The 230,686-nt window shown below is 40.9% G+C and carries 241 protein-coding genes and 2 riboswitches (2 of these 243 running past the window's edge); of the genes, 20 read left to right on the forward strand and 221 right to left on the reverse strand.

What is annotated here, in order from left to right; genetic code table 11:
- The 3 genes from FPV17_RS11810 to FPV17_RS11820 all read right to left on the reverse strand — a co-directional run.
- Positions 1-135, reverse strand: the 5' portion of a protein-coding gene (locus FPV17_RS11810; RefSeq protein ID WP_035396990.1) for a superoxide dismutase. Its footprint begins 726 nt before the window's first position; only the first 135 of its 861 coding nucleotides appear in the window; it begins with the start codon at positions 133-135; its stop codon lies off the left edge, out of view.
- Between the two features lie 120 nt (positions 136-255).
- Positions 256-840 carry an SMC-Scp complex subunit ScpB gene (scpB, locus tag FPV17_RS11815; protein ID WP_144559107.1) on the reverse strand — a complete coding sequence of 195 codons (585 nt, stop codon included), beginning with the start codon at positions 838-840 and terminating at the stop codon, positions 256-258.
- Positions 830-1,591, reverse strand: coding sequence for a segregation/condensation protein A (locus FPV17_RS11820; RefSeq protein WP_035396992.1), 762 nt, complete (start codon positions 1,589-1,591; stop codon positions 830-832). The genes scpB and FPV17_RS11820 overlap by 11 nt, the downstream gene beginning before the upstream one ends.
- Positions 1,592-1,675: 84 nt before the next feature.
- Between FPV17_RS11820 and FPV17_RS11825 the strand changes: the two genes are divergently transcribed.
- A complete protein-coding gene (locus FPV17_RS11825) occupies positions 1,676-2,158 on the forward strand; it encodes a DUF309 domain-containing protein (protein ID WP_081762338.1) in 483 nt (160 codons plus the stop codon).
- Positions 2,159-2,175: 17 nt separating this feature from the next.
- Here the strand turns inward: FPV17_RS11825 and FPV17_RS11830 are convergent, their stop codons facing one another.
- The 4 genes from FPV17_RS11830 to ribE form a co-directional block, all read right to left on the reverse strand.
- Positions 2,176-2,970 (reverse strand): formate/nitrite transporter family protein, encoded by a 795-nt coding sequence (locus FPV17_RS11830; RefSeq protein WP_367614639.1) that lies wholly within the window; start codon positions 2,968-2,970, stop codon positions 2,176-2,178.
- Between the two features lie 147 nt (positions 2,971-3,117).
- Positions 3,118-3,588 (reverse strand): 6,7-dimethyl-8-ribityllumazine synthase, encoded by a 471-nt coding sequence (ribH, locus tag FPV17_RS11835; protein ID WP_060705366.1) that lies wholly within the window; start codon positions 3,586-3,588, stop codon positions 3,118-3,120.
- Between the two features lie 13 nt (positions 3,589-3,601).
- Positions 3,602-4,795 carry a bifunctional 3,4-dihydroxy-2-butanone-4-phosphate synthase/GTP cyclohydrolase II gene (locus tag FPV17_RS11840; protein WP_144559109.1) on the reverse strand — a complete coding sequence of 398 codons (1,194 nt, stop codon included), beginning with the start codon at positions 4,793-4,795 and terminating at the stop codon, positions 3,602-3,604.
- Between the two features lie 14 nt (positions 4,796-4,809).
- On the reverse strand, positions 4,810-5,457 hold the full coding sequence (ribE, locus tag FPV17_RS11845; RefSeq protein WP_060705367.1) for a riboflavin synthase: 648 nt from the start codon (positions 5,455-5,457) through the stop codon (positions 4,810-4,812).
- A 128-nt stretch (positions 5,458-5,585) separates the two neighbouring features.
- A riboswitch (FMN riboswitch) is annotated at positions 5,586-5,724 on the reverse strand.
- A gap of 346 nt (positions 5,725-6,070) precedes the next feature.
- Between ribE and FPV17_RS11850 the strand changes: the two genes are divergently transcribed.
- Entirely contained in the window at positions 6,071-7,120 is a 1,050-nt protein-coding gene (locus FPV17_RS11850; protein WP_144559110.1) for an enoyl-CoA hydratase/isomerase family protein, read from the forward strand.
- A gap of 37 nt (positions 7,121-7,157) precedes the next feature.
- On the opposite strand, the gene FPV17_RS11855 is transcribed toward FPV17_RS11850, so the two are convergent.
- From FPV17_RS11855 to FPV17_RS11865, 3 genes are all read right to left on the reverse strand, one after another.
- Positions 7,158-7,358 carry a DUF6501 family protein gene (locus tag FPV17_RS11855; RefSeq protein ID WP_144559111.1) on the reverse strand — a complete coding sequence of 67 codons (201 nt, stop codon included), beginning with the start codon at positions 7,356-7,358 and terminating at the stop codon, positions 7,158-7,160.
- 67 nt (positions 7,359-7,425) lie between these two features.
- The gene (gene odhB, locus FPV17_RS11860) at positions 7,426-8,679 is read right to left on the reverse strand and encodes a 2-oxoglutarate dehydrogenase complex dihydrolipoyllysine-residue succinyltransferase (protein ID WP_144559112.1); all 1,254 of its coding nucleotides are present in this window, start codon (positions 8,677-8,679) and stop codon (positions 7,426-7,428) included.
- A 14-nt stretch (positions 8,680-8,693) separates the two neighbouring features.
- Positions 8,694-11,531, reverse strand: a complete 2,838-nt coding sequence (locus FPV17_RS11865; RefSeq protein WP_144559113.1) for a 2-oxoglutarate dehydrogenase E1 component — start codon at positions 11,529-11,531, stop codon at positions 8,694-8,696.
- A 458-nt stretch (positions 11,532-11,989) separates the two neighbouring features.
- Here FPV17_RS11865 and FPV17_RS11870 point away from each other — a divergent pair, with 458 nt between their 5' ends.
- Complete coding sequence (locus FPV17_RS11870; protein ID WP_035397002.1) at positions 11,990-12,241, forward strand: hypothetical protein; 252 nt, start codon at positions 11,990-11,992, stop codon at positions 12,239-12,241.
- Here the strand turns inward: FPV17_RS11870 and FPV17_RS11875 are convergent.
- Together FPV17_RS11875 and FPV17_RS11880 are read right to left on the reverse strand one after the other, a co-directional pair.
- The gene (locus FPV17_RS11875; protein WP_052008169.1) at positions 12,198-13,208 is read right to left on the reverse strand and encodes a class I SAM-dependent methyltransferase; all 1,011 of its coding nucleotides are present in this window, start codon (positions 13,206-13,208) and stop codon (positions 12,198-12,200) included. The two genes, FPV17_RS11870 and FPV17_RS11875, sit on opposite strands and share 44 nt — an antisense overlap.
- On the reverse strand, positions 13,187-14,479 hold the full coding sequence (locus tag FPV17_RS11880) for an FAD-dependent oxidoreductase (RefSeq protein ID WP_144559114.1): 1,293 nt from the start codon (positions 14,477-14,479) through the stop codon (positions 13,187-13,189). The genes FPV17_RS11875 and FPV17_RS11880 overlap by 22 nt, the downstream gene beginning before the upstream one ends.
- Before the next feature lie 125 nt (positions 14,480-14,604).
- Between FPV17_RS11880 and FPV17_RS11885 the strand changes: the two genes are divergently transcribed.
- The gene (locus FPV17_RS11885) at positions 14,605-15,234 is read left to right on the forward strand and encodes a lytic transglycosylase domain-containing protein (RefSeq protein WP_035397003.1); all 630 of its coding nucleotides are present in this window, start codon (positions 14,605-14,607) and stop codon (positions 15,232-15,234) included.
- Between the two features lie 55 nt (positions 15,235-15,289).
- On the opposite strand, the gene FPV17_RS21985 is transcribed toward FPV17_RS11885, so the two are convergent.
- Together FPV17_RS21985 and FPV17_RS11890 are read right to left on the reverse strand one after the other, a co-directional pair.
- Positions 15,290-15,463 (reverse strand): hypothetical protein, encoded by a 174-nt coding sequence (locus FPV17_RS21985; RefSeq protein WP_186370614.1) that lies wholly within the window; start codon positions 15,461-15,463, stop codon positions 15,290-15,292.
- The gene (locus tag FPV17_RS11890) at positions 15,444-15,881 is read right to left on the reverse strand and encodes an SACOL1771 family peroxiredoxin (RefSeq protein WP_144559115.1); all 438 of its coding nucleotides are present in this window, start codon (positions 15,879-15,881) and stop codon (positions 15,444-15,446) included. Before FPV17_RS11890 ends, FPV17_RS21985 begins: the two co-directional genes overlap by 20 nt.
- A gap of 466 nt (positions 15,882-16,347) precedes the next feature.
- On the opposite strand from FPV17_RS11890, the gene sda reads away from it, so the two are divergent.
- Positions 16,348-16,479, forward strand: coding sequence for a sporulation histidine kinase inhibitor Sda (sda, locus tag FPV17_RS11895; protein WP_081762339.1), 132 nt, complete (start codon positions 16,348-16,350; stop codon positions 16,477-16,479).
- Between the two features lie 315 nt (positions 16,480-16,794).
- Here sda and queF read toward each other — a convergent pair whose 3' ends face one another.
- The 4 genes from queF to queC are packed head-to-tail and all read right to left on the reverse strand — an operon-like array spanning position 16,795 to position 19,099.
- Complete coding sequence (gene queF, locus FPV17_RS11900; protein ID WP_144559116.1) at positions 16,795-17,292, reverse strand: preQ(1) synthase; 498 nt, start codon at positions 17,290-17,292, stop codon at positions 16,795-16,797.
- Between the two features lie 16 nt (positions 17,293-17,308).
- Positions 17,309-18,022, reverse strand: a complete 714-nt coding sequence (gene queE / locus FPV17_RS11905; RefSeq protein ID WP_144559117.1) for a 7-carboxy-7-deazaguanine synthase QueE — start codon at positions 18,020-18,022, stop codon at positions 17,309-17,311.
- On the reverse strand, positions 18,015-18,440 hold the full coding sequence (gene queD, locus FPV17_RS11910; protein WP_144559118.1) for a 6-carboxytetrahydropterin synthase QueD: 426 nt from the start codon (positions 18,438-18,440) through the stop codon (positions 18,015-18,017). The genes queE and queD overlap by 8 nt, the downstream gene beginning before the upstream one ends.
- Complete coding sequence (gene queC / locus FPV17_RS11915; RefSeq protein WP_144559119.1) at positions 18,437-19,099, reverse strand: 7-cyano-7-deazaguanine synthase QueC; 663 nt, start codon at positions 19,097-19,099, stop codon at positions 18,437-18,439. The genes queD and queC overlap by 4 nt, the downstream gene beginning before the upstream one ends.
- Positions 19,100-19,145: 46 nt before the next feature.
- Positions 19,146-19,189: riboswitch (PreQ1 riboswitch) on the reverse strand.
- A gap of 112 nt (positions 19,190-19,301) precedes the next feature.
- On the opposite strand from queC, the gene FPV17_RS11920 reads away from it, so the two are divergent.
- Complete coding sequence (locus FPV17_RS11920; protein WP_144559120.1) at positions 19,302-20,531, forward strand: aminopeptidase; 1,230 nt, start codon at positions 19,302-19,304, stop codon at positions 20,529-20,531.
- A gap of 55 nt (positions 20,532-20,586) precedes the next feature.
- Here FPV17_RS11920 and FPV17_RS11925 read toward each other — a convergent pair whose 3' ends face one another.
- Positions 20,587-21,159 (reverse strand): TetR/AcrR family transcriptional regulator, encoded by a 573-nt coding sequence (locus tag FPV17_RS11925; RefSeq protein WP_052008172.1) that lies wholly within the window; start codon positions 21,157-21,159, stop codon positions 20,587-20,589.
- Positions 21,160-21,179: 20 nt separating this feature from the next.
- Positions 21,180-21,452, reverse strand: a complete 273-nt coding sequence (locus FPV17_RS11930) for an acylphosphatase (RefSeq protein ID WP_144559121.1) — start codon at positions 21,450-21,452, stop codon at positions 21,180-21,182.
- Positions 21,453-21,625: 173 nt separating this feature from the next.
- On the opposite strand from FPV17_RS11930, the gene FPV17_RS11935 reads away from it, so the two are divergent.
- Entirely contained in the window at positions 21,626-21,907 is a 282-nt protein-coding gene (locus FPV17_RS11935) for a spore morphogenesis/germination protein YwcE (RefSeq protein WP_035397011.1), read from the forward strand.
- A 48-nt stretch (positions 21,908-21,955) separates the two neighbouring features.
- On the opposite strand, the gene qoxD is transcribed toward FPV17_RS11935, so the two are convergent.
- Genes qoxD through qoxA form a run of 4 tightly spaced genes read right to left on the reverse strand, consistent with a single transcriptional unit; the run spans position 21,956 to position 25,839 of the window.
- The gene (gene qoxD / locus FPV17_RS11940; RefSeq protein ID WP_035397013.1) at positions 21,956-22,270 is read right to left on the reverse strand and encodes a cytochrome aa3 quinol oxidase subunit IV; all 315 of its coding nucleotides are present in this window, start codon (positions 22,268-22,270) and stop codon (positions 21,956-21,958) included.
- Positions 22,271-22,885 carry a cytochrome aa3 quinol oxidase subunit III gene (qoxC, locus tag FPV17_RS11945; protein WP_060705378.1) on the reverse strand — a complete coding sequence of 205 codons (615 nt, stop codon included), beginning with the start codon at positions 22,883-22,885 and terminating at the stop codon, positions 22,271-22,273.
- Positions 22,886-22,888: 3 nt separating this feature from the next.
- A complete protein-coding gene (gene qoxB / locus FPV17_RS11950; RefSeq protein ID WP_144559122.1) occupies positions 22,889-24,838 on the reverse strand; it encodes a cytochrome aa3 quinol oxidase subunit I in 1,950 nt (649 codons plus the stop codon).
- Positions 24,839-24,864: 26 nt separating this feature from the next.
- Positions 24,865-25,839 carry a cytochrome aa3 quinol oxidase subunit II gene (gene qoxA, locus FPV17_RS11955; protein WP_144559123.1) on the reverse strand — a complete coding sequence of 325 codons (975 nt, stop codon included), beginning with the start codon at positions 25,837-25,839 and terminating at the stop codon, positions 24,865-24,867.
- Between the two features lie 260 nt (positions 25,840-26,099).
- Between qoxA and FPV17_RS11960 the strand changes: the two genes are divergently transcribed.
- Positions 26,100-26,351 carry a hypothetical protein gene (locus tag FPV17_RS11960; RefSeq protein ID WP_035397015.1) on the forward strand — a complete coding sequence of 84 codons (252 nt, stop codon included), beginning with the start codon at positions 26,100-26,102 and terminating at the stop codon, positions 26,349-26,351.
- A 47-nt stretch (positions 26,352-26,398) separates the two neighbouring features.
- On the opposite strand, the gene FPV17_RS11965 is transcribed toward FPV17_RS11960, so the two are convergent.
- The 6 genes from FPV17_RS11965 to FPV17_RS11990 form a co-directional block, all read right to left on the reverse strand.
- Positions 26,399-27,550, reverse strand: a complete 1,152-nt coding sequence (locus FPV17_RS11965) for an alpha/beta hydrolase (RefSeq protein WP_144559124.1) — start codon at positions 27,548-27,550, stop codon at positions 26,399-26,401.
- Between the two features lie 48 nt (positions 27,551-27,598).
- Positions 27,599-28,120 carry a peptide-methionine (S)-S-oxide reductase MsrA gene (gene msrA, locus FPV17_RS11970; RefSeq protein WP_144559125.1) on the reverse strand — a complete coding sequence of 174 codons (522 nt, stop codon included), beginning with the start codon at positions 28,118-28,120 and terminating at the stop codon, positions 27,599-27,601.
- Positions 28,117-29,001 (reverse strand): UV DNA damage repair endonuclease UvsE, encoded by an 885-nt coding sequence (uvsE, locus tag FPV17_RS11975; RefSeq protein ID WP_144559126.1) that lies wholly within the window; start codon positions 28,999-29,001, stop codon positions 28,117-28,119. Before uvsE ends, msrA begins: the two co-directional genes overlap by 4 nt.
- A 26-nt stretch (positions 29,002-29,027) precedes the next feature.
- Positions 29,028-29,324 (reverse strand): HesB/YadR/YfhF family protein, encoded by a 297-nt coding sequence (locus FPV17_RS11980; RefSeq protein ID WP_035397233.1) that lies wholly within the window; start codon positions 29,322-29,324, stop codon positions 29,028-29,030.
- A gap of 335 nt (positions 29,325-29,659) precedes the next feature.
- Positions 29,660-30,529 carry a chemotaxis protein CheV gene (locus FPV17_RS11985; protein ID WP_144559127.1) on the reverse strand — a complete coding sequence of 290 codons (870 nt, stop codon included), beginning with the start codon at positions 30,527-30,529 and terminating at the stop codon, positions 29,660-29,662.
- An 87-nt stretch (positions 30,530-30,616) separates the two neighbouring features.
- Positions 30,617-31,567, reverse strand: a complete 951-nt coding sequence (locus FPV17_RS11990) for a dipeptidase (RefSeq protein ID WP_144559128.1) — start codon at positions 31,565-31,567, stop codon at positions 30,617-30,619.
- 74 nt (positions 31,568-31,641) lie between these two features.
- Between FPV17_RS11990 and FPV17_RS11995 the strand changes: the two genes are divergently transcribed.
- Together FPV17_RS11995 and FPV17_RS12000 are read left to right on the forward strand one after the other, a co-directional pair.
- Positions 31,642-32,061: an Hsp20/alpha crystallin family protein gene (locus FPV17_RS11995; protein ID WP_035397229.1), complete on the forward strand. Its 420-nt coding sequence runs from the start codon at positions 31,642-31,644 to the stop codon at positions 32,059-32,061.
- 15 nt (positions 32,062-32,076) lie between these two features.
- On the forward strand, positions 32,077-32,367 hold the full coding sequence (locus FPV17_RS12000; RefSeq protein ID WP_035397227.1) for a YppG family protein: 291 nt from the start codon (positions 32,077-32,079) through the stop codon (positions 32,365-32,367).
- A gap of 36 nt (positions 32,368-32,403) precedes the next feature.
- On the opposite strand, the gene FPV17_RS12005 is transcribed toward FPV17_RS12000, so the two are convergent.
- From FPV17_RS12005 to acnA, 13 genes are all read right to left on the reverse strand, one after another.
- Positions 32,404-32,715, reverse strand: a complete 312-nt coding sequence (locus FPV17_RS12005; RefSeq protein ID WP_081762356.1) for an iron-sulfur cluster biosynthesis family protein — start codon at positions 32,713-32,715, stop codon at positions 32,404-32,406.
- A 9-nt stretch (positions 32,716-32,724) separates the two neighbouring features.
- Positions 32,725-33,951, reverse strand: a complete 1,227-nt coding sequence (locus FPV17_RS12010) for an EAL domain-containing protein (protein ID WP_144559129.1) — start codon at positions 33,949-33,951, stop codon at positions 32,725-32,727.
- 33 nt (positions 33,952-33,984) lie between these two features.
- Positions 33,985-34,836 (reverse strand): alpha/beta fold hydrolase, encoded by an 852-nt coding sequence (locus FPV17_RS12015; protein ID WP_144559130.1) that lies wholly within the window; start codon positions 34,834-34,836, stop codon positions 33,985-33,987.
- A 51-nt stretch (positions 34,837-34,887) separates the two neighbouring features.
- Positions 34,888-35,802 carry a homoserine O-acetyltransferase MetA gene (gene metA, locus FPV17_RS12020; protein WP_035397221.1) on the reverse strand — a complete coding sequence of 305 codons (915 nt, stop codon included), beginning with the start codon at positions 35,800-35,802 and terminating at the stop codon, positions 34,888-34,890.
- A gap of 168 nt (positions 35,803-35,970) precedes the next feature.
- Positions 35,971-36,438 (reverse strand): DUF4352 domain-containing protein, encoded by a 468-nt coding sequence (locus FPV17_RS12025; RefSeq protein WP_186370615.1) that lies wholly within the window; start codon positions 36,436-36,438, stop codon positions 35,971-35,973.
- Between the two features lie 101 nt (positions 36,439-36,539).
- A complete protein-coding gene (nadE, locus tag FPV17_RS12030; protein WP_035397245.1) occupies positions 36,540-37,367 on the reverse strand; it encodes an NAD(+) synthase in 828 nt (275 codons plus the stop codon).
- 314 nt (positions 37,368-37,681) lie between these two features.
- Positions 37,682-38,107 (reverse strand): acyl-CoA thioesterase, encoded by a 426-nt coding sequence (locus FPV17_RS12035; RefSeq protein ID WP_274272733.1) that lies wholly within the window; start codon positions 38,105-38,107, stop codon positions 37,682-37,684.
- A 110-nt stretch (positions 38,108-38,217) separates the two neighbouring features.
- A complete protein-coding gene (locus FPV17_RS12040) occupies positions 38,218-40,425 on the reverse strand; it encodes an AAA family ATPase (RefSeq protein WP_186370616.1) in 2,208 nt (735 codons plus the stop codon).
- A gap of 10 nt (positions 40,426-40,435) precedes the next feature.
- Positions 40,436-42,061, reverse strand: a complete 1,626-nt coding sequence (locus FPV17_RS12045; protein WP_144559133.1) for a CopD family protein — start codon at positions 42,059-42,061, stop codon at positions 40,436-40,438.
- A 105-nt stretch (positions 42,062-42,166) separates the two neighbouring features.
- On the reverse strand, positions 42,167-42,304 hold the full coding sequence (locus tag FPV17_RS12050) for an acid-soluble spore protein N (protein ID WP_035397213.1): 138 nt from the start codon (positions 42,302-42,304) through the stop codon (positions 42,167-42,169).
- Positions 42,305-42,358: 54 nt separating this feature from the next.
- Positions 42,359-42,487, reverse strand: coding sequence for an FbpB family small basic protein (locus FPV17_RS12055; RefSeq protein ID WP_081762353.1), 129 nt, complete (start codon positions 42,485-42,487; stop codon positions 42,359-42,361).
- Between the two features lie 336 nt (positions 42,488-42,823).
- Positions 42,824-46,093, reverse strand: coding sequence for an efflux RND transporter permease subunit (locus tag FPV17_RS12060; protein WP_144559134.1), 3,270 nt, complete (start codon positions 46,091-46,093; stop codon positions 42,824-42,826).
- A gap of 151 nt (positions 46,094-46,244) precedes the next feature.
- Positions 46,245-48,962, reverse strand: coding sequence for an aconitate hydratase AcnA (acnA, locus tag FPV17_RS12065; RefSeq protein WP_144559135.1), 2,718 nt, complete (start codon positions 48,960-48,962; stop codon positions 46,245-46,247).
- A gap of 213 nt (positions 48,963-49,175) precedes the next feature.
- Here acnA and FPV17_RS12070 point away from each other — a divergent pair, with 213 nt between their 5' ends.
- The gene (locus FPV17_RS12070) at positions 49,176-49,304 is read left to right on the forward strand and encodes a small acid-soluble spore protein P (protein WP_078440101.1); all 129 of its coding nucleotides are present in this window, start codon (positions 49,176-49,178) and stop codon (positions 49,302-49,304) included.
- Between the two features lie 68 nt (positions 49,305-49,372).
- A complete protein-coding gene (locus tag FPV17_RS12075; protein ID WP_035397209.1) occupies positions 49,373-49,462 on the forward strand; it encodes a YjcZ family sporulation protein in 90 nt (29 codons plus the stop codon).
- Positions 49,463-49,493: 31 nt separating this feature from the next.
- Here the strand turns inward: FPV17_RS12075 and FPV17_RS12080 are convergent, their stop codons facing one another.
- Positions 49,494-49,901 (reverse strand): hypothetical protein, encoded by a 408-nt coding sequence (locus FPV17_RS12080; RefSeq protein ID WP_060704074.1) that lies wholly within the window; start codon positions 49,899-49,901, stop codon positions 49,494-49,496.
- A gap of 80 nt (positions 49,902-49,981) precedes the next feature.
- Between FPV17_RS12080 and FPV17_RS12085 the strand changes: the two genes are divergently transcribed.
- Positions 49,982-50,470 (forward strand): DUF2621 domain-containing protein, encoded by a 489-nt coding sequence (locus FPV17_RS12085; protein WP_052008192.1) that lies wholly within the window; start codon positions 49,982-49,984, stop codon positions 50,468-50,470.
- Between the two features lie 31 nt (positions 50,471-50,501).
- Here FPV17_RS12085 and FPV17_RS12090 read toward each other — a convergent pair whose 3' ends face one another.
- From FPV17_RS12090 to FPV17_RS12125, 8 genes are all read right to left on the reverse strand, one after another.
- Positions 50,502-52,283, reverse strand: coding sequence for an ABC transporter ATP-binding protein (locus FPV17_RS12090; RefSeq protein WP_144559136.1), 1,782 nt, complete (start codon positions 52,281-52,283; stop codon positions 50,502-50,504).
- On the reverse strand, positions 52,283-54,034 hold the full coding sequence (locus FPV17_RS12095; protein WP_144559137.1) for an ABC transporter transmembrane domain-containing protein: 1,752 nt from the start codon (positions 54,032-54,034) through the stop codon (positions 52,283-52,285). The genes FPV17_RS12090 and FPV17_RS12095 overlap by 1 nt, the downstream gene beginning before the upstream one ends.
- Positions 54,035-54,345: 311 nt before the next feature.
- A complete protein-coding gene (locus FPV17_RS12100) occupies positions 54,346-54,561 on the reverse strand; it encodes a YneF family protein (RefSeq protein WP_035397205.1) in 216 nt (71 codons plus the stop codon).
- A 93-nt stretch (positions 54,562-54,654) separates the two neighbouring features.
- The gene (gene sirA, locus FPV17_RS12105; RefSeq protein WP_035397203.1) at positions 54,655-55,083 is read right to left on the reverse strand and encodes a sporulation inhibitor of replication protein SirA; all 429 of its coding nucleotides are present in this window, start codon (positions 55,081-55,083) and stop codon (positions 54,655-54,657) included.
- Positions 55,084-55,285: 202 nt separating this feature from the next.
- Complete coding sequence (gene tkt, locus FPV17_RS12110; protein ID WP_144559138.1) at positions 55,286-57,280, reverse strand: transketolase; 1,995 nt, start codon at positions 57,278-57,280, stop codon at positions 55,286-55,288.
- A gap of 81 nt (positions 57,281-57,361) precedes the next feature.
- Complete coding sequence (locus tag FPV17_RS12115) at positions 57,362-57,601, reverse strand: DUF896 domain-containing protein (RefSeq protein ID WP_035397202.1); 240 nt, start codon at positions 57,599-57,601, stop codon at positions 57,362-57,364.
- A 46-nt stretch (positions 57,602-57,647) separates the two neighbouring features.
- Complete coding sequence (locus FPV17_RS12120; protein ID WP_144559139.1) at positions 57,648-58,310, reverse strand: YneB family resolvase-like protein; 663 nt, start codon at positions 58,308-58,310, stop codon at positions 57,648-57,650.
- Between the two features lie 13 nt (positions 58,311-58,323).
- Positions 58,324-58,503 carry a hypothetical protein gene (locus FPV17_RS12125; protein ID WP_035397197.1) on the reverse strand — a complete coding sequence of 60 codons (180 nt, stop codon included), beginning with the start codon at positions 58,501-58,503 and terminating at the stop codon, positions 58,324-58,326.
- A 157-nt stretch (positions 58,504-58,660) separates the two neighbouring features.
- Between FPV17_RS12125 and lexA the strand changes: the two genes are divergently transcribed.
- Positions 58,661-59,290, forward strand: coding sequence for a transcriptional repressor LexA (lexA, locus tag FPV17_RS12130; protein ID WP_035397194.1), 630 nt, complete (start codon positions 58,661-58,663; stop codon positions 59,288-59,290).
- Positions 59,291-59,319: 29 nt separating this feature from the next.
- Here lexA and FPV17_RS12135 read toward each other — a convergent pair whose 3' ends face one another.
- From FPV17_RS12135 to spoVK, 7 genes are all read right to left on the reverse strand, one after another.
- Positions 59,320-60,543, reverse strand: coding sequence for an MFS transporter (locus FPV17_RS12135; RefSeq protein ID WP_274273602.1), 1,224 nt, complete (start codon positions 60,541-60,543; stop codon positions 59,320-59,322).
- Positions 60,544-60,897: 354 nt separating this feature from the next.
- Positions 60,898-62,007, reverse strand: a complete 1,110-nt coding sequence (gene dinB, locus FPV17_RS12140; protein ID WP_144559140.1) for a DNA polymerase IV — start codon at positions 62,005-62,007, stop codon at positions 60,898-60,900.
- A 395-nt stretch (positions 62,008-62,402) separates the two neighbouring features.
- On the reverse strand, positions 62,403-62,909 hold the full coding sequence (locus FPV17_RS12145) for a spore coat protein (RefSeq protein WP_081762352.1): 507 nt from the start codon (positions 62,907-62,909) through the stop codon (positions 62,403-62,405).
- A gap of 89 nt (positions 62,910-62,998) precedes the next feature.
- Entirely contained in the window at positions 62,999-63,385 is a 387-nt protein-coding gene (locus FPV17_RS12150; RefSeq protein WP_144559141.1) for a hypothetical protein, read from the reverse strand.
- Between the two features lie 345 nt (positions 63,386-63,730).
- Positions 63,731-65,080, reverse strand: a complete 1,350-nt coding sequence (gene glnA / locus FPV17_RS12155; protein ID WP_060704029.1) for a type I glutamate--ammonia ligase — start codon at positions 65,078-65,080, stop codon at positions 63,731-63,733.
- Between the two features lie 126 nt (positions 65,081-65,206).
- Complete coding sequence (locus FPV17_RS12160; RefSeq protein ID WP_144559142.1) at positions 65,207-66,475, reverse strand: methionine gamma-lyase family protein; 1,269 nt, start codon at positions 66,473-66,475, stop codon at positions 65,207-65,209.
- Between the two features lie 89 nt (positions 66,476-66,564).
- Positions 66,565-67,491: a stage V sporulation protein K gene (gene spoVK, locus FPV17_RS12165; RefSeq protein ID WP_144559143.1), complete on the reverse strand. Its 927-nt coding sequence runs from the start codon at positions 67,489-67,491 to the stop codon at positions 66,565-66,567.
- A 189-nt stretch (positions 67,492-67,680) separates the two neighbouring features.
- Here spoVK and FPV17_RS12170 point away from each other — a divergent pair, with 189 nt between their 5' ends.
- Complete coding sequence (locus FPV17_RS12170) at positions 67,681-68,649, forward strand: tyrosine-type recombinase/integrase (protein WP_052008200.1); 969 nt, start codon at positions 67,681-67,683, stop codon at positions 68,647-68,649.
- Positions 68,650-68,691: 42 nt separating this feature from the next.
- Here FPV17_RS12170 and hfq read toward each other — a convergent pair whose 3' ends face one another.
- The 8 genes from hfq to miaB form a co-directional block, all read right to left on the reverse strand.
- Positions 68,692-68,925: an RNA chaperone Hfq gene (gene hfq / locus FPV17_RS12175; protein WP_035397294.1), complete on the reverse strand. Its 234-nt coding sequence runs from the start codon at positions 68,923-68,925 to the stop codon at positions 68,692-68,694.
- 37 nt (positions 68,926-68,962) lie between these two features.
- On the reverse strand, positions 68,963-69,931 hold the full coding sequence (miaA, locus tag FPV17_RS12180; RefSeq protein WP_246117034.1) for a tRNA (adenosine(37)-N6)-dimethylallyltransferase MiaA: 969 nt from the start codon (positions 69,929-69,931) through the stop codon (positions 68,963-68,965).
- The gene (locus FPV17_RS12185) at positions 69,928-70,701 is read right to left on the reverse strand and encodes a class I SAM-dependent methyltransferase (RefSeq protein ID WP_144559144.1); all 774 of its coding nucleotides are present in this window, start codon (positions 70,699-70,701) and stop codon (positions 69,928-69,930) included. Before FPV17_RS12185 ends, miaA begins: the two co-directional genes overlap by 4 nt.
- Positions 70,702-70,715: 14 nt before the next feature.
- Positions 70,716-72,605, reverse strand: a complete 1,890-nt coding sequence (gene mutL, locus FPV17_RS12190; protein ID WP_144559145.1) for a DNA mismatch repair endonuclease MutL — start codon at positions 72,603-72,605, stop codon at positions 70,716-70,718.
- Positions 72,606-72,615: 10 nt separating this feature from the next.
- Positions 72,616-75,201, reverse strand: coding sequence for a DNA mismatch repair protein MutS (gene mutS, locus FPV17_RS12195; RefSeq protein ID WP_144559146.1), 2,586 nt, complete (start codon positions 75,199-75,201; stop codon positions 72,616-72,618).
- Positions 75,202-75,306: 105 nt separating this feature from the next.
- Complete coding sequence (locus tag FPV17_RS12200; RefSeq protein ID WP_035397289.1) at positions 75,307-75,882, reverse strand: outer spore coat protein CotE; 576 nt, start codon at positions 75,880-75,882, stop codon at positions 75,307-75,309.
- Positions 75,883-76,042: 160 nt separating this feature from the next.
- Positions 76,043-76,462 carry a YlbF/YmcA family competence regulator gene (locus FPV17_RS12205; protein WP_035397287.1) on the reverse strand — a complete coding sequence of 140 codons (420 nt, stop codon included), beginning with the start codon at positions 76,460-76,462 and terminating at the stop codon, positions 76,043-76,045.
- A complete protein-coding gene (gene miaB, locus FPV17_RS12210) occupies positions 76,462-78,024 on the reverse strand; it encodes a tRNA (N6-isopentenyl adenosine(37)-C2)-methylthiotransferase MiaB (RefSeq protein ID WP_144559147.1) in 1,563 nt (520 codons plus the stop codon). The genes FPV17_RS12205 and miaB overlap by 1 nt, the downstream gene beginning before the upstream one ends.
- Before the next feature lie 175 nt (positions 78,025-78,199).
- Between miaB and FPV17_RS12215 the strand changes: the two genes are divergently transcribed.
- Positions 78,200-79,006 carry a protein-glutamine gamma-glutamyltransferase gene (locus FPV17_RS12215; RefSeq protein ID WP_035397285.1) on the forward strand — a complete coding sequence of 269 codons (807 nt, stop codon included), beginning with the start codon at positions 78,200-78,202 and terminating at the stop codon, positions 79,004-79,006.
- A 39-nt stretch (positions 79,007-79,045) separates the two neighbouring features.
- Here the strand turns inward: FPV17_RS12215 and FPV17_RS12220 are convergent, their stop codons facing one another.
- The 93 genes from FPV17_RS12220 to rnhB all read right to left on the reverse strand — a co-directional run bounded on the left by FPV17_RS12220 (position 79,046) and on the right by rnhB (position 167,832).
- Positions 79,046-79,306 (reverse strand): stage V sporulation protein S, encoded by a 261-nt coding sequence (locus FPV17_RS12220; RefSeq protein ID WP_035397283.1) that lies wholly within the window; start codon positions 79,304-79,306, stop codon positions 79,046-79,048.
- Positions 79,307-79,419: 113 nt separating this feature from the next.
- Positions 79,420-80,211, reverse strand: coding sequence for a TIGR00282 family metallophosphoesterase (locus FPV17_RS12225; protein ID WP_144559148.1), 792 nt, complete (start codon positions 80,209-80,211; stop codon positions 79,420-79,422).
- 53 nt (positions 80,212-80,264) lie between these two features.
- Entirely contained in the window at positions 80,265-81,842 is a 1,578-nt protein-coding gene (gene rny / locus FPV17_RS12230; protein ID WP_144559149.1) for a ribonuclease Y, read from the reverse strand.
- Between the two features lie 135 nt (positions 81,843-81,977).
- Positions 81,978-82,646 (reverse strand): AAA family ATPase, encoded by a 669-nt coding sequence (locus tag FPV17_RS12235; RefSeq protein WP_035397279.1) that lies wholly within the window; start codon positions 82,644-82,646, stop codon positions 81,978-81,980.
- Positions 82,639-82,890: a DUF2203 family protein gene (locus FPV17_RS12240; RefSeq protein ID WP_035397277.1), complete on the reverse strand. Its 252-nt coding sequence runs from the start codon at positions 82,888-82,890 to the stop codon at positions 82,639-82,641. The genes FPV17_RS12235 and FPV17_RS12240 overlap by 8 nt, the downstream gene beginning before the upstream one ends.
- Positions 82,887-84,320, reverse strand: coding sequence for an AAA family ATPase (locus FPV17_RS12245; RefSeq protein ID WP_246117207.1), 1,434 nt, complete (start codon positions 84,318-84,320; stop codon positions 82,887-82,889). The genes FPV17_RS12240 and FPV17_RS12245 overlap by 4 nt, the downstream gene beginning before the upstream one ends.
- On the reverse strand, positions 84,307-85,296 hold the full coding sequence (locus FPV17_RS12250; RefSeq protein ID WP_052008199.1) for a metallophosphoesterase family protein: 990 nt from the start codon (positions 85,294-85,296) through the stop codon (positions 84,307-84,309). Before FPV17_RS12250 ends, FPV17_RS12245 begins: the two co-directional genes overlap by 14 nt.
- A gap of 106 nt (positions 85,297-85,402) precedes the next feature.
- A complete protein-coding gene (gene recA / locus FPV17_RS12255) occupies positions 85,403-86,452 on the reverse strand; it encodes a recombinase RecA (protein WP_035397273.1) in 1,050 nt (349 codons plus the stop codon).
- A gap of 188 nt (positions 86,453-86,640) precedes the next feature.
- Positions 86,641-88,257 (reverse strand): DEAD/DEAH box helicase, encoded by a 1,617-nt coding sequence (locus FPV17_RS12260; protein ID WP_035397271.1) that lies wholly within the window; start codon positions 88,255-88,257, stop codon positions 86,641-86,643.
- Positions 88,254-89,507: a competence/damage-inducible protein A gene (locus FPV17_RS12265; RefSeq protein ID WP_144559150.1), complete on the reverse strand. Its 1,254-nt coding sequence runs from the start codon at positions 89,505-89,507 to the stop codon at positions 88,254-88,256. Before FPV17_RS12265 ends, FPV17_RS12260 begins: the two co-directional genes overlap by 4 nt.
- Before the next feature lie 11 nt (positions 89,508-89,518).
- A complete protein-coding gene (gene pgsA / locus FPV17_RS12270) occupies positions 89,519-90,097 on the reverse strand; it encodes a CDP-diacylglycerol--glycerol-3-phosphate 3-phosphatidyltransferase (RefSeq protein ID WP_035397270.1) in 579 nt (192 codons plus the stop codon).
- A 119-nt stretch (positions 90,098-90,216) separates the two neighbouring features.
- Complete coding sequence (locus FPV17_RS12275; RefSeq protein WP_144559151.1) at positions 90,217-91,116, reverse strand: helix-turn-helix domain-containing protein; 900 nt, start codon at positions 91,114-91,116, stop codon at positions 90,217-90,219.
- A gap of 21 nt (positions 91,117-91,137) precedes the next feature.
- On the reverse strand, positions 91,138-91,905 hold the full coding sequence (locus tag FPV17_RS12280; RefSeq protein ID WP_035397296.1) for a DUF3388 domain-containing protein: 768 nt from the start codon (positions 91,903-91,905) through the stop codon (positions 91,138-91,140).
- A 158-nt stretch (positions 91,906-92,063) separates the two neighbouring features.
- Complete coding sequence (locus FPV17_RS12285) at positions 92,064-92,312, reverse strand: DUF3243 domain-containing protein (RefSeq protein ID WP_035397267.1); 249 nt, start codon at positions 92,310-92,312, stop codon at positions 92,064-92,066.
- Positions 92,313-92,382: 70 nt separating this feature from the next.
- On the reverse strand, positions 92,383-93,096 hold the full coding sequence (gene ymfI / locus FPV17_RS12290; protein WP_060704018.1) for an elongation factor P 5-aminopentanone reductase: 714 nt from the start codon (positions 93,094-93,096) through the stop codon (positions 92,383-92,385).
- Positions 93,093-94,388: an EF-P 5-aminopentanol modification-associated protein YfmH gene (gene yfmH / locus FPV17_RS12295; RefSeq protein ID WP_035397265.1), complete on the reverse strand. Its 1,296-nt coding sequence runs from the start codon at positions 94,386-94,388 to the stop codon at positions 93,093-93,095. Before yfmH ends, ymfI begins: the two co-directional genes overlap by 4 nt.
- Positions 94,385-95,668, reverse strand: coding sequence for an EF-P 5-aminopentanol modification-associated protein YfmF (gene yfmF / locus FPV17_RS12300; RefSeq protein WP_246117035.1), 1,284 nt, complete (start codon positions 95,666-95,668; stop codon positions 94,385-94,387). Before yfmF ends, yfmH begins: the two co-directional genes overlap by 4 nt.
- Positions 95,669-95,700: 32 nt before the next feature.
- The gene (locus tag FPV17_RS12305) at positions 95,701-98,034 is read right to left on the reverse strand and encodes an FtsK/SpoIIIE family DNA translocase (RefSeq protein WP_144559152.1); all 2,334 of its coding nucleotides are present in this window, start codon (positions 98,032-98,034) and stop codon (positions 95,701-95,703) included.
- Positions 98,035-98,120: 86 nt separating this feature from the next.
- Positions 98,121-98,342, reverse strand: a complete 222-nt coding sequence (locus FPV17_RS12310) for a YlzJ-like family protein (RefSeq protein ID WP_035397262.1) — start codon at positions 98,340-98,342, stop codon at positions 98,121-98,123.
- Positions 98,339-99,064, reverse strand: coding sequence for a ClpP family protease (locus FPV17_RS12315; RefSeq protein WP_035397259.1), 726 nt, complete (start codon positions 99,062-99,064; stop codon positions 98,339-98,341). Before FPV17_RS12315 ends, FPV17_RS12310 begins: the two co-directional genes overlap by 4 nt.
- Before the next feature lie 111 nt (positions 99,065-99,175).
- Entirely contained in the window at positions 99,176-100,849 is a 1,674-nt protein-coding gene (locus FPV17_RS12320; protein WP_035397256.1) for a ribonuclease J, read from the reverse strand.
- A 504-nt stretch (positions 100,850-101,353) separates the two neighbouring features.
- The gene (gene dapA, locus FPV17_RS12325) at positions 101,354-102,211 is read right to left on the reverse strand and encodes a 4-hydroxy-tetrahydrodipicolinate synthase (RefSeq protein WP_412766070.1); all 858 of its coding nucleotides are present in this window, start codon (positions 102,209-102,211) and stop codon (positions 101,354-101,356) included.
- Between the two features lie 70 nt (positions 102,212-102,281).
- Complete coding sequence (gene dapG / locus FPV17_RS12330; RefSeq protein WP_060704015.1) at positions 102,282-103,496, reverse strand: aspartate kinase; 1,215 nt, start codon at positions 103,494-103,496, stop codon at positions 102,282-102,284.
- A gap of 3 nt (positions 103,497-103,499) precedes the next feature.
- Positions 103,500-104,555, reverse strand: a complete 1,056-nt coding sequence (asd, locus tag FPV17_RS12335; RefSeq protein ID WP_144559153.1) for an aspartate-semialdehyde dehydrogenase — start codon at positions 104,553-104,555, stop codon at positions 103,500-103,502.
- Positions 104,556-104,665: 110 nt separating this feature from the next.
- Positions 104,666-105,244: a dipicolinate synthase subunit B gene (dpaB, locus tag FPV17_RS12340; RefSeq protein WP_035398939.1), complete on the reverse strand. Its 579-nt coding sequence runs from the start codon at positions 105,242-105,244 to the stop codon at positions 104,666-104,668.
- A gap of 21 nt (positions 105,245-105,265) precedes the next feature.
- The gene (gene dpaA, locus FPV17_RS12345) at positions 105,266-106,153 is read right to left on the reverse strand and encodes a dipicolinic acid synthetase subunit A (protein ID WP_144559154.1); all 888 of its coding nucleotides are present in this window, start codon (positions 106,151-106,153) and stop codon (positions 105,266-105,268) included.
- A gap of 162 nt (positions 106,154-106,315) precedes the next feature.
- Positions 106,316-106,561, reverse strand: coding sequence for a YlmC/YmxH family sporulation protein (locus tag FPV17_RS12350; protein ID WP_035398935.1), 246 nt, complete (start codon positions 106,559-106,561; stop codon positions 106,316-106,318).
- A 47-nt stretch (positions 106,562-106,608) separates the two neighbouring features.
- Entirely contained in the window at positions 106,609-107,853 is a 1,245-nt protein-coding gene (locus tag FPV17_RS12355) for a M16 family metallopeptidase (protein ID WP_144559155.1), read from the reverse strand.
- Entirely contained in the window at positions 107,846-108,847 is a 1,002-nt protein-coding gene (locus FPV17_RS12360; protein ID WP_144559156.1) for a polysaccharide deacetylase family protein, read from the reverse strand. The genes FPV17_RS12355 and FPV17_RS12360 overlap by 8 nt, the downstream gene beginning before the upstream one ends.
- Positions 108,848-108,955: 108 nt before the next feature.
- Entirely contained in the window at positions 108,956-111,106 is a 2,151-nt protein-coding gene (pnp, locus tag FPV17_RS12365; RefSeq protein WP_144559157.1) for a polyribonucleotide nucleotidyltransferase, read from the reverse strand.
- Between the two features lie 164 nt (positions 111,107-111,270).
- A complete protein-coding gene (rpsO, locus tag FPV17_RS12370; RefSeq protein ID WP_035398469.1) occupies positions 111,271-111,540 on the reverse strand; it encodes a 30S ribosomal protein S15 in 270 nt (89 codons plus the stop codon).
- Between the two features lie 138 nt (positions 111,541-111,678).
- Positions 111,679-112,635 (reverse strand): bifunctional riboflavin kinase/FAD synthetase, encoded by a 957-nt coding sequence (locus FPV17_RS12375; protein ID WP_144559158.1) that lies wholly within the window; start codon positions 112,633-112,635, stop codon positions 111,679-111,681.
- A gap of 12 nt (positions 112,636-112,647) precedes the next feature.
- Positions 112,648-113,565 carry a tRNA pseudouridine(55) synthase TruB gene (truB, locus tag FPV17_RS12380; RefSeq protein WP_144559159.1) on the reverse strand — a complete coding sequence of 306 codons (918 nt, stop codon included), beginning with the start codon at positions 113,563-113,565 and terminating at the stop codon, positions 112,648-112,650.
- A gap of 69 nt (positions 113,566-113,634) precedes the next feature.
- The gene (rbfA, locus tag FPV17_RS12385; protein WP_035398475.1) at positions 113,635-113,991 is read right to left on the reverse strand and encodes a 30S ribosome-binding factor RbfA; all 357 of its coding nucleotides are present in this window, start codon (positions 113,989-113,991) and stop codon (positions 113,635-113,637) included.
- Between the two features lie 83 nt (positions 113,992-114,074).
- The gene (locus tag FPV17_RS12390; protein WP_035398476.1) at positions 114,075-114,356 is read right to left on the reverse strand and encodes a DUF503 domain-containing protein; all 282 of its coding nucleotides are present in this window, start codon (positions 114,354-114,356) and stop codon (positions 114,075-114,077) included.
- A complete protein-coding gene (gene infB, locus FPV17_RS12395; RefSeq protein ID WP_035398478.1) occupies positions 114,356-116,539 on the reverse strand; it encodes a translation initiation factor IF-2 in 2,184 nt (727 codons plus the stop codon). The genes FPV17_RS12390 and infB overlap by 1 nt, the downstream gene beginning before the upstream one ends.
- 13 nt (positions 116,540-116,552) lie before the next feature.
- The gene (locus FPV17_RS12400) at positions 116,553-116,861 is read right to left on the reverse strand and encodes a YlxQ family RNA-binding protein (RefSeq protein WP_035398481.1); all 309 of its coding nucleotides are present in this window, start codon (positions 116,859-116,861) and stop codon (positions 116,553-116,555) included.
- Positions 116,858-117,133: an RNase P modulator RnpM gene (rnpM, locus tag FPV17_RS12405; protein WP_038480664.1), complete on the reverse strand. Its 276-nt coding sequence runs from the start codon at positions 117,131-117,133 to the stop codon at positions 116,858-116,860. The genes FPV17_RS12400 and rnpM overlap by 4 nt, the downstream gene beginning before the upstream one ends.
- 21 nt (positions 117,134-117,154) lie before the next feature.
- Positions 117,155-118,252 (reverse strand): transcription termination factor NusA, encoded by a 1,098-nt coding sequence (gene nusA, locus FPV17_RS12410; protein ID WP_035398482.1) that lies wholly within the window; start codon positions 118,250-118,252, stop codon positions 117,155-117,157.
- Between the two features lie 27 nt (positions 118,253-118,279).
- Positions 118,280-118,750: a ribosome maturation factor RimP gene (rimP, locus tag FPV17_RS12415; protein ID WP_035398484.1), complete on the reverse strand. Its 471-nt coding sequence runs from the start codon at positions 118,748-118,750 to the stop codon at positions 118,280-118,282.
- Positions 118,751-118,956: 206 nt separating this feature from the next.
- The gene (locus FPV17_RS12420; RefSeq protein ID WP_437183294.1) at positions 118,957-123,249 is read right to left on the reverse strand and encodes a PolC-type DNA polymerase III; all 4,293 of its coding nucleotides are present in this window, start codon (positions 123,247-123,249) and stop codon (positions 118,957-118,959) included.
- Positions 123,250-123,306: 57 nt separating this feature from the next.
- Positions 123,307-125,004, reverse strand: coding sequence for a proline--tRNA ligase (locus FPV17_RS12425; protein WP_144559160.1), 1,698 nt, complete (start codon positions 125,002-125,004; stop codon positions 123,307-123,309).
- A 31-nt stretch (positions 125,005-125,035) separates the two neighbouring features.
- Positions 125,036-126,289, reverse strand: a complete 1,254-nt coding sequence (rseP, locus tag FPV17_RS12430; RefSeq protein WP_035398932.1) for an RIP metalloprotease RseP — start codon at positions 126,287-126,289, stop codon at positions 125,036-125,038.
- Between the two features lie 19 nt (positions 126,290-126,308).
- Positions 126,309-127,451 carry a 1-deoxy-D-xylulose-5-phosphate reductoisomerase gene (dxr, locus tag FPV17_RS12435; RefSeq protein WP_144559161.1) on the reverse strand — a complete coding sequence of 381 codons (1,143 nt, stop codon included), beginning with the start codon at positions 127,449-127,451 and terminating at the stop codon, positions 126,309-126,311.
- A gap of 40 nt (positions 127,452-127,491) precedes the next feature.
- Positions 127,492-128,289 carry a phosphatidate cytidylyltransferase gene (locus FPV17_RS12440; RefSeq protein ID WP_060704010.1) on the reverse strand — a complete coding sequence of 266 codons (798 nt, stop codon included), beginning with the start codon at positions 128,287-128,289 and terminating at the stop codon, positions 127,492-127,494.
- 14 nt (positions 128,290-128,303) lie between these two features.
- On the reverse strand, positions 128,304-129,080 hold the full coding sequence (uppS, locus tag FPV17_RS12445; RefSeq protein WP_035398928.1) for an undecaprenyl pyrophosphate synthase: 777 nt from the start codon (positions 129,078-129,080) through the stop codon (positions 128,304-128,306).
- Positions 129,081-129,189: 109 nt separating this feature from the next.
- A complete protein-coding gene (gene frr, locus FPV17_RS12450) occupies positions 129,190-129,747 on the reverse strand; it encodes a ribosome recycling factor (RefSeq protein ID WP_035398926.1) in 558 nt (185 codons plus the stop codon).
- A 5-nt stretch (positions 129,748-129,752) separates the two neighbouring features.
- Positions 129,753-130,469, reverse strand: a complete 717-nt coding sequence (pyrH, locus tag FPV17_RS12455) for a UMP kinase (RefSeq protein ID WP_038480687.1) — start codon at positions 130,467-130,469, stop codon at positions 129,753-129,755.
- A gap of 83 nt (positions 130,470-130,552) precedes the next feature.
- A complete protein-coding gene (gene tsf / locus FPV17_RS12460; RefSeq protein WP_035398924.1) occupies positions 130,553-131,437 on the reverse strand; it encodes a translation elongation factor Ts in 885 nt (294 codons plus the stop codon).
- A gap of 89 nt (positions 131,438-131,526) precedes the next feature.
- Positions 131,527-132,270 carry a 30S ribosomal protein S2 gene (rpsB, locus tag FPV17_RS12465; protein ID WP_035398923.1) on the reverse strand — a complete coding sequence of 248 codons (744 nt, stop codon included), beginning with the start codon at positions 132,268-132,270 and terminating at the stop codon, positions 131,527-131,529.
- A 161-nt stretch (positions 132,271-132,431) separates the two neighbouring features.
- Positions 132,432-132,836 (reverse strand): DUF6115 domain-containing protein, encoded by a 405-nt coding sequence (locus tag FPV17_RS12470; RefSeq protein WP_144559162.1) that lies wholly within the window; start codon positions 132,834-132,836, stop codon positions 132,432-132,434.
- Positions 132,837-132,849: 13 nt separating this feature from the next.
- Positions 132,850-133,605, reverse strand: a complete 756-nt coding sequence (locus tag FPV17_RS12475) for a FliA/WhiG family RNA polymerase sigma factor (protein ID WP_060704008.1) — start codon at positions 133,603-133,605, stop codon at positions 132,850-132,852.
- 15 nt (positions 133,606-133,620) lie between these two features.
- Entirely contained in the window at positions 133,621-134,106 is a 486-nt protein-coding gene (locus FPV17_RS12480; RefSeq protein WP_035398519.1) for a chemotaxis protein CheD, read from the reverse strand.
- Positions 134,103-134,702: a chemotaxis protein CheC gene (locus FPV17_RS12485; protein WP_246117208.1), complete on the reverse strand. Its 600-nt coding sequence runs from the start codon at positions 134,700-134,702 to the stop codon at positions 134,103-134,105. The genes FPV17_RS12480 and FPV17_RS12485 overlap by 4 nt, the downstream gene beginning before the upstream one ends.
- A 2-nt stretch (positions 134,703-134,704) precedes the next feature.
- On the reverse strand, positions 134,705-135,316 hold the full coding sequence (locus FPV17_RS12490; protein WP_144559163.1) for a CheB methylesterase domain-containing protein: 612 nt from the start codon (positions 135,314-135,316) through the stop codon (positions 134,705-134,707).
- Positions 135,313-135,897 carry a hypothetical protein gene (locus FPV17_RS12495; RefSeq protein WP_144559164.1) on the reverse strand — a complete coding sequence of 195 codons (585 nt, stop codon included), beginning with the start codon at positions 135,895-135,897 and terminating at the stop codon, positions 135,313-135,315. Before FPV17_RS12495 ends, FPV17_RS12490 begins: the two co-directional genes overlap by 4 nt.
- Positions 135,881-136,867, reverse strand: a complete 987-nt coding sequence (locus FPV17_RS12500; RefSeq protein ID WP_144559165.1) for a flagellar biosynthesis protein FlhF — start codon at positions 136,865-136,867, stop codon at positions 135,881-135,883. Before FPV17_RS12500 ends, FPV17_RS12495 begins: the two co-directional genes overlap by 17 nt.
- Complete coding sequence (gene flhA, locus FPV17_RS12505; RefSeq protein WP_144559166.1) at positions 136,864-138,903, reverse strand: flagellar biosynthesis protein FlhA; 2,040 nt, start codon at positions 138,901-138,903, stop codon at positions 136,864-136,866. The genes FPV17_RS12500 and flhA overlap by 4 nt, the downstream gene beginning before the upstream one ends.
- An 18-nt stretch (positions 138,904-138,921) precedes the next feature.
- Positions 138,922-140,010 carry a flagellar biosynthesis protein FlhB gene (flhB, locus tag FPV17_RS12510; RefSeq protein ID WP_246117037.1) on the reverse strand — a complete coding sequence of 363 codons (1,089 nt, stop codon included), beginning with the start codon at positions 140,008-140,010 and terminating at the stop codon, positions 138,922-138,924.
- The gene (gene fliR, locus FPV17_RS12515; protein WP_060704002.1) at positions 140,007-140,786 is read right to left on the reverse strand and encodes a flagellar biosynthetic protein FliR; all 780 of its coding nucleotides are present in this window, start codon (positions 140,784-140,786) and stop codon (positions 140,007-140,009) included. Before fliR ends, flhB begins: the two co-directional genes overlap by 4 nt.
- Positions 140,787-141,056: a flagellar biosynthesis protein FliQ gene (gene fliQ, locus FPV17_RS12520; RefSeq protein ID WP_038480712.1), complete on the reverse strand. Its 270-nt coding sequence runs from the start codon at positions 141,054-141,056 to the stop codon at positions 140,787-140,789.
- A gap of 15 nt (positions 141,057-141,071) precedes the next feature.
- Positions 141,072-141,749, reverse strand: a complete 678-nt coding sequence (gene fliP, locus FPV17_RS12525; protein ID WP_437183326.1) for a flagellar type III secretion system pore protein FliP — start codon at positions 141,747-141,749, stop codon at positions 141,072-141,074.
- A complete protein-coding gene (locus FPV17_RS12530; RefSeq protein ID WP_186370617.1) occupies positions 141,749-142,375 on the reverse strand; it encodes a flagellar biosynthetic protein FliO in 627 nt (208 codons plus the stop codon). Before FPV17_RS12530 ends, fliP begins: the two co-directional genes overlap by 1 nt.
- Complete coding sequence (locus FPV17_RS12535) at positions 142,350-142,712, reverse strand: response regulator (RefSeq protein ID WP_035398530.1); 363 nt, start codon at positions 142,710-142,712, stop codon at positions 142,350-142,352. The genes FPV17_RS12530 and FPV17_RS12535 overlap by 26 nt, the downstream gene beginning before the upstream one ends.
- Positions 142,713-142,736: 24 nt before the next feature.
- Complete coding sequence (gene fliY / locus FPV17_RS12540; RefSeq protein WP_144559169.1) at positions 142,737-143,882, reverse strand: flagellar motor switch phosphatase FliY; 1,146 nt, start codon at positions 143,880-143,882, stop codon at positions 142,737-142,739.
- Entirely contained in the window at positions 143,875-144,864 is a 990-nt protein-coding gene (gene fliM / locus FPV17_RS12545; RefSeq protein ID WP_144559170.1) for a flagellar motor switch protein FliM, read from the reverse strand. Before fliM ends, fliY begins: the two co-directional genes overlap by 8 nt.
- Before the next feature lie 15 nt (positions 144,865-144,879).
- Entirely contained in the window at positions 144,880-145,308 is a 429-nt protein-coding gene (gene fliL, locus FPV17_RS12550) for a flagellar basal body-associated protein FliL (RefSeq protein WP_060703998.1), read from the reverse strand.
- Positions 145,305-145,523, reverse strand: coding sequence for a flagellar FlbD family protein (locus FPV17_RS12555; RefSeq protein WP_060703997.1), 219 nt, complete (start codon positions 145,521-145,523; stop codon positions 145,305-145,307). Before FPV17_RS12555 ends, fliL begins: the two co-directional genes overlap by 4 nt.
- Before the next feature lie 9 nt (positions 145,524-145,532).
- A complete protein-coding gene (gene flgG / locus FPV17_RS12560; protein WP_124742214.1) occupies positions 145,533-146,309 on the reverse strand; it encodes a flagellar basal body rod protein FlgG in 777 nt (258 codons plus the stop codon).
- Positions 146,310-146,311: 2 nt separating this feature from the next.
- Positions 146,312-146,752: a flagellar hook assembly protein FlgD gene (gene flgD, locus FPV17_RS12565; RefSeq protein ID WP_052008311.1), complete on the reverse strand. Its 441-nt coding sequence runs from the start codon at positions 146,750-146,752 to the stop codon at positions 146,312-146,314.
- On the reverse strand, positions 146,739-148,271 hold the full coding sequence (locus tag FPV17_RS12570; protein WP_186370618.1) for a flagellar hook-length control protein FliK: 1,533 nt from the start codon (positions 148,269-148,271) through the stop codon (positions 146,739-146,741). The genes flgD and FPV17_RS12570 overlap by 14 nt, the downstream gene beginning before the upstream one ends.
- 4 nt (positions 148,272-148,275) lie before the next feature.
- Positions 148,276-148,815, reverse strand: coding sequence for a magnesium transporter MgtE N-terminal domain-containing protein (locus FPV17_RS12575; protein WP_144559172.1), 540 nt, complete (start codon positions 148,813-148,815; stop codon positions 148,276-148,278).
- Positions 148,812-149,258 carry a flagellar export protein FliJ gene (fliJ, locus tag FPV17_RS12580; RefSeq protein WP_035399096.1) on the reverse strand — a complete coding sequence of 149 codons (447 nt, stop codon included), beginning with the start codon at positions 149,256-149,258 and terminating at the stop codon, positions 148,812-148,814. Before fliJ ends, FPV17_RS12575 begins: the two co-directional genes overlap by 4 nt.
- On the reverse strand, positions 149,258-150,583 hold the full coding sequence (locus FPV17_RS12585; protein WP_060703991.1) for a FliI/YscN family ATPase: 1,326 nt from the start codon (positions 150,581-150,583) through the stop codon (positions 149,258-149,260). The genes fliJ and FPV17_RS12585 overlap by 1 nt, the downstream gene beginning before the upstream one ends.
- A complete protein-coding gene (fliH, locus tag FPV17_RS12590) occupies positions 150,564-151,346 on the reverse strand; it encodes a flagellar assembly protein FliH (RefSeq protein WP_186370619.1) in 783 nt (260 codons plus the stop codon). The genes FPV17_RS12585 and fliH overlap by 20 nt, the downstream gene beginning before the upstream one ends.
- Positions 151,339-152,346, reverse strand: coding sequence for a flagellar motor switch protein FliG (gene fliG, locus FPV17_RS12595; protein WP_035396968.1), 1,008 nt, complete (start codon positions 152,344-152,346; stop codon positions 151,339-151,341). The genes fliH and fliG overlap by 8 nt, the downstream gene beginning before the upstream one ends.
- A gap of 17 nt (positions 152,347-152,363) precedes the next feature.
- A complete protein-coding gene (fliF, locus tag FPV17_RS12600; RefSeq protein ID WP_060703989.1) occupies positions 152,364-153,944 on the reverse strand; it encodes a flagellar basal-body MS-ring/collar protein FliF in 1,581 nt (526 codons plus the stop codon).
- A gap of 22 nt (positions 153,945-153,966) precedes the next feature.
- Positions 153,967-154,266, reverse strand: a complete 300-nt coding sequence (gene fliE / locus FPV17_RS12605) for a flagellar hook-basal body complex protein FliE (protein WP_060703988.1) — start codon at positions 154,264-154,266, stop codon at positions 153,967-153,969.
- 9 nt (positions 154,267-154,275) lie between these two features.
- Complete coding sequence (flgC, locus tag FPV17_RS12610) at positions 154,276-154,707, reverse strand: flagellar basal body rod protein FlgC (protein WP_035396962.1); 432 nt, start codon at positions 154,705-154,707, stop codon at positions 154,276-154,278.
- Between the two features lie 11 nt (positions 154,708-154,718).
- On the reverse strand, positions 154,719-155,117 hold the full coding sequence (gene flgB, locus FPV17_RS12615; RefSeq protein ID WP_035396961.1) for a flagellar basal body rod protein FlgB: 399 nt from the start codon (positions 155,115-155,117) through the stop codon (positions 154,719-154,721).
- A gap of 348 nt (positions 155,118-155,465) precedes the next feature.
- Positions 155,466-156,245 (reverse strand): GTP-sensing pleiotropic transcriptional regulator CodY, encoded by a 780-nt coding sequence (codY, locus tag FPV17_RS12620; protein WP_144559174.1) that lies wholly within the window; start codon positions 156,243-156,245, stop codon positions 155,466-155,468.
- A gap of 21 nt (positions 156,246-156,266) precedes the next feature.
- The gene (gene hslU / locus FPV17_RS12625) at positions 156,267-157,670 is read right to left on the reverse strand and encodes an ATP-dependent protease ATPase subunit HslU (protein WP_144559175.1); all 1,404 of its coding nucleotides are present in this window, start codon (positions 157,668-157,670) and stop codon (positions 156,267-156,269) included.
- 33 nt (positions 157,671-157,703) lie between these two features.
- Positions 157,704-158,243: an ATP-dependent protease subunit HslV gene (gene hslV, locus FPV17_RS12630; RefSeq protein WP_035396960.1), complete on the reverse strand. Its 540-nt coding sequence runs from the start codon at positions 158,241-158,243 to the stop codon at positions 157,704-157,706.
- A gap of 23 nt (positions 158,244-158,266) precedes the next feature.
- Positions 158,267-159,172: a tyrosine recombinase XerC gene (gene xerC, locus FPV17_RS12635; protein ID WP_144559176.1), complete on the reverse strand. Its 906-nt coding sequence runs from the start codon at positions 159,170-159,172 to the stop codon at positions 158,267-158,269.
- A gap of 62 nt (positions 159,173-159,234) precedes the next feature.
- A complete protein-coding gene (gene trmFO / locus FPV17_RS12640) occupies positions 159,235-160,545 on the reverse strand; it encodes an FADH(2)-oxidizing methylenetetrahydrofolate--tRNA-(uracil(54)-C(5))-methyltransferase TrmFO (RefSeq protein WP_144559177.1) in 1,311 nt (436 codons plus the stop codon).
- Complete coding sequence (locus tag FPV17_RS21990) at positions 160,493-160,711, reverse strand: hypothetical protein (protein WP_148297334.1); 219 nt, start codon at positions 160,709-160,711, stop codon at positions 160,493-160,495. Before FPV17_RS21990 ends, trmFO begins: the two co-directional genes overlap by 53 nt.
- Before the next feature lie 64 nt (positions 160,712-160,775).
- Entirely contained in the window at positions 160,776-162,848 is a 2,073-nt protein-coding gene (topA, locus tag FPV17_RS12645) for a type I DNA topoisomerase (protein ID WP_035396956.1), read from the reverse strand.
- A 98-nt stretch (positions 162,849-162,946) separates the two neighbouring features.
- Positions 162,947-163,645 (reverse strand): DNA-processing protein DprA, encoded by a 699-nt coding sequence (dprA, locus tag FPV17_RS12650; RefSeq protein ID WP_144559178.1) that lies wholly within the window; start codon positions 163,643-163,645, stop codon positions 162,947-162,949.
- Positions 163,646-163,925: 280 nt separating this feature from the next.
- Positions 163,926-164,828 carry a succinate--CoA ligase subunit alpha gene (gene sucD, locus FPV17_RS12655; protein WP_035396954.1) on the reverse strand — a complete coding sequence of 301 codons (903 nt, stop codon included), beginning with the start codon at positions 164,826-164,828 and terminating at the stop codon, positions 163,926-163,928.
- 18 nt (positions 164,829-164,846) lie between these two features.
- Positions 164,847-166,007, reverse strand: a complete 1,161-nt coding sequence (gene sucC / locus FPV17_RS12660) for an ADP-forming succinate--CoA ligase subunit beta (RefSeq protein ID WP_035396951.1) — start codon at positions 166,005-166,007, stop codon at positions 164,847-164,849.
- Positions 166,008-166,143: 136 nt separating this feature from the next.
- Complete coding sequence (locus FPV17_RS21995) at positions 166,144-166,311, reverse strand: hypothetical protein (protein ID WP_158332032.1); 168 nt, start codon at positions 166,309-166,311, stop codon at positions 166,144-166,146.
- 60 nt (positions 166,312-166,371) lie between these two features.
- Positions 166,372-167,046: a hypothetical protein gene (locus FPV17_RS12665; RefSeq protein ID WP_144559179.1), complete on the reverse strand. Its 675-nt coding sequence runs from the start codon at positions 167,044-167,046 to the stop codon at positions 166,372-166,374.
- Positions 167,047-167,832, reverse strand: a complete 786-nt coding sequence (gene rnhB, locus FPV17_RS12670; protein WP_144559180.1) for a ribonuclease HII — start codon at positions 167,830-167,832, stop codon at positions 167,047-167,049.
- A 76-nt stretch (positions 167,833-167,908) separates the two neighbouring features.
- Here rnhB and FPV17_RS12675 point away from each other — a divergent pair, with 76 nt between their 5' ends.
- Positions 167,909-168,664, forward strand: a complete 756-nt coding sequence (locus FPV17_RS12675; RefSeq protein ID WP_144559181.1) for a sulfite exporter TauE/SafE family protein — start codon at positions 167,909-167,911, stop codon at positions 168,662-168,664.
- Between the two features lie 60 nt (positions 168,665-168,724).
- On the opposite strand, the gene ylqF is transcribed toward FPV17_RS12675, so the two are convergent.
- From ylqF to smc, 13 genes are all read right to left on the reverse strand, one after another.
- Complete coding sequence (gene ylqF, locus FPV17_RS12680) at positions 168,725-169,588, reverse strand: ribosome biogenesis GTPase YlqF (RefSeq protein WP_144559182.1); 864 nt, start codon at positions 169,586-169,588, stop codon at positions 168,725-168,727.
- A gap of 15 nt (positions 169,589-169,603) precedes the next feature.
- Positions 169,604-170,155 carry a signal peptidase I gene (gene lepB / locus FPV17_RS12685; protein WP_035396941.1) on the reverse strand — a complete coding sequence of 184 codons (552 nt, stop codon included), beginning with the start codon at positions 170,153-170,155 and terminating at the stop codon, positions 169,604-169,606.
- A 226-nt stretch (positions 170,156-170,381) separates the two neighbouring features.
- The gene (gene rplS, locus FPV17_RS12690; protein ID WP_035396938.1) at positions 170,382-170,729 is read right to left on the reverse strand and encodes a 50S ribosomal protein L19; all 348 of its coding nucleotides are present in this window, start codon (positions 170,727-170,729) and stop codon (positions 170,382-170,384) included.
- Positions 170,730-170,860: 131 nt separating this feature from the next.
- The gene (locus tag FPV17_RS12695) at positions 170,861-172,690 is read right to left on the reverse strand and encodes an arginine--tRNA ligase (protein WP_144559183.1); all 1,830 of its coding nucleotides are present in this window, start codon (positions 172,688-172,690) and stop codon (positions 170,861-170,863) included.
- A gap of 17 nt (positions 172,691-172,707) precedes the next feature.
- Positions 172,708-173,448 (reverse strand): tRNA (guanosine(37)-N1)-methyltransferase TrmD, encoded by a 741-nt coding sequence (gene trmD / locus FPV17_RS12700; protein WP_035396936.1) that lies wholly within the window; start codon positions 173,446-173,448, stop codon positions 172,708-172,710.
- Positions 173,445-173,966, reverse strand: coding sequence for a ribosome maturation factor RimM (rimM, locus tag FPV17_RS12705; RefSeq protein WP_035396935.1), 522 nt, complete (start codon positions 173,964-173,966; stop codon positions 173,445-173,447). The genes trmD and rimM overlap by 4 nt, the downstream gene beginning before the upstream one ends.
- Positions 173,963-174,373 (reverse strand): YlqD family protein, encoded by a 411-nt coding sequence (locus FPV17_RS12710; RefSeq protein ID WP_035396934.1) that lies wholly within the window; start codon positions 174,371-174,373, stop codon positions 173,963-173,965. The genes rimM and FPV17_RS12710 overlap by 4 nt, the downstream gene beginning before the upstream one ends.
- Before the next feature lie 48 nt (positions 174,374-174,421).
- Positions 174,422-174,649, reverse strand: a complete 228-nt coding sequence (locus FPV17_RS12715) for a KH domain-containing protein (RefSeq protein WP_035396933.1) — start codon at positions 174,647-174,649, stop codon at positions 174,422-174,424.
- Positions 174,650-174,673: 24 nt separating this feature from the next.
- Positions 174,674-174,946, reverse strand: coding sequence for a 30S ribosomal protein S16 (gene rpsP, locus FPV17_RS12720; protein WP_035396932.1), 273 nt, complete (start codon positions 174,944-174,946; stop codon positions 174,674-174,676).
- A gap of 90 nt (positions 174,947-175,036) precedes the next feature.
- Positions 175,037-176,392, reverse strand: a complete 1,356-nt coding sequence (gene ffh / locus FPV17_RS12725; protein ID WP_144559184.1) for a signal recognition particle protein — start codon at positions 176,390-176,392, stop codon at positions 175,037-175,039.
- 19 nt (positions 176,393-176,411) lie between these two features.
- The gene (locus FPV17_RS12730) at positions 176,412-176,741 is read right to left on the reverse strand and encodes a putative DNA-binding protein (RefSeq protein WP_144559185.1); all 330 of its coding nucleotides are present in this window, start codon (positions 176,739-176,741) and stop codon (positions 176,412-176,414) included.
- 93 nt (positions 176,742-176,834) lie between these two features.
- Complete coding sequence (gene ftsY, locus FPV17_RS12735; protein WP_144559186.1) at positions 176,835-177,821, reverse strand: signal recognition particle-docking protein FtsY; 987 nt, start codon at positions 177,819-177,821, stop codon at positions 176,835-176,837.
- 8 nt (positions 177,822-177,829) lie between these two features.
- On the reverse strand, positions 177,830-181,393 hold the full coding sequence (gene smc, locus FPV17_RS12740; protein ID WP_035396931.1) for a chromosome segregation protein SMC: 3,564 nt from the start codon (positions 181,391-181,393) through the stop codon (positions 177,830-177,832).
- Between the two features lie 164 nt (positions 181,394-181,557).
- On the opposite strand from smc, the gene FPV17_RS12745 reads away from it, so the two are divergent.
- The gene (locus FPV17_RS12745) at positions 181,558-181,782 is read left to right on the forward strand and encodes a DUF1128 family protein (protein WP_052008161.1); all 225 of its coding nucleotides are present in this window, start codon (positions 181,558-181,560) and stop codon (positions 181,780-181,782) included.
- 39 nt (positions 181,783-181,821) lie between these two features.
- Here the strand turns inward: FPV17_RS12745 and rnc are convergent, their stop codons facing one another.
- The 12 genes from rnc to FPV17_RS12805 all read right to left on the reverse strand — a co-directional run bounded on the left by rnc (position 181,822) and on the right by FPV17_RS12805 (position 193,025).
- Positions 181,822-182,604 carry a ribonuclease III gene (gene rnc / locus FPV17_RS12750; protein ID WP_144559187.1) on the reverse strand — a complete coding sequence of 261 codons (783 nt, stop codon included), beginning with the start codon at positions 182,602-182,604 and terminating at the stop codon, positions 181,822-181,824.
- A 158-nt stretch (positions 182,605-182,762) separates the two neighbouring features.
- Positions 182,763-182,996, reverse strand: coding sequence for an acyl carrier protein (gene acpP, locus FPV17_RS12755; RefSeq protein WP_035396930.1), 234 nt, complete (start codon positions 182,994-182,996; stop codon positions 182,763-182,765).
- Positions 182,997-183,070: 74 nt separating this feature from the next.
- Positions 183,071-183,814, reverse strand: coding sequence for a 3-oxoacyl-[acyl-carrier-protein] reductase (gene fabG, locus FPV17_RS12760; RefSeq protein WP_035396929.1), 744 nt, complete (start codon positions 183,812-183,814; stop codon positions 183,071-183,073).
- Positions 183,815-183,816: 2 nt separating this feature from the next.
- Positions 183,817-184,758 carry an ACP S-malonyltransferase gene (gene fabD, locus FPV17_RS12765; RefSeq protein ID WP_035396928.1) on the reverse strand — a complete coding sequence of 314 codons (942 nt, stop codon included), beginning with the start codon at positions 184,756-184,758 and terminating at the stop codon, positions 183,817-183,819.
- Positions 184,751-185,755 (reverse strand): phosphate acyltransferase PlsX, encoded by a 1,005-nt coding sequence (plsX, locus tag FPV17_RS12770; RefSeq protein ID WP_035396927.1) that lies wholly within the window; start codon positions 185,753-185,755, stop codon positions 184,751-184,753. The genes fabD and plsX overlap by 8 nt, the downstream gene beginning before the upstream one ends.
- A 2-nt stretch (positions 185,756-185,757) precedes the next feature.
- The gene (fapR, locus tag FPV17_RS12775; protein WP_035396926.1) at positions 185,758-186,330 is read right to left on the reverse strand and encodes a transcription factor FapR; all 573 of its coding nucleotides are present in this window, start codon (positions 186,328-186,330) and stop codon (positions 185,758-185,760) included.
- A gap of 88 nt (positions 186,331-186,418) precedes the next feature.
- A complete protein-coding gene (gene recG / locus FPV17_RS12780; RefSeq protein ID WP_144559188.1) occupies positions 186,419-188,464 on the reverse strand; it encodes an ATP-dependent DNA helicase RecG in 2,046 nt (681 codons plus the stop codon).
- Positions 188,461-189,351, reverse strand: a complete 891-nt coding sequence (sdaAA, locus tag FPV17_RS12785) for an L-serine ammonia-lyase, iron-sulfur-dependent, subunit alpha (RefSeq protein WP_035396925.1) — start codon at positions 189,349-189,351, stop codon at positions 188,461-188,463. The genes recG and sdaAA overlap by 4 nt, the downstream gene beginning before the upstream one ends.
- Positions 189,352-189,363: 12 nt before the next feature.
- Positions 189,364-190,026, reverse strand: coding sequence for an L-serine ammonia-lyase, iron-sulfur-dependent subunit beta (gene sdaAB / locus FPV17_RS12790; RefSeq protein WP_035396924.1), 663 nt, complete (start codon positions 190,024-190,026; stop codon positions 189,364-189,366).
- 61 nt (positions 190,027-190,087) lie between these two features.
- On the reverse strand, positions 190,088-190,948 hold the full coding sequence (gene fakB / locus FPV17_RS12795; RefSeq protein ID WP_035396923.1) for a DegV family protein: 861 nt from the start codon (positions 190,946-190,948) through the stop codon (positions 190,088-190,090).
- A 20-nt stretch (positions 190,949-190,968) separates the two neighbouring features.
- Entirely contained in the window at positions 190,969-192,606 is a 1,638-nt protein-coding gene (gene fakA / locus FPV17_RS12800; protein WP_144560486.1) for a DAK2 domain-containing protein, read from the reverse strand.
- A 56-nt stretch (positions 192,607-192,662) separates the two neighbouring features.
- A complete protein-coding gene (locus FPV17_RS12805; RefSeq protein ID WP_035395148.1) occupies positions 192,663-193,025 on the reverse strand; it encodes an Asp23/Gls24 family envelope stress response protein in 363 nt (120 codons plus the stop codon).
- A gap of 201 nt (positions 193,026-193,226) precedes the next feature.
- Between FPV17_RS12805 and rpmB the strand changes: the two genes are divergently transcribed.
- Complete coding sequence (rpmB, locus tag FPV17_RS12810; RefSeq protein WP_035441949.1) at positions 193,227-193,415, forward strand: 50S ribosomal protein L28; 189 nt, start codon at positions 193,227-193,229, stop codon at positions 193,413-193,415.
- A gap of 41 nt (positions 193,416-193,456) precedes the next feature.
- Here the strand turns inward: rpmB and spoVM are convergent, their stop codons facing one another.
- The 13 genes from spoVM to FPV17_RS12875 all read right to left on the reverse strand — a co-directional run bounded on the left by spoVM (position 193,457) and on the right by FPV17_RS12875 (position 208,245).
- Positions 193,457-193,537 (reverse strand): stage V sporulation protein SpoVM, encoded by an 81-nt coding sequence (gene spoVM / locus FPV17_RS12815; RefSeq protein ID WP_035395149.1) that lies wholly within the window; start codon positions 193,535-193,537, stop codon positions 193,457-193,459.
- Between the two features lie 208 nt (positions 193,538-193,745).
- Positions 193,746-194,390 (reverse strand): ribulose-phosphate 3-epimerase, encoded by a 645-nt coding sequence (rpe, locus tag FPV17_RS12820; protein ID WP_035395150.1) that lies wholly within the window; start codon positions 194,388-194,390, stop codon positions 193,746-193,748.
- A 2-nt stretch (positions 194,391-194,392) separates the two neighbouring features.
- Positions 194,393-195,274 (reverse strand): ribosome small subunit-dependent GTPase A, encoded by an 882-nt coding sequence (gene rsgA, locus FPV17_RS12825; protein WP_035395151.1) that lies wholly within the window; start codon positions 195,272-195,274, stop codon positions 194,393-194,395.
- Positions 195,275-195,310: 36 nt separating this feature from the next.
- Positions 195,311-197,404: a Stk1 family PASTA domain-containing Ser/Thr kinase gene (gene pknB / locus FPV17_RS12830; RefSeq protein WP_144559189.1), complete on the reverse strand. Its 2,094-nt coding sequence runs from the start codon at positions 197,402-197,404 to the stop codon at positions 195,311-195,313.
- A 1-nt stretch (position 197,405) separates the two neighbouring features.
- The gene (locus FPV17_RS12835) at positions 197,406-198,152 is read right to left on the reverse strand and encodes a Stp1/IreP family PP2C-type Ser/Thr phosphatase (RefSeq protein WP_432813883.1); all 747 of its coding nucleotides are present in this window, start codon (positions 198,150-198,152) and stop codon (positions 197,406-197,408) included.
- Between the two features lie 44 nt (positions 198,153-198,196).
- Positions 198,197-199,549, reverse strand: coding sequence for a 16S rRNA (cytosine(967)-C(5))-methyltransferase RsmB (gene rsmB, locus FPV17_RS12840; RefSeq protein ID WP_144559191.1), 1,353 nt, complete (start codon positions 199,547-199,549; stop codon positions 198,197-198,199).
- Positions 199,536-200,456: a methionyl-tRNA formyltransferase gene (gene fmt, locus FPV17_RS12845; RefSeq protein ID WP_144560487.1), complete on the reverse strand. Its 921-nt coding sequence runs from the start codon at positions 200,454-200,456 to the stop codon at positions 199,536-199,538. The genes rsmB and fmt overlap by 14 nt, the downstream gene beginning before the upstream one ends.
- A gap of 32 nt (positions 200,457-200,488) precedes the next feature.
- Positions 200,489-202,891 carry a primosomal protein N' gene (gene priA / locus FPV17_RS12850; protein ID WP_144559192.1) on the reverse strand — a complete coding sequence of 801 codons (2,403 nt, stop codon included), beginning with the start codon at positions 202,889-202,891 and terminating at the stop codon, positions 200,489-200,491.
- Positions 202,888-204,096 carry a bifunctional phosphopantothenoylcysteine decarboxylase/phosphopantothenate--cysteine ligase CoaBC gene (coaBC, locus tag FPV17_RS12855; RefSeq protein ID WP_144559193.1) on the reverse strand — a complete coding sequence of 403 codons (1,209 nt, stop codon included), beginning with the start codon at positions 204,094-204,096 and terminating at the stop codon, positions 202,888-202,890. The genes priA and coaBC overlap by 4 nt, the downstream gene beginning before the upstream one ends.
- A 92-nt stretch (positions 204,097-204,188) precedes the next feature.
- Positions 204,189-204,416, reverse strand: a complete 228-nt coding sequence (gene rpoZ / locus FPV17_RS12860) for a DNA-directed RNA polymerase subunit omega (RefSeq protein WP_035395154.1) — start codon at positions 204,414-204,416, stop codon at positions 204,189-204,191.
- A complete protein-coding gene (gene gmk / locus FPV17_RS12865; protein ID WP_035395200.1) occupies positions 204,416-205,027 on the reverse strand; it encodes a guanylate kinase in 612 nt (203 codons plus the stop codon). The genes rpoZ and gmk overlap by 1 nt, the downstream gene beginning before the upstream one ends.
- Before the next feature lie 22 nt (positions 205,028-205,049).
- A complete protein-coding gene (gene remA, locus FPV17_RS12870) occupies positions 205,050-205,313 on the reverse strand; it encodes an extracellular matrix/biofilm regulator RemA (RefSeq protein ID WP_035395155.1) in 264 nt (87 codons plus the stop codon).
- Positions 205,314-205,527: 214 nt separating this feature from the next.
- Complete coding sequence (locus tag FPV17_RS12875; protein ID WP_144559194.1) at positions 205,528-208,245, reverse strand: cation-translocating P-type ATPase; 2,718 nt, start codon at positions 208,243-208,245, stop codon at positions 205,528-205,530.
- A 143-nt stretch (positions 208,246-208,388) separates the two neighbouring features.
- Here FPV17_RS12875 and FPV17_RS12880 point away from each other — a divergent pair, with 143 nt between their 5' ends.
- Positions 208,389-210,095 carry an Rqc2 family fibronectin-binding protein gene (locus FPV17_RS12880; RefSeq protein ID WP_144559195.1) on the forward strand — a complete coding sequence of 569 codons (1,707 nt, stop codon included), beginning with the start codon at positions 208,389-208,391 and terminating at the stop codon, positions 210,093-210,095.
- A 99-nt stretch (positions 210,096-210,194) separates the two neighbouring features.
- On the opposite strand, the gene FPV17_RS12885 is transcribed toward FPV17_RS12880, so the two are convergent.
- The 23 genes from FPV17_RS12885 to sigE all read right to left on the reverse strand — a co-directional run.
- The gene (locus FPV17_RS12885) at positions 210,195-210,839 is read right to left on the reverse strand and encodes a class I SAM-dependent methyltransferase (RefSeq protein WP_246117209.1); all 645 of its coding nucleotides are present in this window, start codon (positions 210,837-210,839) and stop codon (positions 210,195-210,197) included.
- Between the two features lie 32 nt (positions 210,840-210,871).
- A complete protein-coding gene (gene pyrE, locus FPV17_RS12890; RefSeq protein ID WP_144559196.1) occupies positions 210,872-211,507 on the reverse strand; it encodes an orotate phosphoribosyltransferase in 636 nt (211 codons plus the stop codon).
- The gene (gene pyrF, locus FPV17_RS12895; protein WP_144559197.1) at positions 211,504-212,223 is read right to left on the reverse strand and encodes an orotidine-5'-phosphate decarboxylase; all 720 of its coding nucleotides are present in this window, start codon (positions 212,221-212,223) and stop codon (positions 211,504-211,506) included. Before pyrF ends, pyrE begins: the two co-directional genes overlap by 4 nt.
- Positions 212,196-213,134 carry a dihydroorotate dehydrogenase gene (locus tag FPV17_RS12900; protein WP_144559198.1) on the reverse strand — a complete coding sequence of 313 codons (939 nt, stop codon included), beginning with the start codon at positions 213,132-213,134 and terminating at the stop codon, positions 212,196-212,198. The genes pyrF and FPV17_RS12900 overlap by 28 nt, the downstream gene beginning before the upstream one ends.
- Position 213,135: 1 nt before the next feature.
- Positions 213,136-213,915 (reverse strand): dihydroorotate dehydrogenase electron transfer subunit, encoded by a 780-nt coding sequence (locus FPV17_RS12905; protein WP_060703971.1) that lies wholly within the window; start codon positions 213,913-213,915, stop codon positions 213,136-213,138.
- Between the two features lie 63 nt (positions 213,916-213,978).
- A complete protein-coding gene (gene carB / locus FPV17_RS12910; protein ID WP_144559199.1) occupies positions 213,979-217,167 on the reverse strand; it encodes a carbamoyl-phosphate synthase large subunit in 3,189 nt (1,062 codons plus the stop codon).
- A gap of 23 nt (positions 217,168-217,190) precedes the next feature.
- Complete coding sequence (locus FPV17_RS12915; RefSeq protein ID WP_144559200.1) at positions 217,191-218,276, reverse strand: carbamoyl phosphate synthase small subunit; 1,086 nt, start codon at positions 218,274-218,276, stop codon at positions 217,191-217,193.
- Positions 218,269-219,546, reverse strand: a complete 1,278-nt coding sequence (gene pyrC / locus FPV17_RS12920; protein WP_144559201.1) for a dihydroorotase — start codon at positions 219,544-219,546, stop codon at positions 218,269-218,271. The genes FPV17_RS12915 and pyrC overlap by 8 nt, the downstream gene beginning before the upstream one ends.
- Positions 219,547-219,578: 32 nt before the next feature.
- Positions 219,579-220,484: an aspartate carbamoyltransferase catalytic subunit gene (locus FPV17_RS12925; RefSeq protein WP_144559202.1), complete on the reverse strand. Its 906-nt coding sequence runs from the start codon at positions 220,482-220,484 to the stop codon at positions 219,579-219,581.
- Positions 220,485-220,500: 16 nt separating this feature from the next.
- Positions 220,501-221,814, reverse strand: a complete 1,314-nt coding sequence (locus FPV17_RS12930; protein ID WP_035395160.1) for a solute carrier family 23 protein — start codon at positions 221,812-221,814, stop codon at positions 220,501-220,503.
- 138 nt (positions 221,815-221,952) lie between these two features.
- Complete coding sequence (pyrR, locus tag FPV17_RS12935) at positions 221,953-222,483, reverse strand: bifunctional pyr operon transcriptional regulator/uracil phosphoribosyltransferase PyrR (protein ID WP_038480916.1); 531 nt, start codon at positions 222,481-222,483, stop codon at positions 221,953-221,955.
- A gap of 161 nt (positions 222,484-222,644) precedes the next feature.
- Positions 222,645-223,553 (reverse strand): RluA family pseudouridine synthase, encoded by a 909-nt coding sequence (locus tag FPV17_RS12940; protein WP_144559203.1) that lies wholly within the window; start codon positions 223,551-223,553, stop codon positions 222,645-222,647.
- A gap of 1 nt (position 223,554) precedes the next feature.
- A complete protein-coding gene (gene lspA, locus FPV17_RS12945; protein ID WP_035395162.1) occupies positions 223,555-224,013 on the reverse strand; it encodes a signal peptidase II in 459 nt (152 codons plus the stop codon).
- Positions 224,014-224,170: 157 nt separating this feature from the next.
- Positions 224,171-224,800: a TraR/DksA C4-type zinc finger protein gene (locus FPV17_RS12950; RefSeq protein WP_144559204.1), complete on the reverse strand. Its 630-nt coding sequence runs from the start codon at positions 224,798-224,800 to the stop codon at positions 224,171-224,173.
- A 148-nt stretch (positions 224,801-224,948) separates the two neighbouring features.
- Positions 224,949-225,473, reverse strand: coding sequence for a DivIVA domain-containing protein (locus FPV17_RS12955; RefSeq protein ID WP_038480928.1), 525 nt, complete (start codon positions 225,471-225,473; stop codon positions 224,949-224,951).
- 95 nt (positions 225,474-225,568) lie between these two features.
- Positions 225,569-226,330, reverse strand: a complete 762-nt coding sequence (locus tag FPV17_RS12960) for a YlmH family RNA-binding protein (protein ID WP_052007988.1) — start codon at positions 226,328-226,330, stop codon at positions 225,569-225,571.
- Positions 226,331-226,342: 12 nt separating this feature from the next.
- Positions 226,343-226,624: a YggT family protein gene (locus FPV17_RS12965; protein WP_035395164.1), complete on the reverse strand. Its 282-nt coding sequence runs from the start codon at positions 226,622-226,624 to the stop codon at positions 226,343-226,345.
- Positions 226,625-226,650: 26 nt separating this feature from the next.
- Positions 226,651-227,091, reverse strand: a complete 441-nt coding sequence (locus FPV17_RS12970) for a cell division protein SepF (RefSeq protein ID WP_035395165.1) — start codon at positions 227,089-227,091, stop codon at positions 226,651-226,653.
- Between the two features lie 11 nt (positions 227,092-227,102).
- Positions 227,103-227,804: a YggS family pyridoxal phosphate-dependent enzyme gene (locus tag FPV17_RS12975; protein WP_035395166.1), complete on the reverse strand. Its 702-nt coding sequence runs from the start codon at positions 227,802-227,804 to the stop codon at positions 227,103-227,105.
- Positions 227,801-228,631, reverse strand: a complete 831-nt coding sequence (gene pgeF, locus FPV17_RS12980; RefSeq protein ID WP_186370621.1) for a peptidoglycan editing factor PgeF — start codon at positions 228,629-228,631, stop codon at positions 227,801-227,803. Before pgeF ends, FPV17_RS12975 begins: the two co-directional genes overlap by 4 nt.
- A gap of 65 nt (positions 228,632-228,696) precedes the next feature.
- Positions 228,697-228,999, reverse strand: a complete 303-nt coding sequence (locus FPV17_RS12985; protein ID WP_060703964.1) for a YlmC/YmxH family sporulation protein — start codon at positions 228,997-228,999, stop codon at positions 228,697-228,699.
- A gap of 88 nt (positions 229,000-229,087) precedes the next feature.
- On the reverse strand, positions 229,088-229,873 hold the full coding sequence (sigG, locus tag FPV17_RS12990) for an RNA polymerase sporulation sigma factor SigG (RefSeq protein WP_060703963.1): 786 nt from the start codon (positions 229,871-229,873) through the stop codon (positions 229,088-229,090).
- 148 nt (positions 229,874-230,021) lie between these two features.
- Positions 230,022-230,686 carry the 3' portion of an RNA polymerase sporulation sigma factor SigE gene (gene sigE / locus FPV17_RS12995; protein WP_038480945.1) on the reverse strand. Its footprint extends 49 nt past the window's final position, so only the last 665 of its 714 coding nucleotides appear in the window; the start codon falls outside the window, past its right edge; it ends in the stop codon at positions 230,022-230,024.

Consider the following 230,686-nt stretch of genomic DNA (forward strand, 5'->3'; position numbering starts at 1 on the left):
TAGCTGTGCTCGCGCATGATAGAACTGTTCAAGCAGTTCCTGATTCGTTCGATTCACTAACTCCTGCTGCTGCTCTCCCCAAAGGTGTTCTAAATGATCACACCACTGTCGAACAGCTTGTAAATGTGTCTCCAAATGCCTTCACCTACCTTTTCATTAAAACGATATGCGAAAAAGCTCGTTCTCGTGATAGCCGCCTATCCTTTCCCATAAAAAAGATGAGTCTCTTTAAAAGAGACTCATCTTTAACAACATTTATTCCTCTTCAAACTGATGGAGCTGTTCAAAAAAGAGGTCTGCATCTTCTTCTACACGATCACTTGTTAAGTCTAGTTCCGCTAGACTTGGTAAATCTTCTAATGACTCTAAATTAAAATGATCAAGGAAATAACGAGTCGTCCCAAAAAGAATGGCTCGACCCGTACCGGATACACGACCTTGTTCTTCAATAAGTAATTTTGATATGAGGGATTGAATCGCTTTATCGGATTTAACACCTCGAATATCATCAATCTCGATTCTTGTAATTGGTTGCTTATAAGCGATAATCGCCAATGTTTCAAGGGCTGCCCGTGATAAGCCCCCTTGAATAGGTGATGCTGCTAATTTTTTATACAAATCAGCATGCTCTACTTTTGTAGTCAATCGATAACGATTTCCCAGTCTTGCTAACCGAATGCCACGGTTAGATTGTTTCATGTCTTGCTTAAGTTGTTCTAAACAAGCAAGAATGTCTTCTTCTTCTGATTCTATAAGGCTTTTTAATTCTGCTAAAGAAATTCCTTCGTCTCCAACAACAAACAAAAGACCTTCCATTTTTGCCAATAATTCAGCGTTCATGCTTGTCTCCGTCCCGTAAAAAAATCGTAATCTCATCAAAACTTTGATCTTGAACACAATAGATCGTAGATGTTTTAATTAACTCTAGAATAGCTAAAAAGGATACAATCATTGATGAACGATCGTCCGGTTCAACTAAATCAGAAAATCGAGTTGGACCATATGTCTCATCTAGTTTATCGAGCAGTTCAACTATTCGCTGTTCAACAGATTGTTCTTCTGTATGTACCACTTTCGTTTTAGGTCGATTCCAGGCATTTCGTTGAAGCATCTTTTGAAACGCTCCGAGCATATCAACAAGAGTAACATTCTGAATTTGCAGCTGTCTCTCCTCTTCATCGGTTAAAAAGTGGTCTAACTCTTCTGGTTTTCTAGTATGTAGAGAATGGCGTACTTCTTCTTGATCTTTTAGATGTTTTGCTGCTTCTTTATATGTCTTATATTCGATAAGCTGCTCAACGAGCTCGTCTCTAGGATCTTCTTCTAACCATTGTTCGCTCTCATCAAATAGTTCTTCTGGCTTTGGAAGAAGCATTTGACTTTTGATTTGTAACAATGTCGCCGCCATTACGAGGTATTCACTAGCAATGTCTAACTCAAGCTCTTGCATCGTGTGGATAAAGTCTAAATACTGATCTGTAATGGTTGCAACTGGAATATCATAAATATCCACCTCAGCCTGTGAGATGAGATGCAGCAATAGATCAAGTGGCCCTTCAAATAATGGTGTCTTTACGTTATAAATCGTCATTTCTTTTCTCACCAATCATTTTATGTTAAGTATACCATAATCAATTATTAGAACCTTTTCAAGAATAAACTCGAAAGGAGTCGAATGTTTGTGTATCCACCTCATTATATAGCATTTCTTACCTATTTTCATGTTGATCGTGATTATTTTGAATGCCACGAAGTTTTAGAGTTGGAATGGAAAAAACAAGCCGATCCAGAACGCTTATCTCCATGGGTTATCCTCATACAAATTGCGGTAGCTCTTTACCATGAACGACGAGGAAACGAAAAAGGCGCAAGAATTCTCTATAATCGGGTTGAAAACCGCTTAAAGGAGCGCTGTTTCCAACTTGAAGACTTAGGAATGAATGAAAAACAAGTGCAGCAAGATATGCACGAACGCTATCATTCTGTTGGTCAAACAGCCTTTACTGATTATGAGTTACCTATACAGGACCCCGCATTGATAACGATTATCCAGCAAGCAAAACGAGCAAAAAAACCCTCTACTCTTACATATGAACAGCTCGTTCATAAACACCGTTACCCTTTCGATGAAAAGGAAAAAAGGAAGAAACCAAACTAGGTTCTCTTCCTATCTATTTATTTTAGTTCACTAGTGGACTCACTTTTTTTAGAAATATAATAATAAGCCATCCCTACAAAAACACTACCACCAACAATGTTTCCTAACGTGACAGGAACAAGATTAGCGACATAACCTGACATAGAAATCGCTTCAACACCTGGGTTGTGAAGGAGTGCTAAATGAAATAAGCCCATGTTCGCGACACTATGTTCATATCCAGATGCAAAAAATGCAAAAATAATCATAAACACAACAAATAGCTTCGCCATCTCGTTCTTCAAGCGCATTGGTGTCCAAATTGCTAAACAAACGAGCCAGTTACAAAAAATGCCTCTAAAAAACAATTCAAGCGTATCTGTCGTCATTTTTTTCTCTGTCACATAAAGTAAATAATGCCCTTCAGTCATTCCAGAAAAAATACCGGTCATATAGACAAGCCAGGCTATAAACAATGCACCCACAAGATTGCCACCATACGTCCATAACCAATTTTGAAACGTATCTTTTAACGTTGTCTTTTTTTGTAGCGTTGATACAGTGTAATAGAGAACGCTGCCTGTAAATAAGTCAGAGCCTGCATAAATGACGAGCAAAAGCGCAATTCCAAAAGCAAAACCCATTACGAGCGGTGTTAAAGCAGGAAAGCTTTGAACAATAGGATCTCCAATGATATAGACTAAAACGACTGCTACTGCAACATAGCCCCCTGCAAGCATAGCCGATAAGAAAAACGCTAGTTTACTATGTGCCAGCAACGCTCTTTTCTTTAATGCTAATGTGATAAGTTCATTTAATGTTTCTTTGTAAATCGTTCTCCCCTACTTTCTCTTAGTTGACCATTCTTTATTGTAGCTTAGGATTATCTTTAATGAGAACGAGAATATGACAATTTTCGCAATCCATTTAATGGAAAATACTCTTCTCAGATGAACTGAAAAGAGTATTTGTGAAGAATCTTATTTAGAAAATTGCTTTGCCAAATTTGCCATTTCAATGGCTGCAGTAGCCGCTTCCCAACCTTTGTTTCCTGCCTTTGTGCCCGCTCGTTCCACTGCTTGTTCAATGGAATCGGTTGTGAGAACACCGAATATTACCGGAATACCACTCGTCATATTTAATTGAGCCACACCTTTTGATACTTCTCCACATACATAGTCAAAATGAGGTGTTGAGCCCCGAATAACCGTCCCTAGTGTGACAATTGCATCGTACTTTCCTGAATCGGCCATCTGCTTTGCCGCAAACGGTATTTCAAAAGCTCCAGGAACCCATGCAACATCCACATCGCTCCCCTGTGCCCCGTGTCGGATGAACGCATCTTGTGCACCACTTAATAATTTACTTGTAATAAATTCATTAAAACGTCCTACTACAATCCCAATTTTCAAGTCCGTTGCTACTAAATGTCCTTCAAATACATTTCCCATTTGTTTATTCCTCCTATAAATGAAGCATATGCCCTAATTTATCTTTTTTTGTTTTTAAATAGCGTTCATTTTCAGCAAAACCTGCTAACTGAAGCGGCACTCGCTCTACAATCGTCAGATCGTAACCTTGCAAACCTGCAATTTTCCGCGGATTATTAGTTAATAACTTTAATTGCTTAACGCCTAAATCCTTTAAAATTTGTGCTCCCACGCCATAATCTCTCAAATCAGCTGGAAACCCTAGTTTTTCGTTTGCTTCAACGGTATCAAACCCTTTTTCTTGCAGTTCATAAGCTTTTAGTTTATTAATTAGTCCAATACCACGTCCCTCTTGTCTCATGTACAAAAGAATGCCTTTTCCTGCCTCTTCAATTTGTTTAAGAGCCGCGTGAAGCTGCGGACCGCAGTCACAACGCTTTGAACCAAAGACATCCCCTGTTAAACATTCTGAATGGACACGTACTAACACCGGTTCTTCGTTCGAAAAATCGCCTTTTACAAGCGCAATGCTTTCTTTATTATCTAACGTGTTTGTATAAGCAACTGCTCGAAAGGTTCCAAATTCAGTCGGTAAAGCAAGATCTGCTTCTCGCTGAATGACCGACTCTTGTTTACGGCGATACGCAATTAAATCTTTAATCGTTACGAGTGGAAGTTTATGTTCTCGAGCAATGTCTTTAAGCTGAGGAACACGTGCCATTGTGCCATCTTCATTCATAATTTCACAAATGACTCCAACTGGCTCAGAACCGCTTAACCTTGCAAAATCAACTGCCGCTTCCGTGTGTCCTGCTCGTCTTAAGACACCTCCGTCTTTTGCAACAAGCGGAAAGATGTGACCAGGTCGTTTAAAATGAGCAGCTGTGGCTTCTCGATTGACAAGAGCTTGTACCGTATACGCACGCTCTTGTGCAGAAATCCCTGTCGTTGTTGTTACATGATCAATGCTGACAGTAAAAGCAGTGCCATGAGAGTCTGTATTTTGGCTGACCATTTGTTCTAATTGCAGACGCTGTGCTTTTTCTTTTGAGATTGGCGTGCAAATGAGTCCACGCCCGTACGTTGCCATAAAATTTATTGTTTCAGCAGTGGTATATTCCCCAAGAGCAACAAAGTCACCTTCATTTTCACGATCCTCGTCATCACAGACGATAATAATACCGCCTGCTTTTAACGTCTCAATCGCCTCTTCAATTTTATGAAACATGGACATTTTCCTCCCTACATATACCCATTATGTTGTAGCAGTTCAGCTAGATTTTGCTTCGGAGCAGATTCGTCAGATACAGTCAATAATCGCTCAACATATTTTCCAATCAAATCACATTCAATATTCACTTCACTGCCAATTGCTAACGTCCCCATAATAGTTTCATCAAGTGTGTGAGGAATAATGGAAATCGTAAAATGACTGTCTTTCATACCAAATACCGTTAAGCTCGTTCCATCAACTGCAACTGAACCTTTTTGAACGATGTATTTTAAAATGCTTTTCGGTGCTTGAATATCAAAGTAAACTGCGTTATCCACTTGTTTCCGATGAACAACGGTTCCTTTCCCATCAATATGCCCAGAAACGATGTGACCCCCAAACCGTGATAGTGGCGACATGGCACGCTCTAGATTAACCGTTGCCGATATACGTAATTGACTTAACGTCGTCGCTTGAAACGTCTCTGGCATAACGTCAACCGAAAATGTCTGATCAGTGAATGCTGTTACGGTAAGACATACGCCATTTACAGCAATACTATCTCCGAGGGATACATCTTCAAGAACCTTCAACCCTCTAATACTCAATTTCATTCCCTGATCTTGCTTGTTTATTTCTGTAATGGTTCCTTTTTCTTCAATAATACCGGTAAACATCCAACCCCTCCTCCAATACAAAAAACCCCCAAAGGCTACACTTCGGGGGTTCACTAAATAAAACGGCACTATTTGCCTAGGAATAAAGAAAATTCCATACACAAATAAACGTCGATTCGACTGTATTCGTTAAACTTCTCCCATCCAGACTTTCACTGTCGGCTCTGGAGTTGCACCAGATCCACCGTATAAAAATACGGGTCACGGACTAAAAGGCTAAGCCTTATCACCGCCGGTAGGGAATTTCACCCTGCCCCGAAGTTAAAATATGAAGTTGTTTTTATTCCTATCATGCACTCTAATCGCTTAAACGTTGACATAAGGTTCATTTAAGCATGTTTTTTTAATCATGTCATTACAGTTACTTATTAAATCAAACTGGGAGATAGGCTATTACTCTCAGAAATCAATCAGCTTCCCTGCCAAAAAATCTGCCCATCTCTGACTCGTTTTGATCATAGCATCGGTAAAATAAAAATGCAAGGCATATGACGCTTCCATCGGTTCCATTTGCAAAAAATGGTTTATTCGTTCGATTTCGTTGCTTTTCTTATTCAGATAGGTCAAAATAAGAGAGTAAACGATTTCATTCATGTGGGGTGGATAGATAAAAATGACTGAACAGATCATGTTTTCAAAAAAGAAAAACGGAGTTGGGATTGCGACACTCTCTAGAGAAAAAGCACTACATTCGCTAACATTTGACATGATTTCAGCGCTCTATACACAACTGAAGCAGTGGGAATCAGATGCCAGCGTACGTGTCATTCTTCTAGAAAGCACAGGTACAAAAGCTTTTTGTGCTGGTGGTGACATTAAAGCCCTCTATCAAGCAAAGAACAATAAACAAGCATTAGATCAAGCGACAGCCTTTTTTAATCTTGAATATGAACTGGATCTCTACGTAGCGAACTACCCTAAACCTATTGTTGTCCTTATGGATGGCATTGTAATGGGAGGCGGTGTTGGCTTGTCTTATGGAGCAAGTCACCGTATTGTAACAGAGCGCACAAAATGGGCAATGCCTGAAGTCAATATTAGCTTCTTTCCTGATGTTGGTGCTTGTTACTTTCTTAGCCAAACACCAGATTATACTGGAAGATATGCTGCACTAACAGGGTCTGTGTTAACTGCTTCTGACGCTATTTCAATTGGTTGTGCAGACTATTATATAGAAAGTGATACATTAGAAACGTGTAAACAAGAACTCGTAGCCCATCACTGGGACGACTACGACGAAGTCACTTCACAAAGCGTGCATTTATTTTTGCAATCGTTTATTAAAGAGCCAACACAAAGTGAGCTTATGATGAATAAGGATAACATTCACAAACATTTTTCTTTTAAAACCATTGAAGAGATTTTAACATCGCTCCATCATGATTCTAGTCGCTTCGCTCAAGATACGTACACATTATTAAATAGTAAATCACCGTTGTCGTTAAAAATAACGCTTGCGCATTTGAAGCAATCAAAAGCGTCTTCACTTGAGGAAACGTTTGAAACCGACAAAACCCTTGCGAAACATTTTCTTCAGTGTGACGATTTCTATGAAGGGGTTTATTCAGTCTTAATTGACAAATCCCATAAACCGGTTTATTCATACGAGTCTGTCGCTGAAGTCCCTGATGAGCTTGCACTCTCTTTCTTCCGCGAACATTAAAAAACAGGATGGAGATCCCCATCCTGTTTTCTTACTGCTAGCCTTCAAAATACTCTTTATAGAAACCAGCCATTTTGCCAGTATTGTCAATGACAAAATAAAACTCATCGGTTTCGTTTTTTAATTCATACTGCTTTCCAACTGTTAATACTTCATTTACAACATATTTCTTTGCATCTGTATGAACACAAGTCAACATCCGAAGTGTCGCTGTTTCAGTCCACTGCTGGTGTATCATGACTTCATTCCTCCTCTACCTCGTTTATTGTACAAGAAAGAAGGCTAGCATGCTAGCCTTCTTTCCATTACCCTTCTAATAACAGTTGTTCTGGATCTTCAATCATATCTTTTACTTTTACTAAGAAACTAACTGCTTCTTTTCCATCAACAATTCGATGGTCGTATGAAAGCGCAAGATACATCATTGGGCGGTTTTCAAAACGCTCATTATCAATTGCTACCGGTCTCATTTGAATCTTGTGCATACCTAAAATCCCAACTTGAGGAGCATTTAAAATTGGCGTTGACCAAAGTGATCCAAAGACACCACCGTTTGTAATCGTAAATGTACCACCCTGCATATCGTTTAGCTGCAGTTTATTATCACGAGCTTTCTTACCTAAATCACCAATGCCACGCTCAATTCCTGCAAAACCTAATCGATCTGCATCTCTTAATACTGGAACGACTAATCCTGTATCAGTTGAAACGGCAATACCGATATCATAGTATTTTTTAATAAGGAGCTCATCTCCTTGAATTTCCGCGTTAAGCAATGGAAATTCTTTTAAAGCACCAACAACAGCTTTTGTGAAAAAGCTCATAAAACCTAATTTAACACCATTTTTGTCTAAAAACGCATCTTTACGACGTTTACGTAAATCCATAACAGCTGTCATATCTACTTCGTTAAATGTTGTTAACATCGCAGACGTTTGCTGTACTTCTACTAAACGTTTAGCAATCGTTTGACGACGACGAGACATTTTTTCACGCTCAGTCGGCTTTGTCGGATCATCGGCTGATTGCGTTGGTGCAGGCTTTTGCGGAGACACTGCTTTTGATTGCGCTGGTTTGTCTTGGTGTGCTTCAACGTCTTGTCTACGGATTTTACCTGTAGGATCCGTTGGTGTAATAGCATCAAGGGAAATTCCTTTTTCACGGGCTAGCTTCCGTGCAGCAGGTGATGCCAAAGGACGATTAGTTGATTGTGTTTCTTCCTCTTGCTTGGCAGGATCTTGTGATTTCGTCTCTGCTTGTTTTTCTGCTACCGGCTGCTCTTCCTTTGTGCTTTCAGTAGTTGACGAAGCGCCTCCAGCTTGACCACTTTCGTCAATAATGGCAATAACTTCACCAATTTCTACCGTATCACCTGGCTCGCGTTTAAATTCTTTTATAACGCCAGAAGTTTCTACTGGAATTTCAGCATTTACTTTATCCGTCTCAAGTTCAGCGATAAATTCACCTTGTTCAACATAATCGCCTACTTCTTTTAACCATTGAGAAATCGTTCCTTCAGTAATGGATTCACCTAGCTCTGGTACTTTAATCTCAGTCAATGTAAAATGCCTCCTTAGTTTTTGCGCGTCAACGATTCCGTGATGATTCGTTTTTGTTCCACTTTATGAGCGTTTGATACGCCTTCCGCTGGGCTTGAACGGAATGTCCGGCCGATATAGCTTAATGGAACATCTTTCGGTAGAATTTCTAGAATTCGCGGCTCCATAAAGGACCACGCTCCCATATTTTTCGGTTCCTCTTGCACCCATTTCACTTCTTCTAAATTAGGAAACTCTTTTAATAGTTCACGAATGGCTCTACGCGGGAACGGATAAAGTTCCTCCACCCGAATAATATGAAGCCAGCTCCAGTCCTCATCATTCTTTTTAATGTGGTCTTGCAGCTCAATCGCTAATTTCCCACTTGTTAAGATAATTCGTTTCACTGCTTGACGATCTTTTCCTAAAATAGGCTCTTCTAAAATCGGCTTAAACTCGCCTTCCGCAAATTCGGCTGTTGTCGAAGCAATGTTTTGATTTCGCAACAAGCTTTTTGGCGTCATGATAATAAGAGGGCGAACTGTATTCTTCTGCAATATTTTTGCTTGGCGTCGCAAAATGTGGAAATATTGGGCTGCCGATGTGCAGTTAGCAATCGTCCAGTTGTTTTCAGCTGCCGAGTTAAGGAAACGTTCTACACGCCCACTTGAATGCTCAGGTCCTGCTCCTTCATACCCGTGTGGCAAGAGAACAACTAATCCAGATTTCTGACCCCATTTTGCTCGTCCAGCAGATACCCATTGGTCAAACATGACTTGTGCGCCGTTCACAAAATCACCAAACTGGGCTTCCCATAATACTAATGTTTCTTTTGAAAAGACATTGTAACCGTATTCAAAACCTACACATGCTTGCTCTGACAACGGACTATTGTAAACCGCAAAGGACGCATTTGCATCTTCAAACGCTTGAAGAGGCGTGTGCGTTTCGTTTGTTTCACGATCATGTAAGACAAGATGACGATGCGCAAACGTGCCTCGCTCTGTGTCTTGACCGCTTAAACGAATTGGTGTACCGTCGTGAATGATAGACGCAAAAGCTAATACTTCCGCTAATCCCCAGTCAACACTCCCGTCACCATCAAATGCATTCGCACGTCTTTGCAGTATTTTCTTTAGTTTTTCATTTGGATTAAAACGTTCTGGCCAATCAAGTAGCTGTTCATTGAAAGATTGAAGTTTATCTTTTTCTACATTCGTTTTTACTTTTGGTAACCCGTCCACAATAAAATCAGGTGGGCTTAACTCATAGTTTCGCTCAGCTTTATCAGCATTGACTTTGTTGTATTCTTCAAGTAAATAATCATACATATCCGTATCGAGTTTTTTTACTTCGTCTTTCGTTAACACATTTTCTGCTTGTAGCTGTTCAGCATATAATGCTCTTGCTGTTGGATGTTTACGAATCATGGTATACAGTTCCGGTTGTGTGACCGCTGGTTCATCTCCTTCATTGTGACCGAAGCGACGATAACCAATTAAATCGACTAGAAAATCTTTCTTAAATTTCCTACGGTATTCAACAGCGAACTGGATTGCTTTCACACACGCTTCGGGATCATCTGCATTAACGTGGAGAATCGGAATTTCAAAACCTTTTGCAGGATCACTTGCGTATGTAGTGGAGCGAGAATCGTATGCTTCTGTCGTATAACCTATATTGTTGTTCGCAATAATGTGGAGGGAACCGCCAACTTGATACCCATTTAAACGACTTAAATTTAACGTTTCGGTTACAATTCCTTGACCAGGAAAAGCTGCATCTCCGTGTATCAGGATGGAGTATGCACGACGTGAATCTTGTGTCGGTTCACCACGTTTACTTCGATCCTCTTGAGCTGCTCGAGCATACCCTTCCACAATCGGAGAGACAAACTCTAGGTGACTCGGGTTATTCGCTAGTGATACGATTGTTTCAGAACGCTCATCATCTACAATTTGGCGATCAGCACCTAAATGGTATTTTACATCGCCTGTCCAACCCGAATAGGTTTCGCCAAGCCCTTCAGATGGCGCAATTAATTTGTTTGGCGCTTGCAAAAATTCAGCAAAGATCGCTTTAAAAGGCTTCCCTAATGTGTGCGCAAGCACATTTAAGCGACCACGGTGCGCCATACCAATCATCACATGATCGGTTTTTTCTTTTCGTACTTCATTAATCGCCATATCTAGCATAGGCACTAATGAGTCTACACCTTCAATGGAAAAGCGCTTTTGCCCTACAAACGTACGGTGAATAAATTTCTCAAAGCCTTCCACCGATGTTAATCGCTCCAGTAAACCACGCTTCTCCTCTGTCGACAAAGCATCTGCAAACGTTCCTGATTCAACCTTGTCTCTTAACCAATTTCGTTCTGTTTCGTCTTGTACATGACCAAACTCAAATGCCATTGTTTTGGAATAGACATTGCGTAAATGTTCTATTGCTTGCAATCCGTTTTTGACATGAGTTGGGGCTTGTGGACAGATATAATCCACCGGTACATTCTTAAGTTGTTCTTCAGTAACATTAAAGCGTTCATAACTAATAAGGTCATCATTTTTATGAGTTTTCCATATTGGTTGAATGTCAGATGCTAAGTGACCTTTGGCTCGAATAAAATCTGCCAGCTTCACAGCACCGACAACAGCGTTTATCATGTCCGAGCCAATTTCTTGATTCACACGATCTTTAGATAAACTAACGGACTCTTCTAAAGAAGGTGGACCCCATTTTTCAAAATGTGCTCTTGTTTCTTCATCTACGGAATTTGGGTCTTCCGTATATTGCTCATACAGCTCTATTACAACTCCGAGGTTCGGACCATAAAATCCTTGCCAAGGTTTTTCCGGGCTGTTTTCCTTGCTGGACATGTGTGATAGACCTCCTAAGACAATAGTTTGCATCACAAAAGCGCAAACGTCTATTTTCAAGCGCTTACAGAAATATAGTACCATTTCCTACTGGTTTACTCAAAACATTCGCATTGTATTGTTTCATCGCTCCAGTTAAAAACGGTCACCTAAATTTTAGCGCTTTTGCGCAATAAAATCTAGCCTTTTTAACGATGATTCTTGCAATTTCGCCAAAAAGCGCTTTCTTTTTCTAACAAAATAAAGGAATAAGAAACAAAACCTCGCTCTTTCCTTAAAAATGCTAAGTAAATCCGTTCCCAAAATAGTATGCCGCTCTTTAAAGTAAATTGAAATAAAACGAGTCATTCCACTCACTTTTTTGTAGAAAAGAGGGTGTGTATGAAAATGCCCTAACTAGTTGGCAAAACAAAACATAATCACGACCTATTTGTTGATACTACTATCGAGGTGATAACATGTACGAATTCGAGCTTCAATCCGTTCATAGCACAGTTCCTTGTTATGTAATTAATGATGACGAATCCAATCGATATGCCATACGTACGTTTGACACAAGTGGAGCGGTGTTTGAATCAACACACGCTCTTCTACAATGGGTGAAGCAAGAGTGGAAAGCAGAAGACTTTGTTGACCAACATGCTTTTCAAACGATGGTTACTGAACTTACTTCTTCTTTAGTCGAATCAAATACCAACCACCTTCTTTAATTAACGCCCGCTCTTCGACAATTTTTACGTTTGCTTGTTTTGCCATATAGGCTAATTCTTTTCTTGTTGGCAACGGGTGCATCTCATTATGAGCAGTCATAAAGCTATTAAACGCACTGGCAAAGCGTTTGCCATGCTTTCCATCTGCGAGTGGCGTGATAAGTATGATTTCTCCCTTTTTTTTCAATACATCCGTTGCTTTTTTAATAAGAGCAAGCCTTTCTACAACCGTAAAATAATACAAAATATTATTAAACATAACAGTGTGGTACCCTTTTCGAAAACGCATTTCTTTAAAGTCTCCTTGATCAATGCTGACGTTTTGGAATGAATTCGCCTCATTCGCTCGTCGGCAAACGTCTTGATCAATTTCAACACCGTGAAACTGAATGTTTGGAAACTGTTCCGCCAACGTCATCATATAGCCACCTAAGCCACACCCTACGTCCAAAACTGCCTTGCTTTTTTGTTTCTTTAACCGAGATGCGACTCGCGGTAGCGTTACGGCTTCCAGAAGTTTTGACGTTTCTGCTACCATGCTTGCAACAGGTGTTGACGTGGTTTTTTCTTGCCGTACAAGCCCTTTTTTATAGTTTAGTAACGTTGGAATATGGAGTTCAAACATTTCCTCTAGTAAGATTCCAACCGACCGTTCACTTTCTTTCGTAAGGTACATGACCATTTCACGTTTACTTTGTACCTTTTTCTTGCTTTTTTTCTTCAAATGGCCGACAGCTATACCTACTTCCACCCAACGGCTGAGCAACACTTCATCTAATTCGTACTCGTTTGCTACGTTTTCAACTGTCTCAGGCTTTTTAAAATGTTGAAATAAGTTTAAGCTGTAGCCTAAATGGGCGTGCCAAGTCATAAGAAAAGGTTCGGTTTGCTTCATCCATTTTCGCGCATGCCACATTCTTCTTAAATGATTATCTGCCACTTCTTTCACCTCATTTGATGTTTCCAAGGGTAGTCGTCCTCTACATCATATTGGTACTGCTCCATCTCGTTTAAAACCTTTGTCGTTTTACTACGCTTTACTAATGTCACACTATCTTTAACTGAAAACGGCCAAAAACCGAGTCCCGAAATGTTAAACATGTATTTTGTTAATAATGTTTCATTATTTAAAAGTTGTTTTAGCGCAAAGGTTCGACTTCTTTGCCATGCTTTTCCCTCTTTCCCATAGGCTAGTCCACCTAAATGAGAGAGGTTCATAATCGCCTTAACTCTTTTTTTATGGACAGATTCATACTGGTTTAAAAACGCATTCCCCTTCCGTCTTTCATACAAGTCAATCAACAATTCGCCAAGACAATCAGCACCTTGTATAGCCAAGTTCATGCCCTCACCTGCCATTGGATGGACGCTGTGAGCTGCATCACCAATCAAAGCAATATTGTCTTTCACATAGTGATTGGCATGTTGACGAATCGGGACCATAAGTTGAATGGCTTTCCATTCTTTAATGTTTTGGACATACCCATCTAACGCTGGAAATAGTGACACATAATGATCATAGAACACTTGCAACGGGCCCTTTCGCCACGTTTTATATTCTCCTTTTCGAATGAGGTAAACCGTTCGAACATACCCATTCGGTAATGGAAATAAGCCTAAAAAACGATCTTTCGTTGCAATTAAATGCCCATGCTTTAATCCGCTAGGAGCAGGGAAGGATACCGTTAAAAAATCGTGCTCGTATACGTGCCTTTTACGTTCAATTCCAGCTTGTTCTCGCACCCGTGAGTTAACGCCTTCTGCGCCTATAATATACTCAAACGCAATAGTCGTTTTCTGTTTTCCTTGTTTGATGATGGCTTTATTCTCTTCCAGTTGCTCAAACGTTGCAGGCTGAAGAAGAGTAAAGGCTTTATACTGTTTCACTTCCTTAAGTAATAATCGCTTTATCTCACTATGGGGCAGCATAGCTGCGTACTGGTAAGGCGGTGGCAACTGTTTGTAATCCATTGATGAGCGCAACATCGGCTTTAAGTGCACATCGAGTTCAGACGTTTCAATCGTAGAAAATGTCGTCCAAGCACTTGAAAATGACTCATAAATACCTGCACGCTCAAACAATTGTATCGTCTTGGGTTGGATGAGCTCACCTTTATACGCATGACCGAGATGAGGGCTTTTTTCCACTACGATTACGTTTATGCCGTGCTTTGCTAACTTTAGTGCTGCTGTAAGACCAGCGACACCCCCACCAACTATCAATACTTGTGTTTTCATGCTCTCACCTCATTTACTTTCATGCATATTCCCTTATTTTTATAAATCAAAACGATAGCCATTGTTCCAACGCTTTTAATCGTGTTAAGATGGACAAGTACTTTTTCAGTGGAAGAGGTTAGACAATGAAAAAATGGCTCTATTCCATTCTCGTTCTTATTGTTGTCCTTGTTGGTGTAGCTGTTCTCCTCTTTGAACAAAATGATCGTTTTCGACAAGGTCTTTACAAGGCAATCATTTCGGAAAATCAAATTCCAGAAGACTATATTCCTGTCTATCATGAAGCTGCAGACACCTATAGTATTCCTTGGGAGCTTCTTGCAGCTGTTCATCGAGTAGAGACGATATTTTCTACAATGGAACCAATGGAAAGCCCTGTTGGTGCCCTAGGTCATTTTCAATTTATGCCTAGAACCTGGATTGGTTGGACTTATCCAGGAGTAGATGATATTGGCAACGTAGCTGACGATGTAGACATCACAGACATTGGACTAATTGAAGAGCACAACGGCTATGGTACAGACGCTACTGGTAACGGAGAAGCCGATCCATTTAATTTGTACGATTCTGCTTATGCCGCGGCCCGTTTTCTTTCAGAACACGGTGCAGTAGATGGCGATTACGAAGACGCGTTGTTTTCTTACAATCGAAGTGATGCATATGTAGAGGAAGTGATGCATTATTTTGAAACCTACAAAGAAAATTATGATCCTATACAACTTTACGGTAAACAAGAGGCAGATAAAGCGCATTAAACGAATGAAAAAAGCAGTCCGACCTTCGTCATAAAAGACTTGGTTGGACTGCTTTTTATTGTGCAACAGCAGGATCCTCTTCAACAAATTCAATTGGGGATGATGGGATATAGCCGTCTTGCTTTTGATTATGACCTATTAAATCGTCAGTAGAGTCACACGCAGTTACAACTAAAACGGCTAAAACACCACTAACAAGAACACCGTTTTTAATTCGATACTTGAACAACTGGCTCCACCACCACCTTTACATTTCCCGCCAATGCTTTTGAAATCATACATGATTTCTCTGCCTGATACGCAAACTTCTTCGCTCGCTCTTGGTCACTCTGCTTTTTCAAGATAACGGTTGGCCGATGAAGGATTTCTTTAAACGTAAACACATTTTTTGTTACATCGACTCTTGCTTCAGATGAAAGCGTTAATGATTCTTTTTCAATATTGGCTCTTTCTAACATAGCCGCATAAGTAATAACGAAGCATGTCGCTGCTGCGCCTAACAACATCTCATCGGGGTTTGTTCCTTCCCCCGGTCCATTCATCTCGCTTGGAATTGATATCGTAGATTCTAATGCACCAGTTTTTATGACCCCTGTACTATTTCTACCGCCATTCCAGCTGCATTCAAGAAAAAAGCGATGCACCATATGATAACACTGTCCTTTCCTCTACTTACTCGTTGATCTTTTTAGAAGTAACTCTAGCATAGCACGCTCATTCAAGAACGAGCAACGCCTCTTGTAATGAGTGAAAATACTTCTTTCTCTATAAAATGTCTAATAGTAGTGGCCGTTTTGTACGATAAAAAAAATAAGTACCTAAAACTCATTTTCTATAGTGATGAAAAATCGTCCGGATACGGTTGTAAGAAATGTGCATGGTAGTGCAAAGCTGGATGGATGCGTTAAAACCTTCAGTAAAAAAGAATACAACTTCAAAAAGTCGAAACATCCTATCTACGCGTAACACAAGCTACTCTACTGTTTGTTATTTTTCTATTTTCAGTAAAACGTTTGTTCAACTAAATTATTTTCTGAAAAAAGGTTTTAAATTAAACAAAGGGGGAAAGAGAACGTATAACGTAAAAATGTTTATGAGCGGGGGATTAGAAATATGTTACAACAATTAAATGATCAATTATTAATCGAGGCTTGCGAGCTCGCTGAAAAGAGAAACTTAAATCGTGATTTTGTGGACATCTTAAAAGAAGAGTTAGAAAGAAGAGGGCTTGGTGTCTCTAGCTAGAGTCTGCAAGATTTCTTTTTCACCTCTTGTTAAATTTCGTCTCAACTTCTCTGTAAATTCTTTTAACAGCGTGCGGTAAGTATGTATAATTTGCTTGTTTGTTTCTTCCATACATTCACGTCCTTATCTTAAAACCATCGACACTCTTAGACAATATTCCCGATATCTCTACATCTAAACCTTTATTTAGGACTTTTTTTATCAAGTCCTTATTTTTATAGCTTAAACTTGTATCCGCGATAAAACGCTTGCTTCAGACCGAAGCCCCATTTCTCCAATAAAAGCCAAAACCTTATAGGCTTTGGCTTTTTGTACTCATCGATTTGTAATCGTCTCTGGGTAAAGATCGTGGTTCATCATCCGGTAATTCGCCATTTCCTCAAATTTCGTTCCTTTTTTCCCATAATTGCAATAGGGGTCAATCGAGATGCCGCCTCTCGGCGTAAATTTTCCCCATACTTCGATATAACGTGGATTCATTAATGCAATTAAGTCGTTCATAATCGTGTTAACGGAATCTTCATGAAAGTCACCATGGTTACGAAAACTGAATAAATAAAGTTTAAGTGACTTACTTTCAACCATCTTCACGTCAGGGATATAGCTAATGTAAATCGTTGCAAAATCTGGTTGATGGGTTTTTGGACATAATGTCGTAAACTCAGGACAATTAAATTTAACAAAATAATCACGATTAGGATGTTGATTGTCAAACGTTTCTAGTACACTAGGATTATACGTAAACGCATATTTTGTCCCTTGATTTCCTAGTAGCGTTACATCGGTTAAGGTTTCTTCATTTCTTCCTGCCATCTCTGCTTTCTTCCTCCTAAACGCCTCGCTTATTCCCCCACAGCAACGTATGTAGCTGTGGCAACACTCGAACACGATTCATTTCTTCATCATTCATCGTCCAGTCAATTAACTGTTCATACTGTTGCAATAGATCATGCATAAGCTTCTGCTGATTAGCAGTTGTTGGATCTTCATTTCCAACTTGTAAATAAAAGTCATACGCTGGAAAACGTTGATGAACTTCTTTAGCATATTGATAGTCGGTTTGATTAAAAACGACCACTTTTATACTTACTTGACTTGTTTCTAATTGGGTTAAGCATTGGTTTAAAGACTCCCAGTTCGTTTTCATTCCAGAACTTGGGGGTTTAGGGCTGATTGTAACGGCATCGATCTGCTTCAGCCAATCTTGCCAGAACGTTCCTTGAGTTTCGACCGCCGTTTGAATACCTCTTGCTTGCAAAAGAGTAACAAGTCGGCCAATCCCCTTATGAAGCAACGGGTTTCCACCAGAAATTGTGACATGACCGTAAGATGCTGGGGCGAGTGTATCCAAACGCTCCACAATGGCTTCAGCCGTTAATGCTTCACTTTTTCCTGTACCATCCCATGTAAACGCTGAATCACACCAAGAGCACCGATAGTCGCAACCACCAGTTCGAACAAACATTGTCTTTTGACCAATCACTGCTCCCTCTCCTTGTATCGTAGGGCCAAATACTTCAAGTACGGGAATGACACTACTCATGGTGCACTTCTTTCGGCCGATAAACAACATAGCTCGTTGGCGTCTCACGTACAAATACTTGTATACACGTTGGCGCGTTTGTCATTGTTTTTAGTGATGCTTCAATTAACTCATAAACGGTTTTAGCCACATTCTCTGTTGAGGGCGGCACGTCATAAAATAACGGATCTTCATTTAAAAGCTGATGATCAAATCGATCATGAATAAGTTGCTTTAATTGTTTAAAATCTACAAGAAACCCCGTATCCGTTAAATGATCGCCTGCAATTGTAATATTGATCGTATACGTATGACCATGAACTCGCTGACATTTCCCTGCGTCCTCATAATCAATAAAATGAGCCGTTGCCAGCTGCATATCCTTGTTTAATTCAAATGCATATAAATGGGGTGTAGTTGGATAGATTTGTTGGATCATACAGACGCCTCCCCTTTTTGTAAATAAGCTTGAAGACCATTCATTCTTAATTTACAAGCTGGACACGTTCCACATCCATCTCCAATCACACCTTCATAGCAAGTTAATGTCTTTTCACGGATATAGCTAAGTTTTCCTAACCTATCTGCCATCGCCCATGTCTCTTCTTTATTTAGCCACATTAAAGGCGTGTGAATAACAAATTGCTCATCCATTGCTAGGTTTAACGTAACGTTTAACGATTTAACAAACATATCACGGCAATCTGGATAGCCACTGAAATCCGTTTCACATACGCCTGTAATGATATGTTTTGCGCCAAGATCTTTCGCCACTACTGCTGCAAAAGACAGAAATAAGTGGTTTCTTCCTGGTACAAATGTGTTTGGCAAGTCACCATCTTGTCCTTCTTCAATCGCCATCTCCGGATTTGTTAATGCATTTGCATTTAACTGAGAAAGTAATTGTAAATCAATCACTTTTGCTTTCACACCAGCTTCTGCTGCAATCGTTTTTGCGACACTAATTTCGCTTTTATGCCGTTGTCCATAGTCAAAAATGAGTACCGATACATCGTCAAACTGTTCGAGTGCCCAAAAAAGACAAGTAGTACTATCTTGTCCACCACTAAACACGACAATGGCTTTTTCTTTCCTCATGCTTCATTTCTCCTTTTCTTGAGAACGAGCATTCGATCACTCCTGCACTTGCTTAGTTTTTTATAGAGGGAGTTCGCGAACCTCTTTCTTTTTTAGCTGAATGTTTATTGTACCATTTCAGGCTGCTGATTTGTTTGCAAAACATCATTTTCTCCGTTATCCTACATATAGATCGTCACGAATTTGACAATGAGGTGAAACAATGAGCTTTAACGCAAAAATAGAGAAATATGCAGATCTAGCTGTTCGAGTCGGCATTAACATTCAAAAAGACCAAACGTTATACATACGTACACCGATGCATGCGGCGGCATTTGTGCGAGTTGTTGCAAAAAAAGCGTATGAGGCAGGCGCAAAGCATGTTCGCGTTGAATGGAATGATGAGGAACTGACGAAAATTAAATATCAACATGCACCTGAAGAAGCATTCTCAGAGTTTCCACAATGGCAAGCTGATGTTCTAGTGAAAGAAGCTGAGCATAATGCAGCGTTTTTAAGCATTGCTGGATTAGATCCTGACTTGCTAAAAGGAATTAATCCTGAGCGTATTGCAGCAGCAAATAAAGCTTCTGGTCAGGCCAATAGTACCTTTAGACGATACATCCAATCTGATAAAGTAAGCTGGTCCATTGTAGCCGTTCCATCTGAAAAATGGGCTGAAAAAGTGTTTCCGGATAAACAAGGGGAAGAAGCAATCGATGCACTTTGGGAGGCTATCTTTGCGGCGACTCGTATTCATGAACAAGACCCAATAGCGGCTTGGCAGGATCATCTTGCTCTATTAGATGAAAAAATGGTGATTTTAAATGAAAAGCGTTTTCATGCTCTCCATTACACGTCTGATAAGACAGATCTTACAATTGAATTACCAGCAACACATATTTGGGCTTCTGGTGGATCAACAAGTAAAGCTGGCGTTGATTTTGTGGCCAACATGCCCACAGAAGAAGTCTTTACTGCCGCTCAAAAAGATGGCGTGAATGGGACAGTGGGAAGTACAAAGCCACTCAATTACGGCGGAACATTAATTACCAATTTCTCACTAACTTTTAAGGATGGTAAAGTCGTTGATTTTTCTGCAGAAGAAGGCGAAGAGACACTAAAGCGCTTGTTAGAGACAGACGAAGGCTCTCGAGCTATTGGTGAGGTAGCGCTCGTTCCTCACCGTTCTCCTATCTCAAATACGAATCTCATTTTCTACAATACGTTATTCGATGAAAATGCTTCTAATCACTTAGCTTTAGGCAGTGCTTATGCGTTTAATATCGAAGGTGGCAAAGATATGAACGAGCAAGAGTTACAAGATGCCGGAATTAATCAAAGTATCACTCATGTCGATTTTATGATGGGATCAGCAGAGATGAACATTGATGGCATTCATCAAGATGGTACGAAAGAAGCCGTATTTCGCAATGGTGAGTGGGCTATTTAATTGCTCGAAAAAGAGTAAGGACGCAGACGTGTCTTTACTCTTTTTCATGTTCACGCTAAGTTGAGCGAATGCCTTTAACAATCAGTTCGCTAATTGCCGAAGCCCACGCTTCTTTTGATTCTGTTTTTCGTGCTTTATTCAATGAGATCGATTGGAAAATTAACGTTTCTACAAGATGAGCAGGTACATCCTGACGTATTTCTCCTGATTCAATCCCTGCAGTGACCAACTTGCGAATGTAATCAAATACTTGATGATGATGGGTCCATAATTGTTTTAAAACCACTTTAACACGCTCGTTCGCTTTCTTCTCAATATGCGGTGTTAAATCAATGGCAAGTAAAATTCGATCATGCTTCATGAACAGGTAAATAAGTTTTTCTAATTGAACAAAAACCGTCTCTGTTGGAGAAATATGCTTTTGATCCTGAACAAACGCTTCCATAATATGAGACATATATGCCACTAATAATTCTTCCTTATTCGGATAGTATTCATAAATTGTACTTCTGCCTACATCTAATAACAAAGCTAATGGCTTAAAATGAAATCCTTCATAGCCTGATTCCGTTAGCAAAGCGTCGGTTGCCGCAAAAATATCTTCTTTATTTAGCTTTCTTTTTGCCATTTACACGCTTTCCTCTCTCTTTAATAAACAACTCGAAAGCGACGTTCATCTTTTTTCACATCTATTTCTTTAGACCGTATATCTGTAATATGGGAAAAATGATTTCCTTGTTTTAAATCAGACATAAACATGGCAAACGCCTTTTTCTCACCTTGAACTTCAACCCGAACGTTTCCGTTCGCCAAATTTTGCACGGTTCCGGTCATATTGTGATGCCGTCCAATTTGCTCAACAAAAGCGCGAAAGCCTACACCTTGAACACGCCCTTCTACTATTAAACCATACCTATTCACACATACTCACCTCAAACGCCTTATTCCCGATTTTCCAAAAGAAAAACATTGAAAAATAAATTCTAAAGCGCTTCCAATTGTGACTATTTTGTGATAGTATAGTAAAAAGACACAAATCAGACACAATATAATGATACGTTTCATACAACTATCCTATAGAAGGAGTGACACCAATGGATATGTTTTTTGCTTATATGTTTGTCGCAAGCGCCACTCCGTTATTTTTATGGCTAGAGCATAGAAAGATTGCGATCAGCAGCATTCCATTTATTCTAATCATGTGGTTGTTAGCCATTGCCTTTTTATTCGAAGGCTTCTTATTCCACATTACTGAATCAACGTTTGTCGTTGCCGTGCTCGTTAATGTTGTTATTGCCCATATCGCTGCGTTTATTTTATACGCATCGCCTTTGCTTATGAGTAAAACAAAGCAGCTAACAGGTACATCTGAATAAATACAACTAAAAAAGCGGGTCTCCTATAAGGAGTCCCGCTTTTTCTTTTTACAAATGGCCTGTCATTAAGACAAAATACGAACCGATTACAATAATAACCGCAATCGCAATGGCAAAGACTGTGTGACCAATTTGCCATTTGCCATCCTTTCCTTCGCCAATGTGCATAAACATAAAGAGCTGAACGCCCATTTGAATAAAAGCAAAGGCAAAGATAATAATCACTCGCACGCTCCACGCAAGGTTCGTTTGTGACATCACCCATACGGCTAGTAGCGTTAAAACAATCGATAGCGCAAAGCCTACAACGTGCTGCCATGGAAACCCGTGATGATTGGAAGTTGATTCATTTTGATTCGCCAATTACATCCACTCCATTCCGAGCAAGTATACGCCAGTAAAGATGATGATCCAGATAACATCTAGAAAATGCCAGTACAAGCTTGCAATAAAGAACTTCGACGTTGTTCGTTTTGTTAGACCACGCATCTTAATTTGAATCGCGAGCACTGTCATCCAACCAACACCCACTGCAACGTGGAGTCCATGTGTACCTAAAAGGACGAAAAATGTTGACCAGTGAGCACTAGCAGATAAAGTCGCACCTTCATGCGCATAGTGTACAAACTCATAAATTTCAAATCCTAGAAACCCAAGTCCTAGTAAGAGGGTTAAACCAACCCAAATGAGCATTCGATTCACACGACCAGCTCGCATTTCATGAATCGCAATTCCTGCTGTAAATGAGCTTGTTAAAAGTAGGAACGTCATCGCTAATACAAGGTTTAAGTCAAATAACTCAGCTGAGGTAATGGCTGATGCATTACGGTCAACGAGTACGAAATAAGAAGCGAATAGCGTTGAAAATAAAGCAAATTCAGCGCCGATGAAAATCCAAAAACCGAGTATATTGTTTTTACCTTCAGCCGATTGATATTCGAGCGGCTGATTCGGGTCAATTGATTCATTTGCTGCCATCGGTTACGCCTCCTTCGCTTTTCTTTCAGTTTCTTCAATCTCTTCAACACTCACATAATAGCCATCGTTGTAATCAAACGAACGAATAATCATACAAACGAAGATCGCTACACCACTTAGGATAGCAGGAATCCACCAGCTAAAGACTAAGGCAAATGAAGCAGCAAACATAAAGAATGCCATTACAGGACCAAGCCATGTATGATTCGGCATATGAATTTTTTGATAGTCTGTTGATGCGTTTAAATCAATACCTTTTTCTTTCATATCCCAAAATGCATCTCGCTCCACTACTTCTGGCTGATGCGCAAAGTTGTAATGCGGAGGAATGGCAGACGATGTTGCCCACTCAAGTGTACGTCCATCCCAAGGATCTCCTGTTGTATCACGTTTTTCATAGCGCCAGCTGTAATAAATGTTATACACGAATAGTGCGAAGGCTGCTGCCATCATAAAAGCACCTAGTGTTGAAATTAAGTTTAATGAGAACCAACCGTCTCCTTCTAGATACGTGTAAATTCGACGTGGCATTCCATCTAAACCTAAGAAATACTGCGGGAAGAAACAAACGTTAAACCCAATCATAAAGATCCAAAATACCCATTTTCCAATACGTTCGTTCATACGATGACCGAACATTTTAGGATACCAGTAAATTAACCCTGCAAAACAAGCAAACACCGTTGCAGCAATTAATACATAGTGGAAATGTGATACTAGGAAGTACGTATTATGATACTGATAGTCAGCCGCTGCCATCGCAAGCATAACACCTGTCACACCACCAATAACAAAGTTCGGAATGAATCCTAATGACCAAAGCATTGGTGTCGTAAAACGTATTTTCCCTTTGTGTAGTGTAAAGAGCCAGTTAAAGATTTTTACACCTGTTGGTACAGAGATTGCCATCGTTGTAATGGAGAAGAATGAGTTAACAGCCGCACTATTCCCCATTGTAAAGAAGTGGTGAACCCATACAAGGAAGCTCAGACCAGAGATGACGACAATGGATGCAACCATTGCATTGTAGCCAAACAGTTTTTTACGGGCAAAGGTTGAAATAATTTCTGAGAAAATACCGAATGCTGGTAATGCAACAATATATACTTCAGGGTGACCCCAAATCCAGAACAAGTTCGCCCAGAGCATATCTAATCCTTCACCTTGAAGCGTGAAGAAGTGAGTACCGAATAATAAATCAAATGTCATCATTGCTAAGGCAACCGTTAAAACCGGGAATGCAAGAACAATGATTAACGATGTAATAAAGACTGTCCACGTGAACATTGGCATTTTCATCAACGACATGCCTTTTGTACGCATACGTAAAATCGTAACAATAAAGTTAATCCCTGTTGCAAGGGTACCAATACCTGACAGCTGAATACCTAGTGCGTAATAATTTTGCCCTACACCTGGGCTAAAGTCGTTTGACGCGAGTGGAAAATAAGATGTCCACCCTGCTGACGGTGAACCGCCGATAACAAAAGAAATATTGAAAAGTGCCATCCCGAAAAAGAATGTCCAGAAACTTAAATTGTTTAAAAATGGAAAGGCTAAATCTCTAGCACCGATTTGTAAAGGAACAACGACGTTCATTAAGCCAATCAAAAATGGCATCGCCATAAAAATGATCATAATGGTGCCGTGTGTCGTAAAAATTTCATTATAGTGCTGTGAACTTAAGAAATCTAATTCTGGTGCTGCTAATTGGGTACGCATCATCATGGCATCGACGCCACCTCTGAAAAGCATTAATAGCGCACAGGCGATGTACATAATCCCAATTTTTTTATGGTCAACAGTTGTGATCCAATCTGTCCACAACATCTTCCACTTTTTAAAATATGTGAGGGCAACTACAGCGATTATACTAGTAAGCGCGATAGAGATTTGCGCAGCTAGGATAAACGGGTCGCCCGTTACAATAAATTCATCCCACCTCAACGGTATATCCCCTCTCTTGCGCTTGATTCATCTTATTCATCATCCAACTCCACTTCATACGTTTTATCTGTGTTAATTGGCTGAGATAAGATTGGCAAATCAAATGCTTTCCCCTCTCTAGAATGGGGGCTATGCGCTTCATAACCAAGCTCTGCTCGTTTTTCTAATGAGTATGTCGCATCATAAGCATGATTGACAAATTCAAGATGTGTTGAAGAGAATGTCATTTCTTCTGCATGACCTGGAACCATCAAGTGTACGTATTCATCTTCTGATAAAGAAGGTGCGTTTTCTTGAGTGTCTTCAACCCACTCATTAAAAGCTTCATCTGTCTGTGCATTTACCGTGAAACGCTGCTCGGCAAACCCTTCACCAGTAAAGTTTGCGTTTCGACCTTCATATTGACCAACTTCTGTTGCTGCCAAGAATAATTCGGTCTCCATCCCTGACATGCTATACTTCTGACCACCGAGCTGTGGAACCCAAAACGATGCCATTGAATCAGCTGACGTCAGTTTAAACAGAACGGGTCTATCAACTGGAATATTAATATAATTAATGGTTTCAATTCCTTCTTCTGGATAGCTGAAAATCCACTTCCAGTTCGCGCTTGTTGCATGGATGACAAGCGGCTCTTGCTGTGCATCAACCTCTTCTATTTCAGGGGCTTCTTCCAAGCTATAAATGGTAATGACAGTCGGAATCGATAAAATTGTTACAATAACAATTGGAATAATGGTCCAGATAAATTCAAGTTTGTGACTTCCTTCAATTGAAGGATCATAGTTGTCGTTATTTCCGCGATCACGGTATTTCACTAACATGATCGTTAATAGAACAAATACAACTAAAACAATAAAGATCATAAACCAAATTGATAGCCAGATTAAGCTACTTTGCTGCTTTGCGACTGGCCCTTGTGGATCAAGTACCGTTAAACTTCCACAGCCACTTAGAAAGACAGCGACCATCGCAAGCGAAATCCATTTAAAAATAGAGGATGGCATACCCAATAAAATCACCTTTCTTTTGGCATAATAAAATCATTGCGCGCTAACTATGTGAAACAATGAACGTGCAACTTTGATGCTTCCATCCTACCACTTTCCAATCAAGAATGGGGAAAATAACTGCTTGTGAACAGAAATTATCATAAATTAGACAAAAAAAAGTTACGAAGCAGACACATCTTTGCCAAGACTTTCTTGTTAGCGCAATCATGAAATACCCTTAATTGGTGAATAGTAAACACAAGGAGGTGCTTTTGATGACAGATGCTTATTTATGTCCCAAGTGCAAAACAAATCGTACGCGGTTTCATCAAATTAGCCAAGACGCAATACCAGTTAAACTTGACCCTCGTAATGGTGAAATACTTGAAACCTATAAGGAAGAGCAGCTTACACCTATCCATATGCATTATAACGGGCCAATAATCCGTATACAATGTGGGGCATGTGGCTTGAATGAAGCGGAAGAAACCTTTATTGCTTTCGCCAAAAATAGCCCCCTCTCATAATGAAAACAGACTTCGGCACATGCCAAAGTCTGTTTTTCCATAAGTAATTATTGAGCTAATCGAACCATTTTCTGCCAAAGAAGATACATACTCATTCCATAGGCCTCCACTTCATCTTGAAAGCTATCACCTTTATCTTCTTTTTTTACATAAAATGGTTGTTTTTGAGTCGTTTCATTTCCTTCAAATGAATTATTTAAAAAGCGTGCTACATACGACAATGCATAGTCCGCTCTACCCATCACTTCATAAAACGAAAGAAAACCATGCATCGTTCCGTTAAAACGGACCGCCTCAACAAGATTCCCCGCATGATAAAGTTGTTCTGCAAATGCTTCTCCTTCGTCTCTTAACGGGTCAAACTCCGCTGTTATAACTAGAGATTCTGGAAATTCACTTAACTCTTCACTTAATAGTGGTGAAACATATGGATTTATCCAATCTTCTTCATTCGGTGTATAAGCATCACGAGCTCGTTCCATCACCGACCGAGATAGAAAATAATACCCACTTGAATACGAATCTCTTGAAGGAAAAGAAACATCTTCAAATGTTGTTAATGGATATAAAAACGCACCACTAGTCAAAGAATAGCCTGCTTCATTTGCTTTCATAACCACAGCAGCAGCAATATTTCCGCCAGCACTATCACCTGCAACCGCCACTTTCTCCCTATCAACCTCTAGCTCCACCGCTTCTTCGTATACCCACTCAAGGGCATCAAAACTATCATTTATAGCGGTAGGGAACGAATAGTTCGGTGCTAAACGGTAGTTAGGAGCAACGATGATGGCGTTCGTGCGATTTGCTAAAGCACGAAGAATGTTATCATGGGTATCAATATTTCCATACCCTTCCATAAATGCGCCTCCATGAAAGTAAAGAATAACAGGATGAGGGCCTGGTTGTGTTGGTGTATACAAGCGCATTGCAATATGTTCACCATCACTTGTTTCAAGTATATGGTCAACCCTTTTAATTGTTGGCGCAACAGGATTCACAAAAAAAGACGGCGTTGACAGTCCCTCTGGGAGAAGTTGTTCATTAACGGCATGTAAAATGACGCCGGTCTTTAATGGAACCTTACCTGCTTCCGTATAACGCCAAGTCTGTGCAATAATCATTACAACAAGTAACAAAACAACGACAACTAGCGTTAGCCATCCGATGCTCACGACGACTTTTTGGTTTCGAGTCATGATTTTTACAGTCTCCTCGCCCGTAAAGAAGCAAAATCCACTTGATCCTTACTTCCAGTGAGAATGAATAAACGTATCTCTCCCACTCTCTTCACGATCTTGTTTATAGTGTTTCGGTTGCTTCTTGTAAAAATCTTGGTGCTCGTCTTCGGCAACATAAAACGTGGATGCTGGTAAAATCTCTGTGACAATTGGCTTTTTGAAACGATTACTTTCTTGAAGCTTCTGCTTTGTTGACTCGGCTCTTATCCGTTGGTCCTCATTTTCATAAAAAATGGCCGTTCGATACTGACTACCCCGATCATGAAATTGACCACCATCATCTGTCGGGTCAATTTGCGGCCAGTATAATTCCAATAATTGGTCATACGAAAACTTCTCAGAATCGAAGGTAATTTGAACGACCTCAAAGTGCCCAGTTTGTCCTGTTTTCACTTGGTCGTACGTCGGGTTATCAATGGTCCCTCCCATATACCCTGATAAAATGGAGTGTATGCCTGGTAATTCATCAAACGGTTGAACCATACACCAAAAACAACCGCCTGCAAATGTTGCTCTCTCTTGTTTCATGTTTCGTTTCCCTCCGTAATGCTTTCTCTTAATGAGAGCAGCGCTTTTTCTTTCGCTTTTGCTTCAATCATGACATCAACATCGGTACCGTCAAGTACACGGAGAAGTAAATCAAAATCCTCTCTCCGAATATAATCTGTGTGTCTCGGGTCTGCCTCGCCTGAGCGACCAGAACTAATGTGAATCTTAGGCTTCATTGACCACGTTTTACACACTTCCTTAAACAGATTCTTTAGGTCAGCTTCTTTCGTATGAAAGCACCTCTCATGGTGAATATCAAACACGACGGTGACCCCACACTGTTCGTGAATGTCGAGTACGTCTCTTGTGTGATACGTCTTATCATCGTTTTCCAGTCGAATCTTCATTTGCACGGCAGCAGGCAATTGGTTAAAGGTGTTCGCAAATGTTGTTTTTGCTTTTTCCTTATCCCCATATGCACCGCCAGTATGAATAATGATATCGGTTCCCCCAACAAGGCTTAGGAAACGCTCATGGTAGAGTAAATCATTCACTGCATTTGTTACGACTTGCTTCTTTGGTGAATTCAGTACAGTGAATTGCCCTGGGTGCATGGAAAAACGCATATTGCCTTTCTTCCCTAGTGTTTTGATTTCCTCTAATCGCTGCAAAACGTCCTCATCTTCATCCCAAACCCAGTCCATTTCAGGATGTGTTGCAAACGGAATAATTTCACTTGATAAGCGAAAAAAAGAAATGTGATTTGCTTCATTCCATTTGACCATCTCTTGAACTAAATCCAAATTGTGCATCGTTAATTCTTTAATTTTACCCATGCCTTCATTTCTCATTGTTTGCAAACGACATGTTCGCATTTTAGTTTCAAGGGTTAGGTTCAAACACGCATAACCAAATCTCATTTAAGCTACTCCTTTAAACGCTTGCTTTACGCCTCATCGTAAACAAACTCAATTTCATCATGTTTTCTACTATATTTTATTTTTACTGAGTGGTCATTAAAATACCATAGATCTTGTTCCTCAACAAAAAACAAAAAGCCATCAACTTCTTTTTGCAACATTGGCTCCATAGGTTCTGTTTGACTCATACCAAGTGAAAAGCCACTCTGTAATGAGCCACAGCCACCATAGCGCCCGTACAAGCGAATGGGAATTAGCGATGTCTCTTCTCCAAATTCTTCCTTAAACCAATTGATTGCTGGTTTTGTTACTTCTACATTCATGATTTCACCCACTCCTTTTTGTAGTTCTCATTTTACCAGTAAATATGAAGACCATACAAATATCTTGTTCAATTGTGTCTTTAAACCATTATTTTTTCCCTAGTGCAACTTTTATTATGCTTGTGCATAGTATGCAAAAAAAGGAGACAAAAAGATGCTTAAACAAAACACAACCGCTTATGTTTATTTATTTTCAAAACTAAAATTAATTACAAAAAAACAAGTAGAAGACTACAAAAAACAGACGTCAAAAGATGTCTAGTTCTGAGCCTACTCTTCCATCACAATAAAAAGACTTATCGATCATACGAGCTACCGCATGATGATAAGTCTTTTTATTGTTTAACTAAGTATGTATCCAGCGTGTGTAGCAATTGCTTAATATCTGGCTTTTGAACATGCTCATTAATGCCTACTTGCTTTCCTTTTTCCAACATCACATGGGCATGTAAAGAAGAAAACGAAATAATCGGTAGTTCTAATGGCAAACTGCGTACTTTTTTTGTGAAATCAAATCCATTCAAAAGCGGAACATCAATATCAGTTATACATAAATCAACAGTTTCTGCTTGTTCCTCAACGAAGTGCCACGCGTCTTCTCCATTTGCAAAAATGGTTATTTGCTCATAACCAGCATCACGAAGTGCTTCAGTGATAATTAATTGCATTGTCGGTGAATCTTCAATAAGGAGTAATGAAAAACGAGATCGTTCCAAGCGAAACTCTTCAATAAAGTCTTCTTCAAAATGCGTAGGATGAATAACATGAATGACGCGCTCCACATCGAAAAGATACAAAATATGCTCTTCATCAAATGTTACGACGCTCGAAACAAATGCATCTTTCTCTTGTGATAGGGCATCCGGAATATGCATATCCTTTGACTGAATTCGCTCAATTTTTGATACATCTGTTGCTTTTAACGCGAATGTTTTGTCTCCGTGCTCAATGATAATGAAATAATTAGCCGACTCCTCCTCTATTTGAAGGAGCTGATACGTATTTAACACAGGAACAGCTTGATCACGTAAACGGATAATACCCTCGACCATCGTGTTTTGATTTGGAGACATATGGATGGTCATCGGTCGAATAATTTCTTTCACCTTTAATACATTTAACCCATACCATTGGTTATTTAAAAGAAAGACAAGAATTTCTTGATCATAGACATTTTCTTGGGTTGTAAAAATTGGTTGTGCCACGGTATTCAGCCTCCGTACTCATATAGTCATCTCTGTTTTATATCGGTTACTAGGCTGAAAGTGTTTAGCTCATGCTCACGCTTTCCATTATTTTTGTAAATCAAATGTAAGAGGGTCAATTTTATCGACAACTTTCTGATAGAAATTCCGATAAAAAAAGCCGTTTAAATCGTGATCACTATAGTAGCGGCTTAATTGTTCTAGCAACGCAGGATACTTGCTTGCATTTTCGAGCCCTTTTACATGAAAATGAATGCCATCAAAATCCGAGCCAAAGCCAATATGGGCGATACCACCTAAACTACCAATGTGATCAATGTGAGTTAGTAAGTCTTTGATCGTTGCACCCTTTTCATCCTTTACAAACTTTGGAAAAAACACTAACCCAATAAAAGCATCTTTTTGAATGAGTGCGGTTAGTTGTTCATTACGCAAATTGCGATCGTGTGGACAGCAAGCATAGCTATTCGAATGGCTTGCCATTGTCAGGAGAGAGAGATCGACAACATCCCAAAATGCCTGGATACTTAAATGTGATACATCATTTATTACTTGATAACGATTGTTTAATGCAACAACTTCTTCTCCATAACGGGTTAGTCCAGCTCCTCTTCTTTCACCAATTCCATCGGCACACGCATTTACCCCGTTCCAAGTGAGTCCAATGGAAATGACACCTTGTTCATAGAGCCAATGCAATTTTCCTATATCGTGACCAACTGCGTCCATTCCTTCAAGGGCAAGAACAGCTCCAATCTCTCCTTCTTTTAAAAGGTCAATGTCTCTTAAAGAACGAAGGTGAACCATTCGAGGTTCAATTAAGACCCGCTCATAGAAATGGTTGATTTGCTGTTGAACAACAGAAAATTTATTTTCTTCTGACACTTCATCCGGAACCCATATCGCAAAAAATTGCACTTTAACCCGTCCAGCTTTCAATCGTGTCAAGCTTGTGTCCAATTCCCCATTTACAAATGAAAGAGACGGGCGTTTCCAAAGCTTCAATAGCGCATCACAATGAGTATCGACTACATTCATCGTATCACCTTTCCCTTTCTTACACATATGATAAACCATCTGAACTCGTTGCTAGCCTTTTAGGAGGGTTATACATGAAAAACTTGTTTTCAAAAGACCGACAGCAACCGAATTTATTAGGCTCTATTGATCAATTTTTCCAACAAACGTTAAACCATTTACCACGACCCTTTACGCAAAGGATTATTCCAGTAAGAGTAGAAGAATCAGTTAAAGCATACACCATTATTGCTGATTTGCCTGGCATTGAAAAAAACGCCATTCATCTGCGCAGCCATTACCAATCACTTATGATTACAATTGAAGAGAAAGAACAAGTGGCGACCTTGGATGAAAAAGGGCATACGCTGTCTGAGCAGCAATCTGTTTCCATTCGTGAGCGGAGTGTTCCAGTACCATTTTCCTTTAGCGAAGCCGATATCCATGCTCACTATGCAAACGGTCAACTTACAATCACGATTAAAAAGAATGAAAAACCTATTTCGATTGATTAAAAAGGAGGAGAAATAATGTTCCAACAAAGACGACATCCCCACACCATGATGCACCCACCACACGATCAGGTAAGAAGAGGTAGACCACCTCAACATCAGCCGAGATACAATGGTGTACAGCAAGTTCATCCTTCACAATGGCAAGGACAGCAACCGAAAAAAAGAAGTGCGTGGTCAGCACCATTCACGAATTCAGAGGGACGATTTGATATTTCCAGAACCGCGTCTTCTGTTGATCAGTTTGTTAAAACCTTTCAACAGGTGACACCGATCGTGTCCAAAGTCGGTCGCTTTTTTAAACCATAGAGGTAGGGAGTTCCCTGCCTCTATAGCTAATGATGTTTAGCGCTTTTCCTGAGGTTTTACTTTCTGAGCATAAGCAAGTGTGCCTCTTGGCGCGAGTAACTTTAATCCTTGAGCGTGAACAAAATCGATTTTAATGGTCTGCCCAATCTCTTCTTCAGCCTTGGCATCATAAAGAAATGTTATTCCCTCTATTTCTTTCTTCTGATCTCCTTTCTGTTCGACTCCCTCTTGTAAGTAAAATTCAATCATCGTACTGCATTCATATGTGTCTCGAGCCACCACTCGAACTGTAGAAAATTGCTTCTCTTTTAAGTGCGCCGCTGCTTTATCGGTTAGGTTAATCTCCATTCTCTCACCTCATAATAAGTCGTTTTGGTCAAATAAATAACGATACGGAATGTCAATAAAGATGTAGAGCGCGTCGGACAATGGGTATGAGTAAGTCCGAATCTGCTCGTCTTTATCAATATCTGTATAGAGATCCGATAAAATACCTTTCTTCTCTACATTCATTCGGACAATGTTTTCAAGAAAATATGGCCTCCAGCTCCAATTCTTCGCCTTGCTCTCCGTCCGTAAATACCAATTGCCACATTCGTCTTTTTCACCGTTACTTGACTCTTGATACCCGTTTTCATTACAAATATAAACACGGAATGTGTAATTCGTTAACGCGTTTGCAATGGTTAATACCATTCCATCAAGAGACTCGTTTTGAGGTATTCCTTTTAACACTTGTTTTAACGACGACGTAAGTTCATTTGATAATGTCAACTGTGCTTCTACTTTCTTTCGCTCGAATGCTATAAAATGATTCATGTCTTTCATGAGTTGAACTTGCTCTATTGGCTCGTTAGGATTAGAGGGAACCGCTTTTTGCAAATAGCTGCCTTGGTAGTAACGTCCCCCATTTCGCCATGCATAATTAAGTTGGGCGAAAGACGTAATCCCATTAAATAATAGCGTTGAACCAATTTTCCGTGCCAATGATGAAAGCGAATGGTGAATATCACTATACATACTAGGCAAGGCATTTTCTTGTAAAAAGCCACAGCTTACACGGATGACGTTGGGACGAATCTGACTAATAAATTCTAACTGTGAGGTGGTGGTATCTTCAGCATCAAGGGCAATTTGGATGCCTAAGCTTTGAATGTACATAATCGTATGCTTTACATCAATTAGTTCTTCTAAAGAGCGATCAAACCCAATAATCACAACGATTTGGTGTAAAGACATTCCCTTATCTTTCATTTTCGTTAATCGCGCTAGTAACGTTTCTCCATTATCAACTTCTAATAGTTTGCTATTGTAATGAAAGAATAATGTCAAAGGCTCTTCTGTATGGAATTGCGCTTCCAGTGTATCAAATGCTCTGGCTTGCAAGTGATCTTCCATTTCAATTCGATACTCTCTTGGAATGTCATGATCATCGAAAAACCAAGTTACGTTCATCGGTTTATCGTTTTCAACCCAGTATGCCTCCACTTCGTAACCAATAATTTTCTGTGTGTCTGCACTAATGATAGGTAAGAAATAAGGAACCACATGGTCTTTATTCATCATAATATCAAGAGGGTCCACAAGATCGCCTCCTTTTTATGAAAGTAAGTGTTTTTAATGATGAACGGAGAGTAAGAAGTGCTTAACTCTCTTATTCACTTGCTTTGGCTTTTCTTCTAAAAGTAAATGACCGCATTGCTTAATAACATGTATACGGCTATTATGAAGATCACGATGAAGGGCATAGCTTGTTTCAATGGAGATAAGTGGATCTTCCATCCCCGAAAGAATGAGCACTGGTTGGTGAATCTGATGAAGCTGCGCTTGCGACAAATCCCCTTCCCGCTGCCGAGTTAATTGGATTAAACCATTTATAAATAATGGATCTGAAAGCGGCCCTTCATAATTGGCAATCATATCCGCGGATAAGCACCGTTTATTGTAAACAGCGTCTTGCAAAAAGAGTCGCACTTGAGGTTTCCGATAGTGCATGACCCAGTTTAAACTTTTTTCTATCAAAGGAAAATATGTAGCAACTTGAAATGGTTTCTTTACCGGCTTTAAATAGCCAGAACTCGCAAGTAACGAAATACTTATCACTCTGTCGGGCTGACGGTAAGCGAGGTAAAGGGCAATTTGACCACCCATCGAATGCCCGAGTACGTGAAACGAATCTACATGTAGTTGGGTCATTAATTCCCCAAGCTGATCCGCATAAGCGGAAAATGAATAAACGGATCCATTTCCTTTCGAACTGCGACCGAAGCCTGGCAAGTCACAGCAAATAAGATCATACTCTTCACGCAAGGCTGGAATAACACGGTAAAAACATGTGACTGAAGCGAAAATTCCGTGAATCAGTAACAAGGTTCCTTTTTTTGGCTTTATGCTTTTAAACCATTCATAATAGATGCTCGCTTCATGAATGTGCAAATAAGACGCTTGATCTGGTTTACGTTTTGACATGTTGATCACTCCCGTACGCTTAGGATGTACGAGAATTGGTAAATCAAAACGTTAAGATTCGTCTAAATGGTAAGGTGTTTCTTGGTATACATAATAATTTAACCAATTTGAAAATAGCAAGTTCGAATGCGCTCTCCACTGAAGAGGTGGTAACGCTTCAGGGTTTTCATTTGGAAAGTAATTAATTGGCATTTGACATGCCCCACCTTGCTTGATGTCTCGTTCGTATTCTTTCTTCAACGTATGTGCATCATATTCAGCATGTCCCATTACAAAAATACGTTTTCCATCTTTCGAAGAAGCGATATAAACACCGGCTTCATCCGATGAGCTTAGCACTTCCAATTCTGATATTTCCTCTATATCTTGTCGGTGGATCGTCGTATGACGAGAATGAGGAGCAAGAAAATAATCGTCAAAACCACGAAGTAAATTAACGTTTGGGACGTTCACCGTATGATTATAAATGCCAAACAGTTTTGTATTTAATGGACGCTTCCGAATTTGGTAATGATGGTAAAGAGCTGCTTGTGCTCCCCAACAAATGTGAAGGGTTGATGTCACATTTGTCGTCGTCCAATCTAAGATTGACTTCATCTCGTCCCAGTAGTGGACATCATCGAAAGGCAAAGTCTCTACAGGTGCACCCGTAATAATCATGCCATCAAATTTTAGCGATTTAATTTCACTAATCGTTTTATAAAATTGTTGTAAATGTTCTTTTGACGTATTTTTTGGCTGGTGACTACTTGGATGTAAAAGGGATACATCTATTTGTAGTGGCGTATTTCCAAGCAGGCGAATCAATTGTGTCTCCGTCTCTTGCTTCGTCGGCATTAAGTTTAAAATACATATCTTCAGAGGTCGAATATCTTGTTGATAGGCACGTGATTCATCCATCACAAAGATATTTTCTTTTAACAACTTCTCCTTTGCTGGTAAGTGATCAGGAATTTTAATTGGCATAAAACGTCTCTCCTAAACGAACCCATCATTTCGATTTTTCATTAATCTTACCGTAAGAATTTTCTAATTTCAACAAATGCGCTTGTTAAAAAAGAAAAACAAGCAAAAAAGCGCATGTGCGCTTTTTTGCTTTGCCTCCTATTTCAATCTTGCCTAGTCGTACTTGCTTTACTCGAGTTCCAGTGGAAACACTAGTTGTCCACCACGAAAGTGATCACTGTAAACAAACTCAAGCGCTGTATTCTTTGGAACGATAAATGCAATTTCTCCGGAAACAGAGCGCCCGCTTTCTAATTGTCCACCAATAATTCCTTTTGTTTCAATACGCTCAGCATGACTATATGCATAATGCTCTTCATCGACTAACGTAAGATTGATCGGCAGGAAGCTAATACTAGATTCTCTCGTGTTCTCTGCTGTTAAATCTACTTTCACTAGTTGCTCTGTATCGCTATGTTCCGAAACACTAACACCATTAAGTGTAACGTACACTCCATTTAATCCCTGCGTTTCCGATTCATCCTGATGATCGGATGCCGTTGGTTCAGTTGAATCGTTCGTCACACCTAACGTTACGACTAAAATGATGAGTAAGCATGCAAGTAAGCTTAATAATACAAGGATTTTGCCTTTCATTACGTTCCCTCTCCTTAACATATGTACAAATTTCTTTCTCTACCCTATGCTCGGAACTGGTTAATCATACATATGTTTAGTAAAAGAGTAAATAAGACTTATTACTCCCACCAATGATCATAGATCGTGACTGGTGTTTGTCGTTTATGTTCTGTCATAGCATAGCGTGACTCTATTTTTTGAGCGATCTCTTGGTCTACTTGCTTTCCTTCCAAGTAATCATCAATTTGCTCATATGAAATGCCTAATGCTTCTTCATCTGGTAAACCAGGCTTGTCATCTTCCAAGTCAGCCGTCGGGACTTTCGTATAAAGCGATTCTGGTGCTGCTAATGTTTCAAGTAACTGCTTTCCTTGGCGCTTCGTTAAACCAAACAGAGGTGCAACATCACACGCACCATCACCAAATTTAGTAAAGAAGCCCGTTACAGCCTCTGCTGCGTGATCCGTTCCAATAACAAGAGCACGGTAATGAGCCGCTAGGTCAAACTGCACTTTCATTCGTTCTCGAGCTTTTGTATTTCCCTTTAAGAATGTTGATAATTGAGACTGTGTCGCTGCTTGAAAAGCTTCAACCGATGCTTCAACAGCACCTTTTATATTCACTGTTAGAACTTGATCTGCTTCAATATAAGAAAGAGCAAGCTGGGCATCATCTTCATCATGCTGCTCTCCATAAGGCAAGCGAACTGCATAAAATTGATAGCTTTCGTCTTGTTCCTCTTCTCGTAGTTCCGTTACAGCTAGTTGCGCAAGTTTTGCTGCAAGAGTCGAGTCTTGACCTCCAGATATGCCAAGCACATAGCCTTTTGTTCCCGTTTTGATTGCGTATGATTTAAGGAATTCAACTCGTTTTCGAATCTCTTCTGTTGGATCAATGGTCTCTTTTGAGAATAAGTCTTTTCGAATACGATCTTGGTTAACGTCCATTTGTGCACACTCCATCCGTTTGTTGAATTGAGAAAGCTGTGTTAATAACCCTTCGCTCTGCAAAATGGCTTCTTGCGTCTCCCCTAATAAATCAAAGTGGGAAAGTTCATCTCGCTGATGAATCCACTCTTTCTTTAAGCCATATTGCTTTCCCCAATGAATTAGTTTCTCTCGATCTTCACAAGCCACTTTTGTTACAGTGTTCGCATTTGGAAAACGCGCATCGTACCAATAGTGCGTGATAAAAGCAATTTTACCATTTCTAGCTTCCTGTTTCCACTTTGTCAAATCACGTCGGTTAATTCCAAACGCCATTAACGCTCCTCCATTAGACGGTTATACGTTTCATACCATTCAGGGAATGCTCGCTTAAACGGAACTGGCTTAAAAGTATCCTTTTTCACAATAACGTGGGTTGTATAACCCGTCACACATACATCATCATGCTGATTTTTAATTTCATATTGGTAAATCGTTTTAACGCCATCATTTAGGGATAGCCACGTTGTAATAGTTGCTTCATCTCCATAGACGAGAGGCTTTTTATACGTTGCATAAACATCATATACAGGTGCGTAATACCCAGCTCGCTCCATTTCAACATAACTATAGCCAGCTTCTTGTATAAAAGTGGTTCTTCCTAGTTCAAAAAACTTAATGTAGTTTGCGTGATAAACAACACCCATCATGTCGGTATCCGCGTATTGGGGCGTGATAATTTTGCTAACCAAATGTGGCACTGCCTATCCTCACCTTTCTCACTTTCGTCGCTTTTTATACCTTGTCCTAACACTTGGTATTCACTCATAGTATAGCATAATGACCTCTTAAAAAAGAAGCAAGTGTGCTTTTAAGAAAGTGACTTTTCAGGGTCATCATTCACTTTCGTTGAATCCATAAACTGCGTAACATCTTTTAATTCAATGGTAAGCGCTATATCTGTCTCCTCTGTCGTTCGCAAGGCATGCGCTTGAATGATCTCCTCGAAAAACCAGTCAATATAGCGACCATTCCCTGAGATCGTTGTTTTTGATAAATGATTTTCTATTGCGTCGAACGCTTCGTCTGACCAAGTATATCCATATGCAGTTAACTTTTGCTTTAACATGTCTGCCAATTGGCTCGATGTATATGGACGAAATTCGATTTCTTTTCGAATACGTGAGCGCAAACCAGGGTTACTGTTCAGTAACGTTTGAATTTCATTTTGATAGCCAGCAAATATAAGGACGAGGTTTTCCTCATGTTCTGTCATCGCTTGGGTTAACATCGTAATCGCTTCCTTGCCAAAATCATTCTCTCCGCCTTGAGCAAGTGCATAGGCTTCATCAATAAAGAGAACTCCACCTAATGCATCTTGAATAACTTGACTTGTTTTAATGGCTGTTTGACCAACATATCCTCCTACTAAATCACTTCTAGAAACCGTAACAAGATGACCCCGTTTTAATAACCCAATCTCATTTAAAGCTTCCGCATAAAGAGTGGCAACAGTTGTTTTACCTGTTCCTGGCGGTCCACTAAATACAGTATGGAGCGGCATCGGCGGTACAGGTAAATTCATGCGCCTACGCGATTCTTTTACTTTTGCGAAAGAAGTCAATTTATTCAACTCTGCTTTTACCTGTTCAAGACCAACGAGTTGATTAAGCTTTTGTAGCGCTTGTCCTGTTTTCGAGGGTTGCTTTGTTTGCACATGTTGCTCCTCGATTAAAACAAAGTCTCGCTCTGTTGTATGATAACCTTGAGATCCTTTTTCAAATATTGCTTTTTTGACTATATCTTCAACAACACGTGCATTCCCAAACGACTGATCGATTTCCAATCGCTCTATTTCTGCTTTCACTTTTTGTAGAGCAGCATTTGTGAACACAAAATCAACATCAAGCGCTTTTTTTTCAGCAATTTGTAAGAGTTCTGATTCCGTATAATTCGGCAAATCAATATGATTTTGCTCAGGAAATCGACTTGCTAGACCAGGGTTAGCACGAATAAACCCTCGCATCTCTTGCGGATAGCCTGCTAAAATAACAGCAAATTTTCCTGCATACGTTTCGCTGGTCATAGCTGATACAAGTGTATCAATAACGGCTTGACCATAATCGTTTCCTGACTGACCCTCACGTTTTAAGCTGTATGCCTCATCGATAAATAACACACCACCTACCGCTCGCTCAATAGCTGCCATCGTTTGCTCTTCTGTTTGACCTACGTAGCCTGCAACAAGAGAAGCACGGTCCACTTCATACACGGTCGGTTTTTCAAGCATTCCTAATTCGTAGTAAATCGAAGCGAGTAAACGTGCAATGGACGTTTTACCAGTACCTGGATTCCCTGTTACAACCATATTCAGGTTTAACAGATCGTTGGAAGACAGACCTATTTCTTCCCGATTCTTTTGGTATTTCAAAAAAGCATAAAGCTTTTTGACTCGACTTTTCACATCAGTCAAACCAATCATTTCTTCCAGCTGAGCCAATGCTGATGTCTGCTTCTCTCCTAGAGCTTCATCCATCTCTTTGTTCACTTTGTCTTGTAGCTCATTCACACTATCAAGTTGCTTCTTTAATTGGGCAAACTGACTTTTTGAATAATAATTTCCTTGAAAACTCGCTAACAATTGCTGACTACTGTCATTTAACTCTTTTATATTGTTTAATAGCATCTTGCCATGTTTTTTTGCAAGAGAGGCTTCCTTCCCTTCTACTTGAGCAATCCAGTCTTGACTTCGCGTATTGACCTGCTCCACTTTTTGTTTTTTCACTCGGGCTTGATCTGTTTCTCTAAGCTGGGGCCATGAACGACGAATCCTTTCGTCTTGAGCCCAAGAAACGAGCAGCTGTTTTTGCGTCAGCTCGTCTAAAAACTTGTTAAAGGAGCCATCATCCTCTAATTCCTGTTTCCATTTCTCTGTAAATAAATCCATTTCTTGCTTACGTTCAAACCGCAACGAAACAAGTTTAGCTAGTTCATTTCGGTTGTTTTCATCCTCTATATTTTCTAGTCGTTTTCGCCAAAGTTGTGCTTCTTCTGCTAATTTCTCATTTGTTGTCGCCATGTCATTCCTCCTAATGGACATGCCCTTCATGTACGAATTGGCGTTTTTCTATCACCCGAACCTTTTGTCCATCTTCATCAAGTAATTCGTACTGATGAGGCTCTTCCAATGTCCCATTCATGCTCTGTACATAAAAGAATACGTGATCATCAACAGGAACTTCAACCGATTCATTTGAAAATTGGATACGTACTCGTTCAATATCTTCTGTGACATAGCCAAGGGTCACGTACGTACTAATCGTTTCAACATCCACCCATTCATTTTCTATGAACATGAAGGTATCCATAAATTGTTCACCACCTGTTAGAAAGCCATTCTCTAGCTCCACTTCAGCATCTAAATATTTCCGATACCCGTCAGGCTCCTTTTTTAATCGTTCCGCAACAAGGTGGCGTTCATTTTCTTGAAAAATAACGGCAAATGAATCTTCATCTATTGGCCACGTTGTTAAAATCGTAAGTTCAGCCCCTTCTCGGTTGACTGCAATTGCCTCTTCTACAGAATCATGGACAGTTAAATTAACAGGGATTTCACCTGGAGCTGTACTAGTCATTAAACCTAGATAAAATGCGCTCACAAATAAGATCGCTGCTCCTACACTATACGTTGTTTGTCTCCATCTCCAAGCAACAAAGAGACCAAGGAAAAAGACTATTACGGAAAAACCTAGCAATAAGCCTGACCAAAGGGAAGGCGAAAATGCAATTAGTTGATTCTCAATCAGTGGTTCATTTAAGAAAAATTGCATTACAGGATTAAATGGTTCGTTTTGCAGAGTTCGTAACACATTATGAGGTGGTTCCGTTTCCGTTAACCACGCTGTAACAATAAAAACAGCTAAAACAAAAAGAGATTCGGCACGAAACGAGCGTTGGCGTTCACGCATAGATAATGAAACTCCTTTTCCACTAAGGGTAACAAGGTGACGAAACCCGAAAAGTAAAAGTGGGAAAATGAGGATGTTCTTAATGAGTAACAGCTGACCATATGTCAGCATCCAACTATTCACATATTCAGGTGCGATTTCTCCCATCATGACAAACCCACTCGTTGATACGAGCAGCAAACTAAACACGGCAAGTGCGGAAAACCATTGATGAAATTTCTGACCGTCTTCTAACCGTGCCCCATATAGGCTGACGATAAATAACGGACCCGCCCAGAGTGACATCGCCAATAAATGAATCCCGTTCGATAATGCCCCTGTTACATACCCTTCTGTTAAAGACGCACTATGACTGGATAAACTCACTGCTACAATAATGCCTAGAAAAAAAAGTAGCTGCAAACTTATAACAACGTATCGATTCCATTTTTTAGTTAAAACGAATAACACCAACTGTGCGCTTGAAAACAGAAGAACGAGTAAAAAACTAGTTCCTAAAATATGTTCTCCCATCGCCGTCAGTGTCCCGTCTAAAAGCGACGTATCAAAAAACGTCGCATATGTTGAACCAAGTACGAGGACGTTTCCAAACTGTAGAAGCGGAATAGCAAGTATAACGCTAAGTAAAAACCATGGGTGAAGCTTCCCTTCCACACCTCTCCCTTTTGGCACCATTTGAATAAGTAATAACCCTGCCAACAATGCAAGGCTTGTATACATAAGCGCATTTAAGATCATTTCAGTCATATTATTCTCCCCTATTAAACGATTCCACTTTTATTTTAACAGGCAGAGGGCTATTCTAGTTACTTTTTACTAAATCGACAAAAAACCGTCGAGATCTCGACGGTTTTATCCTTTAGGAGGAATATAATCTGGCTGACGATTTGATTTCGTCGCGACTTTCTTTCCATTATTTCGGTTAGACTTTCGCGGCTGTGTTCCTAAATGGTCTGGAGTAAATTGGGCAAATCGGTTTTTTTCACTCACAAAACATCCCCCCTTGTATCTAGTCTTTCACAGAAGAGGATTTTTTACATTAGTTTATTTTGGCAATGCATGCTTTTGTTCAAATCGTTCTTCCAAACGATTTACTTCAGCCTGATCTTGAATTAATCGTTCTTTGTTCTGCTTTACTAGCTGATCAAACGGTAATCTTCCAACTCTTCTCATTCTCAATCACCTCGTTTTTATATACAGTATTACACCTTTAGAAACGTTTTAAACCTTCTTTCGATGTAAAAAGATGAATATTCAACAAATTTTGCACATAGCATGTAATGAAAGGGGTGAATCATGTGATTGACTTAGAACAACTGTCTTTAGAGATAGAAGAAACACTTCAAAGACCACTTATAGATAAAGAAAAGCAATTGCTTGAATGGATTTGCGCTCAAACACACAATCAACATTTATAAGACCCTTTTGTACATAAAAAGACTCCCCGTCAGCAGTGAGCATGTCCTTTTGTTCACTACACGGGAAGTCGATTTCATTCGTACACAATCGTTATTTTTTATCGTCGTCTTTTTTTGTTCTTGAAACAATGGAATCAAGTAATTCAACGATATCGTCTCGACTTAATTCATTTTTAGATTCCGCGTTTTGTTGCTCGCGTTCACTTGTTTCGTTTGAGTCATTTTGCCCTTCACCTTCAGGCAATGCTTTAACAACTCGATTGTTTTCATCGACTTCGTAATACTCTCCATCGATTGTTACCATTCGTGGTGTGCGGTTTTTAGAACGGGTTTCTTTGTCAAACAAACTGTAAAGAACCGGAATAAAGATTAACGTTAGTGCCGTACTACTTATTAACCCACCAATAACTGCAATCGCCATTGGCTGTTGTAATTCTGCCCCTTCGCCATAGCCAAACGCAATTGGCACCATTCCTAAAATAGCGGTCAAGGAGGTCATTACAATTGGTCGTGTTCGTAGCTGAACAGATTCAACTAAAGCGTTATACGTCGACATCCCTTTTTGCTTCTGCTGATTGACAAAATCAAGCATGACAATTCCGTTATTCGTTACAACACCCACTAAAATGATAATCCCAATAAACGTTGTTACACCTATCGCTGTTTGCGTAAGTGTTAAAGCAAGGGTAACACCGATTAAGACAAGAGGAACAGTCATTAACATGATAAACGGTAGTTTAAACGACTCAAATTGCGCAGCCATTATCAAATAAATGAAAATGATTGCAAGAACAAGGGCTAAAATCATACTTCCAATGGCATCTTCAAGAATTTCTTGTTCGCCTCCAAAGGAGTAGCTAGCACCTTCAGGAAATTCAATTTCAGCAATTGAGTCTTCAATTAACGTTGAGACGTCACTTAGGTTTGCTTCTGTTGTGTAACCAACCGTTACCTCGACTGCTTCTGTTTGATCCGCTCGTTGGATGGAAGCCGGTGATTCACCTTCTGTTACCTCTGCTACTTCATTTAACGAAATGGTTGTTCCTTCTTGAGAGACAATTTGTAAATTCTCAAGTTCATTTATCGTTTCCGTGTATTCTGGCGAGAGACCAACATGCACTTCATATGTTTGTGATGTCTCATCACTTGTCAGCTGGATGAGCATCGCCGTTTCACCGCGTGTAGCACTATTAACTTGGCCCGCAATTTCAGCTGGTGTTAGCCCTACTGCTCGAGCATCTTCCGCATTCACATCAACGACAATTTCTGGCACTTGATCTTCAATACTCAGCTGCACTTCTCGAACGAGAGACGAGTCCATTAACTCTTCTTCAAGTTCGTAGACCGTGTCGTATAATGCGCTACGATCAGAATGGGTTACAGTAAATGGAACCGTATTTGCTTCTCCACTTAACGCTGCTGTCTGTGTAAAGGCTCGAATGTCAGCATCGTCATCAGCGCGCTCGAGATCTCGTTCAATTGTTTCTATAAATTCTGCTGTAGAGACGGAGCGATCTTCTAATGGAATCATCGCCACTGTAATTTGAGCAGTATGCGATCCTCCAGATTGACCAGGCTGATCACTTGAACCGATTACACTTACATAATCATTTACTTCTTGATAATCGGCGAGTACATTTTCAATTGCCTCAACTGCTTCTGTCGTTCGGGTCAAACTTGTTCCTGTTTCCATTTCAACGTCGACAGTAAACGAGCCTTGGTCGCTTTCTGGAATTAATTCTAGTCCAACCGTACTTAAACCAACTCCACCGATAAGAAGCAACCCAAACGTACTAGCAATAACCGTTTTTCGGTGGCCTAGAGACCAATGGGTCATTTTTTCTAATCCACGCATCGTTCTGGATTCGCGTCTTTTCACCTCATCATTTGCTTGAGATGGTTTTAGTACACGGCTTGCAATCATTGGTACAACGGTAATCGCAACAATAAAGGATGATAATAAACTAAATGAAACGGTTAACGCCAATTCTCTAAACAAGTTTCCAACAATCCCACTAATAAAGACAATTGGAAGAAAAACAGAAATAGTCGTTAACGTTGATGCAAAGATCGCAGCCATTACTTCTTTTGTCCCATCAGAAGCTGCTTGCTTCGGATCTTTTCCTTTTGCCAAATGACGATAAATGTTTTCAATAACAACAATCGCATTATCGACAACTAAACCAATACCAAGAGCGAGCCCACCTAATGTCATAATGTTTAAGCCAATATCTAAGAAATACATAAAGGCAAATGTAACAATAACTGAGAATGGTATCGCCAAACCAATTATAAGAGGCGTTTTAAGGTTCCGTAAGAAGAAGAACAACACAACCATAGCGAGTACGCCACCAATAATTAATGCAGTAGCAACACTTTGGATTGCTGAATTAATAAAGTCACCTTCATCATAGAGCACAACAACATCTAAGTCTTCGTAATCAGCATCGTCTTGCAGTTCACTTAAACGTTCGTTTACATCATTAGATGTTTGTGTTGTATTCGCACTTGACTCCTGCATAATTGATAAGCTAATAGCCGGTTCTTGATTAGCTCGAGTTAACGTTTCTAACTCTTCTGAACTGATTTCAACATTTGCAATACTCGTTAGCGTAATGTCATCACCAGTTTCTGGATTTACACCAACCACCAATTCTTCAATGTCTTCAATACTGGTTAGTTCATGAATAATTCTTGTAGTTAAACTGAAGTCTTCTTGCTCAACAGTGCCACCAGGCATGGTAATTTGGTTTGCTTGTAAGGCATTCACAACTGTATCCTGCGTGACACCTGCATCAATCATATCTTCCTGGTCGAGTTCAATCGAAACGATTTCACTAATAGTACCTGACTCGTTTACACTAGCAACTCCAGGAACTTGAAGAATTTCTTGCTCTAAATCAAGCACATCATCTTGAAACGCTTCAATCTCGTCATTGGACGTGACTGCTAGCTGCATCATTGGAAACATGGACGGATCAAACTTTAAAAAGCTTGGTTCTCCAGCACCGTCAGGTAAATCAATTTGCCTAAGAGCATTAATAATGTCTAATTCTACATCTTCAATGGACGAACTCCAATCAAATTCAAGTAAGACAATGGAAGATCCTTCTTGAGAATTTGACGTCATGTTTTGTAAACCTGAAATACTTGCCATTCGATTTTCAATTGGAATGGTTACTTGATCCTGAACTTCTTGAGGATTTACGTTCGGATAGCTTGTAGCAATTGCTGCAACAGGCGGGTTAATCTCTGGTAGCAGCTGCAACGGCAACCGTGTAAGTGAAACAATCCCCATTATAATAAAGAAAATCATTCCGACAATGGTAAACACGGGCCTGCGAATTGAAAAATTTGTCACGTTGGTTCCTCCATCATGTCATGTCTTTTATCTATACACACCTTACACAATTCAACGGTTAAAAATCAAGCAAAAACAATTTAGACCCCTAAACTATTTAGCCAAAAGAAAAAACTTGCTTGAGACGATCAAGCAAGTTCTTCTAACTTGTTTAAGCTGGTTGAAGCTTATCACGAAGAACCATTTGCAGAATTCCACCGTGACGATAGTAATCAACATCAACATCACTATCAAAACGAACGAGCGCTTCAAATTCAGTTTTTGTGCCATCTTCAGCTACAGCAGTTACCGTAACGTAATCACGCGGTTTTACTGTATCATCAATTGCAACTGAAATGCTTTCTCTGCCTGTTAAACCAAGAGATTCTGCATTTTCACCGGCTTTGAATTGAAGAGGTAAAACACCCATTAATACAAGGTTTGAACGGTGAATACGCTCATAACTTTCAGCGATAACCGTTTTAATGCCTAGTAAATTTGTTCCTTTTGCAGCCCAGTCACGAGAAGATCCCATCCCGTAATCTTGACCAGCGAGAACAACAAGACCTGTTCCATTCTCTTTATACTTCATTGCCGCATCATAGATGGACATCACTTCTTCTGTTGGCCAGAATGTTGTAAATCCACCTTCTGTTCCTGGAGCGATTTGGTTACGAATACGGATATTCGCAAACGTTCCTCTCATCATGACGTCATGATTACCACGACGAGAACCATATGAGTTGAAATCTCTCGGCTCTACACCTTTTTCCATTAAGAACTTACCGGCTGGTGTGTTCTTACCAATCGCTCCAGCAGGAGAAATGTGATCTGTCGTAACAGAATCGCCAAACTTACCAATTACGCGTAGATCAGAAAGCGGCTTCACAGCTTCTGGATCTTTTGCTAATCCTTCAAAGAATGGTGGATTTGCAATATATGTTGACTCGTCATCCCACTTGTACAGGGCGTCATCAGTTGTATTAATTTGATTCCATCGCTCGTTACTTGTAAAGACATCTTGGTATTCACGACGGAATAACTCAGGAGTAACCGTTTGATCAACAATTGTACGCACTTCTTCTGTTGATGGCCAAATATCTTTAAAGTAAACAGGCTTACCGTCTTTATCTGTAGAAATTGGATCGTTTAATAAATCAACGTTAACGGTCCCTGCTAGTGCATAGGCTACTACAAGTGGTGGTGATGCTAAGTAGTTTGCTTTCACAAGGGGATGAATACGTCCTTCAAAGTTACGGTTACCAGATAGTACAGACGTAACAGTTAAGTCGTTACTCGAAATCGCTTCTTCAATTTCATCCTCTAGTGGTCCAGAGTTTCCGATACATGTTGTGCAGCCATACCCAACAAGATGGAATCCAAGATCCTCCAAGTAAGGCATTAAGCCAGAATCATTTAAATAGCCTGTAACAACTTTTGAACCTGGTGCAAGTGATGTTTTCACGTATTCAGGTACTTGAAGGCCTAATTCACTTGCTTTTTTCGCAACAAGACCTGCTGCCACAAGTACATATGGATTTGATGTATTTGTACAGCTTGTAATAGCAGCGATGGCTACAGCGCCCGTTTTCATTGTAGTTGTACGACCATCTTTGTACGTTACATCAACCGTTTTATTAAATTCTGACTGGTCAAGGCCAAGACCTTGATTCCCTTGAGGTGCAACAACAGCATCTTGGAAGGATTTTTGCATTTTTGGTAGTTCAATTAAATCTTGCGGTCGTTTTGGTCCAGAAAGATTTGCATGAATTTGCGATAAATCGACTTCAACAACATCTGTATACGTTGGATCTGGTGTTTCACCAGGAACATACCATAGTCCGTTCGCTTGACAGTAAGCACGAACCAAATCAATTTGTTCTTCAGAACGCCCTGTTAAACGCATATAGTTCATAGCTTCTTCATCAACTGGGAAGAATCCGCATGTTGCGCCATACTCAGGAGCCATGTTTGAAATCGTTGCACGATCAGCAAGTGGCATATCTGCTAAGCCTGGTCCGAAATACTCAACGAATTTTCCAACAACGTTCTTTTGACGAAGGACTTGGGTTACTTTCAACGCTACGTCTGTAGCTGTTGTTCCACTTGGTAAAGAACCCGTGAATTTCAAGCCAATGACTTCTGGTACTGGGAAGTAAGATGGTTGTCCGAGCATTCCTGCTTCCGCTTCAATACCACCAACGCCCCATCCTAGAACGCCAAGACCGTTAATCATCGTTGTATGAGAATCTGTTCCTACAAGTGAATCAGGGAACGTTAACCATTCGCCATCTTTCTCAACTGCATGAACGACGTTTGCTATGTACTCCAAGTTTACTTGGTGTACGATACCTGTTGCTGGAGGAACCGCATTATAATTATCAAACGCTTTCTTTGCCCAGCTTAAAAATTCGTATCGCTCGCCATTTCGTTCAAACTCACGATTCATGTTATAAAGCAATGAATCATCTGTACCGAATTTATCTACTTGTACAGAGTGGTCAATGACAAGATCAACAGGGATTTCAGGGTTAATTTGATCTGGGTCACCGCCAAGATCAGCCATCGCTTTTCTTAACGCTGCTAAATCAACTACAGCTGGTACCCCTGTGAAATCTTGTAGAATAACACGAGAAGGTTTGAAAGGAACATCAATTTCTTTTTGTTCAGGTGTTCCCCACTTTGCTAAATTTTCAACATGCTCTTTTTTAATCACATAATCATCATACTGACGTAACACTGATTCTAATAATACCTTCACAGAATATGGTAGCCTATTAACGTTCCCATAACCTGCTTTCTCTAACGCATCTAATGCATAGTAATGATACGTTTTTCCGTTTGACTCAAAAGAAGACCGCGCTTTAAACACATCTAAGTTTTTTGACATCTAAGACCCTCCTTATCAACTTCATCATATCGCATTGTTCCTTTCTTGTCTAAGGAACGCACTTGAGTAAGCGCTTTTAATGTAAGCGATATAATTGCCCTTCATTAGAATAGCAAAAGTTGACGAAAGTTTAAATCTTTTTTCGACATTTTTTAAAAAGGATAAGAAAAAAAACGTTTCACATACTAAAAAAAGAAAAGCGAGGTGAGGAAAATGAAGGGAAATTCGAAAGCTCGACGCAACCAGCCACAGCATCCAGACAGCAACCAACCACAGAAACAAAGCGGTTCTCATAAAACAAAAAAAGCAAACCATGTAAGCCAAACGAACGGAGAAGGCTAACTCGCCCAAACCTTTTTAGAGCCGCTGCATAGACTGTAATCATACCTTGATAAAAAGGAGGTTACACAATGAGCGGTGGATTCGGAACAGGCGGCGGTTTTGCTTTAATTGTTGTTCTTTTTATTCTTTTAGTAATTGTCGGAGCAAGCTGGTTCTAAAAAAAGGACTGCATCGCAGTCCTTTTTTTCTTTACATAAAATAACGGCTATATTTCAACAAAAACATCGCTCCGATGCTAATAGCCAAAAGAAGACTCGCCTTTCGAAATGGTTGCTCATAGTCCAAGTCACCATTGTTTATTAAGCGCAGACACTTACTAGTTATTCCTAAGCTAGCTCCAATGATTAGCGTTACGATAATGACTCCCCATGTCCACCACGATGCCCAGTCGAACAACAGCGGGATACCTGTAGCGATTAAAAGCAGTAACCCTACATGGGCAATAATAAGAATGACACGGTAACTCTTTATCAGCCTCGCCTTGAAGCGTTCCCCGTCATCCAGTCTCGCCGCATAATACAAAAACGGCAACGGAATACATAAAAATAACACGATTGATGTAAACATATGCGTCGCAAAAAGAACAATTTGAGACACGTTTTTCTCCCCCTCCATAGCAACACACCCCATTTTATGCTAAAGTAACAGCAAAGAACAAGCGAAAAGGAGGGGTGACGATGAGTGACTGGTTTATGAACGTGATTGTCTTATGGACCTTTATCTTGCTCGGGCTAATGTTTATCGGTGGGTTCTTCATGTTTAGAAAATTCCTTAAGCGAATGCCAAAAGAAGACGGAAAATCAATCTTAGACTGGCAAGAATACTACATAAACAAGGCTTTACCTCTATGGAAAGATGAACAGAGACAATTGTTAAATGAACTTGTAGAACCAGTACCTGAACTCTTTCGTGACGTGGCTAAAGAGAAAATCGCCGGTAAAATTAGTGAGATCGCCTTAAATGAACAGGCAACTACTCTTACATTAGATACGATTATTCGTGGATATATTTTAGCAACACCTAAAAAAGATCACCGTTTTTTAATTAAGAAATTAAAACAAAAAGATATTGATTTAACACCCTATGAACATTTACTTGACCGCCAATCAAAAGCCAGAAGCAAAAGAGAGCTCCAAGAGGCCGTTGAACGAAAACAATCCAGCTAAAAAAGGCGCATAGACATGCGCCTTTTTTCTTCTATGCTGTCACGTTTTCTCTTGCCTGTAGTAAATACATTTTATGATACAAGCCTTGGCGTTTTAATAGTTGTTCATGATTGCCTCGTTCAACAATCTCTCCTTGGTGCAGCACAAGAATTTGGTCCGCATGTTTAATCGTTGATAGGCGGTGTGCGATCGCAATCGTCGTTCGATTTTGCTGCATTTTTTCTAACGCTTGCTGAATCGATTCCTCTGTTTCCGTATCAACACTTGCTGTTGCTTCATCAAGCACTAAAATAGCCGGGTCAGCTAGCATCGTTCGCGCAAAAGAAAGCAGCTGTTTTTCTCCACTTGAAAACGTTGCGCCACGCTCAGTTACTTTTGCGTCATAACCGTGTTCAAGATCCTGGATAAACGTATCTGCACCAACAAAAGCGCATGCCGCCTCTATTTCCCCTCGCTCGTATCCATCTCTGCCTAAGGTGACATTGCTAGCGACTGTTCCGCTATACAAAAAGGAATCTTGCAACACAAGTCCCACTTTCGATCGGAACTCTTCTTCACTAAAAGCTTGTAAAGGTTTGCCATCAATTGTTATGGAGCCCTCCATGAGTGGATAAAATCGCATTAAAAGGTTAATAATTGAGCTTTTCCCACTTCCAGTATGACCGACTAATGCAACAGTCTGCCCTTTTTCCGCTTTGAACGAAATATTAGTTAACACTTGGGTAGAACCATCATAAGAAAAAGTAACATTGTTAAACTCAATCGTTCCTTTTTCAATTGTGGGCGTTTCTGTTCCCGTTTTTGTCGGTGCGTACTCACGCTGATCCATTAAGCGAAAAACACGTCCTGCTGACACAATGGCTTGTTGAAAAATGGATAAGCGTTGCATAATTTGATTAACTGGTTCGAAAAAGCGATCAAGATAATTAATAAATGCATACAGCACACCAAGCTCAACCGGACCAATAAATGATTGAAAGCCAAAATAAATAAGCACAATTGAAATAGCAATTAAACTAAGAATATCGACAATGGGACGCAGTAAAAGGGCATCTGCTTTCATCGCTTTCATTCCAGCTTGATAATGCTCCTCATTCGTTCGTCCAAACTCTTTGCGCATTCGCTTTTCTTGGCGGAACACTTGAATAATCGCCATACCTTGAACGGACTCACTCATTTTCGCATTAATTTCACTCACTTTTGCGCTAACATGCTCATAAAAGCGAGAACTTATAGACCGATATAAACGAATGACAACTAAAAGTAAAGGTAAAAAGATTAAACAATAAAGGGCCAGGGTTGCATTTAAGTAAAACATAGCAACGAATGTTCCGATCATAAACATTCCATTTTGAACAAATACCGCTAGCACACTGACATAAAGCTCTTTAATGGACTCGGTGTCGTTCGTAATCCTCGAAACAAGGCCGCCTCCAGGCATTCGATCAAAAAACGATAACCCAAGCTTTTGAACATTTTTAAAAACATCAACACGTAACGCTTGCACAATTCGCAAAGCAATCTTTTGAAATAAGATACTTTGGACATATTGGCAGATAACCGCAATAACCAGTAAACCAATATAAAATGACGCAAGCATCACAAGAACGTCTGTCGGAAATTCTTGAGGCGTTAAATAGTCATCAATAAAGCGTGCTATCAAAATAGGTTGCACTAATTCCGCTCCTGCAGCTATGAGCATAATAAAGAAAGCAAGCAGTAGTTTCTTAAAATGAATCTTGGCATAGCCGAGCAAGCGTATAAAAATCGCGCGTTGCTCTTTTCCAGTTAATATCTCATCGGTATGTTTCATTATGAACCTCCCTGCTCCACTATCGTCTCAAGCTGCTGACGCTCATACATCTCTTTGTACCATCCACCTTCGGCCATCAATTCTGCATGAGTCCCTGCTTGAGCTATAGTCCCCTCTTCCATCACTAAAATGAGTGAAGCATGGCTAACAGCACTTAATCGGTGAGCACTCATAATAAGTGTTTGCTCGGTTTTTGTTTCTCGAAGGGCTCCTAAAATTTGCTCTTCTGTTTTCGCATCTACAGCAGATAAGGAGTCATCTAAAATGAGTATGGCAGGATTGCTCAGTATCGCACGAGCAATAGAGATTCGCTGTTTTTGACCACCTGAGAGCGTTACACCTCGTTCTCCAACAACTGTGTCGTACCCATTCGGAAAACGGCGTATGTCATCGTGAATACTTGCAAGCTGGCAGGCTCGAATAATTTCTTGTATCGAGGCATCAGGCTTTGCAAATGCAACATTCTCTCCTATTGTCGCCGAGAAAAGAAAGTGTTCTTGTGGTACAATGCCAAATGCCGCTTTCACACGTTCTCGTTTAAACTGGTCAATGGGCACGGAATCTAGACGTATAGTCCCCTTCGTAACATCCATCTCCCGCTGTAAAAGCGAGAGTAAGGTTGTTTTACCACTACCGGTTTTACCAACAATGCCAAGTGTTTCACCTTTCTTCAAGGAGAAGTGTACATTTCTTAACACTGGCGGTCCATCATCAGAATAACAAAACGTATCAATAGCAACATCTAAATCGCCTACAATCGGTGCTTCAACTGCATGATCGACTTCTTTAAGCTCCGACTCTTCTCGCAATACTTCACGAATTCGATCGTAAGACGCTCTTCCTCGTTCAATGACGTTAAAAAACATTCCTAACGCAAGCATTGGCCAAATCAACAAGCCAAGATAAACGACAAATGACGTTAGTTCTCCAATGGTCATATCACCCGATACGACAAAACCTGCTCCAAAACCAATTGCCAGTAAATAACATGTTCCAATGACTGCGCTAATGGTCGGATCAAACAACGCATCGACTTTTGCTACTTTTACATTCTGTTCCACAACCATTGCTGATTGCTGACGAAAGCGGCGATTTTCTTCTTCTTCTTGTCCGAATGCTTTTGTTACTTTCATTCCACTAATATTTTCTTGAACCGTATCATTTAAAACACTAAATGCTGCTTGTGCACTGCCAAAGCGTTTATGTAAAAGTGATCCATAATAGCTCGTTAAAATGGCCATTAATGGAAGTGGCACTAATGTAATCAGCGTTAGTTGCCAATTAAGGGTCAACGCCATCGTCGCAACCACCATTCCTCCTAGTAACAGGGCATCAACAATCGTTAGCACCCCTTCTCCAGCTGTTGCTTGAACAGCTCGAACATCATTTGTGGAAATCGCCATTAAATTTCCAGTAGTTCGCTTATGATAAAATGACTTTGGCATGTTAGTAAAATGACGATAAAGATCATTTCGGATTTGTCTTGCCAACTTAAAAGCCGCACCAAAGATGAGTACTCGCCATAAGAAGCGAAGAATGTATAACAACAGACCGATGCCCATAATAAACCCAACGTATCGGAATAATTGCGATTGTGTAAGCGTATCTGTGTCAATTAAATCGACTACTTCACCAATAACCCTTGGAGGAATAAGCGACAAAAATGAAACGAGTGCTAAAACAAGCGTCCCAAATAAATATGCTTTCCAATGTTTCTTAAAAAACCAGCTTAAATCTAAAAAAACACGCATAGCCTTCCCCCATTACTCTCGTTGTCTAATTATTTTTCGAAAAAATGAATAAATAATGTCTATTCTTCTATTGAACCCGCATTGCCCTTTTAATGCCCGCTCGTATGTACGCTCCCTTTATAACCAATAGCCTACTTCAAAAAAGATACCACATTACGTTAAATGATGTACAGAACGTTTATCGTCATTACAAAACAACCTAGCATCAGTTCGTGAATATGTTTATAGACAACAAAAATCACTTTACCTACGACGCAACGGTCCTTACGATAAAGTGATTTCTTTCGTTTTCATGATTATCAGAGGAGTTCTTACTTCCCCTGTTGCTTTTGCATAGCCTTCATCATTTGGGTGATTTTCTTTTGCGATGGGTTTTGTCCCATTTGTTGCATCATCACCCGTAACATTTGCTCATTAATCGGTGGGTTCTTTTTCAAGTAAGACATCATGGTTTTCCGAGCAATAAAAAAGCCAATTGCTATACCTGCCAGAACCGCAACGGTATACCCTATAATATGCCAGATCAATGTTAAACCTCCTTCTCACACGCTCTACTTCTATTGAACCTTATCTATTATACACGAGCAGGCATTGATTTTAAAGCACTTAACAAAGCATGCTTAGAGCACGCTTTGTTTTTCATATGGTTTCAACCACCCAAATCGTCGGTCATTTACATTTACTGCGAAAAAGAAGCCATTTACTTCCCGCAATAGATCAAATACATCGGTCTCTGCCTGTAAATCCCCTTCTGCTTGAAGACAAATTTTCTTTGCATCCAGCATAAGCGCGCAATGATTTTTTGGATTTTCATCAGAAGCTGCAACAAAGCGATTTGCGTCTTCTTCTTTATAGCGAGATAAAAAGATTTGTTTAATTTCTTCTTCTGGCATGGATGTTGTTATATAGTTGATTTGCCGATCATAAATCGGCTGGGTATGCTTTCGAGCTTGTTCCCGTTCTTCGAATAACTGAAATAATTTCATTTCTTTACCAAGATAAGAGGATGCTACATCTTCTGTGACATTGAATAATTCATAGTATCTCATCTCTTCTCCCCTTCAGCAGAATGAAAATTTCGAATCTATTTTCATTATACCCATTTTTCAAAAAGATGCTGTCTATTTGTCGTGAAAGAACCTCACTAGTTTTGTCGAATACCGTATGAAAAGCACCTATTCTGGTTGTCTCTGTTTTTTCTTTTAAAAAAAGCCTATGATTCACTGAAGTAGTCAATCATAGGCTGCATTCTTATGAAAGTAGTGCTTTTACTTTGCTCACTACATTTTCAACAGTAAAACCATACTCGGCAATGATTTCATCGCCAGCACCAGAAGCGCCAAATGTATCAATAGTGAGTGTATCGCCTTCATCACCAATGTACTTTGCCCATCCTAGAGAAGCACCCATCTCAATAGCAAGACGTGCTTTAACGTGTTTTGGAATCACTGCATCTTTATATTCTTTCGGCTGTGCTTCAAAACGATCCCAGCTTGGCATACTTACAACAGAAACATCAATTTTCTCTTGTGCAAGTGCTGCTTTCGCTTTCATCGCAAGTTGGACTTCAGACCCTGTTGCCAATAAAATGGCATCTGGTTCACCTTTGGCTTCTGAAAGTACGTATCCACCTTTTTTCACACCTTCATATGCTTTCGTTGTTGTTTCTTCTTGTGTATCAACATTTTGACGGCTTAATACGAGTACCGTTGGCTCTTTCTGGGACTCTAGCGCAAGTTTCCATGCTGCTGCGGTTTCATTCCCATCTCCAGGACGAACAACAGATAAACCTGGCATTGCACGTAAAGCCGCTAACTGTTCAACCGGCTCGTGGGTTGGACCATCTTCACCAACAGCGATGCTATCGTGAGTTAATACATACGTTACTGGAACGCCCATCAAAGCGGACAGACGAATGGCTGGACGTACATAATCTGAGAAAACAAAGAATGTACCACCGAATACTTTTAAACCACCGTGTAGCGCCATTCCATTCAATGCACAACCCATTGCAAACTCACGAACACCGAACCAAATGTTTCGTCCAGCATAGTTGTCTCTACCAAAATTGCTCTCGTTCGTTAGCGTGGTTTTATTTGAACCAGCTAAATCAGCAGAACCACCAAATAATTCTGGAACATGTGCTGCTAAAGCATTTAACGCTTCCCCTGAAGAAGCACGTGTAGCCAAGCTTTTCCCTGCTTCATAAGTCGGTAATGCTTGATCAAATCCTTCTGGTAAGTCTCCTGCAAAAGCACGCTCATATTGTGCGGCAAGCTCCGGGTTTTCTGCTTTATAAGCAGCGAACAATTCATTCCACTCATCTTCATGCTTTTGTCCTTGCTCTTTTACAGACGTAAAGTATTCACTTACTTCTTCAGGAATATGGAAGTCTTCCTCATATGTCCATTTGTACGCTTCTTTTGTAAGCGCTACTTCATCTGATCCTAATGGAGAACCGTGAGAAGCTGATTTCGCTGATTTGTTTGGTGAACCAAACCCGATAACTGTTTTCACTTCAATTAGTGTTGGACGATCAGATGTTTTTGCTTCTTTAATCGCTTTGTTAATCTCTGCTAAATCCATTCCATCTTCTACGTATATCACATTCCAACCATAGGCCTTGAAGCGATCTTCCACACTTTCAGAAAATGATTCATGTAGATCTCCATCAAGAGAGATATCGTTTGAATCGTATAACACAACAAGACGATTTAACTTTAAGTGACCAGCTAGTGACGCCGCTTCTGCTGATACCCCTTCCATTAAATCCCCATCGCCACAAATGGCATACGTATAGTGGTCGACAATCTCGTGGTTTGCCGTGTTATACGTTGCCGCTAAGTGACGCTCTGCCATTGCCATCCCTACAGCCATAGCAATTCCTTGACCGAGTGGACCCGTCGTTGCTTCTACACCAGGTGTATGACCGTATTCAGGGTGACCCGGTGTACGGCTTCCTAATTGACGGAAAGATTTTAAATCATCTAGTGTTACATCATAACCTGTTAAATGTAAAAGGCTATATAAAAGCATAGAACCGTGTCCAGCTGATAAAACGAAACGATCGCGGTTTGTCCAGTTCGGATTAGCTGGATTGTGGTTCATGTGGTTTGCCCACAAATCCAACGCCATAGGTGCTGCGCCCATCGGCATACCTGGGTGACCAGAATTGGCTTTCTCAATACTATCAATAGAAAGTGTTCGAATCGTATTTACCGCTAATTCTTCAATATTTTTATTCATATGTAACACCCTTTCATTCTTCTTACGTCTCCATCATAAACAAAATAAAAAAAATGTACAAGCCTGACAGAAGCTTGTACATTAATGAAGTCGAGTTTGCTTTTTAGCTTTACTGTCTTTTAGCTTTTGTGGCGTTACGTCACTACCCTTTTCGTCGACTACTTTCACAGAATGAAGCTGGTTTTTAAAGGCTGAACGAAATGTACTTAAATACTCTTTACGCAATGCCTGTTGTTCTTCTTTTTGGGCTTTCGTCAATCCTGTTGTTTTCGCTAATTGGGAAAGCTCATTTATACGGTTTAGCTTCGTTTTTGGTAACAATGAAAATCACCTGTCCTTTTATTGCCATCATAGCATCTTCATTGCCTTAGTTCAAATGATCGGTTTCAGCTTGTATATGCTTCTGAAATCGCCGGTGTACAGTCGCTTTCGAGCAATCGTACCCTAACCCATTTAAGGTTAATGCAATCTCATGAAACGTTAATTTTTTATCTCGTAGACGAATGATTTCTTCTATTGGAAGATCTTTTTTGCTTCGGCCACCAGCACCACTACCACTCAAGTTCCGTTCTGGACGATAGCCATTTTTAACAGCCGCCTTCATGCCCCGCTTAATTTTCAGATTATGTAGCTTACGCTGGTACTCTTCAACAATGGCGACAATCTCAAACACCATCTCATCTGCTTCAGACAGATGCATGACACCTTGATCGTGGCAAGTGTAAACTGAGATACCATACTTTTTTAATTGATATAAAATAGCCGTCTTCGCTCTTCCCCTGCCAATTCTCGTATCATCTGTTACTAATAAATGAGAAAAAGACCCCTTTTTTGCTTGATCTAAAATAAGAAGAAGTTGGTCTCGATCCAAATCATAGCCACTTGCTACATCGTGCAAACAGTCGTTTACCTCTAACTGGTGTTGCTGAGCCATTTCATAAAGCTCTTCTTCTTGTCGTGCTAGAGAAGACTGCTGTTGATCCTTTTCTGTGCTCACACGGCAATATAAAATGGCTTTCTTTCCTTTCATGCTGCTCCCCCTCTTATTCGAGCGAATACCGCTCATAATCATACAACACTTCAGGACTCTCTAGTTGATTATGTTGGTCTTCACCTTGTTCTCTATTCTCTCTATCTATATCAAAGGATAGCAAACTACTAAACATAAATAAAACCGTTATAATCCCTGCAACAATAATACCTTTTTCTTGATTATTCTTCACTATAAGATCACCCGTTCGTAAGAATATTTGTTCTTACATGAGAATAGCTCGAACTTTTGTTCGTGTCAACCCCTTTTTTTAGAACTTATGTTTGCGTTCGTATGTTCGATGTGCTACAGTAAGGGTACGAATACATAGATAAAGCGGGTGATGAGGAGTGTCAAAACTATCTACTAGACAAGAAGAAATACTATTATTTATTAAAGATGAAGTGAAAAAGAAAGGGTATCCACCTTCCGTTCGTGAAATTGGAGAGGCAGTTGGATTAGCATCAAGCTCTACTGTGCACGGCCACCTTGCACGACTTGAAAAGAAAGGCTACATTCGTCGAGATCCAACAAAGCCAAGAGCGATTGAAGTTCTTTCCCTCGAAGAAACAGCTGACGAAGCGGTTATTATACGTGAAAAAACCCGCTACATTCCTGTTGTTGGTAAAGTAACGGCTGGTAGCCCTATTACAGCAATTGAAAATGTGGAGGACTATATTCCACTTCCAGACCATATGGCTGGTCACGAACAAGTGTATGCGCTTGTTATCCAAGGGGAAAGCATGATTGAGGCTGGTATATTGGATGGCGATCAAGTGTATGTGAAACAAACGCAAACAGCAGATAACGGGGACATTATAGTAGCGATGACTGACGAACACGAAGCGACTGTTAAACGATTTTTCCGTGAGAAAAACTACATTCGTTTACAACCAGAAAATTCAACAATGGACCCAATCATTTTGGACAACTGTACAATACTAGGAAAAGTCATTGGCGTATTTCGCACCATCCATTAAGAAAAGCACTGGGGGCTCCCAGTGCTTTTTTACTGTTCATTTACCGTTTCCTGTTCTTCTTTCTTTTGTTCCTGCGACAACAACCATTTCAGTACAGCAGCTGTTAGTAAAAACAGCACGCCTGCGCTGATAAAGACATAGGATATACCGAAACTTGCTGCGAGTAATCCCCCAGACACAGGACCTAGCACATTCCCTAAAAAACGAAAGCTTTGATTATAGCCGAGCACTTCTCCTTGCATGGAAATTGGACACGCTTGACGAATAAATGCGGTCGTACAAGGAATTAAGCCCCCGACTGCCAATCCGAAAATAAACCGTAACACAATTAACTGCCATAAAGAATCGACAAAACCTTGAGGGATAAAGAACAATCCTGACAAAATTAAAAGTAAAAGCATGACTTTTTCATGCCCAATGCGATCACCTAGTTGACCCCATTTTCTTGTTGACAGTAAATTACCGAGGCCTGTAATCGAAAAAGCCACTCCCGCTAAAAACGCCATATTTTCTGTTGAACTCGTCAAATCATTGACAAATAAAGCGAGTAGCGGTTGAATGCTAAACAGTGCCATTTGAATAATGAGCGCAACGACCATCACCATCAGAAGGATCGGAGACCGCACGATAAACTGAATGACTTCTTTCGCGGAATACCGCTTCTTCTTTTCTCCTTTTTCTTCATAAATGACTTCTTTGACACCAAAGACAACTAGAAAAGAAGCAAACGTTAAGATAGAAGCCGTCAAAATAAAGGTCAGCTCCATTCCAACGGTGTCTGCAATTAGCCCACCAAATAATGGTCCTAGTAAACCTCCTGATACAGTTCCTGTTTGTAACGTTCCAAGCGTTTCTCCTGCTGTGCGTTTGCTACTTTGAGCAGCAATCAACGCCATAGAAGCAGGAATAAACCCTGTTGCTAAACCCATAAAGGCGCGCAAAACAAATAACGCTTCAACAGAATTAACATAGCCCATTAAAAAGACAGAAATAGCAATGCCAAATCCTGTTCCAATTAAAACTTTCTTTCGTCCATAACGATCGCCAATTCTACCCCATATTGGTGCGACAAGAAACGCTACTAAAAAAGAAACGCCAAACACGAAACCCGACCATCTTTGCACATCTTCTCCTGAATACTGTCCGAACGATTCAATGTACAAGGATAAAAAAGGAATGACCATCGTCATGCTTGCGCCAACAAATAGGTTGGCAAACCACATAATAAGTAAATTACGCTTTTCTGCTTTTATACCGATCACCTTCGTTACATAAGGATGCTCCTTATTATTTCGCAACTCTAAATATATGCGAAAAAAAAACAGCCGTCAAACCTCTTTTACGCGCTAAATCCGTAAAAAAAGGATTAAAACAGCTACTTTCCTTCCTCTTGATTCTTTTTTCACACTTCTTGAAAAAAAACATAATCTATTGATAACCACTACATAGGAGGCGAATGGAATGGATCTTTCAGATGAAATGGTGTTACTCATTACCATTCTCGTACTATTTATCTTATTAATTATTGTTGGAATTATTTTGTTTTACCTGTAGTCAACGTTATTCCACTACTGCAACAGCAATACATGTCACATTAGATAGTCATTTTAAAACAAAGATAAGGTTTGATAACGGATTTCAACAAGGTTTGTTACACTTAAACCAAGCAACCGTACTTGACGATCCACCGTTCCATAAGCTAGCCACAGTTCTTGGGCATACCTGTACAGATCATCCCATTTGTGAACATAATCAGGCAAGCTAATACGTCGTGTAATCGTATCAAATGAACGATAGCGAATTTTAATAACAATGGTTTTTCCTTGTTTTTTCACACGCTCAAGAGAGGATTGCACTTCTTCAGCAAGCACCCGTAACTTTCGCAAAACGTCTTCATCTGTCACGAGGGGTTGAGAATACGTATGTTCTTTCCCGACGGATTTACGATCCCGGTGGACTTTTAACCGATTATGATCAATTCCCCTTGCACGCTTATAATAAGAAAGACCCGCTTTGCCAAAATGATGAACGAGATCGAGTTGAGTTAACTGATACAAGTCATTTCCGGTATAGATATGCAAGCTATGCATTTTCGCCGCTGTTTTCGGTCCAATTCCAGGAAATTTTTCTACCGGCAGTTCTTTTATAAACGCTTCTGCTCGATCAGGTGGAATAACGGTTAAACCAGCCGGTTTCTTTAAATCGGAAGCGATTTTAGCGAGAAATTTATTATAGGAAACACCTGCTGAACTCGTCAGTCCAGTCTTCTCCCAGATCTCACGTTGAATATGCCGAGCTAACTTGCTTGCGCTTACTTCTCCCAAACGATTTGTTGTCACATCTAAATACGCTTCATCAATTGACATCGGTTCTACTAGGTCTGTGTATGCAAGCATAACTTCACGAACTTTCAAAGACGCCTCCTGGTACGCTTTATAGTTACCAGATATGAAAATTCCTTCCGGGCAACGCTTGTACGCTTCATATGCACTCATGGCTGAATGAATTCCGTACTTTCTTGCTTCATAGTTCGCCGTGGAGACAATGCCTTTACCTCCTGTTTTTCTTGGGTGTTTTGCAATAATAACAGGCTTTCCTTTTAAAGAAGGATTATCCCGTTCTTCTACAGATGAAAAAAAAGCATCCATATCAATGTGAATGATTTTTCGTGACGTATCCCGATATGGCTCAGGCAGCTTAAAATTGTGATTTGCCATAACAAACCCGCCTCTTTCATTTTTCCTCGTACCATCCATTATAGGGGAACGTATGATCGAAGTCAATTAAATTCGGTTGTACCATTTCTAGCCAGAACTCTTAGGTACCAAAAAATGACTTCTCAACAAGAATAAATCTTTCTATTGAGAGATCTGGAGATAAACCACCTATTTGCTATGTTTCCTTTCAGAGTGGTTTCAAATAACGAGCATCACTGAAGAATAAACCTAAACGCATATTTTATCGTGTCTAACAGTTAGAGGCATAGCTAATAGACACCTCTATTCAAACATTCTAATAACTTGTAAATCTATTAGCTTCATACAGTATCTATTCCATTAGATGCTTTTCCTATGTATAAAGAGGGCGAACAACTCTCCCTCTTTTAAAACGATTACAAGATATCTAATCTTACAAGCAAAGCTAAAAGGATTTGAAGCAAAAGTTGAATGTTAACGGCAATTTGTGTATCAGTTGTAGTAACATCAACATTTTTAGAGTTTTCAACAACAGTTTTTTGATAGTTTAACTGTTTGATTTTAGAACTTTGCAGAAGTTCTTGAGTGATCTTATCAGCTTTTTCGCTGTCTGCAATGGAAATACTGATGACTAACGCAATAGCGGTTTGTAAAGATGCTTGTAATGAAAGAGCTGCTTTCGTATCAGTAGAATTTACTGTTACATCACAAGAATCTTTAATTAGGATAAACTCTTCTGACAATTGCAATGTCTTGTTAACTTGTGAAGCACCTTGAGTAGGTGAACCTCCATTATTATCCATTGGATGACATGCTTCTGGATCTAAAGCCGACCAACGCTTGTTATTTCTCCAATGAGATTCGTGATCCTCACATTTCTTACACTCTTTTTCTTCAACTTCAATATGACTTTCTTCACTCATTTCTAATACCCCTTCCTTCATAGTCTACTTTACTTTATGTCGTAATATATTTTTTGCTTGGGCAGATTAATTAAGGGCTTTTACCTGTTTTAAAATCTTCTTCGGTTAACAAATGAATTTGGATTGTGCTTCCTAGTAATCACAGCTGGTCTCTCATAAAAATCGTTTGAATCAGCTGACATCCCATTATTAACCTCGTAAGAATCTTCTTTTTCTGGAGAATTTGCAGAATCGGTCAGTTTCTTTCTTAATAGGCTCTTCTCTAAATTACTAGAATCAAAAGAAGTTTTCATTGGTTTCCCTACAGTATCCATGTCTATATTCTGCAAAAACTTATTGACTTCTGTTTGAATATCTACGACGGTACTCTTTACTTTTGCTTGATCCGTTAAAGATAGATCTTTAGAAACATTCACATTATACTTGTCTAAAATACGGCCTACTACTACCTCCACTAAGTGTTGGTGATTATTCATGTTGACTTCCCCTTCCAGTAAATTCGTATTTAAGAATGGTTTTTCACACTTTAGAACATTATTTCTTCTATACTTTTCGTTCATCTTATCCTTCAGTTGTATCCCCATAAATCCATTCTTTCTAAGTAGTTTATGTTTCAACACATTTTTTGATTGGGCCCTTAAGTACCAAAAACTGATCCTGAAAAAAACTAGCAGCACATAAAACGATTGAATGATTTACGAATCTATTAGATGTCTGCATTCACCGTAGTTAGAAAATCGAAACAAAGCCTTTCCCACGCTTCGATAAATGACACCAAAACAAAAAAACCTCAACACATAATGTGTCGAGGGCTTCGTCTTTTAGTAATTCTGCATGAATTGTTCTCTTTCCCACGGATGGACTTGGGTGCGGAACATATCCCACTCAATTTCTTTTGCTTCAATAAAGTGTTCAACTGCATGCTCTCCTAATGCTTGAACAAGTGTGTCGTCTTTCACTAAACTTTCAAGCGCTTCAGCTAGTGAAGCCGGTAAAGCTTTAATGCCTTCTTCTACACGCTCTTCCTTGCTCATGACATAAATGTTTCGATCCGTTGCTTCTGGAGGCGTCATTTTACGCTTGATACCATCTAAACCAGATGCTAACATAACAGCCATTGCTAAATACGGGTTAGCAGATGGGTCTGGACTACGTACTTCAATACGTGTTGATACACCACGTGAAGACGGGATACGGATAAGTGGTGAACGATTACGCATCGACCAAGCAATATAAACAGGTGCTTCGTAGCCTGGTACTAAACGCTTGTACGAGTTAACAATTGGATTCGTAATAGCTGTAAAGCCTTCAGCATGCTCTAAAATACCACTTAAGAACTGCATGGCTGTTTTGCTTAACTGACTTTCTGTTTTCTCGTCATAAAATGCGTTACCCTCTTTTGTAAAGAGCGACATGTTTAAATGCATACCAGAGCCATTTACACCAAACAATGGTTTTGGCATAAACGTTGCATGAAGACCATGCTTACGAGCGATGGTTTTAACAACAAGCTTAAACGTCTGAATGTTGTCACATGCGGTAATCGCATCAGCGTATTTAAAATCAATTTCGTGCTGACCAGGTGCAACTTCATGGTGAGATGCTTCAATGTCAAAGCCCATATCTTCTAGCTCTAAAACGATATCACGACGACAGTTCTCACCAAGGTCAGTTGGTGCAAGGTCAAAATATCCACCTTTATCGTTTAACTCAAGGGTTGGCTCGCCTTTTTCATCATTCTTGAATAAGAAAAATTCCGGCTCTGGACCAATGTTAAACCCTGTAAAACCTAATTCTTCTGCTTGTTTTAACACGCGCTTTAAAATCCCGCGAGGATCTCCATCAAATGGTGTTGGCTCTTCGCCTGGTTTACCTGGTTGATAAATATCACAAATTAATCGTGCTACTTTCCCTTTTTCAGGTGTCCATGGGAAGATGACCCACGTATCTAAATCCGGATAAAGGTACATATCTGATTCTTCAATTCGTACAAAACCCTCGATGGAAGATCCGTCAAACATCATCTTGTTATCCAGCGCTTTTGAAAGCTGATCCACTGGAATTTCTACGTTTTTAATTGTTCCTAATAAGTCTGTAAACTGTAGACGAATAAAGCGTACATTTTCGTCTTGTGCAATGCGAACAATATCTTCTCTTGAATAATTTGGCAACGCATTTGCTCCTCTCACTCTGTTTTTATATGTAGAAAAGGACGTAAACGCCTTTTTACATGACTTTTAAACGATAAGCTATGTACGTATCGTACTAAAGGCTTTTTTGTTCGTCAAGAAAAGTCCTTATTCGTTGTCTTCCTTTTCCCCACGGTTCCTAAACGTCTTTTCTACTGCTTTCGTTACAGCAAGCTTCACATGTTCATACGTTAGGCCACCTTGAACATACGCAGTAAATGGCGCACGCAATGGGCCGTCAGCAGTTAATTCAATACTTGCACCTTGCACGAATGTGCCTGCCGCCATAATGACATCATCTTCATAACCTGGCATATAGCTCGGCGTTGGTGTAACGTGGGCATTTACTGGGGAAGTGTGTTGAATGGATTGACAAAAGGCAACCATTTGTTCAGCTGTGTCAAAATAGACCGCTTGAATTAAATCAGTGCGTGTTTCACTCCAACGCGGTGACGTCTTCATTCCTACTTCTTCTAATAAAGCAGCTGTGAAATGAGCACCTTTTACGCTTTGAGCGACCACGTGTGGGGCTAAAAAGAAGCCTTGATACATGTCTGTTAGTGTCCCAAGTGTTGCCCCTCCTTCAGCACCAATACCCGGTGCAGCTAAACGATAGGAGGCTAACTCTACAAAATCCCGCTTCCCAACAATATACCCACCAGATTTAGCGATGCCACCACCTGGATTTTTAATTAACGAACCTGCCATTAAATCAGCACCAACGTGACAAGGCTCTTTTGTTTCAACAAACTCTCCATAACAATTATCAACGAATACAATGACATCCTCTTTTATCGATTTTACATAAGCGATAATATCTGCTAGTTCAGCAATCGTAAAGGAGGGACGATCTCCATACCCTCGTGAACGCTGAATTCCTATTACTTTCGTCTGTTCATGAATCGCGTTTCGAATACCTTGCTTGTCCATTTTACCGTTCATAAGATCAACTTTGTTGTAGCCAATTGAATAATCACGCAGCGAGCCCTTACCATTTCCTCGAATACCGACAATTTCCTCGAGGGTATCATAAGGCGTTCCGCTAATGTATAGCAATTCATCTCCAGGACGTAATAGACCAAAAAGCGCTACAGCTATGGCGTGTGTACCAGACACAAGCTGATGGCGGACTAAGCTCGCTTCTCCTCCAAACACATCTGCATAAATTGCTTCTAACGTCTCTCGCCCCGCATCATCATACCCATAACCTGTTGAAGGAGTGAAATGAAAATCGGCGACTTGATGGGTCGCAAAACTTTCCATCACTCGATTCTGGTTAAATAGAGCGACTGCATCCACTTGTTCATGAATTGGTTTTATTTTGTCTTCTGCGCGTTGTACAAGCACGCTGACTTCTTTTGAAAATAATGATTTCATACGTTGTTTCTCTCCTAATTAAATTCAATCCTCTTAAGCTTATCACGTCATAAAAAAGAAAGAAATAAAATGGCGCCATGACACGCATCTTATTTCTTGAATGTGAAATCTTCTTTTCGTAATGTCTCAAGCTCTGATTTTGTAAACTTATCTTCTTTTAACACCCGAACCGCTTGAAGTCGAATCGCTTCTTCCACCATATTTCTTATATAACGTCCGTTGCTAAAAGCATACGTTTCCTCTACTAAAACATGCTTTAGATGCTCACGACAGCGATTCAATGCATCTTTTTCAATCATATAATCTCGATCTTTCGCCATTCCAATAAGCATCTCTATCAGTTCTTCTACCGAGTAATTCGGGAACGTAATTGAAATCGGAAAACGAGACGGTAAGCCCGGATTCAAAGACAGAAAAAAATCCATTTCTTTTGAATAACCCGCTAAAATGAGCACAAATTCATTTGCATGATTCTCCATTCCGCGAACGAGTGTATCAATGGCTTCTTTTCCAAAGTCTTTTTCCCCACCTCTTGAAAGAGAGTACGCTTCATCAATGAACAGAACGCCTCCTTGGGCTTGCTTTAAGACATCCCTTGTTTTCTGCGCAGTATGCCCAATATACTCACCAACAAGATCAGCCCGCTCCATTTCGATAAAGTGCCCTTTTGAGAGAACATTCATTTCATGTAAAAAAGAGGCAATAAGCCGAGCAACCGTTGTCTTGCCAGTGCCAGGATTGCCTTTGAAAATCATGTGCAATACTTGTTTTGGTGATTTTAAGCCGACTTCCTTCCGTCGTTCACTAATATAAATCCATGCGTACAGTTCTTTTACAAGCGCCTTTATCTCTTTTAAGCCGATATAGTTTGCAAGTTTATGTTCAAACCGAACGAGAACTTCATGCTTTTCTTTTTCTTCAACAGACACAAACCAATCTGTGCTCGCACGCTTTTCAGGAGATTTATTTAACACGACATTTATCCGCGCATTATTTTTCATTTGGTGATTTGACATGGTTAGTAAGACCTCCCTCGAAACCTCATCACTCCTACTACTATACGTGTAAGAAGACAATGCGTGATAAACACCCAAACGATGCTTCCTCTTCTTTATCTTATGGCTATGGTAGAAAAACCATGCCTCTAATCCTTCCCATAGACATTTACACGGTTTTTGTTAAAATTTAAGAAAAGGGGGAGTTGGATGGACGTATTGTCGTGGAAAAACGTGTTTTTAGATCAGCTCGCTCTAAAAGGAAGAAAGCAGGGAACGATTCGTCGCTATGACTATGATTTGCTTGACTTCTTTCAATGGTTAGAAGAAAAGCCCTTTAAAACATTAACAACAGATGAGGTTGAAGCGTTTTACCATCACTTAATGATGTCACGTCAGTATAAAGTGCGGACAATCCGCCGAATCTCTTCTGTACTTCGTCGTTTTACACTGTTTTTACTGGAAGAAGGCTCCTTACAAGATCATCCATTGCTCCATCATGAACCACCTTTGTTGAACCTTGAGCCCTTAACAAGAAATGAGTGGATTAGTCAAAAAGAAACAACAATTTTGCTCAAAACAAGCCATTCTGAAAGAGGGTTAACCGAAAACCAACGAGCCGCTCGACCGCAATTAACAGAACGGAATTATACGATTTTGCTATTGCTAACGAACTATGGCATTACGCTAGGCGAAGCATGTGCGCTTACAATGAGGGATACATCTTTTATTCAACAGACGATTATTGTTGGTTCAGATGCCTCTAAACGGACTCTAGTATTAGAGGACGACCACGCTAAACAACTTTATGTTTATTGGAGTAGCATTCCAGAACCTGTTCGACCTCGTATGCACACAGATGATTCATTCTTCGTCGCGTTTGATTTTACAAGACGAACCTATCATTGGTCTTATGAACACGATCGCCCAAAAGCATTAACTGCTATTGCTCTTCAAAAAATGATTCGTACAGAAGTTGCACGTGCACATTTACGGAAAGGCATTTCCGCACAACATTTTCGTAATTCCTACTTACTACGATCGTTACTCTATTCTGGGCATGATCATCAGCTACAGCATAAACTTGGATTAAAAAGTCCGTTGTCTCTTCGCCGTTATGTACTGACCGTCTCGCGATTAACGACAAAAGAAAAAGCGCTTTTACTCACAACTAGATAAAAAAGATCTCTGAACAGTTGTTCAAGAGATCTTTTTCTACTTTTATACGTCCGTTTCGCTTTTCAACTGGACGTTTTTTTGCGGTGCAAATGTTGAAATTGCATGCTTATATACAAGCTGCTGCTTTCCTTCTGTCTCAATAATGACCGTGAAGTTGTCAAATCCCTTTATTGTGCCACGAAGTTGAAACCCATTTAATAAAAACATCGTGACTGGAATCGATTCCTTTCTTAGTTGATTTAAAAATTGATCTTGAATGTTCACCGTTGACTTCATAACGATAGCCCCTCTCTCTCTATGTGTTTCTACTTAATTATTCGAGTCCATTTTTAAATTTCCTGCAAGAAAAATCGACGACTTTCGGTAAAATTTCTTCAATCGTCTGGGAAGTAACATCAAACCATTCTGCTTCACTTTTATTTTTAAACCACGTTAGTTGTCTTTTTGCATACTGGCGCGAACGAGTTTTGATTTGGTCAATAGCTTGTGACAATGATTGCTCTCGATTAAAGTAAGCATACAGTTCTTTATAACCAATGGCTTGGATCGCCGGTCCTTCAATGCCTGCTTTATACAAAGCCTCTACTTCTTCAACAAGCCCCAGTTCCATCATACGGTCTACACGTTGATTTATGCGACTATACAGAAGCTCTCTATCCATTGTTAGACCAATTAGCGCACTATGGAACCGAGGCACCGATTGTTCTTCTTCCCGTTCAGAAAAACGATGCCCTGTAGTATGAAGGACTTCCAAGGCACGGATGACACGTCGTTCGTTATGAGGATGAATGGATTCTGCTGCTTTTGGATCCTTCTCTACAAGCAATTGAAACAGAGCTGATCCCCCCTGTTTTTGAGCAAACATTTCCAGCTCTTGCCTATAAGCTGGATCGCTTTCTGCTTTAGAAAACGATAAATGGTGGGTAATAGCTTGGACGTACAACCCTGTGCCTCCAACCATGATGGGCATTTTACCTCGGGCCTTTACATTCGAAATTGCTGCTAGTGCACGGTCTTGAAAGCTCGAAACTGTCCATGGCTCCGTTGGGTGCAGCATATCAATTAAATGGTGAGGTACACGTGCTCTCTCTGCATCAGTTGGCTTCGCCGTTCCAATCGTCATACCTTGATACACTTGCATCGAATCAGCATTAATTATTTCGCCTTGTAACGTTTCTGCTAGACGTATACTTAGTTCGGTTTTTCCGACTGCGGTTGGTCCAACAACTGCAATTAATGGATCTTTTTTCAACAACATACTTCCTTCCACTGTTTCATTCATTGCTTGATTACACCATATTGAAACGATGCATTTGCTCGTTTTTCTACTGAAAACCCGAGCGTTGCAAACAAATCACTTTTTGTGTGATTTTTTAAAACGACTTTTTTTCGCGCGACTCGTTTTGCTTCTTCGACCATAGTGGCTGTTAACGATTGATAAGACGCAAATTGCTTTAGCCCTGCAATACCAGGGGAATGTAACCGAACATCGAACATCGGATCAAAGTAAACGACATCGACACTTTTTGATTCGCTTTTCTTTAAAAAAGAGAGACTATCTGTTTTAGTTACGTTTATCCGCCTTAAAGCATCAATAAAAAGGTCATCACCTTCACGCCAATTTGCAAGTCCGTGACTGACAATAAATGCTACATAGGCATTTGCTTCTAAACCAATAACCTGTCCCTTTTGGCCGACAGCCAATTGTGCCATCGTAGCGTCTGCCCCCATACCGAGTGTAGCGTCAATAAACGTGTCTCCTGGCCCTAACTCCGTTGCGGCTAGAAAAGGATCATAGCCTGATCTTCGCCACTGCTTATAGCGTAGAAAAGCAACATTCGGGTGATAATAAAACGGCTCTGCCCCTTGCTGCTTATGCAAAATTAGTTTGTCTTTCGCAACAACTAACAGTGGCTGATCACCAAACGCTAAATAGAAATCTTCGATGGAGCGATCATTTCGATCAATAAACGTACCGTTAAGTGGCGTTATATAAGACATCGCTTCCTCTTTTAAGCGTTCCACTTGTTTTCTTGCTGTTGTTACAATCACGTTTGTTTGCCCCTCTACATTACACGTTTAAACATTTTTTCTAATTCATAGGTGGAGAAGTGGATCAGAATAGGACGACCATGGGGACATGTATAAGGCTCTTCACACCGCCTTAACGTTTCTAGCAGTTCAAACATCTCATCATGTCGCAAGTGCCGATTCGCTTTAATGGCCGCTTTACAACTCATTAAAATGGCCGCTTCTTCTCGCAACCGGTACAAGTCAATTCGTTTAGTCCCAAGCAACTGGTCTATGATTTCGCGAATAGACGACTCTTCTTCTCCTCTTGGAAACCATATTGGATGTGACCGCACAACATACGTATGGTGACCAAATGGTTCAAGGGTTAACCCTACCATTTCTAATTTCTCTTTTGATTCTTGAATCATGGCTGCTTCTCGAGCGGTAAATTCTAGTGTTAGCGGAACGAGTAAATCTTGTAACGTTGACGTAGGCTCACTTAGTTTTTTGCGGAAATACTCATATTTAATCCGTTCCTGTGCCGCATGTTGATCAATTAAGTACATACCGTTATCGTTTTGCGCAACGATATAAGTTCCATGCATTTGTCCAACTGGGTACAAAGGAGGAATGGTTGAAACGATCACTTCTTCAGATTTTTCTTGTTTGAGTTCAGATTGAACCGTTGGCGCTGTTTCAACCAGTTGCTCCATTTCAGCTTCAACATCCTTTTGACTGTTGTATTGCTGTTCTTGCATCGAAAACGGTTCCTCAGTCTTGGAAGTCGTTTTCAGCGGTGCAAGGTCACTCAACGGTTTCTTTTTGTAGGCATATGTTTCTTCATGAACCGCTACATCTGTCTCCTCTGATTCTACTGCTCGATCTTGGTAGCGCAATGAAAACGCTAGTTGTTGCGACGTTTGTTTCTCAACAACCGGCTTAGGTGATTGTGGAATTAATGTTTCCTGTGCAAAGACTTCTTTGATTGCAGTTGTCATCACTTCGCCAAGAGCCTCTTCTTTACTAAGTCGCACTTCAAGCTTTGATGGGTGTACGTTCACATCAATTAATGTTGGGTCCATTTCAATTTTCACTACCGCTAGTGGATAACGGCCAATCGGCAACAACGTATGAAAGCCTTGTTGAATGGCTTGTGCCAACTTGTAGTTACGAATGTAACGACCATTAATAAAGATAGACATGTATTGTCGGCTCGCTCGGGTTAGTTCTGGCTTAGCCACATAACCAGACACCGTATAATCAAGAGACTGTCCTTCAATCGGCACCATCATTGAAGCGGTTTGACGACCATACACTTCTGCAATGACCTGTAAGAGTCGACCGTTCCCGGTTGTATTTAAAACCGTTTTCCCATCACTCGTGTAGTGAAAAGAAATAGCAGGATACGCCAACGCCATTCGATTGACTACATCACTAACATGACCAGATTCAGTCAATTTTGTTTTTAAGTACTTTAACCGCGCCGGTGTATTATAAAATAAATCTTTGATGACGATGCTTGTCCCTTTTTTTGCACTGGAAGGCTGCCGATCAATCAATTCACCACCATGAAGAGTCAATTCTACTCCTTGCGTCCCCGTACTCGTTTGCACAGTTAACGTCGATACCGACGCAATACTTGGTAAAGCCTCTCCTCGAAACCCTAACGTACGAATAGAAAACAAGTCGCGATCGTTTTGGATTTTTGAGGTGGCATGGCGTAAAAATGCCGTTTCCACTTGATCCGATGCTATCCCATGTCCATTGTCAACAATACGAATCGATTCCATACCGCCCTCTACTATTTCAACTAAAATGTCTGTTGCATCAGCATCAATAGCATTTTCAATTAATTCTTTCACAATTGAGGCAGGACGTTCAACCACTTCCCCAGCGGCTATTTTGTTGGACAAAGAATCATGTAACTGGCGAATGACTTTCACTGCACACACCTCATTTCTTTCTTAACTGCATTTGCCAATCGTTCACCTTTTTCATTGCTTCAAAAGGCGTGACGTGCAAAAGATCTAATTCCTGTAGCGCCTTTAAAACGCTTTGTTCTTTTTTTGTTTTCCCATTCTTTTTCTCTTCTTTTACTTGAAACAAACTTAATTGCTCCACATCTTCGTGAGTGGAAGCAACTTCTTCGTGAACGACTGTATGCTCTTGTGTAGCCTTTGTTGGTTTTGCTTCAAACGTCGCCAACAATTCATTTGCTCGTTTTGTTACAGACTCAGGTAAGCCAGCCAGCTCTGCAACATACACACCATAGCTACGATCGGCGGCACCTTCAATAATTTGGTGCAAGAACACGACTGTACCGTCTTCTTCAGTAGCAGACACATGGACGTTTCGTAATGTTGGAATTGACTTTGCCAGTTCCGTCAATTCATGATAATGGGTGGAGAACAACGTCTTTGCACCAATAGATTCGTGGATATACTCAATAATAGCCTGTGCTAAAGCCATCCCGTCATAAGTTGATGTTCCACGACCAATTTCGTCTAGTATAATAAGGCTATTTTCCGTCGCCTTTGTTAAGGCATCCTTTGTTTCCATCATTTCGACCATAAATGTACTTTGGCCACTCGCTAAGTCATCAGCAGCACCAATTCTCGTAAAGATTCGATCAAAAATCGGCATTGTTGCTTGCTTAGCAGGCACAAAACTTCCGATTTGAGTTAAGATAGCGCTAAGTGCAAGCTGTCGCATATAAGTAGATTTACCACCCATATTCGGTCCAGTAATAAGTAACATATCTCGTTCATCTGTTAAATCAATATCGTTTTCAACATATGTTCCCCGCTGAATAACCGTTTCTACCACAGGGTGTCGACCTTGAATGATATTAATTTGACGTGTTTCTGTTACAGTTGGCTTTACATACTGCTGTTTTTCGGCTACCATCGCAAAGCTTGCGAGAACGTCCATTTCGCTTATTTCTGTAGCGAGTTTTTGCAAAGAAGGCACATATTCTTGCACAACTGTACGAATATCGATAAACAATTGATACTCTAGTTCTGTGAGTGATTCTTCCGCCTCTACTATTAATGCTTCTTTCTCTTTGAGCTCAGGTGTAATATAGCGTTCTGCGTTTGTTAACGTTTGCTTACGCTCATATCTTCCTTCTGGTAGTAGGTGCGTATTCGCTCGTGACACTTCAATATAATAACCAAAGACTTTGTTATAACCGACTTTTAATGAACGGATGCCTGTAAATTCTCGTTCTTGCTGTTCCAGTTGTGCAATCCACTGTTTTCCATTTTTACTGGCATCACGATACCGATCAAGCTCTTCATTATAGCCATCAACAAGAATGCCGCCATCCGTTAGCGAAATAGGTGGGTCGTCCACGATACTGCTCGTTAATAATTGAACAAGGGTTCCGTACGTTTCAATCGACTGTAGCCAATTTTTATTAATCGCTAAACCGTCTAACTGGGCTTTGATATCAGGTAGCTTTTTTAACGATCGCTTTAGCTGTACAAGTTCTCTCGCATTTACACTCCCGTACGCAATACGAGCAGCTAAACGCTCTATATCGTACACTTCTTTTAATAAATCCCGTAACGCTTCTCGTTCAAAAAAAGCATGATAAAACTGCTCAACAACCTCTTGGCGCTCTTTAATTGCTCTAGGTCGTACAAGTGGTCGATCCATCCATTGTCGCATTAAGCGCCCGCCCATCGACGTAACCGTTTGATCAATAACTGACAGGAGCGAGCCTTGCTTTTTCTTCTCTCGTAATGTCTCCACTAGTTCTAAATTTCGTTTTGCGTGAATATCCAATTTCAAATAATCATCTGTTGATAGGAATGTAGCTTGTTGAAGATGATGTAACGATTGCTTCTGCGTCTCTACTAAGTAATGAAGTAATCGATAGTATGCTTTCTGTAATACAGGATGTTTAATGTTCGTAACTAAATGCTGATATTCTTCTAGCGGCTCTTCATGCTGCCGATAAGAAATTAAAATGGAGCGATTATGGGCGAAGGAGGCATGTAACTGCTCTTCCACTTCAATAGGCGCTACAACTTCCTTGGAGCGACTTGTAGTAATCTCTTCTAGTAGATCATCCATAGTGCCGTTAATAAGTGTGACATCACTTTCGCCAGTCGATAAATCACATCGAGCTACTCCGTACGCACCGTCAGCAACAGCAATGGCAACAAGAAAATTGTTTTCTCTTTCTGAAAGAAGCTTGCTGTTCATGAGTGTTCCGGGAGTCAATAATTTCGTCACTTCGCGTTTAACGACTCCCTTTACCATTTTAGGGTCTTCTACTTGCTCACAAATGGCCACTTTATAGCCTTTATCAATTAACTGTGTCATATAATTTTCAGCTGAATGATGTGGAACACCACACATTGGAATTCGATCTTCCCCTTGCCCTCTACCTGTTAGCGTAATTTCTAATTCTTTCGCTGCCGTCTGTGCGTCTTCATAGAACATTTCATAGAAGTCACCTAATCTAAAAAATAGAATCGCATCTTGATAGTGTTCTTTTATCTCTAAATATTGCTTCATCATTGGCGTCATTCTAAACGTGCCTCCGTTAATCCTAAAATCTTACGTCATTATATCATAGTAAAGGCTGTCCCTTCATTCAAGAAAAAAAAAGCCAGCTGTATCATTCAGCTTGGCTTAGGATTTATCGACTTCTTCTTGTAAAAAATTCGGATCAATTTGCTCATAATCATCATCGGATAGGTCTCTGCCTAAAGCATCTAGTGGATACTCTTCAATCACTCCTTCAGGGTTGACTGCAACAGCTACTTTTGTTTCCCCGATACATTCTACTACAAACTCTCGTTCTACTTGAACATCAACGGAATGGCCATTTTCACTAATGACTGCCTCTAACGTGTTTGGTTGTTGTACAGCTTTTGCAACAACGTCAAGTTCTTCAGAAATGACATTCTCATCTTTCATCGATAAAGGAACAATGTCGGTGTAAGAAACGGTTTGAGTGGCTACCTCTGTTTTTGTATTATTTCCGTATGAATACCAGACATTAATATCGTACGTTCCGCTTACTTCAATGTTGTCTCCGCGTTTCTTTGCACTATAGGTATGATTAATGATCCAACACCCTAAAATACTTGACGGACGTTCTGTCGGTCGAATATGATGAGTAGCTTCTGAAAATTTCCGTCCTTTTCCACAGACCGCTTTCGTAATAATTTCACGATAACTTGATGAACTTCTTGGATCTGCCATCCTGTTCCCTCCATTCACAATTCACCTAAAGCCTAAGCAGCCAGCACTCTTTATCCGCTCCGCGGGCTTTAGATACACGCTTCTCTATTAAGCTATGTGCACGATGACTTGTTTAGACCATGAAAAAACACCCTAACGAAATAATTAGGGTGTTTCTAGGTTAGCAACGATGAAAGGGACTTTTCGTCGTTGTACCGCGCATGACGTCTCCATCCATGGAACGAATAATTTCATCTGTTACACGTTTTGAAACGGTATTGGTTATAACTTGTAGTAGCTCATTCACTTCAATTTGACTACGTTTAAATTCTTGAACCAGCGGAATGTCATCAATTTGATTATGAAGTTCATCTATTTTTGCTTCTACTTCTTTCATTGCTTCTAGTTTACCGTAATGGCGTAAATTAACAGCTTCCTTTTGGTGCTTTTTAATCTCAGCGATCATCTCTTGAACACGCAAATGTTCATTGATTTTCTTTTCTGCTCGTTTAAAGAAATCAACCTCTTCTGTTTGCGCAAGCATCGTTGCCAGTTCTTTTGCTTTTTCCCGAATGTCTTTTCGTGTATACAGTGTGCTCATTACACACGCACCTCCGCTGTTTCAATCATTTTTCCATTAAGAGACCATGTTTTAGCCTCTGTCACTTGAATATAGACAATCTCACCAATAACGGACTTAGGACCGACAAAGTTTACTAATCGATTTGTTCGCGTTCTTCCAGCTAATACATCAGGGTTTTTCTTACTTTCACCTTCAACAAGAACTTCGACTACTTTATCTTGATAATCTAAGTTGCGCTTCTCAGATATGCTGTTTACAAGAGCATTCAAACGTGCCAGACGTTTCTTTTTTGTTTCCATCGGTACATTATCTTCCATTCGTGCAGCAGGCGTGCCTTCACGAGGAGAATAAATATACGTAAAAGCTGCATCAAACTGCATCTCTTCAACAAGTGATAACATGTCTTCGAATTGTTCCTCAGTTTCATTTGGGAAACCAACAATTAAATCCGTTGTAAACGAAGCATTAGGAATGGCTTCTTTAATTTTGCTTGCGAGGGTCACGTATTGCTCTCGTGAGTACTTTCTTCCCATCAGTTTTAAAATCTCAGTATTTCCATGTTGAACAGGTAAATGAATATGTTCAACTAAGTTTCCACCTTGAGCCAAAACCTCAATTAAATGATCATCAAAGTCTCTTGGATGACTTGTCGTAAACCGAACACGAGGTATGTCGATTTTATGAATTGCATCCATTAGTTCTCCAAGACCACCGTAATCACCAGGAAGATCTTTACCGTAAGCGTTAACGTTTTGCCCTAGTAATGTTACTTCTTTGTACCCCTGACGAGCTAAGTCACGAACTTCATTTATAATATCCTCTGGCAAACGACTTCGTTCTTTTCCTCGTGTATAAGGCACAATACAGTACGTACAGAATTTATCGCAACCGTACATGATGTTTACCCAAGCTTGCGTTTTATTTTGACGTTTTCGTGGCATATTTTCCACAACATCGCCCTCTTTTGACCATACTTCAACGACCATTTCTTTTCCAAAAATGGCTCCTTGTAAAAGAGTAGGCAAGCGGTGAATGTTATGCGTACCAAAAATCAAATCAATGTGCTGATGTTTCTGTAGAATGCGGCTAACAACCGATTCTTCTTGTGACATACAGCCACAAACACCAATAATGAGCTCGGGTTTCTCTAATTTTAAAGGCTTTAAATGACCAATCTCTCCAAACACTTTGTTTTCTGCGTTTTCACGAATGGCACATGTGTTAAGAAGAATAACATCCGCTTCAGTCGTTTCGGTTGTTTCTTCGAAGCCCATTTCTACTAGCATCCCTGACATATTCTCTGAATCGTGTACGTTCATTTGGCAACCATATGTACGAATCAGGAATTTTTTTCCCTTTCCGAGATTGGCCAACTCCGCTGGAACAATATGATCTGGTCGAATCACTTGAACTTCTTCACGCTTGCGTTTGCGACCAGAGCGATAGTTCGGTTGGTCATAAATTGTAATATCTCTACCTTTTATTTTGACTACCTTTTTTTCATCATCTTCTGATATAATCCGTGCATCACTAAAATCAAAGTAATGGCTGTAATCTTTCGCCTTCTTTTGATCAGACATTTCTATTGCTCTCCTTTCGTGCCAACAATCCATTCCCTCCATATTATACGTGGCAAAGCGGTAGAACACAATGACAACCGTTCTTTTCCTCTTCATTCGAGCTTCATGCGCATAATTTCTGTCACTTGATCATTGATTAATAGTAATCGTGCACACATCATTGGAGGGATCTACGATGATAACCATTCAAGATAAACCGTTAAATACATCTTCATTACCAGCTTTATCCCAAATCGAAACAGCTATCATTCAAAGTTTGGCTAGTCAAAGCGTTTCCTACAACTACGCATCTTTACAAGAGTTGAGCTTCGAACTAGCGTTACGAAAACACACGATTCACGCTTCTATTAGTTTGTTGCAAAGCGGGGCTCGTTTTGAATCGTTTATGCGCTCAACTTGTAATCCACGCTTTTGGAGACGAATGCCTAATGGTGCTTTTCAATTAAATCCTTATGTTCGTCCATCTGATGCCATCGAGGATATTTTTCAAAATGGGCAGCTGTATGGCTTTGAGTGCGCAACGGCCATTATTATTATTTTTTATAAAGCAGTGAAAGACTCCATTGATCAACAATCCTTTGACCAATTGTTTCAGCAACTCTATTTATATTCTTGGGAACATGATGAAGATTTGCAGTTAGAAACACGAGCAGGAACAGACTACGTAATTGGTGACTGTCTTTACTTTGATAATCCTGATTTTGCACCTCAGCACTCAGTATGGCGGGGAGAAAATGTTATTAAGCTTAATGATAATTTATACTATGGTCATGGAATTGCCATTCGCACGTCTGAAGAAATCATTTATCATTTGAATCAAATGCGACGTCCTGGCGCAACTACCACGGCTCATTTACTTCCTCAAGTAACACGGTTAAACTTTACATTTGTGCGTACCTTTTCAAGCAATGGGTATACACCAAGAACGTCTCTTGATTCTGCGGTTACCATTCAAACCGGCAACCAAACAAGATTATCGTAAAAAAAAATAGAGAAGGTGTCATGGACACCTTCTCTATTTTTAACGCGGTTCAATAATTAGCTTAATAGCCGTTCGCTCTTCCCCTTCAATCTCTATATCCGTAAATGCCGGAATACAAACGAGATCAATTCCACTCGGGGCGACAAATCCTCTCGCAATGGCAACTGCTTTTATGGACTGATTGAGTGCGCCTGCACCAATCGCTTGAATCTCTGCGGCACCTCTCTCACGAATAACGCCTGCCAAAGCTCCTGCTACTGAATTTGGTGTCGATTTTGCTGATACTTTTAACACTTCCATTTCTACCCCTCCTTAAGCAAATAACAGTTCGATCAATTCAAAATCGAATAGATGATGTCTAACAGGCTATCTGCCTTATTACATCTATATTTGCTTAGAGGGACAGATATGCCTTAATAAATGGTTTGCTCGTCCGTTCGAGTAATTCTCTTAATGCTCGTTGCGTTCATCGTCTTATCGTTTATTGTAATGATGCATGCATTTAACTGTCTTTTTCCTTCTGCTACTTCAAATCGAACAGGCATACTTGTTAGAAATTTATGCAGCACAGCATGACGATCCATTCCTAAAATTCCATCAAGAGGACCTGTCATACCAACATCTGATAAATACGCTGTCCCTTGAGGAAGAATTCGCTCATCAGCCGTTTGCACATGTGTGTGTGTGCCAATTACTGCACTCACCCGACCATCTAAATACCAGCCCATCGCTTGTTTTTCGCTCGTTGTTTCAGCATGAAAGTCTACGAAAATGACATCTGCTTCACCATTCATTTCTGCTAAAATGTCATCAACTTTTTTAAACGGACAATCAACTGGGTTCATAAACGTTCGTCCAATTAAATTAATCACAGCTAACTTTACTTGATTAATTTGAATGATTCGATAGCCAACTCCTGGTGTCCCTTCAGGATAATTGGCTGGTCGAACAAGAGCCGTTGCATCTTCGATAAACGAAAAAATCTCTTTCTTATCCCAAGAATGATTTCCAAGTGTCACAGCCTGCGCACCTTCAGCTAAAAAACCTTTGTAAATTTTTTCGGTAATCCCTTTTCCATGAGCCGCATTTTCGCCATTTATAATTGTCACCGTCGGCTTATATTCTTGCTTTAACCCTTTTATATGTTCAGTGATCATTTCTCTACCAGGAGAACCAACAACATCACCAATAAATAAAATCTTCAAAAAACCCCTACTTTCCTTTTGATTTACAAAAAAATAAAGTGGCTTTCGCCACTTTATTTAGCATATTCAACTGCACGAGTTTCACGAATGACAGTAACACGTATATGTCCTGGATAATCTAGCTCTTGCTCAATCTTCTTCGTAATATCTCTAGCAAGACTGTGAGCTAGTGCGTCATCCACCACATCCGGTCTTACCATAATGCGTACCTCTCGACCGGCTTGAATCGCAAACGTCTTTTCAACACCATCAAATGATTCAGAGATCTCTTCTAGCTTCTCTAATCTTCGAATGTATGTTTCGAGGGTTTCACGTCTAGCACCAGGTCGAGCAGCTGATAATGCATCTGCTGCTGCAACAAGAGTGGAAATAATGGATGTCGCTTCTACATCGCCGTGATGTGAAGCAATCGAGTTGATCACAACCGGATGCTCCTTGTATTTCGTCGCAAGCTCAACACCAATTTCAACATGGCTTCCTTCCACTTCATGATCAATTGCTTTTCCAATGTCGTGCAATAAACCTGCACGCTTCGCTAGTTTAACATCCTCACCAAGTTCGGCAGCCATTAAGCCTGTCAAATGAGCGACTTCCATTGAATGTTTTAAGACATTTTGACCATAGCTTGTGCGGAAACGAAGTCGACCTAAAATCTTTATCAAATCAGGATGAAGACCATGAACGCCTACTTCAAATGTTGTTTGTTCACCATATTCGCGTATCGTTTCATCGACTTCTCTTCTTGATTTATCGACCATTTCTTCAATTCGAGCTGGATGAATTCGACCGTCTTGCACAAGTTTCTCTAACGCAGACCGCGCAATTTCACGACGAATTGGATCAAAGCCAGAAAGAATAACCGCTTCCGGTGTGTCATCAATAATTAAATCAATACCTGTCAACGTCTCTAAGGCTCGAATGTTACGACCTTCGCGTCCGATAATGCGGCCTTTCATTTCGTCGTTCGGCAGATTCACTACTGAAACCGTTGTTTCGGCAACATGATCCGCTGAGCAACGTTGAATAGCGAGAGAAAGAATTTCTTTCGATCGCTTGTCCGCCGTTTCTTTTGCTTCAGCTAACTTTTCTTTAATGAGAATTGCTGACTCTTGAGCTACTTCTTGCTCAACTTCTTGGCGTATAATCATTCGTGCTTCTTCTCGGCTTAAGCCAGACACCCGCTCTAATTCTTGTTTTTGGTCCAGCAGCAGCTGGCTCATTTTACTTTCCATCTCTTCAACTTGTCGTTGTTTTTTGGCGAGAGATTCCTCTCGTTTTTCTAATGACTCTTCTTTCTTATCGAGAGTTTCACTTTTCCGATCTAGAATCTCTTCTTTTTGAACCAAACGATGCTCTTGTTTCTGAATCTCATTTCTTCGCTCACGTACGTCGCGTTCTGCATCACTTCTTAGCTTGTGAACCTCGTCTTTTACTTCGAGAATCGCTTCTTTTTTGTTCGTTTCTGCTTCACGCGTCGCATCATCAATGATTTGCTTTGCTGCTTGCTCCGCACTTGAAATTTTCCGTTCAGCGATTGATTTTCGAACAAGATATCCAACAACTGCAAAAACTACAGAGAAAGCAAGTACAATGAGGCTTAGAACCAAGAGATTTAATTCAATGCTTGGCATCGTTACACCTCCCTTGCTATCCAATTGTTGGTTTAAATGTTTCACATTTGTTAATCAATAATGAATATATTCATAAAAATTCAACCGTGATACATTGTGTATCATCCATTATTTTACGCTTCACATCTTTTAATGTCAAGGGCTCGTCGCTTCTTCTACTTGGCTGATTCCATCCCGTATTGTTACGATAAATGCTTTATCTCCTGATTCCGTTAAATGATGATTGTGCGTAATCATCAGTATCTGTCGATCAAACATTGTCGCAAGAGATTTTAAGAACTCATATAAATAATGCGTATACTCTCCTGATACATGTTTTCCCGGTTCATCTAAGAGCAATGGACCTGATTGCCTCGGTTGAGTCGTTTCCATTAATGCGACACGTAGTGCAAGAGTAACAATGTCTACGACCCCACCGCCTCTAGCATCCTGCGGCTTCGTTTTTATTTTCATACCATCGTAGTTAGAAACAACAAACATTTCTGCTACCGCTCTGTTACCATGTTCTTCAAGTTCAATTTCAAAAGCGATCATTGGCCCAAATACATATTGCAGTGCGTTCGTTACTAATGTTTCCATTTGCTGCTTCGCTTGCTTTCGTGCATACTCTGCCGATTGCTGTAACAGCACTCTCGCTTTTTCATAGGTGTCAAGGGTTTCTTCATATTCCTTTAAAGCCACTGTTGCTTGTTGAATTTTCTCATTAATAACGTTTCGCTTCTCATCTAAGCGCGTCCACTGATCGTTCTTCTCTCTTAAAGCACGCTCAAGGGCAACAATTGATTCTTGATTTTGATTAGTCACGAGCGATCAATTCTTTCGGGATAAGTGACCATGCCCGTTCCATTGATTGCTCAATCTCTGCCTCTAACTTTACAATCTCTTCGTCTAAGTCTTCTGGCTGAACACCTAACTCTTCTAGTTCTTCAAGCAAGCGCTTCTTTTGATTCTCTAATTCTTCTAATTTTGCTTCTGCTCGATAACGCAGATCTTTTGCTTTATCAATGGCTTGCTTCATTTTATCTAAATCTTGCTCAACTTGTTTCATTTTGACTCCTCCTTCTGCTTTATTGGTTGTCCACATGTTGGACAAAGATTTAACGCGCTTAATGCCTCCGTATAACGTGCAACTTGTTCTTGTTCTTGTTGTTTGGAATGCGCTACAAACGCAGCCCCTTCTTCTAAACGCTTCTTTAAAAGCGTAATCTTTTCTTGGTAACGTGAAAGCACTTGCGTGCGTTCAAATGTTTGCGAAACACTTTCCGCTAGCGGATACGCTTGTAACACCGTATGTGCAAGCTGCTTTCGCTTTAATAACTCATTCTCTTCGTCAGTCGTTTTTTGCAGCCATTCTAAACGTTCTCGTAACTGTTGGGTCTTCATTACTTTCTTGCGTAAATCCGTTACGTGTTCCTCATTAAACGATTGTAAAAAGTGTGTTCGCTCTAAGTGGGCTTTCAATGCCGCTATATTCTCTGTCACGTTTTCCTTATTCTTCTTAAGCCGCTGTAAATGGAGCGTCTGGGTCACCTTATTTGCTAATGCTTTCGCCAGCTGGTCAACCTCGTCAATCGACTCCGTTTTCGTAAGCCATGTCTGACAGGTTGAAAGGTCCTTTGAAATACGTTGCCACTCACTTTGGACAGAAGAAAGCTGATAGCGCTTTGCTGTTAATTGCTGTAATTTTAAAAATAGCAACTCCCATGTATTTAGATCTTTTACCTTAGAAATGGTTTGATCCAGTTGACTTTTTTGACCATTCAATTGCTTAAACTGTTCACTTAAACGTTTTAGTACTTGAACCTTTTGTGCATGTTCCTTTACTCGTTCAAGTAAACGAAAACCTTCGTCTAATTGCTGCTTTGCTTGATCAAGAGGCTTGAATGGTTCCAGTTCTTTCGCTGCTGCTTCTAATTCTTGTTCTTTCCACTTCACCCTTTGTGTTAGCTGTGAAACGTCTTTTGATGTATCACGAATTGCCATATCTAAATAATGAGCTCCACTCATTCTACCAATGGTTTTCGCTCGTATTGAACCGGTTTGTTCCAGTAAAAACGGTCCTTCTAATTGTTGAGCAATTTGCAGCTGCCACTCATGATCGGCATCAATTCGAAACGGTCGCATTTGATGAGCGTTTAAGACTTCCTCTGGTACCGACGAACCGAAACCTTCCAATACGAGATCATCTTGACCCTTTTTTTTAATGATATAGCGGTTCTTCGATGACGTCCGTTCACGCACAAGTGTATGACCGTTTTCAAATTCAATTGTCACCCGTACAAAGTCCGCCCCGACTTTTAAAAAATCTGTCCCTCGTGGTTGATTAAAAAGTGCCCAGCGAACCCCTCTTAACACCGCTGTTTTACCACTATCTGATTGTCCGACAACAACGTTTAAACCTTTGGATAAAGAAACCATTGTATCTAAATGAGATTGAAAATTCTCAAGCCGGACGGAAACCATTTTACTCAGTTTCATCACGCTCCCATCGCTCTTCTATAAGCGTCATTCGCCTCAACGCCTCTTCTCTTACTTTTTCTTCCACATTGGACATGGCTGCGATTTCACGAATGATTTCACCCATTTGTAGCGTTTCAAAATTCGCTTTTTCTTTCACTTGCTGTACGAAGGCATGGAGCTTTTCCTCTTGATGGCTCGCTTTTTCTACGTAAGATCGATCTAAAACAGCTTCACCTTTTTGTGCTTTCAACTGTATCTCTTTCAACCTAATTCCAGATTCGTCTACTTCACCAAGGATGACAGTCGGCATCCGCTCTATTTCTGTCCAATGGTTGTTTATTCGTGCTAGTGCACCTGGGTTGCAAATTAATGTACCGTCTTTTTCCTTAATGCCAAAACCACTATGAAAATGACCAGTGAAAATGACGTCTGCGGTTGTTCCCCAAATATGGTCAATTAATGTGTGGGGCACCCCTTCTGGTAGCGCTCTTTCAACGAGCATACTATGAACAAGGTGAATCATGTATGTAGCATCAGTTTCATTAACAGGGTAATAATCAAGCTTTGGGTCCCGTTGATCAAGGTCATAGTGGTAAGGTTGCCCAGATAGCTGAACCCGAACACCCTCTTTTTCTACTAAAACTGGTTGATCTGGGTGAATAAGAGTCATAATGCCAAAAGCATCAAGAAGCCCTAGCATCGTCCGTGTTACAGTTAAAGGATTATGCCCAAATGTGTCGTGATTGCCAGCTATCGCATAAATAGGTGCTTTCGCCTTTCTAAATAACTGCGCAAACTGCCCAACTGTGCTCGGCGACAAATCAGGTCGGTCGAACACATCTCCACCATGGAGTAAAAAATCCACCTGATGCTCGTTAGCCAAAGCCATTACTTGATCAATTTTATCTTTAATAGTATCAGGAAACGAGTCTAAACGATTTTTCGGGGTCGTACCACGTATATGCGTATCAGTAAAGTAAAGGAATGATATCATACTATATCCTTCGTTCCTTTCGTTGTTAAACTATTTCTTTCTTTAAAGGGTACCATTATGATAAAAGACTTTCCTTTTAAAAAACAGGAAAGTCTTTTGGCTATTACTATTTTAAATCTAGAGGAACATCTTCAAAAGATTCTTTATCAGCTTCTTCTACTTTTACTTCTCCATCAAGATTGTGCTCATCACGAATTTTCCGTTCGATTTCAGCTGTAATCTCCACGTTTTCTTTTAGGAATTGTTTCGAGTTCTCACGACCTTGACCTAAGCGATCACCGTTGTAAGAATACCACGCACCACTCTTATCCACAATCTCTAAATCCGTAGCAATATCAAGAATGGATCCTTCTCTTGAAATTCCTTCGCCATACATAATATCCACTTCAGCAAGGCGGAATGGAGGCGCTACTTTGTTTTTCACTACTTTAATTTTGGTACGGTTTCCGACAATATCGTTTCCTTGTTTCAGTGCCTCAGCCCGTCGCACTTCTAAACGAACAGAAGAATAGAACTTAAGCGCACGTCCACCTGGAGTTGTTTCGGGGTTTCCGAACATCACGCCGACTTTTTCACGAATTTGATTGATAAAGACCGCTACGGTTTTCGATTTGTTAATTGCGCCAGATAGTTTTCTTAACGCTTGCGACATCAAACGAGCCTGCAAGCCGACGTGAGAATCTCCCATTTCGCCTTCAATCTCTGCTTTCGGAACAAGAGCAGCGACACTATCAATAACAATCATATCCAGAGCGCCACTTCGTACAAGCGCCTCAGCGATTTCTAATGCTTGTTCGCCTGTGTCAGGTTGAGACAGAAGCAATTCGTCTACATTTACACCAAGTTTACCAGCATAAACAGGGTCTAAAGCGTGCTCTGCATCAATAAATGCAGCTTGACCACCTTGACGTTGTACTTCAGCAATAGCGTGAAGAGCAACTGTCGTTTTACCAGAAGACTCTGGTCCGTAAACTTCAATAACTCTACCTTTTGGATAGCCACCAACACCTAAAGCAATATCTAAAGCTAGTGCACCACTTGAAACGGTTGAGATTCGTTGCTCCGCTCTCTCTCCTAATTTCATGACAGAACCTTTACCAAACTGCTTTTCGATCTGGCGTAAGGCCATATCTAACGCTTGTTTCCGATCACTCATTCTTCCATCTCCTTTAAATCATCTTCATGTATTGTTGAGACATATAACGTTATCTGTCTTGTTTCATCGTTAGCTATTGTTCTTGTTCTATCATACCTCTTTTTTCATCGTTTGCCAATAGGTTTTACGAACATTTATTCGGTTTTTTTCAATAGAAAAAGATCGGGGGCACAACCCGATCTTTCTTCTTATGAACGGCGACCTGCAGCATGAGGACGACGCTCACGCTTAGGACGAGGCTTCGCCGGCTCTAAATTGACTCTAGCACCGTTGATTCTCGAATAGCGCAGACCTTCATATGCAAATGGTGCGCTCTCTTCAGGTACATCGACGAACGAGAAGTTATCAAAGATATCAATACGTCCAATCGTTTTCACTGGAATACCAATTAAGCGACTAATTTCCTCACCAAGAATTTTCGGTGTTAAATTGACGTTACGGCCGACGTTAATAAAGAAACGAACCATTCCTTTTGCTCCACCTGTTTCACCAAAGCTATAGCCCGCATCCTCACTTGCTGTTTCGGTCGAGAATTTCAGTTTTAGTAATGCAGAAATGATTTCTTTTGCGTCGACTTCTTCTTCTAACATTTGATCAGCGAGCGGACGGAATAATTCCATCTCTTTCCCACCTGATTCGATTGTTTCTTTAATCAAATTTTTCCATGATGTTTGTTGTTTTTCAACCACATCTTCAATGGTTGGTACTTCTTGAGACGGGATGTACATTTTTATTTCTTTTTCAATTGAACGTAAGTGCTTCATTTCCCTTGGCGTCACAAGCGTAATTGCTGCACCCGTCCGGCCTGCACGACCTGTACGACCAATGCGGTGAACATAACTCTCTGGATCTTGTGGAATATCGAAGTTAATAACGTGACTCACATTTTCTACATCAATTCCGCGAGCTGCTACATCTGTTGCGATTAAAAATTCAATGGAAGAATCGCGGAATTTTTTCATCACAACATCACGCTGAGACTGTGTAAGATCTCCATGTAAACCGTCTGCTAAATAACCTCTTGCCTGAAGTGCTTCTGTTAATTCGGCGACCCCTTTTTTTGTACGGCAGAATAAAATACCAAGATCAACATCATCGCTGTCAATGATTCGACAAAGGGAATCGATTTTATTACGCTCCAGCACTTTATAATACACTTGATTGATAGAAGGGGCGGTTACTTCTCCTTTATTAATCGTTACAGTAGCAGGATTGTTCATATAATTTCGTGATAGCTTACGAATTGCTGGTGGCATTGTTGCTGAGAAAAGAAGCGTTTGCCTTACATCATTCACTTCTTTTAAAATCGCTTCAATGTCTTCAACAAACCCCATGTCAAGCATTTCATCCGCTTCATCAAGCACGACTGTATGAACCGATTGAAGCTTTAATGTGCCACGACGCAAGTGATCAAGCATTCGACCTGGTGTACCGATCACAATTTGTACACCTTGTTTTAACGCTTTAATTTGATGACCTATTGACTGCCCACCATAAATCGGTAGCGTGCGAATTGCTTTGTGCATAGACAATTTTTGTAGTTCACCAGCTACTTGAATAGCAAGCTCACGTGTCGGTGTTAAAATAAGTGCTTGAATCGCTCGATCACTTGTCACTTTGTCCACAACAGGAATACCAAAAGCCGCTGTTTTACCAGTTCCTGTTTGAGCCTGGCCAATGACGTCGCCTCCGGTAAGAATAGCCGGGATGGCTTTTTCTTGGATAGGAGATGGCTCTTCAAACCCCATCTCCTTAATTGCTTGTTTTACTTGGTCTGAAATCTCGAAGTCTGAAAAAAATGTCATTTACTACCATTTCTCCTTTTTAATTCGTCCAACAAATAGAAAAATCCATACTTAACCGCACGCATTCGTACGGCGTTTCTCCCACCAGATAACGAAAGTGGAATGGTTCGTACAGGTTGTTGTGGGAAGGCAATGCCAATTACAACCGTTCCTGGCTCTAGGTTCCCTTGTTTTTCTGGTCCTGCTACTCCGGTAAAAGAGATGGCTACATCGGTTCGTAGTTTTTTTTGAATTCCTTGAGCCATTTCTGCTGCACATGCTTCACTCACTGCCCCGTAATCTTGGAGGGTTTGTGGAGATACACCGAGTAACGCGATTTTAGCTTCTTCTGTATAAGCCGTAATACTTCCTGTTAAGATCGATGATGCGCCTGGTAAGGCAACGAGTTCACTGGCAAATAATCCGCCTGTAAGGCTTTCCGCACTGGCAACAGTAAGACCTTGTTCATGTAAGTAACGAGAAACTTCTTTAACGAGCGTTGTCTCATCGTAGCCGTACAGATAATCTCCTACTCGATCTGTAATCAAAGACTCTGTTTCATCAAGTAATCGCTTAATTTCATTTTTGTCGGTATGCTTCACCGTCAACCTTAACTTCACTTCACCGTCACTTGCAAGTGGTGCAATTGTAGGGTTTTGCTGATTCTCAATAAGATCTTCTAGATCCGTTTCAAGTTGGGATTCACCGATACCAAAAAAATGAAGCACGCGCGACGTAATAGACGCTTGATCGTTTGTTCCTAATAAGACAGGTAAAAACTCTTTTTCAAACATAGGTTTCATTTCACTTGGCGGTCCTGGTAATAAAACGATTCTTTTTTCATCAGCTAGTTGAACAACCATTCCTGGTGCCATACCATGACGATTAGCAAGAACATGAGCACCTTCTATAACGTATGCTTGCTTTTTATTATTTGGTGTCATCGTCCGATTGTGTCGCTTAAAATATGCTTCAATATGATCAAGAGCATTTTGGTCATACACAAGCTCGCGTTCACAAAACTTTGCAACCGTATCTTTTGTTAAATCATCTTTAGTCGGGCCTAACCCACCCGTTAAAATAAGCAAATCCGCACGAGCAAACCCTTCACTGATCGTCTTATACAGTCGATCCGCATTATCACCAACCACTGTATGTGAATAAACGTCAACACCAACACTTGCAAGTTGTTTCGAAATGTATTGCCCATTTGTGTTGGCAATTTGGCCAAGCAACAACTCTGAACCAACAGCAATGATTTCCGCGTTCATAGGATCAACCCCTATACTGACTTTAGAATAATATGTTTGTTTTTAACAAAATAATCAACGCCAGACCAAATCGTCAATATGGCTGCAACATAGAGCATTAAATCAGCGAACGGAAACGAAATCGCTGAGAAAGGAATGTTATGTAAGAGTGTCGCGATAATAGCAACCATTTGCGTTAAAGTCTTCCATTTCCCTAGGTTACTTGCCGCGATGACATCACCCTCAGCCGCTGCCACCAACCGAATGCCAGTCACAATAAATTCTCTACTAATAATAACAATCGCAATCCAAGCTGGAATAAGTTGAATCTCCACCAGCCCAATTAATGCAGCCGTTACGAGCAATTTATCTGCAAGTGGATCAATAAACTTACCAAAGCTTGTTATCAGATTTAATTTACGCGCGTAATAGCCGTCAAGCCAATCCGTTCCAGCAGCAATGACAAAAATAAGCGCTGCAATGAGTAGCGATACAGCAATCGTATCATTAAACATTTCTAGCTCACCAAATGGTAAATCAACAAGCAAGAACAGCATGAATAGCGGAATTAAGCAAATCCGTGCGATTGTTATTTTGTTAGGTAAATTCAATTTCTTCCCTTCTTTCCAACTACGATAAGCGAATCCTTATTTATTGTACCACAGTCACGTCCGTACTGAAAAAAAACGAACTCAAAAAAATGATTTCCGCCTGTAGACGGAAATCACGTTTATTCATTTTCAGATTCAAGCAACACTTCAATTACTTGGACACTCGATGTATCTAAAAGATCAATTTCTAACCCATTCACAGTAAACGTATCCACTTCTGCACCGAACCCAATTCGAACGTACAGAGATTCTAAATCTGTTACATCAGGTTCAAAGTCTTCGTTGAACGGTGGATAGTTTTGCTCTACCGTACCCGAGCCTTCATTTTCACGTAATTCAACATACGTACCTTCATCATTCATTTCAATTAATAGCGAATCAAATGAATCCGCATTCGTTAATGTATACGTTTTTGTCGTCGCGTCTTCATTTTCTAAAACGAGTTCTGGGTCAGCCCCATTATCTTCCGTATCACTATTCGCTTCTTCATCACCTTGAGCTTCATCTTCATCCGTCACGTCGCCTTCATCATTATCGGCTTCATCTTCGTCGGCAGTTGGCCCATCATAAGAAGAACCTTCTTGTGGTTCTTCTGCTGTATTATCTGTATTCGAGCTATCTCCTGCAGTCCAAACGAAATAAACAATGAGCGCAAGAACAATGACAATTAAGATCGGAACTAGAATCGTTCCAAGAGATCGATTTCCGCTTTTTGCTGGTGCTTTTTGTTTTGGAGGCTTTACTCGCTCCGCTCGAGATGGTAAATCAACGCTTTCGCTTTGCGGGCTAGGAAGTTCATTCTTATACGTCGTTAATACTTCCTCTGCATTTAAGCCAACGGCTTCTGCATACGTCTTCACAAACGCCCTTGCATAGAAAATTCCTGGAAGCGTATCAAAATTCCCTTCTTCAATTGCCACTAAATAGCGCTTTTGGATCTTTGTTCGTTGCTGAAGATCATCAAGTGAAAGTTGTTTTTCTTCGCGATTTTCTTTTAAATAATTCCCTAGCTCTGACATCTTTACACCTACCTAGTAACGTTAGCTAATATCGAATGAAGAAAAACCCGATTCAACCACATCGTACGTAATCTCTTCATTATCATCGTTACGTAGTTCAATAATACAGTCAAAGTCTTCTAGCTCATACTCTGTCTCTCGAATAAAAATATCCGGATGCTCTACAACCTTTACCGCTGGTAGACGCATAATATCATCAACTAGTATACGATGTTTTTCTGTTGCTCGCATGGTTGAAACGATGCCATCAATAATAAAAATGTTATCGCCATCCATTTCATCTTCAGCGAGCTGGCTGCGCACAGTTTGGCGAAGCAATGTGGAAGAAATAAACGACCATCGTTTATTCGCACAAACGCTCGCTGCTACAACCGACTCTGTCTTCCCTACTCGGGGCATACCGCGAATACCAATTAAATAGTGCTCATCTCTTTTCATCATTTCTGCCATGAAATCAACGAGTAAGCCTAATTCACGACGAATAAATCGAAACGTCTTTTTTTCTGTTACGTTTCGCTCAATATAGCGACCATGTCGAATCGCTAGTCGATCTCGCACCCTCGGTTCACGAAATTTTGTTACAGTCACACTGCCAATTGTATGTAAGATTGCTTTAAATCGCTTGACATTGTCATCGTCAGTACTGCGAAGTAACATGCCTCGACGCGTATCGTCAACCCCATTAATCGTCACAATGTTTATAGAAAGCATACCAAGAAGAGAAGATATATCTCCAAGTATCCCTGGCCGGTTTTCATGTAGCTGGTACTCAAAATACCATTCTTTCACCGTGCCACTCCCTTTCTCTAATAAATTGACAAATAAAGCTAATCTTCTTGGCTCTATGATATAGGATTCACTTTTAAAAGAAAAGCATTTTCCTTTAGAAACCACAAAACTACAAAAAGAAAAACTGCTTGTTCGTGTATACGAACAAGCAGTTTAACTTATCTGTGGCCGACTAATTTCACCATCATATTTGCAATAGCATGTTGTTCTTTTTCATCAGCCACTTTCCAAAGTTCAGCAAGAACACGCTCTTGCTCGTTTTTAGGTTCTACTTGTTCAGCTAAATACTCACCAACCTGGTAAGCAACGTCGCTCACGATATTTTCATTCATTCCTTCGTGTTGCGCTTGATCAAGACGATCACCTAAAAATTCTTTCCAATGATCCCAGCTATCTAATACAGACATGTGAATCCCTCCTCTAAGTTTTAAAAAAGATTCACACCTAGTATGCCTTCGTCAAACAGAAATATACATGTTAACAATGCCAAGCCCCATTCACTGAAAGTACTTGTCCATTAATATACGATGACCTTTCCTGGCTTAGAAATAATACCGCATGCGCTACCTCTTCCGGACGTCCTAACCGGCCAGCTGGAATGTCGTCTGCCAGTTCGGCTAGTTCTTGTTCACTATAGATGGATAACATGTCACTGTTAATGGCCCCTGGCGCTACCGCGTTTATACGTACCTTACTTCGACCGACTTCTTTTGCAATGCTTTTCATAAAGCCATGCACACCGCTTTTTGCGGCTGCATAGACACTCTCCATACTAGCACCTTCCAGTCCCCAGATAGAAGTAATAAGTGTAATAACGCCTTTCTGATGGTGAATCATTTGTGGCATCACTGCTTGAGTCAGTTTAATCGCACTCGTTAAATGCAATGTCATGGTTTCCTCTAGTTGTTGTGCACTAATATCTTGTAAGAGCTGAGGCTGGGAATTGCCGGCACAGTATACGACGATATCCGGGATATTCGGTAGTTGCTCCATAAGAGTGGCAACACCATCGATTTTCCCCAAATTAGCATAGACTGGAATGGCATCACATTGCAATGATGCACACAAATCTCTTGCTTTCTTCTCATTACGAAAAAAATGAACATAGATGGTACTTGCTTCGAATTGAAAAGAGCGACAGACGGCTTGCCCGATCGCCCCTGTCGCTCCTGTCACTAAGACACTTCTCATGACCCAGATTGATCATCCTTAACAATAAGTGTCGTTTTTGCTTGATCAGAAAAATGAGCATGTAATACAGTTTCTAGATCGTTTACTGTAAGCTCTTCTAGAGTTGGCAATACAGCGAACAAATCCATATCATTAAAACGGTAACGAGTAAATTCATTTGCAATGTATTCTGGCGAGTTTAACGCTTTAAGGAATCCACCAATTTTCTTTTTAATCACACGTGCTGTATCATCTTCATTCAGTGAACCTGCTTTAAATGATGCAATCGTCTCTTCTACTACCGTAATAAGCTGCTCCGGTTGTTGACTTTCACCACCGATAATGGAAAATCCAAATCCCTTTTCAGCAGTAAAATCAAACGAAAACGAGTCATCTGCAACACCGTTTTTATACATGTGCTCGTAGGCTTCTGAACTTGGTCCAAACATTAAATCTAGGAGTACATTGAGTGACAATTCGTAGCGAAGCAACTCTTGGCCTTGACGGCTTGCATTTGCTTCTTTATAGCCAATAAATACTTTTGGTGTTTGCACAGGCATGTGTATAACATTTGTCGGCTTATCCACTTCCAGCGGCTCGTCTGGAAATGTACGGTCAATGCTCTCTGGCTCTGGAAACGATTTATTTGCTTGGTTTTCACGAATAAGAGTCATCATTTCTTCCGGCTCCACTGAACCAACAATGAATAGTAACATATTGTTTGGGTGGTAAAATGTGTGATAGCACGTATAAAGATCTTCTTTTGTTATTTCATTAATTGAAGGCACAGTACCAGCAATATCTATTTTAACAGGGTGATGTTTATACATGTTTTCAATCGTTCCAAAATAAGCACGCCAATCAGGATTATCATCATACATCGTAATTTCTTGTTCAATAATGCCTTTTTCTTTTTCGACCGTTTGATCCGTAAAGTACGGGTGTTGTACAAAATCCATTAACGTTGTTAAATTTTCATTAACATTGGTTGTACTTGAAAACAAATAAGCGGTGCGAGTAAAGCTCGTAAAGGCATTGGCAGAAGCTCCTTGTTTGCCAAACGTATGAAAGACATCCCCTTCTTCGCTTTCGAACATTTTATGCTCAAGAAAGTGAGCAATACCGTCAGGGACGCGAACCGGCTTGTCTTTACCAATTGGCTTAAAATGATTGTCAATGGAGCCATATTTTGTTGTAAACGTCGCAAACGTTTTATGAAATCCTTTTTTCGGCAAAATATAGACATCTAATCCATTGTCTAATTGCTCATGGTATAAGGTTTCTTCCAATTGCTTGTATTCAATCGGCTTCATGCTTTTTCCCCCTGTCCTTTTAAAAAGTAGATCGTATCTAGCTCCCATTTGGAAACAGCTCGCACGACATCCTCTTTCGTAACGGTTTTAATGTTCTCTATACGCTCTTGAATGGACTTACGATGGTTCGCGACAATTTCATGATAAGATAGTTCTGCAATTCCTCTCGGCGCATCTAAGGCTTCTAACGCTTGATTAAGAAGCATGCCTTTTGCTTGCTCTACTTCAGCTTTTGAGAAATCACCCTTTTTCATTGCTTTTTCTTGTTCCTGAATGATTTCAACTGCACGATCATACTTGTCAAATTCAATACCTGACATCACCATTAATACACCTTTATGGCTCTCAATTTGCGAAGCTGCATAATAGGCCAGACTTTCTTTCTCACGAACATTTATAAACAGTTTGGAAGAAGGAAATCCTCCAAATAATGCATTTCCAACTCGAGCTGCTTCATAGTCATCATCCGAAAAGGTAGTGTGGGTTCTATAACCTAAATGAAGCTTACCTTGCTTCACTTGCTGTTCATCATGAACGATGTGAACCTGTTCGATCTCTTTGTCTGCTTTTGTAGGCTTAACCGTATTTACCGCTTTATGCTGCTCAGTAAACACTCGGCTTACAGTTTGTTTCACTTCTTCTTCTTGAAATGAGCCAATAACATACAAGTCAAATCGATCTTGTTCAAGCATTGACTGATACGCGTCGTATAAGGTTTGCGAATTTAATTGGTCCAAGTCCTTTTCTCTTCCATACGGCGGCAATCGATAGGCTTCATGTTGGAACATTTCTTCTGTGATGCGGACATTGGCATAGCGCATTTTATCATCATAAATCGAAGCAATTCGCTGCTTTAACGACCGTTTTTCTTGTTCCACTGTTTGGGTAACAAACACGCCATCCTCCAAAACAGGCTGGTAAACGAGTTGATGTAAAAGCGTTAAAGCCTCTTCAACTAACGAAACGGAATCCTTCAAGTACTGCTCTGAGGCTACATCCATTCGAAACGTAATGACTTGGGCTTCGCCTTTTTTTTGCACATCTGCCGTTAAAGTGGCACCATACATCTCTTCTAGCTTTTGTTTTAATCGCTTACGATTTGGGTGATCTTTTGTTCCACCTTGAAGAACATGAGGAATTAGCGCTCTTGCCGTCACCGTTTCTTCTTGAAGTGGCGCATTTACCATTAACATGATGCTAATTGTTTTAAACTTATCTGTGGCACCTAAATGAAGATGTAACCCATTTTGTTCCGTCGATTTCACTTGTAAATCCGTCAATTTTCATCTTCCTTCCGTTAATCGTTCTACTTTTAGGATGTCGCCTCTTCATCGGATCTATTCCCTATAAGTACTTCTCGCGGCTTACTACCCTCATATGGTCCAACAACGCCTCTTGCTTCCATTTCATCAACTATTCGTGCAGCCCTCGTATACCCAATACGGAAACGTCGCTGAAGCATAGAAACCGATGCCGTGCCGACTTCAATAACAAGGTCCACCGCATCGTTATAAAGATCATCCTCTGGCGCACTTTCTTTTGATTCAACTACCGTTGGTTCCATTTCTTCTACATACTGGGCTTTTTGTTGCGAAACAACGTATGAAACAATTTTCTCTACTTCTTCGTCAGAAAGAAACGCACCTTGAATTCTTGTTGGCTTTGTTGCTCCCATCGGCAAGTACAACATATCTCCTCGACCAAGAAGCTTCTCCGCTCCTCCACCATCCAAAATCGTTCGAGAATCGGTTTGCGAGGAAACGCCGAACGCAATTCTTGAAGGTATATTTGCTTTTATTACTCCTGTAATGACATCAACAGACGGACGTTGCGTAGCAATGATCATGTGAATACCTGCTGCCCTAGCCATCTGAGCGAGTCTTGCGATTGAGTCTTCAACGTCCCCAGATGCAACCATCATTAAGTCAGCAAGTTCATCAACAATGACGACAATATAGGGCAATGTCGGTTGTTTCGCATCATGTAGTTCATTTTGACGCTTAATATAGTCATTGTAGCCTTCCATATTACGCGTTCCTGAATGTGAAAACAAATCATAACGTCGCTCCATTTCCGCAACGACTTTTTTTAGTGCTTGAGATGCCTTCTTTGGTTCCGTAACAACGGGTGTTAACAAGTGAGGAATGCCATTGTATACATTCAGTTCAACCATTTTAGGGTCTATCATCATCATTTTGACTTCATGAGGTTTTGCTTTCATTAATATACTAGTAATAATGCCATTGATGCATACACTTTTTCCACTTCCAGTTGCACCAGCAACAAGGAGATGCGGCATCTTATTTAACGGTGCCAAAACCGGTTCACCTGAAATATCTCGGCCTAGGCCAACTGAAAGGACTTCATGCTGTCTATCTGTCGAGCCACTTAATACTTCTTTTAGCGATACAATCGCCACTTCTTGGTTTGGCACTTCAATTCCAACAGCAGATTTTCCTGGTATTGGAGCTTCAATACGAATATCTTTTGCTGCTAGTGCTAATGCTAAGTCGTCTGCTAAATTAACAATTTTGCTTACTTTCACTCCGACACTTGGATTAACTTCATATTTCGTAACAGCTGGGCCTAAGTGAACTTTTGTCACTCGAACTTTCACTCCGAAACTTTCTAACGTTTTTTCAAGCTTCCGCGCATTCGATGTTAATTGTTGCTTTTCTGTAAGCTGATCAGGCTTAACTGGCGTATGTAATAAATCAAGATCCGGCAATAAATAAGACTCATTTGTCACATCTTCATTTACCAGTTCCGTTGAAAGTAACTCCATTTCTTTAGAGTCTTTCTCTTTGTCGTTCGACACCTCTTGAGCAGACTGCTGACGTTGATCAGCTATCGTCTCTTCTTTAGGCTGCTCTCTTTGTGAGAAATCAACAATTTCAGGTTCCTGCTTGCTATCCCAACGATCTTTTTCTCGTGTTTCTTCTTCTGGTAGAGGCTCCTCTTTTTTCTTCGTACGCGCTTGTTTACTACGTCTTTCATCATCCATTTTTTCTTTCGCTTCATTTCTCCATTGAGTAAAGTCAGACCAAGTTGATTTCACAAAATCTGTTACAAATAAATAGCTCCGACGATACCACTTACCTAGCATATCGCTTAAGGAACGCCCAGAAATTAAAATGGCCCCGACCACAATGAGCATCAGACATAACAAATACGTTCCAGCATTATCAAACAAAAAATGGCTTACTGCATAGCCAATCGCTCCGAGCATACCGCCACCTAAGTCTTCTGTTTGTCCGGTTGTAAGCTCCTGCCAAAACAACGCCCATGTGCTTTGAATAACTGAACCATTTTCAAGCGTGCCTTCAATAGTAAGCTGTCGAAATAAGCTAACGTGCGCAATAATCGCTAGAGCGAGTACAACTGTATACATGCCACTCAATTGTCGATTCCAAATGGCTGGCTTCTTCCTTTTAATCATAATGTAAAGGGCTGTTATGAAAAAACCGATAGCAAGTAAAATAAACCACTCCCCTAGGAACAGGCGAAACAATCGTACAAATGCTTCTCCTACACTTCCTAAACGAGCGAGTGTTACAAGTGCGATGACGAGCAGACCTAATCCAATTAGTTCGAACGTTAATTGAGATTTCCATTGTGTTTTTTTTCGTTTCTTTCGCTTTGCCATTCTGTCACCTTCTAAGTCATACTCGAACAAGCAGTCTAACTTATAGACTGCTTGTTTCATCCTTATCAGTATAACATATCTGTATTTTAATAGCGTAACGTACTGGATAAAATTGTACCAGGCTCATAGGCAGGATTTAAGTAAGCGTGTGGGTCACTTGAAAGCAAACGAATGATGCGATAGTCACCATCCCCTTGTTGCTCCACCATTAACGAGCCTGCTTCACACGGTATGGTTAATTGCTTCTGAAAATCACTTTGATCTGTGGGATAAAGTTGTTCTAATGGAACCGTTGTGTATAAAATCATTGTACGACCTCTGATGACTTTTGTTCATCTATGAGCTCGTTCAACTTCTTTATTGCTTGCCCAATCCCACCAACTTCATTAATCAATCCATATTCAACCGCATCGGTTCCAATGACATTCGTACCAATATCTCTTGTTAAATTTCCTTTGGAGAACATTAATTCTTTAAATTTCTCTTCCGTTATTGAAGAGTGGTTTGTCACAAAATTAATCACGCGATCTTGCATTTTATCTAAATATTCAAATGTCTGCGGAACCCCAATGACGAGACCTGTTAAGCGAACTGGGTGTATCGTCATTGTCGCTGTTTCGGCAATATACGAATAGTTTGCGGCTGTGGCGATTGGCACACCTATTGAATGACCACCACCAAGAACGAGAGTAACTGTAGGCTTTGAAAGAGAAGCGATCATTTCTGAAAGGGCAAGCCCCGCTTCCACATCACCACCAACAGTGTTTAAAATGATGAGCAATCCTTCAATTTTGGGGTTTTGTTCAACTGCTACTAATTGAGGAATCATATGCTCATACTTTGTCGTTTTATTTTGCGGTGGTAGCTGCATATGGCCTTCAATTTGACCAATGACAGTCATACAATGGATATTTGTTAGCCCCATATCCGGCACACCAGTCTGACCTAACGCTTGTATTTTCTCCACCAATGAACCTTTTTCCTCTTTTGGTTTTGCCGTATCTGGTGCTGGTTGCTGTTCGTCTGCCATGATTCCACGCTCCTTTTAGTCTTACGACTAGTATGGTCTGCTTTCATTGGAATATGTGTAGGCGCAACTGAAAAAAACCATTATGATTCGCATCATAATGGTTTCCTTTTATTATACTTCCATAATAATTGGTAAGATCATCGGACGGCGCTTTGTTTTTTCAAACAAAAAGCGGCTTAGCCCTTCGCGAATGTTACTCTTTAAACTAGACCATTCGCTCACATTTTCCGTCACGCACTTTTGTAGAATAGACGACACGAGTTCGTTAGACTGCTCAAGCAACGCTTCCGATTCACGCACATAAACAAAACCACGAGAAATGATATTTGGACCAGACACAATCGTACTCGTCTTTTTATTTAACGTGACAACAACAACGAGAATACCATCTTTTGAAAGCAAGCGTCGATCTCTTAAAACAATATTACCAACGTCGCCAACACCAAGACCATCAATGAGCACATGTCCCGAAGGAACTTTTCCTGCGCGGCGAGCTTGATTGTTTGAAAACTCGACAACTTCACCTTTTTCCACAATATAAATACGCTCCGGCTTTATACCGACGTTTATTCCTAAGTCTCGGTGAGCGTGCTGCATGCGAATCTCTCCGTGAATAGGCAAGAAATATTTCGGCTTCATTAAATTGAGCATTAGCTTTAATTCTTCTTGAGAACCATGACCTGAAGCGTGTACAGCCTGCGAACCATAAACAACATCAGCACCAATGCGATGAAGTTGATCGATAACAGACGAAACGCTTTTTTCATTTCCTGGAATAGCAGATGCTGCAATAATGACCGTGTCATTATCTGTTATGGTAATGTGGCGGTGAGCGCCTCTTGCCATCCGTGTCAAAGCAGACATTGGTTCACCTTGACTACCCGTTGTTAAAATAACAACTTGCTCTGGCTTATATCGATTGACTTCATCAATATCGATGACCAAATCCTTAGGCATTTTTAAGTAACCTAACTTAGAAGCAATGGTAATGACACGAACCATACTCTTTCCAACAATGGACAATTTGCGGTTCGCAGCAGCTGTCGCTTGTATCACTTGCTGTAAGCGGTGCACATTTGAAGCGAAAGAGGTAACAATCAAACGTCCTGATGTTCGTGCAAATACATCTTTAATACCTATACCGACTTCCGCTTCGGATTTCGTCGTTCCTGGCCGTTCTGCGTTCGTTGAATCTGAAAGTAAGCAGAGTACACCTTTTTGTCCAATTGCCGCCATTTTACCAATTTCAGCATGTTTCCCATCAACCGGCGTTTGGTCAAACTTAAAATCTCCAGTGTGAACCACTGCACCTTGAGTTGTTTCAACACATACCCCGACACAATCAGGGATACTATGGCTTGTACGGAAAAATGATACAGGCGTTTTCCCTAATTTCACTCTTGAATTAGAATCAATTAAGCGAAGGGTCGTTTCTTTCAAAATCCCTGCTTCTTTAAGCTTTTCTTCAACTAAGCCAAGAGTTAATTTTGTTCCATAAACAGGTACATTTATTTTCTTTAACACATAAGACAATCCACCAATATGGTCTTCATGGCCATGTGTTAGAATAATTCCTTTTACTCGCTCTTCGTTTTCTACTAAGTACGAAACGTCTGGAATGACGATATCAACACCGAGCATGTCGTCGTCAGGGAACATTAATCCAGCATCGACAACAATGATGTCTTCATCGACTTCAATTCCATACATATTTTTTCCAATTTCTCCTACGCCTCCGAGGGCAAACACTCGGACTTTTCCGTTTTCTATTTCTTGCTTAGACAATGATTTATCCTCCTAAATAATTGGTTATATTCTCTATTTCATTTGTTAATCAGAACGTAATCACGCGTATACTAGGTTCATTATTAGGTCACTGTTAAAGAAACATCTAGAAAGCACAGCGCTATAAATCTTTTGAACCGCTCCTTAGCATTTGCCTAATGTCCCTGAAATGAATGGCAATATTCATACTACAGAAGCTTCAAAAGATAGACACACAGTCTTTCGTACAGTCGCAGTTAACAATGAAAAAAAGAATAGATGGTGATCTTCTCACCTTACCCGAACGCATCACTTGAAAACTAGTATACCTTAATTTTCTAGTTAAAAACAAGAGCCATTCCTCGAACACCGATTCTCCGACAAAAAATATCGATCCCTTTCAAATTGTTTCTTTTTCCGACAAAGAAACATTCTTGCAACTAAACCCCGTGTAACTATACAAAAAAAAGACATGCAGAACAACAAGAAATTGTTTGCTCTACATGCCTCACATTAAAGTTCGTTTTATTTTTTTACAGTTGATAAGGAAGCCAATACGTGATCCACTTGCTTCTTCTCGAGAGCATTTAGTGGAATTAACGGCAGCTGTACATCACCAACGTGTACACCTATCTGATTTAAAGCGTACTTTACACAGGTAGGATTTGGTGCTAAAAACATGGTTTTCATCGCTGGCAGTAATTGTCTATGAGCCTTTGCGGCATCTTTTTTATTTCCTGCAAGAAATGCGTTAACCATTTGTTTCATTTCCTGTCCGAGCACGTGGGAAGCAACAGACACAATCCCGTCTCCACCAATCGCTAAGACGGGTAATGTTAACCCATCATCACCGCTATATACTGCAAATGAGTCTGGCGTTCCTTCAATGATAGCCGCTATTTGATCCAAATTCCCACTCGCTTCTTTAATAGCAACGATTGATTCAATGGCAGATAACCGAATCGCTGTTTCAGCTTCTAAATTACACCCTGTGCGGCCTGGAACATTGTAAAGCATAATCGGTAGCGAGGTTTTCGAAGCGACATGTTGAAAATGAGCATATAACCCATCTTGTGACGGCTTATTATAGTAAGGTGTTACAAGCATAATCGCATCTACACCTGCTTCCTCAGCCATAAGCGATCGTTCAACTGTTGATTTTGTGGAATTAGTTCCTGTACCAGCAACGATTGGCACTCTACCATTTACATACTTAACACAAAAACGAAATAGCTGCTCACATGCTTCTTGCGTTAAAAACGGCGACTCACCAGTCGTACCTGCAACCACAAGCACATCTGTACCGGTGGCTATTAAATGATCCATTAATGATTCACAAGCTTTAAAATCGATTGATCCATTCTCATGAAACGGTGTTACCATGGCCGTCCAGAGCGGTCCGTACTTCCCTGTAGGTTTCACTTGCAATCCCTCCATTTACGCGCTAACGGAATTACGTGATGACTTCATTAAGCTGAAACATTTTGTGAAGAGCATTTACTGCTTTGCTCATGTCTTCATTTTTTACGAGAACCCAGATGGTCGTGTGCGAGTCAGCGGATTGTAAGATTTGAATATTTTCTCCGCTTAAAGCTGAGACAATACGCGCAGCAACGCCAGGCACACCCGTCATTCCTGCTCCAACAGCTGATACTTTTGCGCATCCTCGCTGAAGCTGTGGCTTGTAGCCTAACTCTGTTAAAATTCGTAAAGCATCATCAGCCGCTTCGTCTAAAACCGTATACATAACTCCACTAGGACTTATATTTATAAAATCAACACTAATTCCAGCTTTCGCCATTGATTTAAACACGTTCTCTTGTAAATCAAATTGTCCCTCTTTAGCGGAGACTTTAATTTGCGTTACATTAGACACATGAGCAATACCTGTAATCATTCGCTCATGAATGTCCATTCCATGATTTAAAACCCCTGAATTAACTAACGTTCCTTCTGAATCAGAATACGTAGACCGAACTCGAATCGGAATTTTCGCCTGCATCGCAATTTCCACCGCCCGTGGATGTATTACTTTTGCGCCTTGATACGCCATATTACAAATTTCATTGTATGACATTGACTCAAGCGCCCGGGCGTCTTTAACGATACGAGGGTCAGCTGTCATAACCCCTTCTACATCGGTAAAAATATCAACGTAATCGGCTTGGACTGCAGCACCTATTGCCGTCGCTGATGTATCACTACCTCCACGGCCAAGTGTCGTCGTTTCACCACTCTTAGACTGGCCTTGAAAACCTGTTACCACCACAACGTCAGACGACTCTAATGTTTTTAATAAGTGGTCACATTTCATTTCTCTTATTTTTGCATTTTGGAACTCTTCATTTGTTACAAAACCAGCCTTTGCGCCCGTCATTGCTTCTGCCTGAACTCCGTGAGCGTTTAGTTGCTCTGAAAACACAACCGCAGAAATCGTTTCGCCACACGAAACGAGCATATCTTGCTCACGCTTGGAAATGTGCGCTTTATGAACTAATGAAAGCAATGTATCCGTCGCATAAGGGTCACCGCTTCGTCCCATTGCTGATACTACGACAACGACTTTGTAGCCCTCATTTACTGCATTTTGAACGTGTTTAATTGCAAGATCTCTTGATTCTTTTGATTTCACTGATGTGCCACCGAATTTTTGTACAATTATCTTCATTGCTTATGCCTGCTTTTTAATCAGATTCAGTTTAATAAGACTTTCCGCAATTTGAACAGAATTCCATGCAGCACCTTTTAATAGATTGTCAGATACGATCCATGCATGAAAACCGTTATCGCGATCTAAGTCTTTGCGAATACGGCCAACAAATACATCCGGCTTTCCTACCGCTGTTGTGACCATTGGATAGACTTGATTAGTCGGATCATCTTGCAACGTTACACCAGGAGCGTCGCTTAATAGTGCTTTTACTTCTGTTGCGGAGGCACCACTTTTCTCTGTTTCGAAATAAACAGACTCTGAGTGACCTGTTTCAATTGGCAATCGCACACACGTCGCTGCTACCTCAAGAGAAGGTAAATGCATAATTTTCTTTGTTTCATTTATCATTTTCATTTCTTCAAAGGTAAATCCATTCTCTTGAAACAAATCAATTTGTGGAATAGCATTAAAGGCAATTTGATAATGATTCTTATCACCTGAAACTGGCAATACCGATGCAGAGGCTTCTTCTCCTGCAAGTACCGCTTTTGTTTGGGCTTCCATCTCTTCTACCGCTTCAAGACCAGCACCTGAAACAGCTTGGTATGTTGAAACGACTACCTTATTTAAACCATACGCTTGGCGAATAGGTTCAAGGGCAACAACCATTTGAATGGTTGAACAGTTTGGATTTGCAATAACTCCTTGGTGCGCTTGTAAATCTTGTTCGTTAACTTCTGGAACGACAAGTGGTACATCTTTATCCATACGAAACGCACTTGTATTATCCACACAAACAACACCGCGTTTTACCGCTTCTGGAATTAACGCTTTTGAAACAGAACCGCCAGCAGAAAAAAGTGCAATATCGATCCCTTCAAATGATTCTGGTGTTGCTTCCTCAACTGTATATGGCTGACCGCGAAACGTAATCGTCTTACCAGCTGATCGTTTTGAAGATAATAGTTTAAGAGTGGAAATTGGAAAATCGCGCTCTTCCAGTGTTTTTAACATTTGTTGCCCAACCGCACCTGTAGCACCGACAACGGCTAATTGATAGGATTTGTTCGTCATGGTATTCTTCCTCCCTAAAGTTCAGCAGTGGATCTTCTTTATCTTTGTCCTCTATTAAACTTTACGGGATTTAGGAGCAAGACGCAACTGTCCTGCGCCTATTTTTGTGGTTACGTCGTCAGAACGGGCTGAAGTTGAGTATAAGAAAGCGCCGCTTCTGCCGCTGGGACAAGCTGATTCATGTCTGCTACGAGCGAATTGGGCTTCTTTTTATAGTCGTCCTGACCATAAGGGATAAAGAAAATATTTTTCGTTGCCATCAGCCTCATGATGTTCACTCCATTTAAACCAAGACCATCATTAGTCGAAATTCCTAATAATACCGGCTTACCATTACGTAGTGTAGATTTGGCACCCATTAAAACAGGACTATCGGTCATAGCATTTGCAAATTTTGAGATTGAATTACCTGTAATAGGTGCAATAATCATCAAGTCTAACGGTGTTTTCGGTCCAAACGGCTCCGCCTTTACCATGGAGTTGACAAATGGTTCTTGTGTAATGCTTTTTAACCGTTTCATCCAATCTTCACTATCACCAAATTTCGTATCTGTATGCTCAACTGTATATGTTAAAAAAGGGGATACTTTTGCTCCTAACTGGACGAGTTTTTCAATTTGAGGATACACAGCTTCATATGTGCAGTGGGAGCCTGTTAAACCAAATCCGATATGTTTACCTTTTAACATGTTCTAAACTCCTTCTCCTTCTTATTGGGCGCGTGTTTGTTCAAGCAATAAATCACTTAAAACATTGGCAAGGATTTTTCCAGCTGTTTTTGGTGCAACCATACCTGGTAAGCCTGGAACAATCATAGATTTCAACCCACGCTTTTGAGCATAATCATGATCAATGCCACCTGGTTTTGACGCTAAATCTAATAGAAACGCATGCTGCATCATTTCAGTTAATACGCTCGAGGTCACAATTTTTGCTGGTACCGTATTGATAACCACGTCCGCTTGTTTTAACGCCTGTTTAATGTCATCTAAATGGAACGGCTTCATCCCCAGTTGAAAAGCTCTAGCAAGTGACGCTGACTCTTTATCACCTACAGAAACGGTTGCACCTAGTTTTTTGAACGTAGAAGCAATGGTCATCCCAATTCGCCCGAGACCTAAGACAGCGACATTGGCACCATGAATGGTTGAATCGGTATGCTGAATAACAAACATAACGGCACCTTCCGCTGTGGGAATGGAATTGTAAATCGCCACATCATCTCTGTTCATGAGTACCACAACATCTCGTTTTGCTTGGCTCGCCATTTTCTCTAACCGATTAGACGTAATTCCTGTATAAATCGTGCATGACTCCGATGTTTGCTTTACATGCTTAGCCTCTAGCTTAATTTTATTGGAGGAGAACACGCTATTAATAAAGCCGTCATTGCCAATGCCTCCTACTGGTAACAAGATCGCTTCAACTGTCTTCCAATCAATATCATCCAATTCTTCCTTACTAACGCCGATAAAGCCTGCCTCTATTTGTTCGAAACCAACAAGGGAAACACGCGCATCTAATGTTGATAGTTTCCGAACAATTTCAATCTGCCTTGCATCGCCACCGATCATTACAACATGAATTCCTGTAAGCATGATTGGCCCTCCTACTCGTTCAATTACCCGTCACGATTTACCCGTACTTCTTTACCATATGTCTAGAAAAACAATTCCGTGCAAACAGAAAAAAGCCTGTCACAAATGACAGACTTCTAGCTTGCCAACAACGCTTTAAGCGAAACGTTGTGGATAAGGTATTTAATTTCTTAACGATTGTGTGTCAATAATAATCATGTCTTGGCCTATCTTTTTAATTTGCTGCCAGTAAACCGTCACTTCTTTATCTTTACGATTGAATTGATACCATTTGGAGACCGGAACAACAAAAGCATGAATATCACCTGATTGCTCATCTAACAATACATCTGTTTGACCTAAAATGCCAAGCCGTTCCCCTTTTTCGAAATCGATAATTTCTTTATTCGCAATTTCGCTTAATCGCATCACGATCACCTCTTTCTTCATCGTATGAGGCTTGTCGCTATTCTAGACTATCTCGTAAAGATTGTATCTGGCATTGTTTCGCTTGGTGACACAATGGATAAAGCAGGTGCATCTTTAAAAAGTATATGAGCTAATTCGTTCACATCTTCTAAAGAAATATCGTTAATTCGATTTAATAGTTCATCTAAACTTTGGTGCTTCTTTAAGAGTAGCTCGTTTTTCCCATTACGACTCATACGGCTACTTGTACTTTCTAGCCCTAGCATAATACTGCCTTTTAGCTGTTCTTTTCCATTCTCTAATTCTTTTTTTGTTAGACCCTCTGCTTGCATCTGCGCTAATACGTTGTTCATTGATTCAGATAAAGCTTGTAGCTGATTCATTTGCGTACCTGCATATACGGTTACCGAGCCGATGTTTTCATAGGCAGAGTGATAGGAGAACACAGAGTAACATAACCCGCGCTCTTCCCTTATTTCTTGAAACAAACGACTCGACATACTTCCACCTAAAGCGTTATTTAATAAAATTAAATTAAACATTTGAGCGGAGCCAACTTCAAGACCAGGATAGGCTAAGCAAAGGTGAGCTTGTTCTGTTTCTTTTTGCAAATGCTTTTGTACAGGAATAAACATGGCTTCCCGGGGCTGATGTTGCTTTTTAGCAGAAGGGACAGCTGAAAACGTATCTTCTAATTGCGCTAGCAAGTCTTCATGGTAATGACCGGCTACCGAGATCACAACACGCTCACCTACATAATAATTGTCCATATACGATAAAATTTGCTCTCTTGTAAAGCTTGCAAGCGTTTCTTCTGTTCCAAGAATCGGATTGGCTAAAGTTGACTGACCAAATGATGCTTCACTCAACAATTCATGCACAAGATCATCTGGCGTATCTTCTACCATCCGTATTTCTTCTAACACGACATTTTTTTCACGTTCTATTTCTTGCTCATCGAACACAGAGTGAAAAAACATATCTTGTAATACATCTACAGCAATGTGGGCATGCTCATCTAGCACTTTGGCGTAATAACACGTATATTCTTTTGCTGTAAAGGCGTTTACTTGTCCGCCTATTCGGTCAAAAGCTTCCGCTATTTCTTGTGGCGATCTCGTTTTTGTTCCTTTAAACAACATGTGCTCAATAAAGTGAGAAATCCCATTCTGTTCATTTTCTTCATTACGAGAACCTGTTTTAACCCATATGCCAATCGCTACTGAACGGACTGTATTGTTTTTTTCAGCCATAATTCGTACACCGTTACTTAGCTCTCTTTTATTAATCACTACTTGAACCCCCATTGATGTCTACTTCCATGTTTCGTGGCAAACGGTTTTCGCTCATCAGTTCAGAAACCGTCCCTACCAGTAAATTCTTCTCTTTTATCCCCTTTATCATCGCGTCGAGCCCTTGTGATGATGACTCAGTTGGATGCATGAGTAACATTGATCCAGCTTCCATTTTCGGAACAACTCGATTGACCATTGAATGAACCTCAGGCTTCTTCCAATCAATCGTATCAACCGTCCACATAATCGTATTCATACCGTGAGCATGGGCACGATCAACAACAAGCTGATTGTAATCACCACTGGGCGGGGCAAACCACTTAGGTGTTTCGTCTACTGTCGCTTTAATTACATCTGTTGTTTTTTCTAACTCTTCGTCTATTTTTTCTACACTTAGTTTACTCATTTGCGGGTGGGAATAAGCGTGACTCCCAATTTCGTGTCCCTCTTCTTTAATCATCATGGCTAATTGGGGATTTTTCTTTACCCACGAGCCATCTAAAAAGAACGTTGCGTGGACTTGGTGCTGACGAAGTGTTCGAAGCATATCAGGGATATACTCATTTCCCCAAGCTACATTAATGAGCATGGCAGTCATTGGTTTCTCTGATACTCCTCGATAAATTGGTGCAGGGTCTAAATCACTTAAATGGACCTCTGGCTTAGCATCTTTAAAAATAAGCATCGACTGGTTAAATGTGCCAGATTCTTTCATCTTATCATAGGATTTTTCAACGTCAACCTCTAGTCCATTGTATCCAGGCATCGCCTTCCAAACCCGATCCATTTTCGCATTTATCGCCGGAATATTCACTTTATTAGCGTGTTCAAGAATGGCTTCGTAGAGTGGATCTTCAACAGCTTCAACCATCATAGACGCGTTTAATTTAACCGTTTCCACATATTGATTTGAAAACGGGTTCTGGATTGCAACAAGAGCTAGTAAAACTACCGTAGAACAAAGGATAACATGTATAACTTTGTGCTTCATTTATTCCCCTCCCTAACCATAAAAAGCTTCTCTTAGCATGTCTATGTCTTATGAAGGGCAACTAGAATGAACAAACAAAAAAGACTAGGAATTTTCCTAGTCCATCTATTACGACTGCTCTTGTTCGTTAGATTGTTCTTCTTGCGTTTGATTTTCTTTCTCTTCTTTTTCACGCTGTTCCTTTAAAAGAACTTTGCGAGACAAGTTAACACGACCTTGATTATCAATCTCCGTTACACGAACGTCAAGCTCATCACCTAATTTTAAGATGTCCTCAACCTTGTTTACTCGTTCTTCCGCAATTTGTGAAATGTGTAGTAAACCATCTTTGCCTTTGAAAATTTCAAGGAACGCACCGAATTTTTCAATTCGCTTTACTTTACCTGTGTACGTTTTTCCAACTTCAACTTCACGTACAAGGTCTTCAATGATTTGTTTTGCTTTTCGGTTCATCTCAGAGTCAAGGGAAGAAATATAAACCGTGCCATCTTGTTCGATGTCAATCTTTACATTTGTTTCTTCGATAATCTTGTTAATGACTTTACCGCTTGGTCCAATGACATCACGAATCTTATCAGGGTTAATGGCTAATGTTAAAATTTTCGGCGCATAGTCCGAAAGTTCTTTACGCGGTTCTTGAATAGCCGTCAACATATTATCAAGAATTTTCAAGCGTCCTTGTTTTGCTTGATCAAGGGCTTGTTCAAGTACTTCTCGGTTTATACCAGAAATTTTAATATCCATTTGCAACGCAGTAATACCTGTCGCTGTTCCTGCTACTTTAAAGTCCATGTCACCTAAGGCATCTTCCATCCCTTGGATATCTGTCAGTACAGTCATATGGTCGCCTTGCTTCACGAGACCCATTGCAATACCTGCTACTGGGGCTTTAATTGGAACACCTGCATCCATCATTGCAAGGGTACTCGCACAAATACTTGCTTGAGACGTTGAACCGTTTGATTCAAGCACTTCTGATACAAGACGGATCGTGTAAGGAAACTCTTGCTCCGAAGGAATAACTTGCTCAAGCGCTCGTTCACCTAACGCACCGTGACCAATTTCACGACGTCCTGGAGCACGAATGGGACCTGTTTCACCAACGCTAAATTGAGGGAAATTATAATGGTGCATAAATCGCTTCGTTTCTTCAATGCCAAGGCCGTCCAAAATCTGAACATCTCCTAGTGCACCTAAAGTACAAATACTTAACGCTTGAGTTTGTCCACGTGTAAACAAGCCTGAACCATGTGTACGTGGCAGCATATGAATCTGTGAATCAAGTGGGCGAATTTCGTCTACACCACGGCCATCAGGACGAACCTTATCAACGGTAATAAGACGACGAACTTCTTCTTTTACAAACATTTGTAAAATGCCTTTGACTTCACTTACTTCAACTGTTTCGTCTTCTTCATAACGCTCTACTTGTGCTTTGATGACAGCATCAATCGCATCTTGACGAGCGTGCTTTTCTTCCACACGAACAGCTTCTTTAATTTGTGCCTCTACGGTTTCTCTAAGGGCATTTTCCAGCTCAGCATCAAATGTTTTTAATTTCAGCTCGCTTTTTTCTTTTCCGCATGCTTCCACAATTTTTTCTTGGAACGCAATCATTTCTTTAATATTTTCATGACCAGCTAGAATTGCTTCTAACATCACTTCTTCAGGTACTTCTTTCGCACCTGCTTCAACCATATTGATGGCTTCTTTTGTACCAGCAACAATTAGTTCAATATCACTCTCTGCCAATTGAGCAGGAGTAGGGTTCATAATAAATTCGCCATTAATACGACCTACCGTTACCCCAGCAATTGGGCCACCAAAAGGAATATCTGAAACAGACAAAGCTAGAGAAGAACCAATCATTGCAGCCATTTCTGACGATGCGCTTTGATCAGAACTCATGACGATGCTAATGACTTGTACTTCATTTCGAAACCCATCAGGGAATAATGGACGAATCGGACGATCAATTAAACGACTTGTTAAAATCGCTTGTTCACTTGGACGCCCTTCACGTTTAATAAACCCTCCTGGTATTTTTCCTGCTGCATATAAACGTTCTTCATAATTGACCGTTAGTGGAAAGAATGGTAGATCTTTAGGTTCCTTCGACGCTGTTGCTGTCGATAAAACCGCAGTCTCACCATAACGGACAAGAACTGCACCATTTGCTTGTTTTGCGAGTTGACCAACTTCAACGCTGAATGTACGTCCAGCCCAGTTGATTGTAAACTCGTGACGTTCTTGATCCATGTATGTGTACTCCTCTCGTACATCTAAAAAAATTCTCATTCTTTATTATGACCGAAACAGCGTAAGTTTAAAAGAGCGAATTACAGCTGTTTCAATGTTTTTTAGATTCCATTGTTTTTCACATGAAGAAAAAAGCGGGAGAACATCCCCCGCTTTTACAAACCTTATCGACGTAAGCCAAGTTTGTCAACTAAGTTACGGTAACGCGTAACATCTTTTTTACGCAAATACGTTAACAAATTACGACGTTGTCCAACCATTTTCAAAAGACCGCGACGTGAGTGGTGATCTTTCTTGTGTGTACGTAAATGATCGTTTAATGAATTAATTTGCTCTGTTAAAATCGCCACTTGAACTTCTGGAGAACCAGTGTCCGTGTCGTGTGTTTTGAAGTCTGCAATTAGTTCATTTTTACGCTCTTGTGTTAAAGCCATTAGAGCCACCTCCTTGTAATGTAACCCTAGTTTCCGAGCAAACGTTGGTGAATCGTTTTGCCAAGAAGCGGGCTGTCCTCTGAAAACTTCAGTGAACATTAGTTATTATAGACGGTTGCTTGTTAAAATGCAAGTGTCTTAGTGTATGTTCTCCTCAAGCCATCGTAAACTCGTTTCTTGATCACGGGTGAGCTGAGCTTTGATTTCATCAATACCGTTAAACTTTTGTTCTGCTCGAATCCACTTAAGGAACTCAACTTCAACAATTTCTCCGTATATGTCCTCGGCAAAATGAAAGAGGTTTACTTCCACACTTGGTTCTGGTAAATTGTCTACAAAAGTTGGTTTGTAGCCAACATTAGCCATCCCCGTATACTTGTTTCCCTTTACATAGAAAGCAACAACATATACACCCGTTTTCGGTATATGATAGCGCTCAGCAGCACTTACGTTTGCAGTCGGGAAACCGAGTAAACGCCCTCTCGCATCTCCATGGATAACCTCGCCTTTTACTTTGTACGGATAGCCAAGAAGAAACGATGCTCTTTGAACATCACCTTCCTCTAATTCTTGGCGAATGCGTGTCGATGAAATCTTTTCGTCTTCATCGGTTACTTTGTCAATAATACTATACGTGAAGCGCTCTTTCGCATAGTCGCCAAGCTGCTCCATCGTTCCTGCACCTTTTACACCGTATGTAAAATCAAACCCTGCAACGACATGCTCAACATGAAGGGACACAATAAAGTCATCGACAAATTGTTGTGGTGTTAACTTAGAAAATGATGGCGTGAAACGCACCGCATAAATCCGGTCAACACCAAGCGCTTTTAAACGTTCAATCTTTGAATCAAAAGGGGTTAAATAGCGCATAGGTACTTCTGGTTTACCAAGAACCTCTTTAGGATGGGGGAAGAACGTCATCACCGCTGCTTCAATCCCTCTTGCGCTTGCTTCATCTATTGCTTTTTTTATAACGGTTTGGTGCCCTTTATGGACACCATCAAAATAACCAATCGCCAAAACAGTACGAGCGGCTTCTTTCGTCCACTCCTGTTTGTCCATATGATCTAAATCAATTTTTATAAGCTTCATTCCATGACCCTCCTAAAGTCCTGCTGCCTGAGAGAAAAGCTTTTCTGGCTTCATCAAGCCTTCTTTTGTCGGGTGAGGTTGATAAAGCGCAAGACATTCTCCATCCTCATTATAAAATAAAAAGCGCGTGTCTCCAAAAATTTGGTCTTCGTTCGCTAAGACAGCACCATTTTTTATTCGTTGTTCGAGAGCTCGGTCAGCCGTTCTTTTCGGAAAATTTGTCAATGCATGATCAAACGGATACAGTTTCTCGTACCGTTCTTCTAGCGACAGCTCCTCCAACGTATCAAATGTAATGGTGTTGGCCAGCTCAAATGAGCCAGAAGCCGTCCTAGTAAGAGAAGACATATGAGAGGGGAAACCCAGGGCAGCACCTATATCCACTGCTAACGTTCGGACATAGGTGCCTTTGCTGCAGCGCACATCAAAAGAAAAACGTTGCGTGTCTTCTTTCGCTTCTTCTACATTGGTTAAAGTTAATTGATGAATGTTCACTTGCCGCGTTGGTCTGTCTACTTCAATACCTTTCCTTGCATATTCATACAATCTTTTCCCATTCACTTTAACAGCTGAATAGTAAGGAGGTGTCTGCATGATAGCACCTCGAAATTGCGCGAGAACTGCTTCAATCTGGTCACTAGAGACAGATTGAAGAACAGGAAGCCGTTCTACTACTTCTCCATAAGCATCCTCAGTAGTCGTCGTAAATCCTAATGTGACATCGCCAGTATAGGTCTTATCGAAGTCAGACATATACTCAGCCACTTTCGTCGCTTTGCCAATACAAATTGGCAGCACGCCATCAACTTCTGGGTCAAGAGTCCCAGTGTGTCCAACTTTCTTTGTTTTGTACAACCGACGAATACGATTTACACAGTCGTGGGACGTCATCCCTCTTGGTTTATACAAAGCTACTATTCCTGCATCCATCAAAACGATTCCTTTCACTTAACGTTATGTAAAAAATGAGGATAGCAATGTTTGCCACCCTCACTTTTTTTACTGACTTTCGTTTTCGCTTTTCACTTCTCGTAAAAGCGACTCAATTCGATTACCGTATTGAATTGACTCATCAATTGAGAAACTTAGCTCCGGGGTTTTTCGAAGACGAATTCTTTTTCCGATCTCGGAACGAATGAATCCTTTTGCCTTTTCTAAACCAGCGAGAGTCGCTTTTTGTTCTTCTTCGTTCCCAAGAACGGTAATAAACGCCGTTGCTTGTTGAAGATCTCCGGTTACATCCACACCTGTAATGGTCACAAATTTTACCCGTGGATCTTTAATTTCACGTAGAAGAATGTCGCTAAGTTCTTTCTTCATTTGTTCGCCAACTCGTTCAGCACGATTGTTCGCCATGACTTTCACCTCTATCTATCTGACTATTCATCGAACCCATTTGGTTCGATCTACTCTCATGGAGTGCCCTTTTTTAGGACAGATTAAACCCATTCCCAGTCGGTTAAAGTACGCTCTGCCTCACCATGTCGATCAAGAAGATCGAGCGCTTTTTGTAGTTCGGTTTCGACGCTTTGTCTAGATGAACCGACTGCAGCGATAGTTAGCTCTGCTCGCTGCCATACATTTTGGTGGTCAGTTTCAGCTACACTAACATTTAATCGTTGCCGCATTCTCGTTACAATGCTTTTAACAACAGATCGTTTATCCTTTAAAGACTGCGCCATAAAGATAAAGCATTCACAACGGACAACCGCAACGTGCATTAGCGCTTAACTTCTTCCATCACATAGGCTTCAATAATATCGCCTTCTTTAATGTCGTTAAACTTCTCAAGAGTAATACCACACTCGTACCCTGCAGCAACCTCTTTCGCATCATCTTTAAAACGTTTTAATGCGTTCAGTTCACCTTCATAGACAACAATTCCGTCACGGATTAAGCGAACAGCTGAGTTACGCGTGATTTTTCCTTCGGTTACGTACGAACCTGCAATTGTACCGATTTTCGATACTTTGAACGTTGTACGAACCTCTACCTGACCAATGACTTTTTCTTCAAACTCAGGATCAAGTGCGCCTTTCATCGCTTGCTCAATTTCATCTATTGCGTTATAGATAACACGGTGTAGACGAATATCTACATTTTCAGCTTCAGCTACACGCTTCGCATTCACATCTGGACGAACATTAAATCCAATGACAATAGCATTTGATGCAGAAGCTAAAATAATATCGGACTCTGTAATGGCGCCAGCACCTGTGTGAATAATATTTACTTTTACACCAGCGACATCAATTTTTTCCAGTGATCCTTTCATTGCTTCAACCGAACCTTGAACATCCGCTTTAATAATGACGTTAATATCTTTAATATCCCCTTGCTGGATTTGATTAAAGAGATCATCTAAGCTAACTTTGGATGTTTCAGACAAGTTTTGCTCACGGTAACGAGCCATTAAGCCTTCACCAACTTGGCGCGCTTTCTTCTCGTCTTTAAAGGCTTGGAAACGATCGCCTGCTTGTGGAACTTCATTTAAGCCCGTTATTTCAACTGGTGCAGACGGACCAACCGTTTTCACACGGCGACCAAGATCATTTACCAATGCTCGGACACGACCGAATGTGCTACCCACAACAACCGCATCTCCAACGTTTAACGTACCACTTTGAACAAGAAGTGTTGCAACAGGGCCACGACCTTTGTCAAGCTGTGCTTCTACAACAGTACCTGTAGCAAGCTTATCAGGATTTGCTTTTAGCTCTTCTACCTCAGAAACAAGTAGAATCATTTCAATCAGCTCGTCAATGCCGTCTCCATTCAATGCGGATACGTTAACAAAAATAGTATCCCCGCCCCACGCTTCAGGAACAAGTTCATACTCTGTTAATTCTTGCATAACACGGTCTGGATTGGCAGTTTCTTTATCCATTTTGTTGACAGCGATAATAATTGGCACTTCTGCCGCTTTCGCATGGCTAATCGCTTCTTTTGTTTGAGGCATGACACCGTCATCAGCTGCTACAACAATAATAGCGATATCCGTTACTTGCGCACCACGTGCACGCATCGTCGTAAATGCAGCGTGTCCAGGTGTATCTAAGAACGTAATCTTTTTATTGTTTTGCTCAATTTGATACGCTCCGATGTGCTGCGTAATACCGCCAGCCTCACCTGCTGTTACTTTTGTGTTACGAATAGAGTCAAGCAACGTTGTTTTCCCGTGGTCGACGTGACCCATAATCGTTACGACTGGCGGGCGCTCTTGCAATTCTTCTTCTTTATCTTCGCTATCATAAAGCTCAATATCAAGCTCATCCACAAATACTTCTTCTTCCACTGCTACGCCGTAGTCAGCAGCAAGTAGCTCGATTGTATCTTTATCGAGTTCTTGATTAATCGTCGCCATTACACCAAGCTTCATTAGTTTTTTAATCAATTCAGATGCTTCACGGTGGAGTTTCGCTGCAAGTTCACTTACGCTTAAGCTACCTGAAATCATAATTTTTTCAGGTAAAGGCATTTGTTGGTGATTTGGACGGTTTTGTGGTCCGCCACGCTTCTTCCCACGACCTTGATTGCGTCGGTTGTTATTTCCAGGTCTTCCTTGAGTGCGGTTTCCGCCACCACCAGGACGATTCCCTTGAGTGCGGTTATTTGGACCACGGTTTCCACCTTGAGTCGCATTGCCTTGCTTTTGCGCGCCTCGTTGTTCTTGGCCTGCTGGTTTCTTATCGTTCGGTCGATCATCTGTTTTTTTGTTCATACTTTTTTGATCTCCATTTCCTCCAGAAGCCTGTACTTGTAGGTTGGCTTTCTTTAATGTCTCCTCTTCCACAGTCGACATATGGTTTGACACAGTTTCACCCATCGCTTTTAGCTTTTCGATTAATTGTTTGCTTTGAACATTATTTGCTTTTGCGTATTCATGAATTCGCATTTTTGACATATACATACCTCCATTATTGGTTCAGTAATGCAGCAATTTTCTTAGCAAACCCTTTACTTCGTATGCCTATTACAACACGTGCTTCTTTCCCTATTGCAGAACCGAGTTCGTAACGATCACTAACGGCAAAAAGGGGAACATGATAATAGCTACATTTATCTCGCACTTTTTTTGCTGTATTTTCACTTGCATCACTAGCTAGTAATACAAGCGCTACATTCTTTTTGCGGACTGCTTCTAACGTTAATTCTTCTCCTGTTACAAGCTCCCCTGCACGCATACAAAGCCCGAGTAATGATAAATAGTGTTGGTTAGGGTTCATTTCTTTTTAACCTTCTTTAAGTCAGTTAAAAGCTGATCATACACTTCAGCCGTTACGTTCACTTGTAAGTGTCGTGTCAAACTATTTCTTTTTTTCGCCAGCTCAAATACATCTTCATCGTGTGATAAGTAGGCTCCTCGACCGTTCTTTTTACCAGTCGGGTCTAGCTCTACAGTTCCTTCAGGTGTTCGGACAATTCGAATCAGTTCACCTTTAGGCTTCATTTCGTTTGTGACGATACATTTTCTAAGCGGTATTTTTCGTTGCTTCATCTTGACCCCCGCCTTATTCGATTAATCTAGCTCTTGTTCAAGAAGATCTTCATCTAGGGTTTCCTCAGCGTCAAGTAGTCCTAACTCTCTAGCTTCTGTTTCGTTTTTGATATCGATTTTCCAACCGGTTAATTTGGCTGCTAAACGCGCATTTTGACCACGTTTTCCGATTGCTAGAGAAAGCTGATAATCAGGTACGATGACTTGAGTCATTTTCTCCTCTTCGTTTACATTCACACGCATAACTTTCGCTGGGCTTAGAGCGTTTGCGATGTAAACAACTGGATCTTCAGACCATTCAACAATATCAATTTTTTCACCTTTAAGTTCGTCCACAATGGTTTGAACACGTTGGCCTCTTTGTCCAACACATGCACCAACAGAATCGACTTCAGGGTTTTCAGAATGAACAGCAATCTTTGAACGATCACCAGCTTCTCGTGATACGGATTTAATTTCAACGGTTCCGTCGTAAATTTCCGGTACTTCTAGTTCAAATAATCGCTTTAATAAACCAGGATGAGTACGGGAAATTAAAATTTGTGGTCCTTTTGTTGTTTTTTCGACTTTCGTAATATAAGCCTTAATACGATCATTATGGCGGTATACTTCGTTTGGCATTTGTTCTGTTAATGGTAATAGTGCTTCTACTTTACCGAGATCAACATAAATAAAGCGGTGATCTTGCCTTTGCACAATTCCATTCATAATGTCTTCTTCACGATCAATAAAGTCTGAATAAATAATGCCACGCTCTGCTTCACGCACACGCTGCGTTACAACTTGCTTTGCCGTTTGGGCTGCAATTCGGCCAAAGTCTTTCGGCGTGACTTCGATTTCGACAACGTCGTCTACTTCAAAGTTTTGATTAATCCCTTGTGCTTCTTCCTCTGAAATTTCTAGTCTTTTATCAAACACTTCTTCGACAACGACTTTACGTGCAAACACGCGGATGCTTCCGTTCGTACGGTTCACATCAACGCGAACGTTTTGTGCTTGCCCGAAATTCCGTTTATAACCAGAAATAAGTGCTGCTTCAATCGCTTCTATGATGACTTCCTTTTTTATCCCTTTGTCAGCTTCAAGGGTTGTTAAAGCTTCCATAAATTCGCTATTCATGGAAAGCACCTCCTTCGTTTTCTTAACCTAGAACAGAATCGATAAACGGATATTCGCAATTTTATCGTATGGAATAGTATACGTCACAGTACGTGTTTTCACTTTTGTATCAACTGTAAGCTGATCATCTTCAAAAGCTTTCAGCGTACCTTCAAACGTTTTTTCGCCATTTAAAGGTTCGTATGTTGTGATGTAAACGCCTTTTCCAACCGCTTTCTCCACGTCTGCTTTTTTCTTTAATGGACGCTCTGCCCCTGGTGAAGATACTTCAAGAAAATAAGCTTCTTTAATAGGATCCGCTTCGTCTAGCTGTTCACTAAGCTTTTCGCTGACCTTTTCGCAGTCATCTAGATCAACGCCTTTATCTGAATCAATATAAACGCGTAAAAACCAGTTCGGCCCTTCTTTTTTGTATTCTACTTCTACTAATTCAAGCTGTAAGTCGTCTACAATTGGAAGGACCAATTGTTCCACTTTACTAGAGACAATTTTACTCAAACATCTGTCCCTCCTTTTATCACATAATAAAAAAACGTATGCCTATAACCAGCATACGTCATCAGGCATATCCAACTTTTCATGCGCCTAGCGAGTTGCGAACAAAAAGAGTGGGTTGCCCCACTCTTTCATCATTCCGTATGCTAACTATTACCATAAACGATTTTATCACAGGATAGAGCCTCGCGCAAGGCTTGTTCTCTTTCTTAAAATAGTGATAGCTGATTTGATTCAGGAAGATCGTGTAAACATCCGTGATCAGATAAATTCTCGACAACTGTTTTTGTCAACTTCGCTCGTTGCTGTAGATCCTCTTTTGACAAAAAGTGACCATTTTCTCTTGCTTTCACAATATTAAGCGCCGCGTTTGTACCAACTCCGTTTAATGAATTAAACGGCGGAAGTAACGTATCGCCATCCACAATGAATTCGGTTGCTGACGATTTATAAAGATCGACTTTTTGGAAACCAAAGCCGCGTTCACACATCTCAAGAGAAAGTTCAAGTACTGTTAGGACAGCTTTCTCTTTTGGCGCAGCGTCTAAGCCTTTTGCATTAATTTCATCGATTTTAGCACGAATCGAACTTGATCCTTTTATCATCACGTCCATCTCAAAATCATCTGCTCGTACCGTAAAATACGTAGCATAATAAAGGATAGGATGATGCACTTTGAAATATGCAATTCGTACGGCCATTAATACGTATGCCGCTGCATGGGCTTTAGGGAACATATATTTTATTTTCGTACAGGAATCAATGTACCAATCTGGCACGTCATGCTTTTTCATTTCTTCAACCCATTCAGGCTGAAGTCCTTTTCCTTTACGAACAAATTCCATAATTTTAAATGCCAATGACGACTCTAGCCCTTTGTATATTAAATAGACCATAATATCATCACGACACCCAATAACGTCTTTCAATTCACACGTACCATTATAAATCAATTCATTCGCGTTACCGAGCCATACATCCGTACCGTGGGATAACCCAGAAATTTGCAGAAGTTCAGAGAATGTGCTCGGCTTTGTTTCTTCGAGCATTTGACGAACGAAACGTGTTCCAAATTCAGGAATGCCTAAAGTTCCCGTCTTACACATAATCTGCTCTTCTGTTACGCCTAAAATGTCTGGAGAGGCAAATATTTTCATAACGTCTGGGTCATCCGTTGGAATCGTCTTTGGATCAATACCACTTAAATCTTGAAGCATTCGAATTGCCGTTGGATCATCGTGTCCAAGAATATCGAGTTTCAGAAGATTGTCGTGAATTGAATGGAAATCAAAATGAGTGGTTTTCCACTCTGAGTTTTTGTCGTCTGCTGGATATTGTATAGGTGAAAAATCGTGAATGTCTTTATAATCCGGCACAACGATAATTCCGCCTGGATGTTGTCCAGTCGTTCGTTTAACACCGGTACAACCTGAAACGAGCCGGTCAATTTCTGCTCCTCTCATTAACAAATCGTGATCACCTTGATAGCCTTTCACAAAACCGTACGCCGTCTTTTCGGCAACCGTACCGATTGTTCCAGCTCGATAGACATATTCCTCACCAAACAAGTCTTTCGTATACGCATGGGCTCTCGGCTGATACTCACCAGAAAAGTTCAAATCAATATCGGGTACTTTATCTCCTTTGAAGCCTAGAAACGTTTCAAACGGGATATCTTGACCATCTTTTTGATAAGCCGATCCGCATTCAGGACAGTTTGCATCTGGCAAATCATACCCAGACGCAACAGAACCATCATCGAAAAAATGCGAGTGCTGGCAGTTCGGGCAAACATAGTGTGGCGGTAGAGGGTTGACTTCAGTAATTTCCGTCATGGTTGCGACAAATGAAGAACCAACGGAACCACGGGAACCTACCAGATAGCCATCATCAAGTGATTTTTTAACAAGCTTCTGTGAAATTAAATAAATAACTGCGAAGCCGTGTCCAATAATACTGTTAAGTTCTTTTTCTAGTCGTGCCTCAACAATTTCAGGAAGCGGATTTCCGTATATAGCTCTTGCTCTTCCATAGCTCATTTCGCGCATTTCATCATCTGCACCTTCAATTTTTGGTGCGTATAATTCGTCCGGAATAGGGTGAACCTCTCCAACTTCGTTTGCAATACGATTCGAATTTGTCACAACGAGGTCGTGAGCTTTTTCTTCTCCAAGAAATGCAAACTCAGCCATCATTTCATCTGTTGTCCGGAAATGAACAAGTGGAAGTGCTTGACGATTTAATGGGTTCGCTCCACCTTGAGAAGCAATTAAAATTTTACGATAGATTGCGTCATTTTCATTAACGTAATGAACGTTGCCCGTTGCTACAACAGGTATGTTGAGCTGTTCTCCCAACGAAATAATTTTACCGATAATTTCTTGAAGAGCCTGTTCATCTTTAATCAGTTCTCGTTCAATAAGGTGGCGGTAATTACCCGGTGGTTGAATCTCTAGGAAATCATAGAATCGTGCGATGTTTTCAACTTCGTCGGCTGATTTCTGCATCATTCCTTCAAATACTTCGCCTTTATCACATGCTGATCCGATAAACAAACCTTCTCGATGCTTGCTTAATTCAGAACGCGGAATTCTTGGTGTACGGAAATAATAATTGACGTGAGACATCGTGACAAGTCGGTAAAGATTTTTTAATCCTTCTTGAGACGTTACATGAATGGTTGCGTGAAAAGGGCGCTGTCGATGAAAATTGCCTTGCCCCATATGATTATTCAGTTCATCATGAAACATAATCTCTTTTTCCGCTGCATCTTTTACCATTTTCCATAATAAATAGGCTGTTGCTTGAGTATCGTATATAGCTCGGTGATGGCTGACTAATTCAATATCGAATTTCTTACATAATGTATTTAACCGATGATTTTTTAATTCAGGGTAAAGAAAACGACCCAGTTCCAATGTATCAATGACTGGATTTTTCACTTCTGTAAAGCCCATCTTCTTATATCCCACATTTAAGAAGCCGATATCAAAGCTCGCATTATGGGCAACAATCGTTCCGTTTCCTGCAAATTCTTTGAATTGCTTAAGTACGTCTAACGGGTCAGGAGCGCCTTGAAGCATGTCATCAGTTATCCCTGTTAAGTCAATGATCGTTGACGATAGTGGCTCTTTAGGGTCAGCAAACGATTCAAATGTATCAACAATTTCTCCATTTTTAATTTTGACTGCCGCCAGCTCAATAACCGTATTGTATACAGCAGACAAACCTGTTGTCTCTACGTCGAATACAACATATTCTTCATCCAATAGCTTACGATGATCTGAATTGTAGGCAATAGGTACGCCGTCATCAACAATATTGGCTTCCATTCCAAAAATAACTTTTATTCCGTGCTTTTTACTAGCGTTATAGGCTTCAGGAAAGGCTTGTACAACACCATGATCCGTAATCGCTACCGCACTATGTCCCCATTTCGCTGCTTGTTCCACATATTGACCAACCGATGCCATTCCATCCATTTGGCTCATCGTTGAATGAGTATGCAGTTCGACTCGCTTTTCTTCTGCTGTATCAATACGAGATTTAGGCGTTATTTGATTAAAATCATTCGCAATCATCACAAGATCGCGAACGAATGTATCGTTTTGGATACCTCCACGGACCTTCATCCACATGCCTTTTTTCACTGCTTGTAAAATCGGAATATCTTCTTTATCACGTGAAAACATTTTTACTAATATCGAATCGGTGTAATCTGTAATTTTAAACGTTAACAGCGTTCGACCACTTCTTAGCTCTCGGGTCTCTGCAGCAAACACATATCCTTGAACCGTAATTCTTCGCTCTTCATCCACAATCGCTTCAAGAGGAATAGGGTCATCTTTAATTGGATAGCCCATTGATAAATTCGCAGCCGAAACTTGTTTCGTCATCTCTTCCTCTTGACGTTTTTTCTCAAGCATTGCTTCCACGACTTTAGAATGATCTTCTTCTTGGCGCTTTCGTACAAATTCATCATACGCTTCTTTTGATTCTTCTACCGATATGTGCAATGGAATCGTCGGCAAACCATAACGAGTACAAATTTGTTTGAACGGTTCAACGAGCTTCCGCTTCATTGCTTGACCCTCTGCATCATTTTGTGCAACAAGTGCCAGTGTGCCTTTGCTCATATCTGGCGTTTGCTTTTGTAGTGCAGATGCAAGAGGTGGTGACAATAGCGAAAACTCACTCATAATGATTGGCCAGTAGTTGTTCCAAGCGTCTACTGTCATCTCGTTATGATCGTACGTAAATGTACAAGTTGCTTTAGCAATTTCTTTAAACGTTACTTCTAATTTCGATTTAAACAGTTGAGCTAAATCAGCTGGAAGTACCGTTTGCAAATGAATATAAAAATGCCACGATTTCGTCTCTCGCGTGATCGCCAATTTTTTTATATAGCCGTTTTCGAAATAGGTATGTCCATCTGTCGGGACTTGTAATTGTTCGAGTAATAAACGAAGGCGTTCTTCTCTTGATCCCATCTCATTGTTCACTAAAAATCACTCCCCCGTGCAAGGAAATGGACTGACCGATTGGCCAGTCCACTTCTGTCAATTGGCAAATTCCTTTACCCATTGTACTAGATCTTCTTTTGTTAGCTCAAGCTGTTCGCCTGTTTTTCTTACTTTTACTTCAACAATTCCTTCACCTGCACGTTTACCAACTGCGATTCGTATAGGAAGGCCAATCAGATCAGCATCTTTAAATTTCACACCAGCTCGCTCACCACGATCATCAAATAATACATCGATTCCCGCCTGTTTTAAGTCTGCATAAATCGCTTCCGCTAATGCTTGCTGCTCTTCATTTTTCACATTAAGGGCTAGTAGGTGAACGAGAAACGGCGCAATGGATGTAGGCCAAACGATACCATTCTCATCGTGATGCTGTTCAATCACTGCCGCAATGGTTCTTGAAACACCAATTCCATAGCAGCCCATTAGAAACGTCTGCGCTTTGCCGTTTTGGTCAAGGTACTTCGCTTGTAATGATTCAGAATACTTGCGACCAAGTTTGAATACTTGACCTACTTCAATGCCTTCTGCAAATTGAAGGGTGCCTTGTCCATCAGGAGATGGATCTCCTTCTTTTACTGTACGTAAATCTTTATAAGCTGTGGCTTGATAATCTTTACCCGGTCCGACATTGATATAATGGTAGCCGGTGTCATTCGCACCACAAGCAATGGTTTCCATTCCATGAATACGGTGATCTGCATAAATTGGTACAGTGGTCACATTGATGGGGCCAATAGAGCCTGGTGTCGCCCCAAATAACTCAACAACTTCTTCCTCTGTTGCCATACGCAGTTCTTTAGCACCTAGCTCATGAAGAGCTTTTACTTCATTTAACTCATCATTTCCGCGAAGCAGTAAAAGCGAACCTTTGCCATCGATGAATACCACTAACGCTTTTAAAATATGATCAGGGTCGATACCTAAGACAGCTGCCGCATCATTGACCGTTTTCGCTCCAGGAGTCGCTTTCTTTTCAAGCAAGCCATATTCCTGTGCTTGAGGCGGCTCTGGTGCAAGGCTTGAAGCCATTTCAAGGTTCGCTGCATAGTCCGAGCCGTCTGAATAAGCAATGGTGTCTTCACCAACCGAAGCGAGTGCCATAAATTCATGGGTGTCCTTACCACCCATCGTACCAGAATCAGCAATAACCGGGCGGAATGTTAGCCCTACACGTGAAAAAATGCGAGAATACGCTTCGTGCATAGCCCAATAGGTTTCATTTAAACTTTCTTCTGTGTCATGAAACGAATACGCGTCTTTCATAATAAATTCACGCCCACGCAATAAACCGAAGCGCGGACGGCGCTCATCCCTGAATTTCGTTTGGATTTGATAGACATTTAATGGAAGCTTTTTATATGACGTAATGCCATCTTTAATAATGGTTGTAATCACTTCCTCATGGGTTGCACCGAGGGCAAAATCACGATTGTGACGATCTTTTAAACGAATCAATTCATCGCCCATATCTTCCCACCGACCAGATTCTTGCCAGAGCTCAGCTGGGTGTAAAGCTGGCAATGTTAATTCTTGCGCGCCAATTCCATCTAATTCTTCACGAATAATCGCTTCAATCTTCGTCATCGCTCTTTTCGCTAATGGAAGATAGGCATATACTCCCGATGCAAGTTGGCGCATCATTCCTGCCCGAAGCATAAGTTGGTGACTTATCGCTTCAGCGTCAGCGGGCACATCACGCATCGTTGGTACTAAATAAGTTGACTGTCTCATTGCGTCACTTCCTTTACTCACTTCATCTAACTTAAGAGAATAGCTTGCTTATATCGTTCCACGTCACCACGATCATCAATAACATCACTAAAGCAAAGCCAATAAATTGAATAGCACCTTCTTTTTCTGGCGAGACAGGTTTACCTCGTATAGCTTCGTACGCCAGAAACATTAATCGTCCGCCGTCCAAAGCAGGAATTGGGAACAAATTAATTACACCAAGGTTGACACTTAGCAGTGCCGCAAAAAAGAATACCTGGTACGTTCCTGCCGCCACAGCAGAATCCGTTATATTATAAATCCCAACAGGACCAGAAATATAATCAAGTGAAAACTCACCAGTAAGAATCAAACCTAATGTACTAAAAATAGATGTGGCAAAATCCACAAATGTAGTTGCCGATTCACCAACAGCTGCAACGAATCCAGATTCTCTTAATGGAGCTACGCCAATCACACCGATTTCTTCGTCAATTTCTGACACATAGTTTGAGCCAGTTGTCAGCGTTACTTCTTGCTGTGCACCTTCACGTTCAAACGTAATCGCCACATCTTGGTTTGGTCTTTCACCAATAGCTTGCTGCATATCTTGCCAACGTTCTGTTGCATTGCCATCTACAGCGACGATTAAATCTCCAGCTTGCAAACCTGCTTGTTCTGCCGGCGATCCTTCTATTGGGTCAATTTGATTTGTCGAAAAGCCCGCAATGGAAAACAATCCTAGCAAAATAACATACGCTAAAATAAAGTTCATTAGCGGTCCAGCGAAAATCGCCATTGCACGAGCCCCTAATGATTTTGAACCAAACTGACGATGCCATGGTGCATTCATTTGCGCAACTTCATCTTGGACAATCATTGCTTTTTCGTGAATGGGATAGCGTACAAGCTCACCTGAATCCTCATCAATGGTTTCAATATAAAGATCGTGAACAAGATCAATTCGTTCAACCTGTACAACATGAGCTTCGGGGTGCTTTGATTTATTGTTGACAATAATTTCGGTTACACGCTGCTGGTCATCAAATACGAGTCCAACTTCATAACCTGGTCGAATAACCGTTTGCTCTGGCTCTTCACCAGCCATGCGAACGTAGCCACCAATCGGTAGTAGACGCACTGTATAAATGGTGTCGTTTCTTTCAAAAGCAAACAGCTTCGGCCCCATTCCGATTGCAAATTCGTAGCAAAGAATGCCTGCCCTCTTCGCAAAAAATAAATGACCCCATTCGTGTACAAATACAAGCACACTGAATATGGCAATAAAAGCTAGTAACGTATTCAACAGCCATACCGCCTTCCTGTTAGTTGTTCATTACACGTGCACGAACTGCTTGATCAACAGCAAGAATTTCTTCAAGTGAAGGATTTGCTTGCTTTGTGTGTGTATGTAATGCTTGTTCAATCACGTCTTCAATCTGTAAAAATGTAAGTTCACCTTTTAAAAACTTAGCCACTGCCACTTCATTTGCTGCATTTAAAACGGTTGGCATAGTGCCTCCACTTTTGCCTGCTTCATAAGCAAATTTCATACAGCGATAACGTTCAAAATCAAGATCCTTAAAATGAAGTTTACCGATTTCGGCAAGATTCAATCGCTCTCCTTCAGGTCGTGCATAACGATCAGGGTACGTCAACGCATACTGAATGGGTACACGCATATCTGGTGTTCCTAATTGAGCGATCACACTCCGGTCATGAAACTCTACCATTGAATGAATAATACTCTCTTTATGGATTACTACATCAATATGGTCATAGTCCATGTTAAATAACCAATTTGCTTCAATCACTTCCAAGCCTTTATTCATCATTGTAGCAGAATCAATCGTAATCTTTGCTCCCATTGACCAGTTTGGATGGGATAGAGCCTGTTCCACAGTGACATCTTGGAGCTCATGTCGAGCTTTATCTCGGAAACTTCCTCCTGATGCAGTTAAAATTAACCGATCAATTGCTTTATGAGGTTCTCCATTTAAAGCTTGAAAAATAGCAGAGTGCTCGCTATCGACAGGAATAAGTGGAACAGCTTGTTTTTTCGCTGCTTCCATTACTAGATGCCCTGCTGTTACAAGGGTTTCTTTGTTTGCAATGGCAACAGGTTTGCCTGCTTCAATGGCAGCCAGCGTTGGCAGCAAGCCGACAGATCCTGTAATAGCGGTAACCACAACATCGGCATCAGACGACTTTGCAACTTCTACTAAACCAGAGTCGCCATAATAGAATTCCACTTCTTTGCCAAATTCCCTTTGAAGCGTTTTAGCATCCTCTTCTTTTGCCACCGAAACGAGGTTCGGTTTAAATTCTTTAATTTGGTTTCGAGCCAGCTCGATATTTACACCACAGGACAATGCTACTAAGGAAAATGCTTGAGGATGTTCCCGAATAACATCTAATGTCTGTGTACCAATTGAACCTGTTGAGCCTAATAAACTAATTTTTTTCATCGTTTCTCCTCCCCATCTCGCAAGCGAACTACTTCATCTTTTATATTAATTGCAAAAGATGCAAGAGCGGCATGACAAAGATTAAGCTATCAAACCGATCCAATATACCACCATGTCCAGGTAATACATTTCCTGAATCTTTCACGGCATAATGGCGTTTTAACGCTGACTCTACTAAATCACCAATTTGCCCAAAAACGGCAGTGGCAAGCATAATAAAGACTGCGGTTATGTATGAAGTAAATGCCGGCGTAAGGAAAAAGAACAAACTTCCGACGATAACAGCTAAAACAATCCCACCGAGAGAGCCTTCAATCGTCTTATTCGGACTAATTTCTGGCCAAAGCTTATGTTTTCCCATCGCTTTCCCAACAAAATAGGCACCAGAGTCGGTTGTCCAAATTAAGACAATGACAAATAAAACGAGCCACAGACCAACTTCGGTTACATTTCGAGCCTCTATCAAGAAGTGAAAACCAAACCCAACATAAACGCTTGATAGTATCATAAATCCAACCTCATCAAAGGTTAGTTTATTCTTTGTTAACACCGTCAGCATTAACAAAATAAGGATGAGAAAAATAAACAATTCTATTTTTGTATTTTCTATCGGAATAAATTGATCAAACCAGTTCGTTGGAATTAATAGCAGCCACATTGATATAAGCCCGGCTATTCCTCTTAACGATAAGGCTTGAATTTTTTTCATTTTAAGTAATTCCATCATCGCGATCGTTGCCATTAAGGTTACAAAAATGGAAAACCACCAGCCACCTAGAAAAACAAATGCTAAAATGACAACCCCAATCGCTAATCCTGTTACAATTCGTGTTTTCATTACTGTCGCCCTTCCTATAATCCTCCGTAACGTCTACCACGATTTTGATAGGTCGCAATGGCTTCACGGAAATGATTCTCATTAAAATCGGGCCAAAGTACAGGTGTGAACCAGAATTCACTATAAGCAAGCTGCCACAGCATAAAATTACTTAATCTGATTTCACCACTCGTGCGAATCAATAAGTCTGGATCCTTTAGCTGACAACTCATTAAATGCGCACCAATCACATCTTCATTAATGTCTTCTGCTCGAAGCTCACCTGATTCTACTTTAAACGCAATTTGTTTCATTGCTTCCGCCATCTCAAATCGACTGCCATAATTAAGGGCAAAGTTTAGAATTAACCCGGTATTATGCTTTGTCTTTTCAATTGCTTCATCCACAGCTCGAATTGTATGAACCGGCAACTCTTCTTTCGTTCCCATAATTCGGACTTGTACATTTTCTTTAATAAGAGTCGGGAGTTCGCTTTTAAGGTAGCGTTCCGGTAAACTTAATAAAAAATCAACCTCCGCTTTCGGGCGCATCCAATTCTCTGTTGAAAACGCATAAAGGGTAAGTGCTTCCACCTGTAACGCATTTGCCGCTCGGACAATTTTGTTTACATTTTTCATCCCTTCACGATGACCAGCAATGCGAGGGAGGCCTCGGTTGGATGCCCATCTGCCATTGCCATCCATAATAATGGCGACATGCTTTGGAATCCGACTTAAATCAAGGTTTCTATCATATTGCTTTTCCTCTTCTGTATGAAAAGCTTGCTTCCATTTAGAAAATTTCTCGAGCATTCTTCGCCCTCCGTCTCACTAGCGGTTCGCCCTTCACGATGCTTAAAAGTGTAAAAAACCCCCTATTAAAGAGGGTCTCCTACTTTTCTTTATCATACACGTAAATTGATCAGACTTCCATAATTTCCTCTTCTTTTTCTTTAGCACGTGTATCAATCTTACTAATATAAGAGTCTGTTAACTTTTGAATGTTGTCCGTCTCTCCACGTAGCTCGTCCTCTGTCATCTCGCCGTCTTTTTGAAGCTTTTTCAAGTCATCATTCGCATCACGACGAATATTACGAACAGCTACTTTCGAATCTTCAGCTGTTCTTGACACAATTTTACTTAATTCTTTCCGACGCTCTTCTGTTAGTGCTGGAATAATAATACGTATTACTTGTCCATCACTTGATGGTGTCAAGCCAAGATCAGCCTTCATAATCGCTTTTTCAATATTACTAATGGCTGATTTATCAAAAGGCGTAATTAAAAGTAAACGCGCTTCCGGTACCGTAATAGAAGCAAGTTGATTTAACGGTGTTTCTGCTCCATAATACTCTACTGTAACACGGTCTAAAAGAGCTGGATTTGCACGTCCAGCACGAAGTTTCGCTAGTTCACGATTTAAAGACTCAATGGCTTTATCCATTCTTCCTTTAGTATCATCTTGAATTTGTTTTGACATAACAATTATTTCCCCCTGACCACTGTACCAATTTTTTCACCTAAAACGGCGCGTTTAATGTTGCCTTCTTCCATTATAGAGAATACGACAAGTGGAATGTCGTTGTCCATACATAAGGATGAAGCAGTTGAATCCATTACTTGAAGCCCTTCTTTTAAAACATCCATATACGTAATCGTGTCATATTTTGTTGCATCCTCATTCGTACGAGGGTCCGCATTATAAACGCCATCTACATTATTTTTCGCCATTAAGATGACTTCTGCCTCGATTTCCGCCGCACGTAGCGCAGAAGTAGTATCAGTTGAAAAGTATGGGTTCCCTGTTCCAGCTGCAAAAATAACAACACGCTTCTTCTCAAGATGACGAATCGCTTTTCTACGAATATAAGGCTCTGCCACTTGTCTCATTTCAATTGATGTTTGCACTCGTGATTCAACACCAATCGATTCAAGGCTATCTTGAAGAGCAAGGGAATTCATAACTGTCGCCAGCATGCCCATATAATCTGCAGTGGCACGATCCATTCCTTGAGCACTACCAGCCATTCCGCGCCAAATATTACCGGCACCAACAACGACGGCTACCTCTACTTCTAGTTCAACAATCTCTCTAATTTGCGTAGCAATAGATTTAATGATTGTCGGATCAATTCCATACCCTTGTTCTCCAGCTAATGCTTCTCCACTAAGCTTTAAAACGACACGATTGTATTTGTTCATTGTGACCTCCGAATTTGCTTTGTTCCTTATCTGTTCTTGTAAAAAAGGGACACGAACGAATGTTGTGTCCCTTTACTAGGTTGTTATTTTTTCACTTGAGACATAACTTCTTCAGCAAAGTTATCTTCACGCTTTTCAATACCTTCGCCTACTTCGTAACGAACGAATGCTTTCACAGTAGCATTTTTTCCTTTTACATACTTACCAACTTTTTGATCGCCATCTTTTACGAAAGGCTGGTCAAGTAGACATACTTGTTCAAAGAATTTGCTTAAGCGACCTTCAACCATTTTTTCAACGATGTTTTCAGGTTTGCCTTCGTTAAGCGCTTGTTGCTTAAGTACTTCGCGCTCACGATCAACAACATCACCCGTTACTTCATCGCGAGAAACATAGGTTGGGTTAATTGCAGCAACGTGCATCGCAATGTCTTTCGCAAGTTCTTCATCATTTGAAGTACCAATTAACGTAAGAACTCCGATACGGCCACCCATGTGTAGGTATGAGCCAAATACATCACTGTCTTCTTTTTCAACAACCGTGAAACGGCGTAGAGAAAGTTTTTCACCAATTTTTGCAATCGAAGAATTAATGTGAGAGAGAACGGTATCGTCTCCACCTTTAAAGTTTTGCTCTAACGCCTCTTCAACTGTTGCTGGGTTTTCAGCTAAAATGTGCTCAGCCAATTCTTTAACAAGACCTTGGAAGTTTTCGTTTTTCGCAACGAAATCTGTCTCAGAGTTCACTTCAACGATAACCGCTTTGTTTCCACTTGTTACAACTGACGCAAGACCCTCTGCTGCAACACGGTCTGCTTTCTTCTCAGCTTTTGCAATACCCTTTTCGCGTAGAAAATCAATTGCTTTGTCCATATCTCCATCAACTTCAACAAGCGCTTTCTTACAATCCATCATGCCAGCGCCTGTTTTTTCACGAAGTTCTTTTACCATACTCGCTGTAACTGCCATTTAAATTCCTCCTATTTACAAATCTTTTTCACAAAAAAAAGGCGGGAAAGGGTTAATCTCCCTTCACCACCCTTTTTGGAGTCCAACATTTATGCTGTCGTCGTTTCCTCAACGTCTTCAGAATTTGTATCTTCTAAGACTACTTCTTCTTCACCAGCAGTTGCTTCGATTACAGCATCAGCCATTTTTCCAGTTAGTAATTTAACGGCGCGAATCGCGTCATCATTACCTGGAATCACGTAATCCACTTCATCTGGATCGCAGTTTGTGTCTACAATCGCAACGATTGGAATATTTAGCTTGTGTGCTTCCGCAATTGCAATACGCTCTTTACGTGGGTCAATAACGAATAAAGCGTCAGGAATGCTATTCATGTCTTTAATACCGCCTAAGAATTTCTCTAGACGATCCATTTCTTTTTTAAGAAGGATAACTTCTTTTTTAGGAAGAACATCAAATGTACCGTCTTCCTGCATTTTTTCAAGATTCTTTAGACGTGTAATACGCTTTTGAATCGTTTCGAAGTTTGTTAATGTTCCACCTAACCAACGTTGGTTAATGTAGTACATTCCAGAACGAATCGCTTCGTCACGAACTGAATCCTGTGCTTGTTTCTTTGTACCAACGAAAAGAATTTTTCCTCCGTCAGCTGCAAGATCACGAACAAAATTGTACGCACTCTCGACTTTCTTGACCGTTTTTTGAAGGTCAATAATATAAATACCGTTTCTTTCTGTGAAGATGTAGCGATCCATTTTTGGGTTCCAACGACGAGTCTGATGACCGAAGTGAACACCAGCTTCTAGTAATTGTTTCATGGAGATAACTGCCACACCAAACACCTCCTTATGGTTTTTTTTATCCTCCGCAGCATTCATTTCTTGACGACACACTTATCTATGATAAGAGCACCTTCGCCAAAATCCTTCTGCGTGTGTATTTAACACCGTCAATTATCGTATCATATTTGCTGTTGATAAGCAAGGTGACGGCGCTAATTATTTTGGTTTTGCTTATTTACATGTTGAATAAGCTCGACTTCTCGTATTCCAATCTTTAACGTTTTGGCAATATCAGCAGCATGATGGCCATTGCGTTGATAGGTTCGAATCCGATCGACTACTTGATCACGGTTTAATTCAGGTTGTTTTTCAGTAGAACGGGTCGTATCGGTTTTAACATCAACACTAGTAGACTGCTTTTCGTTCGTTCGATTGAGCTGCTGATGAAATGCATCGATGACAATTTCATTATCCTTCTTGATATCGTGTAAAAAAAGAGCAAGCGCTTCTTCTAACTCTTCTTTTGTTAAACGTTGATTTACCTGATGCTGAAGCTTTGCAATCTTGAGACCTAATCCAAAGACAGCGAGTATAAGTAAGCTGATCCATATCCCCATTAGATCCCTCCTTCTAACGAACGAACGCTCGTTCCACAAACCCCTGCTTTAGTTTTTTGATCGCTTTTGCGTGAATCTGTGAAATTCTTGACGTAGATAGATTTAACACTCTTCCAATGTCCGTTAACGATAATTCTTCGAAATAACTGAGTTGAATGACGAGCTGCTCGTTTTCGTTCAACGCCTTTAACCGCTCAATCAGTTCATTCTTTGTATCTGTTTGAATAAGACGTTCACCGGGTTGTTCTATTTGTTCGTCTTTTACCTGTGTTTGATAGACACCATCACCTGTTGATGACACTAGCTCGTCAAACGAAATATTCATACTCGTAAATTGATCATATCTAATCGATGAAACTTCTTTTGCTGATAACTTCATTTCAGCAGCAATTTCCTTTTCATGAACGGATCGACCTTGAACTTGCTCAAGTTGCTCAACAATTTGGTCCATTCGTTTGATCTTTTCTCGAACCGTCCGTGGCAAGCGGTCTTCTTTTCGAAGACCATCAATCATGGCACCACGAATGCGAAACGACGCATATGTATCAAATTTCAAATCCCGACTTGGGTCAAATCGCTGGATGGCATCAAATAAGCCTTCTAAAGCATGACTTTTTAACTCATCTTTTGTCACCGTTGCTGGCAATGTTTTTGATACACGCTGAACATGAAATTGAACGAGAGGTAAATAATAGTGAATTAATGCTTCAATCGCTTCACTTGATTTTGATTCGTGCCACAATGCCCAAAGCTCAGCTTCTGATTTCATTCTCTTCCTCTCCTTCTATATCTGTTTAATCGTTTTGCTCGCTGTACGCACGTGCATGGTGAACGTAGGTAGTGTAAATTCTACGGTTCTCCCACACGCTCCACCTACATCTTTTGCTACCACTGGAATATGGGCATCTTCAAGCCATAGCGTTACAGCTTCTACATTTCGCTTTCCGATTTGCATGTATTCTTGTCGCATCGCATGACGGAACATTTGCGCTCCTCCTGCTATCTTTGCTTGTAAGTTGCTAGCACCTTGATTGACTAACTCCCTGTGTAAAAGTGTCAACGCTGTATCCGCATAGCGCCAAGGATTAAATGCTGTTTTTCTAGCTTGGTTTGAATCTGGAAGCATAATATGAACCATACCGGCGTGTACATAAGTATCATCATAGAGAACAACACAAACACAAGAGCCTAACCCACATGTTCGCAGTGTTCCTGAACGACTTAATACTTTCCATTCACCAATTGAGATTGTTTCACGTTGCTCATTCATGTACGATCTCTTTCAAGGGCTCTTTTTAGTACTGCGACAGCCCTCTCATTTGGTATAAAAAGCAAAAATCCTTCCATTCCTTCTTCTTCGTTTTTTACTTTCATGGACGTTTCCATTAGAAAAAACTGATCTACTTCAACAAGTTGATAGGTCGCCTCTGCCAGAACCGCACTTCCGATATCGATGGTTAACTCCGTTACAAGTGGATAAAGCGTTAATGACGTTAGAGAACCAATCGCTGTCACATAAGAGCCTATGACAATATTGCCAATCTCTTGGAACGCCGAAGAAGCAAGCGGGTACGTGTGTACATCAAGATCACTTTCTACATTAGGTAAGACCATTTTTACTAGGCGCACCGCTGTATCCATACTTGTTAAGAAAAACATTGTCCCTTCCACATCACCAGCGATTGGTGCATGTACCGTAGCACACACCTCTTGGTGGTAAGCACTCAACCGCGGTAAATCTTCCATTGCATGAAGGGCAATTTCCGGCACATTCATCGCTACTTGGCGCTGTAAAAGAGTTGATAAAGCCGTTGCCGCAAAGCCAGTGCTAATGTTAGCAACTTCCTTTAACAGATCTTTTTCCATTGTCACAGTGAGGCTCCCCTTTCGTGTAACCATTTTCCAATATCAATATGAGTCAATTCCCAGTCTACTTGCCCGGTCTTGACTGCTGCATGAGGCATACCCGAAATAATGGCACTTTCTTCTGCTTCTGCTAAAATGGTGCAGCCACCTGATTGTTTTACTGGTTGTAAGGAAGCCGAACCATCTCTACCCATGCCGGTTAAAATAATCAAGATTTTTTTGTTAAAAAATGTAGTCGAAGCAAACAATGTATTAATTGATGGATGATACAAATCATTCTGATTCGGTTCTGTTATCTGGAAAAAAGCACGATTTCCTCTCTGAATAAGCGTAGTTTGCCATCCTCCAGGCGCTATATAAACAACACCAGTTTGTACAGGTTCATCATGTTGCGCTTCCTTTATTTGAAATGAAAACTGTTCATTTAAACGCTTAGCTAATAAAGCGGTAAAATGCCCTGGCATATGTTGGGCAATAACAATCGGATACGGCAATTGATTTGGCAGCTGTTCAAACAGCTTTTGCAAAGCATTTGGGCCACCAGTTGAGCTGCCGATGGCAACAATCACAGAGGGGCCATTCCGATGATCCACTTGATCTCGTTCAATCATCATTTTGCCATTAACCAATCTTTTATTAATAACCCAATTGCCTCATAGACCGCATCCGTAAAACCGGCGCTTGCTTGATTTACTAATCCGAGATCCACTACATCAATCTCCAGAAAACGACTTGCCGTTTTGCGTAAATTTAATCGCGCTTGTTGATTTCGTTCGTTCGAATCCTCTTCAGCTCCGATGATATAGGCGCGGGGAGGTGTATGATTTTTCAATAATTGATAAGCATCGAGGAGACGCTCTTCATTTGCTGATAAAAACAAAATAGCCGGAATATCGGCTGAACGAAGCACCTCTTCTCCTTCTACCTGGATGAAAAGACATACGTCAATTCGCAAAGACGAAGATTGTTGTAGAACATCTGGATGCAATAGCTGATCTTGAAATTTCGGTCTGAACCGTGCCTTCGCCTCTGGTGTGGCGACGCAAAACGATTCATACCCATAATCACTCAATGATTGAATCAATTGCTCAATAATAAAGGCTTCTTCTTTATGCTGTATATAAAGATGTAAGGACTTTCTTTTTTTTAGTGCATGCTCAACTGATCGTTGTCGTAGATCATACGCTTGATCCATTGTGTTCCCCCTCCAAGCGTAGCCATCCGATTAACTGCTCGGCAGTCGGATAACACAAATCATTTGGTACATGTTGTCCTGTTGTTACACAGGAAATCGGCTCTTTTCGTTTGTAAAGTAGCTCTGTTAGTAGCGACATCGTTCGTGTTTCATCTTTTTTCGTTAAGATGAAACTATCGATTGTGACACTTGAAAACGGCTTTAACAGTTGCTCAAGATCGCTTGATTTCATCGTTAAACTTAACGCGACATGGCATTCTACGTCGCTCCTTGTTGTTAGAAATTGAACAAGTGGATCAGCGAGCTGTGACTGCAAGTAATTATCTCCTGGTGTATCAATAAAGATCCTATCAGCGGTTACGTTATTGCAAAGGGATGTTAATTCAGAAGCATCGTATGCAACATGGCACGGACAGTCTAAAATCTCGCTATACTTCTTTAGTTGCTCGACGGCCGCAATTCGGAACGTGTCTAACGTAATAAAAGCGATTGATTTTCCTTGATCATAACGAGCGTGAGCAGCGAGCTTCGCGACGGTCGTTGTCTTTCCTACACCAGTTGGTCCCAAGACACAACATATTCGCTTTTCTCCGATTACCGCCGTTTGCGGTTTTAAAACAGCCTGTAGCATTTGGTTATAAATTGTTTCTACTCCTATGACACCGCGATCTTCTATCATTTTTGCTGTGAGGGCCAATCCTTTTTTTACGGTTGGCGTAACTTCTAAACGATCAATATATGGTTTGACGCTCTGCACTTCTTTTACAATGGTACTTTCATGGAGGTGGGTTCGTTGCTTCTGTTCTTCAATGCCAATCGTTAGTTGACAAACTTCTTTTTTGAAAAAACCGAGCCAACCACCTTCCTTTACATAGCGAGAGTGCAAAATAACGGCTTTTGAACCAATGCTCTGGCGCATCAGCTCATAGGCTTGCTCGTACGTAGGTGCTTTGATTTTTTTTATGATCACTGCAATCTCACCACCCCTACGCTTTGTACTTCAACATTAGCGTCTAGTTCGTTGTATGAAATGACGGGTACTTGAGGAAGATAACGTTCAATTAAATGTCGCATATACATTCGAACAGCTGGTGAGCATAAAATGACTGCCTGTTGTCCCATTTCTGCTAGTTTCGTTGTTTCTGATGCGGTTTGCTGCAGAATCGTTTGCGAGTCAGCCGGTGCTAACGCTAAAAAATGCCCGTTTTCATTTTGTCCAACTGCATCAGCAATACGCTTCTCAACTTCACTAGCCAGTGTAATAACGGCTAGTTTATTCTGCTCGTCTGTTAACTGCTCCGAAATCTGCCGAGAAAGCGCTTGACGAACATACTCGGTCACCACGTCCATATCTTTTGTTCGTGAACCGTAATCCGCAAGGGTCTCGAAAATCATTGGTAAATTACGAATGGATAATTGTTCTCTTAAAAGATTCTTCAATACTTTCTGTACATCTCCAATAGATAAAGGTGTTGGGGTTACCTCTTCAACTAGGGTTGGGTACGTTTCTTTCACATGGTCTATCAAGGCTTTGGTTTCTTCTCTTCCTAGAAGTTCGTGCGCATAGGTTTTTAACAACTCGGTTAAATGAGTCGAGATAACCGTTGGCGGATCAACAACCGTATAGCCTGACAGTTCCGCTTCTTCTTTTACATCTTCTGTTACCCACATGGCTTCTAAACCAAAAGCAGGCTCGACCGTTGGAATGCCTGTAATACGCTCGTCATCAATACCTGTACTCATCGCCATATAATGATCAAGAAGGACCTCTCCCTTTGCCACCACATCACCTTTAATTTTTATTGTATACGCGTTAGGCTCCAACGATAGGTTGTCTCGAATGCGAATAACGGGAATCATTGTTCCAAGTTCAAGTGCCATTTGTTTACGAATCATAACGACTCGATCAAGCAAATCGCCTCCTTGATTCGCATCCGCAAGGGGAATTAAGCCATAGCCAAATTCGAATTCGATTGGATCCATTTTCATTAACGACAAAACAGATTCAGGTCCTGTTGGCTCTGGTACATCTGCTGTTTCTTCTTGTAGCTGATGTTCCATTTCCTCTTCAACTGCTCGAGTTTTTGATAAACGGTAACCAGCAAATGCAAGCAGTCCAGCAACAGAAAACGTCACGACTTTTGTAATAGGCGTTGTAACTCCTAAAAGGAAAATCGTCGTAGCGGTAACGTACAATAGTTTTGGGTAAGCAAAAAGTTGCTTTGTTAAGTCATTTCCTAAGCTCCCCTCAGAAGCAGCTTTTGTGACAATAACACCTGTTGCAGTAGAAATGAGTAATGCCGGGATTTGTGTAACAAGACCGTCTCCAACAGTAAGTAATGTATACGTGCTCGCAGCAGTAGATAGATCCATTCCCATTTGCATCATGCCAATAACAAGACCAAAAACCATATTAATAATGACGATTATAATGCTAGCAATAGCATCGCCCTTTACAAATTTACTCGCTCCGTCCATTGAGCCATAAAAATCTGCTTCATTTTCAATTTTTTCACGGCGGGCTTTTGCTTCACGATCGGAAATTAACCCGGCATTCAAATCGGCATCAATACTCATTTGCTTTCCTGGCATTGCATCAAGGGTAAATCGGGCACCGACTTCTGACACTCGTTCAGCCCCTTTTGTAATAACAAGGAACTGAATAATAATGAGAATCAAGAACACAACAAACCCTACAACCGCATTCCCACCAATAACGAAGCTTCCAAACGTATCAATCACGTTTCCAGCATGTGCTTCCCCTAAAATGGAACGGGTTGTTGAAACACTTAACCCTAAACGAAACAATGTTACAAGAAGAAGCATTGTTGGAAACACAGAAAATTGAAGCGCATTTTTTGTATTCAGTGCCACAAGTAAAATGAGTAGCGATAAAGAGATATTAAAAATAATTAACACGTCTAACAAAAATGGAGGGAGTGGTATGATGAGCATCACAATGATTAGAATCACACCAGCAAGTACACTTAAATCTTTCGCTTTCATTGTTCCCCTCCTTCATCTTTATGTATTGCCATTTAGTTGGTACACATAGGCCAAAACTTCAGCTACCGCTTCAAACATCTCTTCGTTGACTTGGTCATTCACTTGTAAGTTGGCATACATCGTCCGTGCAAGCCATACATTTTCAACCATTGGTACGTGATGTTCGCGGGCAATTTTTTTTATTCTTTCTGCAGCATAGTCCATTCCTTTAGCAAGAACATAAGGAGCATCCGCTTTCTCTTGATCGTATTTAAGAGCAACTGCAAAATGAGTCGGGTTCGTAATAATGACGTCTGCTTTTGGAACATCTTGTGCCAATCGTGCCATCGACATTTCCAATTGCTTCTGCTTTCGTCTTGCCCGAATTTTTGGATCACCTTCACTTGTTTTGTGCTCATCACGAATGTCTTTTTTCGACATTCGTATTTGCTTTTCATGATCGTACCGTTGATAAAGGTAATCGGGTATGGCTAAGATGAGCAAAAGAATAGCAGCGACAATCCCCATCATTAGCGCTAGTTCTCCTACAGTAACAGCACTCACTTCTATATTTTTTTGCGACAACAGTAAAACATCCTCAATGTTGATATACAAGACAATAACCACTGCTGCCCCAACAAAAACTATTTTTAAAATCGATTTCGCTAGCTCTACTAACGCTCTCGCAGAAAAGATTCGCTTTGCCCCTTTTATAGGGTCAAGCTTTTCAAGCTTTAGCTTTAATGGATCTGTTGTAAAAAGCGATCCTACTTGTAGAAAGCTCCCAAAAGCACCAGCAAGAACCGTAATAACCATGAGAGGCAACACAAGTATGGCCATATTCCACGTTAACTTCTGAAACAAGCTAGCAATGTTTGGCTCAGTCACATCAACATGAAGGAAGCGAGAAAGACTATCGAGCATCATTCCTTGTAAGCCACTAAAAATAGCTGGTCCCGCAAACAGCCATAAGATAATAAACGCTACAAAGAGCATAAGCGCTGTATTGACATCCTGACTCTTTGGAATTTGTCCTTTTTTTCTAGAATCTTGCCGCTTTTTCGGTGTTGCTTTTTCGGTTTTTTCATCAGCAAACCATTGTAAATCCATCACAAGTCTACTGTTCACCCTGATCCACCGAACCCTTCTAACAACTCCCGCATGGCAAGAATCATTTCTTTAAACAAATAGTTCATACTCATAAAGAAAACGCCGATATAAATAAAGAGAATAATAAGACCAGCCATTAGTTTAATTGGCATACCAACAACAAATACATTCATTTGTGGAACCGTTCTAGAGACAATCCCTAGCGCAATATCAACTAAAAATAAGGAACCAACTACTGGAAACGCCATCGAAACGCCAAAGGCAAATAGAAAGCCCATTAACATCGCGACCTGCTCGACTATTGCCCCTTGTGCTAATGGGAGAAACAATTGATCAATTGGTACAAACTCAAAGCTATACACAGCACCATCCAACAATAAATGATGACCGTCAATAATTAGTAAGTATAGTAGGGCGAATACATATAAGTAGCTACCAGTAAGTGGACTTTGCGCACCAGTTTGTGGATCAACAACGTTTGCAAGCATAAAGCCCATATGAAAATCAATTAATCCCCCAGCAATTTGCACAGCATACAAAAGCATCATCGCGACTAATCCAGTTAAAAGACCCACGAGTGCTTCTTTTATAAGTAAAATGGCGTACGTTGCATCTATTGAGACTGTCGGAAAATCAACTGACATAACAAGAAGCAGCGCAACGATACTAGCAATACCGACTTTAAAAGGTAGTGGAATCGTCCGATAGTTGTATAGCGGGAGCACAAGAAAGAAAGAAGCAATCCGAACGAAAACAAGTAAAAACGTCGGATACAATTGAATAAATACGTCCATTTAGCCAATATACCTAAATAAGTTGCTATAGATGCTATAGGTCATTTCCGTTAGCTGTGATAGCATCCATGGCCCAAGAATAACCAACCCAACTAAAACCCCAACGATTTTCGGGATGAAAGCAAGTGTTTGTTCTTGGATTTGTGTCGTTGCTTGAAAGATACTCACGAAAAGACCTAAAGCTAACGCAATAAGTAAAAGTGGTCCGGCGACAAGCAAAACCGTCCATACACCGCTTTGAGCTAGGTTCGTTACCGTTTCAAGATTCATACAACACGCTCCTTCCTATTGATAGCTAATGAGCAGACTCTGTACAATGAGATACCAGCCATCAACGAGAACAAATAACAAAATTTTAAAAGGTAATGCGATCATAACTGGCGGTAACATCATCATCCCCATTGACATTAAAATACTTGCGACAATCATATCGATGACAAGAAATGGAATAAATATTAGAAATCCAATTTGAAAGGCTGTTTTTAATTCGCTTATTGCAAACGCTGGGATAAGCGCTGTAATCGGCACATCTTCTAAAGTCTCAGGTTGCTCATAGCCGCCGTAGCCCATAAACAAAGCAAGATCCTTTTCTCTTGTGTGTTGCGCCATAAATTGCTTTATTGGCACAATCGCCGCATCGAGTGCCTCTTCTCCTGTAAGCTCACCCTCTGTTAGCGGAATATAAGCTGATTCATACACATCTTGGATCACTGGTGCCATAATAAAAAATGTCATAAAAAGAGCAAGTCCGATTAATACTTGATTGGGTGGTGTCGTTTGTGTTGCTAACCCTTGCCGGACAAAAGAAAGTACGATAATAATCCTCGTAAAGCAAGTCATTAAAATTAATATCCCTGGTGCAATCGACAAGATGGTTATGAGTAAAACAATTTGTAGCGTAGTTGCAATGGTGCCTTCATTTGTTAAGTCGACATTTAAAAACGAAAGAATAAACAAATCCATCATAGAGACTTCGGACCTTCATCATGCATTCTTACTTTCTTTTTCAACCCTTGATTCTCTAGATTTAAACGAGAAGTCAAGATGTCTTGAAACGTTGAAGGCGATTGTCGTTGGTTATCTGCCGTCTTTAACCAAGGTAAAACTTGCGTTAGTCCACCTTGTTCCCCTTCAGGTTGATGCTTTTTGAGGATGGCTTCCATTTCATCTGGATCGTCTATCGTATCCAATAACTGAACTTGATCACTTACACCAATGACAAGTAGCTTTTCTCCAACACGCACCAGTTGTACCGATCGGTTGCCACCTAATGAGACACCAGAAAGCAACGACAGTCCTTTTGCTTCTTGAAAAGAACGTGAGCGTTTGTTTATAAACTTCAATAGCGTTACAAGTAAAAAAATCACAACAAGCAGCGCACCAATCATTTTTAATCCACTAACCCATGGAGATTCGGTTGCTACTGCCGTTTCCTCTACCTCGGCATCAGAAGAAGCACATGCTTCTGACTCCATTGCTTCTTGTACACTGCAATCTTTCGCTAAGGCGTGCTCGTGCTCTACAAGGGCAAAGCAAAGCACGACCACTACGAAAAGTAACCCCTTAACCGATTGCTTTAGAAATGGCATCAATGACCCGATCGGCTTGGAAAGGTTTGACAATAAAGTCTTTTGCCCCTGCTTGGATTGCATCAATAACCATTGCTTGTTGTCCCATTGCCGAGCACATAATGACATTAGCATTGGGATCATACTCTTTAATTTCCTTTAGTGCGCTTATCCCATCTTTGTCAGGCATTGTAATATCCATGGTTACTAAATCTGGAGCTGTTTCTTTGTATTTCTCAAGTGCTTCGTTTCCATCGTTCGCTTCTGCCACAACGGTATACCCATTTTTTTCTAAAATATCTTTTAACATCATTCTCATAAAAGCTGCATCATCTACAATTAAAATTTGTTTCGCCATCGTTGTTTTCTCCCTTTTTCTCAACTAATTCAAGTGATTAATTCGTTCTTTTTTACTAACGATATCTGTTATTCTAACGCCGAAATTCTCATCAATTACGACTACTTCTCCCTTAGCAATAAGTCGATCGTTTACGCGAACATCGACAGGTTCACCAGCTAATTTATCCAGCTCAATAATAGATCCTTGTGAAATCGTTAAAATTTCTTGTATCGTTTTTTTCGTTCTACCTAGTTCCACCTTTACTTCTAAAGGTATTTCTAAGAGCATATCTAAATTTTTCATCTCGCTATCTGGTAAGTTTGGTTTTTCAAAATTAGAAAAGACCGCTTTTTCTACAAGATGCTCTTTCGCCATAGTTGGAGTTGGTTGTTTAACGCGATTCGGTTCCTCTTCTTGTTTAAAGAATGTAGGTTCTTCAACCGGTTCCTCTTTTTCTACATGCGTTGCTTCAACTTCATTTGTTTCTCCGAGCAAGGCTTGCGCATAACTTTTTCCAAATGGCACGTTAATAATCTGTAATAATTGTGAGTCAATTAAATCACCTAACTTCAACGAAAATGAAATACCGATAAGATGATCGCCTTCTGGCACATACTCCGGTTTTTTTTGTGAATTAAAGTCGACAATTTGCACCCGAGGAGGGGAAATATCGACTCTCCTATTAAATAATGTTGACATTGATGTTGAAGCAGACCCCATCATTTGATTCATCGCTTCTTGGACAGCACTTAAGTGCATATCTGTTAACGTTTCATCTGGTTGCTCGCCAGTACCACCTAACATTAAGTCTGCTATAATGGCAGCATCTTTGGTCGTAATAACGAATAAATTAGAGCCTTCAAAGCCCTCTGTATAATCAACATGAACAACGACATGAGGATGAGGGAACAAATCATGTAATGTGGATTGATCAATTGACTTAACAGTAGGCGTTGTTATTTCCACTTTTTGATTTAACAAAGTGGATAGTGCTGTCGCTGAGCTCCCAAAAGAAATATTTCCTATTTCACCAATGGTGTCTTGCTCCATCGGTGTGAGAATATCAGTGATTTCCACTGTTTCAAGCTCATGCTCTTCGTCATTTTTCTCGGGGGCAGATGAGTCATCTTCTTTTAACCCTTGTAATAATGCGTTAATTTCGTCTTGAGAAAGAGGTCTATCATTCATCTTCCGTTCCTCCTACAATATCTGTCACCTGAATAGCCATCCTGTCTCGTTGTAAGCCTGGTTGGCCCTTAAATTTTAATGCGCCACCGACATTCATATGTAAAGGTGATGATAGTTCTTGGTCTAGCGTTATAACATCATCGATGCTTAGTTTTAAAAACTCTTCAATTGTAATAGTAGACCTTCCTAATTCTACAGCGACATCAATTGTGGTTTTTTTCAGCTGTCGGTTCATCATTTCTTCTTCTTCAGGCGAAATGGAACGTCTTTGCTCTTGGAACCAATGATGATTAGTCAACTTAGGTAATACGTCTTCTAAGACAACATGTGGTAAACAGATTGTCATTAACCCAGACGTCTCTGCAATACTCGTCGCTAGTGAAATGACAACAACCGTTTCATTCGGCGAAACCATCTGCAAAAAGTGTGGGTTAACTTCTGTTACTTCTGAAACCGGTTCAAGTTGAACGACAGATGACCACGCTTCTGCAAAACTTCGAACCATTGAATCAAACAGTCCGGAAAGGATGTTCTTCTCAATATCCGTTAAATTATCAATTTTGTTAATGCTTGTTCCTCTACCACCAAGCACACGATCAAACATCGCATAAGCAACATTGGGGTTTGTTTCAAGCAAAAATCGACCACTCAACGGTCTTGGTTCAACTACATTTAAAAACGTCATCGACGGTATGGAACGAACATATTCTTCGTATGGCACTTGCTCCACTGACGCAACTTGAATCTGAACAAGTGAACGGAGCCTTGCAGAAAAATAAGTTGTTAAAATGCGTGCGTAGTTTTCATGAATGCGTGACAAGTTTCTCATCTGGTCTTTAGAAAAACGAAGGGCGCGTTTAAAATCGTACGTTCGCACCTTTTTTTCCGCTTCAACCTTTAATAAGTCCTCTGCACTCTTTTCACCGGTTGTTAATGCTGAAAGAAGTTCGTCAATCTCCCCTTGTGACAATACATCTGCCATAAGCTCACCTCTTCTTTACTGAACAACTTTAGTCGTAGTATATACCGCTTCCACACTCCCAGAATCGAGGTGTTGGTTTAATTGCGCCTTCATTTCTTCTTCTAGCTCTTGGATGCCTTCTGCACCTAACAAATCTTCTGCTGATGTTTCAGCTAATGCTAACAGGACCACATGCTTGACTTGAAAATCCCGCTCTTCAAGTTCCGTTAATGTGGTTGCATCATCAAGCTGAATACGAAACTGGGCACGGATAAATTCACCGCTTTTTAAATTGGTCGTAATTTCTTCTGTGTCAAATGAGCGTTTATTAATGTTCTCAATAGAAGCATTTGCTTGCTCTGTGTCATTATGAAATGGACCTATCCCTAAAAGATACAGCCCTCCTACCAGAAGAGCAGCACCCATAACAATACTGAGGAAAACACCTATAATACGTTTACTCATTCTTCATCCACTCTTTGCTGCTTATAGGAACCAACGAGCCCAATCTCTCTCATGGCTTGATTGATGTTCTTACCTACCGTTTCTATTGAATCAGCAACAACGATTTTCTTGCCGCTCACGAGTGTAATCGTCGTATCAGGGTGCGCTTCAATTTGCTCGATTAATAATAGATTTAAGAGCATGGAACGCCCGTTTAATCGCGTAACCGAAATCATAGTTATCTCCTATCTCTTTAAGTTAACAATTTCTTGTAATATTTCATCAGATGTAGTGATCACTCGGGAATTAGCCTGAAACCCTCGTTGTGCCACGATCATTTCTGTAAATTCATCGGTTAAATCTACATTGGACATTTCTAAAAATCCACTTTGAACTTCTCCAGCTCCATTAGTATCAGTTATGTTTGGTGCTCCAGAAGCTGCCGTTGCTGAAAATAAATTGCCGCCTACCTTTGTTAATCCATCAGGATTTGCAAAAGTCGCAACTTGTAACGTTGTCCCTGGCGCATCGGAGCCAACAAAGTTTATCGTTCCTTCAGAATCAATCGTCACTTCTGTTGCATCCTCTGGTACCTCAATTCGTTCGCCAGCTTGATTGAGTAAATACGCTCCAGAACTGTTGACAATGTTATTGTTTGAATCAATATAGAAGTTTCCAGCCCTTGTGTAGTATGTTTCTCCATTTGATTGGACTGCGAAAAAACCAGCACCGTTCATCATTAAATCTAAGCTACGACCCGTGTATTGCGCAGGACCCTCGCCATGAACCGTATCAATCGCTCCTACAGTCGAACCTGTACCTACTTGCTGCGGATTTACACCGCCTTGATTCGCACCTGGGGCAAGAGCTGATTGCATTTGTTGACTCATTAGATCTTGGAACATGACGCGCCCTTTTTTAAAACCGTGCGTATTAACATTGGCGATATTATTTCCGATGACATCTAACTTTGTTTGAAACCCTTTCATGCCTGAAATGCCTGAATACATTGATCGAATCATGCTTATCGCTCCTTTTCTGTTTGTGTAGCCTGTGTAATTTGTAATAAATGACCTGCTTTAATCCATTCATCACGATTAATTTCGACGATTAGTTCTCCGTTTTTATCATACTTTACAGCGGTTACCTCTCCACTGCCTTCCTTATCTTCATTTTTCCAGGTCACATGTTTACCGATTAATTCACTTAAACTCATAAGCTGCTGACTTTTCTGATCTAAATACATATATTGCATCGTTGCATTTAGCTGAGTTAACTGCTCTAGCTGAGAAAAGGTTGCCAATTGCGCAATATATTCTCGATCTTCCATAGGATTTGTTGGGTCTTGATGCTGTAGTTGAGTGATTAATAGTTTTAAAAAAGCTTCTTGACCTAAAGGATTCGATTGTGACTTCGCTTGTTGCTTTTGTGAGGAAAGCATTAGACTTGGATCAATTTGCGTCATACTCATTCACTCCCCTACTTAATATAGTGGACATCCAGTCTTGAAAATCAGTTGTTTTTTTCTTTTGAGCCGCCTCTAGCAATCGTTGTTTTCTCATCTGGTCATTTTCCTCTTGACGCCCTTGCTGCTTTTCTTGCTCAGACCAATCATCTTCCATCTTCACCACTTCGACTTTTGTATCCTGTAAGGAACTAAGCTGACGAAGTTGATTAAGAGAGCGATCTAATGCTTCTTTCGCCGTCTGGCGCTCAGCGATAATTTTCACTACGAATCCTTGGCCTTGCTGCATAAATTGAATGGTTACTCTTCCAAGAGACTCAGGGTGAAGCTTAACGAGCACCTGCTGGTGTCGCTCAGCTGTATAGGTTGTTTTAGCTGCACGAATAATTCTCAGAAGTTGGCGGGTTAATAGCGAGTCATTTGACTCTTGTGGTTTTACAGGCTCCGCTACCACCTTGCCTACCGGCTGCTTGTCAACTACGTATCGTTCCCCCGCGTGCATACGATCATCTTGTTTGGTCGGTTCTGAAGAGATTGTCACCGTATGTGTATGTTGCTGACGAGTCGTTCCCGATTGCGATAACTCTTTTTGCGCATGCTCTTCTGTTAAGCCATGCTTCTCCATATTGAGGAGGTCGAGATCATCTGCACTTGCCTCTTCCACTTGACCATCATTTGAATGCAAGAGCTTCTCGTCTAACGTTCTCATTTTCACAACATCTGTCGTTCCTTTTTTTAACGAAGCTTGCTCTATGTCTTGCGGCTCTATCTCTTGTTGCTTTATATTTTCTTGCTTTAAAGGCAACTCTTCTTCCTGTACGATCATGTCAGCAGAAACTTGAGGCCTTTCCTCATTCACTACTCGTCCATTCAATCGAGGGACGGCTCCATCAAATGGTGTTGCTTCACTTTCAATAAACGGCATGGATGCATCCGCTTTATTTAGCAACACTGATTCACTACGTTGTCCGTCATAAGAAGTCCTTGTTCCTTCTACCGATTGAATCATGACCGGCCGCGTCTCCGTGTCTTCATACTGCCCATCGTCTATTCTCAAAGAAGTATGAAGCTTTTGAGTCGACTGTGGCATTGGAATTTCAGATAAATCGGATGCTTTGACTTGCTTTGTTTCCCCTATTTGATTGGACGTTTCGCTCACTTCTGCTGAATAAAAAGTTTGCTTATTTACTATGTGCGATTCATCTACAAGCTTATCTTCTTTTATAGGTACGTCTTGCTCTAATTGGGGCATTATTTCTGTAAGATACAGCATACTTGCCACTTCATGATTCCCCTGTAATGGCGTTTGCGATTGATTGTCGTGTGCGACTATCAGCTCACCGTCTAGTTGCTCTTCCTTATGATTCCTTTCCATTTGCCATGAAACTTGTTCCTTGAATAAATCCATTGTAGTTGAAAATAAAGTCGTTTCCATAGACTTTGGAGAGCCTCTTTTCGTAAGAGTAGAGCCAACAATGGTTGAGCGACCTTCCATTACTGTATTTGCTTGGTGCGTCATTTTCTTAGACACCCTCATTCGCTAATCGTTCTATTAATTCAGCTCCTTTTTCAGCCGGTAAACGTCCTATGATTGAAGCTCTTAGTGATTCATCCATTGCTTGTACATGTGCGAACGCTTCCTCAAAGGGGAGTTCATCGATAATCGCTGCTGCCCGCTTAGATGACATTTCTTTATAGGTATTTACAACAGAACGGAGTCGGTTCTCCTGTTCGGTATTCACATTCACTTGCTCCGGAACGGTAGCTGTTTCCTGTACACTAGTTTCTTCTTCTGACGCTTGCGAAGTACTACTCATTACCGCTAATTCATTTTCTGTTTCACGAAGCTGTGTTTGTAATTGTATGATTTCTTGTTCCAACTCTGCTATCGTTTCTTCAACTGCCTGATCCACATCAGAACGATTTTCCTGGAACAGAGATCCTGCGCTTGGTAAGCCAAATAATGGACCTATATAAATATAGCCAACAATGAGCAGCAGAATGAACGGTACAAATATAGAGACGAGAAGCATTTTTGATTGTTTCCGCTTGTCTTTCTTCATCCAATTAAAGCCCGATTAAACTGATTTACACTTATTTCATCCATTTGCTGTTGTTCACGTTTCCGTTCATCCTGCTCGTATTGCTGTGCTTGTCTTTCTTTTAACCGTTCAAATTGCTTGTGTGAACGCGCAGTAAATTGATACCGTTCTTCTTGTCTCTGCATTTCCACTCGTGCTTGATCTGTTTCTTCTTTAATTTTCATAATAGCCTTCTCTAGCTGTGAAAGATAAAGCGACATTTGTACACACTCACTCACTTTCATTCCTACAGCTTGATTTGAATGAACTGATTTCTCAAGCGTTTCTTTCTCTTTCAATCGTTCATATAAAGACGTTGCCGTACGTTCGAAAGAAGCTCGTGCCAAGTCGACTTGTTTTTTTGCTTGGATTTGATCATGTTTCTTCACATCCATTACTTGTTGAAGAGAAAATGAAAATGTCATTATTCTTTCTTTACTCCTTTCACTAAGTGCATCATTTCGGCGAATGTAGACGAGAAATCATAACATTCGCCAGAGCGCTGTGACAAAAACTGCAACAGCTGCGGCATCGCTTCAATCGCACGGTCGATTGCCGGCGACGCACCCTGCTTATAGGCACCAAGCTGTATTAAATCTTCTGTTTCTTCATAATCAGCAAGCCAGCGTCTCATTTCTTTTGCGGCTTGAGCATGATCGTCGCTTACTAATTCACTCATTAAACGACTAACACTTTTCAACAAATGAATTGCTGGAAACTGTCCTTTGTTTGCCAAACCTCGATCAAGAATAAAATGCCCATCTAAAATACCACGGACAGCATCTGCAATTGGCTCATTCATGTCATCCCCGTCAACTAAGACAGTGTAAAATGCGGTAATGGTCCCTTTTTCACTCGTACCTGCTCGCTCTAATAATTGCGGTAACTTTGCAAACACAGATGGTGGATACCCTTTGGAAGTTGGGGGCTCACCAATCGCTAGTCCGATTTCTCGATGGGCCATAGCAAAACGTGTAACAGAGTCCATCATTAAGTTAACCGCCAGACCTTGATCACGGAAATATTCTGCGATAGCGGTTGCGGTTAAAGCCCCTTTTACTCGCTGTAAAGGGGGTTGATCAGAGGTTACGACAATCAGTACAGATTTCTGTAATCCTTCTGGGCCAAGATCTCTTTCAATAAAATCCCTTACTTCCCTGCCCCTCTCACCGATAAGAGCAATAACGTTCACATCTGCATCCGACTGTTTTGCAATCATTGACATCAACGTACTTTTACCGACGCCACTTCCAGCAAAAATTCCAACGCGTTGCCCTTTCCCCATCGTGAGCATACTATCAATAGCTTTCACCCCAACGCTCATTGTTTCACTAATTCGAGGTCGAGTCATTGGTGGAGGCGGCTCACTGTCAGCTGGATAAAACCTATCAAAAGAATCTATGTGCCCATCAGCGAGGTCAAATGGTGTACCGACACCGTCTACTAATTTCCCAATCAATGCAGGTCCCACTGGAATCATTAAGGATTGTTTTGTTGTTTCCACTAAGCTACCTAATTCTATATGATCGATGCGATCAAGAGGCATGAGCAATACACGGTCGTGGTCAAAGCCAACAACTTCTGCACGAATCTTCTTTTTTTTATCTTGACCTGTCCATATATAACAGAGCTCTCCGATAAACGATCGAGGTCCTGACGATTCAATCGTTAGTCCCGTCACTTTCTTCACTTGTCCGTACCATTTATAAAGTGTGCTCGCCTCGACTTGATCAATTAGTTGTTTCCACATAGTCTTTTCCTATCACGCGCATTAGTTGTTGTTTTAATTCAAGTAGCTGTGTATCTAAAGAAGCATCAAGCCGCCCTGCATTCGTAACAATGACACATTCTGTTTCATTCCTTTGAGCGTCTGGAATAATTCTAAAATCTTGGCATGCTGGTAGCTGTTGCTGAAGCTCTGCTTTCGAATCAACAAGCTTTTTATACCATGAAGGGTGTACATACACTTTAATTAATTCCATATCTTTCACTTCTTGCAAAATTTGGGCGAGCATTGTAGCAAGCGTATTCTCATGTTCTAACTCACTTTTTAACACACGCCTTACGATGGAAAGAGCCAGCTCAATTAAAAACGGTTCATTTCTTTCAATCGATTGCTCCACTTCGTCTTGAGCTTGCTCCAATAAATGACGTGCTTCTGTTAACTTCCCTTCATAAATCGACAGCGCCTGAGATTCGCCGGCGTTAAAACCGGTTTCATATCCTTCTGATTGTGCTTGTAGCTTACGTTCTTCCCATTGTTGTTCCAATTGGGTTGCTCGTTCCGCTAGTTCTACATCAATCTGTTGAGCGCGTGCTCTTGCTTCCATTAGAATAGCCTCAGCTTCTCGGTTCGCTTGAGCGACAAGTTGCTTGCTGTCATCGTCCAACGTCTTAACTACTTCTATGTCAGACTTAGATTCAATTTCAGATGGAAGGTTCTGTTCTATTTGCTGGATACCAATGGCTCGTTTTTTAGACAACTCTGTGCTTACACGAATAACGTTAGACAAGGATGTCCTCTCCATTCGTTCGCGCTAAAACGATTTCACCCATATCTTCAAGGTCACGAATTTTCGCAACAATTCTAGACTGGGCTTCTTCTACATCTCGTAAACGAACTGGACCCATATATTCCATTTCATCTCTAAACGCCTCAGCCATACGCTGTGACATATTTGAAAAGATCGATTCTTTCACATCATCACTCGCTACTTTTAAGGCCAACTGTAAATCATCGTTTTGTACGTCTCGAATAACACGCTGAATAGCTCTCTTTTCAAGAGTGACAATATCCTCGAACACAAACATTCGTTTCTTAATTTCTTCTGCTAGCTCTGGATCTTGGATATACAATCCATCAAGGATCGTTCGTTCTGTGGATCGGTCGACTCCGTTTAACACCTCTACAACGGCTTCGATCCCGCCAGCCTCTGTATAGTCTTGGGTAATCGTTTGTGATAATTTTTCTTCTAATACTTTCTCTACTTGCGAGATCACTTCTGGTGAAGAGCGATCCATCATGGCAATTCTTCGCGCTACATCGGTTTGAATCATTTCGGGTAAAGATGAAATAATTTGACCAGCTTGCTTTGATGGAATATACGATAGGACAACAGCAATTGTTTGAGGATGCTCATGCTGTATAAAATTCAAGATTTGCGATGGATCCAGTTTTCTTGCAAAATCAAACGGACGGACTTGAATGGTTGCTGCCAAACGGTCAATAACAGAAGCAGCTTCTTCTTCACCTAACGCTTTTTCTAAAACAGATCGGGCATAACCAATGCCCCCTTGCGACAAATATTCTCTCGCATCAACAATGGCTTTAAATTCATCTAGCACATTCGCTTGCGTCTCTTTATCAATTTTTCGAACTGCAGATATTTCAAGTGACAACAATTCAATTTCTTCTTCCGATAAATGCTTGTATACTTGTGCAGCTGAATCTGGGCCAAGCGAAATTAACAATACTGCCGCTTTTTGTTTCCCAGTTAATTGTACGATAGCCAAGCGATCACACTCCTTTACTAATCCTCAGACAACCACGTTCTAAGTAATTTAGAAAATTCTTCTGGGTTTTGATTCGCTAATTGATTCAACTCTTTCAGTTGCTTTTTCTCTTCTTTCTCTTCTTTTTCAGTAAAGCGGATGGGCTCATCTTCTTCTATATCTAAATGGGTGCTCTGATCTTCTATCGCTATTGTATCTGCTTGTTTACGAGTCCGAATTAAAAGAACAATAAGCAAGACGATAAACAGAAGTAACGCTACAGCTGCAATGATCATCCACATCGGAATGCCTTGTGCAGGTTGCTCATTTTCGATTTGGGCCGATTCAGCGAACGGAACAGACGAGATGGAGACTCGATTCGTTGCTGCTGGAGCCTCTTCTACCGTTGCTGGGATCGTTGTCTCAACAATTGTATTGAGCATTGCTGATAGATTGTCCATTTGCTGAGCCGGAAGCTGCATCATTCCTTCTGGCGGATTAACCATAGCCTGTATGCTTACATCTCGAATCCGATAGGGGCTTTCAATAATTTCTTTATGGATTCGGTTAAATTCATAATTAATGCGTTCTTCAGTACGTTCTGACTCACTGTCTCCTCCAGCAACCGTTCCAGTGTAATTTGGAATTTCATCACCAGTACCAGCTACGCCACCTTCACCAGCTCCTGTACCTTCATAAAATTCGGTAATACGTTCTGCACTAACCGCTAACCCTTCCATGTCCTCTTCATTAATAGGCTCAACTAAGTCTTCCGTTCGCTGTTCCTGGGTAAAATCAATATCTGTTGTGACAGAGACAATGGCATTATTTGGTCCAACAACGGCATGAAGAAGTTGCATAATGGTTTGCTCTAAATCTGCTTCAATTTGTTGTTTAATTTCTCTTTGAGATTCAAAGGAACCAGCTGCGTATGATGAATCTTCTTCTTGATATGTATAACTCATAAAATTTGAATCAGATAAAACGATATTTTCTACTGGTAGATTCGGTACGCTTCTTGCTATTAAGTGATAGAGTGCTTTTACTTGAGTTTGATCGAGGGTTGTACCCGGAGCTAAATCCAATACAACAGCGGCTGTAGCTGATTCTTGACCTGAATTTAACCAAACGCTGTCTTCCGCCAACGTAATAACAACATTGGCATTTTGTACACCTGATATGCTGCTTATTAACCCTGCTAACTCTGTCTGCATGAGAGAGCGTTCAATGACGGTGAATTCATTATCCGTCATCCCAAATCCCATTTGCTCTTGAAAGAAACTATAATCAATGCTTCCGCTTTGCGGTAATCCTTCGGCTGCTAAATCAACTTTTAAACGGTCCACTTCTCGCTCCGGAACGAGGATGGTTGTACCATCATTTGCTACTTCCGTTGTAACCCCTCTGCTTTCAAGTACTTCTTGAATTTGACCAGCCTCTGCTAGCGATAAATTGCTGTATAAAGGTGCATAATTTGTACGAAAGCTGAGCGCAATAAGCGCGGCAATAAGTAGCATTAGGACGAATACACTTGCCACAAGTAACACTTTCTGTATTTTTGTTCGCTCATTCCATTGAAGCTTTGCCTTATTTGCTATGTTCGTTACTTTTTCGTTCATGACGCCTCCACATAGAGTTTCATTATACTTGCATGCGCATCATTTCTTGATAGGCTTCTATTACTTTATTCCTTACTTCCAACGTACCTTGTAAAGCAACCGATGCTTTATTTGCCGCAATCATTACTTCATGAAGGTCAATCGGCTCTTTTCTCGCCATCGCTTGAGTGGCAGCGGAAGATTGCAATTGTGCTTCATTTACTTTTGATAAAGCATCTGTCAGTACTTGTTGAAACGATTGATTCGTAGACACGCTTTGCTTAGTAGTCGTTCCTTGATCGATTCCTAATTGGAAAGGGGATTGCATGGAATGGATGTGCATGGAATTAGCTTACCTCCCGATTTCTAATGACTTCATCAGCATATTTTTACTTGCTTGGAGAGCCGTGACATTCGCCTCATAAGAGCGAGTAGCACTTGTCATATCCACCATCTCACGGGCAATATCAACATTCGGTTTTGCCACATATCCTAAATCGTTCGCATCTGGATGAGTAGGATCATAAATAAGACTTGAAGGCGTTTGGTCATTAACAATGCCCGTTGCCACTACCCCTTCATTCAATTGTTCTTTAGCTCGATTTAAATGACTTGAAAACGATTGGGATTGTTGTACAACCATTTTTCGTTGGTATGGTTGCCACTCCCCATTAACGAGTTCTGCTCTCGTCGTATCTGCATTGGCAATGTTACTTGATGCCACGTCCATTCTTAAACGCTGCATCGTTAAAGCAGAACTTGATACATTCATACTATCGAACATCTTGTTGCCTCCTATCTACTTCCTTTAATAGCAGTTTCTAATGATTGGAAATTACTAGATATCCGATCTACAAGCGCCTGATGGTAAAGTTGATTTTCAGCCATCTTACTCATCTGTTTATCAATATCAACACTATTGCCATTGTGATTATACTGTTGCACTCGCTCTTGTAATCCCAGTGAATGAGAGTGTGGCAGTGGAAAGGCCAAGTGTCGTTCGTTTGTTTGTTTCGCTTGAAACTCATTAGAATTTGACTGAGCCGTTTGTAGGACATTTTGAAATGAAACTGACTTCTCTTTGTAATCTGGCGTATCAACATTAGCGATATTAGACGAGATGACTTTCTGCTGATTAGCCGCAAAGTGAAGCGCTTCTTCTAAAACCGAAATCGATTGTGTCGTAAACATCATACCCTCCAATCACGTTAAAAAAGACCTACAACTTTTAAAATAAGCATATTTTTCCAGTTGCTTTACATATGATAAAATTTTACTAGTTATTTTATCTTTTGTCTAAGCACTTTTAGTTTTTTTTTGATTTTGAGCAAAAAGAACTAAACATAAAAAGTTTTAATAAAACTAAATGCCTATAAATAAATGAATGTACACATCTAAAAACCTATATAAAATTTTCTAACTCTGCTAAAATAATGGAAATTGTACTATCCGAATGGAAATAGGTCTTATTTTCCAGCCTCTTCTACTCGCATCAAAAAAAGTGCTACAATCATACGATTGTAGCACTTCAACTTTAACGATTTAGTTTTCTTTTAAACGATCTAATTCAACTAAGAACTTATCATTTAATACTTTAATATACGTTCCTTTCATACCTAAAGAACGTGATTCAATAACACCAGCACTTTCTAACTTACGAAGCGCATTTACGATTACAGAACGTGTAATACCAACACGGTCAGCAATCTTGCTTGCTACAAGTAAGCCTTCTCTGCCATCAAGCTCTTCAAAAATATGCTCAACCGCTTCAAGCTCACTGTAAGACAATGAACTAATAGCCATTTGTACAACCGCTTTACTTCTTGCTTCCTCTTCAATTTCTTGCGTCTTTTCATGAAGGATTTCCATACCTACTACTGTAGCACCGTACTCAGCTAAAATTAAATCATCGTCACTGAAATGATTTTCTAATCTTGAAAGAATAAGAGAACCTAGACGTTGGCCGCCACCTTTAATTGGTACAATCGTTGTTAAGCCATTTTTAAAAATGTCGCGATTTTCAACAGGGAACGCTGTGTATTCACTGTCCACTTCAATATTTGCAGAAGTTTCTTCAATTTTGAAAAGACCTTCTGTATACTCTTCTGGAAATTGACGATCATCTAACATTTTTTTCATGCGATCATTTTCAATTTCTTCTTCAATTGAAAATCCAAGAAGCTTTCCTCTTCTACTTACAACAAAGACATTTGATCCAATTGCTTCTCGCAATGTGATCGCCATCTCTCTAAAGTTTACGTGCTGACCACTTGTCTTTTGTAGCATTTCGTTAATTTTCCTTGTTCTTGTTAATAAATCCATTACGATTCTCTCCTTAAATGTCTATAATATGAATTGACTTAAATCTTGATTCTTTGCAATTGTTCCGAGTTTTTCTTCAACGTACTGCTCTGTAATCTCCAGTTGCTCCATGTTGATGTTCGGTGCTTCAAACGATAGATCTTCTAGCAATTTTTCTAAAAGCGTGTGCAATCTTCTTGCGCCAATGTTTTCTGTTTCTTGATTTACTTGACTTGCAATCGTCGCAATCTTATGAACAGCTTTGTCTGAAAAATGAATTTCTATACCTTCCGTTTGCAAAAGAGCTTGATATTGCTTTGTTAACGCATTATCCGGTTCAACTAATATCCGGACAAAGTCATCAACTGATAAGCTTCCGAGCTCGACCCGTATCGGGAACCGACCTTGTAGTTCAGGAATGAGGTCTGACGGTTTAGCCATATGAAATGCCCCTGCTGCAATAAACAAAATGTGGTCTGTTTTCACAGCTCCATATTTAGTCACAACTGTTGACCCTTCTACAATTGGTAAAATGTCACGCTGTACACCTTCTCGTGATACATTTGCCCCTTGATCATTCTTTCCCGCTACTTTATCGATCTCATCTATGAATATCATGCCTACTTGTTCGGCACGTTTAATGGCTTCTTGCGTCACATCATCCATATCAATTAGCTTTTGCGCTTCCTCTTCTGTTAAAACGACCCGCGCATCAGCAACAGACATACGTCTTTTTTTCTTTTTCTTTGGAACCATATTCCCGAGCATTTCTTGCATATTCATGCCCATTTGCTCCATGCCAGCTCCACCTTGAAACAAATCCATGAAGCCTTGCGATTGTTCAGAAACTTCAATGGTTACGACTCGATCTTCTAGTTCGCCATTTACAAGTTTATCGTACATTTTCTTTTTCAAGTTTGCACGATTTACATCTTCTTCTTCCTTCTTGCTCTCATCTTCATCTTCTTCATCCCCTGGAGATTGAAACAGCATCTCAAACGGATTTTTATAATTGTTTTCTTTCTTCAAAGATGGAACAAGAAGATTGATTAACTTCTTATCAGCTAATTCTTTTGCTTGTTCACGAACGAGGCCAACTCGCTCTTCTTTAACAAGCCGGACGCTAGACTCAACTAAGTCACGTACCATGGATTCGACATCTCGTCCTACATAACCAACTTCAGTAAACTTTGTCGCTTCAACTTTAATGAAGGGTGCACCAACAAGCTTTGCCAGTCTCCTAGCAATTTCTGTTTTTCCAACTCCTGTAGGACCAATCATTAAGATGTTTTTCGGTGTAATCTCATCTCTCATATCTTGATCTAAAAGAGTCCGACGATAGCGATTCCTTAAAGCAATAGCAACAGAACGCTTAGCGCCTTGTTGACCTACAATATATTGATTCAGCCGTTCCACAATTTGACTCGGTGTTAGTGAACTAGTCATCTACTGCGCGCACTCCTTTGTCATGATTAAGATTTAAAGCTCTTCAACAATAATTTGATCATTGGTATACACACAAATTTCCGCCGCTGTCTTTAATGCTGCTTCTGCAATTTCTTTTGCCGATAGTTGCGGAGCAAACGTCTTTAAAGCCCGTCCCGCACTTAAAGCATAGTTTCCACCGGAACCAATTGCTAGAATACCATCATCTGGTTGAATCACTTCTCCAGTTCCAGAAACTAGCAGAAGATCGCTTTTATCCATTACGATTAGCATTGCTTCAAGCTTTCTAAGAACTCGATCACTTCGCCATTCTTTTGCAAGCTCTACAGAAGCACGCTGCAAATTACCGTTGTACTCTTCAAGCTTTGCTTCAAACTTTTCAAACAATGTAAATGCGTCTGCAACAGAACCAGCAAAACCTGCAATCACGTTGCCCTTAAAAAGTTTTCTCACTTTTCGGGCAGTATGCTTCATAACAACAGCATTCCCAAGCGTCACTTGACCATCGCCAGACATCGCAAATTGCCCTTTATGAGAAACAGCAAAAATCGTTGTTGCGTGAAAAGATTCCATTGTTAAGCGCTCCTTTTTTCGCACTAGGCTCTCGGATGAGCATTTTTATAGACTGTATACAAACGCTCTTTACTTACATGCGTGTATATTTGTGTGGTTTTTAACGACTGATGACCCAACAACTCTTGTACGGTTCGTAAGTCCGCCCCGCCATTTAACAAGTGTGTAGCAAAGGAATGCCGAATCGCATGGGGACTTATTTTTTTTTGTACAGCTGTTTGTTGAATCTTTTTTTCCACAATCTTCCGAATGCTTCGATCACTTAATTGGTTCCCTCTATTATTAAGAAACAACGCGGTTGATTGCACGCCTTCTTTTAACAATTTCGGTCTCGCTTCTTGTAAATAATCATGCAAAGCCGCTTCAGCTTTTTTTCCAAAAGGAACATAGCGCTCACGCCGGCCTTTCCCGAACACTCGAACCGTTCCGCTTTGCCAATGAACTTGTTCAAGGTGTAACAAACTACATTCTGACACGCGAATGCCCGTAGCATAGAGCAATTCGATAATTGCTTTATCACGCCTATCATAAGGAGTATTTGTTGGTAGCAACCCTAACCAATGATCCATTTCCTCTTCGTATAAGAAGCGAGGTAGCTTCTTATCCTGTTTAGGAGAATACGCATGTAAAAAAGGATTGATCGTAAGAAATTCTTCTCTTTCTAAAAATTTCCCGAAGCTACGCAACGATGATAGTTTGCGGGCAATCGTACGTTTTGAATAGCCTTCATCAACAAGGTGACTAACGAAATAACGAACATCTTGATGAACAAGTTCTTCTAGATGTTTAGTCGTATGTGTAGACAAATAGGTAAATAACTGTTCAATATCTTTCGAATAGTGAGTAACTGTCCATGCAGAACAATTTTTTTCTACTTCTAAATATCGAACAAACCAACTCAGCCATTGCGCTTCCTTGGACTCCACCACTTTGTCCTCCTTCTTAGAACTTATAAATTTTAACACATTTGCAGATCAAGAGGCAACAAAAGTCACATATCTTTCATAAAATTCTGAATTGACCCTAATGCTCGTTGAGCTAACGCTTCGTAACGTTCTTTTTTGTCTTTTATCCGAACATTCATCGGTGGAACAAGACCAAAGTTCGCATTCATCGGTTGAAAGTTGTCCGGGTTCGCTGTTGTAATGTACGCAGCCATACTACCAATCATCGTTTCCTCCGGGAAAGGAACTAGTTTTTCGCCAACACTTTGCTTGTACGCATTAATACCAGCCGTTAAACCTGCAGCAGCTGATTCTACATACCCTTCAACACCTGTAATTTGACCAGCGAAGAACAAATCGTCACGCATATGAGTTTGATAAGTCGGACGCAACAGCTTTGGCGAATTCAAAAATGTATTACGATGCATCACGCCATAGCGAACAATATCTGCATTTTCTAGACCTGGAATCATTCGAATGACTTCTTTTTGCGGTCCCCACTTCAAATGAGTTTGAAATCCAACCATATTATAAAGAGTACCAGATGTATTATCTTGTCTTAGTTGAACGACTGCATAAGGTCGCTTCCCTGTTTTCGGATCATCTAAACCTACTGGCTTTAATGGACCAAAGAGCATCGTTTTCCTTCCTCTTCCAGCCATTACTTCAATCGGCATACAACCTTCAAAGAAAATTTCTTTTTCGAACTCTTTTAACGGTACGGTTTCTGCCGCAATAAGCGCTTCATAAAATCGGTCAAACTCTTCTTCGGTCATTGGACAATTCAAGTAAGCAGCTTCACCTTTATCATAACGGCTTTTTAAATACACTTTGTCTCGGTCAATTGTTTCAGCATCGATAATAGGTGCAGCCGCATCATAGAAATAAAGTGATTCTTCCCCTGTTAGGGATTGTAGTTGCTCAGATAATGCTTTAGATGTTAAAGGGCCAGTTGCAATGATAGTTGGTCCATCTGGAATTGTTGTTAACTCTTCATTAACAACGGTTACATTTGGGTGCTCCTTGACATAGTTTGTTACTTTCGCTGCAAAATCATGACGATCAACAGCTAGCGCTCCACCAGCAGGAACAGCAGCTTCATCAGCAGCTTTAATAATAACTGAATCCAATTGACGCATTTCTTCTTTTAAAACACCGACGGCATTTGCAAGCGAATTCCCTCTTAACGAATTGCTACATACGAGCTCTGCGAATTTATCGGTATGATGCGCAGGCGTTTGCTTTACAGGTCTCATTTCGTACAACCTTACTTTACCACCACGTTGAGCAATTTGCCACGCCGCTTCACTCCCTGCCAGACCAGCGCCAACTACGTGTATTTCTTTTCGCTCTGTCATGTTCATTCCCCTTTAATTCAATAACTAGTGAACGTTCTTTACAGTATGTACGTTCTATTTTCCATCTTCTCTCTTCGGCTGTGCCTGTATAGATGAACCGGCATTCGTTCATAGAAACGCCTCCACTCTTCGGCAGAGTGAAGGCTTCTTTTGTGATCGTACTCATATCATAGTCTCTTTAGTCATTAATTTCAACTAATAGCTACTATAAAACGATGAATTTCGACATTTTACTGTTTTTCTTCCTCATAATCACATGAAGTACATGCGACGAATACACCTTTTTTCGATTTCTTTTCAACTAAAAGGTTTTCACACTTCGGACAAGGACGGGCAATTGGCTTATCCCATGACACAAATTCACACTCTGGATAGCGATCACACCCATAAAAAATGCGGCGTTTTTTACTTTTTCGTTCGACAATATTGCCTTCCTTACATGTCGGACATTTTACACCGATGTCTTTTACAATGGCTTTCGTGTTTCGGCAATCAGGAAAATTAGAACAAGCCATAAATTTACCATAGCGCCCCATTTTATAAACCATTTCATGGCCACACTTCTCGCAATCTTCCCCTGCTGGCTCGTCTTTAATTTCAACTTCTTCCATTTCTTCTTCTGCTACTTCGAGTCGCTTCTCAAAGCTTTTATAAAATTGATCGATAATCTCAATCCAATTATCTCGTCCGTCTTCAATACTATCCAGATCTTCTTCCATTTTCGCCGTAAATTCAACATCCAAAATCTCTGGGAAAAACTCAACGATTAAATCTAATACAATTTCCCCTAACTCCGTTGGTACAAAGCGCTTTTCATCAAGTGCAACGTAGCCTCGACGCTGGATGGTATCAAGGGTAGGTGCATACGTTGATGGGCGTCCAATACCAAGTTCTTCTAACGTTTTTACGAGTCGTGCTTCCGTATAACGCGGAGGTGGCTGGGTAAAGTGTTGATTTGGATTAAGCTCTTGTTTTTCAACGATTTCACTTTCTTGCAAGTCAGGAAGAAGACGATCTTCTTCTTTTTTGTTATCGTCATTTCCTTCAATATACACTTTCATGAAACCTGGAAATTTTAGCTTTGAGCCGTTTGCACGAAAAATAACACCATTATTTTCTAAATCTACGGTCATTGTATCCATTACAGCAGGTGCCATTTCACTTGCAACAAGGCGTTCCCATACTAAGCGATATAAGCGTAACTGATCTCGAGACAAATATTCCTTCATTTGCTTAGGCTCATACATCACAGACGTTGGGCGAATCGCTTCGTGCGCATCCTGGGTTTTCTTATCTTGCTTTTGCTTTTGCACTTCTTTTTTCGTATACTCTTCGCCATAATTTTTCTGAATGTACTCAAACGTCTCTTGTTTTGCAGTATCAGAAATTCTTGTAGAGTCTGTTCGCATATAGGTAATGAGACCAACCGTTCCTTGCTTTCCTAAATCAATCCCTTCATAAAGCTGCTGGGCAATAAGCATGGTTTTCTTTGCTCTAAAATTCAGCTTACGAGCAGCTTCTTGCTGTAAGGAAGAGGTTGTAAACGGTGCAACAGGATTTCGTTTGCGCTCACGTTTTTTCACTTCAGCGATACGAAAATTGGCTCCACTCAATGTGCCGAGAACATGATTAACGTCTTCTTCGGTAGAAAGTGTCTCTTTGTTTCCGTTTATACTGTGGAATCGGGCTTCAAATTGTTCTTGCCCATAAGAAAATTGTCCTTGAATACTCCAATACTCTTCTGGCACAAAAGATTGAATTTCTTTTTCTCGGTCTGTTATTAATTTGACAGCGACAGATTGAACACGTCCTGCGCTTAGTCCTTTTTTTACTTTCTTCCATAATAACGGTGAAATGTTATAACCCACTAGTCGGTCAAGAATACGTCTTGCTTGTTGTGCATCAACGAGATCCATATTAATCGGTCTCGGCTGTTTAAAAGCATCTTTAATAGCATTTTTCGTAATCTCATTAAAAACAACACGACAGTCTGAGTGCTCATCAATATTAAGACTATGGGCTAAATGCCACGCAATTGCTTCCCCTTCACGATCCGGGTCAGCCGCAAGATAAATGCGCTTCGCTTTTTTTGCTGCAGTCTTTAATTCTTTTAACACTGGTCCTTTACCACGTATTGTAATATACCGAGGCTCATAATTTTCTTCTACACTAACGCCCATTTGGCTTTTAGGCAAATCTCTCACGTGACCCATAGAAGCTTTAACGACATACTTCTTACCTAAATACTTACCAATGGTTTTGGCTTTAGCGGGAGATTCCACGATTACTAAATAATCGGACATGTAAAGCAGCTCCCTCATCTTAGTTTCTCTATTTATGAATTAAATCTTCCTCATTATTAAACAGACTTTCCCCGTTTGTCAAACCGAACTTCACTTAATTAGGAAAATCGCTTTCGTTCGATGGAATTCGACATAAAGTTTGGCATGTATTCAAATAAAGCATTTTCATTGTATAGACAGTAAGCCCCCTGACTAATTAGCCAGTTCGTTCCTTCTGATTCTGGCGCAAAAATAGAACCCGGCACCGCAAATACTTCTCGACCTTGTTCCAGAGCTAGATCAGCTGTAATAAGGGAACCGCTTTTTCGCTTTGCTTCTATAATAATAGTGGCATAGGACAAGCCACTAATGATTCGGTTTCGTGTTGGAAAGTGCCATTTTTGTGGCTTCACGTGGGGAGGGTATTCACTTACAACGAGCAATGATTGTGCAGAGGTATTTTGTAAAAATGTTTGATTTTCAGGTGGGTAGGGATGGGAAAAACCTGCAGCGGTAACTGCAATGGTACAGCCGCCTGTCTTAATGGCACTTAGGTGAGCTTCTGTATCTACTCCTCTAGCAAGACCACTTACAATCGCACTATTTGTTTCTACTAAGACAGTCGACAGTTTTTTGACTACTTGTTTACCGTAAAGCGTTGGAGTACGAGAACCAACAACGGCCACTTTTTTCATCGTTAATAGCTGTAGATTCCCTTTACAGTATAACAAAATAGGAGGATCATAAATGTGTGCGAGAAGAGAAGGATAATGTGGATCATTAATTGTAAGTGGATAGATATTGTGATGATGCAACATAGTGAGGTACTCGAAGGGATCAGATCGGTTAAGCCATTGCACGAGCTTTGTAGCAGCTAACTCGCTTATTAAAAGATTTTTCTTTATTTCATTTACCGAGGCGTTGTAAATGTTTTGAATGGTCGGATCCCATGCTACTAAACGCTTCCATACGTTTGTTTGGGAATAAAGAATGGCATGTACATGAACGATGCGAGCACAGCGATGATCGATGGCACTCAGTCCTTTCTAGAAATTTAGAGAAAACTCCTTGCATGTCTGCAAGGAGTTTCTTACCCTTTTAATGGGTAACACTTTTGTCGTAAATGTCATTTGCTTTCAAAGATTCAATGAGTGTTTCACCCATAACAGATGGAGTTGCGGCAACGCGAATTCCACACGCTTCCATTGTTTTAATCTTTTCTTCCGCTGTTCCTTTACCGCCAGAGATAATCGCACCAGCATGGCCCATACGTTTTCCTGGAGGAGCCGTTTGGCCACCAATAAAGCCAACAACAGGTTTCGTCATATTTGCTTTCACCCATTCAGCCGCTTCTTCTTCAGCTGTTCCACCAATTTCACCAATCATAATAACCGCATACGTATCAGGGTCATCGTTGAAGAGTGATAACACATCAATAAAGTCCGTTCCGTTTACCGGATCTCCACCAATACCAACAGCAGAAGACTGACCAATACCAGCTGTTGAAAGTTGGTGAACCGCTTCATACGTAAGTGTTCCTGAACGAGACACAACACCAATATGGCCTTTTTTATGAATATAGCCTGGCATAATACCAATTTTACATTCATCTGGCGTAATGACACCAGGACAGTTTGGACCAATTAATCTCGTTTTCTTCCCTTTCATATAGCGCTTTACATTGACCATATCAAGCACTGGAATACCTTCTGTAATACAGATTGCTAGATCAAGCTCAGCATCTGTTGCTTCCATAATGGCATCCGCTGCAAATGCAGGTGGTACGTAAATAACGGTTGCGTTCGCACCAGTCGCTTTTACCGCTTCTTCAACTGTATTAAAAACCGGAACTCCTTCAATTTCAGTGCCGCCTTTACCAGGAGTAACACCACCAACTACATTCGTACCATACTCAAGCGCTTGCTTCGTATGAAACAAACCAGTAGCGCCAGTAATACCTTGAACAATCACTTTCGTATCTTTATTAATTAAGATGCTCATTTGTCTAGCTCCACCCTTCTATTTCACTAAAGCTACAATTTTTTGTGCGCCATCGGCCATTGAATCAGCAGCTGTAATATTTAAGCCTGACTCTTTTAATAGTTGTTTTCCAAGCTCCACGTTCGTACCTTCTAAACGAACAACTAATGGAATCTCAAGTCCAACTTCTTTCGTAGCTGTAATGACGCCTTCAGCGATAATGTCACATTTCATAATTCCTCCGAAAATGTTCACAAAAATACCTTTTACATTTTCATCTGATAAAATGAGCTTAAATGCTTCAGTTACTTTTTCCGCTGTCGCACCGCCCCCAACGTCAAGGAAGTTCGCGGGATCACCATTGTAATGCTTGATGATATCCATTGTAGCCATAGCGAGACCAGCTCCATTAACCATGCAGCCGATATTTCCATCTAATGCAATATAATTTAAGTCATGTTTAGAAGCTTCAATCTCTTTTACATCTTCTTCTTCTAAATCACGTAATTCGACAATATCTTTATGACGATAAAGCGCATTGGAATCAAAATTGAATTTCGCATCAAGCGCCATTACTTTGCCATCTCCTGTTGTAACTAGAGGGTTAATTTCAGCAATGGATGCGTCTTTATCAACAAACACTTTGTATAGACCCATCATAAATTTAACCGCTTGACCAACAAGCTCTTTCGGTATGTTTATGTTAAATGCAACACGTCTTGCTTGAAATCCTTGTAAGCCGACAGCTGGATCAATCACTTCTTTAAAGATTTTTTCAGGTGTTGCTTCCGCTACCTCTTCAATCTCTGTTCCACCTTCTTCAGATGCCATAAGGACAACGCTTGATGTTGCACGGTCGACTACGAGTCCAATATAGTACTCATTTTTGATGTCGCAACCTTCTTCAACGAGTAAGCGCTTTACTTCTTTACCTGCTGGCCCAGTTTGGTGTGTAACAAGTGTTTTACCAAGAATCTCATCCGCATATGTACGAACGTCATCCAAATTTTTTGCGACTTTAACGCCACCTGCTTTTCCACGTCCGCCTGCATGAATTTGCGCTTTTACGACAGACACAGAAGAACCAAGTTCCTTTGCCGCTTCTACTGCTTCGTCAACAGAGAATGCTACTTTACCGTTTGGAACGGCAACTCCGTAAGAACGAAGAATTTCTTTACCCTGATACTCATGGATATTCATTCTCTCTCCAGCCTCCTGTTATATCATACACTCGACTCTCGTGTACGAGAATTTTCGTTACTAAGACGAAATCCTTTTTTATTTTAGCATTTTTTTTCATGCTTGTGGAGGGGTAAACGCTATCATTCCGACAATTTCATTTCTTTTCTTTATTATTTTTCTTTTTTTCGGTTTTTTTCTTGTCTTTGTCACCTTTTTCAAACAATTCCTTAAATCCCTTTGCCTGCTGCTCTTGCTGAACCTGAGGAAACATTTGGCCAAATTCCCCTGAAAATTCTTCTTCATGATTCCGTTTGTTCGACATACACACGCCTCCATTTTTCTTTTTAATATGGTCAAAATGAAGGCTTTTATGTACGTTGAACTAAATTCGAAAGTCCAATGACATTTTTTGAGTCATTTGCTTTTGCTTTAAAGCGACGTATGCAAACATACTCTTTTTAAAGTGATCTGACGACGTATCCCAATGATGGTTTTTCAAACACGTATAGGCGGCTTGAACAGTCGTTAATGATGGTTGAGTACGGAGCGCACCACCCTTTATCATGTCTGCACACTCTGGGAATTGATTTAGTTGTTGAGCAATCGTTTCCGGTGTTAACGCTTGCTGTTGGATCGTATGAATCCATAAAACGTGTTCATCTGTTAGAGATAAATTCCACTCCTTCACACATTGATTAACAATCGTTTTAAAGCTGGTTGAGGTCATGTTCAACTGTTTTTTTAAGGTGAATAGGTCGCGAATAAGGCTATGACTAATGGGACTTTGGCTAGTGTAATACACGTTTAATAACCACTCGTTTATACAGAAATATGCTGCTACAGCGGCTATCGTTGGCTTTGTTTGAAGAAGACGCAGCGTCAGAGCTGGGGCAGGCTTTGTTAGTTGAAACCAATAGCTTTTTCCTACTACTAACTCTGCATCCATATAGGCAATGAGCTGTTGATTCTGAATGCGAATTCTCGCTCTCTTTTTTTGTGGGTAAAGGGCAACGATTGTTCCAAAAACGAGTTGATTTGTTTTCCACACGATTGCCATCTATTGATCCTTCGGGTGAATACGCGACTTTCCCCGCTCAAGCACAGGTCTAAACGTACGACGATGTTCCCTTGTCATGCCGTACATTTCTAATGCGTCTAGATGCTGTTTCGTCCCGTAACCAGCATGTTGCTCAAATCCATACTCTGGATAAACGTGGGCTAGTTGTTCCATGTAGTCATCGCGCCATACTTTAGCGAGTACCGAACCCGCTGCAATGGATATACTTTTTGAATCACCCTTAATGAGGGAACGTTGGGAAGTGTCTATTGGAAGCTCAATCGCATCAAGTAATAAATAATCTGCTCCAACACGTAATTGTTGAATCGCTTGCACCATCGCTCGTTTTGTTGCAATCAAGATATTTGTTTCATCAATCTCTTTAGCAGACATGCTTACAATTTGATAATCCACCGCGTGCTCTTTTATGTATGCTGCATACTGCTCACGATTTTCTTTCGATAATTTCTTTGAATCCGTTAAACCGAGTAACTTAAAGTCTGTTGGTAAAATCACTGCAGCAGCTGTAACGGGTCCAGCCAATGGTCCTCTCCCTACTTCATCTACACCGCAAATGGCTTGGTACCCTTGTTGACGTAATTCAAGCTCATACATGCTCATTTCTTGATGCATTTGCTCAATAGAAGCCATTCTCATTTGGGCCGCATCGTATCGTTTCAGTAGTGCCTGTACACCTTTTCGATGATCTTCTCTTAGTCCATTCACTTGTTCGGTCGTTAATTCGTTGTTCGCCAATTGGCTTTTTATGGTTGTTATTGAAATCACGTTCTTCTTCTCCTTTTTTTCTTTTCATCTATGATATAGTAGGAATGCATGATTTATAGAGTAGGAGTTTATATGTATGGCATTATCAGAAGTCATTATTCTTATTGTTATCGGCTTTATAGCCGGAGTCATTAACACCGTTTCAGCAGGAGGTTCTTTATTAACATTACCATTACTACTTTTTATTGGGTTACCTGCAACAGAAGCAAACGCAACAAACCGAGTGGCGATCGTCGCTCAAAGCATCACGTCCATTATTACCTTTAAACGAAAGCAATCGCTTCAACTAAGAAAAAATGCAACGATCTATTTAACTTCGGCTGTTGGCGCTATTTTCGGTGCTTTTTCGGCTTTGTCGATTAGTGACCGTACATTCGTTTTTATTTTGGCTCTTACTATGGTCACATCCATTTTATTTTTAATTTGGAATCCCCTCAAAGCTGTAAATCGCTCTGTTACACTAACGCCCTTCATGTCGTTTTTAGGTGGTGCACTAACGATTGGAATTGGATTTTATAGTGGCTTCATTCAAGTCGGTGTCGGCTTTTATATTATGATTCTCGCTATCTTACTGTATAAAAGATCATTCGCTGAAGCAACGCTTATAAAAATCATTGTTGCTGGTGTATCTGTGTCACTCTCTCTTGTCATTTATGCAGCTAATGGACAAGTCAACTGGCTCGTAGGGGTTGTTCTCGCTTCTGGTAATATGGCCGGAGCGCTATTAGGTAGCCGTATCGTTTTAGGAAAACAAACAAAATGGATTCGTATCGTTCTTATCTGCACGATCTTGTTAATGGCTATTCGCCTACTGTTCGAACTGTACACTTAATCGTTTCTTACGCACAAAACCGAGAATGCGATAACGCCATTCTCGGTCTATACGGTTCACTTATTCAGGCGTTGGCACACGCTCTAACGTTATTCGTCCAATCGTGCCGCTTCTAAGCTCTCTTAATAGTAGTTCTGCCGTACGATCGTAATCAACAAGCCCTCCGCGCAACATACAACCTCGTTTACGACCAATCTCATCAAACAGACTACCCATATCTTCACCATCTATATCATCGTCAAGCTGATAGCGCTTTTTTATGAGTTCAGGATAAACGTCGAGACAATAGCGCAGAACGAACGCCGCCACGTCCCCATAATCAAGCAATTCATCTTTAATAGCGCCAGTCGCAGCTAAACGAAAACCAACTTCTTGGTCTTCAAATTTCGGCCATAATATTCCTGGGGTATCAAGTAGATCTAAACTTGTGCCTACTTTAATCCATTGCTGTTGCTTCGTAATTCCAGGTCGATCGCCTACTTTTGCTTGCCGTTTATTGACGAGGCGATTGATAAACGTCGACTTTCCAACATTAGGAATACCCAGAATGACCGCTCGAAGCGCCCTAGGCTTCATTCCTTTTGATTCCCATTTTCTATATAAATCTTTTGCTAGTGCTTGGCACGCTGGTACAATCTTTTTGACTCCTTGACCGGTTTGGGAGTTTACTTCAACGACTGCATGACCTTGCCGTTCAAAAAAATGCTTCCACTGTTCTGTTTGTTTCGGATCTGCTAAATCTGTTTTATTTAATAAAATAAGACGAGGCTTATGCTGGACAAGCTCATCAATGACAGGGTTTTGCGAAGACACTGGAATTCGTGCGTCTAAGAGCTCAATGACAACGTCGATCATCGACAGTTTCTCATTGATCTCTCGTCGTGCTTTCGCCATATGCCCTGGATACCATTGAATGGTTTTCATTTCTACACCTACTTACTATTCTACAATTGATATATTTTCAAAAGGGTAAAAGATGACATTTGCTTTTCCAATGACATCTTCTTTTGAAACGAGTCCGATGGCACGGCTATCTTTACTTAAGCGTCGATTATCTCCCATAACAAAATACGATTCTTCTGGAATGATGGTATTACCTGTAATCTCTTCCAACGTAAAATCACCTGTTAACAGTTGACCTTGTTGGACGCTTTTCTTTAAGCCTTCAAGATAGGGTTCTTCTACAGCCTCTCCGTTAATGAACAAAGTATCCTCTCGATAAACTAACTCATCACCTGGTACGCCAATTACTCGTTTAATATAATTTTTTCCTTCAGGGGCATGAAACACAATGATATCAAACCGCTCTGGTTTTGAAAATGCATATTCAATTTGATTCACAATCATTTTGTCACCAGAATCAAGCGTTGGCTGCATCGAGTGACCGTCTACCACAATCGGCGCCAACAAAAACATGCGGACGAGAACAGTTGTAATTAAAGCAATGCTGAGGATCTTTGCCCACTCTACAAGATTTGCGCGACTTTTCATCTCGTGCCCTCCCTTCCTTCTATCATACCATGTTTTAATCCGTCAGGCATCGAATATTGAAAAGGGTTTTTCCTTTTATAAGCGTAGCAGACAGTCCCTTTATTTCTTCATGTCGTACGTTTCCCTGAGAAAATAGACGTCTCATTGGACGCAAAAAGAAGCGCCCCTCATATCGAGGAACGCCTCTTCTTTAGTGGTCATATAGACTACAACCACAGATGGTACATTAACGACGGATTTCTTTAATACGTGCTTTTTTACCACGTAGGCTACGTAGGTAATAAAGTTTCGCACGACGTACGCGTCCTTGACGCTTCACTTCGATCTTTTCGATCTTTGGTGAATGTAATGGGAATGTACGTTCAACACCTACACCGTAAGAGATTTTGCGTGCAATAAACGTTTCGCTGATACCAGATCCACGACGCTTAATGACAACACCTTCAAATAACTGAATACGCTCACGAGTACCCTCAACAACTTTTACGTGAATTGAAAGAGTATCCCCTGGACGAAAATCAGGATGATCAGTACGCAACTGCTCTGTAGTGATTTCTTTAATAAGGTTGCTCATCGTATCGTTCCCTCCTTCCCTACAGACATTCTTGCTTACTTAAGCAGCGGAATATCGTAATCTCGCTAATGAATGCTCATTAGTCACAACTATTATCATAGCATAAACCATTGCCTTAGACAACCAACCAATTAAATTCTTTCAAGCTTTGGTAGCCCTAAAATTGAAAAGACAACTTCTAATTGCTGCTTGACGAGCTCTGTTAGTTTTAACCGTCTCTTTTGCTCGTCAGGTGTCGCTTTAATAACAGGACAAAGCGCATAGAAACGATTGTATAAACTTGCTAATTCAAATGCAAATGTACAAAGCAAATTCGGCTCTAATTCACTAATCGAGCGTTCAAATGTACCATTCCAGCCAGACACATGTTTGAGAATCGCTCGTTCAGCGTCTTCCGCTTCGGCAAATGACCCTTCTGTTGAAGTTAAGTCGGCTGCTTGAGCTTTTTGCAAAATGCTATTTGCCCGTGCATACGTGTAAATTAAATAGATTCCTGTGTTACCTGTTACTTGTGTAGCCTCGTCTAAATCAAAAATAATATCCGATGTTGTGTTATAGCGCAACATATTGTAACGAATTGCGGCAAATGTCAGTGCTTGAATCGTTTGCTCATTTGCCTCTGGGCTTTGCACGCGTATGGCTTCTTTCATTTCCACAATTAACTCACTGATTTTGATGCCAATTCCTTTACGACCAGACATCGCATACACTTCTTTCCCTTCTACCGTTTCTAAACCAAGCTTAGATACCGTATTTTTACTAAGGGATACGACGCCGTAGGAAACGTGCTTTAATTGAGCAGCTTCCGTCTCGTAGCCAGCAGCGTGAAGGGCTTGCTTCACAACTTTCTGAGGATATTCTTGACGATAATCAATGACATTAATGACTGCGTTTCCTCGCCCAAACGGTTGTGGTTGCCCTACTGCACTGGTTGTCCAAAGAGTCTCTGTTTTTTGCTTGTACAAAAAGTCATTTTCTAGTAAACCAAATTTCCACATGTGGTAAGCAATATCTTTTGCCGTATACGTTAACACACCATTAGACCGGATCAATACTTTGTCTGCTTGATGTTCAGCAGACTCTTCATTTGCCTCTTGCTTATCATTCGTGCGAATGACCCAGCAGCCAGCTTGAGGACCGTGTTCTTGTTTAAAAAACACCTCAGTTGTTTTTAATTTTTCAAATGCCCGATCCCAGAATCCATTCGCAATGATGTCTCGCTCCCACACTAACAAATCGTAAGTAATATCAAACTGTCCCATTTCTTCGACGTGCTCGGCAGACAACTTATCTGCAACTGCGTAACCAAGCCAAGAGATACTGTTATTACCTTCTTCAAGCTTATGTAATACATTATCACGCTTATCTGTAGATAACTCACCTTTATCGTACATCTGATTTAAAGACGAATAAACATCCCAACAATAGTCACCAAAGCGGGTTGCCGGTTTATCAGACTCCGTATGAAGAAGTGCCGTAAGGGTATCTGCCAGCTGGTTACCGAGGTCATCGATGTAGTTATGCGTTTCCACTTCATGATGATCCTGTTTCATCATTCGTGCTAGCGTATCACCGATACATGCGTTTCGTAAATGGCCAATATGTGCTGATTTATTTGGATTAATGGATGTATGCTCAATGACAACTTTTTGTTTATCCACCTGTTTGTCCGTTGATGCAAAGAAAGCGACCTTATCCCAAGCTATAAAGAAGTTAATAAACCCCGGTCGAACAACATCTATTTGTTTAACCGGCAACTTTGTTTCTACAAGCTTCTCTTTTAGATCAAGCGCAATATCATATGGATTTTTCTTCGCAACCCGCGCAAGTTTCATCGCAATATTCGTTGCGTAGTCACCATGAGCAAGCTGTGCTGGCTGCTCAATTTCCACCTGCACATCGCAATCGTACGTTTTCACAATGTCTTTAATGGTTTGTTGAAGAATTTGGCCGATTTCCATTCTATTACTCCTTTGTTTTATTGTTTCGTTTCGCTCTTTAACTGTTCAATAAATGCTGCCTCTTCTTTTGTTAGTGCATACCCATTTAATAAATCCGGACGTCGCTTGAACGTTCGGCGCAACGATTCTTCTCTTCGCCACTTCTCAATATTTTCATGATGGCCAGAGCGCAAAACATCCGGAACGGTTAGACCTCGAAATGTAGCTGGCCTTGTATAATGAGGGTGTTCTAACAGCCCAGTAGAATAAGAATCGGTTACCGCAGAATCTTCATTACCAAGCACACCTGGAAGAAGACGTGTAATACTGTCAGCAAGAACCATTGCTGCGAGTTCACCACCAGTAAGAACAAAATCACCAATTGAAATTTCATCTGTAACAAGTGACTCTCGCACCCGCTCATCAAAACCTTCATAATGTCCACAAAGGAAGACGATATGGTCCTCTTGAGAAAATTCTTCTGCTTTTGCTTGTGTAAAACGTTCCCCTTGAGGACATAGGAGTACAATTCTTGGCTTTTTCCCGCCTTGTTCAGTCACATGATCTACTGCATCAAAAATTGGTTGAGGGGTTAGCACCATGCCTGCACCACCGCCATATGGATAATCGTCCACTTTTCGATGTTTATTCGTTGTAAATTCGCGAAAATCAATTGCTTGAAACGTAACGAGTCCTTTTTCCTGAGCTTGTTTTAATATAGATGACCCAAACACACCTGTAAACATTTCTGGAAATAGTGTTAAAATATCTATTTTCATGCATCATCCAGTCCTTCAAGTAGGTGCACCTTGACTGTGCCTTCGTCTATGTTCACTTCTTTAATGACGTCTTCAATGTAAGGAAGCAATAAGTCTTTCTTGCCTTTTCGTTCTACAACCCAGACGTCATTAGCGCCTGTTTCAATAATATCTTTAATGACCCCTAAAGAATGACCGTCTTCATCAACAGCTTGACAACCAATAATTTCATGGTAATAAAACTCGTGTTCTCCAAGCTCGCTTAATTGTTGTTCAGAAACGTATAAATAGTTTCCTTTAAACACTTCCACTTCATTTATGTTCGTATAGCCTTCGAATGTTAATAAGTCAAAATTTTTATGTTTACGATGGCTTTTTACGCTAATCATAGTGCCTCGTTCATCCGGTGAAGATGCAATCTTCAACTGGGAACCAACTGCAAACCGCTCTTCACCAAAATCTGTATTCGATAGCACACGCACTTCTCCACGAACGCCATGTGTGTTTACTAATCTTCCTACATTAAACCAGTTTGTCATGTGTCTCTGTTCTCACTTTCTCTAATCTCATGAACAACACCATCTTTAATAACAATCGTAAGCTCATTTTCAGCAGAAACCCACTTTGCACCAATTTCGACATCAATGAGCACGTCTGCCATTTCAAAGAACAACTCACTTCCTTCTGCCAAATGATTAAGCTGGTCCAATTTAAACTGAATCGATTGTTGTTTTTCTTGACGCCTGTTAATTTCATGATCGAATTTTTCTTTTAATGAAGGACCCATTTGCGAGGATGTTTTCTTTTGCGCATGATGATATTGAAATTCTAGTTGTTTTATCTCACGATCTAGCTGCACCTTTTCTTCTTCAAATGATCGGGACAGTTCAGCTCGTTTCGTCGACGTTAATACATGCTTAACAGACGCTTTTCGAATGCATTTCATCACACATTCCTCCTATGCAAAAAAAGGGTGAGGTTTCCCTCTCCCTTTTCAGTCAGCAATATCGAGTCGCACACGCTCATGTTGTTTGTTCGCAGCATAAAGCACTGAACGAATCGCCTTCGCTGTTCTTCCTTGCTTTCCAATCACTTTTCCCATATCATCTGGATGTACAGAAAGACGCAAGACGGTTGTTCTTTCCTCATGGGCTTCTTCGACTTGCACAGCATCAGGGTAATCCACTAATGATTTCGCAATATGTTCAACCAAAGCTTTCATCCATTTGATCCTCCTCGGGAGTGATTATTTTGCGTTCTTTTCGTTGTGAAGCTTCTCCATAAGACCCGCATTTGAGAACAAGTTACGAACGGTATCAGAAGGTTTTGCACCTTTTAACATCCACTCAAGTGCTTTGTCCTCTTTAATGTTCACTTGTGCTGGTTGAGCGATTGGGTTGTATGTTCCAATCTCTTCAATGAATCGTCCATCACGTGGGAAACGAGAATCTGCAACTACTACACGGTAAAATGGGGCTTTTTTAGATCCCATACGTTTTAATCGAATTTTAACAGCCATTAGCTGTACACCTCCAAATAATATTAAACACAATTTTTAATCATATCATTAATGATACGTTCGGACAAGGTTTTTTTAAATCATTAAGATTTAAAATGGGAGTTTAAACCCACCAAGACCTTTGCCGCGTTTCTTTCCTTTACCTGCCTGCATCCCTGTCATTTGCTTCATCATCTTCTTCATATCTTCAAACTGCTTTAGCAAACGATTCACATCTTGAATGGTTGTACCGCTTCCTTTTGCAATTCGCTTCCGACGACTTCCGTTTATGACAGCGGGATCACGTTTTTCGAGAGGCGTCATTGACTTCACAATCGCTTCCACTCGAACGAGCTGATGTTCATCAACCTTTAAGTCTTTCATACCTTTTTTGTTCATTCCAGGCATCATGCCAAGTAAATCTTCTAAAGGACCCATGCTTTTAACTTGCTCGAGTTGCTCTAGAAAATCATCAAATGTAAAATCCATCGTCCGCAATTTCTTTTCAAGCTCTTTTGCTTTCTCTTCATCTACATTTGTTTGCGCCTTTTCAATTAAAGAGAGTACATCACCCATCCCAAGAATTCGAGACGCCATACGTTCAGGATGAAACGGCTCAAGCTGATCAATCTTTTCACCCATACCAGCAAACTTAATCGGTGTGTTTGTCACAGCTTTAATTGAAATGGCAGCCCCACCACGAGTATCGCCATCGAGCTTTGTTAACACTGCCCCGGTGACATCAAGCTGTTCGTTAAAACTTTCTGCAACGTTCACAGCATCTTGACCGGTCATCGAGTCAACGACAAGCAAGATTTCATCTGGCTTAACCATTTCCTTAATATCGGTGAGCTCTTTCATTAACGTTTCATCAATGTGTAGACGACCTGCCGTATCAAGGATAACATAATCATGATGCTCTTCTTTCGCCTTTTGAACCGCTTGTTTTGCAATTTCAACTGGACTTACTTGATCGCCTAGAGAAAACACAGGCATATCAAGCTGTTTACCAAGGGTTTCGAGCTGTTTAATGGCAGCTGGACGATAAATATCACAGGCCACTAAGAGAGGCTTTCGATTATGGTTTTTACGCAAATGATTCGCAAGCTTTGCAGTGGTTGTTGTTTTACCAGCCCCTTGCAAGCCAACCATCATGACAATCGTTGGTGCCTTAGGCGCTACAGCAATCTTACTTTGTTCAGAGCCCATTAGCGCTGTTAACTCTTCATTAACGACTTTTATCACTTGTTGACCTGGCGTCAGACTTTTCATGACCTCTTGTCCTAGCGCCTTTTCTTTTACACTCGCAATAAACTGCTTCACGACTTTGAAGTTAACATCTGCTTCAAGAAGGGCGAGGCGAACTTCACGCATCATATCTTTAACGTCTTGTTCACTTACTTTCCCTTTTCCGCGGATTTTGGTTAACGTATCTTGCAGGCGTGCGGCGAGTCCTTCAAAAGCCAATCAAATCGCCTCCTACGTCCTAATCAAGTTTCTCTAATTGATCCGTCAGTTCATTCAACAGTTGGCCACGATCGTCTTTTTTTGCATAATCTCGCAACTGAGCAAAAATAGAGCGACGGGCTTCAAACTTCTCTAGCAGACCAAGCTTTGCTTCGTAATCTTCAAGCATTGTTTCTGTTCGTCGAATGTTATCGTAGACCGCTTGGCGACTTACTTCGTATTCATCCGCAATTTCACCAAGCGAATAGTCATCTAAATAGTAACGGGTCATATAGTTTTGCTGTTTCTCCGTTAATAAGGGCTGATAAAAATCAAACAAGTAGTTCATGCGTAACGTTTTATCGAGCATGGTCAAATCTCCTTGTTAAGTCAATTCCCTTTACGTTTAAACATGTTACTACATCAAGCTTCTACTGTCAAGATTTTATCTTAACAACATTTTTTATGCCTCTTTTGTTTCAATCATATCTTTAAATAAACCATATACAAATTGCTCTGCGTTAAACGGTTGTAGATCATCTTTTTGCTCTCCTAAACCAATAAACTTCACAGGTATATCAAGCTCTTGTCTTACCGCAATAACAATTCCACCTTTTGCTGTTCCATCAAGCTTCGTTAATACTAGCCCGGTAACATCTGTTGCTTGTCCAAATGCTTTCGCCTGCGCTAAGGCATTTTGCCCTGTAGTGGCATCAAGTGCGAGCAATACTTCGTGAGGAGCGCCAGGTACTTCTCGCTCAATAACTCGCTTTACTTTTGCTAACTCATTCATTAAGTTTACTTTATTTTGCAATCGTCCCGCCGTATCACAAATAAGTACGTCCGCTTTACGAGACTTTGCCGCTGCTACAGCATCATACATCACCGCCGCTGGATCAGAGCCTGCTTGCTGTTTTATAACAGGAACACCCACTCGTTCCCCCCATACGTCAAGCTGCTCAATCGCACCAGCACGAAACGTATCTCCTGCTGCAAGAACAACAGATTTCCCTTGCGTTTTCAAGTAGTGAGCAAGCTTTCCAATAGACGTCGTTTTACCGACACCATTTACGCCAACAACAAGAATAACCGTTAATTCTTGCTCCTGTATGTTTAAGGTCGTATCATCGCCATCTTTTTCAAGCAATCCAGCTAACTTCTCCGAGATAACCGGCTGGATATCAGCGGTATCTTTAATGTTGCGAAGCTTTACTTCCTCTTTAAGCTCGTCAACCAATTCCATCACATTGGATACACCGACATCAGCACTAATGAGAAGTTCTTCAAGCTCTTCAAAAAAATCTTCATCCACTTTACGATAGCGAGCAACGAGCTCATTCATTTTTCCTGAAAAATTTGTTCTTGTTTTTTCAAGCCCTGTCTTAAACTTATCTGTTACATCGGTGGTTTGTTGTGTCATTTTCTCTTTTAATTTTTTAAAGAAACTCATTGGCTCACCTAACTCTCTAGTAATTGTTTTGATTCCTCTAGTCGAACAGAGACGATTCTCGAAACGCCTGATTCTTCCATCGTTACCCCATATAATACATCCGCGCCTTCCATTGTGCCCTTACGGTGCGTGACGACGATAAATTGAGTTCGAGTCGAAAACTCCCGTAAATACTGAGCAAAACGGCTGACATTCGCTTCGTCTAAAGCTGCTTCTACTTCGTCAAGAACACAGAATGGAACTGGACGAACTTGCAAGATTGCAAACAACAAAGCAATTGCGGTTAATGCCCGCTCTCCACCTGAAAGCAAGCCGAGCTGCTGCTTTTTCTTCCCAGGAGGTCGTGCAACAATATCGATCCCCGTTGTTAACGGTGCACTTGGGTCTGTTAAAACCAAGTCTGCGTCCCCGCCACCAAATAATTTCACGAACACTTCTTGGAAATGCGTACGAATACTTACAAAAGTGGCCATAAACCGCTTGCTCATTTCCTCATCCATTTCGTCAATTGCTTGGTCAAGAGATTGACGCGCATCAAGAAGATCTGTTTTTTGAGCCGTTAAAAATTGATAGCGTCCATTAATTCGATCATACTCATCAATCGCACCTAAATTAATAACTCCGAGCTCTTCAATGGAGCGCCTTAGTAAAGCTAATTGTTTTCTAGAATCGTCCAATGGTTCTGCTAACGGATACTGTTGTTTTGCACCTTCATAAGACAGCTCATACTCTTCTCGCAAACGATTTAAGCGATAATCTAAATCGACATCGAGTCGGTTCACACGGACTTCTAATGCCTGGCTTTTCGATAAGACGGTTTCAAGTTCTTCTTGATTTCGCTTATTTTCTAACCCTAATCGTTCATACTGTTCGTTATAGAGTCGCTCTTCTTCTTGTAGTGAATGAAGTTGCTGAGAGAGTATCTCTTTTTCAGCGTTTGCATCAGCAATTAAGGTTGTTAACGATTCTTTCGTCATCGTCTGTTCCCCTGAAGTAGAATGCAGAAGTTGATAATTTTCTGTTTCTATTGCTAGAACCCGCTTCACTTCATCAAACTGTTTAGTCGTCTCTGCTAATTGTGTCTGGTGATACGTTAATTGTTGTCTGATTTCAGCACGTGCTACCTTTAATTCCGTTAATTCCGCTTGACCTTTTTCTTTTGCCAGTTGTTCATGATCAAGCTGAAGCTGGAGCTCTTCAATACGCTTTTCTAATTTTTCTGCTTCGGCAGCAGCTCGCTGTTCGCCTACCTCAATTTCCTTCAGACGATGTTTCGTTGCATCGCCTTCTTGCTTTTCACTTGCTTTCAATCGTTCTAGACGCTCATACTCTCGCTTCGATTGAGTCATTTCTAGCTCTTTGTTCTGGTAGCGTTCTCGTACTCGTTCGTACTCCGTTGTTAAGGCTAGTTCTTCTTTTTGCAGCTGTTGAATGTTCTGTTGTTTTTCAACACGAGCTGTTTTTAAATCTGTTACTTGTTTTTCAAGGGATTCAATCGCCTGATCGAGCTGTTTTTTCTTTCCATCCAGTTCTTCTTTTTCACGTTTTCGACTCAACAAAGAAGATTGATTTTGTTTAACACTTCCACCTGTCATCGAACCACCAGGATTCACCACATCTCCATCCAATGTGACGATTCGATAACGGTGGCCCAATTGCTTAGCGATACGGTTTGCAGACGTTAACTCTTCTACAATAATGGTTGTGCCGAGCAAAGATTCAACGATGGGACGATAGGAATCATCAACATGAACAGCTTCAGATGCCAAACGAACAAATCCCGGTTGACCTTTTAAACCATTGGCTACTGCCTCAGGCATTGTACGTGGCTTAATCGTGCTAACAGGAAGGAATGTGGCTCGGCCAGCACGCTTTTCTTTTAAATAGCCAATCGCGGCACGAGCGGCTTGGTCCGTCTCAACTATGACGTGCTGCGCTTGTCCACCTAAAGCAATGTCAATCGCTTTTTCAACTTTTTGTGGTACATGAATTAATTCTGCGACAGCACCAATAACACCTGTTAGGTGCTCTCTCTGTTTTAAGACTTCTTTTACACCGTGGAAAAATCCAGAAAAGTCGTCTTCCATTTCTTGCAACGCTTCTCTTCGTCCATCTACTTTTTGCATCAATTTGTACGCTTCGTAGAGCTTTGTTTCTTTTTTAAATAACGCTTCCTTTGCTTCTTCTTCTGATGCTAGAAGCGTGCGTAACGCATTTTTTTGTTCATCTAGCTGCTGTTTTGTTGACTCCAGCTCGTTTTTCTCAAGAGATAACCCTTGTTCGCCTAATTCAAGAAACTGTTTTACCGTCGCCAATTCGCTTTCACTTTTAGTTGAGAAACGCTGTCTTTGCTCCACTTGTTCCTTTAAATAGCGGCGTTCATTTCGTAAGGAGGCCTGTTCATTTAACCATTCAATATAATCCCCTTTTGCGTCTTCAATATCTGCAGCAATGGTTTCTTTTGATTGAGAAAGGGATTGTTCAATCTTTTGGTAGGCAGAATCAATTTCTTTACTCTTATCCTTTAACGATTGGTAAGTTTTTTCAAGATCGTCTTTCTTTTTAGCCAACTGTTCTTGTTCAGCTTTTTTTTGAATGAGTAACTGCTTGCTCTGTTGTTCATCCTTTTGTTTGCTTCGTTGTTTCTCTTCTAAAATGCCTTTACGGCCTTCATTCTTTTCAAGTTCTTCACTAACTTGAAGGTAGCGTTGCTGAATGGTCGAACTTTTCTCTCGGCTCAAGCGTTGTTTTTGTCGAATCGAATCTAATTCGTCTTCGTTTATTGCAAGCTGTTGGCGTTGTTCTCCAATCATAGCTTTTAGTTTTTTTAGTTCTGCTGTTTGACTCTCCCACTCTGTATGTAAATGAGAAATTTCTTCCGTTGTGACGGCTATATCAAGGTTTTCTTGCTCTTCTTTAAGGCGTGTAAATTCTTTTGCTAATGCCGCCTGTTCCCGAAGAGGCTCAACCTGATCTTCTAATTCATTTAAAATATCGTTTACACGATGCAAATTTTCTTCGGTTTGATTTAACCGCTTTTCTGCTGTTTGCTTCCGGGTTTTATACTTTAATACACCTGCAGCTTCTTCAAAAATCAACCGTCGCTGCTCTGCTTTACTACTTAATATTTCTTCAATCTTCCCTTGACCGATAATGGAATAGGCTTCTCGTCCTAACCCAGAGTCAAGAAATAAATCGGTGACATCTTTTAAGCGACAGATTGTTCCATTTAATAAATATTCACTATCTCCAGACCGATATAGTCTGCGAGTCACTCGCACTTCACTATAATCAATTGCTAAATGCTCGTCTTCGTTATCTAATATAAGAGATACTTCCGCCACATTCACTGCTTTTCGTGTGTCGCTCCCTGCAAAAATAACATCTTCCATTTTCGCTCCACGCAGCGATCGTGCGCTTTGCTCGCCTAATACCCAGCGAATCCCATCGGAAATATTACTTTTTCCACTTCCGTTTGGTCCGACAACGGCCGTTACACCTTGGTCAAAATCAACTTGTATAGGCTCGCCAAAAGATTTAAATCCTTTGACTTCTATCCGTTTAAGGAACATAAACTTCCCTGCTTTCTTACTCAATACTAACTTGTTTGATTCACAATGAACCACCCTATTTTATCACATAAAGAACCTCTCGTAATCCAGAAAACCAATTCGTAGTTTTGTTTATAGAGAAAACATGGTATCGTAAGTTTATTCTTACTAAGGAGGACAATTCTATGAGTCAATCTCTGTCTATAGATGAAGTCGAGGCTTTACTGAATGATATGAAAAAGAAGTTAAACATTGTAAATGCTAGCGTCATTAAAGCAGACGCTGTTAATGATCGTAAACACCAAGATCTACTTGCCTTACATACGCACGTCATGAGACAACCATCTTTTTCCATCAGCGAACTAGATGAAATTGTTCAAGAGCTTGGACAACTTCGGGAAGAAGAATAAAAGAAAGCTAGAAAAAAGGAGCCGTGCCGCTTCTTTTCTCTAGCTTTTTTTCCAATTGAGCGCATCTAACGCTTGCTTTGCCGCTAACTGTTCCGCTTCTTTTTTTGAGCGACCTGTACCACTTCCGATCGTCTCATCATTTAATCGGACATTCGATACAAACTCACGATCATGAGCTGGTCCACGTTCTTGGACGATTTGGTATTTAATCTGCCCCCGATTATCTCGCTGTACAAACTCTTGAAGCTGGCTCTTGAAATCCATTTTATGGGTGAAGGCACCTTCTTTTATTTTCGGGTACATAAATCGTGACAGAAATAAGAAAACGGCATCTAGCCCTTGATCTAGATACAAGGCTCCGATAAACGCTTCAAATACGTCAGCGAGTAGCGCCGGCCTCGTTCTACCACCAGTAACTTCTTCTCCTTTTCCAAGCAACACGAGCTGACCAAAGTGCAGCTCTTCTGCAAACATGGCGAGAGACGGTTCACAAACAATCGAAGCACGCAGCTTCGTCATATCTCCTTCACTCATTGATTTATATGTTTTAAATAAATACTGTGAAACAGCAAGTTCTAGTACAGCGTCGCCAAGAAACTCCAGCCGTTCATTATCTGATGATGAGAATATACGTTGCTCATTCACATAGGAGGAATGAGTAAATGCTTGAATCAACAGTTTGCGATTTTCAAATGTTAATGACGTTCGCACGAGTAAATCATCAAACTGACGTTTCTGAGCTTCTGTCAGTTCTAAACGGCGCTGTGTTCGTTTTCGATCATTTGACCTTGGTTTTCTTTGAAATTTAGATGGTTGTACCATACACTTACCTCCAGATGCTGGAGCTCAAAAAGTAAAAAGAGTTCGTTCTTCTTATTTCTTTCTCCTGTCATCATTTTAACAGATTCTTGCTGTTCTTTATATGTAAAGATGTGTTAAAGAGCCCTAACAGGTTCGCTGAAAGGGCTCTTTTCAATCGGTTATGCGTTGTTATTTATGTAATCGACAACATCCTTAACCGTTGCAATTTTTTCTGCGTCTTCATCAGCAATTTCCATGTCGAACTCATCTTCAAGCTCCATTACAAGCTCCACCACATCAAGTGAGTCAGCTTTAAGATCGTCTTTAAAAGATGCCTCAAGCGTTACTTCTGATTCTTCTACACCTAAACGGTCAACGACGATTTTCGTTACGCGCTCCATTACGTCAGCCACACTAGTCACCTCCTTTCAAAAGTACTGGCAAAGTAAAATTGTACTGACACAAGCCGTACGTGTCAAGTAGCCTTTTACGGCATTGCCATTCCACCATCTACGTGAAGGGTTTGTCCAGTCATGTACTTGGCATCTTCACTCGCTAAAAAGCGAACAACACGAGCAACATCGTCTGGTTCCCCTAACGTACCTAACGGAATTTGACCAAGTAACGCCTCTTTTGAGTCGCCACTTAACTCATCGGTCATATCCGTCGTAATAAAGCCTGGCGCAACGGCATTTACTAAAATATTTCTAGATGCAAACTCTTTCGCTAGTGTTTTTGTCAAGCCAATAACTCCAGCTTTAGCTGCAACGTAATTGGCTTGGCCAGGGTTTCCAAGCACACCAACAACAGATGCGACATTAATAATACGCCCAGAGCGCTGTTTCATCATTTGGCGACTAACGCCCTTTGCACAAAGAAATACACCTTTTAAATTTATATCTAGCACATCGTCCCAATCTGATTCTTTCATCCGCATCACTAAATTGTCTTTTGTTATACCAGCGTTATTCACTAGAATGTCAACAGAACCAAAACGATCAACCGTTTCTTTTATCATGGTCTTTACTTCATCTTCATTGGCAACGTTTGTTTGTATCGCGACTGCCTCTTGACCAATTGCTTTAATCTCACTAACAACTTCTTCAGCTTTCGCTTGATTTCCTGCATAATTTACAATGATATTGGCGCCGTTTTTCGCCAATTCGAGCGCTATCGCTCTACCGATCCCTCTTGATGCACCGGTAACAATCGCTGTTTTTCCAGTAAACATGACTATTCCCCTTTCAATATCCCCAATACTTTGTCGAAGGAAGCTTGATCCTGAACAGCATGGGCTTGTACTTGGCGGTTGATTTTTTTCACAAGACCCGTCAACACGTTGCCTGGACCAATTTCAATAAATGTATCCACACCTAACTCAATCATACGGTTGACACTTTCTTCAAATCGAACAGGTGAATAAAGCTGTTCTGCTAAAAGCGCTCGAATCACTTCAGGAGCGTGTACCTCATCTGCCGTTACGTTCGCAATAACTGGAACCATTGGCATTGTAATCGTTGCACTATGTAATTCACTTTCGAATTGTTCTGAGGCTGGCTTCATTAGAGCAGAATGAAATGGTCCACTAACAGCAAGAGGCAACGCTCGTCTGGCTCCTTTTTCTTTTGCCAAAGCGCTTGCTTGCTCAATGCCTGTCGCTGTACCAGATAAGACTATTTGACCTGGACAGTTTAAATTTGCAACGTTCACAACGTTACCCGCTGACGTCACTTCCTCACATATAGACTGAAGAGTCTCTTGATCCAGTCCTAGAACGGCAACCATAGCTCCTTGACCATTTGGTACCGCTTGTTCCATCAAAGTGCCCCGCTTATGTACAAGACTGACCGCCTCTGCAAAGGGCAACGCTTCACTTGCTACAAGAGCTGAATATTCGCCTAAACTATGACCAGCAACATAGTCTGGCTGAATGCCTTCCTTTTTAAATAATTGCAACAAGGCCGTACTCATTGTCACAAGCGCAGGCTGTGCATATGCTGTTTGCTTTAACGTATCTTCTGGTCCTTCTTTCATTAACTCACTAATTGAAAAGCCTAAAGCCGTATCCGCTTCTTTTACAACGGCTGACGCTTTCTCATTTGTCGCGAAATAATCTGTACCCATTCCGACTTTTTGGGAACCTTGACCAGGAAACAAAAACGCCACTTTACTCATTTTCCTGCCTCCTATTTAATAATAAATTGGCTTCAATGACAGCGACTACGTCTTGGTCTACCATCTCTTTTGCCTGACGAATAGCATGAAAGAATGCATTTGCATCTGAAGAACCATGTGCTTTAATTACCGGTGCTTTTAAGCCAAATAAACCTGCACCACCGTACTCCGAGTAATCCATTTTCTTTTTTAAGCCAGTGAGCTTCGGTTTAAGCATTCCTGCCGCTAGCTTCGCTGAAATCGAACTAGTGAGCTCGGTTTTCAACATAGAAAACAGCATTTTAGCTGTTCCTTCTATTGTTTTTAAAACAAGATTACCGGAAAAGCCGTCACAAACGACAACATCGCAGACACCGTCGAGCAAGTCTCTTGCTTCCACGTTCCCGACAAAATGCAATGTGCTCTCCTCTAATAAACGGTAGGCTTCTTTTGTTAGCTCTGTTCCTTTTCCTGCCTCCGTGCCTACATTTAATAAGCCAATTCTTGGTTTTTTTACTTGATGGATTTTTTGCATATACGCATCACCAATTACTGCATACTGAAGAAGATGTTCTGCTTTTGCATCCATATTGGCTCCAACATCAAGCAATAAGAACCCATTCCCGTCCTTTGTCGGCAACATTGGTGACAAAGCTGGTCGATCAATTCCTTTCTGTCGTCCAACGTAAAGCAAGCCTGCCGTCATAAGTGCGCCTGTATTCCCAGAAGAAATGCACGCATCTGCATTTTGAGATTTCACTTCATTTACAGCTAGCACCATTGAGGCATCTTTTTTTCGTCTAACGGCCGTTGTAGGCTTATCTGTATCTAGAATAGATTCCACAGTATGAACCATCGCTATTCTGTTGTCAGAATCAGCCAGCAACGGCTTCATCTTCGTTTCATCACCGATTAATGTAATTTGAAGATCCGTAAACTCTTTTACAGCACGAACCGCCGCTTCTACTTGTGCATGTGGCGCATGATCGCCGCCCATTGCGTCAATTGCAATTTTCATGATCAACCGCCCTCTTCTTCTGTGTCATGTTGCTTAAACATGACAAAGTCACCGTCAAATACAATTTCTTGATTCACTTTACTTGTAACCGTCACTTTTGTTCGATCCCCATGGGTGTCAACAACTTCAGCCTTTGCAATGACACGCTCTCCAAGATGTACAGGTCGTTTAAAGTGAATATCTGCCTTCGCCGTCAAAACCAGCTCATTGTCCATTAAAGCAACTGCGAGAGAATTCGCTTGTGCAAATAAATGATGACCACGAGCAATTCCGTTGCGAGCAAATACATGCTCTTCGTTTACTTCAAACATAGAAATCGCTTGTTTTTCAAGGACAAGATCAATAATTTCTCCAATGACTTCATCAGGTGAAAGCGAGATAACCGTATCTCGGTGCTGATAAGCTACGTCTTTAATCCGTTCTCTTAGTTCAGGTATATTCTTTTCCATCCGGTCTAAACGAATGGTCTGTATACTAACGGAAAAATGCTCAGACAGTGCTTCATCTGTCATAAATGGATTTTCGTTTAACAATTTGCTTAATTGTAGTTGTCGTTCTTTTTTCTTTAATCGCATCGTTTGCTTCTCCATCCGTTTATCTACCATTCGTTTTATGACTAGGTACTAAGACTAGTATAAAGTTCTTTGATCAAACCTTCAAGGGTTAATCAATTTTTTCTCCTTCATATGCGCCAATTTCTTTTAAATAGAGGGCTAAATGCGCATACTCTTCATCATTCTCAAGAACATTTGACGAAATAATGACATCGGCATCTTGTCGAGCGGTTTCTAGCGTTCGATAATCATGGACAACATCCGCAAGCTTGAAATCTGGCAAGCCACTTTGTTTTGAGCCAAAGAAATCACCTGGTCCACGTAATTCCAAATCACGTTCAGATAGTACGAAACCATCGGTTGTTTCAGTCATGATGCGCATCCGTTCCTTACCGACTTCTGATTTAGGCTTTGCTACTAATATACATGTCGATTGCGCGTCTCCACGCCCTACTCTACCCCGTAACTGGTGCAATTGCGCTAAACCGAAACGATCCGCATCATAGATCACCATGACGGTTGCATTCGGAACGTTTACACCAACTTCAACAACCGTTGTAGACACAAGGAGCTGTGTGTCATTTTTCGCAAAGGCATTCATTACGTCCTCTTTTTCCGCAGCTGATAAACGTCCATGCATTAATCCGACCTGAATGTCCCCTTGATAATGGTTTGTAAGCATCGTATAAAGATCAATGGCATTTTGTACGTCAAGTTTTTCTGACTCTTCAATAAGCGGACTAATGACGTACGCTTGATGTCCGGCCTTCACCTCTTTTTCAATAAATCCAAGCACTCGCTCAAACAAATCGTGGGTCACCCAATACGTCTCAATCGGTTTACGCCCTGCTGGCAACTCATTAAGCACCGATACATCCATATCACCAAACACCGAAATGGCCAATGTTCTTGGTATGGGTGTCGCAGTCATAAACAATACGTCCGGACTTTCCCCTTTATTTCGTAACACTCGTCTTTGCTCGACGCCGAAACGATGTTGTTCATCGGTGATAACGAAACCAAGGTTTTGAAAAAAAACGTCCTCTTGAATTAATGCATGTGTTCCTACGACAATGTCTACTTCTCCTGCAGCAATTTTCTCAAGTAGCACTGTCCGCTTCTTCCCCTTCACAGAGCCAGCTAAGAGCGCAACAGATAAACCTAGAGGTTCAAACCAATCGGCTAACGATTTTGCATGCTGTTCTGCTAAGATTTCTGTTGGTGCCATTAGAGCGCTTTGAGCTCCTGCTTTTACAACCGCGTACATACAGGCAGCTGCAACAGCTGTTTTTCCAGAACCCACATCCCCTTGAAGCAGCCGGTTCATTCGATAAGGAGAAGAGATATCTGCTAAAATATCGTCAACTGCTCGGTTTTGTGCACCTGTTAATGTGAATGGCAATTGGGCAAAAAACGAATCTAGTTGATTCCGCCCTACAATCAGCTGCCTACCTGATTGCAATTCACGATTTTGCTGCTTAAATACTCGCATTCGAAGCTGGAAGTAAAGCAACTCTTCATAAACGTAGCGTCTTCTCGCTTGTTTAACCAAATCCGGATGAAGTGGATTATGGAGATGACGTATGGTTTCTGTTTTATTTAATAGTTTATACCGTTCTCTTATTGTTGCAGGAAGAGGTTCTACAATCTGGTTGGCATACATCTCTAGCGCCACTTTTATCCAGCGTTGCAGCTGTTTACTTGAAATGGTGCTTGTTGCATGGTAAACAGGCTCAACATTGCCTTGCCGCTCGATTTCACCAAACTTCAGTTCACTTCCGGTAATTGTTAGTCGATGGGCATCCCATTTCCCTGTTACCGTCACTGTACTGCCAAGTTTAATTTTTGTTTTTAAGAAGGCTCGATTGAAAAAAATTACCTGAACGAGCACACCATCAACAACCATTCGAAAGCTTAATCGATTTTTCTTCTTACCGAAATAGCGGATAGAAGGCTCATTTTGAATGGTTCCTATCATCGTCACTCGGTCTTCGTGAGCCACGTCTCCTGGAGATTTAAGGGAATAATCTTCATAGCGAAATGGAAAAAACTCTAAAAGGTCTTGGACGGTATTGATCCCAAGACCTCCTAACGCCTTAGCGCTTTCCTCGCCAATGCCTTTTACTGTATCTACACGTAACTGAGACAGATTCACTTTGTACGCTCAGCTGTCTTTCCAAAAACAGCTGCCTCCAATCGACGTCCAGTAGGTGTCGCAGCAAGTCCACCTTCACCTGTTTCTCGCAATGATTCTGGCATCGTCTGACCAATTCGGTACATTGCTTCAATCACTTCATCACATGGAATTCTACTTTCAATTCCAGCAAGAGCCATATCTGCAGCCGTAATCGCTAGAGAAGCACCTGCGGCATTTCGCTTAACACAGGGTACTTCAACAAGTCCGGCAACAGGATCACATACAAGACCGAGCATATTTTTTAGTGCAATTGCCATCGCATGAGCAGATTGCTTTGGTGTACCACCTGCAAGTTCTACTAAAGCAGCTGCCGCCATTCCTGTTGCGGAACCTACTTCCGCTTGACAGCCTCCAGCTGCTCCTGAAATAGATGCATTATTCGCGACAACAAACCCAAGAGCTCCGCTCGTAAAGAGAAAAGCAAGTTTTTCTTCTTCAGACGGATTTAATTTTGCTTCTACACCAAATAGCACACCTGGAACCACGCCGGCAGACCCAGCAGTTGGCGTCGCACAAATTGTCCCCATGGCAGCATTGACTTCATTTGTCGCCATGGCATTCGCTACTGCTAGCAGGGTTGTTTCTCCACCAATCATGTTTCCTTTACGAATGTATGCAGCGAGTTTTTTACCATCGCCGCCTGTTAAACCGGAAACAGAAACGACATCTTCTTCGATCCCTCGTTTAACAGCCGCTTCCATCGTGGCTAAGTTGATGCGCATTTTATTTAGGATTTCTTCACGGGATTTACCTGTAACATCCATCTCTTGATGAATCATTACTTCTGAAATTGAGCACTGTTTTTCTTCCGTTAATGCTAGCAGTTCTGACACATTTCGAAACATCCTTATCCCTCCTTAGTCGTGTATTTTTGTCACATGGGTAATATGAGGTAAGTTCTCTAATGGTTCCAATATGGATTCGTCCACATTTTGATCTACTTCTATAACCATGAGCGCTTGCTCACCTTTTTCCTTCCGAGACACTTCCATATGCCCGATATTTAGCTGATGTTTTGCTAATAAATTACTAACAGCAGCAATAACACCGTACCGATCTTGATGAACAACGAGAATGGCAGGATGATTCCCTGATAACCGAAGAACAAAGCCGTTCAATTCAATAATTTCAATTTTCCCTCCACCAATGGACACACCTACAAGTTCAAACGTCTCTTTTCCTTTATATAGTTTGATTCGAACTGTATTTGGATGGTGATCAATAGCACCTTCTTCAAAAATAGAAATCGTCAACTTGGCTTTTTCGGCTTCTTCGTACGCTTGGCGGATTCGTTCATCATCCGTTTCATAATCAAGCAATCCCCCAATAACAGCAACGTCGGTTCCATGACCTTTATACGTTTTCGCAAATGAGCCATAAAAATGTAAGTCGGCATGATCCGGCAATTGACCAAACAGCGTTCGTGCTACTTTTCCGATACGCGCAGCGCCTGCTGTATGTGAACTGGACGGACCAATCATAACTGGACCTATAATATCAAATACCGTTCTATACTTCATCGTTTCGCCTCCAACAAAGAACCAAAAAGGTTGCCATCAATGACAGTTGGCAACCTTTTTGTTACTTAGAATCTACTTTTGTCATTGATAAGGAAACCGTTCCTGGCCCGACATGCGCACCAATAACCGCACCGATCTCTGTTATGACCAGCGAATCAACGGTAAAAGCTTGTTTAATTTCCTCCGCTAATTTTTGCGCAAGCTCTTCATTAACTGCATGTGATATTCCTACTTGAACAGACTCGTTTCCAAATTGCTCTTGCAGCAATCCCATCATACGAGATACTGCTTTTTTCTGTCCCCGCACTTTCTCATGCGGATACACTTCGCCATCTTCGTTTAGTGACAGAATTGGCTTCATTTTTAAAAGCGAGCCTAACAATGCAGACGCCTTCCCAATTCGTCCATTCTTTTGAAGAAATTCAAGCGTATCCACCATAAAATAAACATTGGTATCGTTCAGCATTTGCTCTAAACGGGCTTGACACGTTGCAAGGTCAGCGCCTTGAGCTGCCAATCTGGCAACCTCTACAACGATAATACCAATGGCATATGAAGCACGCTTAGAGTTGCATACGTGGATCGTTAGTTCATTTGCTAGAGCATCCTTAGCAATTAACGCGGCTTGCACCGTCCCACTTAATTGAGCCGATAGATGAATAGACAAAATAGCCGCTGTGTCATCTTCTGCAATGGAGCGATACAAATCTTCAAATTGCTGTGGTGACGGCTGTGATGTTTTCGGCATGACGTCTGTTTCTTTTAAACGCTTATAAAAATCACGAGGCTGAAGGGTCACGCCGTCTTCAAATTGCTCATCACCAAAATGGACATTTAACGGAATCACCGAAATATTTAGTTCGTCAACAAGAGCGTTTGGAATATCCGCTGTTGAGTCAGTCACAACTTTCACTTTCGCCATTGAACGTTCCTCCTCATTCATTATTCAACAGAAAAGATATAAGAATATAGAGGCTGTCCACCTTCAACGACATCAATCTCTACATCCTCTGCATGCGTTTGAAGATAAGCTTCTAGTTGTTCTGTTACTTCTTTACTTGAACCTTCCCCAGTAATAATCGTAACGACTTCAGAATCGTCGTCGACCATTTCACTAAGGAGATTCTTTGCTGTTTTTACTACATCTTGACCATTTGCAACGATTTTCTTATTAAAAATGCCCATAAAATCGCCTTTTTTAATGGATTGACCATCCATTTCCGTATCACGAACAGCATAGGTCACTTCACCAGTCTTAACATCCTTCATAGCTGCTTCCATTGCCGCTGCATTTTCTTCAATTTCACGACTTGGATTAAACGCAAGTAAAGCAGCTAACCCTTGAGGAACCGTTTTTGTTGGCACAACGACACAATGAACATCGGCCACTTCTGCCGCTTGTTCAGCAGACATGACAATGTTGCTATTGTTAGGCAAGATAATGACATGTTTAGCGTGAACTTCCTTGATGGCTGATACAATGTCTTCTGTACTTGGGTTCATCGTTTGACCGCCTGCAACAACCTCATTTACTCCTAAACCTTTAAAAATCTTTTCAATACCAGCACCGACGGAAACAGCTACCATAGCAAATTCTGCTTGTTCTTTCGGTTTAGAGGCTTTCTCTGATTTTTTCATAGCATGAGAATCAGACAAATTGGACTGCTGTTCGCGCATATTTTCAACTTTCACTTGAACAAGTGAACCAAATGCTTGCGCTTCTGTAACCACTTGCCCAGGGTACTCTGCATGAATGTGTATTTTTAATAGGTCATCATCAGATACAACTAATAATGAATCTCCATACTCACTTAGCTTTGAACGAAACTGATCTTCATCATATGGGTTTTGGGCTAATTGCTCAGCGTCAAACTTCACCATTACTTCTGTACAATAACCAAATTCAATGTCACTCGGATCCATGTCTCCATGACCGTTATGGTGGTGCTCGGCTCGAATGAATTCGTCCATCTTTGGCTCTTGTAAAATCTGAAGGGATTCTCCTCCTGTAAGCGCTTGTAGAAACCCGACATAAATATATAATAAACCTTGTCCACCAGAGTCAACCACACCTACTTCTTTTAAAACAGGAAGCAAATCTGGCGTACGCGCAAGGGATCGTTCACCTTCTTTTATAACCGATGTTAAAAACGGTTCAAACGCTGTTTCTTTTTTCGCTATTTTAACAGCGTGCTTCGCCATCTCTTTTGCAACGGTTAAAATGGTTCCTTCAACAGGCTTCATAACTGCTTTATACGCTGTCTTAACGCCTGCTTCCATTGCGTCAGCGAATTGTTCAGTTGTTAATTCCTTTTTTCCCTCAAGTTCTTTTGAAAACCCGCGAAAGAGTTGCGATAGAATGACACCTGAATTTCCTCTTGCGCCCATTAACAAGCCCTTTGCAAATGCAGCTGCCACTTTACTCGCTTCATCAAGTGATGCTTGACGCACTTCCTTTACCCCTGAGGTAATGGTTAAGTTCATATTCGTACCAGTGTCTCCATCGGGTACAGGAAATACGTTAAGCGAATCCACAACCTCCGCTTTTTTCCCGAGCTCATTTGCCCCTTCTATAAACATGTGCGCAAGCTCTTGACCTTTCAGTTTCCTTGTCACCTTGTCTTCCCCCTTTACTCCTATGGATTCGTGACACGAACCCCTTGTACAAAAATATTAACTGATTCTACATCAAGACCGAGCATTTTTTCCAAATGATATTTTACTTTTGATTGGACGTTATGCGCAACCTCAGATATTTTTGTACCATAACTGACGATAATGTACATATCTATATGAAGTTCATCTCCGTTTTCTCTCGTAATAACACCACGTCTGAAATTTTCTCTACCAAGTAGGTCACTTAATCCATCTTTAAATTGTTTTTGTGAAGCCATTCCGACAATTCCGTAACAATCGATTGCGGCACCTCCTGCAATAGTTGCAACGACATCTTGAGACACATCGATTGTGCCAAACTGAGTTTTCAATTCAATAGTCATGGTTTGCCTCCTTCAATAAAATACAGTGTGCATACGTATCAATATCTTACTATATCACCTACCATTTTAAAAGTCATTTTTTAGTCAAGGAGATTTACTTGTCTTTGCTTATTGCTTTCTGCTGATGGCTATGCTAAGATACTTGGGTGACTAAGTCATCGTGATGAAAAACGAGACTGTTTTTAAGGAGGTGCCACTGACATGGCTCGTGAATGTTATATTACTGGTCGTAAAGCGCGTTCTGGAAACAAGCGCTCTCATGCAATGAATAAAACAAAGCGCCGTTGGGGTGCAAACGTACAGAAAGTTCGTATCATGGTAGATGGAAAACCTAAACGTGTATACGTTTCTGCTCGTGCACTTAAATCCGGAAAAGTAGAACGTGTTTAATCAAAAAAAACGCCTTGCAGTTGCAAAGGCGTTTTTTTTGATTAGTCTTTTTTAAACGAGCCAAGCATAACTCTAACAAACCCTCCCAAAAACTTCGGTAGCTTGATCGTATAGAATTTCATAGATCCTCCTCCTAAAGAGCATTTGAGCCGGCCCTTGCTCTAAAAATGTCGTTCGAGTACACATTACGAATAGATGAAGTTCTGATGCACTTGCTAGAGACCATCGTCTCGCTAGCTCTTTACCAATGCATAGAACTTTTTCTATCACCGAACGTGTCCACCCGTCGTTACTCTAGCGTATGCGGGAGAAAAGGAAATCAGACCTACTTTATCCTCGAATTTCTGCAATCGCTTTCTCATAGTGATCGGCTTGAAAAATAGATGACCCTGCTACTAAAATGGTCGCACCTGCTTCTACGCACGCTTTCGCCGTTTCCACATTGATACCACCGTCCACTTGTATATCGACTGGTAGTTGGTATTCATCAATTAAAGCGCGCAGACGCTTTATATTGTTTAACGTCGTTGGGATAAACGACTGCCCGCCAAATCCAGGATTCACCGTCATCTGAAGTACAAAGTCAACATCTTGAATAACAGGAATAACGACGTCCGCATACGTGCCTGGATTTAAAACAACACCTGCTTTAAGTCCTGCCTGTTTAATAGAGTGAATCGTTTTATGTAAATGATTTGTCGCTTCAACGTGAACGCTTATACAATCTGCTCCCGCTTTAGCAAAATACTCAATTTGATTTTCAGGCGCTTGAACCATCAAATGAACATCAAGCGGCAGGCTTGTTAACGGTCGGATCGCTTCCACCATTTGATGGCCAAACGTAATAGGTGGCACAAATTGGCCATCCATTACATCAATATGAATCCAATCAGCTCCTGCATGTTCTATTTCTTTTACATTCTCACCCATTCTTGAGAAGTCACTAGCTAAAATGGATGGGGCTATTTTTATCATCGTTAATATCTCCTTTTCTGACTTTTTACTTCTTCTAAAAATTGAAGGTAGTTGTCGTATCTCGATTGCTGAATCTCTCCTTCTTCCAGCCCTCTCTTAACACCACAGCCTGGCTCTTTATCATGTAAACAGCCGCGAAATTTACACTCGTCCATTCGTTCAACAAACTCCGGAAAATAAAAACGTAACTCTTCTTGCTCCATTTGCTCAAAGTCTAATGAGCTAAACCCAGGAGTATCCGCTATTAAACCTTGCTCGATTTCAATTAATTCCACATGTCGAGTCGTATGTTTTCCACGTCCTAAATGACTGGAAATCTCATTCGTCTCTAAATTCATCCCTGGTTTTAATAAGTTGAGAAAAGAAGATTTCCCGACTCCTGACTGACCAGCAATAACCGTTACATTGTCTTTAATAAGTGGTGTTAACACACTAAAGTCTAGCTCCGCTTTTGAGGAAATATACCGTACTTGATAGCCGATTTTTTCATAAAGGGAGACAAATGACTGAATGTCCCTCTTCTCCTCATTTGTAAGTAAATCCATTTTTGTTACGATAATGATTGGCAAGATCTCTTGTCTCTCTATATGAACGAGAAAGCGGTCAAGAAGTGCTGCTGAAAAATCAGGTTCTTTAACGGAAAAAAGTAAAAACGCTTGGTCAACATTTGCAATAGGTGGTCGCACAAGTTCATTGCTACGTTCTTGAATATCCATAATATACCCATCTGTTACATTTTCTGCTTGATATTCTACATGATCGCCAACAAGCGGCGATCGCTTTTGTTTACGAAAGACGCCTCTTGCTCGACACTGTATGATCGTTCCTTTGTCATACACGTAATAATAGCCTGCCAATGCCTTCATAATCAATCCACTTGGCATGCAACTCCTCCTTAAAAAGGCGCGAAATTCGCGCCTTTATTCTTCATATTCATACACATCCGATTCTCGATTAAACTCGTCATCAATAAATACTTCATACGAGCCTGGGTAGCTTGGACTAACTCGTAAATCAATCGTAAAATCCGTTGACGTCGTAATCGTCTCTTCTACAACAACCCGCTCATCACCTTGGGAATTGGCATCTGTTGCAACGATTCGTACAGCAAAGCTCCGTTCCTCTGATTGATGTTCTTCTGAAACCACAACCGTTTGTGTAATTCGATAAACCGAGCTTGGCTCTTCTTCTTCTGTAGGGTCTTCTACAGGGTCAGCGGCGACTGGGTCCTCTACTTCCCCTTCAGGTTGTTGAGGGACTTCTGGAGTTTCGTCTGGTTCGCTTGGTTCAGGCCCTCGGGATAACACAATCTCAACACGGTCGCCTTGTTCCATTGTTGTTAAAGGCTCAGGTGATTGACGAATAACACGTCCTGCTGGTATATCCTCATCATGCTCACGCTCAAACGTACCACGCAAGCCCTCTGCATTAAAATACGCTCGAACATCTTCTTCGGTTTGATTGACGAGGTCATCTAGCTGAATGGTTTCTGGAACAGCAACAGTGAGTACCACCGTCGTATCGGCTGGAACAACGCTTGAACCATTTGATGGGCTTTGTGAAATGACGGTTCCTTCTTGGGCACTATTATCTTCTCTAGACTGCTCTTCCACTTCAAAACCAAGCTGCTCAAGCAAACGCTCCGCTTGTGTAAACGTATAACCAGAGTAGTCATCTAACGTTACTTCTTCTCTCGATGCTACGACATATAAAGTGACTTCCGATCCTTCTTTTACCGTACGCCCAGCTCGAGGAGATTGATTGGCTACTTGTCCCGGTTCATATTCATCTGTTGAGATTGGCTCAACATTTGCAATAAGCCGTTGGCTTTCAATTTCCTCAATTGCTTCGTTCTCTTCCATTCCTTCCACATCAGGAATGGTTGTTTCTTCTACAAAAAACACTTCACTCCACAACGTTAGCGCTAGGATAAATGCCCCTATTATCACACCAATACCAATGATGCTAATCCAAAGCCATTTCTTTTTCTTTTTCGCTGGCTTTTTTGTTTGTTCTGCTTCCTTTTTTTGATCTTCCTGTTTCGCTGTCTCTACCGGGACATCGTCTTGTTTTTGAACAGGAATCTCGATCGTTTTGTCTTGATCTTCATTATTTGTAAAGCCTGCTACAATCGGTAGTTCCTTTGTTTTTTCTTCATCATCGTCTTCTAGTTGTGTATGCAACTGCAACGATTGATTTGGATCTAACGCCATATCACAAGCCCAGATCACGTCTTCAGCAGAATTAAACCGTTGGTTCGGGTCTTTCATCGTTGCTTTTTTAATAATGTCTTCCACACTTTGCGGAATACTCGATACTAGTTCTCTAGCCGACGGAATTTCATTTTGCAAGTGCTTAATCGCAATAGATACCGCAGTATCTCCAGAAAACGGAATTCTCCCTGTTACCATTTCAAACAGAACAATGCCTAGCGAGTATAAGTCAGACCGGTACGTCACATGACCGCCACGAGCTTGTTCTGGAGATAAATAATGGACCGATCCCATGACTGAATTTGTGTGGGTAATAGTCGTTGAGGTCATCGCACGAGCAATCCCAAAATCGGTTACTTTTGCTTCGCCATCTTCGCTAATAAGGATATTTTGCGGTTTCATATCACGATGGACAATTTGCATGGCATGGGCGTGTCCTACTCCATGCAAGATTTGTTTAAAATAGTCAAGAGCCGTGGCAATATCTAAAGGGCCATCTTCTTGAATGACTTCTTTTAGCGTACGGCCCTTGACATATTCCATGACAATATAATAAAGATCTTCTTCTTCTCCAACGTCAAATATATTGACAATGTGAGGATTGTTCAAACTTGTCGCTGCTTGCGCTTCTCTTCTAAAACGCTTAATAAACTGTTCGTCTTTTGAGAATTGAGGCTGAAGTACTTTTACTGCGACATGACGATCTAAAATAACATCCAGTGCTAAATAGACATTCGCCATCCCGCCTCCGCCGATGCTGTCCAATACGACGTAGCGGTCGCCAATTCGTTCTCCAATCATGTTACTCAAGCTCCTCCGTAAATCGTACTAACGCAACAGAAATATTATCTTCGCCTCCACGGTCATTTGCCCGTGCTATTAGAGACTTAGCAATTTGGGACAGCTCATCCTCACGGTTTAATTCTGTAGCTAGTTCAGTATCTTTTACTTTATCAGAAAGACCATCGGAACAAATCATTAACAAGCGAACAGAGTCGGCGGCAATGGTTTCTGTATCAACTTTTACGACAGGTTCTGTGCCAAGGGCTCTTAAAACGATATTTTTTCGCGGATGATCTTCTGCTTCCTCATGAGACAATTGTCCGTTTTTCACAAGTTCGGCGACAAGGGAATGATCCATCGTTTGCTGCTTTAATCCTTCTTCTGTTAACAAATACAAGCGACTATCGCCAACATGAGCGATGGCGATATAGTCTTCAGTGCAAAAAGCAGCAACAGCTGTCGTCCCCATCCCCTCACAATCTTTATTTTCCTTAGCATGCGTAAAGATTGCTTGGTTCATTTCAACAAAGGTTTCTTGTAGAAAAGCTTCTGCTTCTACTGCAGACAAGGAAAGCGGTAGTTCATCCCAGTTTTTCTTCATAATCCGAAGGGCTATAGCACTTGCCACGTCACCAGCTGAGTGCCCTCCCATACCATCAGCAACAAATGCTAGTGTTCCTGTTGAAGAAGATAAAACCGCACCATTATCCTCATTATTCGAGCGAACTTTTCCAATATCAGTTAAAAATGTCGTGCTCTCTATCAAATCCATCACCTCAATTTTTGAATGGCTTATTCTTGTCACGAAGACTAGGCGTGCTTTAACGCAACCATAAAAAATCCATCTGTTTGAAAGTCTTGCGGAAGAATGGTTAAGCCGTATTGACCAAAACGACCATTGTCTCTTACTTGCTTTGGTAAGCGCTCAAATGCTGCTTCATCAACAACAAAAGGATGCGTTGAAAGAAACGCCTCAACAACACGATCATTCTCTTCATGATCTACGGTGCACGTACTATACACGAGCGTACCAGTAGGCTGCACAAATTGGCTCGCATTCGCTAAAATAAGCTGTTGTGTATGTGTGATGCGATTTGTATCTTCTTCGGTTTTTGACCATCGAATGTCCGGCTTCCGGCGAATCACACCGAATCCGGTGCAAGGTGCATCAACAAGGACTCGGTCATAAGCGTGTTCTATTCGATCTGTTAATGTCTTAGCGTCTTGCGTGTCTGCCGTTACATTTGGTAGCTGCAAACGCGCCACTTGTTCATTGATTAATTTAATCTTTTGCTTATGTAAATCAAAAGACGTCACACTTCCTGTTCCGTTCAATGATTCTGCTAAATGAGTTGATTTTCCTCCAGGAGCAGCACATGTATCTAGTACATCCATATTTTCCTCAGCGCCCACTAGTAGTCCTACAAGCATAGAAGCTTCGTCTTGAGCTGTAAAATAGCCATGCTGATAAGCTACTGTTGAGAATGGATTGCCTTTCTTCACGATAATAGCGAGATCAGGAAGTAGCTCTGAAGGAACGACTTCCACTCCTTCCTCTTCTAACTTGCTGATGACTTGTTCAACGGTCGTTTTCATACGGTTCACCCGAAGACTCGTTTCAGGTGGTTCGTTGTTTATTAATGCCATCGCTCTTGCATCATCATAGCTATACTGTTCTATCCATTTTTTTAACAGCCATTCAGGATGACTTGTCTCAATAGCTAAGCGAGTCACTTCATCCTCTATAGTGCTAAACGTTGGGAAGCCCTCACGTTGAATGGAGCGGAGCACACCATTTACTAGTCCACTTATTCCTTTATGTCCCCGTTTATTGGCAATGGTCACTGCTTCGTGAACGATCGCCCGATCCGGAATACGATCCAAATAAACCATTTGGTAAACAGAAAGACGCAGCAACACATCGACCCACAGCTCTCGTTTCTTCTTGCTTTTGTTTAAAAATGGTGATAAGTAATAATCAAGTGTTAACCGCCGTGCAACTGTTCCATAAACAAGTTCTGTTAAAAGACCTGTATCTTGATGACTTAGTCCAGCTTCTTTTAACGTATGATTAACGAGTAAATGGCTATAGGCTTGGTTCTTTTCAATTTTAACTAACGCATCCATTGCGACTTCTCGTACGGTTGCTTTATCTTTCGTCATGCTGTACTCCTAAATGATTTGAAATAGTAAATTGATGTGCAATTAAGCTAGCATCGACCGCTTTCTTTCCTGCAAGCTGAACGTTTTGTAAACACAAAACTGTTCCTTCTCCACTTGCCACATAGACTCCCTCTTTTGCTGTCCGAATAATAACACCAGGCTGTTCTGACGTTCGTTCATTTGTCGCCACAGCAACCCACACTTTTATACGTTTTCCATCCATCCACGTAAACGCACCTGGCCATGGTCGCATGCCTCGAACTTGATTGGCTAGCTGCTGTGCAGTTTTTTCCCACTGTAACTCTTCTTGTTCACGACGAATGTTTGGTGCAAATGTTGCTTCTTCATGCACTTGAGGAACAGGATTTGCTCGTTTTGCACGTAAGTCTTCTATTGTCGGAATAAGCAATTCAGCGCCTAGCTGACTAAGCTTTGTGTGCATCGTGCCTACATCGTCTTGATCATGAATTGGAATGGCTTTTTTTGAAAGCACATCACCAGCATCCAGTTTTTCTTCCATATACATAATGGAAATACCTGTTTCCTTTTCTCCATCAATAATCGCTTGGTGTATAGGCGCACCACCTCGATATTTTGGAAGTAACGAAGCATGAACATTAATACAGCCGAGCACAGGTGCATCAAGTAGCGCTCGCGGAACGATTTGGCCGTAAGCAGCTGTAACAATGAGATCCGGCTTTAAGGCTATAATGTCTGAATAGTCTTCACGAATTCTTTCTGGCTGTAAGACCTGAATGCCATGCTTTTCTGCCTCTACTTTTACAGGGCTGGGCGTAAGCACACGCTTTCGTCCAACTGGTCGATCAGGCTGTGTAATGACAGCTATAACCGTGTAATGCTCAAGTAATGTTTTTAAGATCGGGACTGAAAAATCCGGTGTCCCCATAAAGATAATGTTCACGTTCTTCACTCCTGTCCTTACATAAAAAAGTACGGATGGACATCCATACTAATCGATAACCGTTTCGTTGTTGTATCCCGTTGGTAGTGATGCAATACGGTTTCTAACGTCTCATATAATTTCGGCTCATGCTTATATTTTATCACGCATTGATAGCGATATCTATCTTTGATACGGGCAATAGGCGAGACAACAGGACCAAGAATAACCGTTTCTTCGCTTAAGGTACGCTTTAAGTAATCCGCTATTTTTCCGGACGTTTTTATTACTGTTGCCAGGTCTTGATCGGAAATGGTGAGAAGAGCCATATAATAATATGGTGGATAGCCACCTTGCTTACGAATTCTCATTTCACTTGCGAAAAATTGCTCATAATCATGTTGCTTAACAAGCTGAATGCTGTAATGTTCTGGCGTGTATGATTGAACAATCACTTCTCCTGTTAATTCTGCTCGTCCCGCTCGTCCTGCAACTTGTTCTAGCACTTGAAACGTCCGCTCTGCGCTTCGAAAATCAGGAATATGCAGCATAGAATCTGCAGCGAGGACGCCGACTAACGTAATGTTTGGAAAATCAAGCCCTTTTGCAATCATTTGGGTACCAAGTAAAATATCACCTTTGCCTTGTCCAAAAGCATCGAGTAATGTCTTATGAGAGCCTTTCTTTCTAGTTGTGTCGACATCCATTCGAATAACGTTCGCTTCTGGAAAATATTTATACAGCTCTTCTTCCACTTTTTGCGTGCCTGAGCCGAAGAATCGAATGTGCTCGCTTCCACACTCCGTGCACGTCGTTGGCATTGGTTTCTCGTCGCCACAGTAATGGCATTTTAATGAATGCCCTTTACGATGGTAGGTGTAAGAGATATCACAATAATCACATGTTGCCACATACCCACAATCTCTACACATAACAAATGTTGAATAACCACGACGATTTAAAAATAGCACCGTTTGCTCTTTTCGATCCAACCGCTCCCTAAGCCCTTGAAGCAACGCTCTAGAGAACATTGAACGATTGCCATTGCGAAGCTCCTCACGCATGTCCACAATTTCTACTTCAGGCATCGGCCGCGCATTTACTCGTTCTTGCAATGAAACCAACGTATAGTTGCCTTTCTTTGCACGAGCAAACGATTCAACTGATGGGGTCGCACTTCCCAATAAGACTGGCGCTCGATGGTTCGCTCCACGGTATTTCGCAACATCTCTTGTGTGGTAACGTGGTGCTTCTTCTTGTTTGTAACTTGATTCATGCTCTTCATCAATAATAAGTAAACCGAGGTTTGTAAATGGTGCAAATACAGCAGAACGAGCACCTACAACAACACTAACTTCTTTTCGGTGGATCTTTCGCCACTCGTCGTATTTTTCTCCATTGGATAAACCAGAGTGCATAATAGCTACTAAATTGCCGAATCGAGCTTTAAAGCGATTCACCATTTGTGGGGTAAGAGAGATTTCCGGAACAAGCATGATGGCTTCTTGGCCTTTTTGAAGTACTTTAGCAATGGCTTGTAAATAGATTTCCGTTTTACCGCTTCCTGTAACACCGTGTAGTAGCACCGTTTCATACCGGTCTTCCTCAATGGGACGAGAAATAACTTGGAGTGCCTCTTGTTGCTTTGGTGTTAATACAAGCGGCTCGGACCTTGTAAATGTATCATTGCTTGTCGGATCTCGGTACACTTCTTGTGCCCATTCCTGAACAAACCCTTTATCAAGTAAAGCTTTTAGGGTTGCACGACTCGATTTCGTTTCAGCTATAGCTTGCTGTGACGGTAAAGGTCGCTGCTTCCCTTTTAAGAATTGAATCAGTTCATACTGTTTCTTTGCTTTTCGCTGTAAGGATTCTAGCTCTGATTCGGGTACATCACTAACTGTAACAAACCGTTCTGTTTTCATTTTTGTATGAGCCTTTGTTGCATATTCAATTTCAACAAGGCCTGCTTCAAGAGCCTTTTTCATTGTGAGAAGATCGCTAGGTTCCCCTTTTTTTAGTTCATCCCAATTCAAATGATTTCCATTGCCAAATAGGGTACGTATCTGCTCGGGCAGCTCTGTTCTTTCGACCCTCATTTGAATGATCTTAGAAACTTTTGTCTTTAATGCCGCCGGTAACATCGCTTGAAAGGCAGTAACTTGAAAGCAAATCGTTGCCTTTGCTAACCATTTGCCAAGGGCTAACAATTCTTCGCTTAAAACCGGTACAGGATCAAGTACTTCAATAATAGCTTTCATATTCTTGACGTCACTTGTTTCGGTTCGCTCAATCACAAAACCTTGAATTTTCCGCGGTCCAAATGGTACGACGACCCGAATACCTGGCTGAACAAGCGTCTCCCATTCGCTTGGAATCTTATAATCAAAGAGTCGATCTGTCTGTGCAGTAGGTACGTCTACGATAATGCGCGCAATCACAAGGCGCCGCTTCTTTTCATATAGGCTTCAATTTCATCAAAAATATGAAGAGCCACATCTTTCTTTGATGCAAGTGGATAACGTTTCTCATAATGGTCTTTTGCATAAACAGTCACGATATTTGTATCGTGATCAAACCCTGCGCCTTCCGTTGTAATATTATTTGCAACAATGAGGTCTAGGTTTTTTCGTTCAAGCTTGTCTTTTGCGTAGAATTCGACGTCTTGAGATTCAGCTGCAAACCCCACAAGCACTTGGCTCTGCTTTAACTCACCTAGTCGCTTCAACGTATCGCGGGTTTTCTTTAGCGGTAAAGACCATTGATTCGTTTGCTTTTTACGCTTTTGATTTCCGACTATTTCAGGAGCATAATCTGCCACTGCAGCAGACTTCACAACAATATCAACATCATTAAATCGCTTTGTCACTTCCTCATAGAGGTCTTCAGCTGATTGTATCGATACAACCTCTACACCACTAGGAGGCTTTAACCCTGTTGGTCCTGATACAAGCGTCACGTGAGCTCCGCGATTTCTCGCTTCTGTCGCAAGCGCGTAGCCTGTTTTGCCAGAAGAATAGTTCGACAAATACCGAACAGGGTCGATTTTTTCCCGAGTTGGACCTGCTGTAATTAATACGCGCTTTCCGGTAAATACGGTTTGATCTAAACACATTAGTTGAACGAGCTCTAGTAAATCTTCCGGCTCAGCCATTCGACCTTTGCCGACCCATCCACAAGCTAAATATCCTGCATTCGGTTCAATTACTTGAAAGCCATACGCTTTTAATTGCTGCAAATTTCTTTGCGTGGCTGGATGATCATACATATTAACGTTCATAGCTGGAGCAAAAACGACAGGTGCTTTTGTTGCTAATAGCATCGTCGTTAACATATTATCAGCGATTCCATTTGCTACCTTTGCCACTGTATTTGCACTAGCAGGTGCAACAAGGACAAGATCGGCTTGATCTGCAATATCAATATGTGCAATCTTTGTTGAATCAGGCTCATAAAATGTATCCGTATAGACTTCATTTCTAGACAGAGCTTGGAATGTCGTTGGAGCAATAAACTGTTTTGCAGACTCGGTCATCACAACATAGACGTTAGCCCCAGCTTGTGTTAGTTTGCTCACTAATGCTGCGCTTTTAAAAGCAGCAATTCCTCCACTTACTCCAATAACGATTGTTTTGTTTTTTAACACTTTGGCCACCTCGCATAAAAAAAGCTGTCTCCTCTACTAATCACTTACTTTACAAAAGAAGTGCTTTTTAGTCTACGAAGACAGCTTACTATTTACTCTTTATTGTCCGTTTCGTCTTGTGACGGAACGCGATGGGTTAAACGATCTTGCACAATTTCTTCTAACGCTAATCCAACAAATTTATACGATTTCGGTTGGGTTGCAAGGGGGACTCGACTAGCTACTTCTTTCATTTCTCGTGCACGTCTTGAAGATACGGTCACAAGCGAATATTTTGAATCAAGTTTTTCTAATAGGCTATCAATGGATGGATAAAGCATTATTTCTTCACCTCAACTAATTCTTGGTATTTTAATCGTTCACGGCGACAGTGTTCAGCTGTCACAATCGCTTTAATGCGCTCGACAGCAAGCTCCACTTCATCATTTTCTACAACATAGTCATACATGCGCATTAAATCAATTTCTTCTTTAGCAACATGCATCCGTTCATTAATAATATCTTCTGTTTCTGTACCTCGACCAACGATACGATCGCGTAGTTCTTTTAAACTTGGTGGAGCTAAGAAAATAAAAACACCCTCTGGGAATGCTTTACGAACTTTTTGTGCTCCTTGAACTTCAATTTCTAAAATAATGTCTCTACCTGCATTAATTGTTTCTCTAACATAATCAATAGGCGTTCCATAAAAATTCCCTACATATTCCGCCCATTCGAGTAACGCGTCATTTTGAATCATTTCTTTAAATTCTTCTCTCGATTTGAAGAAATAGTTGACTCCATGTTCTTCCCCAGCTCTTGGCTTTCTCGTTGTCGCAGAAACAGAGTATTCAATCGCTGTATCTTGTTTCCGAAGAGCACCACAAACCGTCCCTTTTCCAACACCAGCTGGACCTGATAGAACGATTAATAGCCCCTTTTCTCGCTTCATCAAAATGGTTTACCTCCCGCTTTTAAGCCTCGTCAGCTTCTTCGTCTTTCGTATGTAATCGTTGGGCAACAGTCTCCGGTTGAACCGCACTTAAGATTACATGGTCAGAATCTGTCACAATGACAGCCCGAGTTCTTCTTCCGTATGTCGCGTCAATTAACATATTCCGTTCTCGAGCTTCCTGCATAATGCGCTTAATTGGTGCCGATTCTGGACTGACAATCGAAATAATTCGATTTGCGGAGACAATATTGCCGAAGCCAATGTTGATTAATTTAATGGTCATTCTTCAATCCTCCATAAAAGTAAACGAGCTGCTATTCTATCACTCATTATACCAAATCTCTCTATTGTTATACGGGTAAATATCCGAGAAACTCGTACAAGATTCATGTAAGAACTAATTTTACCTTATTTCGCAAGTGCCGTAAAGATCACGAAGAAGGCTGCCTACCAAAAGAGTTACATGAAAACCTTTTGGGGCAACCTCTTCAACTTATTTATTGAGCTGTACGAACGTCTTGCTTTTTAAACAATTGAAAACCACCAAGAACAACAGTTGGAATGGCAGCCATCCCCATAACGAGTAGCCACTCTTGTAAACCAAGAGGAACAGTATGGAAAATGGGTTGAAGCTGAGGTACATAGATGACGGCAATCATAAGCAAAACTGAGATGAATACAGCTCCTACTAAGTATTTGTTTTCAAATAAATTTCTGTGGTAAATGGAATATTCACTGCGACAATCAAACACATGAATTAACTGTGCCATAACGAGTGTTAAAAAGGCAACAGTTTGCGCTAAAATGAGTTGTTCAGGGTTATTGTTGTACGTAAGTGCAAAAGCAACGATTGTCACAACACCGATCATAATGCCCCGACTAATAATTTTCCAACCGAGACCACGCGCAAAGACACTTTCATTTTGTTTTCTCGGCTTCCGTTTCATAACATCACCTTCAGCCTGATCCATCCCTAATGCAATCGCTGGCAGTCCATCTGTTACGAGATTAATCCATAGTATTTGTATCGCTACTAGTGGGAGTGGCATTCCCAATATCATAGCAAATAACATCACTAAAATTTCGCCGACATTGGAAGCTAGCATGTAGCGAATAAATTTGCGAATATTTTCGTAAATATTGCGCCCTTCCTTAATCGCTTCTTTAATCGTTAAGAAATTATCATCGGCTAATACTAATTCAGACGCCTCTTTTGCAACATCTGTACCTGTAATCCCCATCGCAATTCCAATATTCGCCGCTTTTATAGCTGGCGCATCGTTTACGCCATCGCCTGTCATCGCTACGATATGGTCACGCTTTTGAAGAGCTTGAACGATCTTTAATTTATGCTCTGGTGACACTCTGGCATAAACGTAAATATCATCTACCCTATCTTCAAGATCTTCAACAGAGAGGGTATCAAGCGTCTTCCCATCTATAACGAGACCACCTTCTGGTAAAATGGTTAATTCCTTTGCGATCGCTGCTGCTGTAATTTTATGATCTCCTGTAATCATAATCGTTTTAATACCCGCTTCACGACACTCTTGAATCGCTTGCTTTGCTTCTTCTCGCGGAGGATCCATCATACCTTGAATACCAATAAGCGTTAAATTCGACTCTGCTTCTGTCGTCGTTCGGCACGTTTCACCTACCTTTAGGGGACGGTACGCAATAGCAATGGTTCGTAACGCCTTACTTGCCATACCCTCAACAACGTCATTCACTTGCTGTCGCGTTGCCCCTGTTAACAATTCATCTAACGTTCCTTTGCGAATGCGCTCGCAGTGAGCTAGGACCACGTCTGGTGCACCTTTTGTAATAACAAAAGATTGCCCTTGTTTATCCTTTACAATAACCGTCATCATCTTTCTCCCCGAATCAAACGGAAACTCTTGAATTCGCTTAAATTGCTCTTCCAAACCAGCTTGAGAATAACCTGCTTTTAAAGCAGATATAAGGAGTGCTCCCTCTGTCGGATCCCCGTCCAATACAAGTGTTGTCTTTTTTTTGCGTTTTTCACGCACTTCCTTCTCTACAAGAGCAGCGTTATTGCAAAGTACGCCATAGGTTAATAGACGACTTAAATTTGGTTTTTTATTCGGTACAACAATCGATTCTTGTTCTTTAAACTGGCCTTCTGTTTCAAAGCCATTTCCGGTAACAGTGACGTACTCACTAGCTGTCCATAGCTCTTTAACCGTCATTTTATTTTGCGTAAGTGTACCAGTTTTGTCTGAACAAATGACAGAGGCACATCCTAATGTCTCAACAGCTGGAAGCTTTCGAACGATGCCTCGACGCTTGATCATTCGCTGTACCCCAAGGGCTAATGCAACCGTTACAATAGCAGGTAACCCTTCCGGAATAGCGGCGACAGCCAACGACACCCCTGAAATAAACATCGTCTGTACATCGTGTCCTTGAATTACACCAATGCCCACAACAAGAGCTGTCAATAGCAATGCAACAGCGATTAACGTCTTCCCAAGTTGCTCAAGACGTCGTTGCAATGGCGTAACAACATTGGTTGTTCCTTGAAGAAGGTGGGCAATTTTACCCATCTCCGTTTTCATTCCCGTAGCAACCACAATTCCTGTCCCACTACCTTGGGTGACCATGGTGCCCATGAAAGCCATATTCTCTTGATCACCTAGTGAAACGTCTTTATGCTCAATGGCATGCTCATGTTTATGTGTTGGAACCGATTCACCTGTTAGAGAGGCTTCATCAATCCGTAAACCGGACACAGACATCAATCGAAGGTCAGCTCCAACGCGATCTCCAGCACTAATTTTCACATAGTCTCCAGGTACAATGTCACTGGAAAGTACTTTGACCCATTCACGATTTCGCAAAACATTCATTTGTGGTGCCGACAGTTCTTTCAAGGCATCTAATGACTTTTCTGCTTTTCGCTCTTGCACAAAACCTAGAATTGCATTAAGGAAGACGATACCCATAATCGTCACAGCGTCCAGCATTTCGCCTATTAATCCAGATATTAGTGTAGCGGCGAGTAATACGAGAACCATAAAGTCTTTAAACTGCGCTAAAAAAGTTGCTAAAGCAGACGCCTTCTCTGCCTCTTTAAGCTTGTTCAAACCAAACGTACCAATTCGCTTTTTCACATTCTTATCCGTCAACCCGTCTGACAAGCTTGCATTGGTTTTATGTTCCACTTCTTCAGGCTTCATGTTATACCATTTCATGAATACACCTCACACATCTACATCCACCCTTTGTCCTCATAAACTGTACATGCTATACTTACAAGCCATCTTATTCAGCAAGTTCGAAAAACATGCTATACTTTATCAAGGAAACGAGTTGTAGAAAGTAAAGAGGTGATCACATGTCTTATGATGGCATGATGACAAGAGCTATCACGTATGAGCTTCAACACTTAATAGGTGGGCGAATATCAAAAATTCACCAACCATTTAAAACGGAATTAATAATGACAATTCGAGCACAAGGAAAAAATCATTCGTTGCTCGCTTCAGCCAATGCTCAATTCGCACGGCTTCATGTAACAACTGAAAAATATGATAACCCAAGTGAACCACCAATGTTTTGCATGCTGCTACGTAAGCATCTTGAAGGCGGATTTATTCGCTCGATTACTCAGGACGGCTTTGACCGAGTGATCCGAATGTCTGTTGCAAATAAAGATGAACTTGGCGATCAAACAGAACGCATACTACTCTTTGAAATCATGGGACGACATAGCAATATTATTCTTGTTAATCCTCACACAGAAACCATTTTAGATAGTATAAAGCACGTTCGCTTTGACCAAAGCAGCTATCGAACAGTTGGACCAGGTCAAGTGTACAAAGCACCTCCTGCTCAAGAAAAAGAAAATCCGTTTCAAGCGAAGGCAACCGATGTTATAAAACAACTTGATTTCAATGCGGGGAAAATGGACAAGCAGCTTGTCTCTGCATTTGCAGGCGTATCACCATTACTCGCTAAAGAAATCGTTCATCGGGCGGGATTTGCAAACCAACAAACGGTACCGAATTCATTTGTTGCGCTTATGGAACAAATCCAAAATCATCAGTACACATTCACCTTGCGAAAAGGACCAAAAGAAACGTTTTCGTATCTTTCCCTTCACCATATAGAAGGAGAAGAGCGAGTGTTTCCAACCGCAAGCGAGCTACTTGATGCGTATTACTACGGAAAAGCAGAGCGAGATCGGGTTAAACAACAAGCTCACGATTTAGAGCGACTGTTGAAAAACGAATACCAAAAAAATATTCGTAAACTGAAGAAGCTTGAGCAAACATTAACCCAAGCGGAAGAAGCGACTCAGTTTCAAAAAATAGGTGAACTGCTCACAGCGAATATTCATGCTATTAAGCGTGGAATGACTGAAATTGACGTGGTTGATTATTACGATGAAGCTGGCGGAACAATCACTATTGAGCTTGATCTACAGAAAACACCATCTGAAAATGCCCAATGGTATTTTAAAAAATACCAGAAAGCCAAAACCGCTCGATTAGAAGTTGTTGATCAGCTAGTAAAAACAGAACAAGAATTAGCGTATTTAGAATCCCTTATTCAACAAATGGACTCTGCTTCTCCACGAGATGTTGAGGAAATTCGTGAAGAATTAATGCAAGAAGGGTATATTAAAAAGCGTCAGCAACAAGGGAAAAAGAAAAAGAAGCAAGCAACTAACCCAACCCTTGAACGTTATCAGTCATCAACTGGAATTGAGCTTCTCGTCGGCAAAAATAACCGTCAGAATGACTATCTTACGAATCGACTGGCTCGTCAAAACGAGATTTGGCTGCATACAAAAGAGATTCCAGGTTCACATGTTGTCGTTCGGGACATGGACCCTGATGAGACGACGCTAAAAGAAGCTGCCCTTATCGCTGCTTTTTTCTCTAAAGCTCGAGATTCAAGCTCGGTACCAGTTGACTACACGAAAGTTCGGCACGTAAAAAAACCAAGTGGTGCTAAGCCAGGTTACGTCACATACGATAACCAAACAACCCTTTTCGTCACACCAGATGAAGACATCGTGAAACAATTGAAGCTGTAATACTAGCTCATCTAAGGCATGCACAATAAAAATCATAAAAGCGCAAACGACTGCTACCTATTTGTCGTTTGCGCTCTTTTTTATTCATTTGGCTAGCCTTTAACAAGCTTTTGTCAACAGGCCAAGCCCGTCAAGCACCGGTTCATGCTCGATGGTGAAATAACCAGCTCCTTTTAACAATTGTGTTAACTGGTGTTCACTTTTGCGATGGCGCCGCTCCGATACCGTTGCCCATTTTATAAGAAAGGCGGTTTCCTTTTCCGAAAATTGATGAGTGCTCGCATATGTGCTTGCCGCTGCGACTGACATATGAGGAGCAGGATTTAATAAAAAAAGATTGCCACCAGGAGTCGTTGCTTTTCTTAGCTCATGAAGCCCTGTCTCGATAGAAGGTAGTAAAAATAGCGCACACGTTGAAAATACAAGATCATAAGTAGTGCCACTTAAAGGTAAATTCATAGCATCGCCTACAATTGCTTTCGCTTTATCCTCCATATGAGCCTCTTTAAACAATTCATTTGCTTTCCTAACCATTTCCCTGGAAATATCTATGCCAGTTAACGACTTCGCTTCATGAGCGCCTCTAAGAAGAAGACGACCCGTTCCGCACCCTACATCTAAAACCGCTTTGTCTTGCCACGTACCTGAGAACGCTTTTAGCTGTTCGTGAATTGTTGAAAGCCATCTTGTAGAAACCATGTCATCAAAAAACTGAACCAATGGATCAAATTCGCTTCCTTCCATTTTCCGCACAGAGCTACACCGCCTTTACTTTATCATTGCACCACAAGCCACTCTTCGTTTTGAGGATTCTCACGCCATACCTCGAGCTTGCGTTGCTCTTGTTCCGAAATAAGCCCTCTTTGTTTTGCCTGTTCAATCAGCGTTTCGTATTCACTTAACACATGGTAAGGAAGGTTCGCTTCTTGAAACTGTACTTCTGCTGCTTGCAATTGGTACGAAAAGATTGCTGCAACAAAGCAAACGTCCCCTCCACTTTCTCGCACTGCTTCAGCAGCGGCAATTGAGCTTCCACCTGTAGAAATTAAGTCTTCAATCATAACTACTTTGCTAGCGGCAGCTAAATGTCCTTCAATTTTATTTTTCTTTCCATGCCCTTTTGCACTTCCTCTTACGTAGATCATTGGTAAGTTGAGTTCGTCAGCCACCCAAGCAGCGTGTGGAATGCCCGCTGTAGCGGTTCCTGCAATGACTTCAGCATCTGGAGCATATTTCATTATTAATTGTGCTAACCCTCTAGCAATGTCTTTACGCACATTAGGATAGGAAAGTGTCAAACGATTGTCGCAATAAATGGGCGATTTCATCCCTGAGCTCCATGTAAATGGTTCATTTGGCGATAGTGTTACCGCTTTGATATCTAATAAGTGATTGGCAATTTTTTGACTCATCGTAGAGCCACTCCCTTCCAGTCTGCATTCATTTCTTTGTATACATGTAGCGGATCATCCGCTGTTGTTAAACTTCTCCCGACAACAATCCCCCAACTTCCAAGGGCTCTTGCTTCTGCCGGTGTGACAACTCGAATTTGATCACCATGATGATCAGTTTCTCGACGAATACCTGGTGTGACAGTTAGAAAATCAGTCCCACAGCCTTTTTGGATCAAAGGAACTTCTTTTGCAGAACAAACGACTCCATCTAAACCAGCCTCTTTGGCAAGCTTTGCGTATGAACACACAACGCTTTCAAGGGAACCTTCAATATGCAACTGCTGCTTAAGCATTTCTTCATTCGTGCTTGTTAGCTGTGTCACTGCAATCAGTTTCGGTCGTTCTTTTCCTGGTCTAGTACCCGCCTCTAAACCTTCAATGGCCGCTTCCATCATCACTTGACCTCCAGCAGCATGCACGTTCACCATTGAAATTTCCATTTCGGCTAACACACGCATCGTTCGCTCTACGGTATTTGGAATGTCATGAAGTTTTAAATCAAGAAAGATTTCGTGACCAGCGTCTTTTAATTCCTCAATCACTTTTAGCCCTTCTCGATAAAACAGTTCCATCCCAACTTTTACGTCGATTCGCTCACCTTGAAAATGATCTAAGAATTGGCGTCGTTTCCCTCTATGATTAAAGTCTAGTGCGATAAAGAGTGGGTTTTGCATCGTTTCCAGCTCCCTCCTATAATCTCTGTCACTGTATTCATTTCCAGTTCATCTAACCATTGTGGCAGTTCGTCAATGATCGTTGGACATGTGTATGGATCGACGAAATTCGCTGTTCCTACCGCCACACAGCTTGCCCCGGCTAGTAAAAACTCAATCACATCTTGGGCCGATTGAATGCCCCCCATACCAATAATTGGAATGTCTACTTGCTGACTTACTTGATGAATCATACGGAGAGCTACTGGTTTAATGGCTGGTCCTGACAAACCACCATACGTATTGGCTAAAATCGGCTGTCGAGTCTTAACATCTATTCGCATACCTAAAAGGGTGTTAATCATGGACAGACCATCTGCACCTGCGTGTTCAACCGCTTTTGCCATGGCGACAATATCGCTCACGTTCGGAGACAATTTTACATAGACAGGCACTTGAGAGACAGCTTTTACTTCTCTCGTTAATTCAGCAGCCGTTTCAGGCACAGTACCAAATGCGATCCCCCCTTGCTTCACATTCGGACACGAAATATTCAGCTCAAGGGCATGAACATTTTTTTCTGTAGAAAGCCGTGCTGCTACTTCAATATAATCGGTCATTGTAGAACCGGCTATATTTGCAAGTATCGGCACATCATAGTCGTTAAAGCGTGGTAATTCTTTTTCAATCACGCCAGCTAAACCCGGGTTTTGTAAGCCAATGGCATTTAGCATCCCTGCTTTTGTTTCTGCCACTCGAGGAGTGGGGTTCCCAAACCGTGGCTCTGGTGTTGTGGCTTTAATGGCAATGGCTCCTAGCTCATTTAAATTGAAAAATTGCGCATATTCCTTACCAAACCCGAAGCAACCAGACGCAGGCATAACCGGATTTTTCATTTTTAGCCCTGGTAAATCTACTCGTAAACGATCCATTTTACAGCACTACCTCCCCTACTGGAAAAACAGGTCCATCCGTACAAATTTTTCTGTATTCGTATGCTTCACCCTTTTCAACAGCACACACACAAGCAAAACAAGCCCCAATTCCACAACCCATTCGTTCTTCTAGTGAAATAAATGCTCGTTTCCCTCGATACCGCTCTGATAATACTTTTAACATTGGCGTTGGTCCACATGAATAGAGCACGTCAGATACTAACTGTTTGTCGTCAATGGCGTTTGTTACAAAACCCTTCATTCCATGAGACCCGTCTACCGTAGTGACGTAAACATCGCCGAGTTCTCGAAAAGCCTCTTCATAAAAAACGTCTTGTTTAGAGGCAAATCCGAGGACGCTTTTAACCGTCACACCTTTTGCGACAAGCTGTTTAGCTAGATAATACAAAGGTGGTACACCAATACCTCCACCAACGAGTAGCGCAACATCTCCTGCATTCGCTTCGTCCACAGGAAAACCTTGTCCAAGTGGTCCCATAACATTTAATGATTTGCCAGTTTCATAGGTTGCTAGTCGTTTCGTTCCAGCGCCGCCAGCGCGATAGATCATGGTCACTTGTTGTTTGGCGAGATCGACATTCGCAATACTGATCGGTCGCCGTAAAAGCAAGTCTTCTGTTTCGTCAACTCGAACATGAAGAAATTGACCTGGCTCCTTCATCTGCCCAACAGTTGACCCTTCAAGTACAAGTTCATAACTATCTTTTGCCACCTGTGTTTGGCTAACAACCGTTAGCTTGCCGTAGCGATCTCTCATCTTGTTCACTCCTTCATGAATTCATGGAAAGAGTCACATGCCTTAGGCAGTGACTCACTCGTGTTATACAGGTTGCGGCATACTCTCTGCAGCAAAGGTGATAGACTCCAGTACGCTAAGTAGCGCAGCTGCTGTATCAATGGATGTTAGACAGACAACACCATTTTCAACTGATTCACGTCGAATTCTAAAGCCATCTCTTGCGGGTTGCTTGCCTCTTGTTAGCGTATTAATAACAAACTGCGCCTCACCTTGACGAATAAGGTCAAGCAAATGTGGCTTTCCTTCATTAATCTTATTGACAATTCGAGCAGGAATCCCTACTTGATTAAGCTTTTCTGCAGTTCCTGAAGTTGCCATAATGCTAAAGCCGATTTCATGAAATCGTCTAGCAATCTCAATGGACTCTTCTTTATCTTTATCTGCAATAGTGAACAACACAGAACCATGCGTCGGAATATTCATTCCTGATGCAACAAGACCTTTATAAAGCGCCTTTTCGAGTGTACGATCACGTCCCATCACTTCTCCAGTTGACTTCATCTCTGGACCAAGAGTAATGTCGACACGACGTAATTTCGCAAATGAGAAGACTGGTACTTTCACTGATACTTCCTTTGCTTCAGGATGATAGCCTGTACCATATCCTAATGAAGCCAATGTCTCTCCTAACATGACACGTGTTGCAATATTTGCCATTGGTACGCCGGTAATTTTACTTAGAAAAGGAACCGTACGGCTAGAACGTGGATTTACCTCTAATACATACACATCATCCTGATGCCATACAAACTGAATGTTCAGTAGACCAATAATGTTTAGCCCACGAGCAATTTTTGTTGTCCGCTCAATGAGTCGTTCTTTTAAGTGATCAGGTACAGTTTGCGGAGGATATACAGCGATTGAATCCCCTGAGTGGACGCCTGCTCTTTCAATGTGCTCCATAATCCCTGGGATATAGACATCTTCTCCATCCGATATGGCATCAACTTCAAGTTCTTTCCCTGTTAAATAGCGATCAATTAAAACCGGGTGTTTCGGATTCACTTTAACAGCTGACTTCATGTAGCGCAGTAATTCCTCTTCATGGTAAACAATTTCCATTGCCCGACCACCGAGCACATAAGAAGGTCGAACGAGTACAGGGTAGCCTATATTGGTTGCAATGGTTACTGCACCTTCCACCGATGTTGCCGTTTTACCAAGTGGTTGAGGAATGTCTAGCTGCATAAGCGTTTGTTCAAATTTATCTCGATTTTCGGCACGATCCATATCGTCTAGCTGAGTGCCAATAATCGTCACCCCTCTTGCTGCCAAATCAGCAGCAAGATTAATCGCTGTTTGACCACCGAATTGAACAATAACTCCTTTTGGCTGCTCTAACTGAATGACGTTCATGACATCTTCAATCGTCAATGGTTCAAAATAAAGCTTATCTGAAGTTGAAAAGTCAGTTGACACCGTTTCTGGGTTGTTGTTCATAATGATTGCTTCATAGCCCGCTTCTTTTATGGCCCATACTGTATGCACCGTTGCGTAATCAAATTCAATACCTTGACCGATACGGATAGGCCCTGAACCTAATACCAAAATGCTTTCTTGTTCCGTCACAATCGACTCGTTTTCACGTTCGTAAGTGCTGTAAAAATATGGCGTAGGCGAAGCAAATTCTGCCGCACATGTATCCACCATTTTATAAACAGGCTTAATCCCTGCTGCCTCCCTTAACTCGTAGACAGCTTGTTCTTCTGCTTTCCAAACCGAAGCAATAAACGAATCTGAGAATCCTGCTCGCTTTATTTTCCTTAACACATTCTCATTGGTTCGTGCTTCCTCTAATTGCTCTTCCAAGGCGACAATTCGGGCTAGCTTTCTTAAGAACAATCGATCAATTTTAGTCGTTTCATGAATGACGTCTATGGATATGCCTTTTCGAAGGAGTGCTCCGATGGCAAACAAGCGCTCGTCGTCGGCTTTTGACACTTTTTGAAGTAATGCATCTGCTGTTTGTTCTTCTAACGTTGAATCGATTAAATGATCGTAGCCTGCCTCCAAAGAGCGAACCGCTTTTAAAAGTGATTCTTCAAGAGATCGTCCAATCGCCATCACTTCACCGGTTGCCTTCATTTGCGTCCCTAACGTTCGATTAGCACTTTCGAACTTGTCAAAAGGCCAGCGCGGAATTTTTGACACAACATAGTCAAGGGCAGGTTCAAAACTGGCGTACGTTGTTTCTGTAACAGGATTTTTTAGTTCATCAAGATGATAGCCAACCGCGATTTTAGCGGCAATTTTAGCAATCGGATAGCCTGTCGCTTTTGAAGCAAGAGCCGAAGAACGACTAACCCGTGGATTTACTTCGATAATATAGTACTGGTCACTGTGGGCATCGAGGGCAAATTGCACATTACATCCACCTTCAATTCCAAGGGCTCGAATAATCGAGAGAGAAGAGTTACGTAACATTTGATAATCTCGGTCTGATAGTGTTTGGCTTGGAGCAAAGACGATTGAATCGCCTGTGTGTACGCCGACTGGGTCAAAGTTTTCCATATTACAAACAACGATTGCCTCGTCTTGAGCGTCACGCATTACCTCATATTCCACTTCTTTAAAACCAGCTATGCTTTTTTCTACAAGACACTGAGTTACTGGACTATACTTTAAACCACTCGCAACAATTTCTTGTAAATCTTCTTCATTGTAAGCAATTCCGCCACCTGTACCCCCTAGGGTGTAGGCAGGTCGAATAATCACAGGGAAACCAATGTGCGCTACAAATTTTTCCGCCTCCGCTAATGTATGAACGATTTCACTTTCAGGTACAGGCTCACCGAGTAAATTCATTAGTGCTCGGAATTGTTCACGATCTTCCGCTTGTTCAATTGCACTAAGCTTTGTGCCAAGCAGTTCAATGTCGTATTGTTCCAGTACACCTGCGTTTTTTAGCTCTAATGCCATATTAAGGCCGGTTTGTCCTCCTAACGTTGGTAGAAGACCATCCGGACGCTCTTTGCGGATAATTCTCGTCACAAATTCTAACGTTAACGGTTCAATGTAAACCTGATCTGCCATCGTAGTGTCTGTCATGATCGTAGCTGGATTGGAATTGATTAGAATGACTTCATATCCTTCTTCTTTTAAAGCTTGACACGCTTGAGTGCCTGCATAATCAAATTCCGCCGCTTGACCAATGACAATCGGACCTGAACCAATCACAAGAATCTTTTTTAAATCTGTACGCTTTGGCATATCAACACTCTCCCCTATCTCAATTAAACAAGTACGTTCGTTTTCGCTGTATTCATCATCCCAATAAATCGATCGAACAAATCATTTGCATCGTGCGGTCCCGGGTTTGCTTCCGGGTGGTACTGAACGCTAAATGCATCTGCTCGGCGATGTTTCAAGCCTTCAACTGTCCCATCATTGACTGCTTCATGCGTTAACATAAGCTCGGTTCCTTCAAGGGAATCTAAATCAACTGTATAGCCATGATTTTGAGCTGTTATATCGATTCGCCCTGTCTCTATCTCTCTTACAGGGTGATTAGACCCACGATGGCCAAATCGTAATTTACTCGTTGTGGCTCCACACGCTAAAGCAAGTAGTTGATGCCCTAAGCATATGCCGAAGAGAGGAACCTCCCCAATTAGTGACGCAACCGTTTGAATGGTTTCTGGAACATCTTCTGGATTCCCTGGTCCGTTTGAAACGAGGACGCCATCTACACCTAGACGTTTAATTTCTTGAGCAGATGTATGATAAGGTACCACAACGACATCGCAGTGGCGTTCAATGAGCGATTGTAAAATGCCGTGCTTCATTCCACAATCAATTAACGCAACCCGCTTCCCTTTACCAGGTACATGATAAGCCGTATTAACAGATACTTGTGACACTTGCGTTGTCTGCAATGGCGATTCCTGCAACGTTTTTACAACGTCTTCCACCTGAACGGATAAAGAGCAAATGTAGCCTTTTAATGTTCCGTGGGCACGGATTTTCCGTGTAAGCATCCGAGTATCAATGCCAGCTAATCCAGGTATGTTTTTGGCTACGAGTAAATCGTGAAGAGATTCTTGCTCTCGATAATGACTTGGTTCATGTTCAACTTCTCTTACAATGAGCGCAGCAATGGCTGGATCTAATGATTCAAAGTCATCCCGATTAATTCCGTAGTTACCAATGAGTGGATACGTAAGCATCACCATTTGTCCACAGTAAGATGGGTCCGAAAGAATTTCTTGATAGCCTGTCATTCCTGTATTAAATACTACTTCCCCACTTATCTCGACATCAGCTCCGAACCCTTCACCGATCAATACTGTTCCATCTTCTAAAATTAGTTGTTTATCCATTGATGATCCGCTCCTTTGTGAAAACCGCTTTTCCAGCTACATAGGTTGCTTGAGGTACACCCGTCACTTCCCAATGTGCAAATGGCGTATTCTTTCCTTTACTAAAGAAGGTTTCAGGATTAATCGTTTCTTTCGCTTGTAGATCGATTAATGTAAAATCCGCAGGTGTCCCCACCGCAAGCGTGCCATAAGGAAGGTTAAACGTTGCTGCTGGTTTTACCGTTAACCAATTAAGTAGCTGAGCTAACGTGAACTTACCGGTCTTAACAAAATGGGTATATAAAAGTGAGAAAGCTGTTTCAAGCCCAACAATTCCAAATGGCGCTCGATCCATACTCGCTTGTTTTTCTTCTTCTGTATGTGGCGCATGATCCGTAGCGATAAAATCAATCGTGCCGTCCAGCAGTCCATTTATTAAGGCTTGTTGGTCTTCCTTTGAACGCAGTGGCGGATTCATTTTAAAATTCGTATCTTGTCCTTCAATATCATCTTCGCATAGTAAGAGATGATGGGGTGTTACTTCTGCTGTAACGCGTATGCCGGCTTTTTTTGCATCTCGAATCGTTCGCACAGATTCTTTCGTAGAAACATGACAAACATGGTAGTGACAATCCGCTGCCTCTGCTAGTAACACATCTCTAGCGATATGTATCGATTCACATACCGAAGGAATACCATTCAAGCCCTCTCTTCTTGAATACGACCCTTCATGTACCGAACCGCTATTAATGAGAGAGTTATCTTCACAATGGGCAACAACTGCCATATTAAGCTTAGCTGCTTCTTTCATCGCTTGGAGCATCATTCCTGCTTCTTGAATACCGACACCGTCGTCTGTAAAAGCGAACGCACCAGCTTCTTTTAACGCAGCAAAGTCGGTTAATTCTTGACCTAATTGCCTTGTAGTAATAGACGCATATGGAAGAACGCGCACAAACGCTTTTTCATTTATACGGTTAACAAGATCCACCATTGTACCTTTTGTATCTGGTACAGGTCGTGTATTCGGCATAGCTGCAACCGTTGTAAATCCACCACGAGCTGCTGCTTTTGTCCCCGTTTCGATGGTTTCTTTTTTCTCTCCACCAGGCTCTCGTAAGTGGATGTGAACATCAACAAATCCTGGGCTAATGAGACATTGACTTGCATCCACTTCTTCTGTGACGTCTGTTGTTTCTTCTACAAAAAAGCCATCTTTTACATAAACATCTTTTTGTTCCTTTTCTCCAGCTTGATTGATAATAAAACCGCCACTAATTTTTGTTGTCATCTCTCATCATCTCCCTTATTTGCTTCACTTGATTAACGATCAAATGCTCTTTTTAATACAGCCATTCTTATAGCAACGCCGTTTGCACTTTGTTTATAAATTCTTGAGCGTTCACATTCAACGAGTTGACCATCAATTTCCACACCGCGATTAACAGGTGCCGGGTGCATAATAATACTATCCCGCTTCATTTTTCTTTCCCTGTCAATTGTTAACCCATATTGCCCGTGGTACGCTTCCTTAGAAAAAGAACCTTCGCTTCCATGGCGTTCATGTTGAACTCTTAACAACATCATGACATCTGAGCCTTTTACCGCTTCATCCATCGTGACATAACGGTAATGGGTCTGAAAGTCTCCCATCCATTCTGTTGGTCCCGCTATTGTCACCATTGCCCCTAGCCGGCTTAAAATCTCTGCATTTGATCGTGCGACTCTACTATGATGTAAATCTCCAACAATCGTAACGTTTAGGCCGTCAAACTGACCGAACTCTTGCTTAATCGTTAACAAATCGAGAAGTGATTGTGTAGGATGATTCCCACAACCATCTCCTGCATTGATAATTGGAATGTCTATGTCTTTTAACTCTTCATAAAATTCATCCTTCGAATGGCGGATTACGACGGCACTCGCTCCGATCGATTGTAATGTCCGAACCGTATCGTATAGCGTCTCTCCTTTTTGGGTACTGGAAGACTTACTATCAAATTGCAAAATGTCAAATCCTAACTTCCGTTCAGCAACTTCAAAACTAAATCGAGTTCTTGTGCTAGGCTCGAAAAACAAGTTAGCGACAAATGTTTGTTTTTTAGGGTGCCATGTTCCCCCCGTACTAAATTGTTCAGCTTGGTGAAGAAGTTCATACACCTCATCAATTTGCAATTGAGACATTGTATAGAGGCTCTCATTATGAGAGCCGTATAATTGAACCGCCATTCTTGTCAGCCTCCTTTTATTCGCTCTTTATCCCTTCTTGTTCTTTAAACAGTGGTTGTGTTCCATAGCTTACTTTTTTGTTTGGCAAAATGGCATGTAAGAGTAAACCAATAATTGTTGCTAACGACATCCCTGCTAATTCAAACGTGTCTGAGAATTGAACGGTTGCCCCTCCAATTCCAACTACAAGAATAATGGAGGCAACGACCATGTTTCTTTTTTCACCCATGTCTAGCTGATTGTCAACGAGCATTCGAATTCCTGCTGAGGCAATGATTCCGAACAGCATTATAGAAATCCCCCCCATAACAGCTTCAGGAATGGAACTAATGAGTGCTGCCACTTTACCGATAAAGGCAAAGGCAATGGCTAACACCGCTGCTCCTCCGATGACAAACACACTAAATACGCGTGTTATAGCAATGACGCCGACATTTTCACCATATGTTGTATTCGGTGGTCCACCGATGCTTGCGGCAATAATCGTAGCAAATCCATCTCCCATAACCGTACGATGCATGCCTGGTTTTTGCAGAAAGTCTTTACCGGATATTTTGCTTAGAACCATAAGCTGTCCTGTATGCTCTGCTAGTGTTACGAGGGCGACTGGCGCCATAATGGCTACGATTGCCCAATTTATTGAAGGTTCATACGTATAGAAAGGAATGATTAATTCCGGTACCGCAAACCAGTTCGCTTCTCGTATTGGCGCTAAATCAATTAACCCCTGACTTAAAGCAAACAGATAACCAGCGATTAAGCCGAGTAAAATAGGAATTAAATTGAGAAACCCTTTGAAGTACATCGTTGCAATAACCGCTACCGCGAGGGTAATGCCTGCTGTTGTAATATGAATTAAGCTGTATTCATCTGTACCTGGTAAGTACATAGCGTTACCAACTGCAGTTGTTGCTAAGCTTAACCCGATGACCATAATGACCGGGCCTACAACAATCGGTGGTAAGACTTTCTTTATCCAGCCTGTTCCAGCAGCTTTAATAACTAAAGCAACAATCCCGTAAATTAATCCTGCAAAGAAACTACCGATCATCGCTCCTTCTGTTCCACCGATCGCTTGTGCCGATAGGATCGGAGCGATGAAGGCAAAAGATGAACCTAAGTATGCAGGTACTTGCCCTTTTGTAATGAGTAAGAAAGCGAGTGTTCCAAGTCCACTTGATAGAAGCGCCGTGGCAGGGCTCATATCAATTAAAAATGGTACTAATACCGTTGCACCAAACATGGCGCATAAATGTTGTAAGCTAAACAGAAGCCATTGATCTGCTCTTGGTACTTCTTGAATCCCTAGTCGCATGTTTTTATCGTTCATGTCGTTTCTCCTTTTTTCCCTCGTACTCCATAGAAAAAGCCTCCTAGTGTCTAGGAGGCGGCAAGAAAGAAGCACAAATCAATTACTTTGCGTTCTTTTTCCTCTTGCCAGCCTCACAGGACCATCTTTAAAGAGGAACTATACAATTGTTACTTCATCTATTTCATCGACTTCTTTTAATTTAGCAGATATCCGCTCTTGCTTTGACGTTGGTACGTTTTTCCCAACATAATCAGGACGAATGGGCAATTCTCGGTGACCTCGATCAATTAATACAGCTAGTTGGATGAGTGACGGTCTCCCTAAATCAATTAACGCATCAAGAGCAGAACGAACCGTGCGCCCTGTATAGAGAACATCATCCACAAGAATGACCGTACGACCATTAATATCAACTGGAATATCCGTTCCTTGTAAAATTGGTTCGTGGTCGCTTGTTTTCGGTGTTAAATCATCTCGATATAGCGTAATATCAACTTCACCGACAGGCACATCTTGACCTTCAATTTCTTTAATTCGCTGAGCCAATCGATTGGCAAGATAAATGCCTCGTGTTTTTATTCCGACTAACACACAATTCTCCACGCCTTTGTTACGTTCAATCACTTCATGTGACATTCTTGTAATGGCCCGGCGCATTGCATCTTCATCAATAATCATTCTTGCCATTCAGTACCCTCCTCACGAAAAAATCCCTAGCCGTCCTTAAAGGAGCAGCTAGGGATTTAGACAGACACATCCAAATTCACCGACTCCTTGCTAGCCTCACAGGACTATGCTTAAAGGACATTTTTTCTTCTTACGTAGTATGCATCATTTGTTTCTTTTTGTCAATCTTGTTTTCGCAAATCTTCCAGTAGTTCAACCATATCTGAAGGCAATGGAGCCGTAAACAGACAATCTTCGCCTGTGCGTGGATGAACAAAGCCAAGTGTTTCAGCGTGTAATGCTTGGCCTTCAATTGGTAACGTCTTTTTATATCCGTATTTTGGATCTCCAGCAAGCGGGTGTTCAATATAATGGAAATGAACACGAATTTGGTGAGTCCGCCCTGTTTCGAGTTCACACGTTACGTATGAATATGCTTGGAACGTCTCTTCAAGGGTAAAATGGGTTACTGCCGGTTTGCTGTTCTTATCGGTAACAGCCATTTTTTGCCGATCCTTTTGATCTCTTCCAATTGGTGCATCAATGGTTCCTTTTTTATGAGAAAGCACACCATGTACAATTGCTTTATAATGACGGATCGTTGTTTTATTCATTAGTTGTTGAGATAAATGTTCATGAGCATGATCATTTTTTGCCGCCACAATAAGACCAGACGTATCTTTATCAATGCGATGCACAATTCCCGGACGAGCTTCACCATTGATGCCTGATAGATCATGACAGTGATACAGAAGTGCATGTACGAGCGTTCCCGTATAATGACCAGGTGCTGGATGAACCACCATTCCCCTTGGTTTATTTACAACGATCACGTCCTGATCCTCATACACAACGTCAAGGGGGATATTCTCTGCTTTAATTTCCGTTGACTGAACTTCAGGTTCTTCAAGCTCAATTGTGTCTTCTTCTTGGACTTTGTAATTGGCTTTTACAAGCTGATTGTTTACTTTCACATGTCCATCTTGAATCCATTTTTGAACATGGGTTCTTGATGTGTCTCCGTGTAGCAATACAATGACTTTATCAATTCGTTCGTTTTGTTGCGTTTCATCTACAATCCATTGTTTCATGTTAGTTCTTGCTCTCCTTCTTTTCACGCCTAGATTCAAGTAGTAAATTGATTAAAAATAACCCGACACCAACTGTTAAAGCAGAATCGGCAATATTAAAGATCGGGAAGTTTCCGAATGTATCAATGAAATCAACAACCTCTTGGCGGAAAAGACGGTCAATAAAATTACCAATGGCACCACCTAAAATAAGCCCCAGCGCCCATTTTAATAATGTATGCTTTTTTGCTTCCGTTTGGATAAGATAAATAATCACGCCGACCATTACAACGGTAATAATGTAAAACAGCCACATTTGTCCTTGTAAAATGCCGAATGCCGCCCCTGAATTTCGATGAGAGAAAATATAAAAGATATTTTCCATAACGGTGATTCGTTCACCAAGCATCATGTTTTCAACGACAAGCCATTTCGTCAACTGATCGAATCCAATAATAATAATCGCAATTATGTAAGCCATTCAGTATCCTCCACTACGTAATAGGCTTAGTGTAGCATAAAAAAAGAAAAAAGTCTTTGTCGATTCCATGCACGACTTGGCTCATTTAACGCTTTCACTCCTAATAGAATGAAGCCTCACCGAATAGGGAGGCTTCAAAAAGCGTTGTGTCTGTTCCTTATTGATTTCGTTGACGATAGGCTTGATAGTGCTCATTTTGTTCAACATGGACACTATCCGGTCCATGATAGCCGTCAATTCCTGTTGAAAGAAACCCTTCAAAAGACTCAACGCCGTTCGCTCCGTACAAATCTGTATCGCCAGTTTCCTCCTCATATTCAACTGAAGTATCGTTAAAACGTGCTACTTGTTGATAGGCATCCTCTCCATCAAATTCTGTTTCCCGTTCATCGTGATCGTTATTATAAGCTTCAAACCCACCTAAAACGTCTTCTTCAACTGGTCGATCAGAAGGAATTCCATTTTGTTTAGTGGAAGCTACGGTCCTTGCTTCAGGATAGGCTCTCAAGCGCTCTTCTGGTATAGCCGCTCCTGTTTTTTCGCATATGCCATATGTGCCATTATCGATTTTTTCAAGTGCATCTTCAATATCGTGTAACGCTTTTTCAGCGTGATTAAATAGAGCCTCATCTTTTTCCCGTTCAAACAACTCCGTTGCGTTATCTGCAGGATGATTGTCATAATTTGAAAGTTCATCTTGTCGTTCTGTACGATCATGAGAAGATTGATGCTGTAGAAGCTCTTTCCTTCTCCCTTGTAATTGTTCTTTAAACCACGATGTATCCACTTACTATCACTCCTTTTTTCATAGGATGACCTGTTTTTCGGAATGGTTGAGCGGCAAATAAATCCATCACAAAAAGCAGAAAACGCCAGTGATAAGTTTTATCACTAACGTCTTCTGCTTCTTAACGTTACTTTCGTTTTATGTACCGTTACGATTTGCTTTCTTGCTCTTCAAATTCCTTCAACAATTCTTCTTCATTGAACTCATCGTCGCTTCCGGCAAATTGCTCCCAATCATCGGTTTGAAGCATTTCCATTTGTGCTTCGATTAACATTTTAAAACGCATTTTGTAAACAGAAGCTTGCTTTTTTAGCTCTTCCATTTCCATCATTACTTTTCTTGATTTGCTTAGTGCTTCATTCACAATACGATTTGCGTTCTTTTCTGATTCCTTAACAATTAATTGCGCTTCTTTTTGCGCGTTTGAACGTAAGTCATCTGCAGCTTCTTGCGCCACCATAATGGATTTATTTAACGTTTCCTCGATATTGTGAAAATGAGCTAGTTTTTCGTCTTGCGTATTCACTTGCTCAAACAATTCTTTCTTTTCTCGGAGAACAGCTTCATAATCTTTAATAATTTGATCTAAAAATTCGTTTACCTCATCTTCATCATAACCACGAAACGAGCGTGTAAATTCCTTATTATGAATATCTAACGGTGTTAATGGCAACCGTCCCACCTCCATGAAATCCTCATTCTTTTCTTCATTCGACATTCCCCGAAAAATACCTTCTTAAAACTACAAATTTCGCCTAAAAATCAGAATTACTTCTTTCTTCCTACTGTTAAACGTACCTTATCTTTCTTCGTTTGTCCATTTTCTTCTAACACTTTTGCACGACCATACCCTCTTAATGAGAGATAATCGCCAACAGACAAACTGTACGAAGACTGATCAACTGGCTTCCAATTGACTTTTACGTATCCCTTTGTAATCGCTTCGACACTTTTCGAACGAGAGAGATGATACACTGCAGCGAGTACAGTATCTAAGCGCCATGATGATACAAGCACATGATCCGTTTGCCAGCGCTCTTCTTCAACATCAATTGTGTCTGCTTCTTCAAGTGTTATTGATGTTTTACCAACTTGGTCAAGAGTCGCACGCACGTACACTGCTGTATCGACAGCCGTTGCAAACGTAAACGAATCTTCTTGAACGATAATGTCACCAAACTTTTCACGCTTTAAGCCGCTATTCATAAGCGCGCCAAGCACATCTCGGTGCGAGAGCGTAACAAATTTAGAGGAAAACGTTGCTTTTAAAAAAGTCAGCTCCCATTTTGGTTTCTCACCTTTTAAATAGCTCGGTCTTATGATCGCCCTTTTTCGCTCACAACCTGGTGAGCCACCATTAAAAAGTAGCTCACAATCAGTATGTTTACCAATTAGTGAAGACATGATGTCTTGTTGCCTGGGATCAAGAAAATCCGTCAGCCGTTCTTGATGATACAAGGTGACGGACTCCACTAGGTCGTTTACTTGATCAATAAAAGGACGCTCTTCTGGTCGAAAGTGTTCGTACATAGACACGGCTCCTTATAATAAGCCCATTATCCATTGCTGAACTGGTCCTAATCCTCTTACGGCTAGATTCAGAAGAAAAATAGCCACAATTGGGGATAGATCAATCATGCCAATGGGCGGGATGATATTTCTGAAAATTCCTATGTACGGCTCCACAATGCTACCAAGGAATTCACCGAAAGCGGAATCTCTTCCCCCTACCCAAGACATCACGATATAGATCAAAATGGCAAAAAAGTAACCTAGAGCTAAGTAGCGTATAAGATTAAATATAAAGTTAACAAACAATTCCATCTTGCTGTTCTCACCTACCTTATCAATCACAATTGATTGGCAATATCACTAATCGATCCTGATATTTCCACATTATCCGGCGCACAAATAAAAATGCTTGCCCCGACTTTTTGGATGTCTCCTCCAATAGCATATACGGTTCCACTTAAAAAATCTACTACCCGTAATGCTTGGTCGTGTTCCATTCTTTGTAAATTAATAACGACTGTTTTCCGATTTTTTAATTGGTCCGCAATGTCTTGACTTTCATCATAAGAACGCGGTTCAATGAGAGTCATCTTCGCATGTTGCTGGACGCTTTTTAAACTAACGATATTTGTTTGCGTGTCTTTTTCTTTTGATTCATTACTTTGAAAACGATTTGGCATCGTCCGCTCCTCTTTTTCCGGCTCATCGACATAGCGTTCGACTTCTTCGACATGGTCATCTAAATTAAAGTATGTTTTAAACTTTGACTTAAAGCCCATTTCCATCCTCCTTATTCGGACACTTGCTCATTACCTACTAGAATGGTTCCAATGCGAATATACGTTGCACCTTCTTCTACTGCCACTTCAAAGTCATTTGACATGCCCATTGATAGCTCTGTGCAAGGAGCGTGTACATATTCTTTATCAGCAATACGCTGTTGCAGTTGTTTTAGGGCTTTAAAATGCAGACGCGTTTCTTCTGCATGTTCCGTATACGGTGCCATTGTCATTAATCCAATCACTCGAATGCGGTCATACTCAGCCAACGCCATTATAAACGAATCGACTTCGTCTGGAGCTAGTCCATTTTTTGACGCTTCTCCCGATACATTTACTTGTACGAAACAATCAAGTGTTCCATCTTGTTCGACCAAACGCTTTTGCACTTCTTTTGCAAGACTTAACCGATCAAGAGAGTGAAGCACTCCGATGTTCCCGATGACCTCTTTCACCTTACGCGACTGTAGCGACCCAATAAAGTGCCATGTTACGCGATTACCAATAGCTGCTTTTTTTTCAAGCAAGCCTTCTAAGCGATTCTCACCAATATGAGTGACGCCTGCTTCAATCGCTTCATTGGCTGTTTGGACTGAGACATATTTCGTCACAGCAATAATATGAACATCGTCTACTCCTCTTCCTGCTCTCAACGCAGCTCGCTCCATACGCTCTTTTAACGCAACATATTGTTGTTCAATCGTTGGATTCATCGTTCAACCACCTTCTTCATTCCAATCATACTCATCATTCTACCTGTTTTCCCTTGATCTTGTCGATGAGAAAAGAAGGCATCGTCGCTAAACGTACAACGATCTGATTCAATAATATGGGCAGACAGAATCCCTGCCTGTTCAAGCAAATAGCGATTTAAGGCAGGTAAATGGAGCTGAAAATGATCTGCTCGAGTAGGTGTATAGATGCCTTTATGTTTCATAGGCAGCTGTTCATTTACTCGATCTATGACGGTGCGATCCACTTCATATTGTTGTTGTGAAATACATGGCCCAATGAGAATATGGATATCACTCACTTGTACACCGTGTTTCTCTACCCATTCACTGACCATTTTGGGTCCAATTTGATCGACCGTACCTTTCCAACCGGCGTGGCATAAACCAATGATCTGATTCTTAGGTGAATAAAAATAAAGCGGGACACAATCAGCATACAAACTCGTTAGCAATATATCCGTTTCTCTTGTATAAAGTCCATCTGTCTCCTTTATCGCAGTACGAAGAGACCGTGCACCTCGACCTCGATCAGACTTCGTCACTTCTTGAATGACTGAAGCATGTACTTGTTCAGATCCAACCCAATGATCAAGAGAAAAACCTACATCCTTGGCAACGCGTTCACGATTTTGCACAACAGCATCAACCGTGTCCCCTACATGAAACCCCATGTTTAACGTTTTATAAGGAAATTCGCTAACGCCGCCATTTCGAGTCGTGAAACCAGCAAACAACTTCTCGTCTAATGCATTAAATTGTTCTTCATATTCAACTCGTTCAGACAACCGCTGCCAGTTTGCTTTCATCCTCTGCATGCTCCTTTTTGTATTCCTCGCTTTATTTTACCATAATGGATCTCTAGAATAAATGTTTACGAATAGGGATCTTTTCTTTCCATTACATGTTCAGCTGTTGTGACAGATTGCTTGTATCGTTCTGGCAGCTCGACTAGGATGACGTCAGAGCCAATCTTCACTATATTTTTCCAAGGGATAACGGTTTCTCCTGCATCACGATTTCCTAAGAACGTCATCATTTTTCCTTGGTTTGAGATAATAATCGCTTCAATTCTTCCTGTTTCTAAATTAATGTCTAAATCATTTAAATGTCCAAGTCGCTTTCCATTTTCCATATTAACAATGTCTTTAGTTGATAGCTCAGATATTTTAATCACTGTACCCCCTCCTCCTCACTAGTAACTATATGCTTATCCGTAACCGATTTATGAACAAAAAAGCCGCTGTTCCACACAGCGACTTTCCTCATGATTCAATATGTTTATTCATCTGATGAATAGCACCTTTTTCAAGCCTTGATACTTGCGCTTGAGAGATACCGATTTCATCCGCAACTTCCATTTGTGTTTTTCCTTGAAAGAAACGCATATTCAAAATCACTTTTTCTCGATCATTTAAACGAATCATCGCTTCCTTTAGTGCAATTTCTTCTACCCAATTAACATCCTTGTTTCGTTCATCGCTAATTTGATCCATAACAAAGATTGGATCTCCCCCATCATTGTAAATCGGTTCAAATAACGATACTGGATCTTGAATCGCGTCAAGCGCAAAGACAATATCCTCTTTCGGTACATCTAATACTGCCGCAATTTCTTGAACAGTTGGTTCATTTTCGCGTTTCTTTTCTGCCATCATCTGATCCCGAACTTGTAATGCTTTATAAGCAATATCTCTTAATGAACGTGACACACGAATAGGATTGTTATCCCTTAAGTACCGGCGTATCTCACCAATAATCATTGGCACTGCATACGTAGAAAACTTAACATTTTGACTTAAGTCAAAGTTGTCAATTGATTTCATTAAACCAATACAACCGACTTGAAATAAGTCATCCACATTCTCGCCACGGTTATTAAAGCGCTGGATGACACTAAGGACTAAACGAAGATTTCCATTTATTAACGTATCCCTTGCTGGCTCATAACCAGACTGGAGCTGTGAAAATAATTCTCGCATCTCCATATTTTTTAAAACCGGCAGTTTTGATGTATCTACTCCACAGATTTCTACTTTATTTCGAGCCAAATTCTCTACCCCCTAAACGGAAGATGATGTCAAAAAAAGTATCTCCCTGGGAAAAAAATTTATGCACTCTGTTGATGTGGAAATTTGTTAAAAATAGACACTATCCTTGTCACGACCCTGCTAAAAATTAGAAATTATTTTTTTTACGCTACACCATTTTATTAAATTCTTTTTGTAGCCGTTTAATGATTCGTTTCTCCAATCGGGATATATAGGATTGCGAAATACCAAGCATATCCGCGACATCTTTTTGAGTTTTCTCTTCCGTTCCTGTTAAGCCGAAGCGGAGTTCCATTATTTGTTTTTCTCGATCAGATAAGGTATGAAGGGCTTTGACGAGCAATCGACGATCGACTCTTTCTTCTATTCCCTTCGTAATAATGTCCTCTTCTGTTCCCAATACATCAGAGAGCAATAGTTCATTTCCATCCCAATCAATGTTTAAGGGTTCATCAAAAGACACTTCTGAGCGTGTCTTGTTGTTTCGGCGCAAATACATAAGTATTTCATTTTCAATACAGCGAGACGCATACGTGGCTAGCTTAATTTTCTTTTCAGGATTGAATGTATTAACGGCTTTAATTAACCCGATGGTTCCAATGCTAATCAAGTCTTCTATATTGATTCCAGTGTTTTCAAATTTTCTAGCGATGTATACGACTAAGCGGAGATTACGTTCAATTAATATCGAACGTACAGCTTCATCACCACTCGGAAGCTTTAGTAGGAGCTCTGCTTCTTCTTCTTTTGATAACGGTGGTGGTAAGGCTTCACTGCCACCAATATAATAAATTTCATCTTCCTTTAAGCCAA

It is taken from the genome of Shouchella miscanthi, assembly GCF_007725405.1.
In the GTDB taxonomy this organism is placed as follows: Bacteria; Bacillota; Bacilli; order Bacillales; family Bacillaceae_D; genus Shouchella; species Shouchella hunanensis.

Coding starts and splice junctions, on each gene's coding strand:
- scpB (WP_144559107.1), bottom strand. CDS start 840: ATGAACGCTGAATTATTGGCAAAAATGGAAGGTCTTTTGTTTGTTGTT.
- FPV17_RS11820 (WP_035396992.1), bottom strand. CDS start 1,591: ATGACGATTTATAACGTAAAGACACCATTATTTGAAGGGCCACTTGAT.
- FPV17_RS11825 (WP_081762338.1), top strand. CDS start 1,676: ATGTTTGTGTATCCACCTCATTATATAGCATTTCTTACCTATTTTCAT.
- ribH (WP_060705366.1), bottom strand. CDS start 3,588: ATGGGAAATGTATTTGAAGGACATTTAGTAGCAACGGACTTGAAAATT.
- FPV17_RS11840 (WP_144559109.1), bottom strand. CDS start 4,795: ATGTTTCATAAAATTGAAGAGGCGATTGAGACGTTAAAAGCAGGCGGT.
- ribE (WP_060705367.1), bottom strand. CDS start 5,457: ATGTTTACCGGTATTATTGAAGAAAAAGGAACCATTACAGAAATAAAC.
- FPV17_RS11850 (WP_144559110.1), top strand. CDS start 6,071: ATGACTGAACAGATCATGTTTTCAAAAAAGAAAAACGGAGTTGGGATT.
- FPV17_RS11855 (WP_144559111.1), bottom strand. CDS start 7,358: ATGATACACCAGCAGTGGACTGAAACAGCGACACTTCGGATGTTGACT.
- FPV17_RS11865 (WP_144559113.1), bottom strand. CDS start 11,531: ATGTCCAGCAAGGAAAACAGCCCGGAAAAACCTTGGCAAGGATTTTAT.
- FPV17_RS11870 (WP_035397002.1), top strand. CDS start 11,990: ATGTACGAATTCGAGCTTCAATCCGTTCATAGCACAGTTCCTTGTTAT.
- FPV17_RS11880 (WP_144559114.1), bottom strand. CDS start 14,479: ATGAAAACACAAGTATTGATAGTTGGTGGGGGTGTCGCTGGTCTTACA.
- FPV17_RS11885 (WP_035397003.1), top strand. CDS start 14,605: ATGAAAAAATGGCTCTATTCCATTCTCGTTCTTATTGTTGTCCTTGTT.
- FPV17_RS11890 (WP_144559115.1), bottom strand. CDS start 15,881: ATGGTGCATCGCTTTTTTCTTGAATGCAGCTGGAATGGCGGTAGAAAT.
- sda (WP_081762339.1), top strand. CDS start 16,348: ATGTTACAACAATTAAATGATCAATTATTAATCGAGGCTTGCGAGCTC.
- queF (WP_144559116.1), bottom strand. CDS start 17,292: ATGGCAGGAAGAAATGAAGAAACCTTAACCGATGTAACGCTACTAGGA.
- queE (WP_144559117.1), bottom strand. CDS start 18,022: ATGAGTAGTGTCATTCCCGTACTTGAAGTATTTGGCCCTACGATACAA.
- queD (WP_144559118.1), bottom strand. CDS start 18,440: ATGATCCAACAAATCTATCCAACTACACCCCATTTATATGCATTTGAA.
- queC (WP_144559119.1), bottom strand. CDS start 19,099: ATGAGGAAAGAAAAAGCCATTGTCGTGTTTAGTGGTGGACAAGATAGT.
- FPV17_RS11920 (WP_144559120.1), top strand. CDS start 19,302: ATGAGCTTTAACGCAAAAATAGAGAAATATGCAGATCTAGCTGTTCGA.
- FPV17_RS11925 (WP_052008172.1), bottom strand. CDS start 21,159: ATGGCAAAAAGAAAGCTAAATAAAGAAGATATTTTTGCGGCAACCGAC.
- FPV17_RS11935 (WP_035397011.1), top strand. CDS start 21,626: ATGGATATGTTTTTTGCTTATATGTTTGTCGCAAGCGCCACTCCGTTA.
- qoxC (WP_060705378.1), bottom strand. CDS start 22,885: ATGGCAGCAAATGAATCAATTGACCCGAATCAGCCGCTCGAATATCAA.
- qoxA (WP_144559123.1), bottom strand. CDS start 25,839: ATGCCATCCTCTATTTTTAAATGGATTTCGCTTGCGATGGTCGCTGTC.
- FPV17_RS11960 (WP_035397015.1), top strand. CDS start 26,100: ATGACAGATGCTTATTTATGTCCCAAGTGCAAAACAAATCGTACGCGG.
- FPV17_RS11965 (WP_144559124.1), bottom strand. CDS start 27,550: ATGACTCGAAACCAAAAAGTCGTCGTGAGCATCGGATGGCTAACGCTA.
- msrA (WP_144559125.1), bottom strand. CDS start 28,120: ATGAAACAAGAGAGAGCAACATTTGCAGGCGGTTGTTTTTGGTGTATG.
- uvsE (WP_144559126.1), bottom strand. CDS start 29,001: ATGAGATTTGGTTATGCGTGTTTGAACCTAACCCTTGAAACTAAAATG.
- FPV17_RS11980 (WP_035397233.1), bottom strand. CDS start 29,324: ATGAATGTAGAAGTAACAAAACCAGCAATCAATTGGTTTAAGGAAGAA.
- FPV17_RS11990 (WP_144559128.1), bottom strand. CDS start 31,567: ATGAATGTAGTCGATACTCATTGTGATGCGCTATTGAAGCTTTGGAAA.
- FPV17_RS11995 (WP_035397229.1), top strand. CDS start 31,642: ATGAAAAACTTGTTTTCAAAAGACCGACAGCAACCGAATTTATTAGGC.
- FPV17_RS12000 (WP_035397227.1), top strand. CDS start 32,077: ATGTTCCAACAAAGACGACATCCCCACACCATGATGCACCCACCACAC.
- FPV17_RS12005 (WP_081762356.1), bottom strand. CDS start 32,715: ATGGAGATTAACCTAACCGATAAAGCAGCGGCGCACTTAAAAGAGAAG.
- FPV17_RS12015 (WP_144559130.1), bottom strand. CDS start 34,836: ATGTCAAAACGTAAACCAGATCAAGCGTCTTATTTGCACATTCATGAA.
- metA (WP_035397221.1), bottom strand. CDS start 35,802: ATGCCAATTAAAATTCCTGATCACTTACCAGCAAAGGAGAAGTTGTTA.
- FPV17_RS12025 (WP_186370615.1), bottom strand. CDS start 36,438: ATGAAAGGCAAAATCCTTGTATTATTAAGCTTACTTGCATGCTTACTC.
- nadE (WP_035397245.1), bottom strand. CDS start 37,367: ATGGACGTTAACCAAGATCGTATTCGAAAAGACTTATTCTCAAAAGAG.
- FPV17_RS12040 (WP_186370616.1), bottom strand. CDS start 40,425: ATGGCGACAACAAATGAGAAATTAGCAGAAGAAGCACAACTTTGGCGA.
- FPV17_RS12045 (WP_144559133.1), bottom strand. CDS start 42,061: ATGACTGAAATGATCTTAAATGCGCTTATGTATACAAGCCTTGCATTG.
- FPV17_RS12055 (WP_081762353.1), bottom strand. CDS start 42,487: ATGAGAAGAGTTGGAAGATTACCGTTTGATCAGCTAGTAAAGCAGAAC.
- acnA (WP_144559135.1), bottom strand. CDS start 48,962: ATGTCAAAAAACTTAGATGTGTTTAAAGCGCGGTCTTCTTTTGAGTCA.
- FPV17_RS12070 (WP_078440101.1), top strand. CDS start 49,176: ATGAAGGGAAATTCGAAAGCTCGACGCAACCAGCCACAGCATCCAGAC.
- FPV17_RS12075 (WP_035397209.1), top strand. CDS start 49,373: ATGAGCGGTGGATTCGGAACAGGCGGCGGTTTTGCTTTAATTGTTGTT.
- FPV17_RS12085 (WP_052008192.1), top strand. CDS start 49,982: ATGAGTGACTGGTTTATGAACGTGATTGTCTTATGGACCTTTATCTTG.
- FPV17_RS12090 (WP_144559136.1), bottom strand. CDS start 52,283: ATGAAACATACCGATGAGATATTAACTGGAAAAGAGCAACGCGCGATT.
- FPV17_RS12095 (WP_144559137.1), bottom strand. CDS start 54,034: ATGCGTGTTTTTTTAGATTTAAGCTGGTTTTTTAAGAAACATTGGAAA.
- sirA (WP_035397203.1), bottom strand. CDS start 55,083: ATGAGATACTATGAATTATTCAATGTCACAGAAGATGTAGCATCCTCT.
- tkt (WP_144559138.1), bottom strand. CDS start 57,280: ATGAATAAAAATATTGAAGAATTAGCGGTAAATACGATTCGAACACTT.
- FPV17_RS12120 (WP_144559139.1), bottom strand. CDS start 58,310: ATGAAAGGAAAGAAAGCCATTTTATATTGCCGTGTGAGCACAGAAAAG.
- dinB (WP_144559140.1), bottom strand. CDS start 62,007: ATGGCAAATCACAATTTTAAGCTGCCTGAGCCATATCGGGATACGTCA.
- FPV17_RS12145 (WP_081762352.1), bottom strand. CDS start 62,909: ATGAGTGAAGAAAGTCATATTGAAGTTGAAGAAAAAGAGTGTAAGAAA.
- FPV17_RS12150 (WP_144559141.1), bottom strand. CDS start 63,385: ATGAATAATCACCAACACTTAGTGGAGGTAGTAGTAGGCCGTATTTTA.
- FPV17_RS12160 (WP_144559142.1), bottom strand. CDS start 66,475: ATGAAATCATTATTTTCAAAAGAAGTCAGCGTGCTTGTACAACGCGCA.
- spoVK (WP_144559143.1), bottom strand. CDS start 67,491: ATGTCAAATCACCAAATGAAAAATAATGCGCGGATAAATGTCGTGTTA.
- FPV17_RS12170 (WP_052008200.1), top strand. CDS start 67,681: ATGGACGTATTGTCGTGGAAAAACGTGTTTTTAGATCAGCTCGCTCTA.
- hfq (WP_035397294.1), bottom strand. CDS start 68,925: ATGAAGTCAACGGTGAACATTCAAGATCAATTTTTAAATCAACTAAGA.
- miaA (WP_246117034.1), bottom strand. CDS start 69,931: ATGAATGAAACAGTGGAAGGAAGTATGTTGTTGAAAAAAGATCCATTA.
- mutS (WP_144559146.1), bottom strand. CDS start 75,201: ATGACGCCAATGATGAAGCAATATTTAGAGATAAAAGAACACTATCAA.
- FPV17_RS12200 (WP_035397289.1), bottom strand. CDS start 75,882: ATGGCAGATCCAAGAAGTTCATCAAGTTATCGTGAAATTATTACGAAA.
- FPV17_RS12205 (WP_035397287.1), bottom strand. CDS start 76,462: ATGAGCACACTGTATACACGAAAAGACATTCGGGAAAAAGCAAAAGAA.
- miaB (WP_144559147.1), bottom strand. CDS start 78,024: ATGTCTGATCAAAAGAAGGCGAAAGATTACAGCCATTACTTTGATTTT.
- FPV17_RS12215 (WP_035397285.1), top strand. CDS start 78,200: ATGATAACCATTCAAGATAAACCGTTAAATACATCTTCATTACCAGCT.
- FPV17_RS12220 (WP_035397283.1), bottom strand. CDS start 79,306: ATGGAAGTGTTAAAAGTATCAGCAAAATCGACACCAAATTCAGTAGCA.
- rny (WP_144559149.1), bottom strand. CDS start 81,842: ATGCCAAGCATTGAATTAAATCTCTTGGTTCTAAGCCTCATTGTACTT.
- FPV17_RS12240 (WP_035397277.1), bottom strand. CDS start 82,890: ATGAAACAAGTTGAGCAAGATTTAGATAAAATGAAGCAAGCCATTGAT.
- FPV17_RS12245 (WP_246117207.1), bottom strand. CDS start 84,320: ATGAAACTGAGTAAAATGGTTTCCGTCCGGCTTGAGAATTTTCAATCT.
- FPV17_RS12250 (WP_052008199.1), bottom strand. CDS start 85,296: ATGATATCATTCCTTTACTTTACTGATACGCATATACGTGGTACGACC.
- recA (WP_035397273.1), bottom strand. CDS start 86,452: ATGAGTGATCGGAAACAAGCGTTAGATATGGCCTTACGCCAGATCGAA.
- FPV17_RS12260 (WP_035397271.1), bottom strand. CDS start 88,257: ATGACATTTTTTTCAGACTTCGAGATTTCAGACCAAGTAAAACAAGCA.
- FPV17_RS12265 (WP_144559150.1), bottom strand. CDS start 89,507: ATGAACGCGGAAATCATTGCTGTTGGTTCAGAGTTGTTGCTTGGCCAA.
- FPV17_RS12275 (WP_144559151.1), bottom strand. CDS start 91,116: ATGTCAGAGCTAGGGAATTATTTAAAAGAAAATCGCGAAGAAAAACAA.
- FPV17_RS12285 (WP_035397267.1), bottom strand. CDS start 92,312: ATGTCTGTATTAGATAGCTGGGATCATTGGAAAGAATTTTTAGGTGAT.
- ymfI (WP_060704018.1), bottom strand. CDS start 93,096: ATGAGAAGTGTCTTAGTGACAGGAGCGACAGGGGCGATCGGGCAAGCC.
- yfmH (WP_035397265.1), bottom strand. CDS start 94,388: ATGAAGCCGATTGAATACAAGCAATTGGAAGAAACCTTATACCATGAG.
- FPV17_RS12305 (WP_144559152.1), bottom strand. CDS start 98,034: ATGGCAAAGCGAAAGAAACGAAAAAAAACACAATGGAAATCTCAATTA.
- FPV17_RS12310 (WP_035397262.1), bottom strand. CDS start 98,342: ATGATTTTATACACAACGGTTCCATTAGAACAACTTTATCCCACAGAT.
- FPV17_RS12315 (WP_035397259.1), bottom strand. CDS start 99,064: ATGGCAGACGAACAGCAACCAGCACCAGATACGGCAAAACCAAAAGAG.
- dapA (WP_412766070.1), bottom strand. CDS start 102,211: ATGGTAACACCGTTTCATGAGAATGGATCAATCGATTTTAAAGCTTGT.
- dapG (WP_060704015.1), bottom strand. CDS start 103,496: ATGAAGATAATTGTACAAAAATTCGGTGGCACATCAGTGAAATCAAAA.
- asd (WP_144559153.1), bottom strand. CDS start 104,555: ATGACGAACAAATCCTATCAATTAGCCGTTGTCGGTGCTACAGGTGCG.
- dpaB (WP_035398939.1), bottom strand. CDS start 105,244: ATGTTAAAAGGTAAACATATCGGATTTGGTTTAACAGGCTCCCACTGC.
- dpaA (WP_144559154.1), bottom strand. CDS start 106,153: ATGCTTACAGGAATTCATGTTGTAATGATCGGTGGCGATGCAAGGCAG.
- FPV17_RS12350 (WP_035398935.1), bottom strand. CDS start 106,561: ATGCGATTAAGCGAAATTGCGAATAAAGAAATTATCGATTTCGAAAAA.
- FPV17_RS12360 (WP_144559156.1), bottom strand. CDS start 108,847: ATGAAGCACAAAGTTATACATGTTATCCTTTGTTCTACGGTAGTTTTA.
- pnp (WP_144559157.1), bottom strand. CDS start 111,106: ATGGATCAAGAACGTCACGAGTTTACAATCAACTGGGCTGGACGTACA.
- rpsO (WP_035398469.1), bottom strand. CDS start 111,540: ATGGCTTTAACACAAGAGCGTAAAAATGAACTAATTGCAGACTTCAAA.
- FPV17_RS12375 (WP_144559158.1), bottom strand. CDS start 112,635: ATGAAGCTTATAAAAATTGATTTAGATCATATGGACAAACAGGAGTGG.
- truB (WP_144559159.1), bottom strand. CDS start 113,565: ATGGATGCAGGAATAGTAGCTTTGTATAAACCAAGAGGGATGACGTCC.
- rbfA (WP_035398475.1), bottom strand. CDS start 113,991: ATGGCGAACAATCGTGCTGAACGAGTTGGCGAACAAATGAAGAAAGAA.
- FPV17_RS12390 (WP_035398476.1), bottom strand. CDS start 114,356: ATGCACGTTGCGGTTGTCCGTTGTGAATGCTTTATCTTTATGGCGCAG.
- infB (WP_035398478.1), bottom strand. CDS start 116,539: ATGTCAAAAATGCGAATTCATGAATACGCAAAAGCAAATAATGTTCAA.
- FPV17_RS12400 (WP_035398481.1), bottom strand. CDS start 116,861: ATGAACCCTAACCAACACTATTTATCATTACTCGGGCTTTGTATGCGT.
- rnpM (WP_038480664.1), bottom strand. CDS start 117,133: ATGAAGCAACGAAAAATACCGCTTAGAAAATGTATCGTCACAAACGAA.
- nusA (WP_035398482.1), bottom strand. CDS start 118,252: ATGAATAGCGAATTTATGGAAGCTTTAACAACCCTTGAAGCTGACAAA.
- FPV17_RS12425 (WP_144559160.1), bottom strand. CDS start 125,004: ATGAGACAGTCAACTTATTTAGTACCAACGATGCGTGATGTGCCCGCT.
- dxr (WP_144559161.1), bottom strand. CDS start 127,451: ATGAAAAAAATTAGTTTATTAGGCTCAACAGGTTCAATTGGTACACAG.
- FPV17_RS12440 (WP_060704010.1), bottom strand. CDS start 128,289: ATGAAAACACGAATTGTAACAGGATTAGCGATTGGGGTTGTCATTTTA.
- uppS (WP_035398928.1), bottom strand. CDS start 129,080: ATGCTCGAGAAATTTTCTAAATGGAAGCAAGCTTTTCATACAGAAGAG.
- frr (WP_035398926.1), bottom strand. CDS start 129,747: ATGTCAAAACAAATTCAAGATGATACTAAAGGAAGAATGGATAAAGCC.
- pyrH (WP_038480687.1), bottom strand. CDS start 130,469: ATGAACAAATACAATCGTGTCGTTTTAAAGCTTAGTGGAGAAGCATTA.
- tsf (WP_035398924.1), bottom strand. CDS start 131,437: ATGGCAGTTACAGCGAGTATGGTAAAAGAACTTCGTGAAAAAACAGGC.
- FPV17_RS12470 (WP_144559162.1), bottom strand. CDS start 132,836: ATGGGGATATGGATCAGCTTACTTATACTCGCTGTCTTTGGATTAGGT.
- FPV17_RS12475 (WP_060704008.1), bottom strand. CDS start 133,605: ATGAAATCAGAAGCTGAGCTTTGGGCATTGTGGCACGAATCAAAATCA.
- FPV17_RS12480 (WP_035398519.1), bottom strand. CDS start 134,106: ATGAATGAGCAACGTGAAACAATCTCAATTGGTGAATGGAAAGTATTA.
- FPV17_RS12485 (WP_246117208.1), bottom strand. CDS start 134,702: ATGGAAAAAGATCTGTTAAAGGAAGTTGCTAACATTAGCACTGGCTTT.
- FPV17_RS12490 (WP_144559163.1), bottom strand. CDS start 135,316: ATGATGATTGAACGAGATCAAGTGGATCATCGGAATGGCCCCTCTGTG.
- FPV17_RS12495 (WP_144559164.1), bottom strand. CDS start 135,897: ATGGATCAAGCGTATGATCTACGACAACGATCAGTTGAGCATGCACTA.
- flhA (WP_144559166.1), bottom strand. CDS start 138,903: ATGAAAGCGAAAGATTTAAGTGTACTTGCTGGTGTGATTCTAATCATT.
- fliR (WP_060704002.1), bottom strand. CDS start 140,786: ATGGACGTATTTATTCAATTGTATCCGACGTTTTTACTTGTTTTCGTT.
- fliQ (WP_038480712.1), bottom strand. CDS start 141,056: ATGAATCTTGAAACGGTAACGAACCTAGCTCAAAGCGGTGTATGGACG.
- fliP (WP_437183326.1), bottom strand. CDS start 141,749: ATGGATTTGTTTATTCTTTCGTTTTTAAATGTCGACTTAACAAATGAA.
- FPV17_RS12530 (WP_186370617.1), bottom strand. CDS start 142,375: ATGCCATTTCTAAAGCAATCGGTTAAGGGGTTACTTTTCGTAGTGGTC.
- FPV17_RS12535 (WP_035398530.1), bottom strand. CDS start 142,712: ATGGCGAAACAAATTTTAATTGTAGATGATGCAGCTTTTATGAGAATG.
- fliY (WP_144559169.1), bottom strand. CDS start 143,882: ATGAATGATAGACCTCTTTCTCAAGACGAAATTAACGCATTATTACAA.
- fliM (WP_144559170.1), bottom strand. CDS start 144,864: ATGGCAGATGTATTGTCACAAGGGGAGATTGACGAACTTCTTTCAGCA.
- fliL (WP_060703998.1), bottom strand. CDS start 145,308: ATGAGTAAACGTATTATAGGTGTTTTCCTCAGTATTGTTATGGGTGCT.
- FPV17_RS12555 (WP_060703997.1), bottom strand. CDS start 145,523: ATGATTTCGGTTACGCGATTAAACGGGCGTTCCATGCTCTTAAATCTA.
- flgG (WP_124742214.1), bottom strand. CDS start 146,309: ATGATTCGATCAATGTATTCAGGCATTTCAGGCATGAAAGGGTTTCAA.
- flgD (WP_052008311.1), bottom strand. CDS start 146,752: ATGACGCAAATTGATCCAAGTCTAATGCTTTCCTCACAAAAGCAACAA.
- FPV17_RS12570 (WP_186370618.1), bottom strand. CDS start 148,271: ATGACGCACCAAGCAAATACAGTAATGGAAGGTCGCTCAACCATTGTT.
- FPV17_RS12575 (WP_144559172.1), bottom strand. CDS start 148,815: ATGAAGAAAGACAAGCGGAAACAATCAAAAATGCTTCTCGTCTCTATA.
- fliJ (WP_035399096.1), bottom strand. CDS start 149,258: ATGACATTTTCATTTTCTCTTCAACAAGTAATGGATGTGAAGAAACAT.
- FPV17_RS12585 (WP_060703991.1), bottom strand. CDS start 150,583: ATGTGGAAACAACTAATTGATCAAGTCGAGGCGAGCACACTTTATAAA.
- fliF (WP_060703989.1), bottom strand. CDS start 153,944: ATGAACGAAAAAGTAACGAACATAGCAAATAAGGCAAAGCTTCAATGG.
- fliE (WP_060703988.1), bottom strand. CDS start 154,266: ATGCACATCCATTCCATGCAATCCCCTTTCCAATTAGGAATCGATCAA.
- flgC (WP_035396962.1), bottom strand. CDS start 154,707: ATGTTCGATAGTATGAATGTATCAAGTTCTGCTTTAACGATGCAGCGT.
- flgB (WP_035396961.1), bottom strand. CDS start 155,117: ATGATGTTTACGACACAATCGATTTCGGTTTTAGAAGAAGCGCTTCAC.
- codY (WP_144559174.1), bottom strand. CDS start 156,245: ATGGATTTATTAACAAGAACAAGGAAAATTAACGAAATGCTACAAAAG.
- hslU (WP_144559175.1), bottom strand. CDS start 157,670: ATGACTAGTTCACTAACACCGAGTCAAATTGTGGAACGGCTGAATCAA.
- hslV (WP_035396960.1), bottom strand. CDS start 158,243: ATGGAATCTTTTCACGCAACAACGATTTTTGCTGTTTCTCATAAAGGG.
- trmFO (WP_144559177.1), bottom strand. CDS start 160,545: ATGACAGAGCGAAAAGAAATACACGTAGTTGGCGCTGGTCTGGCAGGG.
- FPV17_RS21990 (WP_148297334.1), bottom strand. CDS start 160,711: ATGAGTACGATCACAAAAGAAGCCTTCACTCTGCCGAAGAGTGGAGGC.
- topA (WP_035396956.1), bottom strand. CDS start 162,848: ATGTCCGATTATTTAGTAATCGTGGAATCTCCCGCTAAAGCCAAAACC.
- dprA (WP_144559178.1), bottom strand. CDS start 163,645: ATGTTGCATCATCACAATATCTATCCACTTACAATTAATGATCCACAT.
- sucD (WP_035396954.1), bottom strand. CDS start 164,828: ATGAGCATCTTAATTAATAAAGATACGAAAGTGATTGTTCAAGGTATT.
- sucC (WP_035396951.1), bottom strand. CDS start 166,007: ATGAATATCCATGAGTATCAGGGTAAAGAAATTCTTCGTTCTTACGGA.
- FPV17_RS21995 (WP_158332032.1), bottom strand. CDS start 166,311: ATGTCGAACAAACGGAATCATGAAGAAGAATTTTCAGGGGAATTTGGC.
- FPV17_RS12665 (WP_144559179.1), bottom strand. CDS start 167,046: ATGGCAATCGTGTGGAAAACAAATCAACTCGTTTTTGGAACAATCGTT.
- FPV17_RS12675 (WP_144559181.1), top strand. CDS start 167,909: ATGGCATTATCAGAAGTCATTATTCTTATTGTTATCGGCTTTATAGCC.
- ylqF (WP_144559182.1), bottom strand. CDS start 169,588: ATGAAAACCATTCAATGGTATCCAGGGCATATGGCGAAAGCACGACGA.
- lepB (WP_035396941.1), bottom strand. CDS start 170,155: ATGAAAAGTCGCGCAAATCTTGTAGAGTGGGCAAAGATCCTCAGCATT.
- rplS (WP_035396938.1), bottom strand. CDS start 170,729: ATGAGCAACCTTATTAAAGAAATCACTACAGAGCAGTTGCGTACTGAT.
- FPV17_RS12695 (WP_144559183.1), bottom strand. CDS start 172,690: ATGGAAATCGGCCAAATTCTTCAACAAACCATTAAAGACATTGTGAAA.
- trmD (WP_035396936.1), bottom strand. CDS start 173,448: ATGAAAATAGATATTTTAACACTATTTCCAGAAATGTTTACAGGTGTG.
- rimM (WP_035396935.1), bottom strand. CDS start 173,966: ATGACAAACTGGTTTAATGTAGGAAGATTAGTAAACACACATGGCGTT.
- FPV17_RS12710 (WP_035396934.1), bottom strand. CDS start 174,373: ATGAAATGCATTCGAAAAGCGTCTGTTAAGCATGTATTAACGTCGACG.
- FPV17_RS12715 (WP_035396933.1), bottom strand. CDS start 174,649: ATGAAAGCTTTGGTTGAACATATTGCGAAATCATTAGTGGATTACCCT.
- rpsP (WP_035396932.1), bottom strand. CDS start 174,946: ATGGCTGTTAAAATTCGATTAAAACGTATGGGATCTAAAAAAGCCCCA.
- FPV17_RS12730 (WP_144559185.1), bottom strand. CDS start 176,741: ATGCTCGATAAAACGTTACGCATGAACTACTTGTTTGATTTTTATCAG.
- ftsY (WP_144559186.1), bottom strand. CDS start 177,821: ATGAGTTTCTTTAAAAAATTAAAAGAGAAAATGACACAACAAACCACC.
- smc (WP_035396931.1), bottom strand. CDS start 181,393: ATGTTCCTTAAACGGATAGAAGTCAAAGGATTTAAATCTTTTGGCGAG.
- FPV17_RS12745 (WP_052008161.1), top strand. CDS start 181,558: ATGAGTCAATCTCTGTCTATAGATGAAGTCGAGGCTTTACTGAATGAT.
- rnc (WP_144559187.1), bottom strand. CDS start 182,604: ATGGTACAACCATCTAAATTTCAAAGAAAACCAAGGTCAAATGATCGA.
- fabG (WP_035396929.1), bottom strand. CDS start 183,814: ATGTTTACTGGAAAAACAGCGATTGTTACCGGTGCATCAAGAGGGATC.
- fabD (WP_035396928.1), bottom strand. CDS start 184,758: ATGAGTAAAGTGGCGTTTTTGTTTCCTGGTCAAGGTTCCCAAAAAGTC.
- plsX (WP_035396927.1), bottom strand. CDS start 185,755: ATGAAAATTGCAATTGACGCAATGGGCGGCGATCATGCGCCACATGCA.
- fapR (WP_035396926.1), bottom strand. CDS start 186,330: ATGCGATTAAAGAAAAAAGAACGACAACTACAATTAAGCAAATTGTTA.
- sdaAA (WP_035396925.1), bottom strand. CDS start 189,351: ATGTTTCGAAATGTGTCAGAACTGCTAGCATTAACGGAAGAAAAACAG.
- sdaAB (WP_035396924.1), bottom strand. CDS start 190,026: ATGAAGTATAGAACGGTATTTGATATTATAGGTCCAGTTATGATTGGT.
- fakB (WP_035396923.1), bottom strand. CDS start 190,948: ATGGCGAAAGTGAAAGTTGTGACTGACTCAACAGCGGATATTCCAAAC.
- fakA (WP_144560486.1), bottom strand. CDS start 192,606: ATGTTTATAGAAGGGGCAAATGAGCTCGGGAAAAAAGCGGAGGTTGTG.
- FPV17_RS12805 (WP_035395148.1), bottom strand. CDS start 193,025: ATGACTATTGAATTGAAAACTCAGTTTGGCACAATCGATGTGTCTCAA.
- rpmB (WP_035441949.1), top strand. CDS start 193,227: ATGGCTCGTGAATGTTATATTACTGGTCGTAAAGCGCGTTCTGGAAAC.
- spoVM (WP_035395149.1), bottom strand. CDS start 193,537: ATGAAATTCTATACGATCAAGCTACCGAAGTTTTTGGGAGGGTTTGTT.
- rpe (WP_035395150.1), bottom strand. CDS start 194,390: ATGATAAAAATAGCCCCATCCATTTTAGCTAGTGACTTCTCAAGAATG.
- rsgA (WP_035395151.1), bottom strand. CDS start 195,274: ATGCCAAGTGGATTGATTATGAAGGCATTGGCAGGCTATTATTACGTG.
- pknB (WP_144559189.1), bottom strand. CDS start 197,404: ATGATTGGAGAACGAATTGGCGACCGCTACGTCGTATTGGACAGCATC.
- rsmB (WP_144559191.1), bottom strand. CDS start 199,549: ATGACGAAAGATAAAGCAACCGTACGAGAAGTCGCAATGGATGCGTTA.
- fmt (WP_144560487.1), bottom strand. CDS start 200,456: ATGGGGACACCGGATTTTTCAGTCCCGATCTTAAAAACATTACTTGAG.
- rpoZ (WP_035395154.1), bottom strand. CDS start 204,416: ATGCTTTATCCATCCATTGATAGCCTATTAGAAAAACTTGATTCAAAA.
- gmk (WP_035395200.1), bottom strand. CDS start 205,027: ATGAAGCGAGAAAAGGGGCTATTAATCGTTCTATCAGGTCCAGCTGGT.
- remA (WP_035395155.1), bottom strand. CDS start 205,313: ATGACCATTAAATTAATCAACATTGGCTTCGGCAATATTGTCTCCGCA.
- FPV17_RS12875 (WP_144559194.1), bottom strand. CDS start 208,245: ATGAAATGGTATAACATGAAGCCTGAAGAAGTGGAACATAAAACCAAT.
- FPV17_RS12880 (WP_144559195.1), top strand. CDS start 208,389: ATGTCTTATGATGGCATGATGACAAGAGCTATCACGTATGAGCTTCAA.
- FPV17_RS12885 (WP_246117209.1), bottom strand. CDS start 210,839: ATGGAAGGAAGCGAATTTGATCCATTGGTTCAGTTTTTTGATGACATG.
- pyrE (WP_144559196.1), bottom strand. CDS start 211,507: ATGAGTCAAAAAATTGCCAATCACTTATTAGATATCAAAGCGGTAACA.
- pyrF (WP_144559197.1), bottom strand. CDS start 212,223: ATGCAAAACCCACTCTTTATCGCACTAGACTTTAATCATAGAGGGAAA.
- FPV17_RS12900 (WP_144559198.1), bottom strand. CDS start 213,134: ATGGATCGTTTACGAGTAGATTTACCAGGGCTAAAAATGAAAAATCCG.
- FPV17_RS12905 (WP_060703971.1), bottom strand. CDS start 213,915: ATGAGAGATCGCTACGGCAAGCTAACGGTTGTTAGCCAAACACAGGTG.
- carB (WP_144559199.1), bottom strand. CDS start 217,167: ATGCCAAAGCGTACAGATTTAAAAAAGATTCTTGTGATTGGTTCAGGT.
- FPV17_RS12915 (WP_144559200.1), bottom strand. CDS start 218,276: ATGGATAAACAACTAATTTTAGAAGATGGAACAGTATTGATCGGTGAA.
- pyrC (WP_144559201.1), bottom strand. CDS start 219,546: ATGACAACAAAAATTAGTGGCGGTTTTATTATCAATCAAGCTGGAGAA.
- FPV17_RS12925 (WP_144559202.1), bottom strand. CDS start 220,484: ATGGCGGTTCAATTATACGGCTCTCATAATGAGAGCCTCTATACAATG.
- FPV17_RS12930 (WP_035395160.1), bottom strand. CDS start 221,814: ATGAACGATAAAAACATGCGACTAGGGATTCAAGAAGTACCAAGAGCA.
- pyrR (WP_038480916.1), bottom strand. CDS start 222,483: ATGGCAAGAATGATTATTGATGAAGATGCAATGCGCCGGGCCATTACA.
- FPV17_RS12940 (WP_144559203.1), bottom strand. CDS start 223,553: ATGAAACAATGGATTGTAGATGAAACGCAACAAAACGAACGAATTGAT.
- lspA (WP_035395162.1), bottom strand. CDS start 224,013: ATGGCTTACATAATTGCGATTATTATTATTGGATTCGATCAGTTGACG.
- FPV17_RS12960 (WP_052007988.1), bottom strand. CDS start 226,330: ATGTACGAACACTTTCGACCAGAAGAGCGTCCTTTTATTGATCAAGTA.
- FPV17_RS12965 (WP_035395164.1), bottom strand. CDS start 226,624: ATGGAATTGTTTGTTAACTTTATATTTAATCTTATACGCTACTTAGCT.
- FPV17_RS12970 (WP_035395165.1), bottom strand. CDS start 227,091: ATGGGCTTTAAGTCAAAGTTTAAAACATACTTTAATTTAGATGACCAT.
- FPV17_RS12975 (WP_035395166.1), bottom strand. CDS start 227,804: ATGAATCCAACGATTGAACAACAATATGTTGCGTTAAAAGAGCGTATG.
- pgeF (WP_186370621.1), bottom strand. CDS start 228,631: ATGAAAGCAAACTGGCAGCGGTTGTCTGAACGAGTTGAATATGAAGAA.